Origin of the sequence: Serratia sp. JKS000199 (genome assembly GCF_900215455.1) — a bacterium.
In the GTDB taxonomy this organism is placed as follows: Bacteria; Pseudomonadota; Gammaproteobacteria; order Enterobacterales; family Enterobacteriaceae; genus Serratia; species Serratia ureilytica.
Map to the genome: position 1 here is coordinate 1017518 of NZ_LT907843.1, position 228483 is coordinate 1246000.

Consider the following 228483-nt stretch of genomic DNA (forward strand, 5'->3'; position numbering starts at 1 on the left):
AAGGCAAACTGATGGCGGGCAGCACCGGTTACGATTTGGTGGTCCCTTCATCCAACTTCCTCGAGCGTCAGTCGCAGGCCGGCATTTTCGAGCCGCTCGACAAGAGCAAGATCCCCAACTACAAAAATCTCGATCCCGAGATGCTGAAGCTGGTGGCGCATAACGACAAAGACAACAAATACGGCATCCCTTACATGATGGTGACCACCGGCATCGGCTATAACGTCGACAAGGTGAAGGCGGCGTTGGGCAAAGACGCGCCGGTCAACAGCTGGGATCTGATCTTCAAGCCGGAAAACCTGGAGAAGCTCAAGAGCTGCGGCGTCTCCTTCCTCGATGCGCCGAGCGAAGTCTACGCTACCGTGCTGCATTATCTGGGCAAAGATCCCAACAGCACCAACGCGGCGGACTACACCGGCGCGGCCAACGATCTGCTGCTGAAGCTGCGGCCGAACATCCGCTATTTCCACTCTTCTCAGTACATCAACGATCTGGCGAACGGTGACATCTGCGTGGCGATCGGCTGGTCCGGCGACGTGATGCAGGCGGCCAACCGCGCCAAAGAGGCGAAGAACGGCGTGAATGTGGCCTATGCGATCCCGAAAGAGGGGGCGCTGACCTACTTTGACATGTTCGCTATGCCGGCGGACGCCAAAAGCAAGGACGCCGCCTACCAGTTCCTGAACTTCCTGCTGAAGCCGGACGTGATGGCGGACATCAGTAATCACATTTACTACGCCAATGCGGTGAAAGATTCCACGCCGCTGGTGAACGCCGAAGTGCGCGATAACCCGAACGTCTATCCGCCGGCCGATTTGCGCGCCAAGCTGTTCACGCTCAACGTGCAGTCGCCGAAGCTGGACCGTGTCATTACCCGCGCATGGACTAAAGTTAAAAGCGGGAAGTGATGATGGGGGAGCCCCCCATCGTCGGTAAACCGGCAGGCGGGTGTTCCCCGCCTGCATTGCCGTTTTGGGCCACGGCGCTCGCCGTGGTTTTGTGCCGCTTTACGCCGGAGAGCACCCCGATTGAACGACGCTATTCCTCGTCCTCAAGCCAAGTCGCAGAAGGTTTTCACCCCTCTGCTGGAAATCCGTAACCTCACCAAAACCTTCGACGGGCAGAATGCGGTCGAAGACGTCAGCCTCACCATCTATAAGGGTGAGATCTTTGCGCTGCTTGGCCCGTCCGGCTGCGGCAAGTCCACCTTGCTGCGCATGCTGGCCGGTTTCGAACCGCCGACGGAAGGGCAGATCGTGCTCGACGGGCAGGATATGTCGCATGTGCCGCCGTACCAGCGGCCGATCAATATGATGTTTCAGTCGTACGCGCTGTTCCCGCACATGACCGTGGAGCAGAATATCGCGTTTGGCCTTAAGCAGGACAAAATGCCGCGGGCGGAGATCGCCGAACGGGTGGCGGAAATGTTGGCGTTGGTGCACATGCAGGAGTACGCCAAGCGCAAACCGCACCAGCTTTCCGGCGGCCAACGGCAGCGGGTGGCGCTGGCGCGCAGCCTGGCCAAGCGGCCGAAGCTGCTGCTGCTGGATGAGCCCATGGGCGCGCTGGACAAGAAGTTGCGCGACCGCATGCAGCTGGAAGTGACCGACATTCTCGAGCGCGTCGGCGTGACCTGCGTGATGGTGACGCACGATCAGGAAGAAGCGATGACCATGGCGGGGCGCATCGCCATCATGAACCGCGGCAAGTTCGTGCAGATCGGCGAGCCGGAAGAGATCTACGAGCATCCGAACAGCCGCTTCAGCGCCGAATTTATCGGTTCGGTCAACATTTTCGACTGCGTGCTGCAAGAGCGCCACGACGATGCGCTGATCCTGCAAAGCCCGGGGTTGCGCCATGCGATCAAAGTGGATCCGGACGCCTCGGTGGTGGACGGCGTGCCGATCCAGGTCGCGCTGCGGCCGGAAAAGATCCTGCTGTGCGAACAAGTGCCGGAAGACGGCTGCAACTTCGCGGTGGGGGAAGTGGCGCACATTTCCTATCTGGGCGATCTGTCCATCTACCACGTGAAACTGCACAGCGGGCAGATCATCAGCGCCCAGCTGCAAAACGGCCACCGCTTCCGCAAGGGGATGCCCACCTGGGGCGATGAAGTGCGTCTATGTTGGGAAACCGACAGCTGCGTCGTGTTGACGGTGTAGTGGATCCGGTGAGGAGTAACCCGTATGACCCTGCTTTCTGAACGCGCGCCGGAACCGCCGGCCAAAGCGCCCGGCGCCCTCAGGGCGCTGTTACATCGCCTGCTGATGGCCCATGGCCGCAAGCTGGTGATCGCGCTGCCGTATTTATGGCTGACGCTGCTGTTTATGCTGCCTTTCCTGATCGTGTTCAAGATCAGCCTGGCGGAGTTGGCGATGGCGGTGCCGCCCTACACCGAGCTGATGAGCTGGGTGGACGGCAAACTGAACATCGCGCTCAACTTCGCCAACTACCTGCAGCTGACCGACGATCCGCTGTATATCGACGCCTATCTGCAGTCGCTGCGCGTGGCGGCGATTTCGACGCTGTGTTGCCTGATCATCGGCTATCCGCTGGCCTGGGCGGTGGCCCACAGCAAGGCGTCGACCCGCAACATTCTGCTGTTGCTGGTGATCCTGCCTTCCTGGACCTCGTTCCTGATCCGCGTCTATGCCTGGATGGGCATTCTGAAAAACAACGGCACGCTGAACAACTTTCTGATGTGGTTAGGGGTGATCGACCAGCCGCTGGTGATCCTGCACACCAACCTGGCGGTATATATCGGCATCGTCTATTCCTACCTGCCGTTTATGGTGTTGCCGATCTACACGGCGCTGATCCGGCTGGATTACTCGCTGGTGGAGGCGTCGCTGGATCTGGGCGCCCGGCCGCTGAAAACCTTTTTCAGCGTGATCGTGCCGCTGACGCGCGGCGGCATCATCGCCGGCTCGATGCTGGTGTTCATTCCGGCGGTGGGGGAGTTCGTGATCCCGGAGCTGCTCGGCGGGCCGGACAGCATCATGATCGGCCGCGTGCTGTGGCAGGAGTTCTTCAATAACCGCGACTGGCCGGTGGCCTCGGCGGTCGCCACCATCATGCTGCTGTTGCTGATCGTGCCAATATTGTGGTTCCACAAGCACCAGAACAAGGAAATGGGAGGCCAGGCATGAACAACTTGCCGGTAGTGCGTTCACCGTGGCGCATCGCCATCCTGACTGTCGGCTTTACCTTCCTGTATGCGCCGATGCTGATGCTGGTGATTTACTCCTTCAACAGCTCCAAGTTGGTGACGGTGTGGGCCGGCTGGTCCACGCGCTGGTATAGCGAACTGTTCCACGATTCGGCGATGATTAGCGCGGTGGGGCTCAGCCTGACCATCGCCGCCGCCGCCGCCACTGCCGCGGTGGTGCTGGGCGCCATCGCTGCGGTGGTGATGGTGCGTTTCGGCCGTTTTCGCGGTTCGACCGGTTTCGCGTTTATGCTGACCGCGCCGCTGGTGATGCCGGACGTGATCACCGGCCTGTCGTTGCTGCTGCTGTTCGTGGCGATGGGGCACGCCTTCGGTTGGCCGTCGGAACGCGGCATGTTCACCATTTGGCTGGCGCATGTCACCTTCTGTACCGCTTATGTGGCGGTGGTGATCAGTTCGCGCTTGCGCGAGGTGGATCGCTCAATTGAAGAGGCGGCGATGGACCTGGGGGCGCCGCCGCTGAAGGTGTTTTTCGTCATCACCTTGCCGATGATTGCGCCGGCGCTGATCTCCGGCTGGATGCTGGCGTTTACCCTGTCGCTGGACGATCTGGTGATCGCCAGTTTCGTCTCCGGCCCGGGCGCCACCACGTTGCCGATGCTGGTGTTCTCCAGCGTGCGCATGGGGGTGAATCCGGAAATTAACGCGCTGGCCAGCCTGATCCTGCTGGTGGTGGGCATTCTCGGCCTGATCGCCTGGTGGTTTATGGCGCGCTCGGAAAAACAACGATCGCGTGAATTGCAGCGGGCGGCCCGTAGCTGAATCGTAACAAACCTGCTATTTTTGCAATCAATAAGTATTGCAACTAACTACCTGACTTTACATGCGCCATTTGAATGGCTCCAATGAATTTCACACTGCCGCCAACAACGCGGCAATGCGAAAGGCGTAGGGGCAGTGGCGCGTCGTAGCGGAACACGGATATGTCAGACATGCTGAAAAGCGGGCAGGGAATAAGATCGACTTCAGATGCGCCGGTGCCGGTGATGGTGGCGGGCACCGCCATGGTGGCGATCAAGTGTATCAGCGTGGTGCTGCTGCTGGGCGAGCTGGGCGTCGACGGCGCGAAGGAGTTTGTCAGCACCAGCGCGCAGGCGTGGGATTCCACCTTTATCTTTCTGGCCGGGCTGATGCTGCTGTGCCTGCAAATCAGCTGCGGTTTTGCGGTGATGCGCGGCCGCAACTGGGGGCGCTGGGGCTACGTGGCCTGTCAGTGCATCGTGGTGCTTTACCTGCTGCTGGCCACCATCGGCAGCGTCTTCCCCGAGGTATTCACCGTGGAAGGGGAAACCAGCGGCCAAATCCTGCACGTTCTGATCCTGCAAAAGGTCCCCGACGCGGTGATCCTGGCGCTGCTGTTCGTCCCCACCGCCAGCCGCCGCTTCTTCACCGCGCGCAAGTGAGATTTTAGGTGCGCGGAGTGGTAAACTCTGCGCCCTTAATTCGTCATCCTGGACTTCACGGTATCTTCATGCATTGCGCTTTGTATACGGCGGGCACCTGCCGTTCCTGTCAGTGGCTGGAAAAGCCCTATTCGCAGCAGCTGGCCGACAAACAGCATCACCTGCAATCGCTGCTGGCCGGGCGCGATGTCGCGCAGTGGCTGCAGCCGGCGGCGGGGGAACTGAGCGCATTTCGCAATAAAGCCAAGATGGTGGTCAGCGGCAGCGTGGAGCGCCCGCTGCTCGGCATGCTGCACCGCGACGGCACGCCGGTCGATCTGAGCGACTGCCCGCTGTATCCCGCCGGCTTTGCGCCGATGTTTGCGGTGCTGAAAAGCTTCATCGCCCGCGCCGGCCTGACGCCGTATAACGTGGCGCGCAAACGCGGCGAGCTGAAATACCTGCTGCTGACCGAAAGCACGCTCGACGGCGGCGTGATGCTGCGCTTCGTGCTGCGCTCGGAAACCAAGCTGGCGCAGCTGCGCGCCGCGCTGCCGTGGCTGCAGCAGCAGCTGCCGCAGCTCAAGGTGATCTCCGCCAATATTCAGCCGGTGCATATGGCGATCATGGAAGGGGAGCGCGAGATCGCGCTGACCGAACAGCAGGCGCTGGAGGAACAGTTCAATCAGGTGCCGCTGTTCATCCGCCCGCAAAGCTTCTTCCAAACCAACCCGCAGGTGGCCGCCGATCTGTATGCCACCGCCCGCGACTGGGTGCGCGCGCTGGGTATCGACAGCATGTGGGATCTGTTTTGCGGCGTCGGCGGTTTCGGTCTGCACTGCGCGCAGCCGCAAACTCGCCTGACCGGCATCGAAATCAGCGCGGAAGCGATCGCCTGCGCGCGCCAGTCGGCGCAGCGATTGGGGATGCTGCAGGTCGATTTTCAGGCGCTCGATTCCACCCGCTTCGCCACCGCCGAAGGGCAGGTGCCGCAGTTGGTGTTGGTCAACCCGCCGCGCCGCGGCATCGGCCAGGCGCTGTGCGATTATTTGAGCCGGATGGCGCCGGATTACATTCTGTATTCCAGCTGCAACGCCGAGAGCATGGCGAAAGATATCGAGATGTTGCCGGGATACCGCATCGAACGGGTGCAGCTGTTCGACATGTTCCCGCATACCGCGCACTACGAAGTGTTGACGCTGTTGGTGCGGCGTTAAAGGCGCTTTTTGGCAGCCGTGTAAGCCGCTGAACGTTCGCGTTTGCCCACAGACAGGACCAGAACCACGATCTCCGTTTCCATGACGCGATATACCAAACGAAAGCCTGAGGCTCTGAGTTTGATTTTGTAGCAATCGGGCAAACCGGCGAGTTTGTTGGCGGGGACGTGGGGATTAACCAGCACCGATGCCAGCTTTTTTTTGAACTGTTCCCGGATCACCGGGGACAGTTTTTTAAATTCCTTCAGCGCATGTTCTTCGAATTCAAGCTTATAAGTCATCCAAATTGACCTTAATGCGTTTGCCGTTCATCCGTGAACGAACGATTTCAGCGAGTTCGATATCTTCCAGGTATTCCGCGATCGCCTCCCAGGTTTCCGGAGAGACGTAATATCCCGAAATCTTACCGTTGGTCAGGACGGCGACCGGTTGCCCTTGTGCCTCTTTAAGGGCGGCGTTGGGCGATTTTTTAAAATCGCTGATGCTGACTGCGGAGTCGGCGAGAATGGGTTGAACCGTCATGATGTTATCCTTGATGCTAAATTCAGTATCAAATTTAGCACTAACCGAATGGGGTGGCAATCGGATGGAGCCGCCGAAGGATGGCGACTCCACATGCGGACTTACTGCGGGAACCATTTGTCGTTGATGGCCTTGTAGGTGCCGTCGGCCTTGATGGCGTCCAGCGCGGCGTTCAGCTTGGCCAGTAGCGCCTGGTTGTCCGGACGCACCGCGATGCCAAGGCCGGTGCCGAAGTATTGCGCATCGGTGATATGTTCGCCGACCGGCGCCAGCTGCGGGTTGGTTTTCAGCCACTCGTTCACTACGGCGGTATCGCCGAAGACGCCGTCGATACGGCCGTTTTTCAGCTCCAGAATAGCGTTCTGGTAGCTGTCGTAAGAGACGGTGTTAATCTCCGGGTGCTTGTCCTGCATGTATTTCTGGTGGGTGGTGCCGTTTTCCATGCCGAGCTTTTTGCCTTTCAGATCAGCCAGCGAGCTGAACTTGCCTTTTTGCGCGATCACAATCGCCGAGTTGGCATAGTAAGGTTGGGTGAAGGCGACCTGTTTGCTGCGCTCCGGCGTGATATCCATACCGGAAATCACCGCATCGTATTTTTTGAATTTCAGCGCGGCGATCAGGCTGTCGAACGCCTGGTTGGTGAAAGTGCACTGCGCCTGCATCTGTTTGCACAACGCGTTGGCCAAGTCGATATCGAAGCCGACGATCTGGTTGTTGGCGTCCAGCGATTCGAACGGCGGATAGGTGGCGGAGGCGGCGAAGCGGATAGTCTCGGCTGCGGTGGCGTTAAAGGTCATTCCGGCCAACATCGTCGCGGCAAGCAGCAGTTTTTTCATGCGTAGAGCTCCTGTCTGGATCCTGAAAGTGATTATTTCGCTATCGTTTGTTTTTACTGGTAATCGCCAGAGGTTTTTGCGAGGACACCTGCTGACAACCCTGCCACTGAGTGAATTAAAATGCAATATAAATGATTAAATATTGCAATGGGGATAAAAAAAGCCCCGCGCAATGGCGGGGCTGGAAAGGGGGATGGCTTCAGTTGCGGCGCTCAAACGCCAACGCGCGGCGCTCCACCAGCCGCATCAGCAGCGTCAGCAGGCCGTTGACGCACAGATACACCAGACCTGCGGCGCCGAACACCATCACGTCGTAGGTACGGCCGTACATCAGCTGGCTATAGCCCATCACTTCCATCAGCGTGATGGTGTAGGCCAGCGACGTGCTTTTGAACACCAGCACCACTTCGTTGGAGTAAGACGACAGCGCGCGCTTGAAGGCGAACGGCAGCAGAATGCGCAGCGTCTGCCGGCGCGACATGCCCAGCGCTTCGCACGACTGCCATTGTCCGGCGGGGATGGCGCGCACCGCGCCGTAGAACAGTTGCGTGGTATAGGCCGCGCTGTTCAGCGCCAGCGCAATCATCGCGCACAGCCAGGGCTGCGACAGCAGGTTCCACAGCCAAGGGTAGTCGCGAATCGCCGGAAACTGACCGGGGCCGTAGTAGATCAGGAAGATCTGCACCAGCAGCGGCGTGCCGGTGAACAGCGTCACGTAGGCCTTGACCAGCGGCGTCAGAACCGGCGTTTTCAGCGTCAGGATCACCGTCAGCAGCAGCGACAGCAGCAGCGCGACCAGCAGCGCGGCGACGGTCAGGGTCAGGCTGGTATGCAGCCCTTTGAGGATTTCCGGTAAATATTCAATCATCAGACCGGCCCCCGTTCAAACCGCGTGGCGCGCAGCTCAATGCGCTTGATGACGTATTGGCTGAACAGCGTCACCAGCAGATAGATGGCCGCCGCGATCACGTACCAGGTAAAGGGTTCCTGGGTGCGGGTGGCGATGCTTTTGGTTTGCAACATCAGATCGTTCACGCTGATCAGCGACACCAGCGCGGTGTCTTTCAGCAGCACCAGCCACTGATTGCCGAGGCCGGGCAGGGCATGGCGCCACATCTGCGGCATGATCAGGCGAAAGAAGATCGCCGCTTTGCCGAGACCCAGCGCCTGGCCGGATTCCCACTGCCCCTGCGGCACCGCTTTGAGCGCGCCGCGCAGCGTCTGCGAGGCGTAGGCGGAATAGAGCAAGGCCAGGGCGATCACCCCGCACAGGAACGGGCTGACTTCGAAATTGTCGATCGCCAGCTGAATCGGCAACTGAAACAGACCGAGGTTAAGGGTAAAGCCGTCGGAGAGCATCAGCAGCAGCTGCGACGAGCCGAAATAGATAAACAGCACCACCAGGATTTCCGGCAGGCCGCGCAGCACGGTCACCCAGGCGGTGCCGAGCCAGCTGACGGCTTTCCAGCGGGACGATTCCCATACGGCGAACAGCATCGCCAGAATCAGCCCGAGGATCAGGGCGCAAACGGCAAGGCCGACGGTCATGCCGGCGGCGCTTGCTAAAGGTTGTAATTCATTCATCGGGGCGTATTACTGCTGGAACCATTTTTTGTAGATGGTTTCATAGGTCCCATCCTGCTTGATCTTGTCCAGGGCGGCGTTGAACTTGCCCTGCAGATCGGTATTTTTCTGGCGTACCGCGATGCCGAGGCCGGTGCCGAAGTAGTCTTTATCCGTTACTTTGGCGCCCACTGTCGCCAGCGCGTCATTCTGCTTCAGCCACTCGTTGACCACCGCAGTATCGCCGAACACCGCATCAACGCGGCCGTTCTTCAGATCCAAAATGGCGTTTTGGTAGCTGTCGTAAGGCACGGTGGTGATTTCCGGGTGCTTGTCGGTCAGGTATTTTTGGTGAGTGGTGCCGTTTTGCACGCCGACTTTCTTGCCTTTCAGCGCCGCCACGTCGGCGATTTTGCCTTTCTGCGCGATGAACAGCGCCGAGTTATCGTAGTACGGCTTGGTGAACAGCACCTGCTTTTCACGCTCCGGTGTAATGTCCATACCGGCCATGACCGCATCGAAACGCTTGAACTTCAGGCTTGGGATCAGGCTGTCGAACGCCTGATTGGTGAAGGTGCACTCGGCCTGCATCTCTTTGCACAGCGCGTTGGCCAGATCGACATCAAAACCCTGAATTTTGTTGCCGGCGTCAATAAATTCAAATGGAGGATAGGAGGCTTCGGTAGCGAAACGGATGGTTTCGGCTGCGGAGGCGGAAACGCTGATGCCGGCCAGAACGGCGGCGATTATTAGTTTTTTCATCGCAAACTCCCCAAATTACAGCAAGTTAATTGTTAGTGTGATAAGTAGTTGGCAAACTCGGTGGTCCGCGGCTGCGTGAAGTGGCTGCTGTCGCCTTGCTCCACCACATGGCCGTTTTCCATGTACACCACGCGGCTGGCGGTCTTGCGCGCCACTTCCACTTCGTGGGTGACGATCACCTGAGTGATGCCGGTGCCGGCCAGTTCGCGAATGATGCTGACGATCTGAGCGGTGATTTCCGGATCCAGCGCTGCGGTCGGTTCATCGAACAGCAGCACCTGCGGCTCCATCATCAGGGCGCGAGCGATCGCTACGCGCTGCTGCTGGCCGCCGGAAAGGTGCAGCGGAAAGCGATCGGCGAAGTCGGTCAGGCGCAGACGCTTGAGCAGCTTGTCGGCGCGCTCCATCGCCTGAGCCTTGGTCAGACCCAGCACGCGGCAAGGCGCTTCGATCAGGTTCTGGACCACGGTGAGGTGAGGCCACAGGTTGTATTGCTGGAAGACCATGCCGACATTTTGCCGCAGTTCGCGAATGGCTTTTTCGCCCGGCGCCTGCTTGAAATCGAATTGGTTGCCGGCGATCTTTAGCTGACCCGAACGCGGCATTTCCAGCAGGTTCAGCACCCGCAGCAATGAACTTTTCCCGGCGCCGCTTGGGCCAAGCAGCACCAGGGTTTCCCCGGCTGGACATTCCAGCGTGATGTCAAACAGCGCCTGGTGAGCGCCGTAATAGCAATTGATACCGTTAAGTTGAATACTCATGCGCCAGAATTGAATAGACATTGATGCCGCAAATGTTAACTTCCACAGAATACTTATGCAATCTTTGTGCGTTAAAATTTATGAGTGTGCGGCGGGACAGTAAAAGATTAGCACAAGATACCGCGACTCAGGCCGAGGGAGGGGATTTGTGGCGCAGGCTGTGAGATCGGTAGCGAAATTTTTTCTATCGGACGAAATCTGAGCGGCGCAAGGGGAGACGGGAACGACCGACGCGGCGGGTCCGCGTCGGCCGGGGAGTGCGGGTTATCGGTTTTCCAGCACCTGACGCACGCTGCCGTTGGTGGCGTGAGCTGGAACATTCAGGTAGCGAATATCATCAACCACCCAGCAGGTGCCTTCGCGCACCATCAGCACTTCGTCTTGCCAGTTCACGGTACTGTTGGCGTCTTTCTGGTAGCTCAAGTCAACGCGCAGCGGGATGTTCTTCGCATCGGTGTTGGGAATGGTCGAGGCGCTGGCGACGGACGCGCTGCTTGGCCCTTGCGCGTTGCCGGAGAACAGATCGCCGGTTATCTGATGCTTGCCCGGATTTTGAGCGGCGCTGACCAGATCCTGATACAGCACTTTGCTCAGATAAGGCTGCAGCTGCGCCAGGCGGTTGCTGTCCGGCAGGCTGGAACCTTGCTGGATGCGCAGGTCATAGAACTTTTGCGCGACCGTATCCGGGCCGCCTTCCACACAGCTGCCGCTGCGGGTGCCGATATCCTTGTATGCCGGTTCCACCGTGGTACAGGCACTCAGCAACAGCGCTAAGGGTAAAACAGCCGCAATCGTTTTTGTTTTCATCTTATTACCTTATGTGAAAGTCTCTACCATGAAGACCGATAGCTTACAGTATAAATGCGTTTTTTGGCCTTGCATTCGTACTGCGTGCCATTGATTAAGCGAACATAATGCCAATCTTCTGGTCATAGATACGTTGAATTAATCAAACAAGGAGTTCTGATGCAGCTTTCAACTACCCCGACCCTGGAAGGGTTTACCATCACCGAATACTGCGGCGTCGTCACCGGCGAAGCGATCCTCGGCGCCAACATTTTTCGTGATTTCTTCGCCGGCGTGCGCGATATCGTCGGCGGCCGCTCGGGCGCTTATGAGAAAGAGCTGCGCAAGGCGCGCCTGATCGCATTCGAAGAGCTGGAAGACCAGGCGAAAGAGCTGGGCGCCAACGCGGTGGTCGGCATTGATATCGATTATGAAACCGTTGGTAAAGACGGCAGCATGCTGATGGTGACCGTCAGCGGCACCGCGGTGAAAGTGAGCCGCTAACGCCATGCTTTCTTTTCGCCCCGGCCATTCCGCCGGGGCGACATCCTCTTGATTTATCCCACCTTGTGCTGCTCGACGATTGGGCGGTGTTCCTGCGGCTTCGTGGGCACCGGCTCCTGGCGATGCGGCATCGGCTGAACGGACGTCTGATGGCGCTGCGGCGCCGGGGCCGCATGCGGCATGATGCGCTGTTGCGGCGCCGGCATCGGGCTTATCGCCGCCGGATGCTGCGGCGCTGCCGGTTCGCGGATCACCGGCTGAGCGACGTGTGGGGCCTGCAGAACCTGCGGGCGCGCGACGGCTGGATGCACCGGCGCAGCGGCCGGCATTGGATGCGTCTGCAGCGGCGCTGAATGTACGGCTGTCGGCTGCTGCGGGTGAGGCGCCGTCGGAACGGCATGCGTGAACGTCGGCGTGCTCATCGGCTGCTGTGCATGAGGCGCGATGACCGGCTGTCGCACGTGCGGGACGGCCGCTACCGGCTGGTGTATGGCTACCGGCTGCTGTACGTGAGGCGCCACCGGCTGGGTATGCGCAAAGTTCGGCAACGTCATCGGCGCGTGGGCCGCAGGCGCGACGTGCGGCTGTTGCGGCGCGCCGATGGGCGTCGGTTGAGTGACGCGGGGCGCCGGCGCGGCGGCGGTATTGTAGTTGTTCACCGTGCTGGTGCTGCTGCGATTCACAGTGTTCACGTTGTTATATTGGTTGATGTTGGTGACGCGATTCACCACGGTGGTGGAATGCGATACGTAGGGCGCATCGCGGTAGACCACCGGTTGGCGTCGATCGTCCCAGCGCATATCCCAGTTGTGCCAGCCGCTGTTGTGCTGATTGAACAATGAGGCGACCGCAATGCCGACACCGAAGCTGATCACGCCGGCCGCCAACATGTCGCCGCCGCTGTAGCCCGAAGGTTGATACCGATAGCTCGGATAGGCTGGGATCGGCGTGCCGTAGGCCACCCAGGGATCATAATACGGGACGTAAACCGTATCCGGCTGGCTGGGTTCGATGACGATGGTTTCGCCCGGCGCCGCTACCACGCGCTGGCGATAGGGCTGCTGTTCGACATAATGCGTCGTCGGCGCCACGACGATGCGCTGCTGCGGGGTGTTTTTCAGCGTGCCTTGGCTGGCCGCCCGTTGACGCATCACCTGAATGGCGTTCATCACGTCGGTGGGATCGTTTAGGTAGGCGCTGCCCAGGGCGGTGGTCCAGGGGATGTTTTTCGCCATTTGATCGAGCACGTCGGGGAATTGCACCAGGCCGCGCACGCTGGGATCCCAGGGCTGAGCGTCGGCCGCTGAGCTGAGCGCCGCCGGTTGCAAGCCGCGGTTTTGCGCCAGCCAGGCATCCGCGGCGCTGATTTGGTCAGGATAGCCCGCGCCGGCCAACACCTGCGCCAGCAGCTTGTCGGGGAACAGCGCCACCGGGCTGACCAACTGGTACAGTTGATCGGCGCTCAGCGGCGTATAGGCCGGCGCGCTGGCACTCGTGACGGGCGCGGCCGAGGGCGGGGCGCTCCCGCCCATCGCATCGGCGACTTTTTGCCGATCGCAGCCGCTGAGCGGCAGCATGGCGGCACAGAGCAACCAGGACAGATAGCGTGGCGTGAACATGTTCGACTCCGCTCTTTCAGCGCAGATGATACTTTGAGACTATCATGGGCGGGAAAGGCCGCCAGCCGGGAGCAACACTCGCTTGCACATCGGCGCTATCTGTCATTATTTCTCGATGAGCGTGATGATTGGATACAGATCAATCGCGTCGCGTTACATCTTTCACGGACGTCAATCAGGAGGATAAGTGAAAATTTGGCCAGGGATCATCGCCGCCGTGCTGTTGGCGGGATGCCAAAATCCGCAGCAGGACACGCTCGTCGATCGTGGCGCTTACCAGCTCGAAACCTTGCATCAGGCGCAGGGCGCCGATCAGCGCATTCGGTTTCTGGTGATGCACTATACGGCGGAAGACTTTCATTCATCACTGAAAACGCTGACCGATGAACACGTCAGCGCACACTACCTGTTGCCGGCGCACCCGCAGCGCGAACACGGCAAACCGACGGTGTACCGGTTGGTGCCGGAGGCGATGCGCGCCTGGCATGCCGGCACCAGCGGCTGGCGCGGGCGCAGCAATCTCAACGACACCTCGATCGGCATTGAAATCGTCAACAAGGGTTTCACCCGCAGCATGCTGTTCACCCACTGGCAGCCCTACACGGCGGAACAGATCGCCGTGTTGATTCCGCTGAGCCGCGACATTATCCAACGCTATGGCATTCAGCCGCAGGACGTGGTGGGGCACAGCGACATCGCGCCGCAGCGCAAACAGGATCCCGGCCCGCTGTTCCCCTGGCGGCAACTGGCGCAGGCCGGCATCGGCGCATGGCCGGACGAGGCAGACGTGCAGCGGCTGCTGGCGGGGCGAGACAGACAGGCGCCGGTGCCGCTGGCACCGCTGCTCGAAAAGCTGGCGCGTTACGGCTACGCGATCGACCCGTCGTGGGATGCGCGGCAGCAGCGCAATGTGCTGGCGGCGTTTCAGATGCATTTCCGGCCCGACGATGTTCGCGGCGAGCCGGATGCAGAGAGTGAGGCGATTATCGATGCGCTGCTGTTGAAGTACGGCGCGTGGCGTTGATTACAGGCCGTGCAGTTTGCCGTGATCTTTCAGCCAGCGGGCGGTGCGCGCGATGCCTTCTTCCAGCGAGACGATCGGCTGATAGCCCAGCTCTTGCTGCGCGCGGGTGGTATCGAGCGTGAGATCGAAGTTGAGTTTGGCGACGCCGTAATGGGTCAGCACCGGCTCCTTTTCGCTTTTGCTGCCCAGGCGCTCCATGCCGCGCGCCATCATGTCGAGCATCGGATAGGGGACGGAGCGGATGCGGCACTTCATGCCCAAATCGTCGATCAGCTGCTGCACCACGGTGCGAAGCGGACGCGGCTGCTGGTTGGTGATGTTGTAGGCGCGGCCGGACGGCGTGTCTTCTTTTAGCGTCGCCAGCCACATGGCGTGCACCGCATTCTCCAGATAGGTCATGTCCACCATCGCCGCGCCGCCGCGCGGCAGCAGCAGGTTGCCGTAGCGTTTGATCATCTGCAGCAACCGCGGCAGCATCACCTTGTCGTGCGGCCCGAACAGGCCCTGCGGGCGCAAAATGGTGAAATGGGTCTGCGGATTGGACAGCGCCAATTGCTGGATCACCTGCTCGCCGGCGGCCTTGCTGCGCGCGAACTCGTTGGCGTAACGCTGCGGGCGAAAGTCTTCGGTTACGTTGCGGTGATGGTGGTAGTCGAAATAGATCGCCGGGGAAGAGATGTGAATGAACTGCGCCACGCCATAGGCCGCCGCCCATTCGCCGAGGCGGCGGGTGGCGCGGACGTTGGCCAGTTCGAAGGCTTCTTCGGTGCCCCAGGGTGAGGTAAAGCTGGAGCAGTGCCACAGCACATCGACGTCCGCCAGCATCGCTTTGGCCTGCGAAGAGATCAGGTTGGTGAGATCGGCATGAATGAACTCCGCGCCCATTTTTTCCAGCAGGCCACCCATCGCCTGGTTACGACCGGTGGCGCGCACTTTGATGCCCTGGCGGCGCAGATATTCAACGGCGTTACGGCCTAACCCACTGGTTGCACCGGTGACCAATACCTTCATAACGGACTCTATTCTCACCCAAAATCGGAATACCGGCGGGCGCTTGCGGCGCTCCCAGCAAATAAGATGCCATTCTTCCGTGATTTCGTGCGCTATGCAATCGGAAAGCCCCGAAGCACAGCGGCAAACTGTGCGGTTGATCGACAAATGAACGGCATTCAGCGCTGTTGGCGGTCCAGGTTCTCGGCCAGCGTCGCGATGCGCTTCGCCATGCCGCGAAAAATGAACAGGTGCGCGGGCATCATGGCGAACCAATACAGCAGCCCGCTGAAGCCGGCCGGATGCCACCAGGCGCGCACGTCCAGCGTGCGGCGATCGCCGCGATCGGTAATGGTGAAGCTCAGCCGCCCCAGCCCCGGCGCCTTCATGCCGAACAGCAACGCCAGCTGCCGCAGCGGCTTCAGCGTGATGACTTTCCACCCGTCGATCTCGTCGCCCAGCGCCAGGGACGCGCGCGCCGGGCGGCCATAGACCACGCCGTTGCCGATCATGTCGTCCATGCGGGCGCGGATCCGCCACAGGATATTGGCGTAGAAATAGCCTTCCTCGCCCCCCAACTGCTGCACCGTTTGCCACAGCGCCTGGCTGGAAGCGGCGGTGTCGAGCGAACATCCCGCCTGTTTCGGGTAATAGCCGTAGCCGGGGCGCCAGCGGGCCCGCGCCGCCGGATCGTAGCCCCAGTCGGCGGAATCGACCACCTCCAGTTCGCGCTGCAGCGTGGCGGTGACCGCCTGATCGAAGGTGTGCAGACGTTGCGGGATCAGGGCCTGCAACGGTTTGCCGTCGGCGGGCAGATCGTGCTTCAGGCCCTGGATCAGCGCGCGCGCGATCGGCGTCGGCACCGAGGTGATCAGGCTGATGAACCACACTGAAATCAGTCGCGTCGGCAAGGGGATCGGGATCAGCCAGCGCCGCTTGCCGCTGATGGCGATAAAGCGTTTGAACATATCCTGATAGCTGAGGTATTCAGGCCCGGCGACGTCGAAGATGCGGTGTTCCTCCGCCGGGTGCGCCAGCAGATCGGCAAGGTAAACCAGCAGGTTCTCCAGCGCCACCGGCGAGGACTTCGAGCGCACCCAGCGCGGCGGCGTCAGCACCGGCAGGTTATAGACCATGTCGCGCATCACTTCGAACGCCGCCGAACCGGGGCCGACGATGATGCCGGCGCGCAGCTCGGTCACCGGCACACCGCTCTGGCGCAGGATCTCGCCGGTCAGGCGGCGGGCCGCCAGGTGCGGCGAACTGTCGTCGTTCGGCTGCAGCGCGCCGAGAAAGATCACCTGCTTGACGCAGGCATTGCGTAGCGCGTCGCGCAGGTTTTCCGCCGCCTGGCGTTCCTTCTCGATAAAGTCGTCGCCGTCGCCCATCGCGTGCACCAGATAGTAAAGCGTATCGATTTCCCACAGCGCCGCGCTCAGGGTTTCCGGGCGGTACAGATCGACATACAGGCAGTTGACCTGCGGCCAGTTCTGCTCCTGCAGCCACTCGATGCGCCGCGCGGCGGCGGTAATCTGGTGCCCCTGTTCGATCAGGTGCGGGATCAGGTTCTGGCCTATATAGCCGCTGGCTCCAAGAACCAGTACGCGTTGGGGTGTCATCGGGTCGCCTTGTGCGGTAGAGGATTGGCAGAACGACAGGATGCCAAATTCAGGGTTTAAATGCACTTTTTGTATGGGTATAAGCCGGTTGCATCCGCCGCGGCGCGAGTTCACACTACGCGCCCCTTATCGCACGAAAAACCGAATGCCATGAAACTCAATGTGATTTGTTACGCCCTGCTGGGCCTGGCGCTGATCGCCAGCCTGTTCTCGCCGCATCCGGTGTGGATGTGGCTGCTGTCGGCCAACCTGCTGACGTTTCTGATCTACGGCGGCGATAAGCTGGCGGCGCGCAAGGGATGGCGACGGGTGCCGGAGACGACGCTGTTGCTGTTCGGCGCGTTGGGCGGCTGGTTGGGCGCGCTGCTGGCGCAGCAGCTGTTTCGCCACAAGACCCAGAAGCAGCCGTTTAAAACCTGGTTCATACTCAGCGTGGCGCTCAATCTGGCGGCGGTGCTGGGGCTGTGGTACTGGGTTTACGGCCGCTGGATCTTCTGAGTGCGGGGCGCGGTCTGCGCCCCGAGCGATCAGGCGTGCTGCTGAAGAAACTCCCGCCACAGTTCGACCACCCGCTGCAGATCCTGACGGCTGACGTCGAGGTGGGTCAGAATGCGCGTCAGCGGGCCGCTGCTGATCAGCACGCCGCGTTCGCGCATCCACGGACCGAGTTTGGCCGCCAGCGCCGGCGTTTGGCGCAGGTACAGCACGTTGGTCTGCGCGCCGGGTTCGGCAATCTCTACGCCGATCTGCCGCAGCTGTTGCTCCAGCCAGACCGCGTTGTCATGGTCTTCGCGCAGCCGCGCGACGTTATGCTCCAGCGCGTAGAGGCCGGCCGCCGCCAAAATGCCGGCCTGGCGCAGCCCGCCGCCGGTCATCTTGCGCCAGCGCAGCGCGCGTTGGATGAAAGCCTCGCTGCCGCACAGCAGCGAGCCGACCGGCGCGCCTAACCCTTTCGACAGGCAAATGGTGAAGGTGTCGCAATACTGCACGATCTCTTTTAGCGCCAGGTTCAGCGCCACTGCGGCGTTGAAGATGCGCGCGCCGTCGATATGCAGCGCCAACTGCCGCTCGCGGGTAAACTGCCACGCCTGCTGCAGGTAGGCCTGCGGCAAGACTCTGCCGCTGATGGTGTTTTCCAGGCTCAACAGCCGGGTGCGGGCGAAGTGGATATCGTCGGGTTTGATGGCGGCGGCGAGCTTGTCCAGCGGCAGCGTGCCGTCGGTGTCGGCCTCGATCGGCTGCGGCTGGATGCTGCCCAGCACCGCTGCGCCGCCGGCTTCGTATTTGTAGTTGTGCGCCTGCTGGCCGACCAGATATTCATCGCCGCGCTGGCAGTGGCTCAGCAGCGCCACCAGGTTGGCCTGGGTGCCGCTGGGCAGAAACAGCGCCGCTTCTTTGCCCGACAGACGCACCGCTTCCGCCTCCAGCGCGTTGACCGTCGGATCATCGCCGTAGACGTCGTCGCCGACTTCTGCCTGAGCCATCGCCTGGCGCATGGCGGCGCTGGGGCGGGTGACGGTGTCGCTGCGTAGATCGATAAGCATAGGGTTCCTGGAATATAAGGGAGAGGAAAAGGGTACATGGCATCATATACCCTTTATTTCACCGGGGCAGCTTGCTTAGCGCAGCCAGTTGGTCTTCGCCAGCTCGACCACTTCGTCGCCGCGGCCGTTGATGATGGCGCGCAGCATGTACAGGCTGAAGCCTTTCGCCTGTTCGAACTTGATTTGCGGCGGCATCGCCAGCTCTTGCTTGGCGGTGACCACGTCCAGCAGCGCCGGGCCGGGGTGCGCCAACATCTCCTGCAGCGCGCCGTCCAGCTCCGAGGCTTTTTCCACGCGGATGCCCTTGATGCCGGCGGCATTGGCGATCGCCGCGAAGTCCGGATTATGCAGATCGGTGCCGTCGGTCAGGTAGCCGCCGGCCTTCATCTCCATCGCCACGAATCCCAGCACGCTATTGTTGAACACCACGATCTTCACCGGCAGCTTGAGCTGCGCCAGCGACAGGAAATCCCCCATCAGCATGGTGAAGCCGCCGTCGCCGCACATGGCGATCACCTGTTTCTCCGGCGCGGTGGCCTGAGCGCCGATCGCCTGCGGCATGGCGTTGGCCATCGAACCGTGGTTGAACGAACCGAGCAGGCGACGCTTGCCGTTCATTTTCACGTAGCGGGCGGCCCACACCGTCGGCGTGCCGACGTCGCAGGTGAAGATGGCCTCGTCGCTGGCATAGTGGCTGAGCTGCTGCGCCAGATACTGCGGGTGGATCGGTTGGTCGTCGCCGGCGGTCGCCAGCCCGTCGAGATCCTTGCGCGCGTTGCGGTAATGCTCCAGCGCCTTGTCGAGGAACGCCCGATCGCGCTTCGGCTCCAGCTGCGGCAGCAGGGCGGTGAGGGTGGTGTGGATGTCGCCCACCAGCGCCATATTGACCGGGCAGTGCGCGCCGATGCTGCCGGGGTTGATGTCGATCTGAATGATGTTGGCGTTGGTGGGGTAGAACGCCCGATAGGGGAACTGGGTGCCGAGCAGCACCAGCGTGTCGGCGTTCATCATCGCGTGATAACCAGAGGAGAAACCGATCAGTCCAGTCATGCCGACGCTGTACGGGTTGTCCCATTCGATATGTTCTTTACCGCGCAGCGCGTGGACCACCGGCGCCTGCAGCAGTTCGGCCAGCTTGACCACTTCATCGTGCGCGCCGGCGCAGCCGCTGCCGCACATCAGGGTGATGTTCTTCGCCTTGTTCAGCGTTTCCGCCAGCTTGTTCAGCTCGCTCATCGGCGGCTGCACCAGCGGCAGCGCCGGGGTATGCCAGGTCACGGCCGCGTCTTCCGGCGCCATGCGCAGCGCCACGTCGCCCGGCAAGACGACCACCGACACGCCGCGATTGAGGATCGCCTTGCGCATGGCGATCTCCAGCACGCGCGGCAGCTGTTCCGGGTTGGAAACCAGCTCGCAATAGTGGCTGCATTCGCGGAACAGCTCCTGCGGATGGGTTTCCTGGAAGTAGCCGCTGCCGATTTCGCTGGAAGGGATGTGTGCGGCGATCGCCAGCACTGGCACATGGTTGCGGTGGCAGTCGAACAGGCCGTTGATCAGATGCAGGTTGCCGGGGCCGCAGGAACCGGCGCACACCGCCAACTGGCCGGTAAGCTGGGCTTCGGCGCCGGCGGCGAAGGCGGCCACCTCTTCATGGCGGGTGCCCAGCCATTCGATGGTGCCCATGCGGTGCAGGCTGTCGCTAAGGCCGTTGAGCGAATCGCCGGTCACGCCCCAAATGCGTTTTACGCCGGCTTGATCCAGCGTTTTGGCGATCAGTGTGGCTACGGTTTGCTTCATGGTTCCCCCAAACATGGTTTGAAAAACGATGTGGACTCGATCCGGTGAGTGGCAGCAGAACAACTGCAAGCATAGCTTACCGGCTGTGGACGAGATGCGGTCAGGAAGGGTAAAGAGCGTAGAACGGGGAAAAGTGTAACCGGGCTGGGCGCGGGGAACTTGCCGATAAATGCCCCATCGCGGTGATGGGGCCAGGGGATCACGCCAGCGTGACGTCACCCTGCAGTTGGCAACTGCAGGCCAGCACGTAGCCTTGCGCTATTTCTTCCGCGCTCAGCGTCATGGTGCTGGTGGTGGTGTAGTCGCCCTCGAGGATGCGGGTTTTGCATGAGCCGCACACCCCGGCGCGACAGGCGGCGTTGACCGGCAGGGCATGGGCCTCCATCGCCGCCAGCAGCGTGCTGCCGACCGGCACGCGGAATTCGCGCAGCGGGCGGGCGGCGCGCAGCGTCAGCCCTTCGGTGGCATCGGCCTGCGCCGTCGGCGTGTGGAACTGCTCTTTATGGAAACGCTCGGCCGGCACGCCGAGCCGGCGACAAAGCTGCTCCACCTGATCCATGTAGGGCGCAGGACCGCAGGTCATCACCGTGCGTTCGGCGATATCCGGCGCCGCCTGCCGCAGCGTCTGTTCATCGATACGGCCGCTGAGGTAGCCGGGTTGCAGATCCTGCTCGGCCATCAGCGTCAGGCGCAGCTGCGGATGGGCGGCGCACAGCGCGCGCCACTGATCGGCGAAAATCGTGTCGGCGGGGGTGCGCACGTTAACGATCGCGGCGATATCGCAGGTTGGACGGTTGGCGGTCAGCCAGCGGCACATCGAGACGATCGGCGTCACGCCGCAGCCGGCGGCCAGCATCAGATAACGATCGGCCGGGTGACGCTCGCAGCTGAACTCGCCCTGTGCGTCGGACAGCCACAGCGTGTTGCCGGGCTTGACCTCTTGCGTCAGCCAGCGCGATCCGGCGCCGTCCGGCAGGCAGCGCACGCTGATGCTGAGAAAGCGGCTCTGGCCAGGCGAGGAGGAGAGCGTATAGGCGCGCAGCGTCTCCTCGCTGTTGCGGATGCTGACCAGCGCAAACTGGCCCGCCTGATAGGGATAGAAAACGTCGCAGATCAGGTTCAGCGTCCAGACGTCGGCGGTTTCACGCCGGATGGAATGCACCTGCATGCGGTTCGGGCAAAGCGGAGTGGGTTGAGTCATCGGGGCACCTCAAAAAGCAAAGGGGCCGGCGCAGGCGGCCCCATAACGTAACGGCATCAGGCGAGCAGCGCGGCGATATCCTGCTCGACGGTGGTGATCGGACGCAGGCCGAATTTCTCGTTGAGGATCGCCATCAGGTTGTCGGTCAGGAAGCCCGGCGCGGTCGGGCCGGTGACGATGTTTTTCACCCCCAGCGACAGCAGCGTCAGCAGAATGACGATCGCCTTCTGTTCAAACCACGACAGCACCAGGCTGAGCGGCAGCTCGTTGACGCTGCAGCCGAGCGTATCCGCCAGCTTGACCGCCAGCATGATGGCGGAGTAAGCGTCGTTGCACTGGCCGACGTCCAGCAGGCGCGGCAGCCCTTCCAGCGTGCCGAAATCCAGTTTGTTGAAACGGTATTTGCCGCAGGCCAGCGTCATGATCAGGCAGTCTTGCGGCACGCTGCGGGCGAAGTCGGTGAAATAGCTGCGTTCGTCACGGCTGCCGTCGCAGCCGCCGACCAGGAAGACGTGGCGCAGTTTTTTCTGCGACACCAGGTCGATGACCGTGTCGGCGGCGTTCAGCAGCGTCTGGCGGCCGAAGCCGACGGTGATCAGGTGCTCAATCTCGGTGTAAGGGAAGCCGTTCATGCCCTGCGCCTGGCGGATCACGGCGCCGAAGTCGTCGCCTTCCAGATGGTTGACGCCCGGCCAGCCGACGATGCTGCGGGTCCAGATGCGATCGCCGTAGTTGCCGACGTTAGGATCGATGATGCAGTTGGAGGTCATCACGATCGGGCCGGGGAATTTGGCGAATTCCGTCTGCTGGTTCTGCCAGCCGCTGCCGTAGTTGCCCACCAGATGCTTGAATTTTTTCAGTTCCGGATAGCCGTGCGCCGGCAGCATTTCGCCGTGGGTGTAGACGTTGACGTTTTGCCCTTCGGTTTGTTCGAGCAGCATGCGCAGATCTTTCAGATCGTGGCCGGAGATCAGAATGGCTTTCCCGGCCACCGGGCGCACGTTGACCGCGCTGGGCTGCGGATCGCCGTAGGCCTGGGTTTCGCCGCGATCGAGGATCGCCATCACGTTGAAGTTCATCTTGCCGATGCCCATGGCGTTGTTCAGCAGGGTATCGACGTCGCGCGGCCGGGTGCCGAGCCAGGCCATAAAGGCGTGGTAGTCGGCATAGAGCTGCTCGTCGAACTGGCCGAGCACGTGCGCGTGTTCCATATAGGCCGCCGCGCCTTTCAGGCCGTACAGGCACAGCATGCGCAACCCGTGGACGTCGTCGCCGACCTCGGCCTTGTCGCTGTTGAGAGCAAACTGCGCCGCCTGTTGCAGCAGCGCAGGCATATCGTCACCGGCCAGCTGCAGCGCCGCCATCGGGTGATCGACGCGTACGCCGGCGTCCAGCAGCCGGCAACGGGCGGCCAGCGAATCGCGCAGCAGCAGGGTTTCGCGCGCGTAGCCGATGATGCGCTGAGAGTCGAAGTTAACGTTGGTCAGGGTGGAGAAGAAGGCGCGCGGGGCGAAGCTGTCGATCTCGTGGTCGACGATGCCCAGCGAACGCGCCTGCAGCGCCCAGGCGGAGAGCCCCTGCAGCGCCGCCACCAGCAGATCCTGCAGATCGGAGGTTTCCGCCGTCTTGCCGCACATGCCCTGAGCATACGCGCAGCCGTTGCCTGCCGGGGTACGGATGGTTTGTTCACATTGCACACAGAACATAGTCGCTTCCTTTTATTTTTAAAGTTGCATTTGTAATGCTTGTTTAAAAGCATAGATCGGCGATCGGGGTTGCAAAAGGCTTTTGTGCGACTACTGTGGGCAAGTTTGATTTAGCGCAATTTTGCCGTGCGGATGGGAATTATTACCCTTTGGGGGCCGGGCGGCCCCCAGGGGAAAGGATCAGGAGAACAGGGCGATCAGCACCGGCGCCAGCAGGCTGAGCAGGAAGCCGTGCACGATGGCGGGGGGCACCATGTCTAGCCCGCCGCTGCGCTGCAGCACCGGCAGGGTGAAGTCCATCGAGGTGGCGCCGCACAGGCCGAGGGCGGTGGAGCGGCTGCGGCGCACCAGCGTCGGGATCAGCATGATCGCCACCAGCTCGCGCGCCAGATCGTTGAAGAACGCGGCGCTGCCCATCACCGGGCCGTAGGCGTCGGTGATCAGAATGCCCGACAGCGAATACCAGCCGAAGCCGGAGGCCATCGCCAGCCCGGCCTTGACCGGCAGCCCCAGCAGCTGCGCCGCCAGCGCGCCGCCGGCCAGCGACGCGACGGTCACCACCAACGCCACCAGCGTGCCACGGCGGTTGAGCACGATCTGGCGCAGCGTCATGCCGCTGTTGCGCAACTGAATGCCGACCAGCAACAGCAGGAAGATCAGCGCATATTCGCTGCCTTTATGGGCGAACTGCAACCATTGCCACTGCGTCAGGCCGAGCAGGAAGCCGCCGAGCACCACGCCGCACAGCTTGAGCGACTCCAGCGCCATGTGCACGCGCGAAGGCAGCTTTTCCTGTTTATGGCTGCTGCGCCACGGCATGCGCCGCTCCAGCAGCGCCAGCAACAGCAGATTGGCGCAGAGAATGCAGAAGAAGAACACCGCGCTGTACTGGAAGATCAGCACCAGGTTACTGCTGAGATCTTCCATGAACGCCAGGCTGATACCCATGAAAAACAGGATCACGTACACCATCCAGCTCAGCAGCCGGTTGATCAGCACCAGCAGCGGGCGATGGCGTAAGGGAATGAGGTAACCGACAATCAGCGGTAACAGAATAATCAACAGTCCTGAGTACATGGTGCAGCTTGTGTCCTTGAGTTTTGAAGCGCGCCGAACGGCGGCGAGGAGCACACGCTAACCAAAAGCCCGGCCGGAGTAAAGCGGCAGATTTGACGCTGGCCGCTTGACCTGCAAGGGGTTTTTTGACCATGCTCTGTGAAAGTCGCCTCATTGAAGAGGCGACGGCGCGCACGGGAGGCGGCGGATGTTCTTGGAGCGTATCGAAATTGTAGGTTTTCGCGGTATTAATCGGCTGTCCCTGATGCTGGACGATAACACGTTGTTGCTCGGCGAAAACGCCTGGGGTAAATCCAGCCTGCTGGATGCGCTGACGCTGCTGCTGGCGCCGGAGCAGAAACTGTATCGATTTGAAGCGCACGACTTCCATTTTCCCCCCGGTGAGGAGGCGGCCAAAGAGCGCCACCTGCAGGTGGTATTCACCTTCTGCGAGAAAGACATCGGCCACGCGCACCTGCCGCGCTACCGCCATCTGACGCCGTTGTGGGTCAAGGGGGAAGACGGCCTGAGCCGCATTCACTACCGCTGCGAGGGCGAGCTGGCCGATGACGGTACGGTGTGTACCTGGCGCGGTTTTCTCGACGCCGACGGCAACGCCTTTCAACTGCACCATATCGAACAGCTGGCCCACGCGATCATCCGCATCCACCCGGTTTTGCGCCTGCGCGACGCGCGCTTTATTCGCCGCCTGCGCCCCAGCAGCCTCGGCGATGAACGCAAACCCGATACCCAGGCGTTGGCGCAGCAGCTGGATCAGCTGACGCGCGAGCTGGTGCGCAATCCGCAGAAGCTGACCAACGGCGAGCTGCGTCAGGGGCTGGCGGCGATGCAGCAGTTGCTCGAGCACTACTTTGCCGAGCAGAGCTCGCAGGTGGCGCGGCCGCGCCGCCGCGGCGGTGAACCGGAGCAGGACGCCTGGCGCGCGCTGGACGGCATCAACCGCATGGTCGCCGAGCCGAACAGCCGCAGCATGCGTCTGATCCTGCTGGGCATGTTTTCCACCCTGCTGCAGGCCAAGGGCGACGTCAAGCTGGATCCGCACGCCCGGCCGCTGCTGCTGGTGGAAGACCCGGAAACTCGCCTGCATCCGATCATGCTCTCGGTGGCCTGGGGGCTGCTCAATCAGCTGCCGCTGCAGCGCATCACCACCACCAACTCCAGCGAACTGGTGTCGCTGGTGCCGGTGGAGCACGTGTGCCGGCTGGTGCGCGAGTCGGGCCGCGTCGCGACCTATCGTCTCGGGCCGCGCGGGCTGAGCGCCGAAGACGGGCGGCGCATCGCGTTTCACATCCGTTTCAACCGGCCGTCGTCGCTGTTCGCTCGCTGCTGGCTGCTGGTGGAAGGCGAGACCGAAGTGTGGCTGCTGAACGAGCTGGCGCGCCAGTGCGGCTACCATTTCGAGGCGGAAGGGGTGAGGGTCATCGAATTCGCCCAGTGCGGCCTGAAGCCGCTGCTGCGCTTTGCCCGCCGCATGGGCATCGAGTGGCATGCGCTGGTGGACGGCGACGAGGCGGGCAAAAAGTACGCCAATACCGTGCGCAGCCTGCTGGACAATCATGAAGACAACGAGCGCGATCGGCTGACCGCGCTGCCGGCGCCGGACATGGAGCACTTCATGTTCCGCGAAGGGTTCGGCCCGGTTTATCACCGGATGGCGTCGGTGCCGCTCAACGCGCAGATGCCGGTGCGCAAGGTGATCCTGAAAGCGGTCCACCACTCTTCGAAGCCGGATCTGGCGATCGAGGTCGCGATGCAGGCCGGCGAATGGGGCACGGACTCGGTGCCGCCGCTGCTGAAGAAAATGTTCTCTCGGGTGATCTGGCTGGCGCGCGGCCGGGCGGACTGACGGCCCGCCGGGTGTTATCGGGCGCAGAAGTGCGCCGCCAATCCCTGTTCCAGCTCGTCCAGCAGCTGATAGCGGCGGCGATACTCGGCGCGCTTCTTGCTGGCGATCTCTTCGATCGGCTTGCGGGCGATGCGTTCGGGCAGCAGGAAATAGCCGCTGTCGAGCGGTTTGGCGCCCATCGACAGCCAGAACTGATCGTAATCGGCGTGCAGTTGGTCCTTCTTCTTACTCTGGTAGCGCCAGTTTTGATAGATATGGGTGGCGTTGCCGACCGCCACAATCTGGCGGATGCCGAGGTGCCGCGCCAGCGTGCAGATGCCTTCCAGCACCAGCCGTTTAGGGAACAGGCCGTGACACTCTTTGGTGGTGTGCTGGATCTCGGCGTGCGGCACGTCATGGTTCGCGCCCTGCAGGCCGCCGATGAACAACGTCGGCTGCTGCTGATAATGCATCAGCGCAAAGGTGATCTCCGCCAGCATCACGCCGTTGGCGTTGCGCAGCAGCAGCGTGGCTTCCCCTTCCTTATTCAGTTTGTCGATCGCCGCCAGCTCCAGCGTGATCGGCGCTTCGTTCTTGCCCATCGCGCTGGCCAGCACGAAGGCGTGCGGGCCGAGGTGGCCGAGGCGCATCTTCAGCGGCATGCGCTGTACGATGAGATCGTAATGATCGCGCAGGGCGAACAGGCATTCGATCTTGCTCATGTTGGCCGCCAGGTAGGGACGATGCAGTTTGCACGGCAGGTTCGGCTGCGCGCTCAGGATCTCCTCCAGCAGCGGATTGCTGGCCAGGGTGCTGAGCAGGCCGCTGGTGGTGCGCCAGTTGAGCAGCGAACGGCCGAGAAACTTCAGGCGAAACGAGGTTTTTTTCCAGGCGTTGCTCGGTGCCTTTTCGCCATTGATCAGCGCCGTCATCAGTTGCCAGCCGTTAAGCGGCCGGGCGGAGGCGAGTGGGTAGCTGAGCTGTGACATGATGAAATCCTTGGCTGTGTTGAATGGCGCTATTTCATCAAGGCTTCACTAAACGGGAGTTCAATGCCGAACTGTAACCAAGCGTGTCTCCACATTGTGTTGAGCTAAGGTTTAGTTATTCCCTACGGTGCGTGCTAATTTAGCTCCGCCGCCGCAATGGGCGGTCGATATTCACAAGCACAGGCAGGTCAATTTTGACAGGGTTTAAAGGACATAAACGCCGCTGGATACTCGCACTGGCGGTGATTGCGGCGATTGCCGCGGCGGCCGTTTGGCACTTCCGCCATCCGGCGCCGACCGATTTCAAAACGGTAAAGGTCACCAAGCGCGATCTGCAGCAGAACGTGTTGGCGACCGGCCAGCTGGACGCAGTGCGCAAGGTTGACGTCGGCGCGCAGGTCAGCGGGCAGTTGGAAAAGCTGTATGTCGAGATCGGCGACAAGGTGAAAAAAGGTCAGTTGCTGGGGGTTATCGATCCGCAACAGGCGCAGAACAGCATCCGTGAAGGCGAGGCGACGCTGCGCGAGCTGCATGCGCAGCTGCTGCAGGCGCAGGCGGAACAGCAGCTGGCGGCGGTTACGCTGCAGCGCAACCAGGCGCTGGCCAAACTGCAGGCGGTATCGCGTCAGGATCTGGATCAGGCGGCGACGCAGCTGGCGGTGAAGAAGGCGCAGGTAGGCACCATCAATGCGCAGATCGCCCGCAACCAGGCCAGCCTGGATACCGCCAAGATCAATTTGGCCTATACCCGCATCGAAGCGCCGATGGATGGCGACGTGGTGCAGATCACCACTCTGCAGGGCCAGACGGTGATCGCGGCGCAACAGGCGCCGAACATTCTGACGCTGGCGGATCTCGGCACCATGCTGGTGAAGGCGCAGGTCTCGGAGGCCGACGTCATTAACCTCAAGCCGGGTCAGAAGGCCTGGTTCACGGTGCTGGGCGATCCGACCCGGCGCTTCGACGGCGTGCTGAAAGACATTCAGCCGACGCCGGAAAAGGTCAACAACGCCATCTTCTATTACGCGCGTTTCGAAGTGCCCAACCCGGAAAGGCTGCTGCGCTTGCAAATGACGGCGCAGGTGCACATTCAACTGGCCGGCGTCCAGCAGGCGCTGGTGATCCCGCTGGCGGCGCTGGGCGATCAGATCGCCGACAATCGCTACCACGTTTCGGTGCTGAAACAGGGCAAGGAAGAGAAGCGTGAGGTGGCCATCGGCCTGCGCAACAATATCGATGTGCAGATCCTCAGCGGGCTCGAGGCGGGCGATGAGGTGATCGTCAGCCGCGGCGGCGTGGAGGCCGGCTGATGGCGGCGCTGTTGCAGCTGAACGGCATTCGCCGCAGCTACCGTTCCGGCGAGCAGACGGTGGAGGTGCTGAAGGGGATCAGTCTGAGCATCGACGCCGGTGAAATGGTGGCGATCATGGGGGCTTCCGGCTCCGGCAAATCGACGCTGATGAACATTCTCGGCTGCCTGGACAAGCCGAGCGCCGGCGTCTATCGGGTGGCCGGCCAGGACGTGGCGACGCTGAGCGACGATGCGCTGGCGCAGCTGCGGCGCGAGCATTTCGGCTTTATCTTTCAGCGTTATCATCTGCTGCCTCACCTGAGCGCGGCGCATAACGTCGAGGTGCCGGCGGTGTACGCCGGGCTGGGCAAAGCGGCGCGGCGCGAACGGGCGGAGGCGCTGTTGCGCCGTCTGGGGCTGGGGGAGCGCGTCAACTATCGGCCGAGCCAGCTTTCCGGCGGCCAGCAGCAGCGCGTCAGTATCGCCCGCGCGCTGATGAACGGCGGGCAGGTGATCCTGGCGGATGAGCCGACCGGCGCGCTCGACAGCCATTCCGGTGAAGAGGTGATGGCGATCCTCAAACAGTTGTGCGCCCAGGGCCACACGGTGATCCTGGTGACTCACGATCCGGCGGTGGCGCGTCAGGCTGAACGGATCATCGAGATCCGCGACGGCGAAATCATCGCCGATTCCCGTCCGGCGCCGTCGGAGGATGCCCAGGCCAAGCCGCTGACGCTGGCCGCCGCCGCGCCTTCCTGGCGGCAGATGGGCGGCCGCTTTCGCGAAGCGCTGGTCATGGCCTGGCGCGCGATGGCGGCCAACAAGATGCGCACCGCGCTGACCATGCTCGGCATCATTATCGGCATCGCCTCGGTGGTATCGATCCTGGTGATCGGCGACGCCGCCAAGCAGATGGTGCTGGCGGATATTAAATCGATCGGCACCAACACCGTCGATATCTACCCCGGCAAGGACTTCGGCGACGACGATCCGACCTACCGGCAATCGTTGAAATACGGCGATCTCGACGCGCTGCGCGAACAGCCGTATATCAGCGCGCTATCGCCGAGCATCAGCAGCAGCATGCGGCTGCGCTTGGGCAACGTCGATGCGGCGGCCAATGTCAACGGCGTCAGCGAGCAGTTCTTCCGCGTGTACGGCATGAGCTTTACCCAGGGCGTCGGCATCGATCCGATGCAGGTGCAGTCGCAGGCGCAGACGGTGGTGATCGACGCCAATACCCAACGGCGGCTGTTCCCGCACCAGAAAAACGTGGTGGGCGAGGTGATCCTGGTGGGCAACATGCCGGCGACGGTGGTTGGCGTGGCCAAGGAGAAGCAGTCGATGTTCGGCAGCAGCAAGACGCTGAACGTGTGGGTGCCTTACAGCACCATGGCCAACCGGCTGATGGGCAACAATTATTTCGACTCGATCACCGTGCGCATCCGCGACGGCTACGACAGCAAGGAAGCGGAACAGCAGCTGTCGCGCCTGTTGACGCTGCGCCACGGCAAAAAGGACTTCTTCACCTATAACATGGACAGCCTGGTGCAAACCGCCGAGAAAACCACCCGCACGCTGCAGCTGTTCCTGACGCTGGTGGCGGTGATTTCGCTGGTGGTGGGTGGCATCGGCGTGATGAACATCATGCTGGTGTCGGTGACCGAGCGCACGCGCGAGATCGGCATCCGCATGGCGGTGGGCGCGCGTTCCGGCGATGTGTTGCAGCAGTTTCTGATCGAGGCGGTATTGGTTTGTCTGGTGGGGGGGGCGCTGGGGATTACGTTGTCGTTCGCTATCGGTTTGGCGGTGCAGCTGGTGTTGCCGGGTTGGCAGATCAGTTTCCCGCCGGCGGCGTTGCTGAGTGCGTTCCTCTGTTCCACCGGCATCGGCGTGGTGTTCGGCTATCTGCCGGCGCGCAATGCCGCGCGGCTGAATCCGATCGATGCGCTGGCGCGCGAGTAAGTCACAGGCATAAAAAATGCCAGTCACACGGCGGCTGGCATTTTTATCGCAGTCAGAGTCAGTGCAGCGCGACGCTGCCGGAAGCGTTTAGGACAGCGCCTCGCTTTCCACTGGCACAATAAGACTGGCATGGTTGCCTTTGGGCCCTTGATGCACGTCAAAGCTGACCTGCTGGCCCGCCTTCAACGTTCTGTAACCATCCATCTTGATTGTGGAATAATGCGCGAAAATATCTTCGCCGCCGCCGGCTGGGCAGATGAAGCCAAAACCTTTGGCGTTGTTAAACCATTTAACAGTACCCGTCTCCATGCTTTTACATCCCTCGCAACGCTATTTTAAGTGAGATGAATAACTGATTTCGCACTCGCCGTGGGCGAGTAGCAGGGTGGACAAGGGGTGGTTAAAAGACCACCAGCCACGAATTTACACTCTAGAGCAAATGATCGGGGCGTCAAGGGATCGGCTTTTGTCGGCGGGGAGCAGTTCACCAAAGTTTGAAGCAGGTAACGCTATTGCCACGATTCAGTCACAATTGGCCCGTTTTTTTGCGCACGTTACAGTGCGGCGGGACGATGCCGAAGATGATAAAATAGTAACTATCCCCACTTTGAATAACCGAAACCTGTCCCCATATCAGAGGGCAGAGCAGAGAAGATGAGCAGCGATGGGCAATAACAACGATTGGCTAAACTTTGAACACTTGGCCGAAGAAAAACAAATCGATGCGGTAAAACCGCCGTCTATGTATAAAGTTATACTTAACAACGACGATTACACACCGATGGAATTTGTGATTGACGTTCTGCAAAAGTTCTTTTCTTATGATATTGAACGCGCAACGCAACTGATGCTCACGGTCCACTATCAAGGCAAGGCGATCTGTGGTGTTTTTACCGCCGAGGTGGCGGAAACCAAAGTCGTCCATGTGAACCGGTACGCAAGGGAGAACGAGCATCCGTTGCTTTGTACGCTGGAAAAAGCCTGAATAAGGCAATCTATTGGGGAGGTGCTTATGCTCAATCAAGAACTGGAACTCAGTCTCAACATGGCTTTCGCCAGGGCGCGTGAGCACAGACACGAGTTTATGACCGTGGAGCACCTGTTGCTGGCGTTGCTGAGCAACCCTGCCGCGCGAGAAGCGCTCGAGGCATGTACGGTGGATCTGGCCGCGTTGCGCCAGGAGCTGGAAGCCTTCATCGAACAAACCACACCGACGCTGCCCGCTGGCGAAGAAGAGCGCGACACTCAGCCGACGCTCAGCTTCCAGCGCGTGCTGCAGCGCGCGGTCTTCCATGTGCAATCCTCCGGCCGCAGCGAAGTGTCCGGCGCCAACGTGTTGGTGGCTATTTTCAGCGAGCAGGAATCGCAGGCGGCCTATCTGCTGCGCAAGCACGACGTCAGCCGTCTCGACGTGGTGAACTTCATTTCACATGGCACGCGTAAAGACGAGCCGGGCCAAGCGCCGAATGCGGAAAACCCGGTGAACGAAGAGCAGTCCGGAGGGGAAGACCGTATGGAAAACTTCACCACCAACCTCAATCAGTTGGCCCGTGTGGGCGGCATCGATCCGCTGATCGGCCGCGATCGTGAGCTGGAGCGCGCGATTCAGGTGCTGTGCCGTCGTCGTAAAAACAACCCGCTGCTGGTCGGCGAATCCGGCGTGGGCAAGACTGCCATTGCCGAAGGCCTGGCCTGGCGTATCGTGCAGGGCGACGTGCCGGAAGTGATGGCGGACTGCACGCTGTATTCGCTGGATATCGGTTCGCTGCTGGCCGGCACCAAATACCGCGGCGACTTCGAGAAACGCTTCAAGGCGCTGCTCAAGCAGCTGGAACAGGATCAGAACAGCATCCTGTTCATCGATGAAATTCACACCATCATCGGCGCCGGTGCGGCTTCCGGCGGGCAAGTGGATGCCGCCAACCTGATCAAACCGCTGCTGTCGAGCGGCAAGATCCGGGTGATCGGCTCGACCACCTACCAGGAGTTCAGCAACATCTTCGAAAAGGATCGCGCTCTGGCGCGCCGTTTCCAGAAGATCGATATCACCGAACCGACGGCGGAAGAGACCGTTCAGATCATCAACGGCCTGAAGACCAAGTATGAAGCGCACCACGACGTGCGTTATACCGCCAAGGCGATCCGCGCCGCGGTGGAGCTGTCGGTGAAATACATCAACGATCGCCATCTGCCGGACAAGGCGATTGACGTGATCGACGAGGCGGGCGCCCGCAGCCGGTTGATGCCGGCCAGCAAGCGCAAGAAAACCGTCAACGTGGCCGATATCGAATCCGTGGTGGCGCGTATCGCTCGCATCCCGGAGAAAACGGTGTCGGCCAGCGATCGCGACGTGCTGAGAAACCTGGGCGATCGCTTGAAGATGCTGGTATTCGGCCAGGATCAGGCGATCGAAGCGTTGACGGAAGCGATCAAGATGAGCCGCGCCGGTCTGGGCCACGAGCGCAAGCCGGTCGGCTCCTTCCTGTTCGCCGGGCCGACCGGGGTCGGGAAAACCGAGGTCACCGTACAGCTGGCCAAGGCGATGGATATCGAGCTGCTGCGTTTCGACATGTCCGAGTACATGGAGCGGCATACCGTCAGCCGTCTGATCGGCGCGCCTCCGGGCTACGTCGGTTACGATCAGGGCGGGCTGCTGACCGATGCGGTGATCAAGCATCCGCATGCGGTGGTGCTGCTCGATGAGATCGAGAAGGCGCACCCGGACGTGTTCAACCTGCTGCTGCAGGTGATGGACAACGGTACGCTGACCGACAACAACGGCCGCAAGGCGGACTTCCGCAATGTGATCCTGGTGATGACCACCAACGCCGGTGTGCGGGAAACCGAACGCAAGTCGATCGGCCTGGTGCAGCAGGACAACAGCACCGACGCGATGGAAGAGATCAAGAAGGTGTTTACGCCGGAATTCCGCAACCGTCTGGACAACATCATCTGGTTCAACCATCTGTCTACCGAGGTGATCCAGCAGGTGGTCGACAAGTTTATCGTCGAACTGCAGGCGCAGCTGGATGCGAAGGGCGTCTCGCTGGAAGTGAGCGACGAAGCGCGCGACTGGCTGTCGGTGAAGGGCTACGACCGTGCGATGGGCGCTCGTCCGATGGCGCGCGTCATGCAGGAAAACCTGAAGAAACCGTTGGCCAACGAATTGCTGTTCGGTTCGCTGGTGGACGGCGGTTCCGTGAAGGTCGAGCTGGACAAGGACAAGAAACAGCTGACTTACCACTTCCTCAGCGCCGCCAAGCGCAAGGCGGACGAGGGCGCGGTGCACTAAGGCTGCCTGCAGGCAAAGAAAAAGCGATGCTTCGGCATCGCTTTTTTTATGGGTGAGATTCACCGTACAACAGAAACGAGTGAGCCCTCTCAGTTTACCTGCGCACCTGCAACCCGTTGTTTAACGTCGCTGCGGGGGTAAACGGAAAGGGCTCCCGAGGGATTACATCCTCGATGCCGCCAGCGTGTGGCGCGCGGTGAGCCGATTAACGGCTACGGAAGACAATGCGGCCTTTGCTCAGGTCGTACGGGGTCAGCTCTACAGTGACTTTGTCGCCCGTCAGGATGCGGATATAGTTTTTACGCATTTTACCGGAGATGTGTGCGGTTACCACGTGCCCGTTTTCCAATTCAACGCGGAACATGGTGTTGGGCAGCGTATCAAGAACGGTGCCCTGCATTTCAATATTGTCTTCTTTGGCCATCGAATCCTCTAGGTCTAACTACCTTAGTTTTTAACCGGCAAGATAATGCCGAAAAACCCCCATTATGTAAAGATGTGTCGGTGAACATTGCACCGTTTCCATCAATTAGTTTACTGGATAGGGCGGTTCAACCGGCTGTGGGGATATGACTTGCGGCTCCCAGCACGCCGGTGCCAAAGGCCGCCGTTGAAGGGTGCTGAGCTGCTGCAAGAATTGACGGCGCGGAATTTCACGCGCGCCAAGGCGGGCAGTGTGAGCGTTCAGCACCTGGCAGTCAATCAATTCCCCGCCATAAGCGGCAAAATGGCGGCAAAAGGCCATCAATGCGCATTTTGAGGCGTTGGTGACGCGGCTGAACATCGATTCGCCGCAGAACAACGCGCCCTGCGCCACGCCGTACATGCCGCCAACCAGTTGATCATCCTGCCAGACCTCCACCGAGTGCGCGTAGCCGAGGCGATGCAGATGCTGATAGGCGCGCTGCACCTCCGGGCCGATCCAGGTGCCTTCATCCGGCCGGTGGGCGCAGGCGGCGATCACCGCGGCGAAGTCGTGATTGAGCGTGATGCGAAACGGATCGTGGCGCAGCAAGCGTTTCAGGCTGCGGTTAAGATGAAACTCGGCCGGGAACAGCACCGCACGCGGGTCGGGCGACCACCACAGGATGGCCTCTCCCGGCGAATACCAGGGGAAGATGCCGCGCTCATAGGCCGCCAGCAGCCGCGGCGCCGTGAGATCGCCGCCGATCGCCAGCAGGCCATTGGGATCGCGCAGGGCGCCCTCAGGCGAGGGAAACGCCAGCGACTGGGGGGAAAGCTTAACGATGCGCATACAGGGTCTCTGCGTCCTCTACGGGCCGATTAAGGCGCCAGGTTGCTGATACGGTTGCGAAAGCGGGCATAGCGGCCCTGCTGGCGCATCAGGTCCGCGTGATTGCCCTGTTCGACAATCCGGCCGTCGTCCATCACGCAAATGCGGTCGAGATGTTCCAGGCCGTACAGGCGGTGCGTCACCAGGATCAGCGTCTTGCCCTGACAATGCCGGCGCAGCAGCGCCAGGATCTGCTGCTCGGTTTCGGCGTCCAGCCCTTCGGTCGGTTCGTCAAGCAGCAGCAGCGGGGCCGGATGCAGCAGCGCGCGGGCGATGCCCAGCCGACGCTGTTCGCCGCCGGACAGCTGCCGGCCGCCTTCGCCGAGCCAGGCGTTCAGCCCGCCGTCGCCAGCCAGCAATTTGCCCAGCCCCACCTGCTGCAGTACGTCACTCAGGCGAGCGTCGTCGGCATCCGGTGCGGCCAGCCGCAGGTTTTCCCGCAGCGTATCGCTGAAGATATGCACTCGCTGGCTGACGACCGTGGTCATTCGGCGCAGCGTGGTTTCATCATAATCCTCCAGCGGTTCGCCGTTGAGCAGAATTTTGCCGCCGTCGGTGCGCCAGGCGCGGGTCAGCAGCTGCAGCAGGGTGGACTTGCCGCAGCCGGTGCGGCCGAGCAAGGCGATGTGTTCGCCGGCCGCCACCTCAAGCGTGACGTCGCGCAGCACCGGCTGCGGCTGATCGGGGTAGGTGAAACTCAACTGCTGCAGGCTGAGCTGCGCCCGGTCGGCAGCGGCCGGGCCGGCGGCAGGGAAGGTGACTTCCGGTTGGCGATCGATGATCTGTTTGACCCGCGTGGCGGAGGCGATCACCTGACCGAGATGCTGGAAGGCGCCGGCCACCGGCATCAGCGCTTCGAACGACGCCAGCGCGGCGAAGACAAACAGCGCGATCAACGCGCCGGGTTGGGTATCGCCGCCGATGCCCGCAGCGGTCAGCCACAGCAGCAGCGTCACCGTCAGCCCGCTGGCGAGGATCATCAGCGCCTGCGCCTTGCCGCTCAGCGAGGCCTGCTGCCACTGGCGGCGTTGCCACCGCTGTTCGGTGGCGTTCAGCGTCTTGCGGAAGTCGTTGACGGCGCCGAACACCACCAGTTCCGCCTGCCCCTGCAGCCAGGCGGTCAGGTCGGTGCGGTATTGACCGCGCAGCGCGGTGAGTTGGCCACCGATCGGTTTGCCGGCGCGATAGAACACCGGCGGCACCAGCAGCAGCAGCAGCAGCAGAATGCCACCCAGCGTCAGGGCGAGTGCAGGATCCAGCCAGCTCAGGCCGTAAGTGACGACCAGGATCACCACCGCCGCGCTGATCAGCGGCGAGATCACCCGCAGATAAAGGTGATCCAGCGTGTCCACGTCCGCTACCAGGCGGTTGAGCAGGTCGGCCTGGCGGAAACGGGCGATGCCGCCCGGCGTCAGCGGCAGGATCTTGCTGAAGGTGAACACCCGCAGGTGCGACAGCACGCGGAAGGTGGCGTCGTGGCTGACCACACGCTCGGCGTAGCGCCCGGCGGTGCGGAAGATCGCCGCGCCGCGCACGCCGGCGGCGGGCAGCATGTAGTTGAAGGTCAGCAGACCCGCCAATCCGGCCAGCGAAGAGGCGGCCAGGAACCAGCCGGAGAGCGCCAGCAGGCCGATGCTGGCCAGCAGGGTGACGATCGCCAAAATGATGCCCAGGCTAATCAGCAGGCTATGGCGGCGATACAACGCCAAAAACGGCAGCAACACGCGCATGATTAAAGCTCCCCGCGGCGGTGGGCGATCAGAGTGGCGAACAGGCCCGGTTGGGCGCTGAGGGTGGCGTAATCGCCCTGTTGCACGATACGCCCGTTATCCATCACCCAAATCTGATCGTAGTCTTCGGTATCTTCCAGCTGATGCGTCACCAGCAGGGTGGTTTGTTGATGCGAAGCGGCATTCAACGCCTGCATCACCCGTTGTTCGCTATGGGCATCGAGGCTGGCGGCCGGTTCATCGAGCAGCAGCAAGCGGCGCGGGCCGATCAGCGCCCGGGCGACCGCCACGCGCTGCGCCTGGCCGACCGACAGGCGGGCGGCGTTATCGCCCACTTCGGTGTCGAGCCCCTGCGGCAGATACGGCAACAGCTCGCTGACGTAGGCGTGTTCCACCGCCTGCTGCAGCTGCGTTTCGTCGGCCTGCGGGCAGCCCAGCAGGATATTGGCGCGCAAGGTTTGCGCCGGCAGGTGCGGGTTTTGCCCGACCCAGCTCAGCTGCTGCCTCCAGTTCTCTGCGGACAGGTCACGCAGTTCGATGCCGTTGACGGTCAACGATCCACGGTAGGGCAGGAAGCCGAGCAGCAGATTGAGCAGCGAACTTTTGCCGGCGCCGCTCAGCCCGACTAGCGCCACGCGCTGCTGCGGTTGCAGGGTGAAACTCAGCGGCCCGGCCAGCAACACGCCGTTCGGCGACAGAATTTCCAATTCGTTCGCCTGTAGCGTCAGCGGTTGATCGGCGGGCAACTTCCGCGTGCCGTTGCCCATCTGCTCGCCTTCGGCGCTGAGGAAGGTTTCCAGCGCTTCCGCCGCGCCGACCGCCTGCGCCTTGGCATGATAGAAGGTGCCGAGATCGCGCAGCGGTTGGAAGAACTCCGGCGCCAGTATCAGCACCAGAAAACCGGAAAACAGCGTTACGCCGAGGCCATAGCTGCCGAAGTTGAGTTCGCCGAGGTAAGAAAAGCCAAAATACACCGCCACTACGGCGATGGAGATCGACGCGAAGAACTCCAGCACGCCGGAGGAGAGGAAGGCCATGCGCAGCACTTCCATGGTGCGGCTGCGGAAGTCTTCGGAGGATTTGGCGATCTGCGCGGTTTCGGCCTGCGCGCGGTCGAACAGCCGCAGGGTGTCCAGGCCGCGCAGGCGGTCGAGAAAGTTACCGCTCAATCGCGCCAGCGCCACAAAGTTGCGGCGGTTGGCGTCGGCGGCCCCCATACCTACCAGCGCCATAAACAGCGGGATGAGCGGCGCGGTCGCCAACAGAATCAAACCGGCGGCCCAGTTGATCGGGAAGACGGCGATCAGGATCAGCAGCGGGATAAACACCGCCAGATACATCTGCGGCAGATAGCGCGAGTAATAGTCCTGCATATCCTCGATCTGCTCGACGATGATGCTGGCCCAGCTGCCCGCCGGTTTGCCCTGGATCCAGGCGGGGCCGAGTTGCTGCAGCTTATCCAGCACCTGCCGGCGCATACGCTGGCGGATCACCTGCCCACACAGAAAACCGACCCGTTCCCGCAGCCAGCTCAGCAGCGCCCGCAGCGCGAACGCGACGGCCAGCCAGATAAACGAAGGGATCAGTTGCTCACGCGGGATGTGTTCGATGATCAGGGCGTGCAGCAGGCTGGCCAGCAGCCACGCCTGCGCCACGATCAGCAGGCCGCTGAACAACCCCAACAGCATGGAAAGGCGCAGCCAACGCTGCGCTAACGAACTCTGGGTTTTAAGCCAACGGGTTAACTGTTGCTGTCTGGTTTTTTTCATCAGATATGCGTCTGCGTCGCCGGCGCCCGTTTGTTACGGGCTGGGTTAACGTACTGTTAAATAATAGTGTTTGGCGCAATCGGCGACAAACAAGCGAGGCCTCATGTTACCTCGTGACCCGGCAGACTGAAAAGAATAAAGCGGGCAAATATGGCTATAACAGATGGGAGAGAGAGATTGCTGAGCCCAGAAACAAAAAAAGCGGCTCGAGAGCCGCTTTTTGCCGATGATGAAAACGTCTTAGCAGACTTCTGCGCCGGCGATGCCGTCCAGATAACGCTCTGCGTCCAGCGCCGCCATGCAGCCGGTGCCGGCGGAGGTGATCGCCTGACGGTAGATGTGATCCATCACGTCGCCCGCGGCGAAGACGCCGGGGATAGTGGTTTGGGTCGCATTGCCGTGAATGCCGGACTGCACCTTGATGTAGCCGTTTTCCAGCTCCAGCTGACCGCCGAAGATGCCGGTGTTCGGGCTGTGGCCGATGGCGATGAACACGCCGGCCAGTTCCAGCTCACGGGTTTCGTTTTCCGCTTTGGTGCTGCGGATACGCACGCCGGTCACGCCCATTTCATCGCCCAGCACTTCGTCCAGCGTATGGTCGGTGTGCAGCACGATGTTGCCGCTCTTCACTTTTTCCATCAGCCGGTCGATCAGGATTTTCTCCGAACGGAAGCTGTCGCGACGGTGGATCAGGTGAACCTCGGCGGCGATGTTTGACAGGTACAGCGCTTCTTCAACGGCGGTATTGCCGCCGCCGACCACCGCGACTTTCTGGTTGCGGTAGAAGAAACCGTCGCAGGTTGCGCAGGCGGAAACGCCTTTGCCCTTGAACGCGTCTTCGGAAGGCAGGCCAAGATAGCGGGCGGAGGCGCCGGTCGCGATGATCAGCGCGTCGCAGCTGTATTCACCGCTGTCGCCGAACAGGCGGAACGGACGCTGCTGTAGATCGACGCTGTTGATGTGGTCGAAGACGATTTCAGTCTGGAACTTCTCCGCGTGCTCGCGCATGCGCTCCATCAACGCCGGGCCGGTCAGGCCTTCGGCGTCGCCGGGCCAGTTTTCCACTTCGGTGGTGGTGGTCAGCTGGCCGCCTTGTTCCAGACCGGTGATCAGCACCGGGTTCAGGTTGGCGCGCGCCGCGTAGACGGCGGCGGTGTAACCGGCCGGGCCGGAACCCAGAATCAGTAATTTGCTATGTTTAGCCGTGCCCATGAATAACCTCTTTATTCCACAATGGCGGACAATGAAGCCGATTGTAGGGAAAATGGGGCAGTAAAAAAAGCGTCGGGCGACGTTGTTAACGATTTGTATGATAGTTGTCGCCTATTAATGCATCCGTTGTCGGTAAATTGGTCGTCGAACGCAGAAATTTAACTTATCAAAGCCGCATTCGGCCAGCGAATCGCCAACCGTGCAAAAACGGCGCACTCTGCGGCTTCCGCCGCTCCCGACCGGGGTTTATCAGCCAGCGATTCATAATCAAAAATGGGATGCAGACTTTTCATGACGGTACGTTGTTCTGATTTTGCTTCTTTTACTTTGACAATCCGCTGCGCATTTGCGAAAACATCATAGGAAGAAGAAATTATCCCCGTAACACCAGCAAATCGTACGTATTTGCGCCGCAAGGCGACGATACGCAGCGGGAGTGCGGAGCAGGGCGCGCAAGCGTTTGCTGATTTTTTCTCGACCGAAACATCGTTGCCGGCGCTGCGCGGAGTTGGACAGACAGGCTGCGCGGCGTGGAATGATGGTAGTGAAGAAGCACATGACAGGCATCGGGTCTTCGCTTGGAACGAACCCTTACACATTGACGTTGGCTAGGGTGTGGCAAGTGCACGGAAGAAAATAAGAGAGACAATAATAATGGCAGACAACAAGAAACGCCCGGGTAAAGATCTTGACCGTATCGACCGCAACATCCTGAATGAGCTGCAGAAGGATGGGCGTATTTCGAACGTCGAGCTTTCGAAGCGCGTGGGGTTATCCCCTACACCATGTTTGGAACGCGTGCGCCGTCTCGAGCGCCAGGGTTTCATTCATGGCTATACCGCATTGCTGAACCCGCATTATCTGGATGCGTCCCTGCTGGTTTTCGTGGAGATCACGTTGAACCGCGGCGCGCCGGATGTGTTTGAGCAATTCAACTCGGCAGTGCAGAAGCTTGAAGAGATTCAGGAGTGTCATCTGGTTTCCGGCGATTTCGACTACCTGTTGAAAACCCGCGTACCGGACATGTCGGCTTACCGCAAATTGCTGGGCGAAACCTTGCTGCGTTTGCCGGGGGTTAACGACACCCGTACCTACGTAGTGATGGAAGAAGTGAAACAGAGTAACCGTCTGGTTATCAAAACACGGTAAGGTGCAGGTGCAAAACCTGATTAAATTGGTTACACTCCTGTTTATTCATACAGTTTCGGCGCCGGGGCAGTTTCTCGGCGCTGTTGCTATGTCAGCTAACAGGAACCTGGAGAGCCTTTCTTGAGCCAGGAATATACAGAAGATAAAGAAGTTACCCTGAAAAGACTCAGCAGTGGCCGGCGTTTGCTGGAAGCTGTGCTTATCGTGGTAGCGATTTTTGCCGTTTACCTCATGGCTGCGCTGGTCAGTTTCAACCCGTCTGACCCAAGCTGGTCGCAGACCGCGTGGCATGAGCCGATTCACAATCTGGGCGGCGGTGTCGGGGCCTGGTTGGCCGATACGCTGTTCTTCACCTTCGGGGTGCTCGCCTACGCGATACCGCCGATCATGCTGGTCCTGTGCTGGGCGGCTTATCGCCAACGCAGCAACAGAGACTACATCGACTATTTCGCGCTTTCCCTGCGCCTGATCGGCACCCTGGCGTTAGTGCTCACCTCCTGTGGGTTGGCGGCGCTGAACGTTGACGATCTCTATTACTTCGCCTCCGGCGGCGTGATCGGCAGCCTGCTGAGCAACGCCATGTTGCCGTGGTTCAACGGCATCGGCGCTACGCTGGCGCTGCTGTGCGTATGGGCGGCGGGGTTGACGCTGTTTACCGGCTGGTCCTGGCTGGTGATCGCCGAGAAGATCGGCGGGGCGGTGTTGGGCGTTGCGACGGTGATGACCAATCGCTCACGTCGCGAAGAGCGCTATTTCGAAGATGACGAGCGTTACGTTGACGACGAGCCTGAGCAGGCAGGGAAGGGTGCCGCCGCAGCGGTTGCCGCGACCGCCGTCGGAGCCGCGGCCGCCGATGACGACGTGCTGTTCTCCGCGCCTTCGGTTACCGAAAGCGCCAAAGCGGCGGCGGAAGACGCCGCCGATCCGTTGCTCAGCGGCCTGAGAGCCGACGATGACGAGCTTGAAGCAGAAGCCGCACCCAGCGCGCCGGTGGCTTCGCCTGCACCGACGGTGAAGGCAGAGATCCACGAGCCCGTCGCTGCACCGATCGCCGCTCAGGCGCCGTCGGTAACGGTGGCGCCGGCCGCGCCGGCCTCGGTCAATCAGCACCCGGTAAGTGCGCCGGCGCAAGACGCTACGCCGCCGCTGTATTCCTTCGAGATCCCGGAAGAAACGCCTGCGCCTAAGGCGACGCGTCCTGTCGATCCTTATCAGGATGACGATGAGCCGCGCCTTGGCAACTGGCAAGAGCCGGCCGCGCCGCAGCCGCCGGCGCGTTCTCCCTTTGATTTTACCGCCGCACAGCGTGACAGCGTTGACATCGGCAGTTCGAGCGGTTTCAGCGCCACCGGCGCCAAACCGCAGCCGGATACGGCGGCAGCCGCTGCTGCGGGCGTTGCGGCGGCGACCTTTATGCCGGCCTTCACGGCGACCAGCGACGGCAATCCGCAGGTTAAGCAGGGCATCGGCCCTGAGCTGCCGCGGCCGAACCCGGTGCGCATCCCGACCCGTCGTGAGCTGGCTTCCTACGGCATCAAGCTGCCTTCGCAGCGTGCGGCCGAACAGGAACAGCGCCAGACAGAGGCGGAGCCTCAACAGCTGACGGCGGCGAACCCGCAGGAAGAAGAGGCGCTGCAAGAAGCCGCGCTGCGCCAGGCGTTCGCCGAGCAGCAAAGCCAGCGCTACGGCGAAAGCTACGCGTCGGAGCAGGATGATGAACAGGCTCAGCAGGAGGCTGAGCTGAGCAAAGCGTTCGCCGAGCAACAGAGCCAGCGTTACGGCGAAGACCAGCAGGACGACGAAGCGGCGCGGCAAGAGGCCGCGCTGCGTCAGGCATTCGCCGAGCAGCAGCAGGCGCGTTATGGCCAGCAAGAGCCTGCTCCGCAGGCGCCGGCCGCCAGTCCGGTCGATACCCGCAATGCTTTCAGCTTCTCGCCGATGGCGGATCTGGTGGACGATGGTCCGAGCGAGCCGATGTTCACGCTGTCGCCGCAGCTTGAAGAGCGCATTGAACTGGAAAGCGAACAAGAGGACGACGTGCCGTTCGGCCAGTTTGAGCCTGCGGCGCCGGCTGCTCAACCTCAGCAATCGCACCCTCAGCCTCAACAATACCAGCAGCCGCAGCAACAACCGTATCAGCAGCCGTCGCAGCAGCAATATCAGCATCAGCAGCCGCAGCAACAGCCGCAGGTGCAGCAGCCTCAGCAACCTCAGGCCGAGCAGCATCCGGCGATGGACAGCTTGATTCACCCGTTCCTGATGCGCAACGATCAGCCGCTGCAGAAACCGACCACGCCTCTGCCGACGCTGGATCTGCTGACCGAAGCGCCGAAAGAAGTGGAGCCGGTCGATTCCTTCGCGCTGGAACAGAAAGCGCGCCTGGTGGAGGCCAGCCTGGCCGATTATCGCGTGAAAGCCGACGTGGTGGACATCCTGCCGGGGCCGGTCATCACCCGCTTCGAGCTGGATCTGGCGCCGGGCGTTAAAGCGGCGCGCATTTCCAACCTGTCGCGCGATCTGGCGCGCTCGCTGTCGACTTCGGCGGTGCGCGTGGTGGAAGTGATCCCCGGTAAGCCTTATGTCGGTCTGGAGCTGCCGAACGCCAAGCGGCAAACGGTATACCTGCGCGAGGTGCTGGATTGCCCGGCCTTCCGCGACAACCCGTCGCCGCTGTCCATCGTATTGGGTAAAGACATCTCCGGCGAGCCGGTGGTGGCCGATCTGGGCAAAATGCCGCACTTGCTGGTCGCCGGTACCACCGGCTCCGGTAAATCGGTCGGGGTCAACGCCATGATCCTGAGCATCCTGTATAAGGCCACGCCGAAAGAAGTGCGCTTTATCATGATTGACCCGAAAATGCTGGAACTGTCGGTTTACGAAGGCATTCCGCACCTGTTGACCGACGTGGTCACCGACATGAAAGACGCCGCCAATGCGCTGCGCTGGTGCGTGGGCGAAATGGAACGCCGCTATAAGCTGATGTCAGCTCTGGGCGTGCGTAACCTGGCCGGCTACAACGAACGCGTCGATCAGGCCGAAGCGATGGGGCGTCCGATCCCGGATCCGTTCTGGAAACCGACCGACAGCATGGACATCACGCCGCCGGTGTTGGAGAAAGAGCCGTACATCGTGGTGATGGTCGACGAATTCGCCGATCTGATCATGACGGTCGGCAAGAAGGTCGAAGAGCTGATCGCCCGTCTGGCGCAAAAAGCGCGTGCGGCGGGCATCCACCTGGTGCTGGCGACCCAGCGTCCGTCGGTGGATGTGATCACCGGCCTGATCAAGGCCAACATCCCGACGCGTATCGCCTTTACCGTGTCGAGCAAGATAGACTCCCGCACCATCCTCGATCAGGGGGGCGCCGAGTCCTTGCTGGGCATGGGCGATATGCTTTATCTGGCGCCGAACTCCTCGATCCCGGTGCGCGTACATGGCGCATTCGTGCGCGATCAGGAAGTGCACGCGGTGGTCAAGGATTGGAAAGCGCGCGAGCGGCCCCAATATAAAGAGGGCATTCTCAGCGGCGGTGAAGACGGCGAGGGCGGTGCCGGCGGCGGTATGGACGGTGACGAAGAGCTGGATCCGCTGTTTGATCAGGCGGTGGATTTCGTGGTGGATAAACGCCGCGCCTCCATCTCCGGCGTACAGCGCCAGTTCCGCATCGGCTATAACCGCGCCGCGCGCATCATTGAACAGATGGAAGCGCAGGGCATTGTCAGCGAGCAGGGGCACAACGGCAACCGCGAGGTGCTGGCGCCGCCGCGGCACGATTGATGGTCGTTTAGCCATTGCAACTCAATAAGAAAGGGCCGCTTAAGCGGCCCTTGTGCAAAGAAGCGTAAACCCGTTTCTTCTCGGAACATTGGCCTACCTGCCGTTCGCCGGCTTCGGGTAAAGTAACGGGGTAAAGGGTTGATTTGACCCGCACGGCGCCGCCTTGCGGTTAACGCATTTCATAAGGTATCTGGAATAATGAAAAAACTGTTAGTTGCCTGCTGTCTGCTTTCGGGATTCGCTTCTACCTCCGTGCTGGCCGACGCTGCACAGGATCTGCAAAGTCGCCTGTCGAAGGTGAACAGTTTCCACGCCAGTTTCTCGCAAACCGTGACCAGCGCCGACGGGGCCGCGGTGCAACAGGGTGAAGGCGAGCTGTGGGTGAAGCGGCCGAACCTGTTCAACTGGCACATGACGTCACCCGATGAGAGCGTGCTGGTCTCCGATGGCCAAACCCTGTGGTTCTATAACCCGTTCGTTGAGCAGGTGACGGCGACCTGGCTGAAGAACGCCACCGGCAATACGCCGTTTATGCTGATCACCCGCAACAATGCCAGCGACTGGAAGCAGTACAACGTGAAGCAAAAGGGCGATGATTTCGAGCTGACGCCGAAATCCGCCAGCGGCAACCTGAAGCAGTTCGCCATCAGCGTGACCAACAGCGGCACCATCCGCAGCTTCGCCGCGGTGGAGCAGGACGGCCAGCGCAGCGCTTATACGCTGAAAAGCCAGCAGAACGTCACCGCCGATCCGGCCAAATTCAAATTTACCCCGCCGAAGGGGGTGACGCTGGACGACCAGCGCCAGTGAGGTGCAAGTGAGTAATAATCTGTCGCTCGATTTTTCCCAGAACGAGTTCCAGCCGTTGGCCGCGCGTATGCGGCCGACCACGCTGGCGCAGTATATCGGCCAGCAGCACCTGCTGGCCGCCGGCAAGCCGCTGCCGCGCGCTATCGAGGCCGGGCAGCTGCACTCGATGATTCTATGGGGGCCGCCGGGCACAGGGAAGACGACGTTGGCAGAGCTGATCGGCCGTTATGGTCAGGCGGACGTCGAGCGGATCTCCGCCGTGACCTCCGGGATCAAGGAGATCCGCGAGGCGATCGAGCGGGCGCGGCAAAACCGCGACGCCGGCCGTCGCACTATTCTGTTCGTCGATGAAGTGCACCGCTTCAACAAAAGTCAGCAGGACGCCTTCCTGCCGCACATTGAAGATGGCACCATCACCTTTATCGGCGCCACTACCGAAAACCCGTCGTTCGAACTGAACTCGGCGCTGCTGTCGCGCGCCCGCGTCTATTTGTTGAAGGCGCTGACTGCCGAAGATATCGGCCAGGTGCTGGATCAGGCGATGAACGACAAGGCGCGCGGTTTTGGCGGCCAGAACGTCGAGCTGCCGGCGGAAACGCGCCGCCTGCTGTCGGAGCTGGTGGGGGGCGATGCGCGCCGGGCGCTGAACAGCCTGGAAATGATGGCGGACATGGCGGAGCTCGACGCCAAAGGCGTACGGGTGCTGACGCCGGAGCTGCTGAAGGAGGTGTCGGGCGAGCGCAGCGCGCGCTTCGACAACAAGGGCGACCGTTATTACGACCTGATTTCCGCGCTGCATAAATCGGTGCGTGGTTCGGCGCCGGACGCCGCGCTGTACTGGTATGCGCGCATCATTACCGCCGGCGGCGATCCGCTCTATGTGGCGCGCCGTCTGTTGGCGATTGCCTCTGAAGACGTGGGCAACGCCGATCCGCGCGGCATGCAGGTGGCGATCGCCGCCTGGGATTGTTTTACCCGCGTGGGGCCGGCGGAGGGCGAGCGCGCCATTGCGCAGGCGATTGTTTACCTGGCCTGCGCGCCGAAAAGCAACGCGGTTTACACCGCGTTCAAGGCCGCCATGCGCGACGCCAAAGAGCAGGCCGATTATGACGTGCCGGAGCATTTGCGCAACGCGCCGACCAAGCTGATGAAGGAAATGGGGCTGGGGGCGGAATACCGTTACGCTCACGACGAACCCAACGCCTACGCCGCCGGCGAGAACTACTTCCCGCCCGAAATGGCCAACACGCGCTACTACCAACCGACCTCGCGCGGGCTGGAAGGGAAAATCGGCGAAAAGTTGGCATGGCTGGCTGAGCAGGATCAAAATAGCCCGACAAAACGCTACCGCTAGCGTGGCCGTTGCGGTAAGGTTAGCGGGTATCACTCTTCTTTTATGCGGCTATAAATCAGCCGCATAGAACAACAACACTTCTTTCAATAACAACAAGCACAGGATTAGCATGCTCGATCCCAATCTGCTGCGTAATGAGCTAGACGCAGTCGCCGTCAAACTGGCTCGCCGAGGCTTTAAACTCGATCTGGATCTGCTGCGTTCGCAGGAAGAACGCCGCAAAGTTCTGCAGGTAGAAACTGAAACGCTGCAAGCGGAACGCAACTCCCGATCGAAATCCATCGGCGCGGCCAAAGCGCGTGGGGAAGACATCGAGCCGCTGCGTCGCGAAGTGAACGAGCTGGGTGACAAGCTGGATGCCGCCAAGGCGGAACTGGATGCGCTGCAGAGCGAGATCCGCGATTATGCCCTGACGCTGCCTAACCTGCCGGACGACGCCGTGCCGGACGGTAAAGACGACAGCGAAAACCTGGAAGTCACCCGCTGGGGTGAACCGCGCCAATACGACTTCGCGGTGCGCGATCATGTCGATCTGGGCGAAATGGCCGGCGGGCTGGATTTTGCCGCCGCGGTTAAGCTGACCGGTTCGCGCTTCGTGGTGATGAAAGGGCAAATCGCCCGCATGCACCGCGCGCTGTCCCAGTTCATGCTGGATCTGCACACCGAACAGCACGGCTACCTGGAGGCCTACGTGCCTTACCTGGTCAACCACGCCACGCTGTACGGCACCGGCCAACTGCCGAAGTTCGGCGAAGACCTGTTCCATACCCGCCCGCTGGAAGAAGAAGCCGACAGCAGCAACTACGCGCTGATCCCAACGGCGGAAGTGCCGCTGACCAACCTGGTGCGCGACGAGATCGTGGAAGAGGAAACTCTGCCGCTGAAGATGACCGCGCACACGCCATGCTTCCGTGCGGAAGCCGGTTCTTACGGCCGTGACACCCGCGGTTTGATCCGCATGCACCAGTTCGACAAGGTTGAAATGGTGCAGATCGTTCGTCCGGAAGATTCGATGGATGCCCTGGAAGAGCTGACCGGCCACGCGGAAAAAGTGCTGCAGCTGCTGAACCTGCCTTACCGCAAGGTGCTGCTGTGCACCGGCGACATGGGCTTCGGCGCATGCAAAACCTACGATCTGGAAGTGTGGCTGCCGGCGCAGAACACCTACCGCGAGATCTCGTCCTGCTCCAACATGTGGGACTTCCAGGCACGCCGCATGCAGGCGCGCTGCCGTAGCAAGGCCGACAAGAAGCCGCGTCTGGTCCACACGCTGAACGGCTCCGGCCTGGCGGTTGGCCGTACGCTGGTGGCGGTGCTGGAAAACTACCAGCAGGCCGACGGCCGCATTCAGGTACCTGAAGTGCTGCGTCCATATATGGGCGGCCTGGAATACATCGGCTAAACGACAAACCACGAAAAAAGCGCCTGCGGGCGCTTTTTTTATGCCGAGAGTTCAGCCCGTCGCCAGCGTATAAGCCTGTTGAATGTAGTCCGCCAGATGCTTGCTTTTCACCTCGTCGGGCGAGTGGAGCTTGATGTGCCGCCGATACTGGCCGTTGCCTTCGAGCTGGAGATAACGATCTTCCAATCGGTAGCCGTGGCCGAACTCCACCGTGACGTGGTGGCGATAGGCGAAAACGCCGCAGAAAAATTGGCTATGCGAGAACATGATGCCGCCGTATTTGACCGATTCGGTGACGCCGTTGCCGCTCGCCGCAGCGATCCGCCGCACCTGCTGCACAATGGCCAGCAGGTCACCTTGCGTACTGCCGATGTCCGCCAGCAGGGCCTCTACCGCCGCATCATTTGCCTGACTCATCTCGCTTCTCCGTCGTTAAATCCGCTCTGCGCTGAGCATAGCGCTTTTTCAGCCGCTTAGCCGGAAACAAATCGTGCGCTGGAATGATAAGAGGCGATTGACTTTTTTATCGCCAGTGGCATGATGCGCGCACTCTCATTGCGCGTTCGGTCACAATTTCACTATGTCCGCTTACTCCCGCCCGGTGCTCTTATTGCTCTGCGGCCTCTTGCTGCTCACGGTATCCATTGCCGTTTTGAATACGTTAGTGCCGCTTTGGTTAACCCATGCTCAGCTGTCGACCTGGCAAGTGGGTATGGTCAGCTCCTCTTATTTCAGCGGCAACCTGTTGGGCACGTTGGTAGCGGGCAAACTGATCCAGCGCGTTGGCTTCACCCGCAGCTATCATCTCTCTTGTTTGCTGTTCGCCGCCGCGACCGCCGGCATGGTGCTGTCGATCGATTTCTGGAGCTGGCTGGGCTGGCGCTTCTTCGCCGGCGTCGGGTGTGCCTGGATCTGGGTGATCGTGGAGAGCGCGCTTTTGCGCAGCGGCAATTTGAGCAACCGTGGCCAGCTGCTGGCGGCCTATATGATTGTCTATTACCTCGGTACGGTGACCGGCCAGTTACTGTTGAGCATGACCTCGACCGAATTGCTGCACGTGGTGCCGTGGGTGACCGCGATCGTGATCAGCGCCATGCTGCCGATGCTGTTTGCGCGGGTCAACCGCCATGAAGACGAGCCGCAGCAGGCGGCGGTATGGACAATGTTGAGACGCCGCAGCGCGCGCCTGGGCATCAACGGCTGCATCATCTCCGGCATCGTGCTCGGCTCGCTGTATGGCCTGATGCCGCTGTATCTCTCTCATCAGGGCATGAGCGACGCTAACGTCGGCTACTGGATGGCGCTGTTGGTCAGCTCCGGCATCGTCGGCCAATGGCCTGTCGGGCGCCTGGCCGATCGTTACGGGCGCCTGCTGGTGCTGCGCATTCAGGTGTTTGTGGTGATCCTCGCCAGCGTGGCGATGCTCGGCAACTACGCCATGGCGCCTTCACTGTTCATCCTCGGCTGCGCCGGCTTTACCCTGTATCCGGTGGCGATGTCCTGGGCCTGCGAGAAGGCAATGCCGCACGAACTGGTGGCGATGAACCAGGCGCTGCTGATGAGTTATACCATCGGCAGCTTGCTGGGCCCATCGATGACGGCGCTGCTGATGCAGAACTATTCCGACCGCGTGCTGTTCGTGATGATAGCCGCCGTGGCGTTGGTTTACCTGCTGATGCTGCTGAAAAAGCAGAAGCCGGATCGCCATCACACGCCGTTCGCCGCCGCCTGAGCATAAAAAAAAACCGGCCATGAGCCGGTTTTTTCTTTGGCGCTGCGTCAGTCAGTAAATCACTTTGTGGCCGTAGCTTTCCAGGATGCCTTTGACGCGATCCATGGTCTCGGCCTTCGGCGGATGTACGCCGTCCAGTTTGTACTCTTCCCCCATCGCTATCCATTTGTGCTTGCCCAGCTCGTGGTAAGGCAGCAGCTCGATTTTCTCGATGTTGGTCATGTCTTTGGTGAACTCGCCCAGCAGGTGCGCCGATTTATCGTCGTCTGACCAGCCCGGCACCACCACGTAACGGATCCAGGTGCGCTGGTTGCGTTTCGCCAGATAGCGGGCGAATTCCAGCGTGCGGTGGTTGGAGACGCCGACCAGGTTCTGGTGGATCTCGTCGTTCATCTGTTTCAGATCCAGCATCACCAGATCGGTGGTGTCCAGCAATTCGTCGATCACCGGATCGTAGCGGCGCACGAAGCCATTGGTGTCCAGGCAGGTGTTGATGCCTTCGGCATGACAGGCGCGGAACCAGTCGCGCACGAATTCAGCCTGCAGGATCGCCTCGCCGCCGGACGCGGTCACGCCACCGCCGGAAGCGTTCATGAAGTGGCGGTAGGCCACCGCGTCTTTCATCAGCTCTTCGACGGTCACTTCTTTGCCGCCGTGGGTGTCCCAGGTGTCACGGTTATGGCAATAGAGGCAGCGCATCAGGCAGCCCTGGAAGAAGACGATAAAGCGGATCCCGGGCCCATCGACGGTGCCGCAGGATTCGAAGGAGTGGATGCGACCAGTTACTGACATTGCGGGGTTTTCTCCAATATGGACTGTCAAACGCAGTCTAAAAATAGGCGCGTGGCCGCCGGCCAGGTATCTGCGATGCAGCGGCGGGGGATCCGCCACCGGGGGTAATGATGCCTGTCGGCCGGTCAGTTGCCGGATAACTGTTTTGCCGGCTATCCATTCAGTATAGATGTCCGGCAAAACAGACTCGCACAGAGTCAGGGGAGAGCGGTGGGAGAAAAGGGCCGGCAGAACCGGCCCCGACGTTGGCACCGGGCGGTTTCCCGCCCGGTCGGCGTTATTACATCGTTTGAGTGAAGGTACGAGTAATGACGTCCTGCTGTTGCTCTTTGGTCAGCGAGTTGAAGCGCACGGCGTAACCGGAAACGCGGATGGTCAGCTGAGGGTATTTCTCAGGATTTTCCATCGCATCCAGCAGCATTTCGCGGTTCATTACGTTGACGTTCAGATGCTGACCGCCTTCGATGGAGGCTTCATGGTGGAAGTAACCATCCATCAGGCCCGCCAGGTTGGCTTTACGCACGTCGTCGTCTTTACCCAGCGCGTTAGGCACGATGGAGAAGGTGTAGGAGATCCCGTCTTTCGCGTAGGCAAACGGCAGTTTGGCTACCGAGGTCAGGGAGGCGACTGCACCTTTCTGATCGCGACCGTGCATCGGGTTGGCACCTGGACCGAACGGTGCGCCTGCGCGGCGGCCATCCGGGGTGTTACCGGTTTTCTTGCCGTACACCACGTTGGAGGTGATGGTCAGTACGGACTGGGTCGGTACCGCGTTGCGGTAGGTGCGCAGTTTCTGAATTTTCTTCATGAAACGTTCCACCAGGTCACAGGCGATGTCATCGACGCGGGCGTCGTTGTTACCGAACTGCGGGTACTCGCCTTCCACTTTGAAGTCGATAGCCAGGCCGTCTTCGTCGCGAATGGTGGTGACTTTCGCGTACTTGATGGCGGACAGGGAGTCGGCCGCAACGGACAGACCGGCGATGCCGCAAGCCATGGTGCGATAAACGTCACGGTCATGCAGCGCCATCAGCGCAGCTTCGTAGCTGTACTTGTCGTGCATGTAGTGAATGATGTTCAGCGCGGTCACGTACTGCTTGGCCAGCCAATCCATAAAGTGGTCCATGCGGGCCATGACTTTGTCATAGTCCAGCACTTCGTCCATCATCGGCGCTTCTTTCGGGCCGACCTGCATTTTCAGTTTCTCGTCAACGCCGCCGTTGATGGCGTAAAGCATGGTTTTCGCCAGGTTGGCGCGGGCGCCGAAGAACTGCATTTGCTTACCGACGATCATCGGGCTGACGCAACAGGCGATGGCGTAGTCATCGTTGTTGAAGTCAGGACGCATCAGGTCGTCGTTTTCGTACTGTACGGAAGAGGTGTCGATGGACACTTTCGCCGCGAATTTCTTGAAGTTCAGCGGCAGCTTCTCAGACCACAGGATGGTCATGTTCGGCTCCGGCGACGGCCCCATGGTGTACAGGGTGTTCAGGAAGCGGAAGCTGTTTTTGGTGACCAGGGTACGGCCGTCGACGCCCATACCGGCCAGGGATTCAGTCGCCCAGATTGGGTCGCCGGAGAACAGTTCATCGTACTCAGGGGTACGCAGGAAGCGCACCATACGCAGTTTCATCACCAGGTGGTCGATCAGTTCCTGCGCTTGCTCTTCGGTCAGTTTGCCCGCCTTGATGTCGCGTTCGATGAACACGTCGAGGAAGGTGGACACGCGGCCGAAGGACATGGCGGCGCCGTTCTGGGATTTCACCGCGGCCAGGTAGCCGAAGTAGGTCCACTGCACCGCTTCTTGGGCGCTGGTGGCCGGGCCGGAGATGTCGTAACCGTATTTGGCGGCCATCTCTTTGATCTGAGCCAGAGCGCGATGCTGTTCAGCGATCTCTTCGCGCAGCTGGATGGTCATTTCCAGGTCTTCGCCGTTTTCCAGTTTTTCCTGCAGCGATTTGAACTGGTTCAGCTTGTCGGCCATCAGGAAGTCGATGCCGTACAGCGCCACGCGGCGGTAGTCGCCGATGATGCGGCCACGGCCGTAAGCGTCTGGCAGACCGGTCAGCACGCCGGATTTACGGCAGTTCAGGATGTCTTTGGTGTAAACGTCGAATACGCCCTGGTTGTGGGTTTTACGGTATTCGGTGAACACTTTTTTCAGCTGCGGATCCAGTTCGCGGCCGTACACTTTGCACGAACCTTCGACCATTTTGATGCCGCCGAACGGGATCAGCGCGCGTTTCAGAGGGGCGTCGGTCTGCAGACCCACGATGGTTTCCAGCTCTTTGGCGATGTAACCCGCGTCGTGAGAAACGATGGTTGAAGCAACGTTGGTGTCGAAATCAACCGGCGCATGAGTGCGGTTTTCCAGTTTGATCCCTTCCATAACCTTGTCCCACAAGGTGGTGGTGGCTTGAGTTGCGCCAGCCAGGAAGGATTCGTCACCTTCATAAGGCGTGTAGTTTTTCTGGATGAAGTCACGAACGTTGACTTCATTCTGCCAGTCACCCTTGCTGAAACCTTCCCAAGCGTTGGCTAATTTCTCGTTAAGTTCGGTCATTGTACACCTACCTTTGATTGTGGATTTCTAACTCTGCGCGCGGTAACTCACAGCTTAGTGCTGTTCGCGGCCCCCACGCAGATAAATTACCCAGTAAGTCAACCCAACCAGCAGACCGCCGCCGATGATGTTACCAATGGTGACCGGAATCAGGTTGTCGATGATGAAGTTGCTTACTGTCAGATGAGCGAATTGCTCAGGTACCGCCCCTACGGCTTGCCAGAACTCCGGCGTGGCGAAGTGTTTGACCACGATGCCCATAGGGATCATAAACATGTTGGCGATGCTGTGTTCGAAGCCGCTGGCGACAAACATACCGACCGGCAGCACCATGGCGAGCATCTTGTCGGTCAGGGTACGGCCGGAGTAGCTCATCCAGACCGCCAGGCAGACCATCAGGTTAGCCAGAATGCCGAGGCAGACGGCTTCGATAAAGGTGTGATGCAGCTTGTGGTCCGCGGTTTGCAGAACATTCAGGCCCCACTGGCCGTTGGCGACCATATACTCGCCGGAGAACCAGATCAGCGCCACGAAGAACAGCGCGCCGACCAGGTTGCCGAGATAAACGTTCAGCCAGTTGGCGCCCAGTTGGCCCCAGCTGATGCGGCCGCTGGCCTTGGCGATGACGATAAGCACGGTAGAGGTGAACAGGTCGGCGCCCGACACCACCACCAGCATTAACCCGAGAGAGAAACAGATGCCGCCGACCAGTTTCGCCAGCCCGAAAGGCACGCCGGCGGTGCCGGTGGTCGCCGTAATGTAGAAAACGAAGGCGATGGAAATGAAGACACCGGCGGTGATCGCCAAATAAAACGTTTTCAGCGGATGTTTGGTGGCTTTATACACGCCGGCATCTTCAGCGATTTTCGCCGTTGCCGCAGGTAAAATCAGATCGAATGGGCTGTCAGTTTTCAAACTAACTCTCGCTCTTAAGGGTTAAAACAACGCAATGAGATACTAGCAAAGCAGTATAGGGGAAAATTTGATTTGGATCATAAGGCGGGGAAGTAGAGCGCCAAAATGGCATGTTTTTAGTGTGGTTTTTATGTTTAATTAATTGAATTTAAACAAAAAACAATTTTTTAATGTTTGCAATTTTTTTTGAATTCACCCGGTGTGCCGAGGGTGTCAAAGTTAAATTTTTAGGCGTTTTGTCGCCGTTCGTCGCTGAAAGTTTAATTATCGGTTAATTATTATTTCACCGTCCGGCAACAATCGCCGGTTTATTTATTCTTATGCTCGTTTAACCGCCTATTTTCCTGCGGGAAAATAAAACAGAATGCGTTGAAATAAACCGCAAAATGAAAACGCTGCAGCGGAGTGCGGCGTTTGACCGGGAGGGTACCCCAAAAGTGGCGGTACCCCCAATGGCGATTAGGCCTTGGCCCAGTGACGGCGCTTGGCCGCCTGCAGCTTCTCGTAGGCCGCCAGCAGCGCCTGATGGGCCGGCAACGCCTTCAGATCGGCATCGACGGCGAACAGCCCGTTGAAGCGCTCTTCACCGCTGATGGCGGCCGAGGCCGCGTCCACCGCTTCCTGGCCGTACATTTTCACGAACGCGGTATAGTATTGCGCCGCTTCGCGCTCAGGCTCCTGCGCCAGCAGCAACAGCGTTTGCAGGCAACGGTAGTAGTTGCTGCGCGCCGGGCTCAGCACCGAGGCGTTGAAGTCCTGCGTCCATTCGGTCCAAATCAGCGCCTGATCCAGATCGCCGCCCGCCAGCGCCAGCATCGACTTCAGCTCGCCCACGCGCAGGGTATACCAGGCGTTGTCTTTGCCGCTGGCAATGCCCAGCAGTTCGCGTACGCGGGTGAAATCGTCCAGCCCTTCGTCGTCCAACTGCTCGATCAGCGCCAGGTATTCTTCCGGCTCCCACTCGCTGCCCGGCAACGCCAGCAGCGTATCGCGCAGGTGCGCGCCCATGCTGTTGTTGGCCAGCAGCAGGTCTTCCGCCGGGTAGATATCGGACATGCCCGGCACGATGATGCGGCAAGCGTAGACGCCCAGGTGTTCGTAGTCGGCGATGTACACTTCCGCGTCTTCTTTGTCGAAGATGCTCATCAGGGTGGCGAACTCTTCCTGCGTGCTGCCGCTGAAGTTCCAGTCAACGAACGGATAGTCCGCGTCCTGCTTGAACAGATCCCAGGAGATCAGGCCGCTGGAGTCGATGAAGTGCGTTTCCAGGTTGGTGTGTTCCGCCACTTCTTCGTCATCGAAGGTCGGCGCGGTGAACACGTCGAGATCTTTCAGGCTGCGGCCCTGAAGCAGTTCGGTCACCGTGCGCTCCAGCGCCACGCCGAAGTCCGGGTGCGCGCCGAACGAGGCGAAGCAGGTGCCGTTGGTCGGGTTGAACAGCACCACGCAGATCACCGGGTAGTTGCCGCCCAGCGAGGCGTCGTAGGAGAGGATTGGGAAACCTTCCTCTTCCAGCTTGGCGATGGCTTCCACCACGCCCGGGTAGCGGTTCAGCACCTCGTCCGGGATCGCCGGCAGGCTGATGGATTCGGCGATAATGCGGTTTTTCACATAGCGCTCGAACACTTCCGACAGGCCCTGCACGCGCGCTTCGTTGGCGGTGTTGCCGGCGGACATGCCGTTGGAAACATACAGGTTGCCGATGATGTTCATCGGAATGTATACCGTTTGCTGATCGGACTGACGGGTGAACGGCAGCGCGCAGATGCCGCGATCGGCATTGCCGGACTGCAGATCGACAAGATCGCTGGCGCTCAGCTCTTGTTGCGGATCGTAGAAGGCGTGCAGACGCTCGTCGAGGATGCCGGCCGGCAGCGCATCGTCCGCTGGGATCGGGAACCATTTCTCATTCGGGTAGTGCACGAAGTCGCCTTCGGCGATCTGCTTGCCCAGATAGAAATCGGCGAAGAAGTAGTTGGTGGACAGGCGCTCGAAATATTCACCCAGCGCAGAGGCCAACGCGGCTTTTTTGCTGGCGCCTTTGCCGTTGGTGAAGCACAGCGGGCAATCGCGATCGCGAATGTGCACCGACCATACGTGCGGCACCGGGTTCAGCCAGGAGGCTTCTTCGATGTTGAAACCGAGATCGCTCAGTTTCTGCTGGAAACGGGCGATGGAATCTTCCAGGGCGGCGTCTTTACCGGGGATAAAAGTTTGCGTCATTGTCTTCACTTTTTGCGCGTACTAAAAACGCGCAATGATACGGGGTTTTACGCTGGAGCTCCACGTATTCCTAAAGCGGCGGCAAAGTCACAGTTTTTTTAAGGATAAAGGCCATAATTCAGCGAGTTATCTGTCACGGAGAAATCTAATGAAATCAGTGAAACTCAGCGTGTTAACCCTTTTGTTGACCGGCGTCAGCGCCTCGGCGCTGGCGCTGCCCAACATCACCCTGCTGGCGACCGGCGGCACCATCGCCGGCGGCGGCGATTCGGCGACGAAATCCAACTATACCGCGGGCAAACTGGGCGTCGAGGCGCTGGTCGATGCGGTGCCGGCGCTGAAGAACATCGCCAACGTGCAGGGGGAGCAGGTGGTTAACATCGGCTCGCAGGACATGAACGATCAGGTCTGGCTGACGTTGGCGAAGAAAATTGACGCCGACTGCGGCAAAACCGACGGCTTCGTCATCACCCACGGCACCGATACGCTGGAAGAGACGGCCTATTTCCTCGATCTGACGGTGAAGTGCGACAAGCCGGTAGTGCTGGTCGGGGCGATGCGGCCGGCGACGGCGATGAGCGCCGACGGCCCGTTCAATCTGTATAACGCGGTGGTGACGGCGGCGGATCCGCAATCGGCCAACCGCGGGGTGCTGGTGGCGATGAACGACCGCGTGCTGGACGCACGAGATGTCACCAAAACCAGCACCACCGCCGTGCAAACCTTCCAGTCGCCGAACTTCGGCCCGCTCGGGTATATCCACAACGGCAAGATCGATTATCAGCGTTCGCCGCAGCGCAAGCACACCCGGGAGACGCCGTTCGACGTCAGCAAGCTGAACGAACTGCCGAAGGTCGGCATCATTTACAACTACGCCAACGCCTCTGATGCGCCGGTCAAGGCGTTGATCGCCGAAGGGTACCAGGGCATCGTCAGCGCCGGGGTCGGCAACGGCAACCTGTATAAAACCGTGTTCGACACCCTGGCGACGGCGGCGCACAGCGGCGTGGCGGTAGTGCGTTCTTCGCGCGTGCCGACCGGCGCCACCACGGAGGATGCGGAAGTGGACGACGCCAAGTACGGCTTCGTGGCCGCCGGCACGCTGAATCCGCAAAAGGCCCGCATTCTGCTGCAGCTGGCGTTGACGCAAACCAAAGATGCGAAGCAGATCCAGCAAATGTTCAATCAGTACTGATCGTTTTCTCTCCTGCGGGGGCCGTCCGGGCTCCCGCAGCCATCTCGGCTGAATACAGCATAAAACACCGCGTTAACCCGCTGAATTTCCCCATGTCGCAGGGTTTTATCGTCCAAAAAAACGCGCCGACCGCAGAGCCTGTCATCACCCGGTGCGCCTGTTTGCCGCCGGCGGGCGAATAAGCGTTGCAGCCATGGGGCGTGAGTGATAAAACCGAAGGGTTGGTTAACGCGAGCGTTAACTTCGGGCGTCTTTTCGACAGGTCGCTTTTCTGCGGCGAACAGTGAATGTGGTGAGGGGAAATGACTCAGGTTTATAATTTTAGCTCTGGCCCGGCGATGCTGCCGGTGGAAGTGTTGCGTCGTGCGGAACAGGAACTGTGCAACTGGCACGGCCTGGGAACGTCAGTGATGGAGATCAGTCACCGCAGCAAAGAATTCATCGCCGTAGCCGAGCAGGCGGAACAGGATCTGCGCGATCTGCTGAAAGTCCCCTCCAACTATAAAGTGCTGTTTTGCCACGGCGGCGCCCGCGCGCAATTCGCCGCGCTGCCGCTGAACCTGCTGGGCGACAAGGCCACCGCCGACTACATCGACGGCGGCTATTGGGCGCATAGCGCCATCAAGGAAGCGGAAAAGTATTGCACCCCGAACGTCATCGACGTGAAAACCCGCATCGACGGCCTGAGCGGCATCAAGCCGATGAAAGAGTGGCAGCTGAGCGACGACGCGGCTTACGTGCATTATTGCCCAAATGAAACCATCGACGGCGTAGCCATCGATGAAACGCCGGACTTCGGCGACAAAGTGGTGATCGGCGATTACTCCTCGACCATCCTGTCCCGCCCGCTCGACGTCAGCCGCTTCGGCGTGATTTACGCCGGGGCACAGAAAAATATCGGCCCGGCCGGCCTGACGCTGGTGATTGTGCGTGACGATCTGTTGGGCAAGGCGCGTAAAGAAGTGCCGTCTATCCTCGATTACACTGTGCTGGCCGAGAACGATTCGATGTTCAACACCCCGCCGACCTTCGCCTGGTACCTGTCCGGGCTGGTATTCAAATGGTTGAAAGAGCAGGGCGGCCTGGTGGAGATGCAAAAACGCAATCAGGCCAAGGCCGAGCTGCTGTACGCGACCATCGATAAATCCGACTTCTACCGCAGCCAGGTGGCGATCGCCAACCGCTCGTGGATGAACGTGCCGTTCCAGCTGGCCGATGCGGCGCTGGATAAGGTGTTCCTCAGCGAAGCCGAGGCCATCGGCCTGCAGGCGCTGAAAGGCCACCGGGTAGTTGGCGGCATGCGCGCTTCTATTTACAATGCCATGCCGCTGGCCGGCGTACAGGCGCTGACCGACTTTATGACCGATTTCGAACGTCGTCACGGTTGATCCCGTCAGCTCGCCGGGCGCGGGCTGACCAGGCTGTTGTCCTTTTGCATTAAAGCGGCTCCGGCATTATTCCGGAGCCGTTTCGTTTATCAGAATTGGAGAGTTTTGTTCACATGGTGGATTCCCTGACGTTACAACCGGTCGCCCTGGTCAATGGCACCGTCAACTTACCCGGCTCCAAGAGCGTTTCTAACCGCGCTCTGCTGCTGGCGGCGCTGGCGGAGGGAACGACCCGGCTGACCAACTTGCTGGACAGCGACGATGTGCGTCATATGCTGAATGCGCTGCAGGCGTTGGGCGTGAACTACCGGCTTTCCGCCGACCGCACCGTGTGTGAAGTCACCGGCGTGGCTGGGCCGCTGGTGGCCGACCAGCCGCTGGAACTGTTCCTCGGCAACGCCGGCACCGCGATGCGCCCACTGGCGGCGGCGCTGTGCCTCGGCGAAGGCGACGTGGTGCTGACCGGCGAACCGCGTATGAAAGAACGTCCGATCGGCCATTTGGTGGACGCGTTGCGCCAGGGCGGGGCGCAGATTGATTACCTCGAACAGACCGATTATCCGCCGATTCGCCTGCGTGGCGGCTTCCAGGGCGGCGACGTCACCGTTGACGGCAGCGTCTCCAGCCAGTTCCTGACCGCGTTGCTGATGACCGCGCCGCTGGCGCCGCAGGATACGCAAATCCACATCAAAGGCGAGCTGGTTTCCAAGCCGTACATCGACATCACGTTGCACCTGATGCGCACCTTCGGCGTATCGGTGAGCCACGACAATTACCGGGTGTTCCATATTCAGGGGCGCCAGACGTATATCGCGCCGGGCGACTATCTGGTTGAAGGCGACGCTTCTTCCGCGTCCTACTTCCTGGCGGCGGCGGCGATCAAAGGCGGCACCGTGCGCGTGACCGGCATCGGCCGCAAAAGCGTGCAGGGTGACACCAAATTCGCCGATGTGCTGGAGAAGATGGGGGCGCGCATCACCTGGGGCGACGATTTTATCGAGTGCAGCCGCGGTGAACTGCGCGGCATAGATATGGACATGAACCACATTCCGGATGCGGCGATGACCATCGCCACCGCGGCGCTGTTCGCCGAGGGGCCGACCACCATCCGCAATATCTACAACTGGCGGGTAAAGGAAACTGACCGTCTGGCGGCGATGGCCACCGAGCTGCGTAAAGTGGGGGCGGAAGTGGACGAGGGCGAAGACTACATTCACGTCGTGCCGCCGGCCAAGCTGCAGTTCGCCGAGATCGGCACCTACAACGATCACCGCATGGCGATGTGCTTCTCGCTGGTGGCGCTGTCGGATACCCCGGTCACGATCCTCGATCCGAAGTGCACCGTGAAAACCTTCCCGGACTATTTCGAACAGCTGGCTCGCATCAGCCAGCCGGCGTAACCGTCAGATCATTTCTTTTAAGGCCCCTTTGCGGGCCTTTATCGTTTTTAACCCCCGGCGACCGGCGTTTCTTCTATACTTTTTCGCGGTTGTGCGCTTATTTTCAACAACCGGACAGTTCCAGGGTAACAGATCGCCGTAGGGCAGCGTATAATACGCCACCGTATTTGCCCCTGATTGGGCAGGTGACAGAGCGCCCGGGCTTCGAGTCGAAGCGCGCCGTGTCTCTGTGAGGTTTTCTACCTGAAGGAGAGAGAAATGACGGCTACAGCCCCGGTGATAACCGTTGATGGACCAAGTGGCGCAGGCAAAGGCACGCTGTGTAAAGCGTTGGCCGAGTCCCTTGGTTGGCGTTTGCTGGATTCCGGCGCGATCTATCGCGTGCTGGCGCTGGCGGCGTTGCATCATCAGGTGGATATCACTTCTGAGGAAGCGCTGGTTCCGCTGGCCGCACATCTCGATGTTCGCTTCGTTGCCCAGGACGGCAAGCTGCAAGTGATTTTGGAAGGTGAGGACGTCAGCAATGAGATCCGCACCGAAACCGTCGGCAACACCGCGTCGCAAGCGGCGGCGTTTCCGCGCGTGCGCGAGGCGCTGCTGCGCCGCCAGCGCGCGTTTCGCGAGGCCCCCGGCCTGATTGCCGATGGCCGCGACATGGGCACGGTGGTGTTCCCGGACGCGCCGGTCAAGATTTTCCTCGACGCCAGCTCGGAGGAGCGCGCGCACCGCCGCATGCTGCAGTTGCAGGAAAAGGGCTTTAATGTTAACTTTGAACGTCTTTTAGCCGAGATAAAGGAACGGGACGACCGTGACCGTAATCGGCCTATCGCGCCTCTGGTGCCCGCTTCTGACGCCCTCGTGCTGGATTCTACCAGCATGTCGATTGAAGAAGTGATCCGGCAGGCGTTGACGTATGCACAGAAAGTGTTGGCGTTGCCGCAGCAATAAGCGCGGCGGCGCTATTGGCTTTTTGTCATATTTGTCATAGCGGTATCGCAATATATCGGGTAAAATTTTACCCCTGTAACCTTAAACCCTGTCGGCATGGAGCCAATGGCGGGGTATGTGAAACAACCCCATTCGGCGGGACGCTAAATGGACGTTAAACTAAAGAACCCTGAAGATTAACAACATGACTGAATCTTTCGCTCAACTCTTTGAAGAATCCTTAAAAGAAATCGAAACCCGCCCGGGTTCCATCGTTCGTGGCGTCGTTGTTGCTATCGACAAAGATATCGTACTGGTTGACGCCGGTCTGAAATCTGAGTCTGCCATCCCGGCTGAGCAATTCAAAAACGCCCAGGGCGAGCTGGAAATCCAGGTTGGTGACGAAGTTGACGTTGCTCTGGATGCTGTTGAAGACGGCTTCGGTGAAACCCTGCTGTCCCGTGAGAAAGCTAAGCGTCACGAAGCTTGGATCACGCTGGAAAAAGCCTACGAAGAAGCTGAGACTGTAACCGGTGTTATCAACGGCAAAGTGAAGGGTGGCTTCACCGTCGAGCTGAACGGCATCCGCGCGTTCCTGCCAGGTTCCCTGGTTGACGTGCGTCCGGTACGTGACACTCTGCACCTGGAAGGCAAAGAGCTTGAGTTCAAAGTCATCAAGCTGGATCAGAAGCGCAACAACGTTGTCGTTTCTCGCCGTGCGGTTATCGAATCCGAGAACAGCGCTGAGCGCGATCAACTGCTGGAAAACCTGCAGGAAGGCATGGAAGTTAAAGGTATCGTTAAGAACCTCACTGACTACGGTGCATTCGTTGATCTGGGCGGCGTAGACGGCCTGCTGCACATCACTGACATGGCTTGGAAACGCGTTAAGCATCCAAGCGAAATCGTCAACGTTGGCGATGAAATCACTGTTAAAGTGCTGAAGTTCGACCGCGAGCGTACTCGTGTATCCCTGGGCCTGAAACAGCTGGGCGAAGATCCATGGGTTGCTATCGCGAAACGTTACCCAGAAGGCACCAAGCTGACTGGCCGTGTAACCAACCTGACTGATTACGGCTGCTTCGTAGAAATCGAAGAAGGCGTTGAAGGTCTGGTACACGTTTCTGAAATGGATTGGACCAACAAAAACATCCATCCGTCCAAAGTTGTTAACGTGGGCGACGTAGTGGAAGTGATGGTTCTGGACATCGATGAAGAACGTCGTCGTATCTCCCTGGGCCTGAAGCAGTGCAAATCCAACCCATGGCAGCAGTTCGCAGAGACCCACAACAAGGGCGACCGCGTTGAAGGTAAAATCAAGTCTATCACTGACTTCGGTATCTTCATCGGCCTGGACGGCGGCATCGACGGCCTGGTTCACCTGTCTGACATCTCCTGGAACGTTGCAGGCGAAGAAGCAGTACGTGAATACAAGAAAGGCGACGAAATCGCTGCGGTTGTTCTGCAAGTTGACGCAGAGCGCGAGCGTATCTCCCTGGGCGTGAAGCAACTGGCTGAAGACCCGTTCAATAACTACCTGTCTATGAACAAGAAAGGTGCTATTGTTACTGGTAAAGTCACTGCAGTTGACGCCAAAGGTGCTACAGTTGAATTGGCAGGCGGCGTAGAAGGTTACCTGCGTGCATCTGAAGCCTCTCGCGACCGCATTGAAGATGCAACTCTGGTTCTGAACGTAGGTGACGAAGTTGAAGCTAAATTCACCGGCGTTGACCGTAAGAACCGCGTTGTAAGCCTGTCCGTACGTGCTAAGGACGAAGCTGACGAGAAAGACGCCATCGCAACTGTTAACAACAAACAGGAAGAAGGCAACTTCTCTAACGCAATGGCTGAAGCTTTCAAAGCGGCTAAAGGCGAGTAATGACGGGGGGCGGTCTCTGACCGCCCCGATACGGTAGTTTAGCTGCAAAGCTTGGAGGTACTATGACCAAGTCTGAACTTATTGAAAGACTTGCTGGCCAGCAATCTCATATTCCGGCGAAGGCCGTTGAGGATGCAGTGAAAGAGATGCTTGAGCACATGGCCGCTACGCTGGCTGAGGGCGAACGCATTGAGATCCGCGGATTCGGCAGTTTTTCTCTTCACTACCGTGCCCCGCGTGTAGGTCGCAACCCGAAAACCGGTGACAAAGTTGAGCTGGACGGCAAGTACGTTCCTCACTTCAAACCAGGCAAAGAGTTGCGTGACCGCGCCAATATCTATGGCTAGTCGCTGACTGCTCATAGCGTTGTTGCTTGAAAAGAATATAAAACGGTGCCTGTAAGGCGCCGTTTTTTTTGCCTGCAATTCTCCGCGATACGCTCGCGAGTTGCGTATTGCGCCGCATTGACGATGTGGCTCCTGCATAGATCTCTCTTATCCTGCCATGTTCAGCGCATCTTCGTTAAAGCCCGCTGGCGGCGACGTGTCGCCTGAATGATCCTGCTTGCTTGCCGTGACGCGTCTTTGCTCATGGCTGAGCCGATGGGAGAAAAGCGATCAAAATTTCGCTGGATCTGGCGATATTCGCCGTTATCTGCGGCATCCTGCCGCTGTTGGTTTTACCGCAGTTGCCTGAGCAATGGCTGCTGTGGCCGCTTTTGCTTGTTGTCTGTTTACTGCTGCGCACGCGCAGGCCATTCTGCCGTTATTTGGCCTGCCTGGGGTTGGGGTTCGCCTGGGCGGTTTTCAATGCCGGAAGCCTGATCGGGCAAATGGAGCGTTTGAGCCGCGGGCCGGAAGTGACGGCGGTGGTGCAGGTAAGCAGCATCGCGTTGAATCCGGCCGCCAGCAAGCAGACGCTAATGCGTATCGAGCGGATCGATGGCCATTGGCTGGCGCCTGCATTGATGTTTACCACGCTATGGGCCCCGGAACAGCAGCGGCTGTGCGCCGGGCAGCGTTGGCAATTGAAACTGCGCTTGCGGCCGGTGCACGGCAAGCTCAATGAAGGGGGCTTCGACAGCCAACGCTGGGCGATCGCACAGCGCCAGCCGTTGACGGGCCTGGTCAGGCAGGCCCGTTTGCTGGATGGCGGTTGTAGCCTGCGTCAGCGCATAATCAGCCATGCGGAAACCAACATCGGTGAGCTGCGTTACAAGGCGGTATTGTTGGCGCTGGCGTTTGGGGAGCGAACCGCGCTGGAACAGCCTTTACGCACGCTGATGCTGAAAACCGGCATTGCGCATTTAATGGCCATTTCAGGGCTTCATGTGGCGATGGTCGCCATTTTGTTCTGGGCTGCGCTGCGGGCGCTGCAGTTTTTTCTGCCCTCCCATCTGATTGGCTATCGTTTTCCTCTGGTCGCGGGCTGGGTGGCGACGCTGATCTATGTCTGGTTGGTGGGCGCCCAGCCGCCGGCGGTGCGTACCGTGTTGGCCATGACATTGTGGATGTTGCTGCGCCTGCGCGGCGTTCATTGTTCTTCCTGGCAGGTGTGGCTATGGTGTATCGGGCTGATTTTGCTGTGCGATCCGCTGGCGGTATTGTCAGACAGTTTCTGGCTATCGGTGCTGGCGGTAGGTTGCCTGATTTTTTGGTTTGAATGGGCGCCGCTCGGTGAGCGATTCCGGTCGGCCTGGTATTTGGCGCCGGTGCGCTGGCTGCATATTCAGCTCGGCATGACGCTGCTGCTGGTGCCGATGCAGGCCGCGCTGTTTCTGGGCCTGACGCTCACCTCGCTGCCGGCCAATCTCTGGGCGGTACCTATTGTCTCATTGGTGACGGTGCCGCTGATTTTGCTGGCGGTGATATTTGGCTTCTTTCCCTCGTTAAGCTACGGGCTATGGTGGCTGGCGGACTTCACGCTGCACTGGGTGTTTGTGCCGCTGCATTACCTGCAACGCGGTTGGGTGGATCTGGGGGCTGCCTCGCTGTTGGCCAGCGTGGCGGGGTGGCTCATCGTCTTCTGTTGGCGTTTTCATTGGTGGTGGCGTTATGCGTCGGGGCTGGCGACGATAGCGATATGCTGCGTGCTGTGGCGGGAAAAAGAACCGGCTTACCGCTGGCGAGTCGATATGCTTGATGTCGGGCACGGTTTGGCGGTGGTCATTGAGCAAAACGGCAAGGGAGTACTGTATGATACCGGCGATCGTTGGCCGGGTGGCAGCGCCGCCGAGCGCCATATTTTGCCGATGCTAAACTGGCGGGGTATTGAACTGGAACAGATCATTATCAGCCATGACCATCTCGATCATACCGGTGGGCTGCCTGCAGTGCGGCGGGTGTTTCCACAGGCTACGGTGCGCAGCCCGATGCGCGGGGAGGGGCACTTGCCCTGCGTCGCCGGTGCGCGCTGGCGCTGGCAGGGGTTGCAATTCGAGGTGCTGTGGCCGCCGAAAACGCGTAAAAAGCCGGGCAATGACGACTCTTGCGTGATCCGTATCGACGACGGGAAACACAGCCTGCTGCTGACCGGCGACGCGGAAAAAAAGGCGGAGGCGCAGCTGCTCCGATTGCGGCGCGATCGCTTGGCGGCGACGGTGTTGCAGGTGGGGCATCATGGCAGCAAAACCTCTTCCACGCCGCCGTTTCTGCGCGCGGTCAATCCTCAGGCGGCATTGGCGTCAGCATCTCGTTACAACAAATGGCGTTTGCCGGCGCGTAAAGTGGTCGCCAGATACCGGGCAAATGGCATTATATGGCGCGATACGACGCGCTCCGGCCAGTTATCGGTACTTTTTTTCGACAACGATTGGCAAATTAAGGGCTTTCGCGAACAATTAATGCCCCGTTGGTACCATCAGCGGTTTGGCGTAGAGGGTGATAATGAGTAAAATAGGCCGCTATTTCTTCCGATGCTGGTATTTGCATGATGAATGATAAAGATCTCTCGACCTGGCAGACATTCCGTCGACTCTGGCCGATGATCACTCCTTTTAAGACCGGGCTGATTGTAGCCGCCATTGCGTTGATTATGAACGCAGCGGGGGACACGCTGATGCTGTCTCTGCTTAAACCGCTATTGGACGATGGGTTTGGAAAAACCGACAGCAGCGTGCTGGTGTGGATGCCGTTGGCCGTCATCGCGCTGATGTTGATGCGCGGCGTAACCAGCTTTGTTTCAAGCTACTGCATTTCCTGGGTTTCCGGCATGGTGGTGATGCAGATGCGCCGCCGCCTGTTTGGCCACATGATGAGAATGCCGGTGGCCTTCTTCGATCAACAGTCCACCGGGACCCTGTTGTCGCGCATTACCTATGATTCCGAACAGGTGGCTTCCTCCTCTTCCAGCGCGCTGGTGACCGTGGTGCGCGAAGGGGCTTCGATCATTGGCCTGTTCATCATGATGTTCTATTACAGCTGGCAGTTGTCGGTGATCCTGATCGTGCTGGCGCCGATCGTCTCCATTGCCATTCGCCTGGTGTCCAAGCGTTTCCGCAACATCAGCAAGAACATGCAGAACACGATGGGGCAGGTGACCACCAGCGCCGAACAGATGCTGAAAGGCCATAAAGAAGTGCTGATCTTCGGCGGCCAGCAGGTGGAAACCGAGCGCTTTAATTCGGTCAGCAACCGCATGCGTCAGCAAGGCATGAAGCTGGTTTCCGCGTCTTCGATTTCCGATCCGATCATTCAGCTGATCGCTTCGCTGGCGCTGGCGTTCGTGCTGTTTGCCGCCAGCTTCCCAAGCGTGATGGAAACCCTGACCGCCGGTACCATTACCGTGGTGTTCTCGTCGATGATTGCGCTGATGCGTCCGCTGAAGTCGCTGACCAACGTCAATGCCCAGTTCCAACGCGGGATGGCGGCGTGCCAGACGCTGTTCTCCATTTTGGATATGGAACAGGAAAAAGATACCGGCACCCGCGAAGTGAAGCGCGCGAAAGGCGATATCGAATTCCGCAATGTCACCTTCTACTACCCGTCCAAGGAAACGCCGGCGCTGCGTGATATCAACCTGAACATCGCCGAAGGCAAGACCGTAGCGCTGGTGGGCCGTTCCGGTTCGGGGAAATCGACCATCGCCAACCTGTTGACGCGTTTCTATGATATCCAGGAAGGCGAAATTCTGATGGATGGCCACGATCTGCGCGAATACACCCTGGCCTCACTGCGTAATCAGGTGGCCCTGGTTTCGCAAAACGTGCACCTGTTCAACGACACCATCGCCAACAATATCGCCTATGCGCGTGAGAGCGAATACAGCCGCGAGCAGATCGAGAAAGCGGCCGAAATGGCGTACGCGATGGACTTCATCAACAAGATGGAAAACGGCCTGGATACGGTGATCGGTGAAAACGGTGTCATGCTGTCCGGCGGCCAACGCCAGCGCATCGCCATCGCGCGCGCGCTGCTGCGTGACTGCCCGATCCTGATCCTGGATGAGGCGACCTCTGCGCTGGATACCGAGTCCGAGCGGGCCATTCAGGCCGCGCTGGACGAACTGCAGAAAGACCGAACTTCACTGGTGATCGCGCACCGTCTGTCGACCATTGAAAAGGCGGACGAGATCCTGGTAGTGGAAGACGGCCGCATCGTCGAACGCGGTGAGCACGCCGAGTTGCTTGAGCGGCAGGGCGCCTATGCGCAGCTGCACCGTATGCAGTTTGGTCAATAATGATTGAGCGCATCTGGTCCGGCGGTTCGCTGCTTTATCTGGCGCTATTGCCGCTCTCGTGGCTGTATGGCCTGTTCAGTTGGCTGATCCGCCTTAGTTACCGCTGCGGCCTGCGTAAAAGTTGGCGTTCGCCGGTGCCGGTCGTGGTGGTGGGTAATCTCACCGCCGGCGGCAACGGCAAAACGCCGATGGTGATCTGGCTGGTGGAGCACCTGCAGCAACGGGGCTACCGAGTTGGGGTGGTGTCGCGCGGCTACGGCGGCAAGTCAGCGGTCTATCCTCTGGTGCTGGGTCAGAATACGTCGACCCGCGAGGCGGGCGATGAGCCGGTGCTGATTTATCAGCGTACCGGGGCGCCCGTGGCGATCGCGCCCAAGCGCGCCGAGGCGGTGCAGGCTCTGCTGCAACAACAGCCGCTGGATGTGATCATCACCGACGACGGCTTGCAGCACTACGCTTTACAGCGTGACTTCGAGCTGGTGGTCATCGACGGTGTGCGTCGGTTCGGTAACGGCTGGTGGTTGCCGGCCGGGCCGATGCGCGAGCGCGCTGCGCGGCTTGGCAGCGTCGATGCGCGCGTCGCCAATGGCGGCGTGGCGCAGGCCGGGGAAATTGCCATGCGTCTGCAGGCGCGTGATGCGGTGAACCTGCTGAGCGGTGAACGTCGCCCGGCGGCCGAGCTGCCGCGCGTGGTGGCGATGGCGGGTATCGGCCATCCGCCGCGTTTCTTCGCGACGTTGGAAAAGTTGAACGTCGAAGTCGTGCAGGAAGTGGCGTTTGCCGATCATCAGGAATATCAGCAGGCGCAGCTGGCGGCGTTGGTTAATGCAGATCAAACGCTGTTGATGACGGAGAAGGACGCGGTGAAGTGTCGCGCCTTTGCCCAGCCCAATTGGTGGTATCTACCGGTTGATGCGGTGCTACCGTCCGCTCAGGCTGAGCAACTGCTGCAGGATATCGAGTCCCTGCTGTCCAAGTAATCTCAGGATGCCAGCGTGACAAGCCCCAAGGCTTGCGCGCAGGCTTCCAGCGAGCGCTGCTGGGTTTGCTGATACAGCGCCAGCTCGTCGATCACCTCACTGCCCAACGCTTGTTCAAACGCTGCCCGGCTTGACGCCGCATTGTACTGTGTATGGCGGCTGTCCCCCAGATTCGATTGGAAAATCCCCGCCGCGCTGACCGGCAGAAAATCTTCATATACCAGTGGCTGGAAGCGAACGTGTTCTTTCTCGATCAGTTGCTCCAGGGTGCTGTGCTTATCCAGTGATTCTTTGGCCGCCAGGCCGCATTCGGTCGGGAAATAGCGGAACCAGGCCAGCTGTTGCTCGCGCAGCGTGGCGTAATCATCCGGAAACGCCCGGAAGTTTTCTTCCAGCAGCTGATAATAGCGTTCGGCATTTTTCTCGCTCGGCGGCGCCTGCAGCGCATCGTTGGTGGCCTTCAGCAGGCGGTCGTAGAGTTCTCTTCCTTTAGTCGTCAGCGCCACACCGCGCTGTTCAATCTCGCCGAAGCGCGCGGTATGATGACCGGCGACGACGCGGCCGTCATGCTCGACGAAATCGACGCGTTCTTCCAACGCCTTGAAGCTGGTCTGGCGCAGCAGGATCGCGCGACGGCGACGCGGCGGGCCCTCGATGACCGCCTTGGGCGTAATGCCGCGGGCGGGCATCGCCTGCTGAACGCGATCGATATCCAGCGTGCGCGGTGTCAGATGATTGATATGCGGCCCTTTAAACGCCACCACGTCGGCGATCAGGCGATGCTGATCGTGCAACTGCCGGTATTCTTCGGCGCTGACCGTCGCCTGGTTGTGCCAGCGGAAGGTTTCCAGCGCTTGTTCGACAAATTCTTGCGCCTGCACCTCATTCAGCCCGCCTTGCGCTTCCTGCAGCGCGATCAGTTCCAACGCGCGATCGGTAAAGATGCGGCGGCGCGCCAGCAAGCGCTCAGCCAGCTCACGCAGCGCGGGATCTTCTATCAGCTCCAGGCGCAGCAGGGAGGTAAACACGCGGAACGGACTGATTTGCAGGGCGTCTTCGTGTACGGCGCGAAAGGCGGTCGAGTGCACGGGAACGCCCGCCACCGACAGATCATAGTAACCGACCGGCGCCATGCCCATCACCCGGAACAGACGGCGCAGGGTGGCCAGTTCGTCCGCCGTGCCGACCCGGATCGCGCCGTGGCGCTCCATCGCAAGGCGTTCGATCTCGCCGGTGATTTGCAGTTGATGAGCCAGTGCGGCATCTTCGCGCAGAACCTGTCGGTTGGTTTCCGCCACCAGTTCCAGCAGATCGCCGTACAGCGGTACCTCCTTTTGGTACATGTCCGACATCGCGTGAGAGAATCTGGCGCGGATTTCATTAGGTGAAACGAACTGCTGGGCGGTCATGCGCATAGCTCCTTGATTCAGCATAATCTGAAAAATAGTGTTTTTAGCGGCAAAAGTGCTGGCGAAAAAGCCGTCTGCCTTGTTTTCCCCTCAAGTTTAGCCATCTGATTTGGGATTTGTTATAGACGTGGCAAGCATATTAGAGTTTTATGCGTTAGCTCTCATTTGCAGCGCACGGACGGACAAATGATGCCCCGGTGAGGAGGGGAATGCGATGGTTCGGCCGCGGCGAGCGTTAAATTAAGTCATGCATATTCAGAGGGATAAAAATAAATTCGGCGTATTTATGAATTTAATGCAATAAACCCCTTGTGCATTCACCATTTTTATGAGTAAATGCAAGTCGGCCTGTAATCCAGACCTATTTATGTTCGAGTTTAGAGTTAAGCAGTTCCTCCAAAAACGTTATCATCCGATTCCGCTTCAAAGACGAACCTTCTAAGTACCTCCCATAAGTAATGTTTCTGAAATGGCCGCAATTGCCTCTTATGGCAGATTTTGTAAATATATTTAAAGGTAAAAGTAATGTCTAAGAAGACGGGTCAAGTTAAGTGGTTCAACGAAAGCAAAGGTTTTGGTTTCATTGAGCAGCACGATGGCGGCAAAGATGTATTCGTACACTTCTCCGCAATCATGACCGACGGTTTCAAGACCCTGGCTGAAGGCCAGCGCGTCGAGTACACCATCCAGGACAGCCCGCGCGGGCCGGCTGCCGCCAACGTAGTTGCTCTGTAAGAAGACAGGGAACGCGTATAAAGAGATCTTAATACAACCATGGTGACGCTCAGCGCTGAGTCATGCGGAAGATATTAAGTTCAACAAGCCCGCCTTAGTGCGGGTTTTTTAATTTTTTGCTCACGAGAGGTTTGTTACGAAAAACTTTAGGATGGGCTGGTAGCGTCCAGACAATATAAAAAATGACGTTGTCAAGGATGCTCAAGTAAAAGGATATAAGTTATGTTTAAAAATACTGTGTTAAAAATGGGCCGTGTGAAATGGTTTAATCAGGCCGAAGGCTATGGTTTTATTTCACCGGTAGATGGCAGCGACGAAATCTATGTCAATCGTAACGCTATCGCCAACACCAAAAATAAGTCGTTGAACGAAGGTCAGAACGTTGAGTTCTCGATCTATCGCAGCTCGCATGGGCTGTCCGCGGCAGACGTTATCGCGTTCTGATCGCATCCTCCTTCCTCGCCAGTGCCGGTGTCGCCACCCGCAAGCACTGGCGAAGATAAATCCCGCGATATCCACTATTATCAGGCCATTGCCTACTCGCCACGGATATCAGGATGACCACCCCGACCATTTCCCTTACCGCCGCTCGCGCGCTGCACCTTGCCGCCCAGGGGCTGCTTTCTCCGCTTAAACGCCAGGCTCGGCCCGATGATGTCGTGAGTGCGATCCAGCGCATGGGGCTGTTACAAATCGATACCATTAGCGTCGTTGCTCGCAGCCCGTATCTGGTGCTGTTCAGCCGTTTGGGAGCCTATCAGCCGGAGTGGCTTGAACAGGCGCTCGCCGGCCGCAAGCTGTTCGAGTATTGGGCGCACGAGGCCTGTTTCCTGCCGATCGAAGATTTTGGTCTGCTGCGCCACCGCATGCTGGCGCCGCATGATATGGGCTGGAAATACTCCGCCGACTGGGTGCAGCAGCACCAGGCCGCGATGGACAGCTTGCTGCGGCACATCGAACAACAGGGGCCGGTGCGCTCCGCGGATTTCAGCGCCGAGAAGAAGGGCAACAGCGGGTGGTGGGACTGGAAACCAGAGAAACGGCATCTGGAGATCCTGTTTACCGCCGGCAAGCTGATGGTGGCCGAACGTCGCAATTTCCACCGGGTTTACGATCTGACCGAAAGGCTGCTGCCGGCCTGGGACGATGCGCGGCATGCGCTGCCCGTGGAACAGGCGCGCCGGCAGATGCTGTGCCGCACCTGCCGCTATCTGGGCATTTTCCGCGCCGAGTGGTTGGCGGACTACTATCGGCTGAAGCGCGTGGCGCCAAAAGACTTGCTGGCAGCGCTGCAGGAACAGGGCGAGATTACGCCGGTGCGGGTCGAGGGGCTGGAAGGACCGTTTTATGTGCATGAATCACTGGCGGAACTGCTGCCGCTGGCGGAGCAGGGCAAACTCAAATCGACGGTCACCAGCCTGTTGTCGCCTTTTGATCCGGTGGTGTGGGATCGTCGTCGGGCGCTGGAGCTGTTCAACTTTGACTATCGGCTGGAGTGTTACACGCCGAAAGAAAAACGCCGCTACGGTTACTTCACGTTGCCAGTGCTGCATCGAGGCGACCTGGTGGGGCGGATTGATGCCAAGGCGCACCGACGCCAGGGCATCTTCGAGATCATCAGTTTCCATGCGGAGCCGCAGGTGCGCTTCGGCAAACAGCGAACGCAGGATATCCGGCAAGCCATCGCGCGCACGGCTCATTGGCACGGCGCGCAACGCGTTGCGCTGGGCGACATTCCGGCGGCGTTGGCCGCTGAATGGGGAGCCGGCTGGGAAGTGGGATAACGAGCGACGCCGTCGGTGGGGTAAAACGAAGTTAAGCGCCGCTCGTTACAAAGGGGGCTCAGTGGCTGAAGTTAGCGAACAGAGCGATGATTTTATGCAGACGTTTGATCACGTATTACGGTCTTTTTTGTGATTTTAATCACAAAATTCTACGCCGTGTGGCGCCGCAGTTCAAGCCATTGCGCGGGCGCCATGAGGAAATATCGGCGGCTTGGCGCCGCCGATGATTAACCTGAGGCCGGGCGTTATGCTATCCTCACAGCCTTCCCAGATGACCTATCCCCTTGCGGAGGATGCATGGACCACCGTTTACTCGAAATCGTTGCCTGCCCGGTATGCAACGGCAAACTCTATTTCAATAAAGAAAACCAGGAGCTGGTGTGCAAAGCGGACGGGTTGGCTTACCCGCTGCGCGACGGCATTCCGGTGCTGTTGGAAAATGAAGCGCGTGCGCTGTCGCTGGACGAGAAGCACGCATGAGTTTTATCGCTATTATTCCCGCCCGCTACGCCTCAACCCGTTTGCCGGGCAAACCGCTGGCCGATATTCACGGCAAGCCGATGGTGGTGCACGTGATGGAACGCGCCCGTGAGTCCGGCGCCAGCCGGGTCATCGTGGCGACCGATCACCCTGAAGTCGCCAAAGCGGTAGAAGCCGCCGGCGGCGAAGTGTGCATGACCAGCCCGGATCACCATTCCGGCACCGAGCGTTTGGCGGAAGTGATCGCGCACTACGGCTTTGCCGACGACCAGATCATCGTTAACGTGCAGGGCGATGAGCCGCTGATCCCACCCGTTATCGTGCGGCAGGTGGCGGAAAACCTGGCGGGCAGCCAGGCCGGCATGGCGACGTTGGCGGTGCCGATCGACAGCGCCGAAGAGGCATTCAACCCCAATGCGGTGAAGGTCGTGATGGACGCGCAGGGCTACGCGCTCTACTTCTCGCGCGCCACCATTCCCTGGGATCGCGAGCGTTTCGCCGCATCGAAGGAGAGCATCGGCGACAGCCTGCTGCGCCACATCGGCATCTATGCGTACCGCGCCGGTTTCGTGCGCCGCTACGTCAGCTGGGCGCCGAGCCAGCTGGAGCAGATCGAGCTGTTGGAACAGCTGCGCGTGCTGTGGTACGGTGAAAAAATCCACGTGGCGGTCGCGAAAGCGGTCCCGAGCGTGGGGGTCGATACGCCGGAAGATCTCCAGCGCGTGCGCGACAGCATTCAACCCTGAGCCTGATTTCGTCGGCGCGGCGCGCAACGCGCCGACGATGCAATACCTCCCATTATTGATCCCCGTTTTGTTGATCTGCGTTGAAGAATTTTTCCGCTCACCGTTCGATGATGTTACGCATACCCCCTTATTAGCCTGAGGTGAATGCCTTATGGAGCAGTTACGCGCCGAACTGAGCATCGTGCTGGGTGAGTCCGTCAGCCGGCTGGAGCGGGTGAGCGAGCAGCCTTATGCGCACATGTATTCACTGTACGATCGCCAGGGCAACGCTATCCCGCTGATGGCGAAAAGTTTTATCTGCCAGGGCATCGCCCAGCAGGAGGCGTACAAGCTGTCGATGCTGGCGCGCGACGGGGATATCCGCCTGCCCACGGTGTACGGCGTGGTATGCACCCACCAGGCGCCGTATACGGAAATCCTGCTGATCGAGCGTCTGCGCGGCGTGTCGGCCGAAGCGCCAACGCGTTCGCCGGATCGCTGGAACATGTTAATGGAGCAGATCGTTGACGGGATGTTGGCCTGGCACCGCATCGACAGCCATGGCAGCGTCGGCACCGTTGACAGTACGCAGGAGAATGACTGGTTTTGCTGGTATCAACAGCGGGTCGAAGTGCTGTGGGCGACGGTGGTCAATCTCACTACCCCGCAGCTGACCATGGCAGATCGGCGTTTGCTGTATCGCACGCGCGAAGCGCTGACCCATTTCTTCGTCGGTTTCGACGATCCCTGCGTCCTGGTGCACGGTAACCTGTCGCTGCGCAGCATGTTGAAAGATCCCAAAAGCGATCAGCTGTTGGCGATGCTTAATCCCGGTGTGGTGCTGTGGGCGCCGCGCGAATACGATCTTTTCCGCCTCTGTGAAGCGGGCATGCCCAGCCAACTGTTGTTCAGCTATCTGCAGCGGGCGCCGGTCGCCGACGCTTTCCTGGCGCGGCGCTGGCTGTACGTGGTGTGGGAAGCGGTAGGGCGTTTGATCCATACCGGCAAGCTGGAGCGGCAGCCGTTCGACTATGCGTCGCAACAGCTGCTGCCCTGGCTGGCCGGTTGAACGGGGCCTTACTCGGCGCCGGCGCTATCCGCGCCTTTCAGCCGCTGCCACAGACTGCCCAGCGTTTCATACCAGGCGCGCTCGGTATGGCCGAGGAACATGGACGACGGCGTGGCGCGATCCCAGATATTCAGCGGCGAGTCGATCGCCAATTGGTTGGCCGGGGCCGGGATCGGGTGCAGGCCCTTAGCCTCGAAGAAACGCATGGCGCGCGGCAGATGGTTGGCGGAAGTCACCAGAAGGAAGGGGTGTTCGCCGACCAACTTGGCTACCTGAGCGGCTTCTTCCTCGGTATCGCGCGGTTCCCCCAGGATCACCATGTCGCTGCGCGGCACGCCCAGGCTTTCCGCTACCAGCGCTGCCGTGGCGGCGTTGCTCTGCATGCGTCCGCCGGGCGCGCCGGTAAACACCATCCTGGCGCCAGGGTGCGCCAGATAGAGCCGCACGCCCTCCGTCACGCGCGGCAGACTGTTGCCGAGCAGGTTCGAGCTGGGTGCCCAGTCGGGATTGTAGGTATAGCCTCCGCCCAACACCACGATGTAGCTGACCGCATCGTTGCCGCGATATGTCTGGTATTCGGCTTCGATCGGCCGCAGCAGGCGGTCGGCCACCGGTTGCAGGCTGAAAAGCAGTAAAAACAGCCAGCTCAGCGTGAAAATCGTCTTACCGCTTTTTTGCCAGCGGGTGAACCACAGCAGCAGCAGCGCCAGCCCCATCAGCAGCATCAACAGCGGCAGCGGCATCAGCAGAGCGCCAAAGAACTTTTTCAGGTTGAACAGCATCGAAAATCAGATCCTTTTGAGTGAAAAAACGGCATCCAGGCATAAACAGGCCGCAAGAAGATACATTCTAAGCCAGTCTGTGCCAAAATAGCAGGTTTGAATGGGCGTGCGCTTTGCCGCCGACAAGACTGAGATCAGCGGAGCCGTTGTCCATGCAGGATCGTAATTTTGACGATATTGCTGAAAAATTTGCGCGTAATATTTACGGCACCACGAAAGGAAAAATCCGCCAGGCGGTGGTTTGGCAGGATCTGACCGGGCTGCTGGCCCAGTTGCCGCAGCGGCCGCTGCGCATCCTTGATGCCGGGGGCGGTGAAGGCCATATGGCTTGCCAACTGGCAGAATTAGGACATCAGGTGTTGTTGTGCGATCTTTCTGGTGAGATGATCCAGCGCGCCGCGCAGCTGGCGGAGCAGAAAGGTGTGAGCCAGAACATGCAATTCGTACAAAGTTCTGCGCAGGATATCGCTCAACATTTGGAACAGCCGGTTGATCTGATATTGTTTCATGCAGTGCTTGAATGGATCGCTGAACCCGTGGCGGCGCTGCAGGCGTTGTGCGATTGTCTGACGCCGGGCGGCGCGCTGTCGCTGATGTTCTTCAACGCCAACGGTCTCTTGATGCGTAACGTGGTGTTGGGTAACTTCCAATTGGTGGATCCCGAGGTCAGACGGCGCCGCAAGCGTTCGCTGTCGCCGCAATATCCGCACGATCCGCTATTGGTCTACGGCTGGCTGGAACAGCTGGGCATGCGCATCAGCGGCAAAACCGGCGTGCGGGTGTTCCACGACTATCTGCAGAGCAGACAGCTGCAAACCCAAAAATTTGAAGAGTTACTGGCGCTTGAACAGCACTATTGCCGGCAGGAGCCGTACGTGAGTTTGGGGCGCTATATTCACGTCATGGCGCATAAACCAAACCTGAAGGACGAACTATGAGTGAATTTTCCCAGACAGTACCCGAACTGGTCGCCTGGGCACGGAAAAATGATTTCTCTATTTCGCTCCCTACGGAGCGTCTCGCATTTCTGCTCGCTATCGCCACCCTGAATGGCGAACGGCTGGACGGCGAGATGAGCGAAGGTGAGCTGGTTGATGCATTTCGCCATGTCAGCAAGGGTTTTGAACAGACGCATGAAACGGTGGCGATGCGCGCCAACAATGCGATCAACGACATGGTGCGCCAGCGCCTGTTGAACCGCTTTACCAGCGAACTGGCGGACGGTAACGCGATTTACCGCCTGACGCCGCTGGGTATCGGCATTACCGATTACTATATTCGCCAACGCGAATTCTCCACGCTGCGTCTGTCGATGCAGCTGTCGATCGTGGCGCAGGAACTGAAGCGCGCCGCCGATGCCGCCGACGAGGGCGGCGACGATTTCCATTGGCACCGCAACGTGTTCGCGCCGTTGAAATATTCGGTGGCGGAAATCTTCGACAGCATCGACATGACGCAACGCGTGATGGACGAGCAGCAGCAGAGCGTGAAAAATGACATCGCGGCGCTGCTGAGCAAAGACTGGCGGGCGGCGATCTCCAGCTGCGAAATGCTGCTGTCGGAAACCTCAGGCACCCTGCGCGAACTGCAGGATACGCTGGATGCGGCGGGCGATAAGCTGCAGGCCAACCTGCTGCGCATCCAGGACGCGACCCTCGGCAACGTGGAGCTGGGCTTCGTCGACAAGCTGGTGTTCGATCTGCAGAGCAAGCTGGATCGCATCATCAGCTGGGGTCAACAGGCGATCGACCTGTGGATCGGCTACGATCGCCACGTACACAAATTTATCCGTACCGCTATCGATATGGATAAAAACCGCGTGTTCGCCCAACGCTTGCGCCAGTCGGTGCAAACCTATTTCGACCACCCGTGGGCGCTGACCCATGCCAATGCCGATCGTTTGCTGGACATGCGCGACGAAGAACTGGCGTTGCGCAGCGAGGAAGTGACCGGGGAACTGCCGCCGGATCTGGAGTTCGAAGAGTTCAGCGAGATTCGCGAACAGCTGGCGGCGATGATCGAAGAGGCGTTGAAGGTGTACCAGGAACAGCAGATGCCGCTCAACCTTGCAGCGGTGATGCGCGATTACCTGGCGCAATATCCGCGTGCGCGTCATTTCGACGTGGCACGTTTAGTGGTCGACCAGGCAGTGCGCCTCGGTGTGGCTGAAGCAGATTTCTCAGGGTTGCCGGCGGAATGGCAGGCAATCAATGATTACGGAGCCAAGGTCCAGGCCCATGTCATCGACAAATATTGAACAAGTAATGCCAGTCAAGCTGGCCAAAGCGTTGTCCAACTCGCTGTTCCCGGCGCTGGACAGCCAACTGCGCGCGGGTCGTCACATCGGTATCGATGAGCTGGACAACCACGCCTTTTTAATGGATTTCCAGGATGAGCTGGAAGAGTTTTACAACCGTTACAGCGTCGAGCTGATTCGGGCGCCGGAAGGTTTCTTCTATTTGCGCCCGCGCTCCACCACGCTGATCCCGCGTTCGGTGCTGTCCGAGCTGGATATGATGGTCGGCAAGATCTTGTGTTACCTGTATCTCAGCCCCGAGCGCCTGGCGCACGAAGGCATTTTCAGCCATCAGGAGCTGTACGATGAACTGCTGAGCCTGGCGGATGAGAACAAGCTGCTCAAGTTCGTCAACCAGCGCTCTACCGGTTCGGATCTCGATCGGCAGAAGCTGCACGAGAAGGTGCGCACCTCGCTGAACCGCCTGCGCCGCCTCGGCATGGTCTATTTCATGGGCAATGACAGCAGCAAGTTCCGCATTACCGAGGCGGTGTTCCGCTTCGGCGCCGACGTGCGCAGCGGCGACGATCCGCGTGAAGCGCAGCTGCGCATGATTCGCGACGGCGAGGCGATGCCGGTTGAAACCAGCCTGTCGCTTAACGATGAGAATGACGCTGAGGATCAGCAGGTTGATAACGCTCCTGACGGTGCAGAGGATGAACAGGAATGATTGAACGCGGTAAATTTCGCTCGCTGACGCTGGTTAACTGGAACGGCTTCTTTGCCCGCACCTTTGATCTCGATGAGCTGGTGACCACGCTGTCCGGCGGGAACGGGGCGGGGAAATCCACCACCATGGCGGCCTTCGTCACCGCACTGATCCCCGATCTGACGCTGCTGCACTTCCGTAACACCACCGAAGCGGGCGCCACCAGCGGTTCGCGCGACAAGGGCCTGCACGGCAAGCTGCGCGCCGGCGTATGTTACTCCACCCTCGACATCGTCAACTCGCGCCACCAGCGCGTGGTGGTTGGCGTGCGTCTGCAGCAGGTGGCGGGACGCGATCGCAAGGTCGATATCAAACCTTTCACCATCCAGGGCCTGCCGACCGCGGTACAGCCGACTGAATTGCTGACCCAGACCGTGGGTGAGCGCCAGGCGCGCGTGCTGTCGCTGCAAGAGTTGAAAGAGCGCGTGGAAGAGATGGAAGGCGTGCAGTTCAAGCAGTTCAACTCGATCACCGATTACCACTCGCTGATGTTCGATCTGGGCGTGATCCCAAAACGCCTGCGTTCGTCCGCCGATCGCAGCAAATTCTATCGTCTGATTGAAGCGTCGCTGTACGGCGGCATCTCCAGCGCCATCACCCGCTCGCTGCGCGACTACCTGTTGCCGGAAAACAGCGGCGTGCGCAAGGCGTTCCAGGACATGGAAGCGGCGCTGCGCGAAAACCGCATGACGCTGGAAGCGATCCGCGTTACCCAGTCGGATCGCGACCTGTTCAAGCATTTGATCTCCGAGGCCACCTCCTATGTGGCGGCGGACTATATGCGCCACGCCAACGAACGCCGCATCCACCTGGACGGGGCGCTGGCGCTGCGCAGCGATCTGTTGGGCAGCCGCAAGCAGCTGGCCGCCGAACAGTATCGCCATGTGGAAATGGCGCGTGAGCTGAGCGAGCAGAGCGGCGCCGAATCCGATCTGGAAACCGATTACCAGGCCGCCAGCGACCACCTGAACCTGGTGCAGACGGCGATGCGTCAGCAGGAGAAGATCGAACGCTATGAAGCCGATCTGGAAGAGCTGACCTACCGCCTGGAAGAGCAGAACGAAGTGGTGGCCGAGGCGAGCGAGCAGCAGGCCGAGAACGAAGCGCGCGCCGAAGCGGCCGAGCTGGAAGTGGACGAGCTGAAGAGCCAGCTGGCCGACTACCAGCAGGCGCTTGACGTGCAGCAGACCCGCGCCATTCAGTACCAACAGGCGCTGCAGGCGTTGGAGCGCGCGCGCGCGCTGTGCCAACTGCCGGACCTGACCGCCGACAACGCTGAACAGTGGCTGGACACCTTCCAGGCTCGCGAGCAGGAGGCGACCGAAGCGCTGCTGATGCTGGAGCAGAAGCTGAGCGTGGCCGACGCCGCGCACGGCCAGTTCGAGCAGGCCTATCAGCTGGTGGGTAAAATCGCCGGCCAGGTCAGCCGCAGCGAAGCCTGGCAGTGTGCGCGCGAATTGCTGCGCGACTGGCCTTCGCAGCAACACCTCGCCGAGCGCGTTCAGCCGCTGCGACTGCGCCTGAGCGAACTGGAACAGCGCCTGCGCTCGCAGCAGGACGCCGAGCGCCTGCTGCAAGAATTTTGCAAACGCCATGGTCAGGAGTACCAGCCGGACGATCTCGACATGCTGCAGCAGGAGCTGGAAGAGCGCCTGGAAGCGCTGTCGCAGAACGTCAGCGAAGCCGGCGAACGCCGCATGGAGATGCGCCAGGAGCTGGAGCAGATCCAGCAGCGCATCCGTGAACTGACGGCGCGCGCGCCGGTGTGGCTGGCGGCGCAGGACGCCCTGAGCCAGCTCAGCGATCAGAGCGGAGAGCCGCTGGAAAACAGCCAGCAGGTGACCGAATACATGCAGCAGCTGCTGGAGCGCGAGCGTGAAACCACCGTCGAGCGCGACGAAGTGGCGGCCCGCAAGCGCGAAGTGGAAGCGCAGATCGAACGTCTCAGCCAGCCGGGCGGCGCGGAAGATCAACGCCTGGTCACCTTGGCCGAACGTTTCGGCGGCGTGTTGCTGTCGGAAATTTACGATGACGTCACCATCGACGACGCGCCTTACTTCTCGGCGCTGTACGGCCCTTCGCGCCACGCCATCGTGGTGCCGGATCTGTCGCTGGTGCGCGAGATGCTGGAAGGGCTGGAAGATTGCCCGGAAGATCTTTACCTGATCGAAGGGGATCCGCAGTCGTTCGATGACAGCGTATTCGCCGTCGAAGAGCAGGACAAAGCGGTGGTGGTGAAGATCGCCGATCGCCAGTGGCGTTATTCCCGCTACCCGGAAGTGCCGTTGTTCGGCCGCGCGGCGCGCGAAAACCGTCTGGAAGTGCTGCATGCCGAGCGTGAAACGCTGGCGGAGCGCTATGCCACGCTGTCGTTCGACGTGCAGAAAACCCAGCGTTCGCATCAGGCCTTCAGCCGCTTTATCGGCACCCATCTGGCGGTGGCGTTCGACGCTGACCCGGAAGCGGAGATCCGCAATCTGAACGCCCGTCGCGGCGAGATCGAGCGTGCGCTGAACAATCACGAAGCGCAGAATCAGCAGCAGCGCCAGCAGTACGATCAGGCCAAAGAGGGCATTTCCGCGCTCAACCGCCTGATGCCGCTGGTGTCGTTGCTGAACGATGAAACGCTGCAGGATCGCGTCGACGAGATCCGTGAAGAGCTGGAAGAAGCGCAGGACGCCGCGCGCCACATTCAACAGCACGGGGTGTCGCTGACCAAACTGGAGCCGCTGCTGTCGGTGCTGCAGAGCGATCCGCAGCAGCATGAACAGCTGCAGCAGGACTACGCGCAGGCGCAAAGCGTGCAGCGTCAGGCCAAACAGCAGGCGTTCGCGTTGACAGAGGTGGTGCAGCGTCGCGCGCACTTCAGCTATACCGACTCCGCCGGCATGCAGAATGCCAACAACGATCTCAACGACAAGCTGCGCCAGCGTCTGGAACAGGCGGAAGCCGAACGCGCCCGCGCCCGTGAGCAACTGCGTCAATATCAAACCCAGTTCACCCAATACAGCCAGGTGCTGGCCTCGCTGAAAAGCTCGTATGACGCCAAGCGCGACATGCTGAAAGAGCTGAGCCAGGAGCTGGTGGATATCGGCGTGCAGGCCGACGCCAACGCGGAAGCGCGCGCGCGTCAGCGCCGCGACGAGCTGCATGCGGCGCTGAGCAACAACCGCGCTCGCCGCAATCAGTTGGAGAAACAGCTGACCTTCTGCGAAGCCGAAATGGATGGCCTGCAGAAGAAACTGCGCAAGCTGGAACGCGACTACCATCAGCTGCGCGAGCAGGTGGTGACCGCCAAGGCGGGCTGGTGCGCGGTGATGCGTCTGGTGAAAGACAACGGCGTGGAACGCCGCCTGCATCGCCGCGAGCTGGCGTATATGGATGGCGACGAGCTGCGCTCGATGTCGGATAAGGCGCTCGGCGCGCTGCGTCTGGCGGTGGCGGACAACGAACACCTGCGCGACGTGCTGCGTCTGTCGGAAGATCCGAAGCGGCCGGAGCGTAAGATTCAGTTCTATATTGCGGTGTACCAACACCTGCGCGAACGTATCCGCCAGGACATCATCCGTACCGATGATCCGGTCGAGGCCATCGAGCAGATGGAGATTGAGCTGGGCCGTCTGACCGAAGAACTGACCGCGCGCGAGCAGAAGCTGGCGATCAGTTCGAAAAGCGTGGCCAACATCATTCGCAAAACCATTCAGCGCGAGCAGAACCGCATTCGCATGCTGAACCAGGGGTTGCAGGCCGTTGCTTTCGGCCAGGTGAAGAGCGTCCGTCTGAACGTCAACGTGCGCGAAGCGCACGCCACCCTGCTGGACGTGCTCTCCGAGCAACAGGAACAGCATCAGGATCTGTTCAACAGCAACCGCCTGACCTTCTCCGAAGCGTTGGCCAAGCTGTATCAGCGTCTGAATCCGCAGATCGATATGGGGCAGCGCACGCCGCAGACCATCGGTGAGGAGTTGCTGGACTACCGCAACTACCTGGAGATGGAAGTGGAAGTGTACCGTGGCTCCGACGGCTGGCTGCGTGCGGAAAGCGGCGCCTTGTCTACCGGTGAAGCCATCGGTACCGGGATGTCAATTCTGGTGATGGTGGTGCAGAGCTGGGAAGAAGAATCCCGCCGCCTGCGCGGTAAAGACATCTCGCCATGTCGCTTGCTGTTCCTCGATGAAGCGGCGCGTCTGGATGCCAAATCGATCGCCACGCTGTTCGAGTTGTGTGACCGTCTGGAGATGCAGCTGATTATCGCGGCGCCGGAAAACATCAGTCCTGAGAAGGGCACCACCTATAAACTGGTGCGTAAGGTGTTCCAGAACCACGAGCATGTGCACGTGGTGGGGCTGCGCGGTTTCGCCAGCGAGCCGCCGGCGCTGGGCACTGCGCCGGTCGAAACGCCGTAACGCAGAAAAACGCCCTAAAAATCTGAAAATAGCCGCCGCAGGGTGGCTATTTTTTTGTGCGCGTGGATGATAGTCCTGCTTTTTTATCCGTTGAAAAGCGGTTAGTTTAATCAGATAAACAGTAATTCGACGTCCGCAGGGCGAAACGGCCTTTCTGTTTGTATACTGAAGCTATATGCAGTTTTTTGACGTTTTTTTTGTGAGCATACAGGGGGCAAGGGATGTTGCTTAAAAAGGGAAACTCTCTACGACGTTTGGCGCTGAGTGGCGCTATCGCCTGTAGTCTTGTGTCGTCGTTTTCCGCATTGGCCACCGTAACGGCGTTACCGGTGGCATCAGCAGGCATGTCCGTTGCGCAGAGCCGTTCTGAACTGCTGGCCGCGTTGCCGCGCGGCATGGATCTGCACTACCTTTCCACGCTGGCGCCGCTGTATGCGGCGAATCATATGCAGCCGATGTGGCAGGATCGCGAGGCCGTTCAGCAGTTTCAACAGCAGCTGGCCGAGCTGGCGATGTCCGGCGTGCAGCCGCAGTTCACCCAATGGGTGAAGATGTTGACCAATCCGGCGCTCAATGACGTAGGCCGCGATGTGGTGCTGTCCGATGCGATGTTGGGCTATTTGCAGTTCGTGTCCGCTATCGGCGCCAACGGCACCAGTTGGCTGTACAGCAATATTCCCTACAAGCTTGGCTTGCCGCCCACTGCGGTGATCAACCAATGGCAGCTGGCGGTGCGTCAGGCGCGCACGCTGAGCTACGTGAATTCGCTCGCGCCGCAGCACCCGCAATACGCCAAGATGCATCAGGCGCTGCGCGATATGCTGGCGGATAACCGCCCCTGGCCACAGGTGGGCAGCGGCCCGAGCCTGCGCCCAGGACAAATGAGCAACGATATTCCTGCGCTGCGTGAGATCCTGACGCGCACTGGCATGCTGGCCGCTTCGGCGCCGGAGGCCGAGCCGGAGCCGGCGGTCGTCTCGGCGAAGAGCAATGAGCCTGATGACGGCGGGCTGACGGTAGACGAAGAGAAGGGGCGTGTGACGGTCAGTCCGTCGGCGGCGCCAGTGACGGAGTTGACCGCTGAACAGACGCCGCCGCAGGTCGGCAGCGTGGTGAGCGACAACCTCTACACCAACGAGCTGGTGGAGGGCGTCAAACGTTTCCAGAAATGGCAGGGGCTGACGGCGGACGGCGTGATCGGCGTGCGCACTCGCGAGTGGCTCAACGTGTCACCGAAAACCCGCGCCGCGCTGCTGGCGCTGAATATCCAACGTCTGCGAATTTTACCGGGGCATGTCGGCACCGGCATTATGGTGAATATTCCCAACTACTCGCTGACCTACTACCAGAACGGCAACGAAGTGCTGTCCTCCCGCGTTATCGTCGGGCGGCCGAGCCGCAAGACACCGCTGATGAGCAGCGCGTTGAACAACGTGGTGGTCAACCCGCCTTGGAACGTACCGACTACGCTGGTGCGTGAGGATATCGTGCCGAAGGCGATGCGCGACGGTAACTATTTCCAGAAACACGGCTATACCGTGCTGTCGGGTTGGAGCAACGATGCGGAGGTGATCAACCCGGCGATGATCGACTGGAGCATGGTCTCTGCGCGCAACTTCCCGTATCGTGTGCGCCAGGCGCCGGGCGCCACCAACTCGCTGGGGCGTTTCAAGTTCAATATGCCGAGTTCGGACGCGATCTACCTGCACGATACCCCGAACCACAGCCTGTTCCAGAAAGACATTCGCGCGCTCAGCTCCGGCTGCGTGCGGGTGAACAAGGCTTCCGATTTGGCAAATATGCTGCTGCAGGATGCCGGCTGGAACAATAGCCGCGTTTCCTCCACGCTGAAAGAAGGGAATACTACTTATGTGAATATTCGCCAGCGTATTCCCGTAAAACTGTATTATCTGACCGCCTGGGTTTCGGATGACGGCCAACCGCAATTCCGTACAGATATTTACAATTATGATAATACGGTGAGATCGGGCGCACAAATTTTGGCTCAGGCCAAAAAATTAATGCAGTAAATGCAGTAATTATAAATAAATAACGGTCAGAATGTTTGGCTATACCGCAGGCCCTCTTACCTGGGGGCCTGTAAACCTAGGCGTATCGCGGGTTGACTCAGCATACGCAGGCGGTTATGGTTCGGACAGTGCGCTGCTTTGTGCATTTATTTTGACATTCTTGCCGGGTTTAACAGAGTCATGGACAAAATTGATCATCATCGCCGTAAATGGCTGGCGCTAGGCGGCGCAGCTATGGGCATAGCGCTGCTCCCTGGGCAGGCGTTTGCCAGTCTTTCCACCGCTCGACCGCGTATTTTAGTGTTGAATAACCTGAATACCGGTGAATCTATTAAAGCCGAGTTCTTTGACGGCAAAGGCTACAATAAAGAAGAGTTGGTTCGGCTAAATCATCTGTTCCGCGATTATCGCGCCAACAAGGTTAAATCGATCGATCCCAGTTTGTTTGATCACCTCTATCGCCTGCAGGGGCTGCTGGGTACCAGCAAGCCGGTGCAGCTGATCTCCGGTTACCGTTCCGTAGATACCAACAACGAATTGCGCGCGCACAGCCGTGGTGTGGCCAAGCACAGCTACCATACCAAGGGCCAGGCGATGGATTTCCATATTGAAGGTATCCAATTGAGTAATATCCGTAAAGCGGCGTTAAAAATGCGCGCTGGTGGTGTAGGATATTACCCACGTAGCAACTTCGTGCACATCGATACCGGCCCGGTTCGGAGCTGGTAATCGCGGTGCCCTCAGTGAATAACGCCGCTCCTTGCGGAGGCGGCGTTATTGTCGTTGGAGCCTTATGAAATACCATCTTATTCCCGTTACCGCTTTTAGCCAGAATTGCAGCCTGATCTGGTGTGAAAACACGCAGCAGGCGGCGTTGGTCGATCCCGGCGGCGAAGCGGAAAAAATCAAAGCGGAAGTGGCGAAGCAGGGTGTGACAATCACGCAGATTTTGCTGACGCACGGCCATTTGGATCACGTCGGCGCGGCGGCGGAGCTGGCGGAACATTATCAGGTGCCGATTTACGGCCCGGATAAAGAGGACGCTTTTTGGCTGGATGGTTTGCCGGCGCAGAGCCGGATGTTCGGGCTGGAAGAGTGTGCGCCGCTGACCCCGACCCGTTGGTTGTCGGAAGGCGATGAGATGCAGGTGGGCGAGATGAAGCTCAAGGTGTTGCATTGTCCTGGGCACACACCGGGCCACATCGTCTTTATCAATGAGCAGGCGCGTTTGGCGCTGGTGGGTGATGTGCTGTTTAACGGCGGCGTGGGGCGCAGCGACTTCCCGCGCGGTGACCATCAGGCGCTGATCGCCTCTATTCGCACCAAGCTGTTGCCGTTAGGCGACGACATGCGCTTTATTCCCGGCCACGGTCCAATGTCGACCTTCGGTCACGAGCGCCAGACCAACCCGTTCCTGCGCGAAGAGCCGGCGGTGTGGTAACGATCATTTCCCGGCAGAAATAATCAAGGGGCGCATAGCGCGCCCCTTCAAACTGGTGGCTTTCGCCGACGCGCTTAGAGCACGGCGACGATGGCTTCACACAGCGGCGCCATATTGTCCGGCGTCATGCCCGCCACGTTCACCCGGCCCGAGTTCACAGCGTAAACGCCAAACTCTTCACGCAGACGCAGCACCTGCTCTTTGGTCAGGCCGCTGAACGAAAACATGCCGTTCTGCTGGATGATGAAGCTGAAGTCCTGCTGCGCGCCTTTCTCCTGCAGGGTGTTCACAAATAGCTGACGCATGCGGTGAATGCGTTGGCGCATATCGGTCAGCTCTTGTTCCCACATCGCGCGCAGCGCATCGTTGCCCAGAATGGTGGCGACAACGGCGGCGCCGTGTGACGGCGGGTTGGAGTAGTTGGCGCGAATGGCCGCTTTCACCTGGCTGAAGGCGCGATCGGCGGTTTCGGCATCGGCGGCTACAATAGTGCAAGCGCCGACGCGCTCATTGTACAGACCGAAGTTTTTCGAATAGGAACTGGCGACGATCAGTTCTTTATGTTTGGCGGCGAAAATACGCAGGCCCTGCGCATCTTCTTCCAGGCCGTTGGCGAAGCCCTGATAAGCGAAGTCGAACAGCGGCAACCACCCGTTGGCGACGGAAAGTTCAGCCAGCTGCGCCCACTGTTCCGGCGTTGGATCGATACCGGTCGGGTTATGGCAGCAGCCGTGGAACAGCACGACATCGCCGGCCTGCGCCTGTTTCAGGCTGTTCAGCAGGCCGTCAAAATCCAACGCGTGGTTGGCGGCGTCATAGTAGGCGTATTCCAGCACTTCCAGGCCCACGGCGCTAAAGACGTTCTTGTGGTTCGGCCAGCTTGGGTTGCTGATCCAGATGCGTTTGGCGCTGGTCTGGTTGGCGATAAAGTCTGCCGCCACGCGCAGGCCGCCGGTGCCGCCAGGCGTCTGTGCGGTGCGCGCGCGGCGATCGGCGACGATCGGGCTCTCTTTACCGAACAGCAGCTCTTGCGTGCAGCTGGCGAACGCCGGGATGCCCTCAATGCCGAGATAGTTTTTGGTGGTCTCATTTTCCAACAGATACTGTTCAGCTTTCTTTACGCTGGTCAGCACCGGGGTTTTACCGGTTTCGTCTTTATAAACGCCAATGCCTAAATTGATTTTATTCGGGCGGGCGTCGGCGCGGAAAATGTCGGTCAGGCCCAGGATCGGGTCGGCGGGTGCGGCGGTGATTTTTTCAAACATGTCAGGTGCTTCCAAATCTCGGAGTTAAGCAGACAGAAGCATCAGGGTAGCGCCAGTTATCGGCTTTGCCAACCGTTTGCGATAAAAACACCGCGATCTTATGAACGTGAAGGATTCGACAGAAAAAATGATGGGGAAGGGGGAATCGGCAGGATAAAAAGTTACCGGCTGATACAAACAAAAACAGGGCCGAAGCCCTGTTTTTTTAACTTAGTCGACGGTGAACCGCCGATAAGCGAGACAACTTAGAACTGGTATACCAGACCAACGCCTACGATATCGTCAGTTGCGATGCCGGTTGCTTTGGTGAAGTCGTTGTCATCCAGCAGGTTGATTTTGTAATCAACATAGGTGGACATGTTTTTGTTGAAGTAGTAAGTGGTACCAACAGAAACATATTTAACCAGATCTTGGTCAGAACCCACGCCTGGGACGTTCAGGTTTTTACCCTTAGACTGCAGGTAAGACACTTCTGGGCGCAGACCGAAGTCGAACTGATACTGAGCAGTCACTTCGAAGTTCTGAGTTTTGCTAGCGAAGCCGCCGCAGTTTTCAGTCGCTGCGCAAGTGTTGGTGAAGTTACCGCCACCGAACGGAGTCATGTTACGGGTTTCTGCATACATTGCCGCCAGGTAGACGTTGTTGGCGTCATATTTCGCGCCCACGGTCCATGCGTCAGCCTTGTCGCCACGCTCGTTTGAACGCAGTTTCTGGTCGTCGGTACGGTTGGAAGAAGCGTATGCAGCGCCGAAGCTTACGCCTTCGCCGATGTCATAAGTAGAGGAAATGCCCCAGCCGTCGCCGTTTTGTTTTTTGACGTCACGGCCGTCGTTCTGGTTTTTGCCCTGGTATTGCAGAGCGAAGTTCAGACCGTCAACCAGACCGAAGAAGTTGTTGTTACGATAGGTCGCAACGCCGTTGGTACGGCCGGTCATGAAGTTGTCGGAGTAGGTGTAAGTATCGCCACCGAACTCTGGCAGCATATCGGTCCAGCCTTCCACGTCGTACAGTACGCCGTAGTTACGGCCGTAGTCGAAGGAGCCGTAGTCAGCGAATTTCAGACCGGCGAAGCCCAGACGGGTTTTGGTGCCTTCGGTGCCCTGAGATTCGGCGTGGTTGGACTGAACGTTGTATTCCCACTGGCCGTAACCGGTCAGTTGGTCAGTAATCTGGGTTTCACCTTTGAAGCCGAAACGAACATAGGTCTGATCGCCGTCATTACCTTTGTCTTTGGAGAAGTAGTGCAGACCGTCAACTTTGCCGTACAGATCCAGCTTGTTGCCGTCTTTGTTGTAGATTTCAGCTGCGTTTGCTGCACCAGCAGCCAACAGAGCCGGGATTACCACTGCAAGAATGTTGCGCTTCATCATTATTACCCTCATTGGTGTTATTCGGACACCTTTGCCACTGCCGCCAATAATTCTTTGGGAACTATTGTTGATAGATTGGTGTCGTCCTGTGTCTGAACGCAGTGTTCCATTCACAGGCGGGTTAATCTAGGACGAAAATGATACCAATGTCCCAATCAGGTTGCAAAAGGAAAGTATGTGTAACCAAATGTAATTTTTCGGGAACTTTGTGACGTGCGTCAATATTAAAAAATGCGAAAGGCCAGCGATGCTGGCCTTTGTTTTGTAACGAAATCGTTTAAAAAACGTGTGATCGTATAAATTAGAAGCTTGCGTTACGCGGCGTGCGCGGGAATGGAATCACATCGCGCACGTTTTGCACGCCGGTGACATAGGCGATTAAACGTTCAAAGCCCAGGCCGAAACCGGAATGCGGCACGGTGCCGTAGCGGCGCAGATCGCGATACCACCAGTAGTCTTCTTTATTCAGCCCCATCTCTTCCAGACGCTGATCGAGCACGTCGAGGCGTTCTTCACGCTGCGAGCCACCGATGATTTCGCCGATGCCCGGCGCCAGCACGTCCATGGCCGCGACGGTCTTGCCGTCTTCGTTCATGCGCATGTAGAACGCTTTGATGTCTTTCGGGTAGTTTTTCACCACCACCGGCGCCTGGAAGTGTTTCTCCGCCAGGTAACGTTCATGCTCGGAAGAGAGATCGATGCCCCAGGAAACCGGGTTTTCGAAGGTTTGGCCCGAGGCCAGCAGGATCTCAATGGCGTCGGTGTAGTCCACCTGGGCGAAATCGGAAGACACGAAGCGCTCCAGACGAGCGATAGCGTCTTTATCCACGCGCTCGGCGAAGAATTTCAGATCGTCGGCACGTTCATCCAGCACCGCCTGGAACACATACTTCAGCATGCTTTCGGCGAGGCCGGCGACGTCGTCCAGCGTAGCGAAGGCCACTTCCGGTTCGATCATCCAGAACTCCGCCAGGTGGCGGCTGGTGTTGGAGTTTTCGGCGCGGAAGGTTGGGCCGAAGGTGTAAACCTTCGACAGCGCGCAAGCGTAGGTTTCGCCGTTCAGCTGGCCGGAAACGGTGAGGAAGGCTTCCTTACCGAAGAAGTCTTCGCTGAAATCGACGGTGCCTTTGTCGGTGCGCGGCAGGTTTTCCAGATCCAGCGTGGACACGCGGAACATCTCGCCGGCGCCTTCGGTATCGGAGGCGGTGATCAGCGGAGTAGAGACCCAGAAATACCCATTTTCATGGAAGAAGCGGTGGATCGCCTGCGCCAGAGTATGACGTACGCGCGCCACGGCGCCGATCAGGTTGGTGCGCGGGCGCAGGTGAGCCACTTCGCGCAGGTATTCGATGCTGTGGCGCTTGGCCGCCATCGGGTAAGTGTCCGGATCGTCGACCCAGCCGACCACTTTGATTGCGGTAGCCTGCAGTTCGAAGCTCTGGCCTTCGCCCGGTGAAGCGACGACTTTGCCGGTGACTTCAACCGAACAACCGGTGGTCAGATGTAGCACTTCATCCTGATAATTCGGCAGAGAATTATTAACGACGGCCTGTAACGGATCAAAGCAGGAACCGTCATAGACGGCCAGGAAGGAGATACCAGCTTTTGAATCTCTCCGGGTACGTACCCAGCCGCGTACGGTGACTTCACTGTCAACCGCAGCACGACCTTGCAGTACGTCGACTACAGGCACTACGCTCATAGATTTCTCTCTTTAATAATTTGGTTTAGAAATAGCTTACAACCCAAGAATATGGGGGTAATGGCTATGTTACTTGCCGCGGTGCAGAGCACAAGCAGAAATCATCGGATTGGCGCAACATTTATCGCGGCTGACTGAAAAGAGGGCGTTCGGGATAAAAACAAAAAAGCCGGCGCGTAAACCGGGCCGGCTTTCTTTCTCTCTATATAGAGAAGGTTCAGCTGGCTTTCTTCACCAGCGGCAGATCGAAGGCCTTGCGCAAGGCCCGCACGAATGCCTGGTCCTGGCAGATGGTCTTGCCGGGGCTGTCGGAGAGCTTAGCCACCGGTTTGCCTTTGCATTCGACCAGCTTGATCACGATATTCAACGGCTTAACGCCGGGAATATCACAGGTCAGGCGCGTGCCGATACCGAAGCTGAGATTGATGCGCTGATAGAAGTGGCGATAGAGCGCCAGCGCTTTTTCCAGATCCAGGTTGTCCGAGAACACCAGCGTTTTGCTCATGGGGTCGATGCCCAGTTTCTGATAGTGGGCAATGGCTTTCTCGCCCCACTCGACGGGATCGCCCGAATCGTGGCGCAGCCCCTGATAACGCTCGGCGAACTGCGGGCCGAAGTCGCGCAGGAAAGCATCCATGGTAATGCAGTCGGTGAGCGCGATGCCAAGCTGATCGGGGTATTCATCCAGCCAGGCCTGCAATGCGGCGCGCTGGCTGTTGGCCAGCACCGGGCTTATCTGCTGATGCGCCTGGAACCATTCATGCGCCTGCGTGCCGACCGGCGCCAGGCCGAGCTGATGCGCCAGATCGTAATTGCTGGTGCCCGACAGGTACGGGAATTCGGCCTGCAAGGTGCTGACGATGGCCTGTTGTACGCCCTGGGAGAAACGGCGACGGGTGCCGAAGTCCATCAGCTTGAAGCGTGAAAGATCCAAATCGCCCGCCAGCGTCTTGAACTGCGCCAACTTGGTTTGCAGGTGGACTACCGCCTGTTCCGGCGTCGCCAGCGGAGAACGCCGGCGGTGCACCACTTCGCTGATCACCGCCAGCAGCGGCACTTCCCACATGATCACTTCACGCCACGGCCCGGCGATGCGGATTTGCAGCTTGCCGTCGCGGTTGTCGATGGTCACCTGCTGCGGATCGTATCGGAACGTGCGCAGCCAGCTCAGGTAATCTTGACGGAAGAAGGGCAGACCCGAAAGGTAAGCGAATTCGGCGTCGGTCAGCGCCAGCTGGCTCATCAGGGCGACCTGCGCGCGGATCTCGTCGGCATATTCGCCCAGCAGTTCGTCGCCGCGGCAGCGGAATTCCGCCGCCACGCTGATCGCGGGATAGCGATGGAACACTGCTTGCTGCATATGAAGCTTGTAAGCATCGGTATCAAGCAGTGATGTCAAAATCGGGGAAGCGTATTGAGTCATAGCGCGTTACAGCATCCTCGTCAGGCGCGTGTCCAAATCCGGATAATCATAAAAGTGGGGGTGGAGTATACCCGGATTATCCTGTTATTGAAGCTGCATCACACCATAAATCACCGAAGCGGGTCGAGGATTAAACGTGCCTTTATGGCGGGCTGGCGACGGCGGCGGGGGAAAAAAGCCAGATATGCCTGTAAGGTGAATGACTTAGCCTAATTAGTCATAAAAATTATAATGTTAATTATTTTAAACAACAAATCAGATAAACCCGGCCTGGGTGTGCACGCTGACCCGATCCTTGCCGTTCTTTTTGCAAAAATAGAGCGCTTCGTCCGCCTGTTTTATCGCCGCCTGCAGCGCAGTGAACGCGTTGACCGGCGCAATGCCGCAGCTGGTGGTGAAACGCACTTGCCGCCCGTCGGCCAAATTTAGCGTCAGGCGATGGGTGCGGGCGCGCAATTGCTCCATGATGTCCCGCGCGTTGTCCAACGAACAGTTGCCCAGCAGCACCGCGAACTCTTCGCCACCGTAGCGGCAGAAGATGTCGCTGGCGCGAAACGCGCGTTGCAACAGATGGCCGAATTCCACCAGCGCCCGGTCACCGACATCGTGGCCGTAGCTGTCGTTGAGCTGTTTGAAGTTGTCGATATCGATCAGGCAAAAGGCCTGCGGGTAGCTACCGTCGCCCAATAGCTGGCATTCGAGGAAGAATTTACGGCGGTTATAAATGTTGGTGAGCGGATCGAGGAAGGAAGAGGCCTCAAGCTCTTTAATCAGCAGCTGTTTCTCGCTTTCCAGCGAGACCTTGTCCAACTGATATTGTCTGAGCTGTTGAATGGCGTCGCTGATGGCGATCAGTTCCCGGCTGTAGAAGGCGTCGTTGCGATCGATATTCATCTCGCCGCGCGACAGCCGCACGATATTGTTGTGGGTTTTGGTCAACCAGCGGTTGATGTTGGTGCAGAACACCAGCGCCGGCAAAATGAACAGCAGCACCCCCAGACCGGCGAGCGCGATCATGCCGTAAATGGTGGTCTGGCTGTCATAAATCTTGTGACGCGAAGCGACGGTTTCCAGCTCGAAGCTGCGTTGATACAGCGTCTGCGAAAGCCCGCTCAACTCGTCGACATAGCGCGAGATCAGCGCGGCGGGATAGGGCTTTTGGGTATTGATGGCGGTGTATAGCCCATCGGTAATCTGCTTGAGGCGTTCGGTAGACACCTGGGTGAGCAACTGATTGACGATGCTGGTGGTTTGCACGTCGTCGTAGTTGAGCTTCATGAAGATCAACCGGGTGCTCAGCGCGTTCAGGACGCCGGTCAACTGAATGGACTTCAGATAGGCGTCTTTGCGATCGAGCGGGCTGACGTTGACGTCGATAATCTGATCGCTTAACTCCGTCAGCGACATATTCAGCCGGTTGTTGAGGCGAATGGCCTCGAGAAACATAAAGGAGTCGGTATCCACCATTCGGGTATCGTAGGTGTAGCGGTAATAGCTCTTGCTGGTTTGCGAGATGTAATAGGCGCTGTTGATGTTGAACAGGTTGGCGTTGGCGTTGTTGACCTGCGAAAGCTGCAGGTTGTCGTTATCCAGCAACTGTTCCATCAGGCCGATCATCGACAGCGCGGCGATTTTTTGCCGCACACCCAGCTCCCTGGCGACCGTGTCGTTCAGATGCTCGCGGATCCGGGCGATTTTCTCGCGCGCCACCCGATCGGCGGCCAGACACTGCGCGCGAGTGATTTGCGGATCGATCAGGCTCAAGCGTTTGAGACGGTGAGCCTGCAGCGAAGCCTGAAAGGCCTCGGAGATTTCTTTGGCGCGATCGATCTTATACAGGTTGAGCTGGTTATCGCGGTACTCGGTATGGGCTTCGAGCAGTTCCTCGACGATGAACAGCGAGAAGGAAGTCATCAGGCACAGGGTGAAAAAATAGATAGCGTATTTGATTTTCATAGTGCGAGTCATCCCTGAGCCTGATTCGGCAATTATACCATCATGCCGCCTGTGCCGCCTCAACAATGCCGGAGCGCCGCGAAGGCGGTTTTTTAGCATTAAATGCTGATTTTTATTTAGCCATTGGTCACCCGCGCTGCCATCTGGTGGGTGAACTATGATTTGCCTCTGATTTCTTTATCGCGCTTGCCCGGCGGATCTGGGCTTTTCAGCCAGCTGTGATACAGTTTATTCACAATCAGGTTCGCCGAGCGCCGCAGGGGAAATCTCCAGCGACGGCGCGGAGGAGAAGAGCGGCCTGGCACCTATAACTCACTGAGACGTTTAAGGGTTTTTATGACACAACAGCCACAGGCAAAATATCGCCACGATTATCGCGCGCCCGATTACACCACGACCGACATCGATTTGGACTTCAGTCTGGACGCGGAAACCACGCGCGTGACCGCCGTCAGTAAAATCAAACGTCAGGGCGCGGCCGGCGCACCGCTGGTGCTGGATGGCGAGGATCTGACGCTGGTGAGCATTCAGGTCGACGGTCAACCGTGGAGCGCCTATCGTCAGCAGGATAACCAGCTGATCGTCGAAGCGTTGCCGGCACAATTCACTCTGACCATCGTCAACGATATTCACCCGGCGAAAAACACCGCGCTGGAAGGGCTGTATCTGTCCGGCGATGCGCTGTGCACGCAATGCGAAGCCGAAGGCTTCCATCATATTACCTATTACCAGGATCGCCCGGACGTGCTGGCGCGCTTTACCACCCGCATCGTGGCCGACAAGGCGCGCTATCCGTTCCTGCTGTCGAACGGCAACCGTATTGGCCAGGGTGAATTGGCCGATGGTCGCCACTGGGTGCAATGGCAGGATCCGTTCCCGAAACCTTGCTACCTGTTCGCGTTGGTGGCGGGGGACTTCGACGTGCTGCGCGACAGCTTCACCACCCGTTCCGGCCGTAAGGTCGCGCTGGAGCTGTTTGTCGATCGCGGCAACCTGGATCGCGCCGACTGGGCGATGACCTCGTTGAAAAACTCGATGAAGTGGGACGAGACCCGCTTCGGTCTGGAATACGATCTCGACATTTATATGATCGTGGCGGTCGATTTCTTCAATATGGGCGCGATGGAGAACAAAGGGTTAAATATCTTTAACTCCAAATACGTGTTGGCGAAGGCGGAAACCGCCACCGACAAAGATTACCTGAACATCGAAGCAGTGATTGGCCACGAATACTTCCACAACTGGACCGGCAACCGCGTCACCTGCCGCGACTGGTTCCAGCTCAGCCTGAAAGAGGGGCTGACGGTGTTCCGCGATCAAGAGTTCAGTTCCGATCTGGGCTCGCGTTCGGTCAACCGTATCGATAACGTGCGCGTGATGCGCGGCGCGCAGTTCGCCGAAGACGCCAGCCCGATGGCGCATGCCATTCGTCCGGATAAAGTCATCGAGATGAACAACTTTTACACCCTGACGGTGTATGAGAAAGGTTCTGAAGTGATCCGCATGATGCACACCCTGCTGGGGGAAGAGAACTTCCAGAAAGGGATGCAGCTCTATTTCGAACGCCACGACGGCAGCGCCGCCACCTGCGATGACTTCGTGCAGGCGATGGAGGACGCGTCCAACGTGGATCTGTCGCGCTTCCGCCGTTGGTATAACCAGTCCGGCACGCCGCTGTTGACGGTGCGCGACGAGTACGATGCGGAAACTCAGCAATATCGCCTGCATGTCAGCCAGAAAACCCCGCCGACCGCCGATCAGCCTGAGAAGTTGCCGCTGCATATTCCGCTGGATATCGAGCTGTACGACAGCGAAGGTAACGTCATCGCGCTGCAGAAGGGCGGCCTGCCGGTCAACAACGTGCTGAACGTCACCGAAGCGGAGCAGACCTTCGTGTTCGACGGCGTGGCGCACAAGCCGGTGCCGTCGCTGCTGCGTGAATTCTCTGCGCCGGTGAAACTGGATTATCCGTACAGCGATCAGCAACTGACCTTCCTGATGCAGCACGCGCGCAATGAGTTTGCGCGTTGGGATGCGGCGCAGAGCCTGCTTGCGACCTACATCAAACTGAACGTGGCGCGGCACCAGCAGAAGCAGCCGTTGTCGCTGCCGCTGCACGTGGCCGACGCGTTCCGTGCGGTGTTGCTGAACGAGACGCTGGATCCGGCGCTGGCGGCGCAGATCCTGACGCTGCCGTCGGAGAACGAAATCGCTGAACTGTTCGCCACCATCGATCCGGAAGCGATCGCCGCGGTGCACGAAGCGATCGTTCGCTGCCTGGCGCGGGAGTTGGCCGATGAGTGGCTGGCGGTGTATCACGCCAACAAGACCGACGGCTACCGCGTGGAGCACGCCGACATCGCCAAGCGCGCCTTGCGCAATGTGTGCCTGGGTTATCTGGCGTTCGGCGAAGATGCGGCGCTGGCGGACCAACTGGTGAGCGAACAGTATCGCCAGGCGGATAACATGACCGACTCGCTGGCGGCGCTGTCCGCTGCGGTTGCGGCCCAGTTGCCGTGTCGCGATGCGCTGTTGGCGGCGTTCGACGAGCGCTGGCATCAGGATGGCCTGGTGATGGACAAATGGTTCGTGCTGCAGGGGAGCAGCCCGTCGGCGGATGTGTTGAGCAAGGTGCGTGCGCTGCTGCAACACCGCTCGTTCAGCCTGAGCAACCCGAACCGCACCCGCTCGCTGATCGGCGGCTTCGCTTCCGGCAACCCGGCGGCGTTCCATGCGGCGGATGGCAGCGGTTATCAATTCCTGGTGGAGATCCTCAGCGATCTCAACCAGCGCAACCCGCAGATCGCCGCGCGCCTGATCGAACCGCTGATTCGCCTGAAGCGTTACGACGCCGGTCGCCAGGCGCTGATGCGCAAAGCGTTGGAACAGCTGAAAGGGTTGGAAAACCTGTCCGGCGATCTGTACGAGAAGATCAGCAAGGCGCTCGACGCCTAATCTTCTCACCGTGAATACCCAAAGGGACGGCCTGCGCCGTCCCTTTTTTCGTTCAATTCGCCGCCTGGCGTGGGCTGGCCGCGGTGACCGGCGGCGATAACACCCGCTCCAGCACTTCAGCTTCCAGTTCCGCCAGCCTGGCTGAACCCTTACGGCGTGGCCGCGGCAGATCGATGCTCAGATCCAGTCCGATGTGGCCCTCTTCAATCAGGATCACCCGATCCGCCAGCGCGATGGCTTCGCTGACGTCGTGCGTCACCAGCAGTACGGTAAAACCGTGCTGTTGCCACAGCGATTCTATCAGCCCTTGCATCTCGATGCGCGTCAGGGCATCCAGCGCCCCGAGCGGTTCGTCCAGCAGCAGCAGGCGGGGGCGGTGGATCAACGCGCGCGCCAGGGCGACCCGCTGCTTTTGTCCGCCGGACAGCGCCGCCGGCCAGTCGCGGGCGCGATCCGCCAAACCGACCGCGGCCAGCGCCTGCAGCGCCGCGTCGCGCCAGTGGCCGCGCAGCCCCAGACCCACGTTGTCGATCACCGTTTTCCACGGCAACAGGCGCGCATCCTGAAACATCAGCCGGGTATCCTCTTTGGCGGCGGCAAGCGGCGCATTGCCGCTGAGCAGCGCGCCGCTGCTGGCCTGTTCCAGGCCGGCCAACAGACGCAGCAGGGTGCTCTTGCCGCAGCCGCTGCGGCCGACCACCGCCACGAACTGCCCGGCGGAGATGCGTAGCTGAATGTTATCCAGCACGGTGCGGTTGCCGTAACGTTTGCCGATGGACTCCAGCGTCACCGGCGTGCCTTGCGCAAGGCGAGCGGGAAGGGTCATAGCGCTTCTCCCTGTTTCAGTTGATAGGCCGGATGCCAGCGCAGCCAGACGCGTTCCAGCAGTTGCGCGCCCACGTCTGCCAGCTTGCCGAGCAGGGCGTACAGCACGATCGCCACCACCACCACGTCGGTTTGCAGAAATTCACGCGCGTTCATCGCCAGATAACCGATGCCGGAGTTGGCCGAGATGGTTTCGGCGACGATCAGCGTCAACCACATGAACCCGAGGGCGAAACGCACGCCGACCATAATCGACGGCAACGCGCCCGGCAGCACTACCTGCGTGAACAGGCGAAAACCGCTCAGACCGTAGCTGCGCGCCATCTCCAGCAGGCCGCGATCGATGTTTTTGATGCCGTGATAGGTATTGAGATAAATCGGGAACAACGTGCCGAGCGCCACCAGAAAGATCTTGGCGGATTCATCGATGCCGAACCACAGGATCACCAGTGGGATTAGCGCCAGGTGCGGCACGTTGCGGATCATTTGCACCGAACTGTCCAACAGGCGTTCACCCCAGCGCGACAGCCCGGTAATAAAGCCGAGAATCAGTCCGATGCTGCCGCCGATGCCAAAGCCGATCAACGCGCGCTGGCTGCTGATGCTCAGGTGCTGCCACAGTTCGCCGCTTTGGCTCAGGCGCCAGAAGGCGGCCAGCACCGCACTCGGCGCCGGCAAAATGCGGTTGGACAGCCAGCCGGTTTCGACGGCGACTTGCCAGATGATCACCAGCGCCAGCGGCAGCGCCCAAGGGGCCAGCCGGTACAGGATGCGTTGCGCGTTCTTTGCCATCGGGGCGCTCCTCAGCTCTGCGACACTTTTTGCGGAACATAGATGTTGGCCACCACTTCGCCCTGCGGGCGCACCGGTTGAAGGCGCGCGGGCGTTTCCTCCTGCGCCAGATCGAGGTGCGGAAACAGCAGTTCGCCGACGCGGTAGGCCTCTTCCAGATGCGGATAGCCGGAGAGAATAAAGGTGTCGATGCCCAGATCGGCGTATTCCTGCATGCGCGCCGCGACCGTCGGGCCATCGCCCACCAGCGCGGTGCCGGCGCCGCCGCGCACCAGGCCGATGCCGGCCCACAGGTTCGGGCTGATCTCCAGATTATCCTTCTTGCCGCCGTGCAGCGCCGCCATGCGCCGTTGGCCGACGGAGTCGAAGCGGGCAAAGGCCTGCTGCGCGTTGGCGATGGTTTCCTCATCGAGGTGGGCGATCAGCCGATCGGCGGCGCGCCAGGCCTCTTCGGTAGTTTCCCGCACGATGACGTGCAGACGGATGCCGAAGCGTACTTGCCGGCCCTTCGCCGCCGCTTTGGCGCGCACCTCTTCGATCTTCTCTTTGACCTGCGCCGGCGGCTCTCCCCAGGTGAGGTACATTTCTACCTGCTCGGCGGCCAGATCCTGCGCGGCGGCGGAGGATCCGCCGAAATAGAGCGGCGGGCGCGGTTGCTGCACCGGCGGGAACAGCAGTTTGGCGCCTTTCACCTGAATATGCTTGCCGTGGAAATCGACGGTTTCACCTTCCAGCACCCGGCGCCAGATATGAGTGAACTCGGTCGAGGCTTCGTAACGCTCTTCATGACTGAGATGCAACCCCTCCGCCGCCAGCTCTTCCGGATCGCCGCCGGTGACCAGATTGAACAGGGCGCGCCCGTTGGACAGGCGATCCAGCGTCGCCGCCTGACGCGCCGCCAGCGTAGGGGAGATGATACCCGGCCGCAGCGCGACCAAAAATTTCAGCCGCTGGGTGACCGGGATCAGCGAGGCGGCCACCAGCCAGGAGTCTTCGCAAGAGCGACCGGTGGGGATCAGCACGCCGCCGAATCCCAGCCGGTCCGCCGCTTGGGCGATTTGTTGCAAGTAACCGTGATCGACGCTGCGAGCGCCCTGTGCGCTGCCAAGATAGTGGCCGTCGCCGTGGGTGGGTAAAAACCAGAAAACGTTCAGGCTCATCGTCAATGCTCTCCCGTATTTATTGCGCGCTTGGGCGCCAGATGCGTTGCGAGATGTCGACCTTCACCGGCACCAGCCGGTTGGCGTAAAACAGGTCGGCGGTTTGCTGCTGCGCGGCGATCGTATGCGCATCGAGCGGTGTGATGGCGGTCGGGGGACGGTGATCCAGATAGCTGGCGATCACCGGTTCCGGCAGCCCCATGGCGTTGGCCAGCAAGGTCACGCTTTGCGCCCGGTCGCTGCGGGTGAGCGCATCGGCCTGGGTCAGCACCGTCAGGACCTGGCTGATAAAGGCGCCATTGGCTTCGACATAAGGGCGCGCCGCCAGATAGAAGGAACCGGTCTGGTTCAGATCGGTGCCGTCGCCGAGCACCCGCACGCCGCCCTGCAGCAGCGCGGCGGAATAATAAGGATCCCAGATAGCCCAGGCATCGACGTTGCCTTGCTGGAATGCGGCGCGCGCATCGGCGGGGGTCAGGTAGGCGGGTTGGATATCCGTAAATTTCAGGCCGGCCTTTTGCAGCGATCGCAGCAGCAGGTTGTGTGAGCTGGATCCTTTCTGAAATGCGACCTTATGGCCTTTCAGATCGGCGACGGTTTTGATCGGGCTGTTTTCCGGCACCAGGATCACTTCCGCCTTCGGTTTGGGAGGCTCAACGCCGACATACAGCAGGTCCGCCCCGGCGGCCTGCGCGAAGATCGGCGGAATATCACCGGTGCTGCCCAGATCGATGCTGCCGACGTTCAAGGCTTCCAGCATCTGCGGGCCGGCGGGAAATTCAATCCAGCTGATGCGGGTGGCGAGGAAGCGCTCCTCCAGCATCCGGTGGCTTTTCGCCAGCACCAGACTCACCGATCCTTTCTGGTAACCGATGCGAAATTGCGCCGGATCCTGCGCGACGGCGGCGTTGGCCCAGACCAGCGACAGCAGGCCGGTGAAGGCCGCTGCGCTCAGCCAACGTCGCAAAGCGTTGCGTTGTTTCATTCAGGCTCTCCTTTTCCAGGCATTTCAGGCGGTTTGACGCGCCGTCAGCGGCGAGGCGACGCGCAGCGCGGGCGGTTTGCGGCGCCCAAGCGCCAGATAGAAACTGGCGAGCGCTTCTTCCAACCGGGCGGCCACGGCGTCGGTGAGCGTGGCGCTTTCGCCGGTCAGCTGGATCTGACTGTCGTCGGCGAACACGCCGTGCAGCACCTCTTGCGCTTTGAGCGCCGCCAGCACCGGTTTCAGCGCATAGTCCACCGCCAGCATGTGACCGACAGAACCGCCGGTCGCCAGCGGCAGCACCACTTTATGGTCCAGCGCGCGTTCCGGCAGCAGGTCCAGCAGGGTTTTCAGCGCGCCGGAGAACGACGCTTTATAAACCGGTGTGGAAATCAGCAGGCCGTCGGCCTGCGCCAGCTGGTCGGCAAACGCCTTGATCGCCGGACTGTTGAAGTTGGCGTACAGCAGATCTTCGGCATCGAAGTCGTGCAGGGTATAGGCCGTCACCTCCACCCCTTGTTGCCGCAGCCAGTTCTGACTCAGCGAGAGCAGCGCGGCGGAACGTGATGGGATGCGTGGGCTACCGGCCAGTGATATAACGCGCATTGCCACTCCTTATAACTAAAAGTTAGGTTTAATTAGAAAATTAATGGGAAGTGTTTTAAACCTACCAGCAACCGGGCGCGTTTTTTAAATCTCATTTTTTGATTTGGATATGCGTAAAAGCGGATTGGCGCCGATTTGGCGATGAAGAGGGAAAACGATTGCGTAAAAACGGCTTTTTTTGCCTTTAATCAATTCCAATTAGGCGGGGGATACCGGATAATACGCCCCCGGTTTGCAACCGGGAAATCAGGAGAGTCCATGTACTACCCCCTCATCAGGAAAGCGTTGTTCCAGCTCGATCCGGAGCGCGCGCACGAAGTGACCTTTCGTCAGCTCAGCCGTATTACCGGCACCCCATTAGCGTTTCTTGTCCGTCAGTCCGTGCCGACCAAACCGGTCAGCTGCATGGGGCTGTCGTTTAAAAACCCGCTGGGATTGGCCGCCGGTCTGGATAAAAACGGCGAATGCATCGATGCGTTCGGCGCGATGGGCTTCGGCCATGTGGAAGTCGGCACCGTGACGCCGCGTCCGCAATCGGGCAACGACAAGCCGCGCTTGTTCCGCGTGGTTGAGGCGGAAGGCCTGATTAACCGCATGGGGTTCAATAACCATGGCGTGGACAATCTGGTTGAAAACGTTAAGAAATCCCATTTCGGCGGCATTCTTGGGATCAATATCGGCAAGAATAAAGACACGCCGGTCGAACAGGGTAAAGACGATTATTTGATCTGCATGGATAAAGTTTATCCGTATGCCGGTTATATCGCGATTAACATCTCTTCACCGAATACGCCGGGGTTACGATCCTTACAGTATGGTGAAGCGCTGGATGATCTTTTGGCTGCGATTAAAAATAAGCAGCAGGAATTACATGCGCGTCATCACAAATATGTGCCGGTAGCGGTAAAGATCGCGCCGGATCTTTCTGAAGAAGAATTGATCCAAATTGCCGATAGCCTGGTGCGGCATAATATCGATGGCGTGATCGCCACCAATACCACGTTGGATCGAAAATTGATCCAAGGGCTGAATTACTGCGAACAAGCGGGCGGGTTAAGTGGGCGTCCGTTGCAATCACGCAGCACCGAAGTGATCCGTCGCCTCTCCACCGAACTGCAAGGACGTCTGCCGATTATCGGCGTAGGCGGCATCGATTCGCTGACGGCGGCGCGCGAAAAAATGGAGGCCGGCGCGAGCCTGCTGCAAATTTATTCCGGATTTATCTATCACGGCCCGCGTTTGATTAAAGATATCGTTACCCATATCTAATATTTTTCCTCTCATTTTATTCCGGGGGTTTATTTCTGCCCCCGGCTCGTCTATATTTTGTTCGTTAGCTTAAATATCGTTCGCGGAATTATCCGATGTTTAAGCTATTTCATCGGTGATAAAATCGCCTTTTAGGGTGAGTGCGGCGTTGGCATGGGCAGCGAGAAGGATACGAAATGAAGATAAAACCTGACGATAATTGGCGTTGGTATTTTGATGCCGAACACGATCGGCTAATGCTGGATTTAGCTAATGGTATGATCTTTCGTTCACGTTTCCCGGCCAAAATGTTAACGCCGGACGCCTTCGATGAATGCGCTTTTTGCGTGGATGACGCCGCCCTTTATTTCACCTATGAAGAACAGTGCAAGCAGGTCAAGCTGAGCCATGAACAGCGCGCCGAGCTGGTGTTGAATGCGCTGGTCGCCTACCGCTTCCTGAAACCGCTGATGCCGAAGAGCTGGCATTTCTCGCAGCAGCACTACCCGTTGCAGCCGAAAAACGGCGAGCTGGCGGCGGTGAAAGTGATGGAAAGCGGCGCGGAAGCGCGCCTGCTGGTGGTCGAGGCCGGGGATAACGCCAGCCTGTGCCTGCTGGCGCAAAATCAGCTGACGGTCGCCGGCCGCACCATGGTCTTGGGCGACGCCATCAAGGTGATGCACGATCGGCTGAAACCTTGCGCGCAGGATGAAAGCGCCGCCCCGGCTTACGACAGGGCGGTATAAGGCGGATTACACCAACGTCAAATCAGTTTTCGGGATGCAGCTGCAGCACAGGATGGTGCCGTTGTCGCCCAGCGCGCTTTTCTTCAGGGGCGCGACTTCACCGCTCAGCAATGTAATGCGGCAGCTGCCGCAAATCCCGGCGCGGCACGAGTAAGGCACGCGAATGCCTTGCTGTTCCAGTTGTTCGAGCAGGATCTGCTGGTTATTGCCGGTAAATACCTTTCCTTCATATTCGATCGTGACGCTGTGAGCGCTGTCCTGCGGCGCCTGCACGCTCTCCACCACTTTACCTGCGCCATAAGGGCGCGGCGGCTTGGTTGACAAGACTTCCACCGTATCGCCCACGCGAATGATGCCGCTGTTGCGCGCGGTCATATTCTGGCCGAAATCGATGTCGCCGTTGTCGGCGGAGCGGAATTTTTGCAGCGTGCTGAGCGGTTCGCCGCTCGGGTGCTTGCGGCCACGCTCGGTGCTGACGGTGGTGAGCACGCAGCGGCTGCAGGGTTTCACCAGATCGAACATCACATTGCCGACGCGGATCACCTGCCAGCCGTCTTCAGCCCAGGCGGTAGCGCCGCTCACCACCAGATTGGGGCGGAACTGTTCCAGCTTGATGCTGCCGGGGCAACGCTGCTGCAGGTCGTTGAATGAAGCTTGGTTAATCAGCAGATAAGGGTAGCCGTCGGCAAACGTCAGCGGGATTTCAGGGTGTTTCTTGACCCGGCGGGTCAGCTCCGGCCCCAGCCAGCGCAGCTGCACGTCGCGCTGGAAATAGCCGCTCAGCCAGCGGTTGATCTCATCCGGCGCGATCAGCGCGGTGAAATGGTTGCCCCACACCTCGGTCGGCTGCGGCGCGGCCGCGAAGTCGCTGAAGCGAATGGCGGCGCTTTCACCGTCCGGCGCGGTCAGAAACAGCCCGTCCGGCAACAGCGCCGGCGTGAACAACACCATCTGCGGATATTGGCGCGCGGTAATAAAGGTGCCGTCCGGTTCGGTGATCATAAAGTTGCGGTCAAAGGCCAGACCGCTGCTGCCGACCTGGGCGTAGGAAAGCTGCAAGCCGCGCAGTGATTTAACCGGATGGACGTAGAGTCTGGAAAGCGTGATCACCCTTATCTCCGTACGATGATTAAATAGAAGGGAGCAACTTTATGACAAGCGGTGCGGATTAGCTATAATGCGCAACAATTTTCTTTTTGGTGATAAGTACGATATGAACTCTCTGTTTGCCAGCACGGCGCGTGGATTGGAAGAACTGTTAAAAAGCGAGCTGGAAACGCTTGGCGCTCACGACTGCAAAGTGGTGCAGGGCGGGGTACATTTTCAGGGTGACGATCGTCTTCTGTACCAAAGCCTGCTGTGGAGCCGCCTGGCTTCGCGCATTTTGTTGCCGCTGAACGAATTCCGCGTGCACAGCGACCTGGATCTGTACCTCGGCGTGCAGGCGATTGACTGGCCGAGCATTTTTGGCGTGGATAAAACCTTCGCCGTGCATTTCAGCGGCGTGAACGAAGAGATCCGCAACAGCCAGTATGGCGCGCTGAAGGTGAAAGACGCCATCGTTGACAGCTTCACCCGTAAGCTCGACCAACGCCCGACGGTTGCCAAACAGCAGCCGGACATTCGCGTTAACGTCTTTCTGCAACGCGATATGGCCAGCGTGGCGCTCGATCTGAGCGGCGAAGGCCTGCACCAGCGCGGCTACCGCGATCTCACCGGCCAGGCGCCGTTGAAGGAAAACCTGGCGGCCGCCATCGTGTTGCGTTCCGGCTGGCAGCCGGGCACGCCGATGCTCGATCCGATGTGCGGCTCCGGCACGCTGTTGATCGAAGCGGCGATGATCGCTGCCGATCGCGCGCCGGGCCTGCACCGTCAACACTGGGGCTTCAGCGCCTGGAATGGTCACAACGCCGAACTGTGGCGTGAAGTCACCACCGAAGCGCAGGTGCGCGCGCGTCGCGGCCTGCAGGAAACTACCTCTCGCTTCTTCGGTTCCGATATCGATCGTCGGGTGATTGAGATGGCGCGCGGCAACGCCCGCCGCGCCGGCGTCGCCGAGCTGATCACCTTCAACGTCGGCGACGTCGCGCGCTTGACCAACCCGCTGCCGGAAGGCCCGCACGGCACGGTGATCAGCAACCCGCCGTACGGCGAGCGTCTGGAAAGCGAACCGGCGCTGATCGCGCTGCACAACATGCTGGGCCGCGTGATGAAAAGCGCCTTTGGCGGTTGGCAGCTGTCGCTGTTCAGCGCCTCGCCGGAGCTGTTGAGCTGCCTGCAGCTGCGCGCCGAGCGCCAGTTCAAGGCGAAGAACGGCCCGCTGGAGTGCGTGCAGAAAAACTATCAGCTGGCGGCAAGCCCGGCCGGCAACGCTACCGGCGGCGTGCAGGTGGCGGAAGATTTCGCCAACCGTCTGCGCAAGAATTTGAAGAAGCTCGACAAGTGGGCGAAGCAACAAGGCATCGAATGCTACCGCCTGTACGATGCCGATCTGCCAGAATACAACGTCGCGGTGGACCGTTACGGCAGCAAGGTGGTGGTGCAGGAGTATGCGCCGCCGAAAACCGTCGATGCGCAGAAAGCGCGTCAGCGCCTGTTCGATGTGATCAACGCGACGCTGGCGGTGCTGGAATTGCCGTCGAATCAGCTGATCCTGAAAACCCGCGAGCGGCAGAAGGGCAAAAACCAGTACGAGAAACTGGCGCAGAAGGGCGAGTTCTTGCTGGTGGAAGAGTATAACGCCAAGCTGTGGGTCAACCTGACCGACTATCTCGATACCGGCCTGTTCCTCGATCACCGCATTGCGCGCCGTATGCTGGGCGAGATGAGCGGCGGCAAGGACTTCCTCAACCTGTTCGCCTATACCGGCACCGCCAGCGTGCATGCCGGGCTGGGCGGCGCGCGCAGCACCACCACGGTGGACATGTCGCGCACCTACCTGGAATGGGCGGAGAAGAACCTGCGCGCCAACGGCCTGACCGGCCGCCAGCATCGGCTGATCCAGGCCGACTGCCTGTCGTGGCTGAGCAATGCCAATGAACAGTTCGACGTGATCTTCATCGATCCGCCGACGTTCTCCAACTCCAAGCGGATGGAGAACACCTTTGACGTGCAGCGCGATCACCTGGCGCTGATGAAAGATTTGAAACGGTTGCTGCGCCGCAACGGGATCATTATGTTCTCGAACAACAAGCGCGGTTTCCAAATGGATATGGCAGGGCTGAGTGCGCTGGGCCTGGAGGCGAAAGAGATCACCGCCAAGACGTTGTCGCAGGATTTTGCCCGTAACCGTCAGATCCACAACTGCTGGCTGGTGACTCACGCCGGCGAAGGAAAATAATTACTATGTCGTTAATCAGCATGTCCGGCGCCTGGCTCTCTTTCAGCGATGCGCCATTGTTAGACAACACCGAAATTCATATCGAAGACAACGAGCGCGTGTGTCTGGTCGGGCGCAACGGCGCCGGCAAATCCACGCTGCTGAAGATCCTAGGCAAAGAGATCCCGCTGGATGACGGCCGGGTGATCTACGAACAGGATCTGATCGTGGCGCGTCTGCAACAGGATCCGCCGCGCAATATCGGCGGCAGCGTATTCGACTTTGTGGCGGAAGGTGTCGCGGAGCAGGCGGAACACCTGAAGGCCTATCACGCGATCTCCCACCTGGTGGAAAGCGATCCGAGCGAGAAAAACCTGGCGCGCATGGCGCAAATCATGGAGATCCTCGATCACCAGGGGCTGTGGCAGCTCGACAGCCGCATTAGCGAAGTGCTGCTGCAGCTGGGGCTGAACGGCGACGCCGAGCTTTCCTCGCTGTCCGGCGGCTGGCTGCGCAAAGCGGCGCTGGGCCGCGCGCTGGTGAGCTCGCCGCGCGTGTTGTTGCTCGACGAACCGACCAACCACCTGGATATCGAAACCATCGACTGGCTGGAAGGTTTCCTGAAAGAGTTCGACGGCAGCATCGTCTTCATCTCGCACGACCGTTCGTTTATCCGCAACATGGCGACGCGCATCGTCGATCTGGATCGCGGCAAGCTGGTTTCCTGGCCGGGCAACTACGATCTGTACCTGCAGAGCAAAGAAGAAGCGCTGCGGGTGGAAGAGCTGCAAAACGCCGAGTTCGACCGCAAGCTGGCGCAGGAAGAGGTCTGGATCCGTCAGGGCATCAAGGCGCGCCGCACCCGCAACGAGGGCCGCGTGCGCGCGCTGAAGGCGCTGCGCGTCGAGCGTTCAGAGCGCCGTGAAGTGATGGGCACCGCCAAGATGCAGGTGGAAGAGGCGACCCGCTCCGGCAAAATCGTATTCGAGCTGGAAGACGTCAATTATCAGGTTGGCGAAAAGGTGCTGGTACGCGGTTTCTCCGCCCAGGTGCAGCGCGGCGACAAGATTGCGCTGGTGGGGCCGAACGGCTGCGGCAAAACCACGCTGCTGAAACTGATGCTCGGTCAGCTGAAAGCCGACAGCGGTCGCGTGCACTGCGGCACCAAGCTGGAAGTGGCCTATTTCGACCAGCACCGCGCCGATCTCGATCCGGAGCGCACGGTGATGGACAACCTGGCGGAAGGCAAGCAGGAAGTGATGGTCAACGGCCGTCCTCGCCACGTGCTGGGCTACCTGCAGGACTTCCTGTTCCACCCGAAACGCGCGATGACGCCGGTGAAGGCGCTGTCGGGCGGTGAGCGTAACCGCTTGCTGTTGGCTAAGCTGTTTCTGAAACCGAGCAATCTGCTGATCCTCGATGAACCAACCAACGATCTCGACGTCGAAACGCTGGAGCTGCTGGAAGAGCTGATCGACGGCTATCAGGGCACTGTGTTGCTGGTCAGTCACGATCGTCAGTTCGTTGACAACTCGGTGACCGAGTGCTGGATCTTCGAAGGCAATGGCGTGATCAACGCCTTCGTCGGCGGTTACTACGATGCGCATCACCAGCGCGCGACAGCGAAACCGATTCGTCAGGCGGCGCCGAGCGCGAGCAAACCGGCGGCGGAGAAAAAGGCCGAACAGCCGAAGAAAGCGACGGCCAAGCTGAGTTACAACCTGCTGCGCGAACTGGAACAGCTGCCGCAGCGGCTCGAACAGCTGGAAGCGGAAATCGAAGCGCTGCAGGCGCAGATGAGCGATGCCGACTTCTTCACGCGGCCGCACAGCGAAACGCAAGAAGTGCTGACGGCGTTGGCTAACGCCGAGCAGGCGCTCGAGCAGGCCTTCGCCCGCTGGGAAGAGCTGGAAGCGATGAAAAACGGCTGACCGTTGCGATACCGCCCGCGCGCTGCTGCGGGCGGTATCGACGTGCCGGTGAGCAACGTTATTTAGGAGGAATATGGTGTGTTCCCACAACAATCATCAGCAGCATAGTCATTCCGCACCCTCGGCGGCGCAGCAGGATAACCTGATGCTGTGCCCGCAGTGCGACATGCTGGTGGCGCTGCCGCCGCTGGCCTATGGCAGCAAAGCGGTATGCCCGCGCTGCAAAACCACGCTCAGCGCCCGCTGGGACGAGCCGCGCAAGCGGCCGATCGGTTACGCGCTCAGCGCCTTGTTCATGCTGGTGCTGGCCAACATTTTCCCGTTTATCAACATGCGCGTCGCCGGCCTCGGCAACGAAATCCGGCTGATCCAAATCCCGGAAGTCATGGTGGCGGAAGACTACGCCAGCATGGCCACCTTGTTTATGGTGTTCGTGCAGCTGATCCCGGCGTTTTGCATGGTGGCGATCATCCTGCTGTGCGCCAGGGTGCGCTTGCCGCTGGGTCTCAAAGAGTGGATGGCCCGGGTGCTGTTCCAGTTCAAGACCTGGTGCATGGTGGAAATTTTCCTCGCCGGGGTGCTGGTCAGCTTCGTCAAGCTGATGGCCTACGGCGACATCGGCATCGGCAGCAGCTTCGTGCCTTACTGCCTGTTCTGTCTGCTGCAGGTGCGCGCTTTCCAGTGCGTGGATCGGCGCTGGCTGTGGCAGGATATCGAACCGGCGCCGCGGCTTAATCGCCCGCTGACGGTGGGGCGCACCGGCATGCGCCAGGGCGTGCGCTCCTGCGCGTGCTGCACGGCGATCCTGCCGGCCGATCAGGTGCGCTGCCCGCGCTGCCACACCAAGGGCTACGTGCGTCGCCGCCACAGCCTGCAGTGGACGCTGGCGCTGCTGGTGACCTCTGTCATGCTGTATATTCCGGCCAACCTGATGCCCATAATGGTGACCGAGGCGCTGGGTAACAAGATGAATTCCACCATCATGGCGGGGGTGATCCTGCTGTGGGGGGACGGCTCTTATCCGGTAGCGATGGTGATTTTCATCGCCAGTATCATGGTGCCGTCGCTGAAAATGTTGGCGATCGGTTGGCTGTGCTGGGATGCGAACGGCAGGAAGAAACCGCGCGCCGACAGCGAGCGTATGCATCTGATTTATGAAGTGGTCGAATTCGTTGGTCGTTGGTCAATGATCGACGTGTTTGTGATCGCCGTGTTGTCGGCGTTGGTGCGAATGGGGCAGTTGATGAGCATTTATCCCGCGACGGGCGCCGTGCTGTTCGCGCTGGTGGTGATCCTCACCATGTTCGCCGCCATGACATTTGATCCCCGGCTGACCTGGGATCGCGCAAGTGAAACAATAAACAAGGAGCCGCAAGGTGACGGAAAATAATCATAGCGTCGCGGACGTCGAGAAGATCAAACGCTGGTCGCCGGTGTGGATCATTCCCATCGTGACCGCGCTGATCGGCGCCTGGATCCTGTTTTACCACTTCAGCCATCAGGGGCCGGTGGTGACGCTGGTGACCACGACGGCGGAAGGGCTGGAAGCGGGTAAAACCAAAATCAAAAGCCGCAGCGTTGACGTCGGCGTGGTGGAAACCGTCACGTTGAGCGATGACCTGAGCAAGGTGATGGTGCAGGCGCGTCTCAATTCCGGCATGGAGAAATTGCTGCGCCAGGATTCCGCCTTCTGGGTGGTGAAGCCGCAGATCGGCCGTGAAGGCGTCTCCGGGCTGGGCACGCTGCTCTCCGGCGCCTATATCGAACTGCAGCCGGGCAACAAAGGCAAAGACGGCAAAGACAACTATCAGCTTCTCGATGCGCCGCCGCTGGCTTCCCCGGACGCCAAAGGGTTGCGCATCGTGCTGGACAGCGAGAAGTCAGGCCAGCTCAACGCCGGCGATCCGGTGCTGTTCCGCGGCTATCGCGTCGGGTCGGTGGAAACCAGCTACTTCGATCCTAAAGAGCGCGCCATGCGCTATCAGCTGTTCATCACTGCGCCTTACGATCAGTTGGTCACCACCAACGTGCGCTTCTGGAAAGACAGCGGCGTGGCGTTTGACATGTCGGCACAGGGCATGCGGGTGGAGATGGGCTCGTTGACCACGCTGTTCAGCGGCGGCGTCAGCTTCGATGTGCCGGACGGCTGGGATCGCGGCGAACAGGCGAAAGAAAAGGCGGAGTACCGGCTGTTCGACAACCAGCGCAGCACGCAGGATTCGCTGTATACCGTGCATAAAGACTACCTGCTGTTCTTCTCCGATTCGGTACGCGGCCTGCAGCCGGGCGCGCCGGTCGAGTTCCGCGGCATCCGTCTGGGGACGGTGGCGCAGGTGCCGTTCTATAAAGACGGCATGGCGCAGCGTCTGGATAACGACTACCGCATTCCGGTGCTGATCCGCATCGAGCCGGATCGCTTCCAGAAACAGCTGGGCGGCAACTTCGATATTGAAGGGCACTTGAAAGATGCGGAATCCCGCGGCATGCGCGCCTCGATGAAGTCCGCCAACCTGCTGACCGGTTCGCTGTACATCGATCTCGACTTCTATCCGCAGGAGAAACCGTGGAAAGGGCCGCGCGAGCTGTTCGGTTATCCGCTGATGCCGACCACCAGCGGCGGTCTGGCGCAGATCCAGCAGAAGCTGATGCAGACGTTGGATAAGATTAATTCGATGCCGATCAATCCGATGATCAGCGAAGCGACCAAGACGCTGGCGGAAAGCCAGAAAACCATGAAGTCGACGCAGCAGACCATGAAGTCGTTGAACGACATCATCGCCAGCAAAGAGATGCAGGCGCTGCCGCAGGACATGCAGAAAACGCTGCTGGAGCTGAACCGCAGCATGAAAGGGTTCCAGCCTGGTTCACCGGCTTACAACAAGATGGTGGGCGACATGCAGCGCCTCGATCAGGTCTTGCGTGAGCTGCAACCGGTGTTGCGCACCCTGAATGAGAAGAGCAACGCGCTGGTGTTTGAAGCCGCCGGCAGCAATGACCCTCAGCCGAAGAAGGCCACGAAATGATGAAATGGATCCCGGTAGCCCTGGCGCTGTTGCTCAGCGCCTGCAGCAGTTCGCCACAGAAGACTTACTATCAGTTGCCGGCGCTGGGCGCGCCGGCCGTGGCCGGCAGCAGCGCCGCCTCCACGCGCCAGCTGTGGTTGGAGCACGTGAGCGTGGCGGATTATCTGGCGCAGAGCGGCGTGGTGTATCAGACCAACGACGTGCAGTATGTGATAGCCCAGAACAACCTGTGGGCCAGCCCGCTCGATCAGCAGCTGCAGCAAACGCTGGTCACCAACCTCAGCAGCGCGCTGCCGGGGTGGGTGGTCTCTTCGCAGCCGATGAGCAGCGATCAGGATGTGCTGAACGTGACCATCAGCGGCTTCCACGGCCGCTTTGACGGGAAAGCGATCATTCGCGGCGAGTGGGTGCTGAACCGCCAGGGGCGTTTGATCAAAAGGCCTTTCAGCCTGGAGCTGAAACAGGGTGAAGACGGCTATGATGCCCTGGTGCGCACGCTGGCGCAGGGGTGGCAGCAGGAAGCCCAGGCTATCGCAGCACAGATGGGCGGCATTTAGTCATAATTTGGTCTAAAATCGTCTAATCCCTGTCGGCGTGAAAAGTCGTTTTTTCTCGCTGGCAGGGATTTCTATTTTATTTCAATTGGTTAACTCCTTCCTCTGCAGATCAGCCACTTAGCATTTTCCTCGGGCGTAGCTCACAAATATGACATTGGCGTGAATTTTGCGCATTGATCTTCTCTTCTTTTAGCGCTATTGATTACTCGTGGCTGCGCAAAAAGCAGCCATTGTTTTCTTTCCACCAGACCAAAATGAGGGAAACGAGGCATGAAGAGACAGAAACGCGATCGTCTGGAAAGGGCGCATTCGAGAGGGTATCAGGCAGGTATTTTAGGGCGTTCCAGGGAACATTGTCCCTACCAATCATCAGTGGACGCCCGGTCTCAATGGCTGGGAGGTTGGCGAGAAGCCATGGAAGACAGGGCTGTGACCGCTTAAGCGGCTCCCTGTCAAATAAAAGGAATAACCTCCGCCCCCTGGCGGAGGTTTTTGTTTCAGGCGCTTATTCATCCCGCCAGCGTTTCAACAAAATACTCGCATTCACGCCGCCAAAGCCGAAGCCGTTTGATAAGGCGTAGGTCATGTTCATCGATTCCGCCTGTTTCGCGACCAGATGCAAACCTGCCGCCGCCGGGTCGGGGTTATCCAGATTTAGCGTGGCAGGGGCTATCTGATCGCGCAGAGCCAAGGCGGTAAAGATGGTTTCCAGCCCCCCGGCGGCGCCCAGCAGGTGCCCGGTCGCTGATTTTGTTGAGGTCACGGCGACAGTCCCGGCCGTGCCAAACAGGTGTTTGATGGCGTTGATTTCGCCCAAATCCCCTACGGGTGTCGACGTCGCGTGAGCATTTAAATGCTGTACCTCCTCGGGAACGACGTTCGCCTGCTTCAACGCGATTTTCATCGCCCGATAGGCGCCGTTACCGTCTTCAGCGCCGGATGTCATATGGTAGGCGTCGGCGCTGGTGCCATAGCCGACGATTTCCGCGAGCGGGGTGGCGCCGCGCGCCAGCGCGTGTTCCAGCGTTTCAATGACCAGCATGCCGGCGCCTTCCCCCATGACAAATCCGTCCCGGGCGCTGTCGAAGGGCCGAGAGGCCTGTTGCGCCAATTCGGCCGGAGCGGTGGACATGGCGCGCGCGGCGGCGAACCCGCCCAGGCTGACGGTATCTATAGCGGCTTCGGTACCGCCGCACACGGCGATATCGGCTTCATCATTGCGGATCATACGCACTGCGTCGCCAATGGCTTGCACGCCGGCGGCACAGGCGGTGACCGGCGCGCCAATCGGCCCCTTGAAGTGGTGTTTGATTGAAACGTGGCCGGCCGCCAGATTGACCAGGAATGAGGGGATGGTGAACGGCGACAGCCGCTTGGCGCCGCGGCTGTCGGTTGTGCGCACCGCCTGGGCAATCGCCGGGAAACCGCCAATACCCGAGGCAATGACGGTGGCTGTGCGCTCTTGTTTTTCGTCCGTATCGGCTATCCAGCCGGCCTGACGAATGGCTTCGTCCGCCGCCGCCATAGCAAACAGGATAAAGCGGTCCATTTTCTTTTGGTCCTTGGGGGCGACGGAGGCGTCGGGGTTGAAGCCCGCTTCAGCATCTTGCGCCAACGCCGGGACCTGTCCTCCGACCTTGACCGGTAAATCTGCAACGATCTCGTCAGGCAACGCTCGAATGCCGGATTCTCCTTTTAACAAACGTTGCCAGATGGCTTCAACACCGCACCCTAGCGGTGAAACGGCGCCCATACCGGTAATGACGATACGACGATTGCTCATGATGGCTCCTTGGTAAATTCGGGTAAGTCGGCGAGGCGCCGCTGCCGCATCAGTTCGGCGCGTTGATGTATGCCGTCGCTTGCCGCCGGCCCTGGCGCCAGCGTAATGAACTGCGGCGGCACCGGCTGTTGGGTATCACGATTGACCAACTGGACTTGGATCGGCCGATCGTTGCGTCCGTCGACCAACAGGGCGCTGACGTCCCCGTCGGTCAGATGATTGTTGCCCCATTGTGAGAGCGCCGCCAACACCGGGAGAAAATCGTTGCCGCGCTCAGTAAGCAGGTAGTGATAGCGCGCCGGCCGCGTTTGATAACGTTCTTTATACAGAATGCCGTGGGCCACCAAATCCTTCAGGCGACGCGCCAGTAGCGTGGGTGACATCCCCAGACTTTGTTGGAATTCGTCGAACCGGGACAGCCCCTGAAAAGCATCGCGAAGGATCAGGATGCTCCACCATTCCCCCACGCGATCCAATGCACGCGCTACGGGGCAAGGCGCGTCGCTAAAGCGGGTTTTTTGCATACCTTCCTCACTAAGTACAATAATTGTAGTTACTATGCTAGTCATGTTAGAGGATCTTGAGGGGCAAGAGAATAACCGGACGCAAAAAAACCGCTATCGCACTGATGCGGGTATTTAGGGAGGCCGCCTTTCAGGCTGCCTGTTGCTTTGGCCGCTTCGGGTAAGCATAGGGCAGAGAGCTGTGGCGGAAGACATTTCGGTGTCGGGCGATGAAATAAGGAGCACCCAACGTTTTCATATCGCCCGATAGCGCATCTTCGCTATCGGCCCTAATCCTCTTTGATGAGAACTGAATAATAAGATGATGCTAACGGCGGTTAAAAAGAGGGGCGGGAGTCTTTGAAAGGCCGGGAAAGGATAAGAGAAAGAAATGCCATCACGTCGAACATGACGGCATGCGAAGAACGTTAGAGAGAAGGCAGTGGCCGCCTTCTCGTCAGCGTGATTAGAACGCGGTGGTATCTTTGAACAGGCCCACTTTCAGATCGGTGGCGGTATAGATCACTTCACCGTCAACCAGCACTTCGCCATCGGCGACGCCCATGATCAGCTTGCGGGTGATGACGCGTTTGAAGTTAATACGATAGGTTACCTTTTTCGCGGTCGGCAGCACCTGGCCGGTGAACTTGACTTCACCGACGCCCAGCGCGCGGCCTTTGCCTTCGCCACCGAGCCAACCGAGGTAGAAACCGACCAGCTGCCACATCGCATCCAGGCCCAGGCAGCCCGGCATGACCGGATCGCCGATAAAGTGGCAACCGAAGAACCATAGGTCCGGATTAATATCCAGCTCCGCTTCCACATAACCTTTGTTGTGAGTCCCGCCGTCTTCGGTCATTTTGACCACGCGGTCCATCATCAACATGTTACCCGCCGGCAACGGTGGGCCACCGGCGCCGAACAGCTCGCCGCGGCCGGATGCTTCGAGGTCTTCTTTCGTATAGGAATCGCGTTTATCTACCATGTTCTCAGTAAGCCTTATTTTAATGAAGGACGCAGGTTAGCTAACACGTGTACGCTGAACAAGTCCGATCAGCCGTGGTTGAACCAGTTGAGCCAGCGTAGCGGCCATGGACGGCGGCGTTCCTGCAGGCTCACCTGCGCAATCCGTTCCTGAATGGCCGCCAACAAATTCGGCTGTTGTTCGTCAGAGTAGAGGCAACCGGTGAGCAAAGGCAAGGCTTCCGCCGCGCTCTCTACCGCCCACAGGTGGAATTGTCCCTCGCGCACTGCGTCAACGACATCCTGACGCAGGCACAGGTGGCGCACGTTGGTCACGGGCAGTATGACGCCCTGTTTGCCCGTCAGGCCGCGGCGTAAACAAACCTCGAAGAAACCTTCGACCTTTTCGTTAACGCCCCCTATCGGCTGTACGTTGCCGAATTGGTCAACGGAGCCGGTGACGGCGATCTGTTGTGTGATCGGCTGCTGTGACAGGGCGCTGATCAGGGCGCACAGTTCAGCCAGCGAGGCGCTGTCGCCGTCCACTTCACCGTAAGATTGTTCAAAAACGATCGAGGCGGAGAAGGGCAGCTGCTGATCCAGGTCCAGTTCGGCGATCACGAACGCTTGCATGATCATCATACCTTTAGCGTGCAGGTTGCCGCCCAGCTCGGCCTTGCGTTCGACGTCGGTAAATTCGCCGTCGCCGAGATGCACAACGCAACTGATGCGCGACGGTTCGCCGAAGCTGCGTGGGTGGCCGGGATAATCCAGGACTGACAGGCCGTTGATTTGCCCAACCACTTCACCCTCGGTCTCGATCAGGATCTGACCCAGTTCGATCTCATCCTGCATACGCTCGGCGAGATAGCTTTCACGCCATTCGCGGGCATTCAATGCCGCTTCAAACGCTTTGGCCGTAATGCGGTCTTCTTCGGCGTACAGTGCAGCTTCGGACAACTGCTGCCCAAGCCAAACCGGCGAGAGTGGCAGGATGCCCTGATCGCCACTATAACGCACCGCCTGAACGATCAGCGGCAGCCAGGCATCGGCCGCCAACATCGGTAACTGCCGCTCGGCGATCACACCGTTGACGTAGCCGCACCACTGCGCCATATCATCAACTTCAGTCAGTTGCAGATCGTCTTCATATTCGCCATAGACCGCTTGTTCACTCAGTTCTGGCTCGATATCGTGGAAATCGGCCAGGCCGTGGCGGTCGCCGACTACAATCAGCCGCAGGTCCAGCGGCATCGACGGAATGGCGACCGGCAGCGGGCGGGTTTCGTCAGGCGAAACCCAATGGAACTGACGCTGGCCGATCATTTGCTTCAACCGCAGCCATAGCAACGGCTGGGCCAGCAGCGCCCGGGCTGACAGGATCAGAATACCGCCGTTGGCCTGGTGCACCAGGCCGGGCTGCAGAGTGATGTCGCCATTGTGGATCCGCACGCAACCAAACAGCTGCTCCGGTTCAATCCACTCTTGGAACACGCAAGCACCGCCGGCAGCGAAAGGTTCATCGCCATGGCTGGCAGGCTCTACGCTGACCTTGCCATCCTGAATGACATAGTGGCTGCCGAGGCATGCCGTGTTTTGCGGCAGCAGCGGTTTGACGGCGTTAGCGATCAGTTCCAGGTATTCTCGCGTTTCTTGCGCTTTCAACAGCATGAATCGCGGTGGCGATTGGGGGTGACAAAATAGCGTCAGGGCATTTTCCAGCCGAGGCTGAATGGCGGAAAAGGGCACGGGTGCCAACTGAGCGGCGGTATCAAATATCGCCTGATAAGGCGTTACGTCCGGCAATAAAGATTGCCATTCAAGTCGGTTATTGGTCAAAGTGTTAGATGCAATCGTTAAAAAGGGAAAGGGCGATTATACAAGAATAACGGCAGCTTGATACATGTGGAGTGCCAGTTGGCATCAGGGAGTTTGACATCGCGCGATGACTGTGCAAAAAACAGTCTAAAAGACGACTTAATTGCCGGGGAAATTCGGCGTAAAGCTGTTATGCTTATTTGAAGTTACGCGGTCACTGAAGAGCTCAAGATGAAATATCAGCAACTGGAAAATCTGGAGAGCGGTTGGAAATGGAAGTACCTGGTGAAGAAGCACCGGGAAGGGGAACTCATTACCCGCTACATTGAAAACAGCGCTGCTCAGGAAGCGGTTAACGAGCTGCTGAAGCTGGAAAATGAGCCGGTAAAGGTACTTGCATGGATTGCCGCTCATATGAATCCGGATCTGGATAACCGGATGAAACAAACGATCCGCGCCCGCCGCAAACGTCATTTTAACGCAGAACACCAGCATACGCGTAAAAAATCTATCGATCTGGAGTTTTTGGTTTGGCAACGTTTGGCTGCCCTGGCGCGTCGTCGCGGCGTGACGCTGTCGGAAACCGTCGTGCAGCTTATCGAAGATGCTGAGCGCAAAGAGAAGTATGCGAATCAGATGTCGTCGTTGAAAGAAGACCTGAAGGCGATTCTCGGCAAAGAACCTAAATAAACGGGGCAGAGCGCCTTCGTTGCACCAGGCCTTGAATGCTCTGACAAAAACAGGACGAAAAAAAACCCCGCATTGCGGGGTTTTTTATTAGGCGAGTAAACTTAGCCCTGAGGCTGAGTTACAACGTCTTTGATACCTTTAACTTCGATCTCTACGCGACGATCTGGTGCCAGGCAAGCGATCTGAGCTTTGGTAGCGCGGCCAGATTTGTAGCCACAGGTGTTGCCAGTAACTGGCTCTGCTTCACCCATACCACGTGCAGAGATTTTGTCTGACGGGATGCCTTTGGAGACCAGGTAGTCAACAACGCTCTGTGCGCGTTTTTCAGACAGTTTCTGGTTGTACTGGTCAGAACCAACGGCGTCGGTGTAACCCAGAACCACTACGGAACCGTCTTTAGGATCCATGGAGCTCAGTTGGGTGTACAGCTGATCCAGAGCCTGCTGGCCTTCTGCTTTCAGAGTAGACTTGTTGAAGTTGAACAGCACGTCAGACTTCAGAGTGAAACGCTTGGTTTCAACAACTGGAGCCGGAGCTGGAGCTGGAGCAACTGGAGCAACTACGTCATCCTGACCGAAGCGGTAAGAAACGCCCAGGCTCAGCATGGTGTTGTCTGGACGCGCGCCAACGGTACCTGCGTCACCGATGTTGCTTACGAACTGGTAGTCCAGGCGAGTAGCCCAGTTTTTGGTCAGTGCGTATTCAACACCAACAGCAGCCAGCGGAGAAACGCCGGTGTCGTGGTCGCTCAGACGCTGACCAGTACGGCCGTAGTTCGCTTTGGAGTCTGCGCGCCATACCATACCACCCAGACGAGTGTAGATGTCCAGATCGTCAGCAATTGGGTAGCTCAGTTTAGCGGCCAGTTGAACGCCCTGCGCTTTGAAAGCACCGTTGTTCACGCTGCCTTTGTAAGGCATGCGGCCCAGCCAGTCATAGCCCAGTTCGAAGCCCAGGTATTGGTTTGCCTGGTAGCCCAGGAACGCGCCTGCACCCAGTTGATCTTTATGGGTTGGGCCATTGCCGATACCGTTCTGGTAACCGTTACCGTAGAAACCAGTGTCGTGGTACTGGGACCAGCCCAGTTTAGCACCGGTGTACCAGGTGTTATCTTTTGGAGCGGCTTGCGCTACGGTAGCGAAACCTGCCAGTGCCACTGCTAATGCGATAGCTGTCTTTTTCATTTTGCGCCTCGTTATCATCCAAATAGGCAATGAGCTTTAAAGCTGTTTAAGCCCTTGGTTAAATTCCTTCGCCAAGGTTTAAGCCCTCGTTTGTTACTCGCCAGTTTTTCTGACGTTATAGAGCAACCTTGGCGATGTAAAGTCTACAACGTGGCGCGAAAGTTACAAGTGTGATGTGATAAGGCTCTAAAAAAAAACGCAGAATCGTACATATTTGCTAACATTCTCCGCTCAAAAAAGCGGCGATCAACAGGGCGTTTTTCCTTGCCGAACCGCGGCCGGACTAGCTTTTTGCCTTATCCCGCAAAGGTTCCCTTTACGGGGTGCGAAAATGATGGGAAAAATCCTAAATTTACTTAATGATACAAAGAAGAGTGAATTTTTAGGGTAGAACACTGTCCGTGAGTCGGGCTAATGTCACGTTGTGGACGCATGATAAACCCGTATGCGTTACCCAATTCTGCCGCTCGTCTTAATTTTAGACGATCCTCCTCTGTTAGCTCGGGCAACCAGCCGAGAACCACGCTGTAATTCCCCGTTTGCAGCGCTTTTTCCATTGCCTCAACCGTATTCACCGGGCTGATCTGGCTCAATTGCACCACTTTATCCACCGGCAGGCCGGATTGCTGCAGCCACTGTTTGCTTAATTTTTGCTGCGGCGTGAGCCACAGAAGCCAGCGAGACTGCTTGCCCAGTTGCTGCAGCAGGGGCAACAGCAATTGAGCCACTGCGGGCTGGCGCTCGTTGTAAACAAGTTCACTGATCAAGCCATTCTCTTTGCCGACATCCGTGTTCTTCGCAACATTGCGCGTTGTATAAGAGCCATGGCCGAAATGAGGTTGGTAGAGTGATTGAGTACGCATAAAGTTCCCGCCCGTCGTGTTACTGTATGTTTATACAGTATCCCTGATTTAGGATAAGATCAACCCAAATTTTCGTAGCGGCTCGCATAATTGCGATCATTTTTTGTACCGATGGTTTTTGTGATTGGCAGGCGGGCGGATAGTGCGTATTTTTCTAATTAGTTGTTCACGTTACTTTTTTCATTGATGAGAGAAATAATACGGCCAGAACCTAAAGGCCAGAACCTAAAGGCCAGAACCTAAAAAGGAGGAACGCTATGAAAAGGATGTCGACGAGAAGAATCGCGCAGGCTAAAAATTGCTTTGCGGCATTGGGGGCCATCACGACTCGGTCGCAGTTCGGCGGTTACGGTCTGCTGGCTGAGGGCGTCATGTTTGCGGTGATAGCGGAGGGGGAGCTGTATTTGCGGGCTACGGCAAGCATGGAACCCGCCTTTCGCGCCCGCGGAATGGTCAATATGGTCTATTCCAAACGCGGTGTGCCCATTACCTTGCGCTATTACTGGGTTGACGAGTCGCTGTGGCGGGAACGCAACGAGCTGGTGGGGCTGGCCTGGCAGGCTGTCAGGGAGGCGCGCCGGGAGCAGCGGCTTAAGGCTGGCGATCACGGCCGACTGAAGGCATTGCCGAATATTGACGTCAATATGGAACGTCTGCTGTGGCGAGCGGGCATTCGCAACGCTTATGACCTACGGCTGCATGGCGCCAAACGCAGCTATCTCCGTTTATTGAAACAGCAGACTAATTTGGGGCTACGAGTGCTGCTGTCGCTGGGCGGGGCGATAGCCGGTTATCATCAGGCGGCGTTGCCGGCCGAATTACGCAGCGAGCTAGTGCGTTGGTTCGATCATACGATGGCGATGCGCCGCCATGGGCATGAGCCAGTTATTCAGGGCCCATCGATCGGGCCCTGAATAGTTAGGCTGCCTTATTGATTTGGGCATGCAGCGCGGTGAGCTCCGGCAGCAGCTCGAGCACCAATCCCACCTGCTGCAAGACCAATTGTTCTTTGCTTTCAGGTTCCGGAACGGCTTTGCTGATGCGCTCCGCCAGCTGTTCCAACGCCTGCGCAATGCGCTGGCTGTTCCGTTCTTCCTGATGCAGGGCGCCGTCCACGTAACACACGGCGTCATTGAGCAGATCGAGCGTGGCCGGGGTGTTCAGCCGCTCGCGGTGCGCCCCCAATGCGGAGATATAGCTCAGGAGCGTGTGGTTCAGACAGAGCAAGCGGAAGGCGGCTTCCTGCAGCGCTTTGTCGGCCTTGGGATCGGCTGACATGTTGGAGATGACCGAAGCCAGTTCCGCATCGCTGTTATGGGCATCTCGTCGTGCGATGCGGTAAGCGAGGCCGTTATCCTTACCTTGATGATATTGCACCAAAATGGCGTCCAGATAGCGGCAGTTGGCATTCAGCGTTTTATCCACCACCGCCGGCAGTTGGCGGAACTTCCAGTCTGGCCAGATGAAGCTGACGGCCGCCCAGGCGATGGCGCAGCCCAGCAAGGTATCGTAAACGCGCGGGGCGGCCACTTCGAATCCTTCACCCAACAGGTTGAAGCACAGCAACACCAGCAGCGTGATGAACATCGTCGCGTGGGCATATTGCACGGTGCGGAAAGCGAAGAACAGGACGCCGGTGATGACGATCAACACCAGTTGTCCTTCTACGGAAGGCACGAAATAGAGGATTGGCAGGCCGATCAGGATACCTGCCAGAGTGCCGATGATGCGCAGTGCCAGGCGCCGGCGGGTAGCGTTGTAGTTCGGTTGGCAGACGAACAGGCTGGTCAGCAGGATCCAGTAACCGTGCTGCATACCGGTGAACTGGATAAAGGCGTAACCGACGCACAGCACCGCCGACATGCGGATCGCATGGCGGAACAGGGCCGACTGCGGCGTTAAATGGCGGCTGATGCGCAGCCGGATGTCGCTCCAACCGGTCAAGCGATCGTCGGCCAGGCTGTTCTCTTCCGCTTGTCCGCTCGCCAGCGTTTGCTCGGACTCGATATTGGCCAACTGCGCATCTATCGCATGCAGGTTTTTCAGCAGATGCGCCAGCGCCTTGGTCTGTTCGCTATTGCCCTGGGTTTCGGCGATGCGTGCCAAGGCCTCCTGAATGCGGCTGAAAGCCGGCTCAAAACGCGGGTTGTGCTGGTATTTTTGCCGCAGCAGGATCGATTGTGCCAGCTGGCGGCAGGCGCGCGCCTGCATGCTCAGCAAACGCTGGAAGCGGAATAAAATATCGCTGTGACGGAATTGCCGGCTGAGCGCGTGGTACTGAACGTGGGAAGAGCTGGCGCGTTCGTGGATATCCTGCGCGACAAAATAGTAGTGCAAGGTGCGGCGGGTGCCGCGCTGGCCGCGATCGCCTTTCAGGCGCGTCAGCAGCGAGGCTTTGGTCTGGTTGAGTAACGCGACCAACGCGCTGTTGGCCATCGCGACATCCATCCATGGCAGGTCGGCGGCGCGTTCGGCGTCGGGATCGAACAGATTGGCCTTGGCATCCAGATAGTTGGCCAGTTGATCGTAACAGCGCGCCAGGTTCTCTTGCAGCGGCCGGATCGGGAACAGCAGGTGGCCCGCCAGCGTCAGCAAGTTGTACCACAATGCACCGATCACCAGCAGCAGCGGTTGCTGATACCAGGCATCGTACATGGAAGTGCCGAGCATGGTGTAAACCGCGATCAGCAGCGCACCGAAGGCGATGGTGGCGTAACGTTGCCCCAAGGCGCCCAGCAGGATAAAACCGCAGGTCGAGGTGGTTAAGCCAAGCGCGAACAACCAAGGGTAGGGAAACAGCAGCTCAATCGAGGCGGAAGCAATAAAGAAGCATACCAACGTGATCAGCAGATTGCGTAATCTGCCGGCCAGGCGGTCGTCCAAATCAGTCAGGGCGGCTGCCACCACGCCCAGCGTTAACGGGATAGTCAGCTTGGGAATGCCGAGCCACCAGGGAACGGCGGTGGTGCCGATCAGCGCAATGAGGATGCGCAAGTGATACAGCAGATTGCTGTTGTAAGTATAACGACGAACTGCGGGTGCAAAAGAGAGCACGAAAAACTCCTCAAACGGAGAAAAAATTAACGCTGTTGATAGTGGCGGCGAGCATTCTCAATACGGGCTTGCTGAGCCATTTCTACCGAGACGACGCGGCGTCCCACCGGCCACAGCGCGATGGCGGCTATTTTGAAATTGGCGATGCCGACCGGAATGCCGATGATTGAAACGCATTGCACGATACCGGCGGCAATGTGTGACAGACACAGCCACCAGCCGAACAGCACCAGCCAGATAATGTTGAGCAGCGAGCCGCCGGCGGAGAGCAGCGCATTGCTTTTTTCCGGATACAGTTCATCGACGTGTATCGCTTCGTTGCCGAACGGCACCAGCGACAGCTTGGTGATTTCCCAACAGGAGCGGGTAAGCGGCAGTGTGATGACAAGCAGCACGCTGAACACCGTAGCAATAAGCCAGCCTAGCGTGGTGAAGAAACCGCCCAACACAAAATTAAGAATATTCAGTACAGTACGCATAGACGTCATTCTGCTCTAATGATAGCCAAACCGCGATGCGGGCGTATTCACGATAAAAACGCAAAATCTATTCTACCCTTTTTTTAGCGCTAGAGTGCCACTGCTTATCGCAGGTAAACTGGCAGATATCCGTTATTTAATCTCAACATAGTCATGGCGCGACGATATGGAACTTAAAGCGACATCGCTGGGGAAACACCTGGCTCAGCACCCTTATAACCGCGTGCGGTTGCTGCACGCCGGCGTTGAGGTGAGCGGGGAAAAACATGAATACCTGATCCCCTTCAATCAACTGATTCAGGTCAGGTGCAAGCGTGGCATCGTCTGGGGCGAGCTGGAATTTGAATTACCGGACGAAAAAGTAGTGCGGTTGCACGGCACCGAATGGCAGGAAACGCAGCGTTTTTATCACTTTCTGCAGCAGGCGTGGCAGCAGTGGAGCGCCGAGATGAGCGACGTCAGCGCCGGCGTGTTGCAACAGCAGGTGGCGCAGATTAAGCGCATTGAACAACAAGATAAATGGTTCAAAAAGTCTGAGCTGGGCAAGTTGCAGCAGCAAATTCGCGAGGCTTTCTCCGCGCTGCCGATGCCGGTGGCGCGCCTGGAGGAATTCGATAACTGCCGGGCTGATTACCATCTGTGTTTGCAATGGTTGCAGCAGGGGGAGCGCAGTATCGAGCAACGCAACCGGCAGTGGACCGAGCGCATGCTGGATCAACACCATGATTTCTTCCAGACCGTCGAGAGTTCGCCGCTCAACGACGCCCAGAGCCGGGCGGTGGTCAATGGCGAGGATTCCGTGCTGGTGTTGGCCGGCGCCGGCAGCGGCAAAACGTCGGTGCTGGTGGCGCGCGCCGGCTGGCTGCTGCGTCGTCAGGAGGCTGAGCCGGGTCAAATCTTGCTGTTGGCGTTCGGCCGTCAGGCCGCCGGCGAGATGAACGACCGCATCAAAGAACGTTTGGGTGATGTCGGTGTTCAGGCCAAGACCTTCCATGCCTTGGCGCTGCAAATCATTCAACAAGGCAGCCGCAAAGCGCCGGCCATCAGCCGGTTGGAAACCGATGCCAAAGCGCGCAAAGAGCTGCTGATCACCCATTGGCGCCAACAGTGCGCGGAGAAGAAAGCGCAGGCCAAGGGGTGGCGTCAATGGTTGACCGAAGAGCTGGAATGGGAAGTGCCGGAAGGCGACTTCTGGCAGGATAAGCGCCTGGCGGATCGCCTGGCAAGCCGGTTGGAACGCTGGTTGGGGCTGATGCGCATGCATGGCGGCAGCCAGGCGGAAATGATCGAGCAGGCGGATGAAGAAATCCGCGATCTGTTTTCAAAACGCATCAGGCTGATGGCGCCGCTGCTGAAAGCCTGGAAAAGCGCCTTGAAAGAGGAAGGGGCGGTGGACTTCTCCGGCCTTATCCATCAGGCGGTCAACATTCTCGACAAGGGGCGCTTCGTCAGCCCGTGGAAACATATTCTGGTCGACGAGTTTCAGGATATCTCACCGCAGCGTGCGCTCTTGCTGGCGGCATTGCGCCGACAGAACAAGCAGACCTGCCTGTTTGCTGTAGGGGATGACTGGCAGGCGATTTATCGCTTCAGCGGCGCAGAACTGACGTTAACCACGGCCTTCGCCACGAACTTCGGCGAAGGCGCGCAGTGCGCGCTGGATACCACCTATCGTTTCAATGAACGCATCGGCGAGGTGGCCAACCGGTTCGTGCAGCAGAACCCGCACCAGCTGAAAAAACCGCTCAATAGTCTGAGCAAGGGCAATAAAAAGTCGGTGACGATCCTGCCGCACGAGCAGTTGGAGCCGCTACTGGACAAGCTGAGCGGCTACGCCAAGCCGGATGAGCGCATCCTGGTGCTGGCGCGTTACCACCATCTGAAACCGGAAGCGCTGGCGAAAGCGGCCACCCGCTGGCCAAAGCTGGATCTGGAGTTTATGACCATCCACGCCAGCAAGGGGCAGCAGGCGGAATACGTCATCATCGCCGGTTTGCATGAGGGGCGTGACGGCTTCCCCGCCGTGGCGCGCGAGTCGGTGTTGGAAGAGGTGTTACTGCCGCAGCCGGAGGACTTTCCGGATGCTGAAGAGCGCCGTCTGCTGTATGTCGCGTTGACTCGCGCCAAACATCAGGTATGGCTGTTGCAGGATCGTGAACGTCCTTCGGTGTTCGTCGACCACCTGCGTGAGCTTGGCGTTCCGGTGCAGAAAAAACCGTAAGCAGCTGGCCTGGCGGTAGCCAGGCCGAAAGGACTATTTCAGGCGGTCTTGCAGGTAACGCTGATAGTCGGGGATGGCGATCGCCACCTCGCTTTTGAACAGCGGAGAGTCAATCAAAAAATCAGCGGTCGAACGGTTGGTCGCTACCGGAATATTCCAGACGGTCGCCAGCCGCAGCAGCGCCTTCACGTCCGGATCGTGAGGAACCGCGTTCAGCGGATCCCAGAAGAAGATCAGCATGTCTATCTTGCCTTCCGCAATCAGTGCGCCGACTTGCTGATCGCCACCCATTGGGCCGCTCAGCATGCTGGTGACGGGAATGCCGCTGGCACGCTGGATCAGGTTGCCGGTGGTGCCGGTGGCGTACAACTGGTGCTGCGCCAGAATGGTCTTGTGGCTTTCAACCCATTCCAGCAGGGCCTGTTTGCGGTGATCGTGCGCCACCAGCGCAATGTGTTTGCGCTCGGCGATAGTGCGGGTGGTCAATTCCATCTCAGTGTCCTTCGCTAATCGGTGATGTGCGACAGATTACTGAAACTGTTTTTCACTGCCTAGCGTTTGCAGTTGAAAATGCGAAGAAAAGGCGCCTTCGCGGCTAAGGCGCCGGGAGGGATCAGCGAACCGGTTGTTTGTTGGCCCAGTGCAGGAAGCGCTTCTGGGTTTCCTTGTCCGCCTGTTGGAACCAGTATTGCAGCATCTGTTCCGACACGTTTTCACCTTTCAGCGTCACCGTCGGGGCATTCACCGGTGCGCCGGCCGGCAGGGAGGCTGTTGTGTTGCCTGCGTTCGGCTGGACGAAAAGCGGGACGGAAGCCGGGCGGTTTTGGCGATTGTAATCCGTCATCACCTTTTCCAAATCGGCATTGAAGGTGACACTGTCGGGATGCAGCACATCATGCTGGAACGGCAGGGCATTACCCTCTTTATCCACCACCCGATAGTTCAGCGTTTTATCAAAGCGTTGCGTGTCACGATCGTTCTCGATGCGCGGCAGTTCGATCGCCACCTGACTGATCTTTTGCGTATTGAAGGTGGCAACCAGCGGCAGGGACGCATAGGCCTGCGTATGCTGGCCGGAACGTACGGTTTTGGTCACTTTAAACAGCAGCTGGTGCTGTCCGCCATCCAGTTCAAGGCTGTCGGCGCCTTTTAACAACGAACCTGTCATTTTCTTGCCGTCGACCACTAGCAGATCGATGTCCGGGGAGAGTTTCAGGGTCGTAGCCGCGGCAGGCATGCTGATGCTGAGCAACGCCGCAACCACCAGACCAAATTTCATCATTATCTCCTTATAAAGTGACGTAGCTCTAAGTGTTGAACATGGCATAGGTTGTGTCAAAATTTTTCAATCTGGTATTTTATTTACATTTTTACATATTTATTTGTAATTAGACACGTCTGTGCGTGGCTGAACCGCGACAGCCTCAGACCATAAGATTACGCTGAAGTTTCCTGCGCGTAGCGTTTAGCTGCGCGAATGCCGATCGGTTACACTCGAAACGGAAGAGTGACGCAGTGATAAACGGGAGTTGAAGATGCAAGATCAAGAGATTGTTGAGTTATTGCAGCAGGTGAAAACCATCGCGCTGGTGGGCGCCAGCGATAACCCGTCGCGGCCCAGCTATGGGGTGATGGCTTATCTGTTGTCGCAGGGATATCAGGTGATCCCGGTGAGCCCAAAACTGGCGGGGCAGACGCTGTTGGGGCAGCCGGTTTATGCCACGCTGGCCGCCATCCCGCAGCCGGTCGATATGGTCGACGTTTTTCGCAATTCGGAGGCAGCCTACGGCGTGGCGCAAGAGGCGATAGCGATCGGTGCCAAGGCGCTGTGGTTGCAGATCGGCGTGATTAATGACCAGGCGGCAGTGCTGGCACAACAGGCCGGGCTGCAGGTGGTGATGGATCGCTGCCCGAAAATCGAAATCCCGCGTTTGGGGCTGGAGCGCTAAATAAAAAGAGCCCGGCGCGATGCCGGGCTCTTTCAGGGTTTCTCAGGTCTTGGCGCGGTCAATTGCGCAAGCGTGGCGCCTGTAACTGGTGACGGATGGATTCCGCCAGTTCATCCAGCGATGGTTGCTCGGGATGCGCTTCCTGGGGCTCGCCATCCAGCTGCGCTTCCGCCAGATAGGTATGCACCGGTTGGCCTTCCTCGTCTTCCATCACCACGTGGTACCAAGGAGCGGAACGCAGTTCATCGTTCGCCGCTATCTCGTCAGCTTTGGGTTGTTCCAAAGAGTATTCAGGGTCGATATCGATAACGACGCCCAAATACCCCAGCAGTTTATGCCTAACCTGTTGTCCGATACCGAATTTGCTGGCAATCATGATGACCTCCTGAGAAACAATGCCTTGCTCATATATGGGGGCAAGGCAGCGCATTTCAAGTTACATCACCCGACAAGCGAAGCCTTTCAGATACAGCCCCTCAGGGTACGTGGCGATCACCGGGTGATCGGCAGCCTGGCGGAACTGTTCTATAAATTGTACATCACGTCCGGCATCTACAGCGGCGTCGGCCAAAATTTTCTGGAACAGATCGGTCGGCATCAGCCCGGAGCAAGAGAAGCTGAGCAGAATGCCGCCCGGGTTCAGCAGCTGCAGCGCCAGCATATTAATGTCTTTGTAGCCACGGCAGGCGCTGGCCAGCTGGTTTTTGTTCTCGACGAACTTCGGCGGATCCATGATGATCAGATCGAATTTCTCGCCCTGGGCGCGGTAGTTGCGCAGCAGTTGGAACACGTCATCGCGAACGAACTCTGCCTTGTTCAGATCCAACTTGTTGAGCTCGACGTTCTGTCTGGCGATATCCAGCGCCGCCTGCGAGGTATCTACACTGATCACCTGCGCGCAGCCGCCCATCAGAGCGGAAACGGCGAAGGCGCCGGTGTAGGAGAAGCAGTTCAGCACCCGGCGGCCGGCGGAGTAGTTACGCGCCGCCAGGCGGCTGTCGCGCTGATCGAGATAGAAACCGGTCTTGTGCCCTTGCTGAATGTCCACCAGCAGTTTCATGCCGTGTTCTGTGATCGGCAGCAGCTCCGGCGGCAGATCGCCCAGCACCGGGCCCTGCGCCAGCGGCAGGCCTTCTTTTTTACGCACCGCCACGTCGGAACGGTCGTAAATCGAACATTCCGGGTAACAATGCTGCAGAGCGGAAAGCAGCGCCGGGCGCTGATATTCGGCGCCGGCGGACAGCAGCTGCAGCACCAGGAAATTCTGGAAGCGATCGATAGTGATGCCCGGCAGGCCGTCGGATTCGCCGGCGATCAGGCGGTATCCGTCCAGGCCGTCGCGCTGCGCGACCCAATCACGCCAGCTTTGCGCTTGCTGCAGGCGGCGAATGAAGAAATCGATGTTAATCTCTTCATCCTGCTGGAAAGTCCAGACGCGTGCGCGGATCTGCGACTCGGGCGAATAGGCGCCGCGAGCCAGCCATTTGCCCTGGCTGTCGAGAATATCGATGGTTTCACCGGAGAGCGCTTTGCCCTCGACGCGTTGAACGGCGCCGGAGAACACCCAAGGGTGGCGACGGAGTAAGGACTTTTCACGTCCTTTGGCGAGAAACAGGCGTACGGTCATAATTAATAATGCTGCCAGCTAGGATAGAAAGAGTGACACGGCGGTGCAAAGGCACGGCAATGCCATAACGAAAACTGAATTAAGGGGGCGATTATGACACAAGTTTGCATTGCTGCGTATGTGTATGGCGTGGTGCAGGGGGTAGGGTTTCGCTATTCCACTCAGCGGCAGGCTGAGGCGCTGGGGGTGACGGGCTATGCGCGCAACCTTGATGACGGCAGCGTTCAGGTGGTGGCCTGCGGCACACAGGAGCAGGTGGACTCGCTGGTCGCATGGCTGAAGCAGGGCGGCCCGCGCAGCGCGCGCGTCGAACGCGTGCTGGTGGAGCCGCAGGGCGTGACCGACTACGACGGGTTCGGCATTCGCTATTAAGTGCTCGCCTGCAGCGGCGCTGCGGGCGGAGCGGTCAGATGCATTTTACCGGTTTGGGCAATCCGGCGATCTTGGTGGCCTGTTTGGCCGGCCCTTTCGGGAACAGGCGGTACAGATAGCGGCTGTTGCCTTTTTCTTCACCGTATTTCTGCGCCATGGCTTTGACCAGCATGCGAATAGCCGGTGAGGTATTGAATTCCTGATAGAAGTCGCGCACAAAGCGCACCACTTCCCAGTGTGCTTCGGTGAGCACGATCTCTTCCTGCGCGGCCAGCAGCGGCGCCAGGCCTTCATGCCAGTCGGCGCTGTTTTTCAGATAGCCCTGCGCGTCAGTGTCGATAACCCGACCTTCAAACTCCAACATACTGCCTCGATAACGGATAATTCGGAACGGCCGCCAGTTTAGCAAATTTTTTCAGCCGCAAAAAATAAAGCCCCGCCGGAGCGGGGCCTGGAAGGCGGGGTAACACGCGATCAGTTGCTGCGGGCGAAGCCCAGAATGCTCAACAGGCTGATGAACATGTTGTACAGCGATACGTACAGGCTGACGGTGGCGCGAATGTAGTTGGTCTCGCCGCCGTGAATGATGTTGCTGGTTTCCCACAGGATCGCGCCGGCGGAGAACAGAATGAACAGCGCGCTGATCGCCAGGTGTAGAGCAGGGATCTGCAGGAACAGGTTGGCGATCACCGCCACCAGCAGCACCACAAAACCGGCCATCATCATGCCGGACAGGAACGACATGTCTTTACGGGTGGTCAGCACGTAGGCCGAGCAGCAGAAGAACACCGCGGCGGTGCCGCCCAGCGCCAGCATGATCAGATCGCCCGCGCCGGCGTTCAGGAACGAGCTGAGGATCGGGCCGAGGGCATACCCCATGAAACCGGTCAACGCGAACGCCGCCAGAATGCCTGCCGGGCTGTTGGCCAGTTTATGCGTCAGGAACATCAGGCCGTAGAAGCCAACCAGCATCAGCAGCAAGCCCGGCGCAGGCAGGCCCAGCAGGGTACTGGCGGTTGCGGTCAGCGCCGAGAAAGCCAGCGTCAGGGATAACAGGAAATAGGTGTTGCGCAGGACTTTATGCGTGCTGAGCAGGGAGTCGCGCGAGGAAGACGAGACGACAATGCGGTCCATAATGATCTCTCTTATCAGGCCATCACAAAATAATCCCGATGATAGGCAGCGCAAGCGCTTGATTAAAGTTTGTTTACCAATCTTTACCCTTAGTTATCATTGTTGCAACAGCGGGGGGAGCGGCCGCGCGTTTGTTCGCCGGCTTGCATCATTCCGTCGATTTTTCGCGCGGTTGAACGCGCCTGGGCTTTACAAGCGAATAAGCTCTGTTTATAGTGCGCGTCGTTGCGGAGGGGTGGCCGAGTGGCTGAAGGCAACGGTCTTGAAAACCGTCGACGGGAAACCGTTCCAGAGTTCGAATCTCTGCTCCTCCGCCATACATTCTGACCCCGCGCTCTTAGAGCGCGGGGTTTTTTGCTTTTGCGTGCTGAGAACTTGACGGTCGCCCGCAGGAAACGCGAACGGCTATTGATAAGGGCTACGCATCGGTGAGATTATGCGGTCATCAAGGCAGGCTGCTCGGATGCCTGCTGCTGTCAGGCGTGACCGGCACGATAATTAACGCCGCCTTATCGATTTTGCTTAATACTCTTAGGAGACAGAGATGAACTGGTATCAAGTCGCCCTATGGACCATGATTTTTCTCAAGTCCGGCGCTTTCCTGGTGTTCGTATGGTGGTGGATGTTCAAACGTGCGACCAAACCCTATGAGCGTCCGAAAGACGTCGTGGTCGACGAGACGCCGTATGACGATAGCCTTACGATGGAAGAGGTGATGAAGAATCACGGCATCGTACGGACTGAAAAGCCGCTCTGATCGTCGAATGTCTGTGTTGCTATCAACCCGAGCCTGTGGCGCTCGGGTTTTTTATTCCCGCCGTTACTCGCGATGCATCCCTTTTCCCCTATCTTGTTTGACCCCTGTAGCGATTTATTTAAATGAATTATCTTTCAGTATATTTTTTAATATACTTTAAAGGTGGGTTTTATATTGATAGGGAAAGATATATTTTTCTCTGAAAAATTCATCCTTATCGACTGAGCAAAGAAAAATTCGCACGCTGTTTCTTGTGTGTCTGAATATTCATGTGCAGAGAGTATCGCATTTCCGGGCTACTCCTATAGCGGTAGGTCGGATAATTTTTAAGGTAGGGGAAAAGTAAACCTTACGTGGAGGGATGAGGAGGTTTAAGGAATCTAAGATTTTTCTTTGTGTGTTTTTTCTTTTTATATCAATGGCTTTTTGTTTTTTATGCCACAAGCGCTTTTATGAGGAAATGGCGGCCATCATTTAACCCGCGCAGTAAGCAGCCTGCCGTACTCACTCTTTTAAGGCACACATCCTTCCGGTCATTGCTCGATTCATTTTTTTTATTGTTATGAAAATTATTTGATTCGATGTTGCAATTTTTTTGTCTTTGGAATTAATATGTCCTGCATCTGGCGGTGAATGAGATTTTTCCCATTGCCGGATACCTTTTAGAATACACTTGGATATATATAAATATATACCGTCGCATATAAACTTTTAGATGGCAGGATGCTGTCAATACTCTGCTATTGCCTAAGCTTCGTTAGCCTCTAAACGGTTTAATGGTGTAGGTCATTTTATATATGCTCTCTCAGCGAAGAAAGTAATGGGGTTTATTATGATTAAGCAAGGCATCTCTTTGGCGGTATTGGCTGCCGCGTTAACATCTGTGGGCGCAACGGCGGCAGATAATTCCGCCGGTGGCGTTATTTCGTTTAGCGGTGCCGTTACGGATACCACTTGTACCATCAATGGCGGGAAAAGCGCCGATTTTACCGTTGCGCTCAGCCCGATTTCCGTGACTGATGCGGGCACCGTGGTCGGCCCCATCACCAAAAACAAGAAATCTTTCTCGCTGACGTTCTCCGGCTGCACGCCGGCGGCGGGAACGGCCGGTACGCCGCTGAAGATCTACTTCTCTTCGGCGAATAATATCTCTACCGACGGGAAATATCTGCTGAACAGCTCCGTGAATGAAAGCGACGCCGCCGTAGCGAAAAACGTCGGTTTTTCTCTGGCTGAGCCGGGTTCATCCACGCCGATTCCGTTGAACGTGCCTTATGTCACCAAGATCAAAGGCGATAAAACGGCGCCGGATGCCGAAACGCTGACGCTGGACGCCTATTACTACAAGACCAATGCGTTGGAAGCAAAAGTGGGGGAATTGAGTTCCAACGTGACTTACACCATTTCTTACCTGTAATTGCAATTAAGCCAGGCCTGCGCCCAAGGCAAAGGCCTGGCTTCTGGGGTGACTATGAAACAGTGCTTAATCTTTGCTGGATTGTTTCTCAGCAGCTTTTGCGCCGATGCCAATATTGTAATTAATGGAACGCGCGTTATTTATCCGGAAAAAAACAAGGATGTTATCGTTCAGTTAGTCAACAATGGTGACGATCCGGCACTGGTGCAGGCATGGATTGATGACGGTGATATAAACTCGACGCCTGAAACGGCAAACGTGCCGTTCTTGTTATCCCCGCCGGTTGTGAAAGTTGCCGGAAATAATGGCCAGCAATTACGCATACAAAAAATGAACGCGGCGCTTCCCGGCGATCGTGAGTCGGTATTTTATTTGAATGTGCTGGATATCCCGCCTACGCCGGAGAATTTGCAGGGCGTCAATACGCTGCAATTAGCCATCAAATCACGCATCAAGCTATTTTATCGCCCGGCAGGGTTAACCGGCAGTGTCAATAACATCACCGACTTCATTGAACTCCAGGCGGCGGGGAAGGGATTTAAGGTTATCAACAAAGGCCCTTACTATTTTACGTTGGCCAATGTTGATCAGAAAGGCAAAAAGAATCTGTTGGTCGATTCAGTGATGGTCGGGCCATATTCCAGCCTCTTTGCCCCGACCAAAGTTGGCGTGAGCCGGAATATTCCCTACACCCTGCTCTATATCGACGACCTGGGGGCTTATAAATCTAAAGCCATTACAGCCCGCTAACGTGAAGAACGGCCATGAAGCTTAAACTAAAATTGCTTTCGATACTGACCGCATCTGTATTCATACCGTTAAATAAAGCATCGGCGATGAAATTCGACACTTCTCTATTGGCCGGCGCGTCCAGCGAATCCGATCTGTCGCGTTTTTACCTCAATAATGACATGCCGGCAGGCACGCAAACGGTCGACGTGTATGTCAACCAGAGTTGGAAAGGGCGGTTCTCGTTGCAGTTCGGCGAACATAAAGGCGATATTCGCATCGCCCATCGTGACGCCGCCCTGTTGGGCATCGATATGAGTCGTTTGTCCATCGGGGTGGATAAGGGGCCGATCCCTGTCCAAACGTTGGTGCAAGGAGGAAGGGCGGACTTCGATGTGGGGACGTTGAGCCTTAAGCTGACGGTGCCCCAGTCGCGAGTGATTCGCGCAGAGGCCGGCTATGTTGACGCCAAATTTTGGGATCGCGGCGTGCCTGCGTTGCTGCTGGCCTATAACGCCACCTATTACCACGTGCAGTCGTTGCAGGGCGACAAGGCGTCAAACGACGATTTCTATACCGGTTTGGAATCGGGGGTCAATCTGGCGGGTTGGCAATTCAGAGACAGCAGCAATTTCCGCAGCAGTTCGCGGCAAGGCAGCGATTGGCAAAATAATACTCGCTATGTGCAGCGTGGCTTCGCCGCCATCAAATCGAACCTGACGATGGGCGATTTCTATTCGCCGGGTGATTTGTTCGACTCGATTCGGGTGCGGGGCGGCGCTTTAGCCTCGGATATCAACATGCGGCCCAATTCGCAGCAGGGCTTTTCGCCGATAGTACGGGGCGTGGCACAGAGCAATGCCCTGGTGAAAGTATTGCAAAACGGCAATCTCATCTATCAGGAGAACGTGCCGCCGGGCGCCTTTACGCTGGACAATATATTGCCGACCGGTTCTGCGGGGGATCTGTTGGTCGTGGTCAGGGAAGCCGACGGGCGGGAACAATCCTTTACCGTGCCGTTTTCCGCCGTTCCCAACATGTTGAAGCAGGGCGTCAGCAAATATGGCCTGGTGGCCGGTAAGGTCAATCAGGCGGATACCGACTATGCGCCCGCTTTCGTGCAGGGCACGCTGCAGTACGGCTTCAATAATCTGGTCACCGGTTATGCCGGTACGATCCTCAGCGAGGACTATCGCGCCTGGCTGCTGGGCAGTGGCTGGAATCTGCCGTTCGGCGCGGTATCCGTCGATGTGACTCAGGCCTCGACGCATTTGCAGGATCGCAACGAGAATGGGCAAAGTTTTCGGATCGCCTACAGCAAGTTTTTGGACGCTACCGCAACCAACTTCACGCTGGCGGCTTACCGTTATTCGACCAAAGGTTATTACAGTTTCAACGATGCCATCTACACCCATCAAGGCTACCGCGAGCGTGACAAGCGCTTTCACGATTATTGGAACGATCGGGATGACGATGAGCTTGCCCCGCTGGATTTGAATACCTGGGACGCCGTTCGCGCCGCTCGTCCGCGCAATACCTTCAATTTGAACCTAAATCAGAGGCTCGCAGACGGGTGGGGCACGCTCTATTTCTCCGGCACCCAGCGCGACTATTGGTCGGATACGAATAAAAGCCGGGAATACCAGCTCGGGTATTCAAATGCCTTCGCGCGGGTCAGTTACAACATTTCCGCGAGTCGCGTGAGAAATTCCGATCGCAAAGAAGAGACGCGGTTTTATCTCTCTCTGAGCGTGCCGTTGTCGATGTTCGACAACAATGCCTATCTCAGCACCAGCTTATCCGCCACCGATTCGCACTATCAGCAAAGCTCGCTGAGCCTGAGCGGCAATGCGCTGGAGTCAAACCGTCTGAGTTATGCGCTTGCCGGCAGCAATCAAAGCGGCGGCAACAGCATGGCGAGCGTGAATGCCGCCTATCGCGCCAACGCGACGACCGTCGGCGGCTCCTACAGTGAATCATCAGACTATCGACAGTTGGGCATGAGCGCCCGCGGCAGCCTGGTGGCGATCCCTTGGCATTTGCTGGCGTCCAACGAAATGGGCAACACCATGATGGTGGTGGACGCGCCCAAGGCCAAAGGGCTGATGGTGAACGGCGACGAGAGCATCGTCACTAACGACGAAGGGCTGGCTTTGGTGCCTTACGCCACGCCTTACCGGCAAAACTCCGTGACATTGTCGGATACCGGCAACAGTTCCGGCGCCGAGATCGTCGGCAATATCGCCAACAGCGTGCCCTATGCCGGCGCCGTCAACTATTTGAGATTCGAAACCGATCGGCGTCGGCCTTATACGCTGCGCGCCTTTAAGCGCGGCAATAAGCCCCTGCCATTTGGTGCGGAGGTGGCGGATCAAAGCGGGCATGCCATTGGCTTCGTCGGGCAGGCCAGCGTCCTGTATCTGCGGGTGGAGCAGCAGCCAACGTCGCTGGAGGTCAGGCTGAATGACGGTGTCTGCAAGATTGAACGCCCGAAAATCTCGATGGACAGCGCAGCCAACACATGTCGATAAAAGGATAATTACACCATGCTCAGGATACTCGCACTGACCCTGTCCTTGTTGTTCAGCGGTTACAGTTACGCTTCATGCTACGGCAACGGCATCCAATATGCGCCGCCTATCTACGTCGATTTGTCGGATAAGCTCAGCGATAAAACACCGGTCTGGGAAGGCAGTTTTTATACGCAATACAGCGGTTCATTCAGTTGTTCAACCTCGAGCAGCGAATTCGGCTATACGCGCATCCTGTCAACCGACAGCACAAAGGCGACCATTCTGGGATTCAACAACGGTAAATATTGGATACGCGCGGAAATAACCAACGACATCGCCAACAAAAAACTTAGCGGTTGGGGATCGCACTCCGCTTCGGAATTGAATCAGCCGATGAATATTCGTTTCAGTCTGGTCAGCAAGACGGGCACATCGATACCCGGCGACACGGTTAGCCTTAAGGACGTGATGTTCGTGACCGATCTGAGCGGGATGTCCTTGCTGGAGATCATTTTGTGGCCCGCCAAGCAGTTGGTGAAGATCTTGACCTGGCTGCTCAACGGTTTCAATTGGCCTTACGATCAGCGCGATATGTACGGACAGCCGATGACCATCAAGTATGCGCCCAAGATGACGACCTGCACTTTCGACAATGCCGGCCTGGCGGTGAAGTTGCCGACGCTGGGGATATCGCAGATTACTCAGGGGGCGCAAAATGGCCTGACGCCCTTTACGCTGAATTTCAGCTGCCAGAATCGGCAAAGTGGCGGCACGGCCGATCGGGATATCAATATGTTTTTATCCAGCAATAATCTGTTGTCTTCGGATAATACGGTTTTGATTGATAAAAGCGCTGAGGCGGCAAAAGGCATTGGCATCCGGCTGGTCAAGACGGCTTCGCCGAATAATCCCGTCACGCTGTCGCTTTCCAGCGTGACGCCAGGCGCGGCGACTTCATTATTTCATGTGGGAACCGGCAATGCCTTGGATGCGCAATTTTCCATCGGCATGGCGGCCTATTATTATCCTTACAGCCCCACCGCAATGAGCAGCGGGGGAATTAACACATCGGCTACGCTTAACATTATATATAAATAATTCTTTTGTTATTTTTAATAATAAAAAACAGGTTGCCACATATAAGAAAAATCTTAACATGGTAATTGGTGGCGAATATTATTTGCTTGAATAATATTGGTGTTTAATCCGGATCTCTATGTTGAGGATGAATTGTATGACGGAACAAATCCAGATCGGTGTCAAAGTGGAAAAATCGCTAAAAGATGAGGTTGACGTCATTCTTCGCGGTTTGGATATTAAGCCGACGACGGCGATAAATGGGCTTTATCAATATATCTCGCAGCATGGAGAGCTCCCTTTTGTCATATCAACCAGCGTGAAAACACCGAAGGATATCGCCGGCGGGTTGTTCAAGAACCTGTTTTCCTTACAAAGCACGCTCAGCGTTTTCCTGGATAAAGTGCAAATGAAGCGGTGTGTCAGCAGGGAGGAAGTATTGATTGTGCTCGATATATTGCGCGACTTTATCGTTGGTTTTCGCCAAAGCGCGCAATATCTCGGCGCTTCGCCTTTCGGTCGGCGCGTAGTTTGGAAGGATGCCGTATGCGCCGTCGAGAGTATTCATGAAATTCTAGATAATAACGTGAAATACAGTGAAGATGGTATTATGAATTTGGATGAAAAATATCTCTCATCGCTGTCCGCATTGCTGATCTCATTATGTTCTTCACTTAAGTAAGTCGGACCAATAAAGTTAATTGACATGACTGCCATGGGGGCGTTGTTAAAAACGCGCCCATGACAAATAGCAATGGGGTGATCCTGTGCGAGTGGCTATATTTTCTGATGATTACTATTTATTCTATGGCATATCGCAGATCTTAATGTCGTTGGAGGGCGTTGAAGTTATGGGTCTGCATTCATCTGCACGCCGTGGATTACATGCCATGTATTGTCATGCAGAAGTGGTCATCGTCTCTTTCTCGTCTATCTGTCGGGTTATGAATTTCTTATCGCATATTGTCGACAGGCCTGACAATACGATCGTCTTAACCGGCGTGGAAACGCCGCGACTGGCGAATTTTAACTGTCTGAAAAAAAACATCGGTCTTACGACGTTCGTTGAGGCAATAAAAATGTTCACCGCGAGCTGCAAAGGGCAGAGCCTGTCGCCGCGCGAGCTTTCGGTGTTGGCCATGCTGCTGGCGGGAAAACCGAATACCGGCGTCGCTAAGGCGTTGGGCATTTCCGAGAAAACCGTCAGCCAGCATAAAATGAACGCCATGCGTAAATTGGAAATCGAACGTTTTCACCAATTTATTGTTGCGGCAGATGAGCGAGTGTAAGCGTGATGCCGTTGGCAGAGTGAGCGCCGTCTGATGCCAGAGTAAAATAAACCCGCCGAAGCGGGTTTTTCCGTCAGTTTTTGCAGCCCATCAACTCCGGCAGAACGCCGGGCTTGTTCTTCAGCGAAGCCTGTACGTCGTCCGGCAGACCAGCCCAGATGATCAGGCCGGTGCGTTTCTCGATCTCGTCCACCGTCACGCGGAATTGGCAAAAATCGGCGCCCTTCGGCGTGTTTTGATCGAATAGGAAAGCGGCATAGTGGTTCACCGCCGGGCTGTTGTTGATGAAAATCACCTTCCAGTAGGCGCTGGGGATAGTGTGTGCTTTCTGGGTGCCCGGCAGTTTGCCCATATCGCGTTCATACAGCGGCCCGGTCACGGTATAGACCGAAGAGATGTCTGCGCGATCGATCAGCTTGCGCTCCTGATCTTCCAGCCGCGCCCAGGCGCCCTGGTTCAGGTCGGACTTTTGCGGCGTGATGTTGGACAGGTAGTTCAGCGATTCCCAGTCGGAAACGCCGGCCAACGAGGCCAGCGGCGCCTGATGGCCGCGATCGACCTTCAGCGCCGCGTTGGCGCCGGTGTAATCGGCAGGGGCCAGGGTATCTGCCGGATTGAGAGCCGGGTCGGTTTTCCAGTTGCGCGTCTTGCCGCTGGCCGGCGTGTCTTTGGTGATGTGATAGGCCACCCAGTTGGCGAATTTGGTGGTGCTGTTATTGTTCAACGTATAAGCATGACGCACGATCGACACATTGCTGCTGCCGCCGGTCGGGCAGCCAACCGCGCAGTTGTCGATAGATTCGAGCGTCTCGGCCGACGCCTGTGCGGCGAACAGCAGGGCGGCCAGGGCCAACATCTTGTTGTTAAAGCGCATATTCATATCCTCAATAAGTTAAAAAAATACTGTATATATTTACAGTAAATTAAACTTATCGCAGTGAAACGAATACAACAATGCAACACATTCATGTTGTGAATGTGTCAGTCATGGTACAGCGATACCGCACGTTAAAGTCGGCAGAAATAAAAACGGCGTCCAACAGACGCCGTTTCAAAAGGGGGTTATTCCAGCAGGTCGTTGACCGTGCGGCGAACGTAGTGCGTCATCTGCGCCAGATCGTCCGGTGATACCGGCCCGCCGCCGGCGCGCACCACCTGCTGTTCAATCTGGGCGATCTCTTGCTCGACTTTGTTGGCGATTTGCACTTTGACTATCTTGTCCACCGAAGACAGCAGCACCTTCAAGACCACTTTCAGCGCGATGTTCTCGCAGAACGAGTCGTAGTGATGAACCGGCGGCGGCGGGGCCGGAGCCGGCTCGGGCGCGCGCGGAGCCAGAGCCTTGAAGCTGTCTACATTTTCAATAATAAGATCCATGTCTCTTATTAGTTCATCAAAATCTTTAGACACTGACTTATTCCCTTCGCTGTGCGCAAAAAACAGAGCGCCCGTCCTCGCGCCTAAGGCTGACAAGCGACGGGCAGAACGAATTCGGGCCTGGCCTTCAGACGCTGAATGGCCGGGGGAGGGGCATTCTAACCTTGCGGCGGGTCGGCAACAAGATGGGGCCGTGCGAATGCGCGGCCCTTTGAATCACGGGTGCAGGGGGGCGATTAACTTTTCAGCTTGGCGGTGATTTTCGCCACGTGCTCGCCCTGATAGCGGGCAATGGTCAGCTCTTCGTTGCTCGGCTGTCGCGAACCGTCGGCGCCGGCGATAGTGGTCGCACCATAGGGGGTGCCCCCGCGCACCTGCGAAACGTCAAACAGCTCCGGCGTCGCATAGCCGATCGGCACGATGATGAAGCCGTGGTGCGCCAGCGTGGTCCAGGTCGAACTGATGGTTTGCTCCTGGCCGCCGCCGGTGCCGGTGGAGGAAAATACGCTGCCCACCTTGCCGTACAGCGCGCCGGAAGCCCACAGGCCGCCGGTCTGATCGAGGAAGGTGCGCATCTGTCCGGCCATGTTGCCGAAGCGGGTCGGCGTACCGAAGATAATGCCATCATAGTCCGCCAGCTCTTGCGGGGTGGCGACCGGCGCCTGCTGGTGTTGTTTGCCCCCGGCCTTGGCGAAGGCTTCCGGCGTCATGGTTTCCGGCACGCGTTTGACCGTTACGTCCACGTTATCGACCCGATTCGCCCCTTCGGCCACCGCCTGCGCCAGGCGTTCGATGTGGCCGTACATTGAGTAATAAAGCACCAACAGTTTCGTCATGTTTCGTACTCCCGCTCAGATGATTAACAAAAACCCCTGATAAGCATAGAAGCGAATGACGAACTTGGCGTCGTGGCGTTACCTGATGCCGGCGATCGCCAACAGGGCGCCAAAGACAATCAGCAGCCCGCCAAAGGTGCGATCGATGCCGCGGCGCAAACGCAAAAAGCGCGCATTGACGCCCGGCGCGGAAAACAGCAGCGCGACGGCGGCGAACCAGAATACATGGACGGCGGCGATAAAGAGGCCATAGCCGATCTGTACGCCGAGCGCGGTGTGGGGAGAGACCACCTGCATGAACAGACTGACGATGAAGATGGTGGTTTTCGGGTTTAACGCGTTGGTGAGAAAGCCGGTTTTCAGGGCGGCGAGATCGCTGATGGCGGCCGGCGTCGTGGTGGGCGCGGCGTCGTGATGGGTTGCGTTGCGCAGCAGCGTAAAGCCGAGGTAGATCAGGTAGGCGGCGCCGATGCCTTTGAGCAGGTTAAACAACCAGGGCGACTGTTGGATCAACACGCCGACGCCAATCAGCGTATAGCTGACATGGACCAGTACGCCGGCGCCAATGCCGCAGGCGGTGAAGATGCCGGCGCGGCGGGAGAGCAGCAGGCTGTTGCGCGATACCATGGCGAAATCCGGTCCGGGGCTGATTACAGCGAGTAAAGTAATGGTGACGACAGCGATGAGTTCAGTCATAGTTATCCTTGCGATTTTTATCAATAGAGTGACTGATTTATAAGAGTAATTTTTCTCGGTGACAAACGATGAATAGTGACGATATCGGTGAGAAAAACTCACGCAATAGAGCCAGGCCATTGCCGCTGGGCGGGCTGCGCTGCTTCGAGGCCGCCGCGCGGCTGGAAAGTTTCACCCAGGCGGCGCAGGGGCTGAATTTGACACATGGCGCCATCAGCCGGGCGGTGCGGGCGCTGGAAGAGGAATTGGGCGTGGCGTTGTTTGAGCGCCGCCATAGGCGAGTACTGCTCACGGCGGCGGGCCGCAAGCTGTTTCAGGCGACACAGCAGGCCTTCGGCATTCAGGACCATACCGCGCTGGAGCTGCGCCAGCAGGCGCTCAATGCGCCGCTGATCTTGTCCTGTGAACCGACCTTATTGATGCGTTGGCTGATCCCGCGTTTGCCGGCTTTTCAGCGGGCGCACCCGGACATCAACTTACAGCTGGTGGCGGGCGGCGGGCCGTTTTCGTTCCATGACGGCATCACGGCGGCGATCCGGCGCAATGACTTCGATTGGGGAAAGCAGGCGCATAGCCTGGCGCTGTTCAATGAAAAGGTCGGGCCGGTGTGCCAACCCGAGGCGCTGACGAGGCTGACGGCCTCTGTGGACGGACGGCGGCTTTTGCGGCCAGGCGCCAAACTGCTGCATGCCGCGACCCGGCCGGATGCCTGGCGGCACTGGGCGCATCAGCAGGGGGTGACATTGGCGGGGCATCCGGAACAGCGCTTTGACCATTTCTATTTCAGTCTGCAGGCCGCGGTAGCCGGCCTTGGTATCGCAATCGGCCCATGGCTGCAGGTGCGAGACGATCTGGCCGCCGGCTTGTTGAGCGCGCCGTTCGGTTTTACGCCCGACGGCAGCGGCTATTACCTGCTGTCGCCGCAGCCTATCGTGCCGGGCAGCGCGTTGGCCCGGCTGGCCGAGTGGCTAACGCTCACGGCAGGCGTCTGAGTTTTTGCGCCAGCCGCTGTTCTTGCCAGCGGCTGAAGACGTTGCGCAGCAGCAGGGTGCGCACCGCCCGCATGATCAGCGCGAGGCTCATGCCGCCGATCGCCCATAGCGCCCAGAGATAGTGCGGGTGGGTAAAGACGTTGACAGCGAGCAATATCGCGCCGATGACGGCGAAACGCACCGCCATGCTCAGCAGCTTGCCCTCTGCCGCAACCTGGCGACGAAGGCGCTGCGCCTCAGGCGTCTCCTCCTGCGGTGTCTGCGGCGGCGCGTTGAGATCGCTGACCTGCACGCCCAGTGCGGCGGCGATCGCGGTCAAGGTTTCCAGGCTGGCCTGTTCGCCGTTTTCAATCCGCTGTACGGTGCGGGTGCTGAGGCTGGCGATGGCCGCCAACTGCTCCTGCGACCAGCCTTTTTCCAAGCGTAATGGTCTGATGCGGTACTTTTGCATGGTGCACTCCCGAGTTCGCTGTCACTGTCATCCAGTGTAGGAGGCGCGGGGTAGCGGCGCCACGACAGCGGCACGACAGCGACACGACATCCGCCGCCGGCGCGGGCCGGCGGGCAGTCAGAAGGCGACGTTGCGGATAAAGCGCAGCGGGAGATCGCCGTGGTTGGCGTAAGCGTAGCGCTGATCGCTGTTGAAGGTTTGCGTGGCGCCGGCGCTGAGCGTCAGCGTGCCTTGTTCCAGTTCCAGCGTCAGGGTGCCGGCAATCACGTAGATCATCTCGCTCCAGCCTTCGGCGTCCGGCGCCGAGTCGTAGCGCTCGCCCGGCATCAGCGTCCATTCCCACAGCTCGGCCCGTTGGCGCGCCGGTACGCTGGCGGCAAACAGCGCCTGGCTGCCCGGCTGTGCGCCTTGCCAGGCCAACTCGCCTACCAGATGGCTGCCGCGAGCCTCTGGCGCCTGAATCAGATCGGTGAACGAAATCGCCAGGGCGGCGGCGATCTTGTCGAGCACCGCCAGACTGACGTTGCGATCGCCGGCCTCGATGCCCGCCAGCATGCGGCGGCTGACGCCGGAAAGTTCGGCCAGCGCCATCTGGCTCAGGCCCGCCTGTTGGCGGTAGCCGCGCAGATTGCTGCTCAGGTACTGCAGCACTTTGGGGGGATCGGTTTTCGCGTTATGCGCCGTATTGCTCATCGCCGGACTTTATCTCATACTGGCAGGAACTGTGCATTATATTGCACTCAGCAGGAAGGGCAAGCCGGTGTCAGCAGCAAAAAAATCCTTTATTTCCGCCGTGGTTCCGCAAATCAGGTTGCCGGAAGCGGTGTTGATTTTCATCACCATGATCTGGGGCGGCACCTTTTTGGCCGTGCATCACGCGATGCAAGTCAGCGGGCCGTTCTTTTTCGTCGGTCTGCGTTTCGCCACCGCCACGCTGGCGTTGACGCTGTTTTCGCTGCGCGTGCTGCGCGGCCTGACCCTGTATGAACTGAAGGCAGGCATACTGATCGGGCTGGCGATCATGTTCGGCTACAGCATGCAAACCGTCGGTCTGCAGACGATTACCAGCAGCCAATCGGCGTTCATCACCGCCATGTACGTGCCGATCGTGCCGCTGTTGCAATGGCTGGTGCTGGGGCGGTTCCCCGGCATCATGTCGTGGATCGGTATTCTGCTGGCCTTTACCGGCCTGATGCTGCTGGCGGCGCCGAGCAGCACGGACATGTCGCTGAGCCTCGGCGAAATTCTGACGCTGGCCGGCACGCTGGGCATGGCGGCAGAGATCATTCTAATCGGCGCCTTTGCCGGCAAGGTGAATATCCGCCGGGTGACCATTGTGCAGCTGGCGACCGCCTCGCTGGCCTCATTTTTGATGATGGCGCCGACCGGCGAATCGCCGCCGCCGTATTCGGATTACCTGCTGTACAGCGCCATTGGGCTGGGGCTGGCCAGCGCGTTGATCCAGCTGACCATGAACTGGGCGCAGCGCAGCGTTTCACCCACGCGCGCTACGGTGATCTACGCCGGCGAACCGGTCTGGGCGGGCATCGTCGGGCGGCTCGCCGGTGAGCGTTTGCCGGGCGTGGCGTTGTTGGGGGGCGCGTTGATTGTGATCGGGGTGGTGGTCAGCGAGCTGCGCGTACGGCGCAAGGGGAAAGCGGCGGTGGCGACGGAAGCGGATTAGCGCAGAGGCAAAAAAGAGCAAAGGGGCGGAGATATCCGCCCCTTTTTGCATCACGCGGTTTTCTTCTTGCGCAGGAACACGTAAGACAGGCCGAGCAGGATGAACCACAGCGGGGTGACGATCAGCGCCTGGCGGGTGTCTTCGCGCAGCGACAACAGCACCAACACGAACACGAAGAACGCCATGCACACCCAGCACATCAGTTTGCCGGCCGGCATTTTGTAGATCGATTTCTGGTGCAGCGCCGGGCGCCGTTTGCGGTAGACCAGATACGAACACAGGATGATGGTCCAGACGAACATGAACAGAATCGCCGACACGGTGGTCACCAGGGTGAAGACCGTCATCACGTTCGGGATCAGGTAAATCAGCACCACGCCGCCCAGCAGGCAGATGCAGGAGAAGGTGAGGCCGTTGGCCGGCACCGCGCGCTTGGACAGGTTGGCGAACGATTTCGGCGCGTCGCCTTCCTGCGCCAGCCCGAACAGCATGCGGCTGGTGGAGAACACCCCACTGTTGGCGGAGGAGGCGGCGGAGGTCAGCACCACGAAGTTGATCACGCTGGCCGCGGCCGGCAGGCCAATCAGCACGAACAATTCAACGAACGGGCTCTTGTCCGGCACTACGGAGCTCCACGGCGTCACCGACATGATGACGATCAGGGCGAACACGTAGAACATGATGATGCGGATCGGAATCGAGTTGATGGCGCGTGGCAGTGACTTCTCCGGATCCTTGGTTTCCGCCGCGGTGGTGCCCACCAGTTCAATGCCGACGAAGGCGAATACCGCGATCTGGAAGCCGGCGAAGAAACCGCTGATGCCTTTCGGGAACATGCCGCCGTCATTCCACAGATGGGTGAACGAGGCTACGGTACCGGTTGGCGACTGGAACTGCATGGCGATCATCACCAACCCGGCGACGATCAGCCCGACGATGGCGACGATTTTGATCATCGCAAACCAAAACTCCATTTCGCCGAACATCTTCACCGTCGCCAGATTAAGGCCGAGCAGCAACAGCACGCACAGCAGCGAAGCGATCCACTGCGACAGTTCAGGGAACCAGAACTGGGCGTAGGCGGTGATCGCCACGACGTCGGCGATGCCGGTGACCACCCAGCAGAACCAGTAGGTCCAGCCGGTGAAGAAGCCGGCCCACGGGCCGAGCAGATCCGCGGCGAAATCGCTGAACGATTTGTATTCCAGGTTGGACAGCAGCAGCTCGCCCATGGCGCGCATCACGAAGAACAGCATAAAGCCGATGATCATGTACACGAAGATGATCGAAGGGCCTGCCAGGCTGATGGTTTTACCGGAACCCATAAACAGACCGGTGCCGATGGCGCCGCCGATGGCGATCAGTTGAATATGTCGGTTAGTGAGGTTTCGCCGTAGATGATCTTCTGAAGCGGGCGTCGCGTCAGTCGCTATTTTAGAGTGATCTACCATCTGATGATGTCCTGTTTTACCTGTCATTAGTGAAGTCGTGAGCTCTGAAGTGGCTCTTTTTTATACATTTATCCGGTTGGTCCGGCTTTAGTAAGGTAGTGCAATAACGCCACCTTTGTGCAACATGTTTACAACATTTATACGCGGGATAAAAGTCGATCAATCTTTACACGAGAGGAGGCAAATCGGACGTTCAGGGAGCGGAAGATTACTCTTCAAACGGTGGGATTAACAGACCTTATGCGGCTTATCTCGTTGATTAAACAAAGGGTTGTAAAATTCGCATGAGAAAAAGTAATGGGTGTAAGCGTTTGACAGCGAGGCTGACAAGAAGGGCGATTTATCTCGTTGGGCCGTTAGCTCAGGCGGATGAGCCGTTGACGCCTAATCAACGAGACAGAGGTTCGCCCCCTGTACGGCCCGCCAACCAAATCAGCGTGTTACGCTCAGACATTTCTTTGATTGTGCCCTCATGGCGCCGTTTTAAGCGCGTATTCTGCAAAAAAATTCGCATTTTTCGACTGATGTTCAGAAAGGTGATCTGGCGCAAACTGCGATGTTGCACCGTACTTTATACGGCAAGGGAGGCTGTGCGCTGGCGCAACGTCGGCGCAGGGATGGGGCATTTGCCCAAGAATCTTTCAGGTCAAGAAACGGGGAACACATGCGCGGCCGACATCAAGAGCAGTGCCCAAACGGCGGCTGAGAGTGCGGCGGTGGCATAGACGTGCCTCGCCGGCAGTTGCAGCATGCCGGCCATCAGCGGCACGGTGTAACGCATCACCGCCAGAAAACGCGAGGCGAACAGCAGCGGCAGCCCGCGCTTTTGCAAGGAACGTTGCGCTTTGCGCAGTGGGGCGTGAAAGCGTGCCGGCAGCCGGCGGCCAAGATCGCGACGGCAGAGCAGTGCGCCGCAGTGGAAAGACAGGATTGAGCCCAACGCCGCGCCAAGGGCGATGGCCGCCCAAACCGCGCCGATCGGCAGCGCATGTTTGCCCGCAAGGATGCCCATCAGCAGCGTCACCGAGGCAGGCGGCAGGACGGAGGACACCACGATCACGGATTTTCCCAGCGCGAACAGGAAAATCAGCAGCAGCAACATCTCCGGTTCCGGGCTGTATTTGGCGATAATGTGCGTCAATTCATCCATTTAACACCTGTGGGCGAGAGGGCTGACTGTCAGTGTCCCATCCGCAGGTTCAATAATGGCTAAATAACGCGTCGCTATCCGGTTATCTCTGCGTCTTGCTTACGTGCCTCAGCATGCCGATGTCTGAGCGCCCCTAACAGCACGGCGCACAGCAGCGAAAAGGCGGCCAGCACCAGCGGCCCGGCATGCGGGCTGTGAAAACGCTGTTCCGCCTCAGTGCGGATCAGCGGGGCTAAAAAGCTGAATGCGGCGCCGAGCGTGGTGCAAAAACCGATGCCGGCCGCCAGCGCCGGACCGGTGAGCAGCTGAGCGGGAAACGTCCAGAAAATGGGTTGTACCGCCAGAAAACTGACTGCGCAACAGCTCAGGGCGACGATAGCGAGCAACGGGCCGGCATAGGAAGAGACGACCAACCCCAGCGCTGCCGCGACCATGCAGCCAACGGCGATCGGCAATCTTCTGGCGGTTTTTCTGTCGGCATAGCGCGGCAGGAAATAGACGCCAAGCGCGGAGCATGCCCAGGGAATGGCGGCCACCAACGAGGCCTTGAAGCCGAGATGGGTGCCCATCAGCGAGGCGATCTGCGACGGCAGAAAAAACATCAGGCCGTATACGCCGATTTGCAGGGTGCCGTAGATCAACGCCAGATGCCAAACTTTGCCGCTTCTCATCGCCGCTTTAACGCTGTTGGTTTCGGTACGCTGCTGTTCAGCGGCCAGCTGTGTGACCAGCGCATTACGTTCTTCCTCGGTCAGAAAGCGGGCCTGCCCTGGGCTATCGTCGAGATAGAAAAAGGCGAAGACGCCGAGGACGACGGCCGGCAACCCTTCCAGCACGAACATCCAGAACCAGCCTGGCTTACCCAGCACGCCGTGCATCTCCAGCAAGGCCCCCGACAGCGGTGAGCCGAGCGTCAGGGCCGCCGGTACGCCAAGCACGAAAATGCCAATGACCGAGGCGCGTACCTTATTGGGAAAATAGATCGACGCCAGCAGCAGGATGCCGGGGTAAAAGCCGGCTTCGGCGATCCCCAGCAGAAAGCGCAGGACAATAAATTGCTGCTCGTTGGCCACCAGCCCGGTACAGGCCGACAATGCCCCCCACAGCGCGGTGGTGGCGCTGAGCCAGCGTTTGGCGCCCCAGCGATTCATCAACAGGTTGGCCGGAATGCCGAACAGCGCATAGGCGGCAAAGAATATCCCCGCGCCCAGCGCAAAGGCGGATTGCGACAGCGCGATATCGATGGCCATCGCGTCTTTGGCAAAGCCGACGTTGACCCTGTCGATAAACGCAATGAAGTACATGGCGAACATCAATGGCACCAGTCTGCGCCAGGTTTTGCGGATGGCGGCGTTGAGCGCTGGAGCGGCATAGGTGGCGTGATTCACTGGCGGTAACCTCTCTTCTGAGAATGATAAACGTCGGTCATAAGGATCGTCCTGGCGCCGTGGCCCATCATGCGGCGATGACATGGCTTTTCTGCGTGAGCCTTAAAGGTCTAAAGGACTAATGGTCAGGCCTTTAGGGGCGGAAAAAACGCCGCGTATTGCGTCGGCATATCGGTACAGATATCACCATGGTGAATGGTGTGTTGCCTTTTTGTTAATTGAAAGTTCACACAGGGCCAGGAGGCGTTCAAGCGCTTTGATCGAGATCTGTGTGCGCTATCACCGAATTGGGAACCCGATGACAGACACTGGAGAGTGGCGCTTTCATCTCGCGAGGGAGGGCGATAAGGTGAAGCACGGCACAACAGAACGCAGGAGCGCAACATGCTGAAGGTCATTGCTGAAGATTTCATTCACCCGGAACACATTGACACCGTTATGCCGTGGTATCGCGAGCTGGTGGAGAAAACCCGGCAGGAGCCGCTGTGCATCAGTTATGAACTGTGCATCGACCAGCAGGATCCCGGGCACTTTATTTTTATCGAAAGCTGGCCGGATCGCGCGGCGCTCGAAGTGCATTGCCAGACCGAGCATTTCACCCGGCTGGTGCCGCAGATCAATCAGTATCAGCGCAAGCCTTGCACCTTCCTGTTTATGCAGGCGTTCCCTGAAACAGGCGATAAATAGGCGAAAAAATCCCCGCAGGGGGCGGGGTCAATGGCTTCTCAACACTATCTTGTTGTGATTAAAAAATAGGCTGATAATGATTTTTATTCTCTAAGAATGCTCTTAAATTAATCAATCTGGTGAATGATTCGCCGTCTGCTTTTCGCTGGCGGTTTTAATGGCGCGCAGCATGCGGCGTCTTATCAACCCACTCACCAGGCGAATCGCATACCAGTAGGGGGTAAACCGCCGCCGGCTGGCGCTGTCAGGGCAGAAGATGCGCGTTTCCGTTACCAGGCGGCAGCGCCCACCCTCCAGCGGGCTCGCGGCATACCCCAGCGCCAGTTTGGCGACGCCGGGCTGAGCGAAGGCCTGAAAGTCCGCCCCGTCAGCGACCTTCACCAAACCGTATTCGGCCTGCCAAAACCGGCCGATCAGGCCATAGACCAACGCGGTTTCATCCTGCTCAAGCAGGCAAAAGTTATGCAGGCCAAACGGCGGAGGACGGGGCTTATCGCGTGGCATCAGCCGCGCGGGCAATTCGCGCAGCGCTATCATGCTGCGGAAAAAACGATCGCGCTTGGGATCGTAAGCGGCCACGGCGTCCAACACCCGCGATTGCGGCGCGGTGATGACGATCGTATGCCGCTCAGAGAACTGGTATTGCCCAAGGTATTTATTCAACAGCGTCATGTCGTTCATGCTCCCGCCATTCGCTATGCAGCAGGGCGAAACCGAATTCATCACCCCATGCGCCTTTGAAAAACACGTTTTGCCGCCAACAGGCCTCACGGCGAAAGCCCAGCTTACTGAACAACGCGGCGGCGCGAAGATTACGCGCGTCCACCACGGCGGTAATGCGGTGTTTCGCCAGCGGCCCGAACAGCAGGGCGATGACGGCGCTTAGCGCCTCGCGCGCCTGTCCTTGCCGCTGATGAACCGGATCGAAGGTCACGCCCAGTTCAGCCTGACGCCCTTCATCGAAAAAATGCACCGCGACATCGCCCAGCAACGCGCCGTCCTCGCGGCGCTCGACCGCCAGTTGAAACCAGCTGTCATCACGGTTGAACGCGAGCCGCTGTTGCTGTGCGAAAAAGGCCTGCGCCTGCGCGGCGCTGTAGTCGCTCCAGCTCTGGTAGCGCGCCACGTCAGGATGGTTGCGGTAGGCGGTAAAGTGGGGCAGATCGTCGGCGGTGAACGGACGCAAGATCAGTCTGGGGGTCAGCAGAGGCAAGTGGCGCATTATTTTTCCTTATCAGCGCATGAGGGCTACCGGCAGTGTAGCCCAGCGCCGAGAGGCGGGCTGCGTAAAATGAGCTGTGGTGGGGAGACGTAGCGGGAAATGCCGGCTCAGGCAAGCCGGCAAGCAATAAGGGGGTTAACGACGAGCGGCCGCCTGACGCAGGCGTTCGACCGGCGCCTGCTGAAAATCGAACGATGGCGCCTCGCGCTGCGTCAGCCCCTGGCGCACGATGGCCTTCACGGCCAGGCTGGCGGCGAGATCCTTCCCGGCGATCTGCTCGGCGATGCGCAGCGCTTCTTCCCGAGCCGAGCCCTCGCTGATGCGGGAAATGGCGCCGTGTGACAGGGCCTCCCGCGCACCGACGGTTCTGCCGGTCAGCAGCCAGTCGAGGGCGACATAGGGAGAAACTCGCGCCGGCAAGCGCGCGCATCCGCCTTGCGCGGCGACCAAGCCGAGCCCGGTTTCGGGGAAGCTGAAGCGCGCGTTCTGGCCGGCGACGATCAGATCACAAGCCAGGGCGAGCTCAAAGCCGCCCCCGTAAGCGATGCCGTCAACGGCGGCGATGATCACCTTGGCGATCTGCGCATGGATCAGTCCCCCGAATCCCTCCGGCGTGACGATGGGCAGTTCGCCCTGTCGGAACGCGGTGACATCCATGCCGGCGGAAAATACCGCCGGCTGACCGGTCAGGACGATCGCGCGTATCGTATCGTCATTATCCGCCTGCCGCAGGTAACTGCGGATCAACTTGGCCATCTGCAGGTTGATGGCGTTCTTTTTCTCCGGCCGATTGAGGGTGATGACCGCAACCTGCGCGCCGTGGCGCTCATAAAGCACCGGGAGGGCTTCACTCATTGTTGGTCTCTCCCCGGAAAAACAGCAGCGTCAGTAGCAGGGCGATGGCGCCGAGCGGCAGCGAAAACAGTGGCAAATAGTGGGCCGGCAACGCATAGAGCGACAGGCCGCCCAGCATGCCGCCGGCCGCGATGCCGGCGTACAGCACCGAGCTGTTGAGCGACACGGTCAGCGCGCCAAAGCGTTTCGACAGCGACAACAGGTGATGCTGGATCGGCACCAGATACATCCAGCCGGTGATGCCCCAGACCAGAAAGATGGCCAGCACCCACCAGGGCGAGGTGACGTAAAAGGCCAGCAGGAACAGGGACAACGTCTGGATCGCCACGGAAAACAGCAGCACGAACTTGCTGCCTAGGGCGTCGGTCAGCGCGCCGGAGGCAAAATTGCCGATCACCGCGCCAATGCCGAACACCAGCAGCGCCAAAGGCAGAATGGCTTCCGGGCCGAACTGGGTGTCTTTCAACAGCACGCTGACGTAGCTGTAAACAATGTGCTCCGAGCACACGGCGAAAAAGGTGATCAGCAGCGTGGTCAGCACCGCCTTTTGCCGCAGCGGGGCGAGCCGTTCTTTCAACGAATGTTTGCCTGGCGCCGCAATAGCGCGCAGCGCCAGCGACAGGCCGAGCAGCGCCACCGCCCCCAGCAGGGCGATGAACAGAAAGATGTCGCGCCAGCCGATCAGTTTGGCCAGAAAGGTGCCGAACGGAATGCCGAGCGCGATGGCCAGCGTCATGCCGCCATAGACGATGGAAATAGCCAGGCCGCGGCGTTTTTCCGCCACCAGCCCCACCGCGGCGGCGGCGGCCTGCGGGGTGTAACAGGCCGCGCCCAATGCCGCCAGCACTCGGCCGAACGATATCTGCAGATAGCTGGTGGCCCAGGCGCAGGCCAGGTTGCCGGCGATGAACAGCACCAGCGCCAACTGCAGGATGTGCTTGCGGTTGACGTTGCCCAGCAGCCAGGCGGTCAGAGGCGCAAACAGCATGTAGGCCAGCGCGAATACCGATATCAACTGCCCCGCTTGCGCGGGGCTGACGGCAAATGTCGCGGAAATGTCGCTGAGCACGCCGGCGACGATAAAGGCGTCGGTGCCGATGGCGAAGGTGCCGGTCGCCATCAGACACAGCGTGACCAGATGGCCGTTATAATCCGCTAACTTCATCCCGCCCTCCGCAGATCGTTTACCGCCCAGACCCGGCTCAACGCCGCCAGGAAGGTCTCCACGTCGGCATGGGAATGCGCCGAGGTCGGCGTCACCCGCAGCCGCTCGCTGCCCGCAGGCACCGTCGGGGCATTGACCGGTTGCACGTAAATATCGTGCTCATCGAGCAGCACTTTACTGATGTGTTTGTTGCGATGGGGATCGCCGACCCGCAGCGGCAGGATATGGCTGTCTGCCGACACCAGCGGGATGCCGGCGGCGCGCAGACCGGTCTTCAGGTGCTCGACGATCGCCAGCAGGTGCTTGCGTTGGGTGTCGTGCTCGAGGTTGTATTTAAAGCTGGCCAACGCGGCGGCCACCACCGGCGCCGGCGACGAGGTGCTGAAGACGAATGCCGGCGCCCAGCTGCGCACGGCTTCCACCACCGAACGGGGCGCGGCGATATAGCCGCCCGCCGCACCGTAAGACTTGCCGAACCCGCCCTGGATAATGGTGATTTTATCCAACAGGCCCAGCTGTTCGGCATAGCCCAGCCCCCGTTCGCCATACACGCCGGCCGAATGAATTTCGTCGAGATAGGTCAGCGCCTGATACTGTTCCGCCAGCGCCACAATCTGCGCCAGAGGAGCAAAGTCACCGTCCATGGAATACAGCGACTCAAAGGCGATCAGCTTTGGCCGCGCCGGATCGGCGGCCTGCAGCAGCTCGGCGAGGTGCGCCACGTCGTTATGGCGGAAGATTTTTTTCTCCGCCTTGCTGTAGCGAATCCCGTAAATCATCGAGGCGTGATTCAGTTCGTCAGAGAACACGATCAGATCGGGAATGGCGTCGCACAGGGTGGACAAGGTGGCGTCGTTGGCGCCGAAGCCGGTGGTGAACAGCAGCGCCGACTCTTTGCCGTAGGCGCTGGCCAGCAGCGTTTCCAGTTCAGTGTGATAGACCGAGGTGCCGGAAATGCTGCGGGCGCCGCAGGTGCCTAACCCGACTCGGTTAACCGCGTCGGTGGTGGCCAGCAGCACTTTGGGGTGGTGGCTCATGGCCAGATAGTCGTTTGAGCACCAGACGTTGAGACGGCGCTCGCCTTGCTGCCCGTGGCTGGTGGCCCAGGGTTTGTCCTGCACGCCGCGTTCAAGGTTGAGGAACTCGCGAAAACGCCCCTGCTTTTTGGTTTCCGCCAACTTTTCTTCAAGAATGTTCAGTACGCTCATAGCATGTTCCTTGTGTTAAACGGCTTTAAGGTTTAATGACAGGCCCTGACCGACGCCGACGCACATTGTGACCAATGCGTTGCCGGCCTGCCGATCGCGTAATTCCAGCGCCGCCGACAGCACCAGGCGCGTACCGGACATTCCCAGCGGATGGCCGAGCGCGATGGCGCCGCCGTTTGGGTTGACGCGCGCGTCGCCGGCGTCGATGCGCCAGTGTTTCAGCGCCGCCAGAACCTGCGCGGCGAAGGCTTCGTTAATCTCGATGATGTCAAAATCATTCAGCGTGAAACCGCCGCGCTGCAGTAAGCGCTCGGTGGAAGCGATCGGCCCCAGCCCCATCAGCGCCGGCGCGACGCCGGCGGCCGCGCTGTCGCCGATCTCCGCCAGCGGTTGCCAGCCCTGGCGTTTCACGTAGCGTCCGGAGGCCAGCAGCAGCGCGGCGGCGCCGTCATTGATGCCGGAAGCGTTGCCGGCGGTGACCGAACCACCGGCGGCGAAGGCCGGTTTCAGCGCCTGCAACTGCTGCAGCGTGCTGAGCCGGGGGAATTCGTCCTGTGCGAATATGCGGGTGGTTTTACGATCCGCCGGCACATCCACGGGCGTGATTTCCCGCGCCAATCGACCACTGTCGATCGCCCGGCGGGCTTTTTGCTGCGAGCCCAACGCGAACAGATCCTGTTCCTCTCGCGAGATACTCTGCTGTTGGGCCACGTTTTCCGCCGTGATGCCCAGCGGATCGCTGCCGTAGCGTTCCGCCAGGCGCGGGTTGACAAAGCGCCATCCCAGCGTGGTGTCGTACAGTTTTACTCCCTTGTCGAACGGCGTTTCGCCCTTGCTCAGCACATAGGGCGCGCGGCTCATGCTTTCCACGCCGCCGGCCAGAATCAGTTCGCTGAGGCCGCTGCGGATTTTCGCCGCGGCGTAGATCACCGCATCCAACCCGGAGGCGCAAAGGCGGTTGAGGGTGATGGCCGGCACCGACTGATCCAACCCGGAAAGCAGCGTCGCCATGCGGGCGACGTTGCGGTTGTCTTCGCCGGACTGGTTGGCGCAGCCCAGCACCACTTCATCCAGATCCTGCTGCGCCGCCGGATGGCGTTGAAACAGGCTGCGAATAATCGTCGCCGCCATATCATCGGGGCGGGTATGCGCCAGGCTGCCGCCATAGGCGCCGATCGCCGTGCGCGTGCCGTCGATCAGATAAACACCGTCATCTTTAATGCTCATCATGGATCCTTAAGGCGTGGTGGTCAGCGCCGGTTGGGCGGCGTGCAGAAGGGTGTAATGCGGCGCATAGCGCGCCGCGTGCAGCAATTGCGCCAGGTTGCTCAGCGTCGTCCTGACATTTTCCTCCCCGAGGCGAGTGAGCCAGCCGAAAATACCGTCGGCGTAGTTCACGCCGGCGACGGCGGCGACATCAATGTCTTCCCGGCTGCAGACGCCGCTTTCCACCATGATCACCGACTCGTTGATCAGGCTGCTGAGCACGCGGGCGACGATCAAGGCCGGGGAATCCTTGATAAATTCCACCAGCGGGATCGCGGTGTGCAGCAGGCGCAAAAACAGCGCCTTATTGGCCGCAGAGGCGTGGCGGCTATGCGCCGCCACCAGGTACGCCGTATCGCCGTAGTTCAGGGCGACATCGACGACAAAGGCGTCCGCCGCGGTCTGTTCGGCAAGCTGGTTTGCCGTGCGGCCATCGGTAACGCTGACGGTGAAAGCGTCATTGACCTGAATGGCGGCGCCCAGGCCCGGTAATGTCGGCCGTTGTTCCACGCGCAGCCGCGGCCATTGCAGGGCGGCCCGCTGCTGTAGCAGGGTAAAGAGAGGATGTTCACCGTAAATGCGTAGCGTCTCGACTTCCGCATCGACGGCGGCCGCAAGCGGCGGGGGAGATTCTTCGGCGGAAAAATAGGAGCGGCCGTTCTTTTTGCCCAACAGACCGGCATCGACCAGCGAGCGCTGCAGATGGCCCGGGGTATAGCGCGGATCGTACTGCATGTCCTGCCAAATTTGCCGGCTGACCTGATAGTTGATGTCCTGACCGATAAAATCGGTCAGCTCGAGCGGCCCCATGCGAAAGTGTCCGCCGGCTTTGAGGGCGCGGTCGATCTGCGGCGCACGCGCCACGTGTTCTTCCAACAGGCGGAACCCTTCCAGATAGTAGGGGCGGGCCATACGGTTGACGATAAATCCCGGCGTGGCCTGACAGACGACATCGCGTTTCCCTAACGCCGCCACCAGTTGACGGCAACGTTCGGTGGTGACCTGTGCGGTAAAATAGGCCGGAATGATTTCAATCAGCTTCATCAGCGGCGCGGGGTTGAAAAAGTGCAAACCGATAAAGCGTTCGCTGTGCGTCACCGCCGTCGCCAGCTTATTAAGCGACAGTGAGGAGGTATTGGTGGCGATCAGCGTGTCGGGCTTGACCGTCGCGGCGATGGCCGCCAGCACTTCGAGTTTGGCTTGCTCATGCTCTGCGATGGTTTCGATCACCAGATCGCTGTCGGCGATGGCCCCAAATTCCGTGGAGAACGTCAGATTAGCCAGCACCGCGTCTTTGTCCTGCAGCGCGAGCTTGCCCTGTTCCACCTTTTTGTTCAGGTCTTGCACGATAGCGTCGCGAGCTTGATTGAGGGTATTGCCGTTGCGATTATAAAGCACCGTACGAATGCTTTTTTGCGCCAAAAGATAAGCGATGCCTCTGCCCATCGTTCCCGCGCCGATAATCGCAGCCGATTGAATTGCCGCATTACTTTCTGCCATAGAAAATCCCCGTCACTGTATGCCATGCGAAATTCGCAAATGCTTATTATCTCTTTGGATTTACGGCGGCACCGGGTGCCTGTGAGGAAAGTAATTGGCGGTGTCTTGACTGTCTAACGGTAGAAATGACAGGTTTACCTGCAGCCGGGGTTATGCTATTCGCGTAGTTTTTAGGCTCAGCCCAATAAAAAGGCTTATTCTGAGGGAAATAAACCGGGGAATAGCTTTTTTCGTTATAGCGTTCGTATTTTTTATTATATGAAACGGCTATTGGCGCCGGGCGGCGATATCCTATAGTGAGTCTGACCTATCAATAAATCGACATCGCTATTTGGAGAACCTGCGTTATGGATACCCGCACTCAACGGCTCATGGCGGAGGTGATTGGCAGTTTGACCGATCGCGAACGTTTTCTGACCCAACTGGGGCGCTGCGTCGAGGCGCTGGGTTTTGATTATTTCTCCTACATCGTTTTTTCCTGTTATCCGGCGAGCCGGCCAAAAATGCGGGTTGAAGGAACGTTTCCGGCGCGCTATCTCGAGGATTATCGGCGGCAGCGGGCGTATTTGCAGGATCCTGTCATCGAGCGAGCCCACCATTCCACGCTGCAATTCCAGTGGGACGAAAGTTTTTATCACGAGCGGCCGGCGCTTTGGCAGCGCATGTCGCAGTTTGGTCTGCACACCGGGTGGTCGCAATCGGTCAAGGATTGCTATGGCCGCCTGGGGATCCTGACTTTTGCCGGCAAGACGCTGCCGCAGCAAACGCCGCAGGCCGGCGCGGTGAATGAACTCTTTTTCCTTTGGCTGGCGCAAACCGCCCACAAAACGCTGCGTGAAGCGTTGATATCGGTGAACGACGAAGCGATAAAAGATGTGCTGACGCTGCGCGAGAAAGATATCTTGCGCTGGTGCAGCGAAGGCAAAACGGCGGAAGAGATCGCGCTGCTGATGGGGGTGAGTGAACGTACGATCAATTTCCATATCGGTAACTCGATTAAAAAACTTTCGGTCGCCAATAAGACCGCAGCCACCGCCAAAGCCGTTTATTTACAGCTGATTTAATTGCGAGAAATAAATAATTAATCGCCTATCAGTTAGCGGCGCGATGTTTATATTTTGTTAAATTAAGCATTGTCCTTATCAGTATTTACCTCCGATCACAAAAGCGTGATAAAGCGGTTCACCGCGCCCGTGCGCGGCAGTACTCTGTAGGCACCCGGTTTACATAGAAAGGATGTGATATGTACAAGACTATTTTAGTGCCGATAGATATTGAAGAGGATCTGTTGACCGAGCATGCGCTGAAGCATGTGGAATATTTGGCGAAGATGTCCGGCGCTAAAGTGCATTTTTTCCATGCGCTGCCGGATGCCTCGGCTTTTGTTACTGCCTATTCGTTCGGTCTCAAGGAGTTTGAGAATCAGGCGGAAGTGAAGGCGGTGGAGAAGCTGAAGAAAATCATGTCGGAAATCGATCTGCCGTTAGATCGCCTCAATTACACCGTCAGCTTTGGCTCTGCGCGCGATCAGGCGCTGGAACTGGCGGAAGAGATCGACGCCGATCTGATCATCATCGGTTCGCGTCGTCCGAGCGTGAAAACTTATCTGTTGGGCTCCAACGCCGCCGCCATCGTTCGCCATGCCAATATATCGGTGATGGTGGTTCGATAATCCTCCTTTAAGCCCGCCGTTTTCATGCGCGTTCTGCGGTCGCCGGTCGGCCGCAGAACGCAGGCTGCTTTATTGCCATCTCAGCCTGAGCTGCTACGATTTTAGCTGACGTTTTTTATGCCGACCGGGCCAGCGGCCTTGCGCATATTCTTTATTTCAGCCAAAAGAGGGGCAGCCATGCCATTAGAAGTCGATGGGATCATCAGAGGCGATCGAGGCAGTGAACCGAGCCATTGGCAACATACGCCAACCAAACCGCTTATCACGATGACCTGGCATCACACCATCCCCTGGAACTGTTTACGCAATGTCTGGAATGGTCTGGTGGCTGGCGAGCACTGGAACGCGCTCGACGAGTTTATGAATCTGATCGGTGTGCCTAACCGCGCCGAGGTGCTCAAACAGATCAAGAATGAAAATCTGCAGGATCGCGATGGGTTACATACCCTGGTGACCTGGCAAGGCTGGAATATCGTCGAGGGTCCGGGTAACGAATATCGCGCGCAGGGTGACGATCCCGGTGAAAATTTCGACGACTGGTCCGGCAAAGGCATGAGCACGAATCAGCAAGCGACGCTGCAGCAGGTCAAAGTGTTGTATCAGGTGATGGCACCGCTGGGAAGCCGCGCGCTGGACGCCGCCAGACAGGCGCCGAACATTACTGCGGAAGAAGCGAGCGTCTTGCAACGAACGATTAAACAGACCCGCCCAACGTTGCGCGGAAAGGAACCGATCCGGTGGCAAGAGGGCATGTGGCACAAAGTGCAACCTGGTAAAGAGGCGAAACATTTCGCCCAATGGGACAGCAAACCCGTGTGGCGCAAGCGCCTGCACAGCGACTTGGCTCAGGCAGGCTAAACTTCGCCCCGCGCCGGATTGGCGGCGCGGGGGCATCAATTCGGCGCTAATCACACAGCGCCGCTATCTCGTTATACAGCGTCCTGGGGATTTCCACGCCGTATTGTTCGCTGTGGCGTCGTTGCCGATAGCGCCGCTCGCCGGGAATGCGTGCGCCTTGCGCTTGCATGTCGGCAAACATCGCCTCCGCGCTGGCGAAATACCGCTCCTTATCCGCGCCGAGAAAACGCTCGGGATCCAACGCGATGATCAGTTCACCGCCGTAGGGCGATGAACCCGCGCCGTCGTCATAGGCCAGCGATTCTTTGCTGGTCATGTCGCCGATCAGCGGCCCAGCCAACAATTCAACCATGGCCGCCAGCGCCGAGCCTTTATGGCCGCCGAAAGTCAGCATCGCGCCCTCCAACACGCTGGCGGCGTCGGTGGAGGGGTTGCCTGCCTTATCAATGCCCCAGCCTTCCGGCAGCGGGGTGCCGGCGCGGCGATGCAATTCGATTTCGCCGCGCGCCGCCGCGCTGGTGGCCATGTCGAACAAAAACGGCGGCCGAGCCGGGCGCGGCCAGCCGAAGGCGATGGGGTTGGTGCCGAATAGCGGGCGTGAGCCGCCGGCCGGCGTCACCCAGGCGTGGCTGGGCGTGCAGGCTAAGGCCACTAAACCCTGTTCGGTCAGCGGTTCGATGTCGGCCCACAGCGCGGAGAAATGCACGCAGCGGTTGATCGCCAGGGCGGCGATGCCGTTGGCGCGCACCTTATCGATAAAGGCCGGCAGAGCGGTGCGGTAGGCGAGCAGGGAAAAGGCGCCGCCGGCATCGGCGCGCAAGATGGCCGGCGCCTGGTCGAAGAGCCTGGGTTTCGCATCGGCAGAGACTTTGCCCGCCCGTAATGAGCGGACGCAGCCCAACAGCCGGTACAACCCGTGCGAAGCACAGCCGTCGCGCTCGCCCTGAATGACATTTTGCGCCACTGTCTCAGCATGCGCCTGATTGAAGCCGTTGCAGCGCAGTGCGCGTAGCGCCAGTTGATAAGCGTGTTCCAGCGACAAAACGTGCATGGTTGTCATTTCGATGTCCTCCCTGGGTCATTCTTCTTCATCGCCGATAAAATTGGCCTGGGGTAAACAGGTATAGGCGCCCCAGTAGTAAATCGCCAGCGCAATCACCGCCATGGTGAGGGTGTCCCACGGATGAGCAATAGCGCCGATGCCGCCGAAACTGCTGAGGTAGGAAAGCGCGATCGTCAGCGCATAGAAGACGATTAGCCACAGCGAGGACCAAATTTGCTGCCTGAGGCTAACGGCGTGGGTCGGCACCTGATTCTTGAACAGGATGTAGATGAAGAACATCAGTATCTGCAAGCCGAGCAGCCAGGAGACGGTGTCCCAGCCGGACCAGAAGACGATCAGCGCCGAAATGATAAATGACAGCGGGCCGAGCACGCAGAAACCGCGCACCCGGAACGGACGCGGCATATCGGGCGCATTGCGCCGCAGCCCGGCGGCGGTGACCGGGGCGATGGCGTAACTCAGCACCAGCGCGGCGGACACCACGCCGATCAGCTTTTCCCACGATGGGAACGGCAGCGTCCAGAAGACCGAGAGGGCGAAGGTCAGCCACAACGCCGGGCGCGGGATACCGGATTCACCATCCACCCGGGTGAACAGTTTGAAGAAGGTGCCGGCGCGCGCCCACCCGTAGATCACGCGAGGCGTGGCGTTCATGTAGATGTTGCCGGTGCCGCTGGGCGAAACGATCGCGTCGCTGACCACCAGAAACGCCAGCCATCCCATGCCGAGCGTGATGGCGATATCGCGGAAAGGCAGGGAAAACTGTTGGCTGATGCCGGCCCAGCCGCCGCTCAGCATCTCGCTGGGGATACTGCCGAGAAACGCTATCTGCAGCAGCACATAGATGATGGTGGACAGCACTACCGACAGGATCAGCGCGATGGGAATGGTGCGCTGCGGTTTTTGCACCTCGCTGGCGACCGAAATGATCGGCGTCAGGCCGAGGTAGGCGAAGATGATGCCGCCGGCGGAAATGGCGGCTTCAACCCCGGCGGAGCCGAAGGGGGCAAAGCCCTGGCTGTGCAGGTTTTCCGGTTTGAAAAAGCTGAACAGCACCACGATCACCAACAGCGGCACCAGAAACTTCAGCACGCTGATGAGATTATTGGATTTGGCGAAGGTTTTGACGCTGTAGTAGTTGAGCGCGAAGAAAAAGCACAGCAGCGCCAACTGCACCAGCCAGCCGAGCGCTGTCGGATCGCCGGAACCCGGCTGGCTGAGGAGCGGGAACCAGGCGGCGGCGTACTGACGGGCGGCGACGACCTCGATAGCGATCAGACTGGAGAAGGCGATCAGCGTGATAAACCCCAGCAGATAGCCCATCAATTCGCCGTGCGAGAACACCGGATAGCGAATGATGCCGCCGGCGCGCGGCAGGGCGGCGCCCAGCTCGCAGTAGACGATGCCCAGCAGCAGCACCGCCAGGCCGCCGATCAGCCAGGAATAGATGCCGGCGGGGCCGGCGATGGAGGAGACATGGCTGGCGGCGAACAGCCAGCCTGAGCCGAATATGGCGCCCAGACCGATGAACGTCAGATCGGTGAGCGTAAGCTGCTTCTTGAATTTGCCTTGGGTTGTCATGGTATTACCCTTTTGTTATTGAGTGGCAGGCAGATGCGGCCGGGCTAATGTTGGGCAGGTGAAACTATGGGATCTCGGGTGTAAACGCCGTTCACCAGCCGCAGCAGGTTGAGCGGGTTGGCGTCCTGCAGCGGCGGCGGCAGCAGCGCCGCTGGGGTGTTTTGCAGGCAGACCGGCCGCAGGAAACGCTCGATGGCCAGCGTGCCTACCGAGGTGCCGCGTGCGTCGCTGGTCGCCGGATAAGGGCCCCCGTGCACCATGGCGTCGCACACCTCTACCCCGGTTGGATACCCGTTGAACAGCACCCGGCCGGCTTTGCGCGTCAGCAATGCCGTCAGCCCGGCGGCCATATCGAGATCGCCGTCTTCCGCCAGCAGCGTGACGGTCAGCTGGCCTTGCAACGCCGCCAGCGCCGCATGCAGCTGCGCTTCGTTATCTACCGCCACCAGCACGCTGGCCGGGCCGAAGACCTCTGTTTGCAGCAGCGGATCGGCCTGCAGCAGCAATGTTTCCTCCGCCTGATAAAGCTGCGCCGCTGCCCGGTGGGGCAGAATCTCGCGCCCCCCCGCCAGATGCCGTATGTGCGGATGGGCATCGAGCGCGGCCAGCCCGCGCCGGTAGTGCTCCAGCGTGCCGGCATTCAGCATCGGCTGTGGGGGGGCGGCGTCGACCAATGCGCTCATCGTCGCGGCCAACCGTTCGAAGGCGACGCCGCGCAGCGCGACGATCACGCCGGGCTTGGTGCAAAACTGGCCACAGCCGAGCGTGAAGGAGGAGACCAGTTCCTGCGCGATGTGCTGCCCGCGCCGAGCCAACGCCTGTGGCAGGATCACGACCGGGTTAATGCTCGACATCTCGGCGAAGACCGGGATCGGCTGGGGACGCTGCGCGGCCAGATCGAACAGCGCCCGGCCGCCTTGCAGTGAGCCGGTAAACCCCACGGCCTGAATCGCCGGATGCTGCACCAGCTCGGCTCCCACACGGTTGCCGAAGATCATGTTGAAGACGCCGGCGGGCATGCCCATACGTTCCCTTGCGCGCTCGATCGCCTGAGCGGTCAGCTCGGCGGTGATCATATGGCCGCTGTGTGCCTTGAACACGACCGGGCAGCCGGCGGCGAGCGCGGCGGCGGTATCACCGCCCGCGGTGGAAAACGCCAGCGGAAAGTTGCTGGCGCCGAACACCGCTACCGGACCGAGCGCCGTGCGATATTGACGCAGATCGGGACGCGGCAGAGGAGAACGCTGCGGCAACGCGCAGTCGATGCGCACGCCCTCGACGTCGCCGCGTCGCAGCAGCGTGGCGAACAGCCGCATCTGGCCGCTGGTTCTGGCGCGTTCGCCGCTTAACCGCGCCGGCGGCAGGGCGGTTTCCTGCATGGCGAAGGCGAAGAAGGTCTCATCCAACGCGTCCAGCTCCTCGGCGATGGCGTCGAGAAAACTCGCGCGTTGTTCGGCGCTGCATTGCGAATAGGGATCAAAGGCCGCCGCGGCGGCTTCGGCGGCGGCGGCGGTTTCTGCCGCCGTAGCCTGGTGGAAGCGGTAGCCGGTCGGCTGACCGTCGTCGGCGCGCAGGCTGAGCAGCGCCGCTTCTCCCGTAGCACGGCGCTGGCCGCCGATAAATTGTTGGCCGCTGATGGCGGTATCGCGAGCGTTGGGCATGGGTCCCCCTGGTAGAGAAAGTGCGCCGCCCGGCGTGGCCGGGCGGCGAAGGCGTTATAGGCCGACGTCCGGCAGCGCGGGACGAGTGGCCAGCGCTTTATCGATCACGGCGTTGATTTCGGAGAGCGTTTCCCCCTGCAGCGCCAGACGCGGCGGGCGAGTGACGGCGCTGCCACGGCCGACCCGCTGTTCGCACAGCTTGATGCATTGCACCAGATCGGGGCGGGCATCGAGATGCAGCAGCGGCATGAACCAGCTGTACAGCGCCAGCGCTTCCTCATAGCGTTTTTCCTTCGCCAGACGGAACAGGGTTTCCCCTTCGCGCGGGAAAGCGTTGGACATGCCAGAGATCCAGCCTTGCGCGCCGACGGCGATGCTCTCCAGCACCACATCATCCAACCCGGCGAACAGTACGAAGCGATCGCCGACTTCGTTGCGCAGATCGATAAAGCGGCGGGTGTCGCCCGACGAGTCTTTGAAACACACGATGTTCTCGCAGTCGACCAGTGAGGTCAGGATGTCGGGCGTGACGTCATTTTTGTAAATGGGAGGGTTGTTGTAGACCATGATCGGCAGATCGGTAGCGCCGGCGACGCTGCGAAAGTGCGCGGCGGTTTCGTGCGGTTTGGCAGAGTAGACCAGCGCCGGCATCACCATAATGCCGTCGACGCCGGCCTTTTGCGCTTCACGCGCCATGTTTTGCGCGAAGGCGGTGGTGAATTCGGCGATGCCGGCGATCACCGGCACTTGGCCGTCGGCGGCGTCCCTCGCCACTTCGATCACCGCCAGCTTTTCCTGTACCGTCATCGAGGTGTTTTCACCGACGGTGCCGCAGACGACCAGGCCGGAGACGCCGTCGCGCACCAGGTTTTTGATCACCGTATGCGTGGCGTCGAGGTCCAGAGAAAAATCGTTGCGGAACTGGGTCGTCACCGCCGGGAATACGCCGCTCCAGCTTAGGGTTTTATGGCTCATCGTGTTTGTCCTGTCGTCCGAAAGTGTTAATAAAAAGTGAATCTTTGGTGAGGCTCACCGACAGATTGACCGGTATTGCACAGGGAGGCTTGACGCTTTTCGCCGATTGCTGCGACGAAATTGGCACAATGGCGCCGGAAAGCGGGCATGCAGAAATCGGGCGCCGGTGCGCCATAAAGAATGATTTTTATGCGGTAAATCAGCGAATTAAGCGGAAAGCGTCAGGCGGAAATCGCGCGGCGTGGAACCGGTCATCGCTTTGAACTGACGGCTGAAGGCGCTGTGATCGGTATAGCCGCACTGCAGCGCGATGTCGGTGATCGGCAGCTCGCCCGCCAGCAGTTCCGTGGCCTTTTCCAGCCGCACTTTGTGGATCATCTGGCGCGGAGTGAGGTGGAAGATACGTTTGCAGTAGCGTTCTATCTGCGCCACCGATAACCCGGTCAACGCCGTCAGCTCCTCGAGCGCGATCGGCCGGGCGTAGTGGCGGCGGATGTATACGTCGATCGCGGCCAGCCGTTGGTAAGCCGGATGATTGGCTTTGGCCTCTTGCAGATCGTGTGAAATGCCCGCCATTCCGATGATTTTTCCCTGCGCGTCGTACAGCGCCAGCTTTTGCGTCAGGCACCAGCCGGTTTCACGGCCGTTGTACAGGTGCATTTCCAGCTGATCCTGGATCAGCACGCCGTGGCGCAATACCCGCAGATCTTGCTCGGTGTAGCCGGATCCGAGCTGCGCGGGGAAAACGTCGGCGGAGGTCTTGCCCAGCAGCGGCGCGACGGTCTTGAAGCCGCAGCGCCTGGCCAGCGTCAGGTTGGCCAACAGGTAGCGCGCCTGGGCGTCTTTGATAAAGAACACCACATTGGGAATCGCGTTCAGCAACGGCGCGATCAGCGCCAGCGTATTGAGCAGATCGCGCAGGTTGTTCGGACGCTGCTGCGCCAGCCCGTCGCACAGGCGCGACAAATGTTCGACGGCGAAAACGTCCTCCTGATCCGGCAGCTCCACCAGGGCAGGCGGTGAGGGAGAAATCTGATGTTGATGGTCTGAAATGGATCGCATAGCAGTCCCTTTTCGGTCGTTAGCCGGAAAAACAGGCGGCCAGGTTGGCGCTTTCGCATCAATATTAACTTTTTTGTAACGAATCAAGCGCTATTTCCGGCTGGCTACCAAATATGCGGATCGCCGCATACTTTTGCCGGACGGCGCGCGCCGGTTGCTTGAAAACTGCGGTATTTCTCGCTACGCGGTGGTCTAGCATGAAAGTAACGTAATGATAAATAAGTTATTGTTATGTTTGCGTTAAACGTATGCCCGTGATGGGCCAGGCTAGCCTGTCCTCATTGTGCTGATTTCTTCATTCGCCACGCCGAAACGCATCAAGCCGTCATGCGCGCATTCGTTCAGGCTAACGCTATTGGTAACATCTCATTAACCCTGGAGACGCCGATGGCACTTTCTGCGCATATCACCGCTTTGCGGGCGATCGATTCTCATACCGGCGGGGAGCCGACCCGGCTGATCGTCGAAGGCTTCCCCGACCTTGGCGAAGGCAGCATGGCGGAACGGCGGGCGCATTTCGCGCAACATTATGACGATTGGCGCTGCGCGGTGATGCTCGAACCCCGCGGCAATGACGTGTTGGTGGGGGCGTTGCTGTGTCGGCCTTGTTCGCCGCAGGCTACCGCCGGGGTGATCTTTTTCAACAACACCGGCTATCTGGGCATGTGCGGCCACGGCACTATCGGGCTGATTGCTTCGTTGGCGCATCTCGGGCGCATCCGCGCCGGGCGTCATCTGATCGAGACCCCGGTCGGCCCGGTGAACGCCACGCTGCATGATGACGGCAGCGTTACCGTAGAGAACGTGGCGGCTTATCGTTATCGCCACCAGGTGCGAGTTGAGGTGGCCGGTTACGGCCCGGTGACGGGGGACATTGCCTGGGGGGGAAACTGGTTTTTTCTCATCGGCGAGTCGCCGTTGACCATCGATAAACATAATCTGGAGGCGCTGACCGCGTTCACCTGGGCGGTCCGGCAGGCGCTTGAACAGGCGGGCATTCGTGGCGAAGACGGCGGGGCGATCGACCATATCGAGCTGTTCGGTGACGATCCGCAGGCCGACAGCCGCAGCTTCGTGCTGTGCCCCGGCAAAGCCTACGATCGATCGCCGTGCGGCACCGGCACCAGCGCCAAGCTGGCGTGTCTGGCGGCGGACGGCAAACTGGCGCCCGATATGCACTGGCGCCAGGCCAGCGTTATCGGCAGCGAATTCCAGGCTTATTACCGCTGGAACGGCGAGCGCATCACCCCCTTTATTCGTGGGCAGGCTTATGTATGCGCCGATAGCCAACTGTTGCTCGACGAACGCGATCCTTTTGTCTGGGGCATACGCTGATGGGCGGCGGACGGGGAGTTGATGCCATCGTGGTGGGTGCCGGCATCATCGGCGCCGCCTGCGCCTGGCGGTTGGCGAGGGAGGGGTACCGCGTCTCGGTGGTGGACGACTGTCGCGCCGGCGCCACCGCCGCTGGCATGGGGCACCTGGTATGCATGGACGACAACCCGGCCGAGCTGGCGTTGAGCGCTTATTCGCTGCGGTTATGGCGTGAAGTGACGGGCCGGATGCCGCAAGCCTGCGCCTGGCGCGGCTGCGGAACGCTGTGGTTGGCGGAGCAAGCGAATGAAATGGCCATCGCCGAACAAAAGCGGGCGCGGCTGGCGGAGCAGGGCGTGGCGGCGGAACTGCTGACGGCGGAGCAGGTTGCCGCCATGGAGCCGATGCTGCGGCAGGGGCTCGCCGGTGGGCTGCGGGTGCCGGGCGACGGCATTTTGTATGCGCCGCAGGCGGCGCGTTGGCTGTTGGCCGACGCTGGCGTGGCGATCGATGTGGTGCAGGGTGAAGCGATCGCGCTGGACGAGGCGGCTGTGCGGTTGGCGGACGGCAGAGAGCTGGCGGCGCCGGTGGTCGTCTTGGCCTGCGGCCTGCGGGCCAATGATTTGTTATCGCAGCCGTTGCTGCGTGCCAAGAAGGGCCACCTGGCGATCACCGATCGTTATCCGCCGCGGGTGCGGCATCAGTTGGTGGAGCTGGGGTATGGCGCCAGCGCGCATGCCAGCGACGGCGCTTCCGTGGCGTTCAATGTGCAGGCGCGGCCCACCGGGCAATGGCTGATCGGTTCTTCCCGCCAGTTCGATTCCGTCGATTCGTCATTGGATATGCCGCTGTTGGCGGCGATGCTCATGCGCGCGCAGCATTTCTTGCCCACACTGGCGCAGCTGAACATCATTCGCTGTTGGACCGGGCTGCGCGCCGCCTCTGCCGATGGATTGCCGCTGTTGGGCGCACATCCGCGGCATACCTGGTTGTGGTTGGCGTTGGGGCACGAGGGGCTGGGCGTCACGACCGCCCTCGGCAGCGCCGCGCTGCTTGCTGCGCAGATCGGCCGGCAGGCGCCGGAGATTGATGATTCCCCGTATTTGGCGGCGCGGGCGTTTGCCGCCGAGGAGCTGCCCGTATGAAAGAGAGGCAAAACACGCTCGCGTTGAGCATCGACGGCAAACCCTACCGGGTGCCGGTTGGCATCAGCGTTGCCGCGGCGCTCAGTTTGTGCGGCGGGGATCATTGCCGGTTGTCGATTTCACGCCAGCCGCGCGCACCATTTTGCGGCATGGGCGTTTGTCAGGAATGCCGGGTAACCATTAACGGTCTGCGCCGCCTGGCGTGCCAGACGTTGTGCCAATCCGGCATGCGGATTGAGAGGAGCGATGATGAGTGACTTCGATTGCGAGGTGCTGATCGTCGGCGCCGGGCCGGCCGGCATGGCGGCAGCGCTGGCGGCGGCGGAAAACGAGGGGCAGATACGGGTGATCGATGATAATCCGCACCCCGGTGGGCAAATCTGGCGTGATGGGCCGCAGGTGGCTTTGCCTGAAGCGGCGAGACGATATCGGCAGGCGATGGCGGCGCGGGAAAATATTGTGCTGCACTCCGGCTGCAAGCTGGTGGCGCAGTGTGGCGCTAACCGATTGGCGTATGAAGACGCCGAAGGCTGCGGCGTGATTCGCTATCAAAAGCTGATTCTATGCAATGGCGCCCGTGAGCTGCTGCTGCCGTTTCCTGGCTGGACGTTGCCGGGAGTGAGCGGCGCCGGTGGTCTACAGGCGCAAATCAAGCAGGGGCTGGCGATCCGCGGTGAGCGGGTGGTGATAGCCGGCAGCGGTCCGTTGCTGTTGGCGGTGGCGAAAAGTGTGAAACAGGCCGGTGGCGAGGTCGTGCTGGTCGCGGAACAGGCGGCGCTGCGGCGATTGGCGGCATTCGCCGGCGGCCTGTGGCGTTGGCCGCCCAAGCTGCGTCAGTCGTTTTCTCTGATTCAGCCTCATTACCGTGCCGATAGCCGAGTATTGGCGGCATTGGGGCAAGAGCGCTTGACGTCAGTGCGCGTCGGCAACGGCGGGCGGGAAAGTACGGTGGCCTGCGACAGGCTGGCCTGCGGCTTCGGTTTGGTGGCGAATATTGAACTGGCGATGCTGCTGGGATGCCGGATCGCACACGACGCCGTCGCGGTGGATTATTGGCAGCAAACCAGCCAGGCGCAAATTTATGCCGCCGGGGAGTGTACCGGTATCGGCGGCAGTGAACTGGCGCTCACCACCGGCGCCATCGCCGGTTATGCCGCCACCGGGCAAAAGGCAAAAGCCGAATCCCTGACGGCGCAGCGGCGGCGATGGCGGCGTTTCGCCACGTCGACAGCGGCCGCTTTTGCGCTTGATGAACGCATGAGTTATCTGGCCAAACCGCAGACGCTGCTGTGCCGCTGCGAAGACGTCACGCTGGAACAGGTATGCCATCAACCTGACTGGAACACGGCCAAGCTGAGCAGCCGCTGTGGTATGGGAGCCTGTCAGGGCAAGGTTTGCGCGACGGCGGCGCGGCACCTGTTGGGGTGGCCTTTGCCGCCGCCACGCGTCCCTTTAACGCCGGTGCGGACGGAAACGCTGGTTGCTCTGGGAAGGCATTGCAGCGACGACGATAATTGATGGGGCATCGCGGCAGTGGCGTTTCAGTCCAAATCGATTTCGCTGCATCACCACTGCGGCCAATAGTAGGTTTTCTCTCGCCAGCCCTTGCCGTACATACAAGCCTCGATGGTGGCGTTTCGGGCTGACTGATTGCGATCGGTCTGTACCGTTTTGATCGACGGCTCTTTGTCATAGCGATATCCCGATGGACAATCTTTCTTATTCTTCTCGCAAGGGATGTATTTGTTTTCGTAGCTGAACTCTACGTCCCGCACGACGTCTGGCGGGAAGCGATCGTAGCCCCGACTGCGGCATTCGGCATATTCGGCATTTCGGGTGCTCTCAACTGCGCCGGGTCTTTCCCATTGGGTACAGGCAGTCATCATCAATAACGGCAAAACAATCAAACAACGGTAATTCTTCATGGTGTCCCTAACTCTTCCTCTATCCAGGTGATCACTGACTAGGAATCTTCCCAACCAGCGATGCGAAAAAGTGTAATCAACTGACGACACAATTGGAAATGATAATGGTTATTGTTTAGGTGTGATTGAGGCAACGGCACCCTGAAATGCGCCGTCGGCGATAGGGGAGAGGCTTACAAGGGGCAGATCTGACGATGAGAGTGTGTGGGCAGAGCGATTTTATATCTTTTCTCTTTTTGCTGCATGGCCTGGTCATTATCTCAGCGTTATGAGAGGGAAGAACAGTATGCAAGCTAAGTATTTTCTTATCCTGTTTAAATGGAATTTTGAATTAAGATATTTACCCATGGCCAAGTTTTAATGTACGGTATTAATGCTCTATTTTTTTATTTCTGTTTTTTTATTGTGCCTTTATTTTCGGAATTCTTCCATTAAATACTTTTTAGTTACAGGGAATTCATTTGCATTTTAAATTTGGATTTTTTAAATTCAGCTCAGATGAGGGATAACCGTTAGCGACAGGTTCAAAAAAGGAGTTTATTTTGTCTGGGATAAAGAAAACGCCTGAAAGCCATGGCGGTTTGCCTTCACCATCAGGGGATTATGATAATTTTAAGCACCTTTCCGATGTTGGCACCGTGTTGGGATATGGGCGAACTCGCTTTTATCAGTGGTGCCGCGGACGCGGATTTCTAACGCCGATGAATGTTCCTTCGCATGAAATGCTCAGTCTGGGATATATGGTGGCAGTGCTGTCAGAGACCGGTCATACCCGGGTTTACGTCACGCCGGATGGCTTCAGCTACGTCAGTGACGCGTTTGCGGCAGATATCCAACGCGGCATGGTAAAGTTTTAAATTTGTAAAAATCGCCTTTATTTCAAGGTCTTTAATACAGAATCTTCTTATCCGGAAAGACGCGCTGGGCGATGAGTGGGAAGTTATCCGATTTTTTCGTCTTTGCGACATGAAGGCTACTGACAGCAGCTATTCTCTTGTTACGATAAGCATTATTTTTTTCAGGAGCCAAGGATGAAGCATTACGCCGCGTTGTTGTTCGCCTCTGCACTGTTGACGGGATGTGCGACCCAAGCCGTACCACCGCAACAGGCTGAATTACCGCCCCCAAGCCGTCTGATGCTTTATCAGAATATCCCGGATACGCCATACGCCACGGTGGTGGTGGTGCGCGACAGTGGAATGCTGGCGGGTAGCTGCCGCACCGGCGTTTATGTGAATGGGGAGTTCGCCGCTTCGCTGGGCGCGAAAGAAAAAGCGGAGTTTCGCGTGCCGCCGGGCAATACTTCGGTGAGCATCGGGCAAGATATGATAGAGAACTCTCTGTGTATTTGGCGAGATACCAGCGGCAGCGTGCCGATGACGCTGCGCGCCGGTGAAAGCCGCTATCTGCGGATCGCCGGCGATCGGCAGAGAGGCTTCGTTTTGCAGGCAGGGCGGCCGTAACCGCCCTGGCAAGGGCGTTAACGTCCTTGCCACCATCCCCACAGCGTAATTAATAGCCACGCCGCCGCAATCCAGCACAGTACCGCCGCACCCAGCGCTAACGACAGCCGCAGACTGTTAATCAGGAAATACAGCGAAATCAAATACACCAGATAGGGCAACACCGCCCACATGCCGAAAATCAGCGTCGTTTTCAGCGCCGCTATTGAACGTTCGCTGCCGACAACATAATGCGCAATCAAAGCGAAAGTGGGGAAGAGCGGGACTAAACCGGCGATATAATAGTTGCGCGTTTTGGCCAGCAGGCCGATCAGAACCACGACCAGCGCGCCTATCAGCGCTTTGACAAGGATGCCCATAACGGTCTCGGGTGTCGGGGGAAAGCCAACACACTGCCCGAAAGCCTGAGCAGAATCAATGGCGTATTGCGTATTGCGTAGTGCGGGGAAAAACAGACCCGCATGAATCGCGGGTCTGAGCGGCAACGTTTACTGGCGGTAAGCGTGCTTGATTTGCTGAATGCTGTTCTTGAAGATTTCCGCCTGAGTCGGATCTTCAATCTGGGCGATGAAACGTTCCATGTTGATGATGACTTTCCCGGCATCGGCCTGGCCGATCGACTTCAGGATCAGCGTCAGCGTGGCTTTGAGGCAGGCAACCTCGGTCGCCAAGATCTCCGGGTTTGCAGACGTAGTGAAATCAACGTTGCTCATTTTCTCTCCTGATTTTTGAGGCCGTAGCCTGATACAAGCTGCTTTAGCGCACCGCGCGCGGACTATAGGCAAGTTGCCCACGCACGGCGGCGAATTTAACTGGGCGCGGAGTATAGCATAGCATGCGTCAGCCATCTGCACCGGGCTTGCTCTGGCGGCGCTGGTGGGTGAAGTTTGCTCATTGCACGTCCGGGTCATCCATTGTCGGCCAGTTATTTCGAGGCGGTTAACAAGTATTTGCCCGGCTCGTTATTGTTGAACAATCGGGGTTATTATAATTATTAGGGGCGGGTGGCACTGATTTTGCCGGCGTTGGTCGGTAATAATAGTTTTGTACGCCGGCTGTCAGGCTCGCGTTGGCCGCGGCTTTAAATATCAAATGATTACAAACAGCCAACAGCCGTGTTAATATTATTCATGTCGTGATTGCTTACACAGATTTCTCCCTCGCGGCATGATTGTCGCGCTATCCTGTGTCTGACGCAGCGCGACGAAATTATTTTCGTCGCTCGATCTTTTCCGACGTGACGATTTATCGGCGGCATAGACGGCTAAAATTGAAAAATCAGCTATGCTCCGCAAAGTTATTCGGAAGTATGTATTAATCTGTGTTCATTCTTGTCTGAAAAACAAGTAATATCTCTGGCGAAAACAGAGGCTGATTGCGTTACTCCCTTTTTTTGGAGAATTTTCCTTGATTAGCGTTCTTCTTGTTGATGACCACGAACTGGTGCGCGCAGGGATACGACGCATTCTTGAAGATATCAAAGGTATAAAAGTTGTCGGTGAGGCCCAGTGCGGTGAAGACGCCGTAAAATGGTGCCGTGGCAACGCTGTCGATATCGTGCTGATGGACATGAATATGCCGGGCATTGGCGGGCTGGAAGCCACGCGCAAGATTGTGCGTTATGCACCCGACGTCAAAGTCATCATGCTGACTATCCATACCGAAAATCCCTTGCCCGCGAAGGTGATGCAGGCGGGTGCCGCCGGCTACCTGAGCAAGGGCGCCGCGCCGCAGGAAGTGATTAACGCCTTGCGTTCCGTGCATGCGGGGCAGCGCTACATCGCGTCTGACATCGCCCAGCAAATGGCTCTGAGCCAGCTGGAGCCGCAGGCCGAAACGCCGTTCAGCTGCCTGTCTGAGCGCGAGCTGCAGATCATGTTGATGATCACCAAAGGCAAAAAAGTGAATGAGATCTCGGAGCAACTGAGTCTCAGCCCGAAAACGGTGAACAGTTACCGTTACCGTATGTTCAGCAAATTGAATATCAGCGGCGACGTCGAACTGACCCACCTGGCCATCCGACATGGATTGTTCAATGCGGAGACGTTGTTAAGCAGTGAATGACCGTTTTGATGCCAAAGCTTTCCTGAGTACCGTCACCAGCCAACCTGGCGTCTATCGTATGTATGACGCCACTGGCACGGTGATCTACGTCGGTAAAGCCAAAGACCTGAAAAAACGTCTCGCCAGCTATTTTCGGCAGCAGGTCAGCAGCCGTAAAACCGAAACGCTGGTTAAAAATATCGCGCAAATAGACGTAACGGTTACCCATACCGAAACAGAAGCGCTGTTGTTGGAACATAACTACATTAAATTGTACCAACCGCGATATAATGTTCTTTTGCGAGACGATAAATCTTATCCGCTGATTTTTCTCAGCGCCGATACTCATCCCCGTTTAGCGGTGCATCGCGGCGCCAAACACGCCAAGGGCGAATATTTCGGTCCTTTTCCCAATTCTTACGCCGTGCGCGAAACGCTGGCGCTGCTGCAGAAGCTGTTCCCGATCCGCCAGTGCGAAAACAGCGTGTATCGCAACCGTTCGCGCCCGTGTCTGCAGTATCAGATCGGCCGCTGCCTGGGCCCTTGCGTCGCCGGCCTGGTGAGTGAAGAAGAGTACCGGCAACAGGTGGACTACGTGCGGCTGTTTCTTTCGGGCAAAGATCAACAGGTGTTGCACCAGCTGATTGCCCGCATGGAAGAAGCCAGCAAGCTGCTCAATTTCGAAGAGGCGGCGCGCATACGCGATCAAATTCAGGCCGTGCGCCGCGTTACCGAGCGGCAGTTCGTCTCGGGCGACAGTGACGATCTGGATGTCATCGGCGTGGCGTTCGACGCCGGTATGGCATGCCTGCACGTGCTGTTCATCCGTCAGGGCAAGGTGTTGGGCAGCCGCAGCTATTTCCCTAAGGTGCCGGGCGGTACGGATATGAGCGAAGTGGTGCAGACTTTCGTCGGCCAGTTTTACCTGCAGGGCAGCCAGGCGCGCACGCTGCCCGGCGAGATCCTGTTGGATTTCAGCTTGCCGGAAAAGGACCTGCTCGCAGAATCGCTCTCCGAGTTGGCGGGGCGCAAGATCCAAATTCAAAGCAAGCCGCGCGGCGACCGCGCCCGTTATCTGAAGCTGGCCCGCACCAACGCGGCAACGGCGTTGACCACCAAGCTTTCGCAACAGTCGACGATCCATCAGCGGCTGGCGGAATTGGCCAAGGTGCTGAATCTGGCGGAAATCAATCGTATGGAGTGCTTCGATATCAGCCATACCATGGGCGAACAGACCGTGGCTTCGTGCGTGGTGTTCGACGGAAACGGCCCGGTGCGTTCGGAGTATCGGCGCTACAATATTAGCGGCATCACCCCCGGCGATGACTACGCGGCGATGACGCAGGTGCTGAAACGCCGTTACGGCAAAGCGCTGGAAGAGAAAAAAATCCCGGATGTCATTTTCATCGACGGCGGCAAAGGGCAGCTCGGCATGGCGATCGACGTGTTCAACTCGCTGAACGTCACCTGGGACAAGAATAAACCGTTGCTGATCGGCATCGCCAAAGGCGCCGATCGCAAGGCCGGGTTAGAAACGTTGTTCTTCGTGCCGGAAGGCGAAGGGATTTCGTTGCCACCGGATTCGCCGGCGCTGCATGTGATCCAACACATCCGCGATGATTCACATAATCATGCGATTACCGGTCACCGGCAGAGAAGGGCGAAAGTCAGAAATACCAGCGCACTGGAACTGATTGAGGGCGTAGGGCCGAAACGGCGCCAGGTGCTGTTGAAGTATATGGGCGGACTGCAACCTTTGTTGAACGCCAGCGTGGAGGAAATTGCAAAAGTGCCGGGTATTTCACAAGCATTGGCAGAAAAGATCTACAATGCATTGAAACACTGAGGGCAATGTAGCAACATACTCTTAATTTCCACTTTAGCCAGATAGTTACCGTAGCATTATGCAATTGAATATACCGACTTGGCTTACCCTGTTTCGCGTAGTTCTGATCCCATTCTTTGTGCTGGCGTTTTACCTGCCGTTCAGCTGGGCTCCGATGGTTTGCGCCGTTATCTTTGTGTTTGCCGCTGTCACCGACTGGTTTGACGGTTTCCTGGCGCGCCGCTGGAAACAAACGACGCGCTTCGGGGCGTTTTTGGATCCGGTCGCGGACAAAGTGATGGTGGCGGTAGCGCTGGTGCTGGTGGCGGAGCACTACCACAGCTGGTGGATCACGCTGCCGGCGGCCACCATGATCGCCCGCGAAATCATCATTTCGTCGCTGCGCGAGTGGATGGCGGAAATTGGCAAACGCAGCAGCGTGGCGGTGTCCTGGATCGGCAAAGTGAAGACCATGGCGCAGATGATGTCGCTGGTGGGCTTGCTGTGGCGCCCGGATCGCTCTGTGGAATATGTGGCGATCGGCTTGCTGTATATTGCGGCGGTGCTGACTTTCTGGTCGATGTTCCAATATTTGAACGCGGCGCGTAACGATTTGCTGGAACCGTGATCGATACGCTGCAAAAAGCGGCAAACGATCGTGGTGGGCCAACAATTTTATTGACTCATCACGTCAGGTAAGTAGAATGCATCGCATCAGACGACAACGATGAATTGCAAAAGATAGCAAAGAAATCAGTCAGTTCTGGTAATGCGGGAATAGCTCAGTTGGTAGAGCGCAACCTTGCCAAGGTTGAGGTCGCGAGTTCGAGCCTCGTTTCCCGCTCCAAATATTAGCCTGTTGAATCCCCCGTGATTCGGCAGGTAAGGAAAAGGGGCTTCGGCCCCTTTTTCGTTTTCTGCTTCTGCGCCATTCGGCGACACCTTTCTTCATCTTCCCATATCGATTATTGACTCTTCTCACGTATCTTTCCTGTCGTTGTCATACTGTTGGATGCAGCCGTTAAACGGTGCAACAATAATTTGATACGTCCGGCGGTTCGCCATGCAAGAAGAAAATAATGCGGCGTATGACGCCATCTGAGCACTCAGGCACAGCCATGCATCGCTGTCGCCTCGTCAAATCGCTGGGTTATCGGCAAAGTGAAGCGGTAGGTCGGTCTTTTGAAACCGGGCATAGGAGGATGTATGGAATCTGGTGCTTTAAAGCATCTGATAAGAACGGCGGCGGGATGTGCGCTGTTCTTCGGCCTGGTCGCCCCGCCGTTGGGGGGCGTGCTCATGTTTCTGCTGATGGCGTTCGGCAGCGGTGAGTGGGTGGGAATAAGTCTTCTCGATGCCGGCGACTTGCTGGGCATGGCGGGGTTTATCGGCATTTTTTCTTATGCGCTCGGTTTTTTGCCGGCATGTTTGGCGGGGGCTATTGCCGGTATCGCCCATTTAGGCATTCGCCAATTGCGGTGGTTTCTGCTGTTGTGTGCGGTGGTTTCCGCCATTGCTCCCGGTTTGCTGAATGCCGATCAGCGTATTTTTGGCGCGATCGCGGTCTTACCGGGAATGTTCGCCGGGTTTTTATGGTGGCGTCGAAGATTGCGTGATGCCCCGACCGATGAGGTTTTGCACGATAGCCCTTCGCCATAAGCAAGCGAAAAGCCGGGGAGAGCTATTCCTGTCGAGAAAAAGAACCGTTTTGCCCGTGAATTCCTGAGCCGATGCATATAATATCAACATTCCGCTTGCCTTTTCGTTGGCATTGTGAACAGTGCGCCCACAAAATAAGCAGTTGAAAGCGTTAGAGAACTTTTTGCTATTTCGGGGGGTTGCCAAGGTGGGGGGTTTAGTCCATAATGCAGTCCATCGATTCGGCAGTAACGAAATAAATTACTTAAGAATCAGATGATTAGGATAAGCGATTTTATCATCGCAATCCCGAAGAACAAAACGAAGTGGGTGATTCACCGGCTTTGGCCTGAAAAGGCAAAACAGAATAAAGGCGCGTTAACAAAGCGGTTATGTAGCGGATTGCAAATCCGTCCAGTCCGGTTCGACTCCGGAACGCGCCTCCAACTTTCCCGAGCCCGGGTGGTGAAATCGGTAGACACAAGGGATTTAAAATCCCTCGGCTTATGGCTGTGCGGGTTCAAGTCCCGCCCCGGGTACCAGGGAACGAAAATACCGAATAATCAAAGCAATAAGTAGTAATGTCGTAGACCGCCGAGAGGCGGTTTTTTTGTGTCTGAAATTCGCATTACGCCTGCATTTTTTTCCTTTCTTGTCATGCCGCCACCCTGCCTGCAGGGAGCCCCGCAGGGCTCCACACTACAGATCATAAGAAACCGAACGCCGCGGCGAGGATCCAGCCGAAGACGCAGGAGACGCTGACGCCGATCAGGCCGGGCAGAATAAAGCTGTGGTTGATCACGAAGCGGCCGATGCGGGTGGTGCCGGAGCGGTCGAACTGGATTGCCGCCAGATCGCTGGGGTAGGTTGGCAAAATATAGTAGCCATAGCAGGCCGGTGCCGAAGCGACGATATAGGCCGGGTTGACGCCGATTGCCAACGCCACCGGCACCAGTGCCGCCAGCGCGGCGGCCTGCGAGTTGACGAATTTCGACACCAGCAGCAGGATCAGCGCATAGGCCCAGGGATACTCTTTCACCAGCACACCCAGTGTGGCTTCGATCTGCGTCAGGTGCGCGCCGAACATGGTTTCCGCCATCCAGGCGACGCCATACACCGCCACGATGGCGATCATGCCGGAACGAAACACCTCGTTTTTAGAGATAGACGCCGGATTGGTGCGGGTAATGATGACAATCAACGCCCCAGCCATCAGCATACACATCTGGATCACCAGGACCATAGAGAGCGGCTTGCCGCCGAAGCTGGGCCGTAGATCGGAAAACGCCCCCAGCAACGCCACCAGGGCGATGGTGGCGAGGAAAATCCACATGGCGATCCAGTTGCTGCGCGGCAGTACCCGGTCCAGCAGGGTAGCGGCGTCGCCGTAGACGTAGCGATGGTTCTCCGGTACCGAGATGAACTTCTGGAACTCCGGGTCTTTGTCCAGGTCTTTGCCACGGAACCAGCTGAAGATACCGATCGCCAGAATGCCGCACAGAGTCGAAGGGATGGTGATAGACAGCAGATCGAGGAATTCCAGATGGCGGCCATTGAAGGTGTAGCTGCTGAGCATCGCCACCAGTGAAACCACCGCCACCGAAACCGGGCTGGCGATAATGCCCATCTGCGCGCCGATCGAGCTGGCCGCCATCGGCCGTTCCGGGCGGATGTTATTTTTGATCGCCACGTCATAGATGATCGGCAAAATGGTATACACCACGTGCCCGGTACCGCAAAGGATAGTGAGAATGCAGGTGACGAAGGGGGCGATGATCGAGACATAACGCGGGTTTCGCCGTAGCATCCGCTCGGCGATCTGGAGCATGACGTCCAACCCGCCTGAGGCCTGCAGGGTGGCGGAGGCTGCCACCACCGCGATGATCACCAGCATCACGTCTACCGGCGGTTTGCCGGGCTGCAGGTGAAAACCGAACACCAGAATCATCAAACCGATACCGCCCAGCAACCCCAGCGCAATGCCGCCTTTACGCGCCCCATACAGCAGGCATGCCAATATAACCGCTAATTGCAGAAAGAAATCCATGATAGATACGCCTTAATAATGTTGAACTTAACTACGTTCAGTTTCCGGCGGCGTTTACAGCAGAAAGTTGTTTTAAATCTAAAGGCATTAATAAATTGTGGTTATTAACCTTAAAGAGTGATGTCGGTCACATTCAAAGAACATAGAGAGCGGGCGGAAAGCGGTATCAGCACGAAAAAGCAAGCCAAGAGGTCAGACCTCTCCTATATGACGGATTTACCACCAGAGGAGAGAGTTATGGATCCGACAAAAATGACGGGGCTGGCGTTATTACAGGCAGCGATGGCCGGCAAAATTCCACCGGCTTCGATCGCTGAAACGGTGCCCATGAAACCGGCCGCGGTTGAAGAGGGATATATCCGCATCGTGGCGCGGGCCGACGAACGCCATCTTAACCCGCTGGGCGGCGTTCATGGCGGCTTCGCCGCCACGGTTTTGGACTCGGTGACCGGTTGCGCGGTGCACAGTACGCTGGGCGCAGGGACGGGTTATGGCACCGTCGATCTGCAGGTGAAAATGTTGCGCCCGGTGCCGAAGGAGATTGATCTGATCGCCGAGGGGCGTCTGGTCTATGCGTCGAAAAACGTCGCTTTCGCGGAAGGCACGCTCAAAACGGCGGAAGGAAAATTGCTGGCTTCGGCAACCGCCACTTGCTTTATCATTCGCTCTACCGAACAGCCGCCACAATAACCTGCCATTTATCAGGCCCCGGTTCTTCCATCCGGGGCCTGATGCATTTCTCTGTCGGCTGCACCGATCGCCGCGATACGGCCGCAGGCGCGATGCGTCATTGTGGTCTAGTATTCTTGGGTAAAAATTTATCGGGGTGAGTATGCAGCCGTATAAAGAGGTTGAGTTTGATCATGAGCTTTGTCTGGCGATCGGCAGAGCCGTATTGGACGTGGTAGCGCAAGGGGAAGAAACCAGCGCGACGTCGGTGATGAGCGCCATTGAGCGGGCGGTGGAACAGGGGCTGAACGACGACGACACCGCCGTTGCCGACGACGCGCTGGATTTGATGGCTCGTCTTATTCACGGCTGCGGATTTATTAATCTATCGGGTGAAGAGGAGACTTCCCATGCATTGGTTGAATTTCAAGCGCTACAAGAGTGACGTCGCCAAACAGGCCGTGCCGCCGCATCTGAATGCCGCTGAATTTGCGCGGCATTATGCCGATAAGCCGCAGGAGAATACGGAAGAGTATCTTTCGCTCAGCGGGGAGATGTGTTGGGATGCGGTGGTGCTGTGCGCCCACCGTTCCGGCGCGCTCAGTAAGGCGAAATACAAGCAACTGTGGCTGACGGTGTTCGATAAGCAGTACAGACATTTTGTCAGCCCTGACGATACCGAGATCCGCACCATGGCGGATATGCTGCGCGCCCCGCAGGGATGTTTTATCGGGATATTCTCCATGCGCGACGCGGCCTCGCCCCGATTGCTGCATGCCATGATCGGCACCGGCGCGGGATTTGCCGCAGGCAATAAAAATCTTTGCATCGGCGTGGGAGGCGCGGTCGGCTGGGAGAATCTCAATCTGGCGCGCGATCTGCGCTGGCAGCCGGAAGGCGGTTTTCTACGCCAGGGCGACAGTGAAGTGCTGCGTATTTTTTATCGGCCTTTCCCCGCCTGAAACGGTCCGGACGCTTTTTAGGGTAAAAAAACCGCCGTTGGGCGGTTTTTTGCGTCTTATTTGAACCCGCCGCTGCGGATGAAGTCGAGACCGGCGGCGGTGATCCGCGTTTGGTGCGGATCGATATCATAGTTGTTCTCGTCGATGTCGCTCATCACGTAGGCCTGTATCAGCCCCTTGGTTTTGAGATAGGCGAAGGGATCCGCGAAGGCGTGCGGGCTGGTGGCGTCCTGCTTCCACAATTCGTAAGTTTTCTCATCCAGCGTGCCGGGATGATTGGCGGCCAGTCGGGTCAGGATCTGATTGTAGAACACATAGTCGGTCATGATGCGGTCCTCTTTATCGCGAGCGACAGTCTCGGAAAATGACGTAACGTCTATCAATCATAGCCGATGTTTGCTCGCCGCCTGCGTTATCGCGAATCCAGGTTATCCACGCTGGCTTTCGAACCAGTGAAACAGACGCGAAATGGTGAGGCTGAGATCGCCGATGTTGAAGAGCGCGCCGCTGCGGAATGGCGAAGGCCGGCCATCAGGATGACCGGCCGGGTTTCAACAGCCTATCTTGCCGCCAAACGGTCAGGCATAGTGGCGGGCGATATGCTCGGCGGTGGCGATCGTCGTCACATTAGTGGCGACGGAGGGCACGTCGGGGAAAATGGATGCGTCGACAACCCGAAGCCCGTGCACGCCGTGCACGCGGCCCTGAAGATCAACGACCGCCTTCGGGTCGCCGGCATTCCCCATCGGCGCGGAGGAGGTCGGGTGATGATAGGTATCCAACGTCGCCGCCATCGAGGCCAGAATGGCCTCGTCGCTGTCTGCGGCGGGCGCAAGCTCGCTGTGGATAAGCGTAGACAGCGGAGCGGTTTGCCCTATTTTTCGCGCCAGTTTAACCCCCTCCAGCAAGCGAACACGGTCACTCTCTTGCGCCAGGAAGTTAAGGTCAATGTGAGGGGCTGCCATCGGATCGCGGCTTTCCAGCCAGATGCGTCCGGTGGATTGCGGCCGAGTCAGCGCCACCGCCAGGACAAAACCGACGCCGGTGGGGCTTTGGTCATGTGGGAACAGATGCGTCGCGGTAATGTGCAGATCGAGCTCCTCCGGTTCCGCTCGGCTGCTGCGGGTCCACAGCTTGGCGCCGATAACCGGCGATTGGCTGCCGATGACGTCGGGGCGGGCTGCGTAGGCATTGTAATAAAAGGGGTGATCGACCAGGTTTTCACCGACGGGCAAATCGGCGACGACGGGGATCCCCAGACGCTTCGACTGTTGCGCAGGCGCAATGCCGGATCGCATCAAAACGGCGGCGCTGCCGTAGGTTCCGGCGCTCAGGATCACTTCAGCGGCATGGATTTCTTCGCCACTGGCCAGGCGAACGCCGATCGCGCGCTGCCCGTCAAATATCACGCGGTCGACCAGCGTATCGGCACGCAGGATGAGATTGTCTCTGGCGCGCGTTTTCTCATCCAGATAGGCCATGCCGGTGTTAACGCGCACACCGTTGACGATATTCATCGGGTAGGGGCCGACGCCATTCGCTGAAGGGCCGTCAAAATCGTCGATGGCGTCATAGCCGTTGGCGCGCGTGGCGGCGACGAAAGCGCGTTGCATTGGCGTGATGTCATCCAATGTGAGTTGCACGACGGGGAAAGGACCGCTATCGCCATGGATTGCGCGGTCGTGCAGGCCATGACGAGTCTCCAGTTTTTTGAAGGAGGGCAGCAGATCCTGATAGCGCCATCCCGGCAGATCCCAGCGTTTGAAATCTTCCGGGCGGGCGCGGATCGCCACGGCGCCGTTGACGCCTGAACTGCCGCCCAGGACTTTACCGCGGATGGCGCCGATCGCGTGGCTGACATAGCCGGGTTCTGTCCGGTATCCCCATTCGAATTCCGGGTCGCCATTGGCGCCGAGCACGTCGCTGTTCGCGATGAGGCGCGGATAATCGTAGGGCGCGTAACTGTGTCCGGCCTCTATCAGCAGGATCCGGCGCGTTGGGTTTTCGCTGAGGCGAGCCGCCATCACCGCGCCGGCGGAACCGCCGCCGACGATGATCACGTCGAAGGTGGATGGCTCGCTGGCGCGTTGGGCCGGTTGTGTTTGCGCCGCCGACGCGGAACTCGATGCGCAAGCGCTGAGCGTGGCGGCGGCTGAAACGGCCAGCGTTTGGGATATCAGCTGACGGCGTGACAGGTCTTTCATGGCGTAGTCTCCAGAGCGGGCGGAAGGTGTGTTCTGCAGACTAAAACCCGGAGATAAAAGCGACAAGCGGGCGAAATTCGAACCTGCCGTTCGCGTTCTGCGAACCTTTCAGGTTGACGTCAGGAAAGGGGACAGCGCGGTTTCCCAGCTGGGCGTAGGGCCAATGTGCTCGCTCAGAAAGTCCACCAGCGCCTTGATCTTGGGGGATGCCCGTTTTGAACGGCGATAGACGGCGGAAATGTCGCCGCCGTCGGGTGAATAGGCGGCCAGCACAATGCGCAGTTCCCCTGCGCGTATCGCGTCGGCGGCGATAAATGCGGGCAGGATGGCGAGGCCCAAACCAGCTTTCGCCGCCGCCAGCAGGTGAAAAGCATTATCGGTGCGCAGGCGTTTGCCGATACGAAACGATCGGATCTCGCCTTCGATGGGGAGTTGCAGCATGCCGGTCGGCTCGCGGTGAATATACAGCAACCCCTGATGCTGTTGCAGGTGTTGCGGGTGCGTCGGCGTGCCTTGACGCGCAAGATAGGTTGGGCTGGCGCAAATCAAGTGACGGTTGGCGCAGATGCGCTGCGCGATCAGGTCGGAATCCGCCAAGGCGCCGATACGGATGGCGACGTCGAAATTTTCCTGATTCAGATTGGCCAGGCGATCGCTGTACTCCACGTCCAGATTGAGGTTCGGGTATTGTTCCATAAAGGCGGATAACAGCGGCGCCAGATAGCGGATGCTGAACGCCATCGGCGCGGTTAACCGCAATGGGCCCTGCAGTTGGCCGTGCAGTGTTCGCACCGACTCTTCGGCATCGCTCACTTCGCTTAATATGAGAACGGCGCGCTGATAGAACAGATGGCCGGCGTCGGTCAGCCCAAGCGTTTTCCCGCGTTCGAACAGCACAGTCCCAAGGCGCGTCTCCAACTGCTGGATGCGTCTGCTGACCACCGACTTGGTGGTGCCCAAGCGGCGGGCGGCGGCGCTGATGTTGGCGGCCTCGACCACGGCGATATAGGTCGCCATCTCCTGAAACTGATTCATTCATCTCTCCTTCGGCATCCGCCGGGTCAAGTTACCACTCTGTGCACGCCAGGCAAAAAAAACCACCCGGGCGGGTGGTTTTTGCTTGTCAGTGCGAATCAGTCCAGTTTGGGGTGCTGGTCGATCAGGATCTGTTTTTTCTTTTCCAGTTCGGCGATCTGCGCGTTGATGTCCTCGACTTTCTGTTCGATGTTGTCGTAGGTTTCCTGCAGTAGCTCTTTTGCCTCGGAGCGGTCAGAGGCGGCCGGCGTCGCGCCACGTAGCGGCTTGTTGGCGGTTTCTTTCATGTACAGACCGGTGATAAGACCGATCACCGCAACAACCATCAGGTAGTAGGCCGGCATGTACAGGTTGCCGGTCGCTTCCACCAGCCAGGCGGCAACGGTCGGCGTCGCACCGGCGATCAGTACCGAAATGTTGAACGAAATCGCCAGCGCGCTGTAGCGGATGTGCGTCGGGAACATCGCCGGCAGGATGGAGGCCATCACCCCGGTGAAGGAGTTGAGCAGCACCGCCAGCACCAGCAGGCCGACGAAAATCAGGCCGATGACGTTGCTGTTGATCAGAATGAAGCACGGGATCGCCAACGCCAACAGGCCGATGCTGCCGCCGATGATAAACGGCTTACGGCCGATGCGGTCACTGGTCAGGCCGATCACCGGCTGCACGAACAGCATGCCGATCATGATGGCGATGATGATCAGAACGCCGTGATCTTCCGAGTAGTGCAGGTTATGCGACAGGTAGCTCGGCATGTAAGTCAGCAGCATGTAATAGGTCACGTTGGTGGAAATCACGATACCCACGCACACCAGCAAACTTTTCCAGTGTTTGGCCGCGATCTCTTTGAACGAGGTCTTTGGCGGATTCTCGATGGCGTTGCGATCCTCTTTCTCCATCTTGTCCACGTGCTGCTGGAACGCCGGGGTTTCTTCCAGCGCATGGCGCAGGTAGAGACCGATCAGGCCCAGCGGCGCGGCGATGAAGAACGGGATACGCCAGCCCCAGTCGAGGAAGTTGGCTTCGCCGACGATACTGGAGATCAGCACCACTACGCCTGCGCCCATCACAAAGCCGGCGATGGAGCCGAAGTCCAGCCAGCTGCCCATAAAGCCGCGTTTGCGGTCCGGTGAGTATTCGGCGACGAAGATCGCCGCACCGGAATATTCACCGCCGACGGAGAAGCCTTGCGCCAGTTTGGCCAGCAGCAGCAAGATCGGCGCCCAGATGCCGATCGACGCATAGGACGGGATCAGGCCGATACAGAAGGTGCTGACCGCCATGATGATAATGGTGACCGAGAGCACTTTTTGACGGCCGAACTTGTCGCCCATGGCGCCGAAGAACAGACCGCCGAGCGGACGCACCAGGAAGGGGACGGAGAAGGTCGCCAGTGCGGCGATCATTTGCACGCCGGGAGAGGCGCCGGGGAAGAAGACCTGGCCAAGCGCATAGGCGACAAAGCCGTATACGCCGAAGTCGAACCACTCCATTGCGTTGCCGAGGGCCGCGGCGGTAATGGCCTTCTTGAGTTTGCTGTCATCGATGATGGTGATGTCGTTAATGTGCATCGGTTTATGTCGTTTTTTTCTTAACTTCATATAATCATCCCTTAATGAATTATTCGTTGTTCGTGAAAGCGTAATCTCCGTTCACTGTTGTTTTCGAGTTATCAAATCGGCTAATCGAATCGCGGTTCAAGACGATTCATTATCCACATTTAAGTTGGGATGTGGATCACAAAATAGCGTCTCTCATGCCGATGTTATGTCATTTAGGTGACTAATTATTTTGCATCTATAGCTTAACGTTATATCTTGCGGCGATCAAATCCAGCAGTTTAACTTAAGTGTTTGCACCGATTTGGTGCGAGAATGGTCTGATAATTGTGCGATCTGGCGATTTTTCGGCTGATTGATGGTGTTTCCAGTATAGAGAATACGGGAGATAAAACAGGAAAAATTGATGTGTTCGCCGCTAAAAAAACGCCTGGCCAGGTGGCCAGGTCGCTGAGATTACGGCGCCGATGATCCGCCGAATTCGAGATAGATTTTCGCCAGATTCTGGTACTGCGCGAAGCGGTTCTCATCCACCGCCAGTTCCGCCTGACGGCGTTGATCCTGAGCGTTCAGCCAGTCGGTAATGGTGACGGCGCCCTGTCGGTAACGCACCTCGTTCAACCGCTCCGATTTACGCGCCAACGCCAATGAGGCGCGCAACTGCGTCTCCTGCGCCAGCAGCTGCGTGCGCAGTGACAGCGCGTTGTTCACATCGCCCATCGCTTTGTACAGCGCCTGCTTGAAGGCCAGAACTTGCTGTTCATAGTCGTTGCGGGCGATCTTGATCTCCACGCCCATTTGCCGCCACTGCAGGAACGGCAGCGTCAGGCCGGCGCTGAGGCTGCCCGTCGGGTTGCGCAGGAATTCCAGCAGCGCGCTGCTGCTGGCGCCCAGTGAACCGGTCAGGCTGAACGCGGGATAGTATTGCAGACGTTTTTCATCGACGTTGGCCAGGGCGGCGCGCAACCGCAGCTCTTGAGCGCTGAGATCCGGGCGACGGCTCAGGACGCTGGCGGGAATGCCGGTGTTGATCTGCGGCATCGCCGTCGTCGGCAGGCGCGCGGGCGCGATGGTGGCCTGGCCTGATGGCGCGCCCAGCAGCACCGCCTGTTCGTTCAGCGCCTGTTGACGATCGTGTTGTAACGCCACCAGGCTGCGTTCCTGCGTCAGCAAGTTTTGTTCCGCATTCACTACGTCCAGCGCCGAGATGCTGCCGGCCTGATAACGGGCGTTGGCCAGCCGCAGCGTCGTTTTGGCATAGGCGATGCTCGCCTGGCTGACGCTGATTTGTTGATTGAGAAAACCGATGCGCCAGTAGTTGGTGGCGGCGTCGGCCAACAGCTTCAGGCGCGCCGCCTGCAGATCCTGCACGGAAGCCTGGCTGCTCCACTCGGCCGCGTCGCGCTGGCGCGCCAGCTTGCCCCACAGATCGACCTCATAGCTGGTGGTGAGCGACGCGTTGCTGGTTTTATTCCACGCGGAGGACTCGGACAGCGGGCGATTAATGCCGCTGCCTAATGAGGCGCTGACGCCGGGCGCGGTGCTGATGCCGACGCGTTCCGCCTCGAGCCGCGCGCGGTAAACGCGCAGCACGGCGGCGGCCAGATCGTTATTGCTCGCCATCACCTGTTGCAGCCAACGATCGAGCTCGGGATCGTGGAAATCGCGCCAGTCGAACGGCGTCGGCGCGGCGTTGTCGGCAGCGTATTGCCACCCCGCAGGATAGTTGACCTGCGGCGCCCGGTAGTCGCTTTTCAGGGCATTGCCGCAGCCGGCGGTGAGCAGGGCGGCGAGGCTTAACGCCAGGGGAGATAAAATTTTCATGGGTTACTCGCTGGCCAATGAAACGACCGGATCCATCCTTGCCGCTTTGCGGGCGGGGAGATAACCGAAGATCATGCCGATTAAGGTTGAACAGAAAAATGCCGTGGCGGCGGCTTGCCAGGAATAGATGGCGGTGAACATGCCGCCCGCCAGCGAGGTGAACAGCGACCCGGCGGCGAACGACAGCGCGATGCCCAAAGCGCCGCCGATCAGACAGACCAGCACCGCCTCTATCATGAACTGTTGCATGATGTCGCTGCGCCGCGCGCCGACCGCCATGCGCACGCCGATTTCGTGGGTGCGTTCGGTCACCGAGACCAGCATGATGTTCATCACGCCCAGGCTGCCGATCACCAGCGCGATGGACGCCACCATCAGGATCAGCAGGCTGAAAGTCATTGACGTGCGTTCGATGGACTTTCGGATTTTATCGAAGTTGTACAAACGGAAATCTTTTACGCCATGGCGTTGGGTCAACAGCTGTGTGATAGCGGTGACGGCCGATTCGCTGGCGACATTGTCCTTTAGACGAACGGTGATGCCGCTGAGCGTCGGTTTGCCTACCATGCGATACATCACCGTGCTGTAGGGCATCCAAACAGTGATGCGATTGGGCGCGTAGTTGCGATTGCTTTTCGCCACACCGATCACCCGGGCCGGCACCGAGCCGAGAAACACGATTTGGCCGAGCGGCTCGACGCCGAAATCGCCGAACAGCGCCTGGCGCGCATTGTCGTCGATGATCACTTCCTGCAGCGCATTACGATCGTCGCGGAAAGTCACGCCTTGTAACAGCTCGACGCCGTTAACGCGGAAATAGTCGCGCCCGACGCCGGTGATCGAGGCGGTGGCGGATTTGCTGCGAAAACGGATGCTGTCGGAAGCGTCTACTTCCGGGCTGACGCTGTCGACGAAGCTTTGCTGCGCCAGCGCGTCGGCATCGGCCGGCACCAGGGTGCGGATGCTGTCGATGGCGTCGTCGAAGAAATCGCGGCCCGGATAGATGCTTACCACGTTAGTGCCGAGATCTTTGAGGTTTTCCAGCGTGCGCTGTTTGGCGCCTTCGCCCAGCGCCACTACCGTGACCACGGCGGCGATGCCGAAGATGATGCCGGTCATGGTCAGCGCGGTGCGCAGACGATGAGCGTTCATCGCTTTCAGCGCCATGTGCAGCGATTCGCGGGTACGGTCGATCAGGCGTTGCCAGCCGCTTTGCCGGCTGCGGTTCGGCGGCGGCAACGATGGGCCGGACGCCGACTTGCGGCCGCTGTCAGCGATGATCTTGCCGTCTTGCAGTTCGATGACGCGCTGCGCATGTTGCGCCACTTTCATATCGTGGGTGACGATCACCACGGTATGGCCGCGCTGATTCAGTTCGCTCAGGATCGCCAGCACTTCCTGGCCGGATTGGGTGTCCAGCGCGCCGGTCGGTTCGTCCGCCAGGATGATCTCACCGCCGTTGATCAGGGAGCGGGCGATGCTGACGCGCTGCTGTTGGCCGCCGGAAAGCTGGCCGGGTTTGTGGTCTTCGCGTCCCTCAAGCCCCAACCGCGCCAGCAATTGCGCCGCCCGCTGCCGACGCTGATCGCGCCGGGCATTGGCGTAGATGGCCGGGATTTCGACGTTGCCCAGCGCGCTGAGATCGGGCATCAGGTGATAGCGCTGGAAGATAAAACCGATATGTTCGCGGCGCAGGCGGGCCAATTCGTCCGGCGACAGGTGGGCGGCGTTCTGGCCGCTGATGTAGTAATCGCCGCGATCCGGCACGTCGAGGCAGCCCATGATGTTCATCAGCGTCGATTTGCCGGAGCCGGAGGCGCCGATGATCGCCACCAGCTCGCCGGCGGCGATGGTCAGATCGATGTCTTTCAACACCGTTAACGCTTGACCGCCGTTGGTGTACGTTCGGCTGATGCCTTTTAGTTCGATGATCGCGTTCACAGGAAGATGCCATCCTCAGCCGATTTGGCGGCGGGCTGCGACAGCACCACGGTTTCACCGGCTTTCAGGCCGCTGAGGATCTGAATGTCGACATTGTTGGTGATGCCGGTGGTCACTTTGCGCGTTTCCAACCGCTGGTCCTGGGTCAGCACCTGCACCTGCGGCTCTTTGCCATCGATTTTATGCACCGCCTGGATCGGCACCAGCAGGGTGTTCTTCGCGTCGCCGAGCAGCAAGGACACCTGCGCGGTCATGGCGATGCGCAGGCGGTTTTCCGGGTTTGGCACGTCCAGCAGCGCGTTGTAATAGACCGAGGCGTTCGAGGTGCCGGAGCCGGAAGCGGAGCTGGTGCCGGCGAGCGAGTCGTCTTTCATCACCGATTCCGGTGCCAGCTCGATGGTGCGCAGCGTGGCGTCGTAGCGCTTATCCGGATCGGAGAAAATAGTGAAGTAAGCCTTTTGTCCCGGCGAAATGCGGGTGATGTCGGCTTCGGAGATCTGCGCCTTGATAGTCATCATATCCAGCCGCGCCAGCTTGACGATGGTCGGCGCACTTTGGCTGGAGTTGACCGTTTGTCCCTGCTGCGTGACCACGGCGATAACAATGCCGTCCATCGGCGCAACCACGCGGGTATAGCCCAGATCGATTTTTTTCTTCTCGACTTCGATCTGCGATTGCACCAACTGCGCATTGAGCGCCTGCAGATCGGCGCGAGTGGTGGCGAGCGAGGCTTCGGCGGTCTCGAAGTCTTCCCGCGAACTGGCTTCGTCGTTCAGCATGCGACGCTGGCGTTTAAAACGCGACTCCGCCTGTTTCAGCAAGGCCTGTTTGGCTAACATATTGGCTTTGACTACGTTCAGCGCCGCCTCGGCGTTGCGCAGATCGTTGCGCTGTTGCAGATCGTCGATGTCGGCGATCGGTTGCCCTTTGGTGACGCGATCGCCCAGCTTGACCTTCAGCGATTTGACTTCGCCGGAGACGCGGGCGCCGACGTTGACGCGTTCGATGGCATCCAGCCGCCCGGTGGCCAGCACGGCGTTTTCGATATCGCCCAGGCGGGCCGGCGCGGTAACGTAATCCTGCTGCGGCGGGCGTTGCCAAAAGATGGCCAGCGCGACGGCGACGGCGATGAAAACGATGGCGGCGATCAACGCCAGACGGCGGGAGGGGAGTTTCAGTGATGACATACCCAGGTTTTCCATAACGATAAAAGCGGCGGTTCCAGTCTGCCATCATGGCAGCGCCAGCTTGAACTGGCGCTAAACGTGAGGCACTTTCCCGCTGGAAAGGGGATAGTAAAGGCTTTCCCGTTAAAGATCACGGTGAGTTATTATCCGCCGGGTGTGCAACCGGCTGCGTTGGGCGTTATACTGGGTAAAAAACCAGTATTCATTCATCAGTAGGATAATGCCACCGCCATGATGCCAAACCGCCTCGAGCCAGAACTCGACATTTATCAATACCCGGAGCACCTGCGCGCCTGCCTGGCGCCGTTGCCTAAAGGGCCGGGCGTGTATGTGTTTCACGGTCAAAGCGAGAGCCTGCCGCTTTACATCGGTAAAAGCGTCAATATACGCAGTCGGGTGATGGCGCACTTCCGCGCGCAGGACGAGGCTAAAATGCTGCGCCAAACCCGACGCATCAGCTTTATCGAGACCGCCGGTGAGTTGGGCGCATTGCTGCTGGAGGCGCAGTTGATCAAACAACAACAGCCGCTGTTCAACAAACGTCTGCGGCGCTCGAAACAGCTGTGCGCGCTGCGCTTGCAGGCTGATGCGGTGACGATTGCTCACGCCAAAGAGATCGACTTCGCCGTCACGCCCCATCTCTACGGGCTGTTTGCCAATCGCCACGCCGCGCTGGAAAAGCTGCGCGCCATCGCCGACGAGCATCGTTTATGTTACGGCAAGCTGGGGATCGACAAGCTGCCGGCGGGGCGAGCCTGTTTCCGCTACAGCCTGCGCAAGTGCGCGGGCGTCTGCTGTGGCGTGGAGTCGGCGCAGGAGCATGCGCTGCGGCTCAGCGCGGCGCTTGAGCAGCTGCGTATCACCTGTTGGCCGTTCGCCGGGCGCGTGGCGCTGGAGGAGCAGGGCGAGACGCTGCGTCAGTACCATGTGATCCACAATTGGTTTTATCTGGGCTCGGTCGGCAATCTGGCGCAGGCGGAGCGGCTACAGAGCGCGGCCAGCCATTTCGACAGCGATGGCTACAAGATTTTGTGCAAGCCGCTTATCGCCGGCGATTACCCGATTATTGAGCTGCTATAAGGCCATAACGCTGGCGATAACCTAAGACTTATCCGTAAAATCAGGGCATTATGCTAAAAAAGCTTGAGTCCATAATGTTGTTATGGATAATAACGCCCCGAAGCGAAGGAACGCGCTATTAACTCAGTTGGCAGAGTGATTGGTTTTATAATGGCTTGTTTTGGCTTGAAAATTGATAGACGCGGGTTCGAGTCCTGCATAGCGCGCCAGCTTTCTTTCACTTCATCTCATCGCGCTTACCGTAAAGCGCACCCGGGTTGATTGCACTATCGGCTCCTCGTTGGGATTTTCGGGTGTGCTTTACCGTAACCGCTGGCTTTCCTTCCTCTTTCTCTCTCGATCCTTTGCTAAACTGTAATCAGGCAGGCTTGCTGCCCGGCAACAGGAGGTCGATATGTCCCACTCCGAGCAACTGCAGGAACTCGTGCAACGCGTCGCCGCCCTCGAGGCGAGAGAGAAGGCGCTGACCGCCGCGTCCAACGCTTACCAGGCGATTATCACCACCATGTTGGGCAATATGGAGAAGACTGAACGTGATCGCATCATCGCGATGATCGATCAGGCCCATGAAATCGCCTACGCCCGCGCCATTCAACGCAGCAACGAACCGCAAAAGCAGAAAATCAAACAGGCCGACGACGTAGCCCAGCGCATGTTCATGTTTGCGCAAGGCAAAGCCGCTCAACCGCGCTGAAGCCGAACTATAACAGTTGCCGCCATTAAGTTGGTTAACTGATCTACCCTGCAAAACTGTACTTGTGTTACTTTTAGCGGTGAGATTTGATGGCAATGCTGTTTCCAGCATAAGGTTGTAACGATGGACGCGATTAAAAGCATCTTGGTTAAAGAGATTGAACAGATCAATCGGCGCGAAGGGCGCGACGGCAAGCCGCGCTTCAACAGCGAATTCGCCCGCACTCACCGCTATTTGTGCCTTGCCATGTTCGCCGGTTACTTCGCGGTGATCGCCGTGATGTATCAGGTGCCGTACATGGGGATGTATGCCTTCCTCGGCTTCACCGCCTTTGTGCTGTTCATGTTCGCCATGCTGCTGATAGAGATCCGGCCGGTCTACCGCTTTGAAGACATCGGGGTGCTGGATCTGCGAGTGTGCTATAACGGCGAGTGGTACTTCACCCGCGCGCTGTCGCCTTATGCGGTGCAGCAACTGCTGGATGAGCCGTCCATCGGTGCCGCGTTGAAACAGAAGATGCGGGTGATCATCGGCAACAAGGGCGAAATCGACTTCTACGACGTGTACGACATGGCCTACGGAAAAAAGCCGCAGGATGAGCCATCGCAGCTGGCGGCGGCAAACTGAAAGGTTTCCGGCCGGCGGCTTGTCGATTATACTCAGCGTTTGAACGCGAAGCAGAATGAGGACCAAGCGATGAGTGATGATATTTTCGATTTTGATATCGATGCCGAACTGGCGAAAGCCGAAGAAAAAGCGGCGCAGAAGGTAAAAGAGGTCCCTGAATTCCTCGAAGACGAAGCGGACTGCGAAGGTTGCAAGATCTGATCGCCTGACCCATAAAAAAACCGCCGCGGCGGTTTTTTTTATCTCTGAGCGTCCTCGGTATCAGTCCAGCATGAATCCCCAGATGAGGAACGCCGCCACCAGAATCAGGCAAAGCGCGGACACCGTCACCAGTATTTTCCCCAGAATGTCTTTTTCTTGTTCCCGCTGCGTCACGTTGAAATTATCCAATTAAAAGTCTATGGACCAAACCGGCGATGCTGAGATCGAGCGCCGCTACGCCCAGCGCCATGACCATCATCACCGAAAGAAATCGAGTCTTGCCGTTCACATCCCTAATCCCCGTTGGCGCCGCTGTTAAATTGTTTTTATATCAAACGGATATAATTCAGCGACGCCGTACTTCATGCATCATGATAGTGATTAAGAACGTTCTTAAGGCCAGAAGTTCCCTCATCTGATATCGCGGCCGCGTTAGTCGGTCACGATCCTGACGCCTATCTTGCTGACCTGATTGCCCTCCATTTCGGCAATGGTCCAGGTCAGGCCGTCCCACTCCACCTGGTCGCCGATCACCGGTTCACCGCCGATCAGCTGAATGACGAACTGCCCCAGCGTCTGTTGCTCGTCGACATCGTCTTGCAGATTGAGGCCATAAACCTGCGAGATGTCGCTTAAACGGGCGTCGGATTGCAGGATAAAGTCGCCGAAGAAGCGTTCGTCGAGCGTCACGGCCGGCGCTTGGCTAAACAGTTTGCCGAGGATCGGCAGATCGTGCTCATGGCCGATAACGCACAGGATATCGTTCTCGCGCAGCCGGGTACTGCCGCTAGGGTGCAGCAGCTCTTTGCCGCGGAACAGGGCGGCGATGCGGGTATTGGGCGGCATTTTCAGCTCGCGCAGCGCGGCACCGACGCACCAGTTTTCCGCCGAAAGCTGATACACAAACTGTTCCCACTGGTTTTCCGGGTGCACGTCCAGCCCAACGCGGGAGATCGGCGTCAGCGCCGGCGGCACGATCACCTTGGCCTTTTTGGCGGCGAACGACAGCGTGGTGCCTTGCAGCAGCAGGGAGACCAGCACCACGAAGAACGCCACGTTAAAGAACAGCTGGGCGTTGGGCAGCCCGGCCATCATCGGGAACACCGCCAGGATCACCGGTACCGCGCCGCGCAGGCCAACCCAGGAAATAAAGCCGCGTTCGCGCAGGGTAAAGCTGCGGAACGGCAGCAGGCCGATAAACACCGACAGCGGGCGTGCGAACAGGATCATCCACAGCGACAGCAGTAGGGCAGGGATGGCGATCGGCAACAGCTCATGCGGATTGAGCAGCAGGCCGAGCACCAGGAACATGCCGATCTGGCTGAGCCATGCCAGGCCATCGAAGGTTTGCACGATGCCGTGACGGTTGCGAATTGGACGGTTGCCCAGCAGCAGGCCGCACAGGTACACCGCCAGAATGCCGCTGCCGTCCAGCGCGGTGGTCAGCGCGAAAATAAGAATGCCGCCGCTCACCGCCAGCAGCGGGTAGAGGCCGTCCGCCAGCTTGATGTGGTTAATCAGCGTCAGCAGCAGCCAGCCGCCGCCGAGACCGAAGACGATGCCCATGCCGAACTGCTGCATCAGATGCAGCGGGAAGGTCCAGCTCAGCGCGGTTTCACCGGCGGCGATCATCGCAATCAGCGTGATGGTGAGAAATACCGCCATAGGATCGTTGCTGCCGGACTCGATCTCCAGCGTGGCGCTGACGCGTTCGTTCAGGCCTTTGCCGCCCAGCAGCGAAAATACCGCGGCGGCGTCGGTAGAACCGATGATGGCGCCGATCAGCAACCCCTGCAACAGATCGAGATTGAACAGCCAGGCGGCGGCCATGCCGGTCAGCCCGGCGGTGATCACCACGCCGACGGTGGCGAGAGACAGTGCCGGCCACAGGGCCACGCGGAACGAGCTGACCCGGGTGCGCATGCCGCCGTCGAGCAGGATCACCGCCAACGCGAGGTTGCTGACCAGATAAGCGACCGGGTAATTGCTGAAGACGATGCCGCCGGGGCCGTCAACGCCGGCCAGCATGCCGATCGCCAGGAAGATCACCAGGATCGGAATGCCGAGCCGGGAAGAAAATGAGCTGAGCAGAATGCTTGCCCCCACCAGCACGGCACCGATGACGAACAAGCTGTTAATGGTGCTGGCATCCAAAATATCGTTCTCCTGAGGCTGGGGGATAGGGGGCACTGCGCGTGTTTCGATGATAACGTGTTTAGTGGGTAAAACGCCAAGGCTGATTGCGAAAACAATCGATCAATTATTACCCTTTGGTGCGATTAAACTAAGAAAGTGAGGGGAAGGGGTGAAGTTCTGCCTTTTATCCAACATTATCAGGCTGCTGTATTTTGGTTTTGGCAACAATGCCGGGTTTGCACGGCGGGAAAAACCATTAAGCCCGCGCAGGCAGGCTTAATGGTTTGCAGGCGCGGTAGGGTTAATGGTCGAGCGATTCCAGCGACCGTTTGATCAGCTCGGTGGCCAGTTTGCGTTCCGCTTCGGAAATGCCGTCGAGATTGAAGTTGGAGAGCTCAGCGACCAAAACGCTGCGTTCTTTACCGCTGATCGAAGCATCCAGCGCGGACAGCAACCTGCTGAGGATCTTCAGCAGGGTGGCGTTTTCCGCTACGGCTTCCTGAGCCTGGGTGTTTTTATTGGTCATTCAAAATCCTCTCTGTCGTGACGGAAGGGAGAGACAGGTAACGCCATCGAATCAATCAAGCGATCGCGCAGCCCTTCGGGGGTTGAGCCCAATCACTACCGTAAGGCAGGGATCCGGATTTCTACTTATGCATTGCAGTTATAACGGCCAGGTTATCTATGCCGCCGTATCACTTTGCCTTAACGGACGACGTCAAGCTGAACAATGTGTGCTCTGTGTGCAAACGACCAGTATAGGCTTTTTGCGCGGCGGTAATATGACAGAAAGCCCCTGCAAACATTCGGGTTTACAGGGGCCAGGTTTATTGCGGCTTGCCGGAGAACAGGAAGCGCAGCACCGGGATGCGTTTGTGCAGCTCATATAAAGCGAAGGCCAGCGAGAACACAAACAGCAGGCCCAGCAAGAACCCCAACAGGTTGTTGCCGATATAAGGCGTCACGAAAGCGCCATATATCAGGGTCAACGGATGGTGCACCAGATATATAAACAGCGAGGCGTTGACCAGATAGGTGATGCGCGGCGAGTGATAATTCAGCAGGTTATGCCCGAAAGAGAACACCACATTGGTCATCAGGATCCCCATTAGGGTTTTGATCACCACTTCCAGCTCGAACATATAGCTGCTGTGCGCCAACAGTTTCTGGTTCAGCATATATGCGATAAACAGCAGCAGCGAGCCGAGCAGCGCCAGCGGCGAACGGCGCAGAAAAATCTCTTTAAGCCACACATACTTAAACGCATAGGCGCCGAGGATGAAGAACGGCAGGTAGAACATCGTCTCCATCACCACGAAATTGAACAGGCCATTGGATAATAGCTGTGGCGCGAAAATTAAAATAATACGGTGCGCGGCCGAATAGCATACCGCATAAATAAAGAAACACAGTGAGATGTTTCCTAATCCACGCATTCTGTTGATTAACGCTGGAATAGGCTCGCGTGTTTGACGCTTGATTTTGCGGAACAGATAAAAGCAGGCGAAGGTTAACAATGACAGGGTCAATAAGAACCACAGATGAGACACCAATTCCCAAACTGTTACATTTATTTTCTGATAGAGAGAAAACTCGTCCCAGCCGTTTAATTTATCGGTGAAATATTTCAGCATGAAAAATTGCGGCACCGTAATTAGCGGGATGGAGCTCAACAGCGGGATCGCCACCCGCTCCAGCCTGACCTTCAGCCACTGATGGCGCTCGTAACGCTCGTAGAGCATGTAGGAGAAGTAGCCGGAAATCACGAAGAACACCTGCATGCGGAAGGCGTGGATGAAGTCGTTCAGCACCGTGAGTGAGAAGGAGGGCGACGCGCTGTTCACCGCCCAGGCGTGGCTGGAATAAATCAGGGAAAGGTGAAACGGAATGCCGAGCAGCATCAAATAGGCTCGGATCGAATCGAGGAAAAACTCGCGCTGTTTGCTGCCTTTAGTCATAGATTACCGCTGGTGATTTAATCGGGTGCTCATTAACACGCTTAATAAGTCGTCAAACGTTAAATTGTTATCCGGAACCCTACTATAGCCCCTCGCATTTTTCCATAGCGTCTTGTTGCGCGGCTTGCTACGCTGGTGCTCCATCAGCTGCTTAAACAATGAGCCGTAAACATGAACCATCCATTTATCATGTTGTCGGAAAGCTGAGTAATCCATTAATATGGATTTAAATGATTTGAGCACACGAATAGGGGGGGATGTGCTAGTTAATATATTATCCGGACAACCACGCGCCGCGAGCGTTCGTTGGTTAGGTGCTACCGTATTGTTCACGCTGTTCAGTTCGCCGGCATGGGCCTTTTCTATTGATGATGTGGCCAAGCAGGCGCAGGATCTGGCTGCGAAAGGTTTCGAAGCCCCGAAGAGCAACCTTCCTTCTCAGTTCCGCGAGATGAAGTTCGCAGACTATCAGCAGATTCAGTTCAATCACGATAAAGCCTATTGGAGCAAGCTGAAAACCCCTTTCAAGCTTGAGTTTTATCATCAGGGGATGTATTTCGATACGCCGGTGAAAATCAACGAAGTCACCTCTACCAGCGTAAAACAGATCAAGTACAGCCCGGATTACTTCAACTTCGGCTCGGTCAAACACGATCCTGAATCAGTGAAGAACCTCGGCTTTGCCGGCTTCAAGGTGCTCTACCCGATCAACAGCGCCGACAAAAACGATGAGATTATGAGCCTGCTGGGCGCGAGCTATTTCCGCGTGGTGGGTAAAGGGCAGGTTTACGGGCTTTCCGCTCGTGGCCTGGCTATCGATACCGCTTTGCCTTCCGGCGAAGAGTTCCCGCGTTTCCGCGAATTCTGGGTTGAGCGTCCGAAGCAGGGCGACAAACACCTGGTGATCTACGCGCTGCTGGATTCCCCGCGCGCCACCGGCGCTTACCGTTTCACGGTGATCCCGGGCCGTGACACCACCGTGGACGTCGAGTCCAAAGTGTTCCTGCGCGATAAGGTGGGCAAATTGGGCCTGGCGCCGCTGACCAGCATGTTCCTGTTCGGGCCGAACCAGCCGTCGCCGACGCTGAACTACCGCCCGGCGCTGCACGATTCCAACGGTCTGTCTATCCATGCCGGCAACGGCGAGTGGATCTGGCGTCCGCTGAACAATCCTAAACACCTGTCCGTCAGCACCTATACCGTTGAGAATCCGAAAGGCTTCGGTCTGCTGCAGCGCGGTCGCAACTTCAAAGAGTACGAAGATCTGGACGATCGTTACGATCTGCGCCCGAGCGCCTGGATCGAACCGAAAGGCGACTGGGGCAAAGGCAAGGTCGAGCTGGTGGAGATCCCAACGGCGGATGAAACCAACGACAACATCGTCGCGTTCTGGACGCCGGATACCTTGCCGGAAGCCAAAAAACCGCTGACGCTGAGCTACCGTCTGAACTTCACCCGCGATGAAGACAAACTGCATTCGCAAGACATCGCCTATGTGGCACGGACCATGCGTTCGACCGGTGACGTGAAGCAGTCCAACCTGATCCGCGAGCCTGACGGCAGCGTCGCCTTCCTGGTCGATTTCGTCGGCCCGGTGCTGAAAGCGCTGGACGCCAATACGCCGGTCGCTTCTCAGATCAGCATCGGCGACAACGGTGAAATGGTAGAAAACAACGTCCGCTATAACCCAGTGACCAAAGGCTGGCGCCTGACGGTGCGTCTGAAAGTGAAAGACGACAAGAAGCCGGTAGAAATGCGCGCGGCGCTGGTGAATGGCGATAAGACACTGTCGGAAACCTGGAGCTATCAGCTACCTGCCAATGAATAAGCCTACTCAACCCGCCCAGGATTATCTTGCGGCGCTGCCTCTGACCGCCGAGCGGTCGGAGGCGCTTACCCCTAAAACGGCGGATGACGCTCAGGCTCTGGAGGCGCTCCATCGGCAGATGGGCGCCGCCGACGCCAACGTCAATAGCCTGTCGGCGGATGACGTGGCGCTGGCCTCGGTCAAACCGCGCATCGAAAGCGCCTGGCCGGATGCGGTCAGCGATGACGACTTCGATACCGACGCCGAAGGGCGCGCCATTCTGAAGGCGACGCCGCCGATCAAACGCACCACCATGTTCCCGGAAGCCTGGCGCACCAACCCGGTGGCGCGCTTCTGGGATTCTCTGCTGGGGCGGTCGCCGCACAATCGGCACGCCACCAAAGAGGAGGCCGAGGCCGAGAACCGCTGGCGTACCGTTGGCTCCATGCGCCGCTATGTGCTGCTGGTGCTGATGCTGGTGCAAACCGGCATCGCCACCTGGTATATGAAAACCATCTTGCCTTACCAGGGCTGGGCGCTGATCGATCCTATCGCCATGCTGGATCAGGATCTGATGCAGTCGGTGCTGCAGCTGCTGCCGTATGTGCTGCAAACCGGCATTCTGATCCTGTTCGCCGTGCTGTTCTGCTGGGTCTCGGCCGGTTTCTGGACCGCGCTGATGGGCTTCCTGCAGCTGCTGATCGGCAAGGACAAATACAGCATTTCCTCCACCATCAAGGGCGATGAGCCGATCAACCCGGCGCACCGCACCGCGCTGATCATGCCGATCTGCAACGAAGACGTCGAACGCGTGTTCGCCGGCCTGCGCGCGACCTATGAGTCCGTCGCCGCGACCGGTCAGCTGGAACACTTCGATATCTACGTGCTGAGCGACAGCTACGATCCGGACATCTGCGTGGCCGAGCAAAAGGCGTGGATGGAGCTGTGCCGCGATGTCGACGGCCACGGCCGCATCTTCTATCGCCGCCGTCGCCGCCGCGTCAAACGCAAGAGCGGCAACATCGACGACTTCTGCCGTCGCTGGGGCGGTGAGTACAGCTACATGGTGATCCTGGATGCTGACAGCGTGATGAGCGGCGAATGCCTCACCGGGCTGGTTCGCCTGATGGAAGCCAACCCGAACGCCGGCATCATCCAGTCCGCGCCGAAGGCGTCCGGCATGGATACCCTGTACGCGCGCGTGCAGCAGTTCGCTACTCGCGTTTACGGGCCACTGTTTACCGCCGGTCTGCATTTCTGGCAGCTGGGCGAGTCGCACTACTGGGGCCATAACGCCATCATCCGCGTGAAGCCGTTTATCGAGCACTGTGCGCTGGCGCCGCTGCCGGGCGAGGGCTCCTTCGCCGGTTCTATCTTGTCGCACGACTTCGTTGAAGCGGCGCTGATGCGCCGCGCCGGCTGGGGCGTGTGGATCGCTTACGATCTGCCGGGCAGTTACGAAGAGCTGCCGCCGAACCTGCTGGATGAGCTGAAACGCGACCGTCGCTGGTGCCACGGCAACCTGATGAACTTCCGCCTGTTCCTGGTGAAGGGCATGCACCCGGTGCACCGTGCGGTGTTCCTCACCGGCGTGATGTCCTACCTGTCGGCGCCGCTGTGGTTCATGTTCCTGGCGCTCTCCACCGCATTGCAGGTGGTGCATACCCTGATGGAGCCGCAATACTTCCTGCAGCCGCGGCAGCTGTTCCCGGTCTGGCCGCAGTGGCGGCCGGAGCTGGCGATAGCGCTGTTCTCCACCACGCTGGTGCTGCTGTTCCTGCCGAAGCTGCTCAGCATCGTGCTGATCTGGGCCAAGGGCGCGAAAGAGTACGGCGGCGCGTTCCGTTTGTTCATTTCGATGCTGATGGAAATGCTGTTCTCGGTGCTGTTGGCGCCGGTGCGCATGTTGTTCCATACCGTGTTCGTGGTGAGCGCCTTCCTCGGTTGGGAAGTGGTGTGGAATTCGCCACAGCGTGACGACGACGACACGCCGTGGGGCGAAGCGTTCCGCCGCCATGGCTCGCAGATGTTGCTGGGCCTGGTGTGGGCCGGCGGCATGGCGTGGTTGGATCTGCGTTTCCTGTGGTGGCTGTCGCCAATCGTGTTCTCGCTGATCCTGTCGCCGTTCGTGTCGGTGCTGTCGAGCCGCGCGACGCTGGGCATGAAAAGCAAACGCGCCAAGCTGTTCCTGATCCCGGAAGAGTACAATCCGCCGCGTGAGCTGCTGGCGACGGAAGAGTACCTTCATCTCAACCGCAACCGGGCGTTGACCAACGGCTTTATGCACGCGGTGGTCAACCCGTCCTTCAACGCGTTGGCGACGGCGCTGGCGACGGCGCGTCACCACCTGCGCGCGACGCTCGATCGCAATCGCGAGGAGCGGGTAAACGAAGCGCTGCAGCTGGGGCCGGAGAAGCTGGTGAAGGGCAAGCGCCTGGAACTGCTGAGCGATCCGGTCACGCTGGCTCGTCTGCACCAGCGCGTCTGGCTGCTGCCGGAAGGCGCCGCCTGGCGTGAACACTACCAGCAGTTGCCGCACAACCCGCTGGCGCACCCAACGGGCCGGCGTTAATCGCTTAGCGGCAACGCTTAGACGGGGAATGCGCACGGCGCGTTCCCCGTTTTTTTTTACCTTTTGCCTGAGCGCGCCGGTGCCGGTGAAAAAAGGGAACTGTGATAGACTGCGGCCGATGCGTTGTTCACTCGCGAAACAACCCCTTTCTCAGAGTCAATGTCGTGAAGCTCTCTTCCTACTTTCGCCTGGCCTGCGTGACGGCCGGCGTGATGGCCCTAACCGGCTGCGGCAGCATCATCAGCCGCACCGTGCCCGGTGCGGGGCATGGCCACCAGTACTATCCCGGCGTGCAGTGGGATTTGCGCGATACGCCCTGGCGTTACGTCACGGTGATAGATGTGCCGCTGTCGATGGTGGTGGACACCTTTATGCTGCCGTTCGATGCGCAGCATGGCCCCTATGAATAAACCTGCTCAGCGGGTGGCGAACACCACCAGCTGGTAGCCTTTCTGCCCGCAATGGAAAGGCGCCAGCGCCGTCATCCCCAGCCCTTGCACGTGAGCGGCCAACGAATGCGGATTGTCGTCGTCGATAAACAGTGCGCCCACGTCGTAATCATGGCGGGTGTGCGCTTTGACTGCGGCGTAGAGGCGCTTTAATACGCCTTTGCCGCGCCAGGCCATGCCGAGGCAGACCGGGCCGTAGAGAAATACCCGCTGCTCACTCAGCGGCCGTCCGGCGAATGAGTGCGTGGCGAGCGTCGCCAGCATCGCATCCACCACCGGCGGCCGCGGCTGCGCGTCGGCGGGCATCAGGCAAACGAACCCCGCCAGTTGGCCCTCCTGTTCCGCCACCCATATGCCGATGCCGCGGTTGATCGCCGTCAGCTGCGCTTCATTCATGCGCGATACGATAAATCCCTGCCGTTTTTGGCGCTCATCGAGCGCTTCCGGCACGTTTTCCGCCTGCAGCTGCAAAATGGCGGGGTAGTCGGTGGGGCGGGCCTGGCGAATGTTCATGCTGCCTCCTTGGCGTTCAAAGCGTCGTGCGGGTTAACGTTCATCCCACTCATCGGCGGCGGCCTGGCCTTCTTCGGTATCCAACGGCGGCTCGAGCTGGAAGTCGCCTTCCTCCCATTCGTACAGGGTGTTTTCGTCTATCCACTCGGCGGTGATTTCCACCTCGTCGTAGTCACCGTCGAAGATCGCCTGCGCCGCCGCACCGCTGCGCAGCGTCAGGCATTCCACCGCCTCGCCTTCTTCTTCGAAGAACTCCGCCTGCCACATCGTGTCGCCATCCTGCATCACGTACTTTTGCAGATTGAACTGCTGCGGCACCGGCGGTTCGTCACCGCCGCCGCCTTCGGCGGTGTCGAGAAACTCTTCGCGTGCGGCCTCGATGGCTTCTTCCAGGGTTGCATACAGGCTCATGTTCGCCTCCGTTGACAATGAGAGTAAAGCGTCCGGCGTGCTGCCGGCGCGGTGGGGGAAACGTCAAAACTAATTGTTGTCTCACTGGCGCAGGATGCAAATTTTTTTGTTGTCCGCTCTGCGACGACGGTTGTCCGCAAAGCGGGAGAAGCAGGCGCGGAGGCGGGAAATAATGACGGTATCGTTCACTCAGGCATCAGGAGAAGCCCATGTTAATCGACCCTTCAAGCAAATACCGACCGTTCCCGCCGGTGACGTTACCGGATCGCCAGTGGCCTTCGCGTACCCTGCGACAGGCGCCGCGCTGGTGCTCCAGCGATCTGCGCGACGGCAACCAGGCGCTGGCGGAGCCTATGGATAACGCGCGCAAGCGCGAGTTCTATCAGCTGCTGTTGCAGTGCGGTTTCAAAGAGATTGAGGTGGCTTTCCCTTCGGCGTCGCAAACGGACTTCGACTTTGTGCGCGCCCTGATCGACGAGCGGCTGATCCCGGACGATGTCACCATTCAGGTGCTGACGCAGTCGCGCGACGATCTGATCGACCGCACCTTCGAGGCGCTGCAGGGAGCGCCGCGGGCTATCGTGCATCTGTATAACGCCACGGCGCCGATGTTTCGCGACATCGTGTTCCGCCAGGATAAGGCGGCTACCGTGGCGCTGGCGGTGAACGGCGCGCGGCGCATTCGCCGGCATTGCGAGGCGCAGCCCGATACCGTCTGGTGCTTCGAGTATTCGCCGGAAACCTTCTGCTTTACCGAATTGGCGTTCGCGCTGGAGATCTGCGAAGCGGTAGCGGATGTTTGGCAACCGGGGGCACAGCGGCCGATGATCATCAACCTGCCGGCGACGGTGGAAGTGAGTACGCCCAACGTGTATGCCGATCAGATCGAATGGTTCTGTCGCCACTTCAGCCGTCGCGCTGATGTGACGATCGGCGTGCACCCGCATAACGATCGCGGCACCGGCGTCGCCTGCGCCGAGCTGGCGCTGCTGGCCGGCGCCGATCGGGTCGAAGGCTGCCTGTTCGGCAACGGCGAGCGTACCGGCAACGTTGATCTGGTCACGCTGGCGTTGAATCTCTATACCCAGGGCGTGGCGCCGGGCCTGGACTTCAGCCGCTTGAAGCAGGTGGTGGAGGTGGTGGAGCAGTGCAATCAGCTGCCGGTACATCCTCGCCATCCTTATGCCGGTGAGTTGGTGTTTACCGCCTTCTCCGGATCGCATCAGGATGCGATCAAGAAAGGCTTCGCCGCGCAACGGCAGCGGCAAGATGGCTGGTGGCAGGTGCCTTACCTGCCGCTCGATCCCGCCGATGTCGGCTGCAGCTATGAGGCAGTGATCCGGGTTAACAGCCAGTCCGGCAAAAGCGGCACCGCCTGGCTGTTGGAGCAGAACCATGGGCTGGCGTTGCCGCGCGGTTTGCAGATTGATTTCAGCCAGGTGGTCCAGCGGGCGACCGACGGCAGCGGTAAGGAAATGAGCGTCGCGCAGCTGTGGCGCTTATTCCGCGACACTTACGGGCTGGTGGAACAGCCGCGCTTGCAGCTGTTGAGCTATCAAACGGAAAGTCACGGCGTGGAAGCGTACAGTTTCAACGCGCGAGTCGCCTGGCAGGGGGAGCCTCTGCAGCTGCAGGGGGCCGGCAACGGCCTGCTTTCCAGCGCGGTGGATGCGCTGCGCCAACGCTTCGGTTTGCCGTTGGCTATCGAAGATTACCACGAGCATACGCTGGGGCATCAGAGCGACAGCCGCGCGGTGGCTTACATTCGCTGCGTTTTGCCGCACGGCGAGGCGAGCTACGGCGTTGGCATCGACGTCGACTCCGCCAGCGCTTCGCTGCAGGCGTTGTTCAACGTCGCCGGGCGCTATCTGGCGTCAACGTCGGCGCGGCCCGGCTGAAATAGTCGCTGGGCGCTACCCCCAGCACCCGGCGAAACATGGCGCTGAACGCGCTGGGGCTGTCATAGCCGAGATCCAGCGCCACTTCCAACACCGAACGTCCGATCGCCAGCGCGTTCAGCGCCGCCAGTAAACGGGCGCGTCGCACCCAATCGCCAAAACGCAGCCCGGTTTCTCGCTGGAAGCGCCGCGACAGGGTGCGTCCGCTGACATTGAGGCGTTCGGCCGCCTGTTCCAGCGTCCAGGGCTGCGCCAGCGTGGCCTGAATATGGCGGCACAGGGCGAGCAGCGAGGCCTCGCGCGGTTCGGGCAGGTGCAGCGGCAGGCTCGGCAGCACCCGTAATTCATCCAGAATCAATTCCATGATGCGTTCGTCGCGCCCGCCGCTGGGGTAGCCGGGCGCAATCTCCATCGCGCTGATAATCAGCTCGCGCAGCAGCGGCGACACCTGCACCACCTGGCACTGAGCCGGCAGATCGGCGCGCGCCAGCGGATCGATGAACAACGTCCTGGCCGCTACCTGGCCGGTGATGCGTAGACTGTGCACCACTTTCGCCGGTACCCAGACGCCGCGGCCGGGCGGCACCACCCAACTGCCGAGCCGGGTAGTGACCTGCACCACGCCGCTCAGGCTGTGGATCAGCTGCGCGCAGTTATGGTAGTGCTCCGGCTCGCTGTCGCCATGATGATAATCCCTGGCTAACGGCCGGACAGGCTGATCGGGCGGCAGAACGTCGTGAAAAAACAGCATCGCTGGCGCCCTCCGCGCGGCAAAAGGATAAGACCAAACAGCATGCCATGCGGCGTTATTTCACGCCAGTCGGTGGCTTTGTGTGTGAATACTTTATAAAATAATATTATATAATTTCATATATTGATGGAGGGGCAATGGATATTGACGCGATGCGTAAGGCGGCGGCGCAGGCCGGCGCGATGCTGCGCACCCTGGGCAACGAAGATCGGCTGCTGCTGCTGTGCCGGCTCAGTCAGGGCGAGATGGCGGTGAGCGAGCTGGCGCAGGCGCTGGATATCCGCCAGCCGACGCTGTCCCAGCAGCTTGGCGTGCTGCGGGAGGAAGGGTTGGTGTCCACCCGGCGCGCCGGCAAGCAGATTTACTATGCGGTGGCCGATGCCAAAGCGCTGGCGCTGCTCCATACCCTGTATCAGCTCTATTGCCCACAACCGGAGAACCGCGATGACCATTGACTGGCAACACTTCACGCCTTATTCCGCGCTGGCGGGCGGGGCCATTATCGGCGGCGCGGTGGCGCTGCTGCTGCTGTTCAACGGCCGGATCGCCGGCATCAGCGGCATTACCGGCGGTGTATTGAGTGCCGCTGGCCAGGAGCGGGGCTGGCGCGCCGCATTTATTGGCGGGTTGCTGCTCTCTCCCTGGCTGTATGCTGCCGCTGCGGCTTTGCCGTCCGGTGAGATCGCGGTCGGCAACGGCGGGCTGGCGGCCGCAGGGCTGTTGGTGGGATTGGGCACTCGATTGGGCAGCGGTTGCACCAGCGGGCACGGCGTGTGCGGCGTCGCACGGTTGGCGCCGCGTTCGCTGGCCGCCACGGCGGTGTTTATGCTGCTGGGCTTTACGACCGTGTGGCTGATGCGCCATCTGCTGGGAGGCTGAAGATGCTTAAGTCTCTGTTGGCGCTGCTGAGCGGCGTGATTTTCGGTCTGGGGTTAATTATCGCCGGCATGGCCAATCCGGCCAAAGTACTGGCGTTTCTCGATGTTACCGGCGCGTGGGATCCCTCGCTGGCGTTGGTGATGGCTGGTGCGATCGCGGTGGCGGCGCCGGCCTTCCTGTGGGCGAGGCGACGAGAGCGTAGCCTGTTGGGGGAAACGCTGCAGATCCCGGCCGCCGGGCGTCTGGATCGTCGTTTGCTGGCGGGCAGCGTGCTGTTCGGCATCGGCTGGGGCATCGCGGGTATTTGCCCCGGTCCAGCCTGGGTGTTGGCCGGGGCGGAGATAAGCCGGGTATGGCCGTTCCTGCTGGCGATGCTGGCGGGCATGGCGCTGTATGACGTTATCATGAGGAGGAGGAGGACATGTCGATAGCCAAAGCGGTGTTGCGCATCGCGCGCCCGACCGATCGGTTGCAAGAGATTGCTACGCTGTATTGCCGCGGGCTGGGGTTCGAAAAGCTGGGCGAGTTTGTCGATCATCAGGGGTTCGACGGCATGATGATCGGGCATCCGCAGCATGCCTACCATCTGGAGTTCACGCAGCATCGCGGGGTGCGGGTCGGGCAGGCGCCGACGCAGGATCATCTGCTGGTGTTTTACCTGCCGGATGAGAACGAATGGCGAGCCGGGTGTGAGCGGATGCGGGCGGCGGGATTCTTATCGGTCGCCGCCTATAATCCCTATTGGGATCGGGCGGGGCAAACCTTTGAAGATCCTGATGGCTACCGAGTGGTATTGCAACATCAGGCCTGGCAAGCATAAAAAAACCGGCGCATCGAGCGCCGGTTTGCGAGATAAAACGGGCTATCCGTCAGGCGTTGGTCGCCGGTTTTTGCGCGCTCTTGGACTGGGTATTTTCCAGCATGCGGCGAATCGGCACGATCAGCACGATCAGCACGGCGGCGCAGATCAGCAGCGCGACGGAGCAGCGAGCGAACAGATCCGGCAGCATATCCAGCTGGTCGGCCTTGACGTGGCCGCCGATCAGGCCGGCGGCTAGGTTGCCCAGCGCGCTGGCGCAGAACCACAGCCCCATCATTTGCCCGCGCATTCTCTCCGGCGCCAGCAGCGTCATGGTGGCCAGCCCGATCGGGCTCAGGCACAGCTCACCCAGCGTCAGCATCAGGATACTGCCCACCAGCCACATCGGCGATACGCCGGCGCCGCCGTTGCTCAGCACATTCTGCGCGGCCAGCATCATCAGGCCAAAACCGCCGGCGGCGCACAGGATGCCGATCACGAACTTGGTGATGCTGCTCGGACGCACGTTATTGCGTGCCAGCGCAGGCCAGGCCCAGCTGAAGACCGGCGCCAGCAGGATGATGAACAGGGCGTTGATCGACTGGAACCATACCGCCGGGATTTCGAAGTCGCCGATCATGCGATTGGTGTAATCGTTGGCGAACAGGTTAAACGAGGTCGGTTTCTGTTCAAACGCTGACCAGAAGAACGCGGCGGAGATCAGCAGGATGAAGCACACCAGCAGGCGTGCGCGCTCTTTGCGGCTCAGGCCGGCAAAGGCGAACAGATAGATGAAGTACAACGTGACCGACGCGGCGATCACGTACACCAGCACGCTGGCTACCTCAACCGGGTTGATGACGATGGTGCCCTGAGCGATCAGCACGATGACCGCAGCCAGGACTACCGCCAATGCCAGCAGCCAGGCGCCGACGCCTTTTTTCTTCGCGACCGGGCTGTTCCAGGTGGAGTCCAGGCCCACTTCGCGGTCATAGCGTTTCATCGCCGGGACGGCGAACACCCGGAAGATCACCAACGCCACCAGCATCCCGATGCCGCCGATGCCGAAGCCCCAGTGCCAGCCGTGTGACTTGATCAGCCAGCCGGAGATCAGCGGGGCGATGAACGAACCGATGTTGATGCCCATGTAGAACAGCGAGAAACCGCCGTCGCGACGCGCATCGCCTTTCTTGTACAGCGTACCGACCATCACCGAGATACAGGTCTTGAACAGGCCGGAACCGAGCACGATGAACATCAGACCGATGAAGAACAGGTTGGTGCCCATCACTGCGGACAGCGCGATCGACAGGTGGCCGAGCGCGATCAGGATCGAACCGTACCAGACGGCCTTGCGTTGGCCGAGCCAATTGTCCGCCAGCCAGCCGCCCGGCAGTGCCGCCAGGTACATGCTGCCGGCGAAAATGCCGACGATCGCCGACGCGTTCTCACGCGCCAGACCCAGGCCGCCGTCGTACACGGTGGCGGCCATAAACAGGATCAGCAGCGGACGGATGCCGTAGAACGAAAAGCGTTCCCACATTTCGGTGAAGAACAGAGAACCCAGCGGATAGGGATGGCCGAAGAAGGTCCGGCTTTCTGACTTATTGACAGAGGATTGCATAACGATTTCCCAATAAAAAGGCGCTGCATGGCTGCAGCCCGTACTGTGGTTGTATGTGTATTTAATGAAGGCGATCCGCCCAATGCGGATTACCCGACAAAACCGTGGCTGCAACGCTGATAAACCGTGGAAAGCGTGCTGACCTTTTTTCACTTGGCCGATGGTTCACATCTGGCGTGATATTATTTAACCATTTGATAACTGGTCGTTGGTTTTGTCTAGTACCTGTATCCCATTTTTTAGACGAAAAGTCGACAAGCATCTCCTTTTCTGGTTTTTCTGTTGGTTGTGGCGGGAATATGATTGACAGCGGGTTTTATGCGCTGAAAGTTAATTAATTGTTGATAAACAAGATGTTGAGGTAAGAATGTTCCGAGTGGGCCGAAAATTCGCAGGCCCGAAGGAAGCATTATTAAAAGTAGGGGAAACGCGGCGTTGATCCGGCCAATGGCGGAAATTGGCGATAAATGCAGCTATTGTTCTTCCTGCAGCGTGTCTTCCCGCATGTAGCCCGGCCGCCGCCGCAGACACCACCAGGAATAACCGGCGTTGAACAGCACCACCAGCGCGGTGACGCCGAAGACCGCGCGAAAACCGTAACCGGCGGAGACTGCGGCGCCGAGCAGCGGGCCGCTGACGTTGCCGACGTCGCGGAACGACTGGTTATAGCTGAAAATACGGCCGGCCACCTGATTGGTGCAGTTATAAATCAACAGCGTCTGTACCGCCGGCAGCAACGCGCCGTCGGCCGCCCCCAGCAGAAAACGCAGCACCCCGAGTTGCCACGGCGTTTGCACGAACGCCATCGGGATCAGCAGCAGCACCGAAACGATCAGCATGAACACCAGTATGCGTTCCGGGCCGATGCGATCGCCCAGCTTGCCCAGCCGCGGGGCGCTCATCAATGCCGCGACACCGGGCACCGAGGCGATCAGCCCGCTGATAAACGCCAGATTGTGGGTGGCGCCGGCCAAATCGCGCACATACAGCGTCAGGATCGGCGCGATCGAGCCGGTGGCGATCTGGATGATCATGGTGGTGACGAACAGGCTGAGCACCAGCTTCGGGTTTTTCAGCGAAGCGAACACCTGTTTTGCGTGCAGCATGTCGCGCTTTTGCACCGGGGTGAATTGTTCTTTGACATACAGCAGCGTCAGCACGAAGCAGACGAACAGCACCGCGGCAGTGATATAAAACACCGGGCGCAGACCGTATAAATCGGCCAGCAGCCCCCCGATCAGCGGGCCGATCAGCGCACCGCCGACGCCGCCGGTGGACAGGGTGCCGAGCGCCCAGCCGCTGCGGTTGCGCGGCACCTGGGTGGCGATCAGCGCGTTGGCGTTGGGAATGAACCCGCCGAGCAGCCCCAGCACCGCACGCAGCGCGAGAAACTGCCAGACCGTTTGCGCCATGCCCATCAGCGCCATGACGATCGCCATACCGAGCGCCGAACGCAGCAGCATCAGTTTGCGGCCGCGTCGATCGGCCAGGGCGCCCCAGAACGGCGTGGCGATAGCGGAAAACAGGAAGGTGATGCTGAACAGCAGACCGGACCACATGTTGAGCGCCTGATGGTCGGTAACGCCCAGCGTCTCTACGTACAGCGGCAGAAACGGCATCACCAGGCTGAAGGCGGCGCCGGTGAGAAAACATCCCAGCCAGGCGACGAAAAGATTGCGTTTCCAGTTAACGGGTTCTGCTGCCGAAGCCATAAATGTCCACTGCCGAAAGGTGACGCGTTTTGCCGGTGGCGAGATGATGGGGCAAAACGTGAAAGTTAGCGTGGTAAGTATGCGCCGCAGGCGCGGCGACGGCAAACGAGGGGACGCAGATAGGGCAAAAAATGAAATAAAGTTTTAAAAATGGCGTTTAAACCTTATTCCGCGCTTGGCGCGCGGAATTTACAGCGTTTTATAGTCCGGCCAGCGCCTCGAAACCGGCGGCGGTGGTGGTGGCGCTAAAGTCGGTGACCTCGTAGTGGGCCACGGCGTTGAACGGATCTTCGGCCAGGATGGCGTCCAGCCGAGCACGCTCAATGCCTTTGGCCAGGATCACGCCGCCGGTGCGGGGATTCTTGCGGCCGGAGGCGACGAAGGTGCCGTCCTGAAAATATTTCTTAAGCCAGGCGATGTGCCCGTCAAGGTGGCTGTCGACGTCGGCGATCGGGCGATGGTAGGTCAGGCTGACAATATACATGGCGGCTCCAAGGGTGGCGGCAAAAGCATTACCATCCCACCCTCGCCGGCGATTCTCAAGGGGCGTGCAATAAAAAACCCGCCGGCGGCGGGTTTGCGTGATCAGTACAGCGAAGGCTCGCCTTCCGGGCGGGTCTTGAAGCGGCGGTGCAGCCACATGTATTGGTCCGGCGCCATCAGGATCTCTTTTTCCACCACTTTATTCATAAAGGCGGCGGCGTCGAGTTCGTTGTCCAGCGGGAAGTTTTCCACCGCCGGTTGCATGATCAGCTCATAGCCTTTGCCGTCCGGCAGGCGACGCGGGGTGAACGGAATGATCGCCGGTTTGCCCATCCGCACCAGCACGTAGCTGCCGGTGGTGGTGGCGGCTTTATCCACCGCGAACAGCGGCACGAAAACGCTGCTGCGCGGGCCGTAGTCGTGATCCGGCGCATACCAGATGATATCGCCCTGTTTCAGGGCGCGGATCATGCCTTTGACGTCTTTACGATCCAGCATCGATTTGTTGGAACGCATCCGGCCCCAGGTTTGCAGCCAGTCCATCAGCTTGTTGTCGTGCGGGCGGTAAACGCCGATGCCCGGGTTGTGAATGCCGAAGATGCGCGCGCCCAGCTCCAGCGTCAAAAAGTGCAGGCCAATCAGCAACACGCCCTGATGGTTGTCGCGCGCTTTTTGAATGTGCTCCAGGCCGCTGACCTTGAACCAGCGCTCGATGCGCCAGTTCGGCCAGAACCACGCCATGCCGGTTTCAAACAACCCCATGCCGACCGATTCGAAATTCTTTACCACCAGCGCATCGCGTTCAGCCTGCGGCATGTCGGGAAAACAGAGTTCGAGGTTACGTTGGGCGATAACGACGCGTCGCTTGAGAAAGCGCATGGAAAATCGCCCGATCGAGGTGCCGAGCCAGTAGATGACGGGATAAGGCAGCAACACCAGCAGATACAGCAAGCCGATGCCTACCCAGGTCAGCCAGTAGCGCGGGTGCAGTAAGGAGCGATTGAAAGTAGGAACTTGAGTCATGGGTTCTCTGTTTTAATACGGTTGTTTAAGTGTAATGACAGAGTCATAGCATGGTCTGACGGCCGGGTGGGCTCGGTCGCTAGGTTCGTTTCTGCCGATTGTTTGCGACTATTGTGGCATTTTTCTGACGATCCGGGAAAACACAACGCATTAAAATCCCCTTTTGGGCGTTAAATATGCATCGAGTGCCGAATTTTTCCACAATATTTCCTGCCAAAAGCCCATGGCGATATCCTTATCAGGAAGGTCAATACGGTGGCATCCGGGATGAGTGCGCGATGCAGGTATGCGCACGCGAGCGCCAGGGCTGCGCGGCGGCGGTTTTTCGGGTATGATGTGCGCCGCGCGCGGGCCGGCTGGCTGCGCGCGGTAATCAGTCACCTCCCGAAAGACAGGAAAGTACACCATGCCAGTGTTACATAACCGAATTTCTAATGAGGAACTGAAGGCGCGCATGCTGGCGGAAACCGAGCCGCGCACCACAGTTTCTTTTTACAAATACTTCTCCATCGACGATCCCAAGGCGTTTCGCGACAGCCTGTACGTTCAGTTCGAAAAACTGAAGGTGTTCGGCCGCATCTACGTGGCGAAAGAGGGCATCAACGCGCAGATCAGCGTGCCGCAGCATAACTTCGACGCGTTCAAAGCCGCGCTGTTCGCCTCGCACCCGGCGTTGGATCAGGTCCGCCTGAATATCGCGCTGGAAGACGACGGCAAATCCTTCTGGGTGCTGCGCCTCAAGGTGCGCGAGCGCATCGTGGCTGACGGCATCGATGACGAGAGCTTCGATCCGAGCAACGTCGGTGAGTATCTGCAGGCCGATCGCGTCAATCAGATGATCGACGATCCGAATACGGTATTCGTCGATATGCGCAACCACTATGAGTACGAAGTCGGCCATTTCGAAAACGCCATCGAGGTGCCGTCGGATACCTTCCGCGATCAGCTGCCGATGGCGGTGGAGATGCTGCAGGACAGCAAAGACAAGAATATCGTCATGTACTGCACCGGCGGCATTCGCTGTGAAAAAGCCAGCGCCTATATGCTGCACAACGGCTTTAAAAACATCTACCACGTGGAAGGCGGGATTATCGAGTACACCCGCAAAGCGAAAGAACAGGGGTTGCCGCTGAAGTTTATCGGCAAAAACTTCGTGTTCGATGAGCGTATGGGGGAGCGCATCTCCGACGATGTGATCGCCAACTGCCACCAGTGCGGCGCACCGTGCGACACCCATACCAACTGCAAGAACGACGGCTGCCATCTGCTGTTCATTCAGTGCCCGAGCTGCGCCGCCAAGTTTGAAGGATGCTGCAGCGAGATTTGCCGCGAAGAGCTGAAGCTGCCGCGCGAAGAGCAGCGCGCGCGCCGTGCCGGCCGCGAAAACGGCGTCAAGATTTTCAATAAATCGAAAGGATTGTTGCAGACCACGATGCACATTCCGGCACCGGAAGAAGAAGGCCCAGCCCGCTGAGCCTGAGGAACCGACAAGCCCGGCCGCCAAGCCGGGCTTTTTTTTTATTTCTCGCGCACGCCTTCTACGGAGATGATCAGCTCAACGTCTTGCGACGCCGGGCCAAGATCGGTGGTGATGCCGAAATCTTTCAGCTTGATCTTGCCGTTGGCTTCAAAGCCGGCGCGGTAGCCGCCCCACGGATCGTTGCCCTGGCCAATCAGTTTGGCATCGAGCGTAACCGGTTTGGTGACGCCGTTCAGCGTCAGGTTGCCGACCACCGCGTAACCGTCGCCGCTTTTCTTCACTTCGGTGGATTCAAACTTGGCTTGCTTGTTCTTCTCCACGTTGAGGAACTCGGCGCTGCGCAGGTGCTTGTCGCGCTCGGCGTGGTTGGTGTCGACGCTGGCGGTATTGATGGTCACGTTGACCTTGTCCTTGGACGGATCTTTCTCGTCGAAGGTGAAGCCGCCGTCGAAGTCTTTAAAGCTGCCGTACAGCCAGCTGTAGCCCAGATGCTGGATGCGGAATTCGATAAAGGCGTGTTGGCCTTGTTTATCGATCTTGTAGTCTGCCGCCAGTGCGGAACCGGCGCTCAGCAGCAGGGCGCCTGCGGTCAGGCCCAATACGGTCTTTTTCAACATAGCAATCTCCATAAATCCAAAGGTTAATCGGCGCTGCTACCCAGCATCCGTTTCAAAGTGACATCACGATCGATAAAGTGATGTTTAAGCGCGGCCAGCCCGTGCAGTATCGAGAGCACTACCACGGCCCAGGCCAGGTAAAGGTGTATGGCGCCGGCGGTGTCGGCCTGTTCCGCCATGCCGGTCACGGTGGCGGGCACGTTGAACCAGCCGAACACGCTGATCGGTTGGCCGTCTGCGGTGGAGATCAGATAGCCGCTGATCAGAATGCCGAACAACACGGCGTACAGCGCCAGATGCGCGAGGATGGCGCTGACGCGAGTGAGGCGGCCATAGCTGGCCAGCGGTTTAGGCGGCGGTGAGACAAAGCGCCAGACCACGCGGATCACCATCACAATGAACAGCAGCGTGCCGATGCTTTTGTGGATCTCCGGCGCCTGATGGTACCAGACGTCGTAATAGCCCAGCGTGACCATCCACAGGCCGAGTGCGAACATGCCGTACACCGTCAGCGCCACCAGCCAGTGGATCAACACTGACACATGGCCGAAACGATCGGCGGTATTTTTCCAGAGCATCCTGTTTCCTTCGATTACCGATTGGCTGGCTGCAATAATTAAACTTTAGGAAACATAAAATCAATAATAAATTTAACTATGTTACTACTTTGAAATATTAGTCAGTGAATTTGTTCGAGATGTTCGGAGTTAATCAGATAAATCGTTGGAGATAATATTATTTCGCTCACGAGAGGTTCACGCTAGTCATTGAAAAGTGGTGCTATTATCTATTAATGTCAGCTTTTGTCATTTTACGTAAACCCCTCGTGAGTTGCCCGGCGAGATTATTTGTTGGCAAAGGTTATGCCTATTTATTGCGGCGCAGGGCAGGGCGGAAAGATTAACTTTGTCGAACGGTTGCGCTAAATCCCCTGCGGTGCAGCGGCGGATTTTGCTACCATTAGCGCCAAGAGCCGGCGCCCTGGCGCCGGTTAACCCAGTGAAATAACAAGGAAACGTCATGGGCCGAACCCGTGTGACCGACAGCAGCCTGCGTCTGGCCGTCCTGCTGGCGATGTTGGTGATCATTTTGGCCGGGGTGAAAGCCGCCGCCGACATTGTGGTGCCGTTTTTGCTGGCGGTATTTCTCGCTATGGTGCTGAATCCGCTGGTGGCGATGCTGGAGCGTAAACGGGTGCCGCGTATCGTCGGGGTGACGCTGCTGGTGACGGCGGTGATCGTGGTCGTGATGCTGTTTATCGGCATGCTGGGGGCTTCGCTGAACGAGTTCGCCCGTTCGCTGCCGCAGTACCGCGGCATGATGATCGAGAAGCTGCGCGAGCTGCAGCATTACGCCGACCGTTTCAATATCAGCCTTTCCAGCGAAGCGATGCTGCAGTATGTCGATCCCAGCGCGACGATGAATCTGGTCACCCGCATGCTGGGGCACCTGTCTGGCGCGATGACCAACGTCTTCCTGCTCCTGATGACCGTGGTGTTTATGCTGTTCGAAGTGCAGTTGCTGCCTTACAAGCTGCAGCAGGCGCTGGATAAGCCGAACGAGGGGCTCGCCGCGATGCGGCGGGCGCTGGATGGCGTGACGCGCTATCTGGTGATTAAAACCATCATCAGCCTGGCCACCGGGGTAATCGTCTGGATCTTCCTGGCGGCGGTCGGCGTGCGTTTTGCCTTTATCTGGGGGCTGCTGGCATTTCTGCTTAACTACATTCCCAACATTGGCTCGGTATTGGCCGCCATTCCGCCGCTGATTCAGGCGCTGTTGTTCAACGGATTAGGAGATGCGCTGGTGGTGGCGGGCGGCTTTATCGCTGTCAACATGGTGATCGGCAATATCCTCGAGCCGCGCGTGATGGGGCGCGGGCTGGGGCTGTCGACGCTGGTGGTGTTCCTGTCGCTGATCTTTTGGGGCTGGCTGCTTGGCCCGGTGGGCATGTTGCTGTCGGTGCCGCTGACGATCGTGGCGCGCATCGCGCTGGAGACTACCGAGGGCGGCTATCGGCTGGCGGTTATCCTGGGGGACGGCCGCCCGCCGCGCCAGCCTCCGGAGTGAGGAAGATTTTGCCATTCACGCCGGGCTGGGCGGCGTGGTGCAGCGCCGCTGCGTACTGACGCAAAGGATAAATCGCGGCGGGTGGGCGCAGCGCCAGCTGGCCGCGTCGCAGCAGCAGGAATAACTGATAAAACGCCGTCTGCCATTGCGCCGGCGCTGCCTGTGCGTTCCATTTGCGCAAGTGGAACAGCGAAGCGCGCAGCTTTAACTCGTCCACCACGCGCCGCCAGTCTACCTGGCGGCCGCTAAGCAGGCCCAGCGCCACAAAATCGCCGCCGGTGCGGACCGCCTGCGCCAACTGCAATCCGTCTTCTCCGCCAATGCAGTCGATGGCCGCTCGGGCGCCAAAATTCGTCATTTCCGCCAGCTGCGGCGCTTCGATAACGCGCCAGGCGCCGGCGGCCAGCAACGCCTGGCGATAAGCGGCATTGCGCACCACGACCGCCAGACGAATGCCGCGCAGCGCCGTCAGCTGCGCCAGCAGCAGGCTGACAGCGGAGCCGCCGCCGTTGAGCAGCAGTACGTCGCCGGCGCTGAGCGGCAGCCATTGGGTCAACAGCACCCAGCAGGTGAGCGGGTTGATATAGATTTGTGCTGCGCAGGCGTCGTCGATGTCGTCCGGCACCCAGACCACCCGATCTTCAGGCAGCGTGACGAACGTTTGCCAACTGCCGTTACCTGCTACCGCCAGCGCGCGTCGGCCCGTTGAATACCCATTCTGCGGATTGACGACGACGCCCACGCCTTCATATCCCGGCACCTGAGGAAGGGCGATGCGGTGCGCGTATTGGCCGTGGATCGGGATCAGATCGGAAGGGTTGATCGGGGCATAGCGCATCTGCAATAACCGCTGTCCGGGGCGCAGCATCGGTCTGCTCATCTGCTGCAATTCCAGCACCTGGGCGGGATCGCCGAAGCGGCTGAAGCTCAATCGGGGAAATAACGGCGGCATGGCTTACATGACGAAGAAGAAATAGACATCCAACGCCAGCAGCACCAGCCACAGACAAAGGTACAGCACCAGGTGCTCACGCACATTGTTGACGATAGCCGCCAGTATTCGGTTTAACATTTCAGCCGCCTGAAGAGAAGGACCCTTGATTATAGTCCTTTTCTCGGCGTCATTTATAGCGCGCCGCGCGTGAGGGGCGGGAAAGTGACGATAAAAAAGCCTGCGTTATCGCAGGCTTGAGGTTACACGGCCAACAGCGCCAGCGGCGTTGAATTCGCCGGCGTGCTCGGCGGGTAGAAATAGCGCAGCACGTTATACAGCGAGTAAAACTCCAGCCGGTTGCGCGCGTTGATCTTTTCCGTGATGTGACGCTTGTGCACATAGACCGTATGGGAGCTGATCTGCAGTTTTTTCGCAATGCGGTAGTTAGGCATCTCTGCCATCCAATACTTCATTACCGTCAGCTCCTGCGGGCTGAACAGGGAACGCTCTTCGCCGTCATCGGCCAGCGCCAGCGGATTCTCGCGCAGCGTGCGTAAGGTGAGCGGCAGAATGCTTTTATTGAACAGAAAAGCGTTATCGGCGATGCGCATTGGCGCTTCGCTGTAAGGGTAAGGTGTGTCGAGATAGATAAATAGCAAGGCGGACTGGCTGGCTTCCATAAAGGCCTGCAGTTGCGCGTCCGCTTCGTTATAGCGGCATTGGTTGCTGAGGTTCACCAGAATGTGGCTCGGCTGAAAGCTGGCCAACAGCGATGTAGCGTATTCAATGCTGTGGCAGCACTTGATCGTCGTGATCCCACTATCAGCAAAGTAGCTGGCTATACCGACCCGGGTGAAGCAGCATTCGTCCACGACAAGTAGTTTCATGGTGACGTCCTTGTTGAAAGCCGATGGAGCATATCTTCTGTAAAATAGGACTTACACTGCAAGTGTTCAATTCGGAAATTCAACTGCTGAATATAAGAAATTTCCGTTATCAGGATTTTTACTTGGTATTTAAAAGAGTTAGCAGGTTAACAAATTGTAACCGCCAAATTTCGCTGTCCAGTGCCTGAGGGGGACTTGGACAGCGAAATCCTTTGCTCAGCTAAATCGTTTCAGACCAAAGCTTGAGACGTCAACCGGCGGCGCTTTGTCCTGCGCGAACAGCGCGGCGATCTCGCCCAGAGCGCTGGCGAACTTGAAGCCGTGGCCGCTCAATCCGCTGATGACCATCAGGCGATCGCAATCCGGCAGGGTATCGATAATAAAGTCTTCGTCGGGGCTCATATCATAGCTGCAGGCTTCACCGTGTAAACATACGCCTACACCCGGCAAAAATTGCCGCAGGAAGGAGAAAACTTCCGTGCCGTCGCTGGCGTAGCTGCCGAAGGGTTTGCGCTGCTCGGGGGCATCCATCGGCTGGCCGCCGTCATGTTTGCCCACTTTCAGGCCGTCGTTATCCGCCGGAAAACCGTAATAGTGCGTGCCGTCTTGCGCTTCGACGGTAAAGGCCGGGAAACGATTGTTCACGCTGTAGCGGCCATCTGCCTGATGCCAGGAGAAGACTTTGCGCAGTGGCGCGATCGGCAGTTGCGGCAACAGCGCTTTGACCCAGGTGCCGGCGGTGATCACCGCCTTTCGCGCCGTGAAACGCCCTTCGCCGGTGATGACCTCAACGCCGCCATCGATGGGTTCTACCGCGTTGACCGGGCAGTTGAACAGCTGGCTGCAGCCGGCTTCTTTCGCCAGCTTGATCAGGCTGGTTATCGCCAGCTCGGCACGCAGGAACCCCGCGTCTGGCTCGAATACGCCGACATAGCCTTCCGGTGCTCGGAATTCTGGCCAGCGCTGATTGATCTGTTCGGCGCTGAGGGTTTGCGCGTTCAGGCGGAATTTTTGCGCGCTGAGCTGCGCATTGCGAATGAATTCGGAGTGCTGTGGCCCCAGGTTGAGCACGCCGCACGACTGGAACAGTTCCTCGCCGGATTGTTGAATCAGCGCATTCCACAGCGCCTGTGCGCGCAGCACCAGCGGCACGTACTTTTCGCCTTCGCCGTAAGCGTGACGGATAATGCGGGTATCGCCGTGATGGCTGCCGTTTCGGTGCGGAGGGATAGCGCTGTCGATCATCAGCACTTTCAAGCCGGCTCGCGTGGCATAATAGCCTGCCGCCGCGCCGACGGAACCGCTGCCCACCACAATCAAATCATATTCCACGTGCCAACCCTCTCTGATAGCGATTTCTTATGCCCCCATGATAAAAGGTTGGCGGACGCAATGCACTGATTGAACGGCGAAAGGCGAAGAAAAGGCGCCGGGAAAGGTCGCGGCGCCTTAGGGGGTAGGAGACGATGAATCAATGTTTTCTGCGATCAAGATCCTGGTAATCCGTAGCTTCAATCTTGGCGATGCCGGCCTCTAAAATATTGATTAATTGACGGGCGACATCTGTGGTCAGCCAAAGCGTTCGGTCTACTTGGGCTTCTTCGGGCGTTTGGTCTAGTGAAGACAGGTAATGAAGGCGTATCATCATGGCGTCGTAAACGTCGACAGTACTGATATCCCAACCGACAAGCGGGTGCGTCTGAATTACTTCATCATTTCTGTCCATAAAGACCCCTTATTGAGTAGTAACTACCGTGAGTGACTAACGAGGATCAATGCGGCTCATCATCATGAGAGCAATTACAGTATACGCATCCGCTTTCATCGGTGGAGGGGTTGTCACCTAAAATTGCAAAATAAATATTTATTTGAACAATTATTCTACAAATTCGGGTGCGAACGCGCGATGAGTAAAGCCTGTGGCGTTATTCCGCGCCGCCGGTGGGTGGGGCGGAGCCGTGCAGACATTTTTCCAGTTCTTCTGCCAAGTGCGCGAAATGTTTCTGCGTTTCGGCGTCGCGATTCTGGCTTTGCGATTCCAGCCTCAGGCTGTGGATCAGCCGTTGGTTGGCTTTGTCATCCAGGCTGAAGGCCAGGTAAGAGAAGGCCACTTCCAGTACGTTCAAGCGTCTTTTCTGATCGGCAATCAGCGCCAGCAATTCGCCAAACGTCATTGCGTCTTCGGATTTCACCTTGTCCGGGGCCATGCTTACTCCTTTGCGTTAAATACAGCGCTGAGGCGGATTTGGTTCCAGAGTAAGGGTAAGCGATGAATGGGCAGGGCGCCAGAAACAAAAAAGCCGGAGAGCGACCCCCGGCAAAAACAGCATTGCAGTGTTATTCTGCGCTGAACCATTCGTCCGCGCTTTCCCAGGTTTCCTGAAGGATTTCCTCAATCAGATCCCGGTCGGTTTTGGCGCCCCCCAGCACAGAGAGCCCGTTGGCGCCGGCATAACGGACGTGCACGACGGCGCCTGGAAACTGGCGATTGACCCGTTTGCCCAGCTCGCCGGTCAGCGCCTCAATGGCGCCCGACGGCAGCGGCCGGGTTTTATCTATAGTGACTTCAACACGCATAATTGCCCCCGAAGCGATTTACTGTTTATTTATACAGTTAACCGTAAGCGAGGGCAAGAGGGCGAAGCAAAAATATCAGCCTTTCAGCGACCAGTTCAGGGTTTCGCCGGCCAGGAATGGGATCACGGATTCATTGCCCAGGGCGATCTCTTCCGGCTGGGTGGTCGGCACGCGCTGCAGTTCGATGAAATCTTCGTTGATCGGCAGGCCATAGAAGCGTGGGCCGTTGAGCGAGCAGAAGGCCTCGAAGTGCTCCAGCGCGCCGAGCTGTTCGAAGACGGCAGCGTAAGCCGGGATCGCATTCGGCGCATTGAAGCAGCCGGCGCAGCCGCAGCTGGACTCTTTGCGATGCTTGAGGTGCGGCGCCGAGTCGGTGCCGAGGAAGAAACGGTCCGAGCCGCTGGCCACCGCCTGACGCAGCGCTTCCTGATGGACGTTGCGCTTGAGGATCGGCAGGCAGAACAGGTGTGGGCGAATGCCGCCGACCAGCATGTGGTTGCGGTTGAACATCAGGTGCTGCGGGGTGATGGTGGCGCCGAGGAAACGGTTGCCTGCCTGCACGTACTGCGCCGCTTCTTTGGTGGTGATGTGTTCGAAGACGATTTTCAGTTCCGGGAAGTGACGGCGGATAGGCTCCATCACCTGTTCGATAAAGCGCGCCTCGCGGTCGAAAATATCGACGGCAGGATCGGTCACTTCACCGTGGATCAGCAGCGGCATGCCGATTTTTTGCATTTGCTCGAACAGCGGGTAAATGCCGGTCACGTCGCTGACGCCGTGGCTGGAGTTGGTGGTGGCGTTGGCCGGATACAGCTTGGCGGCGGTAAACACCCCTTGCTCGAAACCGCTGACCAGTTCACTGGCCGCCAGAGAGTTGGTCAGGTAACAGGTCATCAGCGGAGTGAAGTTGTGACCCTGCGGCACCGCCGCCAGAATCCGATCGCGGTAGGCGCGCGCGGCGGCCACGGTCGTCACGGGCGGAACCAGGTTCGGCATCACGATCGCCCGGCCAAATACCTGGCTGGTATAGGGCACCACCGTTTTCAGCATCTCATCGTCACGCAGGTGGATATGCCAGTCGTCTGGGCGGCGGATTTTCAGAACTTGAGGTTGTGCGGTCATCTAGCTAGGCTCCGGCGGTCAAATACGTCTAATGAAAAGCGAATAATGGGTTTATTCACGCCGGGGTGTAAGGATAAGCGGAAAGTGCCGCAGATGCATCTGTTTGTTGGCGACAAGTTGAAATCAACGGCGCAGCAGGCGCATAGTGACAATGATTTCAACGATGCCGACGCCAATACCGTCGACTTTCATCAAGTGGAAAGGGAGAAAACAATGGAAGTACGCGTTATCGCCACCCTGCAAGCGAAAGCGGGATTTGAGGCCGCAGTCAGTGAAGCGGTGCACGACATTCTCGAGCCGAGCCGCCAGGAGCTGGGCAACCTGCAATATGATTTGCATCGCGATCTGGAAAAACCGGGCACCTTCGTGTTCTTTGAGCGTTGGGCCAGCAGCGAAGCGCTGAATAAGCATAATGAGACGGCGCATTTTCAGCAGTTCGTCAGTCGACTTGACGGCAAGTTAGATGTTCTGGACATCAAAAAACTGAAAAAGATCGCCTGAGCTTTTTGCAGGCAAGAAAAAACCCGCCGTCGGCGGGTTTTTTTAGGTGTGCAGATTAACTTATTCGTTAACCGGCTGCGGCTTGGTGGCCGGCGCGGTGGCCTGGCTCACTGCCGAGTGACCACCGGCTGAACCTTTGCCTTCAAAGTTGAAGGAAGGGCGCTGCCAGTCGCTGTGCTTGCGTTCTTCCGGCACATAGGCCGGCGCAGGCGCTTTGGTCATCGGTGCAGTGGCGATGTGTTTGTACAGCGCGTCCTGCACGGCTTTCACCGGTGCCGGCTGCTGAGCAACCGCAGGCGCAGGTTCGGCGGCCGTTGGTTCCGGCGCTTTTTCTACCGGAGCGGCTGCCGCTGCAGGTGCGGCTTCTACCACTGGCGCTTCTTCCGTAGGTGCGGCTTCTACCGGTGCAGTTTCGACCACAGGCTCGTCTTCCGCTGGCTTAGCTTCAACCACTGGCTCTGCCGCTACGGTTTCAGCTACCGGCTGAGCTTCCACTGCAGGGGCAGTCTCTTCCGCTTTCGGTTCTTCAACCGCAACCGTTGCCGGGGCGGTTTCCACCGGCGCCGGAGTTTCCTCGGCCGGGGTGGCAACAACCGGCGCTACGACTGCCGCTTCTTCCGTTACGGTGACGGCGGCAGTTTCAACGGCGGCTTCTGGTGCCGGTTCGTTGACGCTGGCCGCGGCCTGAGTTTCTTCCACGGCAACGCTGTGCTGTTCAACCGCTGCGGCGACAACCGGCGCCTGCTCTACGGCTTCGGTTTGCACTTCGGCTTCTTCAACCTGAGCGACCGGGTAGCTTACCCAGACTTTGCCTGATGCCATTTCCGGAGAAGCGAACGCGCCCACCAACGGCATTGGGGATTGCAGTGGGTAACGCTCGTCGCGGTAACGACGGCGACGCTGGCCGCTGACGCGCAGGTGACGCGGTGAACGACGGGAACGACGCGGCATGCCTTCGCCGTTGCCGCGGTTTTCGCCCTGGGCATCGTCTTCCGCCTGAGCGGCAACGGTTTCCGGCAGCAGCTTCACGCTGTCGTCGGCGGTTGGCTGCGCATCTTCGGCTTTCGCTACCGGCGCTTTCGGCGCCAACAGCTCTTCCGCTGCGCGCTGCAGCTCTTCTTCCGCGGACAGGATGCGCACTTTCTGCGTCAGAGGGCGGCGCTGACGGCGCTGCATGTTCTGCTGCTGGCGTTCTTCCTGCTCTTCGTCGGTGCTCTCGACCGCGTCAACGCTTTCCAGCGCTTTCACTTCCTGCTGAGCCTGACGTTTCTCTTCCTGACGACGACGCTGGCGTTCAGCACGCTGTTCACGGCGCTGCTGCTGATCTTCGCGCGGCGCTTTAGCGCTTTCTTCCGAGGCAGTTTCCTCCGCTACCGGCGCGTTCTGCTGCTGGTTGCGGCGGTTACGGCGCTGCTCATCGCGGGATTCACGCGATTCACGGCCTTCACGGTTCTCACGCGGTTCACGGTTGTCGCGTTCGCGATTGTCACGGCCTTCACCGCGCTCTTTACGTTCGCCGCGTTCCGGACGATCGCCACGGTCGCTACGCTCACCGCGCTCTTTACGGCCGGTGCCTTGACGGCGCTGACCGCGACGATCCTGACGACGGTTTTCACCGTTGCCTTCCGCCTTCGGCGTTTCGGCCGGTTTGGCTTCTTCGACGGCAGGTTGTTCTTCACCGGCGAACAGGCTCTTCAAACCACCGAACAGGCGGCCCAGGAAGCCCGGCTTGGCGGCGGCCGGCGCTGCGGCTTTAGCCTTGGCGGCTGCAGCGACAGGTTTGGCAACGGCGACGGGTTCTTCAGCCGGCGGCGGCACATCGGCGGACAGGGAGAAGGAAGCCAGGGCCGGTTGCTCCGGACGCTTGCGTTCCATCGGCGCATCTTCAAGCGGACGCTCCATGTCTTCTTCGTGCAGTTTCGGCAGCAGGTAGCTGAGGGTAGAGGTTTCCTCGCCCTTGCGTACGCGCAGCACTGAGTAGTGCGGGGTTTGCATTTCATCGTTCGGCACGATGACGGCTTTCACGCCACCCTGACGTTTTTCGATCGCGCTGACGGATTCACGCTTTTCGTTCAGCAGGTACGAAGCGACCTGAACCGGTACGATAGCGTGAACTTCTTTGGTGTTTTCCTTCAGCGCTTCTTCTTCGATCAGGCGCAGGATGGACAGCGCCAGCGATTCGTTGTCGCGGATGGTGCCGGTGCCGTTACAGCGTGGGCACACGTGGTGGCTGGATTCACCCAGCGACGGGCTGAGGCGCTGACGCGACATTTCCAGCAGGCCGAAGCGGGAGATGCGGCCGATTTGGATGCGCGCGCGGTCTTGACGCACGGCGTCGCGCAAGCGGTTTTCCACTTCGCGCTGGTGGCGTACCGGCGTCATGTCGATGAAGTCGATGACGATCAGGCCGCCGAGATCGCGCAGGCGAAGCTGGCGAGCGATTTCGTCCGCCGCTTCCAGGTTGGTGTTGAACGCCGTCTCTTCGATGTCGCCGCCGCGGGTTGCGCGTGCGGAGTTGATGTCGATGGCGGTCAGCGCTTCGGTGCTGTCGATGACGATCGAGCCGCCGGACGGCAGGCGCACTTCGCGCTGGAAGGCGGATTCGATCTGCGATTCGATCTGATAGTGGCTGAACAGAGGAATTTCACCGCTGTACAGTTTGATTTTGCTGCTGAAATCCGGGCGGCCCAGCGCGGCGATGTGCTCTTTGGCCAGATCGAGAATTTTCGGGTTGTCGATCAGGATTTCGCCGATGTCCGGGCGCAGGTAATCGCGGAAGGCGCGCACGATAACGTTGCTTTCCTGGTGGATCAGGAACGGCGCAGGGCGGCCTTCGGCGGCTTTTTTGATCGCTTCCCAGTGCTTCAGGCGGAAGGAGAGATCCCACTGCAGCGCATCGGCGGATTTGCCTACGCCCGCGGTGCGAACGATCAGGCCCATGCCGTCCGGCAGTTGCAGCGAAGAGAGCGCTTCTTTCAGCTCGGTGCGATCGTCACCCTCGATGCGGCGAGAAATACCGCCGGCGCGCGGGTTATTCGGCATCAGCACCAGATAGCTGCCCGCCAGGCTGATGAAGGTGGTCAAGGCGGCGCCTTTGTTGCCACGTTCTTCTTTGTCTACCTGAACGATGACTTCCTGGCCTTCGCGCAGGACATCTTTGATGTTCGGGCGGCCATGGGAAGAGTAATTGCTAGGAAAGTATTCGCGGGCGATTTCTTTAAGAGGGAGGAAACCATGTCGTTCTGCGCCGTAGTCCACGAACGCTGCTTCAAGACTTGGTTCAATGCGGGTGATTTTGCCTTTGTAAATATTCGCTTTTTTCTGCTCATGACCCGGACTTTCGATATCCAAATCATACAGCCGCTGTCCATCTACGAGGGCAACACGCAACTCTTCCTGCTGAGTTGCGTTAATCAACATTCTTTTCATCTTAACTTACTCGTTATTTTTACATTATCGACAAAGCTGCGGGCAAAATAACCTCATGGCCGGAGTTAAACCGAAAGCCCCGTGTCTTCTCGCAAAGCCGTCAACCTCACGGTTGTCGCCTGCATAGGGGCGCATTATCTCGGTAAGCCTGCTTTTCTTTGTGAAAGACAGCACTTTTACTAGGGGAATAGCCTCTGATTTACGTCGACAGATCTGATTCCATTTGCCGGCCAAGCTGCAACCCGCAGCCCGCTAATTGTTTGATTTCGCATTACGTCTTACGCCATTGCTGCGTTTTTGCGCGATCAGACAAATTTTATAATTCCACCGTTTTCCCTGTTTAACGAGAATCAACGCGGAAAGTGACTGCATTATTCCACTGCTGATGCCGTTATAGCAAGGTGACTTTTCCTTAACTGCGGAAGAAATCGCAAACGTTCAAATCGGCTTGCTGCCTTATTGTCCGCTGGGGTTTCGCCCGCCGTCAGAGAGACAGTTAAGCACAGAAAAAGATGTGGCGCTATTCACGCGCTCTATTTAGAATCCCGCACCATGAAAACGAACAATCCAGCAGTACAATTCATCACGATTTCCGACGACGAAGCCGGTCAGAGAATCGACAACTTTCTGCTCGCTCGCCTGAAAGGCGTGCCGAAGAGCATGATTTATCGCATTGTGCGCAAAGGCGAGGTGCGGGTTAATAAAGGGCGCATCAAGGTCGAATACAAATTGGCGGCCGGCGACGTGGTGCGCGTGCCGCCGGTGCGCGTGGCCGAGCGCGAAGAGGCGCCGGTGTCGGCGAAGCTGGATAAGGTGGCGGCGCTGGCCGACTGCATTCTGTATGAAGATGACCACCTGCTGATCCTCAACAAGCCTTCCGGCACCGCGGTGCACGGCGGCAGCGGCCTGAGCTTCGGCGTGATTGAAGGGCTGCGGGCGCTGCGCCCTGAGGCCCGTTTCCTGGAGCTGGTGCATCGGCTCGATCGCGATACCTCCGGCGTGCTGTTGGTTGCCAAGAAGCGTTCCGCGCTGCGTTCGCTGCATGAGCAACTACGGCTGAAGGGCATGCAGAAGGATTATCTGGCGCTGGTGCGCGGCCAGTGGCAGTCCCACTGCAAGGCCGTACAGGCGCCGCTGCTGAAAAACATTCTGCAAAGCGGTGAACGTATCGTGCGCGTCAACAGCGAAGGCAAGCCTTCGGAAACCCGCTTCAAGGTGGAGGAGCGTTACGAATTCGCCACCCTGGTGAAGGCCAGCCCAATCACCGGGCGTACCCACCAGATCCGCGTGCACACCCTGCATGCTGGACATCCGATCGCCTTTGACGATCGCTACGGCGACCGCGAGTTCGATCGTCAACTGGCGGGTACCGGCCTGAAGCGTCTGTTCCTGCACGCCGCGGCGCTGCGCTTCGAGCATCCGGCCACCGGCGAAACGATGCGTATCGAAGCGCCGATGGACGAAGAACTGCGTCATTGCCTGCAAGTGCTGCGCCGGCAGGCCGCCAAATAATCCGCGTCACACCAGCGGGTTGATGCCTTCAGCCCGCAACATCTCCAACAGCGCAATCAACGGCAGGCCGATCAGGGCGTTCGGATCCCGGCCTTCCAGCCTGTCGAACAACGCGATCCCCAACCCCTCGCTCTTGAAACTGCCCGCGCAGTTCAGCGGTTGCTCCAGACGCACATAGGCGGCGATCTCCGCTTCGCTCAGCGCGCGAAAATGCACGTGGAAAGGCTCGCACAGGGCCTGCAGCTGCTTGCTGCGGCCGTTGTACAGCGCCAGGCCGGTGTAGAAGGTCACGGCCTGGCCGCTTACCTGGCGCAGCTGCGCGCGGGCGTTTTCCTCGGTATGGGGCTTGCCGGTGATGCTGCCATCGATCACGCAGACCTGATCGGAACCGATGATCAGATGCTCGGGGTAGGCGAGGGCCAGCGCCTGGGCCTTCGCTGCCGCCAGGCGCAGCACCAGCGCTTCCGCGCCTTCGCCCGGCAGCGGGGTTTCATCCACCTCCGGCGCGGCGCAGTCGAACGGCAGCTGCAGTTTCTCCAGCAGCATTTTTCGATAGGGGGAGGTGGAGGCTAAAAGCAATCTCTGCATAATTTTTTTCGCAAACCGTAGCGTAAATGGGTACGGCATTTTAAACTGTCGGCCGCTGTGGAAGCGAATATTGGTGAAAGGAGCCGTTTTACGGCCTTTTTCTTTGACTCTATGTCGTTACAAAGTTAATATGCGCGCCCTATGCAAAAGGTAAAATTACCCTTGACCATTGATGCGGTACGTACCGCTCAGAAACGCCTGGACTATGCTGGTGTCTATGCGCCTGAGCAGGTTACTCGTGTTGCCGACTCCGTGGTCAGTGTGGATAGTGATGTTGAGGTGTCGTTGTCGTTTAATATCGACAATCAACGCCTCGCGGTGATAACAGGGCATGCGGACGTCACGGTAACGTTGATGTGCCAACGCTGTGGAGTCCCGTTCGAACATCAGGTTCACACAACATATTGTTTTAGCCCGGTCGTCAATGATGAGCAGGCTGAGGCATTACCGGAAGCGTACGAACCGATCGAAGTTGACGAGTTTGGCGAAGTCGATCTGTTGGCAATGATTGAAGACGAAATTATTCTTTCACTGCCTGTCGTTCCGGTACATGAATCTGAACACTGTGAAGTGTCCGAAGCGGACATGGTATTTGGCCAACTGCCTCCCGAGGCGGAGAAACCGAATCCGTTTGCCGTATTAGCCAGTTTAAAGCGTAAGTAATTGAGGAGTAAGGTCCATGGCCGTACAACAGAATAAACCAACCCGTTCCAAGCGTGGCATGCGTCGTTCTCACGATGCTCTGACCACG

Annotated in this window: 211 protein-coding genes and 6 tRNA genes (2 of these 217 only partly in view); 106 read left to right on the plus strand and 111 right to left on the minus strand. The window is 58.9% G+C overall.

The features are described 5' to 3' along the window. The 6 genes from potF to rlmC all read left to right on the plus strand — a co-directional run. Nucleotides 1-908, plus strand: partial view of a spermidine/putrescine ABC transporter substrate-binding protein PotF gene (potF, locus tag CPH57_RS04935; protein ID WP_033642524.1) — the 3' portion only. It extends 202 nt beyond the left edge of the window; the window shows 908 of its 1110 coding nt (coding positions 203-1110); its start codon lies off the left edge, out of view; the stop codon is at nucleotides 906-908. Between the two features lie 120 nt (nucleotides 909-1028). After that, entirely contained in the window at nucleotides 1029-2162 is a 1134-nt protein-coding gene (gene potG / locus CPH57_RS04940) for a putrescine ABC transporter ATP-binding subunit PotG (protein WP_046686754.1), read from the plus strand. A gap of 24 nt (nucleotides 2163-2186) precedes the next feature. Further along, nucleotides 2187-3149 carry a putrescine ABC transporter permease PotH gene (gene potH / locus CPH57_RS04945; RefSeq protein ID WP_096242100.1) on the plus strand — a complete coding sequence of 321 codons (963 nt, stop codon included), beginning with the start codon at nucleotides 2187-2189 and terminating at the stop codon, nucleotides 3147-3149. Continuing rightward, nucleotides 3146-3991 carry a putrescine ABC transporter permease PotI gene (potI, locus tag CPH57_RS04950; RefSeq protein ID WP_042784088.1) on the plus strand — a complete coding sequence of 282 codons (846 nt, stop codon included), beginning with the start codon at nucleotides 3146-3148 and terminating at the stop codon, nucleotides 3989-3991. The genes potH and potI overlap by 4 nt, the downstream gene beginning before the upstream one ends. A 161-nt stretch (nucleotides 3992-4152) precedes the next feature. Then, nucleotides 4153-4632, plus strand: coding sequence for a YbjO family protein (locus tag CPH57_RS04955; RefSeq protein ID WP_046686756.1), 480 nt, complete (start codon nucleotides 4153-4155; stop codon nucleotides 4630-4632). A gap of 68 nt (nucleotides 4633-4700) precedes the next feature. After that, nucleotides 4701-5828 carry a 23S rRNA (uracil(747)-C(5))-methyltransferase RlmC gene (gene rlmC, locus CPH57_RS04960; RefSeq protein ID WP_046686757.1) on the plus strand — a complete coding sequence of 376 codons (1128 nt, stop codon included), beginning with the start codon at nucleotides 4701-4703 and terminating at the stop codon, nucleotides 5826-5828. On the opposite strand, the gene CPH57_RS04965 is transcribed toward rlmC, so the two are convergent. The 8 genes from CPH57_RS04965 to CPH57_RS05000 form a co-directional block, all read right to left on the minus strand. After that, complete coding sequence (locus CPH57_RS04965) at nucleotides 5825-6109, minus strand: type II toxin-antitoxin system RelE/ParE family toxin (protein WP_033633469.1); 285 nt, start codon at nucleotides 6107-6109, stop codon at nucleotides 5825-5827. The genes rlmC and CPH57_RS04965 overlap by 4 nt on opposite strands. Continuing rightward, nucleotides 6099-6350 (minus strand): type II toxin-antitoxin system Phd/YefM family antitoxin, encoded by a 252-nt coding sequence (locus CPH57_RS04970; protein WP_004928423.1) that lies wholly within the window; start codon nucleotides 6348-6350, stop codon nucleotides 6099-6101. Before CPH57_RS04970 ends, CPH57_RS04965 begins: the two co-directional genes overlap by 11 nt. A gap of 101 nt (nucleotides 6351-6451) precedes the next feature. After that, nucleotides 6452-7186, minus strand: a complete 735-nt coding sequence (gene artJ, locus CPH57_RS04975; protein WP_015377297.1) for an arginine ABC transporter substrate-binding protein — start codon at nucleotides 7184-7186, stop codon at nucleotides 6452-6454. Between the two features lie 199 nt (nucleotides 7187-7385). Continuing rightward, a complete protein-coding gene (artM, locus tag CPH57_RS04980; RefSeq protein WP_033650651.1) occupies nucleotides 7386-8054 on the minus strand; it encodes an arginine ABC transporter permease ArtM in 669 nt (222 codons plus the stop codon). Continuing rightward, entirely contained in the window at nucleotides 8054-8770 is a 717-nt protein-coding gene (gene artQ, locus CPH57_RS04985; protein WP_025159684.1) for an arginine ABC transporter permease ArtQ, read from the minus strand. The genes artM and artQ overlap by 1 nt, the downstream gene beginning before the upstream one ends. Nucleotides 8771-8779: 9 nt before the next feature. Further along, nucleotides 8780-9511: an arginine ABC transporter substrate-binding protein gene (gene artJ, locus CPH57_RS04990; RefSeq protein WP_033642533.1), complete on the minus strand. Its 732-nt coding sequence runs from the start codon at nucleotides 9509-9511 to the stop codon at nucleotides 8780-8782. 32 nt (nucleotides 9512-9543) lie between these two features. Then, the gene (artP, locus tag CPH57_RS04995) at nucleotides 9544-10272 is read right to left on the minus strand and encodes an arginine ABC transporter ATP-binding protein ArtP (protein ID WP_089192582.1); all 729 of its coding nucleotides are present in this window, start codon (nucleotides 10270-10272) and stop codon (nucleotides 9544-9546) included. Nucleotides 10273-10536: 264 nt separating this feature from the next. Next, on the minus strand, nucleotides 10537-11079 hold the full coding sequence (locus CPH57_RS05000) for a lipoprotein (protein ID WP_033642535.1): 543 nt from the start codon (nucleotides 11077-11079) through the stop codon (nucleotides 10537-10539). Nucleotides 11080-11238: 159 nt separating this feature from the next. Here CPH57_RS05000 and CPH57_RS05005 point away from each other — a divergent pair, with 159 nt between their 5' ends. Beyond that, entirely contained in the window at nucleotides 11239-11562 is a 324-nt protein-coding gene (locus CPH57_RS05005) for a heavy metal-binding domain-containing protein (RefSeq protein WP_004928400.1), read from the plus strand. A gap of 53 nt (nucleotides 11563-11615) precedes the next feature. Here CPH57_RS05005 and CPH57_RS05010 read toward each other — a convergent pair whose 3' ends face one another. Further along, nucleotides 11616-13181 carry a DUF3300 domain-containing protein gene (locus CPH57_RS05010; RefSeq protein WP_096242101.1) on the minus strand — a complete coding sequence of 522 codons (1566 nt, stop codon included), beginning with the start codon at nucleotides 13179-13181 and terminating at the stop codon, nucleotides 11616-11618. Nucleotides 13182-13368: 187 nt separating this feature from the next. Between CPH57_RS05010 and CPH57_RS05015 the strand changes: the two genes are divergently transcribed. Further along, complete coding sequence (locus CPH57_RS05015; protein WP_046686759.1) at nucleotides 13369-14205, plus strand: N-acetylmuramoyl-L-alanine amidase; 837 nt, start codon at nucleotides 13369-13371, stop codon at nucleotides 14203-14205. On the opposite strand, the gene CPH57_RS05020 is transcribed toward CPH57_RS05015, so the two are convergent. Together CPH57_RS05020 and CPH57_RS05025 are read right to left on the minus strand one after the other, a co-directional pair. Further along, nucleotides 14206-15216, minus strand: coding sequence for an NAD(P)-dependent oxidoreductase (locus CPH57_RS05020; RefSeq protein ID WP_004928393.1), 1011 nt, complete (start codon nucleotides 15214-15216; stop codon nucleotides 14206-14208). Between the two features lie 158 nt (nucleotides 15217-15374). Beyond that, a complete protein-coding gene (locus CPH57_RS05025) occupies nucleotides 15375-16814 on the minus strand; it encodes a DUF2867 domain-containing protein (RefSeq protein WP_047572070.1) in 1440 nt (479 codons plus the stop codon). 150 nt (nucleotides 16815-16964) lie between these two features. Between CPH57_RS05025 and CPH57_RS05030 the strand changes: the two genes are divergently transcribed. Then, a complete protein-coding gene (locus CPH57_RS05030) occupies nucleotides 16965-17312 on the plus strand; it encodes a DUF1294 domain-containing protein (RefSeq protein WP_033642539.1) in 348 nt (115 codons plus the stop codon). Nucleotides 17313-17341: 29 nt separating this feature from the next. Here CPH57_RS05030 and ltaE read toward each other — a convergent pair whose 3' ends face one another. The 5 genes from ltaE to CPH57_RS05055 form a co-directional block, all read right to left on the minus strand. Then, nucleotides 17342-18358 carry a low-specificity L-threonine aldolase gene (ltaE, locus tag CPH57_RS05035; protein WP_096242102.1) on the minus strand — a complete coding sequence of 339 codons (1017 nt, stop codon included), beginning with the start codon at nucleotides 18356-18358 and terminating at the stop codon, nucleotides 17342-17344. A 75-nt stretch (nucleotides 18359-18433) separates the two neighbouring features. After that, entirely contained in the window at nucleotides 18434-20155 is a 1722-nt protein-coding gene (gene poxB, locus CPH57_RS05040; RefSeq protein ID WP_096242103.1) for a ubiquinone-dependent pyruvate dehydrogenase, read from the minus strand. A gap of 199 nt (nucleotides 20156-20354) precedes the next feature. After that, nucleotides 20355-21356 carry an NADH oxidoreductase gene (gene hcr / locus CPH57_RS05045; RefSeq protein WP_096242104.1) on the minus strand — a complete coding sequence of 334 codons (1002 nt, stop codon included), beginning with the start codon at nucleotides 21354-21356 and terminating at the stop codon, nucleotides 20355-20357. Between the two features lie 56 nt (nucleotides 21357-21412). Continuing rightward, nucleotides 21413-23062 carry a hydroxylamine reductase gene (gene hcp, locus CPH57_RS05050; protein WP_033650659.1) on the minus strand — a complete coding sequence of 550 codons (1650 nt, stop codon included), beginning with the start codon at nucleotides 23060-23062 and terminating at the stop codon, nucleotides 21413-21415. A 180-nt stretch (nucleotides 23063-23242) separates the two neighbouring features. Next, a complete protein-coding gene (locus CPH57_RS05055) occupies nucleotides 23243-24139 on the minus strand; it encodes a lysine exporter LysO family protein (protein ID WP_004928363.1) in 897 nt (298 codons plus the stop codon). Between the two features lie 187 nt (nucleotides 24140-24326). Here CPH57_RS05055 and CPH57_RS05060 point away from each other — a divergent pair, with 187 nt between their 5' ends. Beyond that, nucleotides 24327-25985 (plus strand): ATP-dependent endonuclease, encoded by a 1659-nt coding sequence (locus tag CPH57_RS05060; protein WP_033642546.1) that lies wholly within the window; start codon nucleotides 24327-24329, stop codon nucleotides 25983-25985. Between the two features lie 14 nt (nucleotides 25986-25999). Here CPH57_RS05060 and CPH57_RS05065 read toward each other — a convergent pair whose 3' ends face one another. After that, a complete protein-coding gene (locus CPH57_RS05065) occupies nucleotides 26000-26953 on the minus strand; it encodes a VirK/YbjX family protein (protein ID WP_046686765.1) in 954 nt (317 codons plus the stop codon). Between the two features lie 194 nt (nucleotides 26954-27147). On the opposite strand from CPH57_RS05065, the gene macA reads away from it, so the two are divergent. Next, nucleotides 27148-28263 carry a macrolide transporter subunit MacA gene (gene macA, locus CPH57_RS05070; RefSeq protein WP_033642548.1) on the plus strand — a complete coding sequence of 372 codons (1116 nt, stop codon included), beginning with the start codon at nucleotides 27148-27150 and terminating at the stop codon, nucleotides 28261-28263. After that, the gene (gene macB, locus CPH57_RS05075; RefSeq protein WP_046686766.1) at nucleotides 28263-30209 is read left to right on the plus strand and encodes a macrolide ABC transporter ATP-binding protein/permease MacB; all 1947 of its coding nucleotides are present in this window, start codon (nucleotides 28263-28265) and stop codon (nucleotides 30207-30209) included. Before macA ends, macB begins: the two co-directional genes overlap by 1 nt. A gap of 87 nt (nucleotides 30210-30296) precedes the next feature. Here macB and cspD read toward each other — a convergent pair whose 3' ends face one another. Beyond that, nucleotides 30297-30518 carry a cold shock-like protein CspD gene (gene cspD / locus CPH57_RS05080; RefSeq protein WP_004928349.1) on the minus strand — a complete coding sequence of 74 codons (222 nt, stop codon included), beginning with the start codon at nucleotides 30516-30518 and terminating at the stop codon, nucleotides 30297-30299. Nucleotides 30519-30873: 355 nt separating this feature from the next. On the opposite strand from cspD, the gene clpS reads away from it, so the two are divergent. Then, entirely contained in the window at nucleotides 30874-31194 is a 321-nt protein-coding gene (gene clpS, locus CPH57_RS05085; protein WP_004928347.1) for an ATP-dependent Clp protease adapter ClpS, read from the plus strand. Nucleotides 31195-31221: 27 nt separating this feature from the next. Continuing rightward, complete coding sequence (gene clpA, locus CPH57_RS05090; RefSeq protein ID WP_025302261.1) at nucleotides 31222-33501, plus strand: ATP-dependent Clp protease ATP-binding subunit ClpA; 2280 nt, start codon at nucleotides 31222-31224, stop codon at nucleotides 33499-33501. A 205-nt stretch (nucleotides 33502-33706) separates the two neighbouring features. Here the strand turns inward: clpA and infA are convergent, their stop codons facing one another. The 6 genes from infA to CPH57_RS24280 all read right to left on the minus strand — a co-directional run bounded on the left by infA (nucleotide 33707) and on the right by CPH57_RS24280 (nucleotide 40105). Then, nucleotides 33707-33925, minus strand: a complete 219-nt coding sequence (gene infA / locus CPH57_RS05095; RefSeq protein ID WP_002211347.1) for a translation initiation factor IF-1 — start codon at nucleotides 33923-33925, stop codon at nucleotides 33707-33709. A 105-nt stretch (nucleotides 33926-34030) separates the two neighbouring features. Continuing rightward, entirely contained in the window at nucleotides 34031-34756 is a 726-nt protein-coding gene (gene aat / locus CPH57_RS05100; protein WP_096242105.1) for a leucyl/phenylalanyl-tRNA--protein transferase, read from the minus strand. A gap of 29 nt (nucleotides 34757-34785) precedes the next feature. Continuing rightward, nucleotides 34786-36525: a cysteine/glutathione ABC transporter ATP-binding protein/permease CydC gene (gene cydC, locus CPH57_RS05105; RefSeq protein ID WP_096242106.1), complete on the minus strand. Its 1740-nt coding sequence runs from the start codon at nucleotides 36523-36525 to the stop codon at nucleotides 34786-34788. A 2-nt stretch (nucleotides 36526-36527) separates the two neighbouring features. Then, entirely contained in the window at nucleotides 36528-38294 is a 1767-nt protein-coding gene (gene cydD / locus CPH57_RS05110) for a cysteine/glutathione ABC transporter permease/ATP-binding protein CydD (RefSeq protein ID WP_060659712.1), read from the minus strand. 240 nt (nucleotides 38295-38534) lie between these two features. Next, a complete protein-coding gene (gene trxB, locus CPH57_RS05115; protein ID WP_019454557.1) occupies nucleotides 38535-39506 on the minus strand; it encodes a thioredoxin-disulfide reductase in 972 nt (323 codons plus the stop codon). A gap of 158 nt (nucleotides 39507-39664) precedes the next feature. Beyond that, a complete protein-coding gene (locus CPH57_RS24280; protein WP_129993320.1) occupies nucleotides 39665-40105 on the minus strand; it encodes a hypothetical protein in 441 nt (146 codons plus the stop codon). Between the two features lie 55 nt (nucleotides 40106-40160). On the opposite strand from CPH57_RS24280, the gene lrp reads away from it, so the two are divergent. The 5 genes from lrp (at nucleotide 40161) to serS (ending at nucleotide 47998) form a co-directional block, all read left to right on the plus strand. Beyond that, entirely contained in the window at nucleotides 40161-40655 is a 495-nt protein-coding gene (lrp, locus tag CPH57_RS05120; RefSeq protein WP_004928318.1) for a leucine-responsive transcriptional regulator Lrp, read from the plus strand. Between the two features lie 120 nt (nucleotides 40656-40775). Then, nucleotides 40776-44432, plus strand: coding sequence for a DNA translocase FtsK 4TM domain-containing protein (locus tag CPH57_RS05125; RefSeq protein WP_069100879.1), 3657 nt, complete (start codon nucleotides 40776-40778; stop codon nucleotides 44430-44432). Between the two features lie 198 nt (nucleotides 44433-44630). Further along, on the plus strand, nucleotides 44631-45242 hold the full coding sequence (lolA, locus tag CPH57_RS05130; protein ID WP_096242107.1) for an outer membrane lipoprotein chaperone LolA: 612 nt from the start codon (nucleotides 44631-44633) through the stop codon (nucleotides 45240-45242). A 67-nt stretch (nucleotides 45243-45309) separates the two neighbouring features. Then, complete coding sequence (locus CPH57_RS05135; protein ID WP_046897122.1) at nucleotides 45310-46596, plus strand: replication-associated recombination protein A; 1287 nt, start codon at nucleotides 45310-45312, stop codon at nucleotides 46594-46596. Nucleotides 46597-46705: 109 nt separating this feature from the next. Beyond that, a complete protein-coding gene (serS, locus tag CPH57_RS05140; RefSeq protein WP_033642556.1) occupies nucleotides 46706-47998 on the plus strand; it encodes a serine--tRNA ligase in 1293 nt (430 codons plus the stop codon). Between the two features lie 51 nt (nucleotides 47999-48049). Here serS and CPH57_RS05145 read toward each other — a convergent pair whose 3' ends face one another. Next, nucleotides 48050-48415, minus strand: a complete 366-nt coding sequence (locus tag CPH57_RS05145; RefSeq protein WP_060421731.1) for a DUF1801 domain-containing protein — start codon at nucleotides 48413-48415, stop codon at nucleotides 48050-48052. A gap of 163 nt (nucleotides 48416-48578) precedes the next feature. On the opposite strand from CPH57_RS05145, the gene CPH57_RS05150 reads away from it, so the two are divergent. Next, entirely contained in the window at nucleotides 48579-49730 is a 1152-nt protein-coding gene (locus CPH57_RS05150) for an MFS transporter (RefSeq protein WP_033642558.1), read from the plus strand. A 51-nt stretch (nucleotides 49731-49781) separates the two neighbouring features. On the opposite strand, the gene pflA is transcribed toward CPH57_RS05150, so the two are convergent. The 4 genes from pflA to ycaO all read right to left on the minus strand — a co-directional run bounded on the left by pflA (nucleotide 49782) and on the right by ycaO (nucleotide 56223). After that, a complete protein-coding gene (gene pflA, locus CPH57_RS05155) occupies nucleotides 49782-50522 on the minus strand; it encodes a pyruvate formate lyase 1-activating protein (RefSeq protein WP_031299859.1) in 741 nt (246 codons plus the stop codon). Nucleotides 50523-50802: 280 nt separating this feature from the next. Beyond that, nucleotides 50803-53085 (minus strand): formate C-acetyltransferase, encoded by a 2283-nt coding sequence (gene pflB, locus CPH57_RS05160; protein WP_004928286.1) that lies wholly within the window; start codon nucleotides 53083-53085, stop codon nucleotides 50803-50805. A gap of 54 nt (nucleotides 53086-53139) precedes the next feature. Beyond that, on the minus strand, nucleotides 53140-54000 hold the full coding sequence (gene focA / locus CPH57_RS05165; RefSeq protein WP_019454548.1) for a formate transporter FocA: 861 nt from the start codon (nucleotides 53998-54000) through the stop codon (nucleotides 53140-53142). 459 nt (nucleotides 54001-54459) lie between these two features. Further along, a complete protein-coding gene (gene ycaO, locus CPH57_RS05170; protein WP_033642559.1) occupies nucleotides 54460-56223 on the minus strand; it encodes a 30S ribosomal protein S12 methylthiotransferase accessory factor YcaO in 1764 nt (587 codons plus the stop codon). 148 nt (nucleotides 56224-56371) lie between these two features. Here ycaO and ansB point away from each other — a divergent pair, with 148 nt between their 5' ends. The 9 genes from ansB (at nucleotide 56372) to lpxK (ending at nucleotide 68669) form a co-directional block, all read left to right on the plus strand. Continuing rightward, complete coding sequence (ansB, locus tag CPH57_RS05175; RefSeq protein WP_096242108.1) at nucleotides 56372-57418, plus strand: L-asparaginase 2; 1047 nt, start codon at nucleotides 56372-56374, stop codon at nucleotides 57416-57418. A 302-nt stretch (nucleotides 57419-57720) separates the two neighbouring features. Next, nucleotides 57721-58806: a 3-phosphoserine/phosphohydroxythreonine transaminase gene (gene serC / locus CPH57_RS05180; protein WP_046686771.1), complete on the plus strand. Its 1086-nt coding sequence runs from the start codon at nucleotides 57721-57723 to the stop codon at nucleotides 58804-58806. 113 nt (nucleotides 58807-58919) lie between these two features. Next, nucleotides 58920-60206, plus strand: coding sequence for a 3-phosphoshikimate 1-carboxyvinyltransferase (gene aroA / locus CPH57_RS05185; protein ID WP_096242109.1), 1287 nt, complete (start codon nucleotides 58920-58922; stop codon nucleotides 60204-60206). Between the two features lie 258 nt (nucleotides 60207-60464). Next, nucleotides 60465-61154, plus strand: coding sequence for a (d)CMP kinase (gene cmk / locus CPH57_RS05190; RefSeq protein WP_004928270.1), 690 nt, complete (start codon nucleotides 60465-60467; stop codon nucleotides 61152-61154). Between the two features lie 184 nt (nucleotides 61155-61338). After that, nucleotides 61339-63012 carry a 30S ribosomal protein S1 gene (gene rpsA / locus CPH57_RS05195; protein ID WP_004928267.1) on the plus strand — a complete coding sequence of 558 codons (1674 nt, stop codon included), beginning with the start codon at nucleotides 61339-61341 and terminating at the stop codon, nucleotides 63010-63012. A gap of 62 nt (nucleotides 63013-63074) precedes the next feature. Continuing rightward, the gene (gene ihfB, locus CPH57_RS05200; RefSeq protein ID WP_004928264.1) at nucleotides 63075-63359 is read left to right on the plus strand and encodes an integration host factor subunit beta; all 285 of its coding nucleotides are present in this window, start codon (nucleotides 63075-63077) and stop codon (nucleotides 63357-63359) included. Nucleotides 63360-63673: 314 nt separating this feature from the next. Then, complete coding sequence (locus CPH57_RS05205; protein WP_369825816.1) at nucleotides 63674-65905, plus strand: ComEC family protein; 2232 nt, start codon at nucleotides 63674-63676, stop codon at nucleotides 65903-65905. Nucleotides 65906-65940: 35 nt separating this feature from the next. Further along, the gene (msbA, locus tag CPH57_RS05210; RefSeq protein WP_033642563.1) at nucleotides 65941-67689 is read left to right on the plus strand and encodes a lipid A ABC transporter ATP-binding protein/permease MsbA; all 1749 of its coding nucleotides are present in this window, start codon (nucleotides 65941-65943) and stop codon (nucleotides 67687-67689) included. Beyond that, nucleotides 67689-68669, plus strand: a complete 981-nt coding sequence (gene lpxK, locus CPH57_RS05215; protein ID WP_042784110.1) for a tetraacyldisaccharide 4'-kinase — start codon at nucleotides 67689-67691, stop codon at nucleotides 68667-68669. The genes msbA and lpxK overlap by 1 nt, the downstream gene beginning before the upstream one ends. Before the next feature lie 2 nt (nucleotides 68670-68671). Here lpxK and CPH57_RS05220 read toward each other — a convergent pair whose 3' ends face one another. After that, on the minus strand, nucleotides 68672-70078 hold the full coding sequence (locus tag CPH57_RS05220) for a VOC family protein (RefSeq protein WP_033642565.1): 1407 nt from the start codon (nucleotides 70076-70078) through the stop codon (nucleotides 68672-68674). 525 nt (nucleotides 70079-70603) lie between these two features. Between CPH57_RS05220 and CPH57_RS05225 the strand changes: the two genes are divergently transcribed. The 6 genes from CPH57_RS05225 to CPH57_RS05250 all read left to right on the plus strand — a co-directional run bounded on the left by CPH57_RS05225 (nucleotide 70604) and on the right by CPH57_RS05250 (nucleotide 74871). Further along, the gene (locus tag CPH57_RS05225; protein ID WP_004928244.1) at nucleotides 70604-70813 is read left to right on the plus strand and encodes a cold shock domain-containing protein; all 210 of its coding nucleotides are present in this window, start codon (nucleotides 70604-70606) and stop codon (nucleotides 70811-70813) included. Between the two features lie 222 nt (nucleotides 70814-71035). After that, nucleotides 71036-71257, plus strand: coding sequence for a cold-shock protein (locus tag CPH57_RS05230; protein ID WP_004928241.1), 222 nt, complete (start codon nucleotides 71036-71038; stop codon nucleotides 71255-71257). Nucleotides 71258-71370: 113 nt separating this feature from the next. Then, complete coding sequence (locus CPH57_RS05235; RefSeq protein ID WP_033650676.1) at nucleotides 71371-72597, plus strand: winged helix-turn-helix domain-containing protein; 1227 nt, start codon at nucleotides 71371-71373, stop codon at nucleotides 72595-72597. A 297-nt stretch (nucleotides 72598-72894) separates the two neighbouring features. After that, complete coding sequence (locus CPH57_RS05240; protein ID WP_004928237.1) at nucleotides 72895-73077, plus strand: Trm112 family protein; 183 nt, start codon at nucleotides 72895-72897, stop codon at nucleotides 73075-73077. Next, complete coding sequence (kdsB, locus tag CPH57_RS05245; protein WP_033642567.1) at nucleotides 73074-73823, plus strand: 3-deoxy-manno-octulosonate cytidylyltransferase; 750 nt, start codon at nucleotides 73074-73076, stop codon at nucleotides 73821-73823. The genes CPH57_RS05240 and kdsB overlap by 4 nt, the downstream gene beginning before the upstream one ends. 151 nt (nucleotides 73824-73974) lie before the next feature. Next, nucleotides 73975-74871: a YcbJ family phosphotransferase gene (locus CPH57_RS05250; protein ID WP_033642568.1), complete on the plus strand. Its 897-nt coding sequence runs from the start codon at nucleotides 73975-73977 to the stop codon at nucleotides 74869-74871. An 8-nt stretch (nucleotides 74872-74879) separates the two neighbouring features. On the opposite strand, the gene elyC is transcribed toward CPH57_RS05250, so the two are convergent. Then, complete coding sequence (elyC, locus tag CPH57_RS05255) at nucleotides 74880-75653, minus strand: envelope biogenesis factor ElyC (RefSeq protein WP_042784114.1); 774 nt, start codon at nucleotides 75651-75653, stop codon at nucleotides 74880-74882. A 152-nt stretch (nucleotides 75654-75805) separates the two neighbouring features. Between elyC and cmoM the strand changes: the two genes are divergently transcribed. The 7 genes from cmoM (at nucleotide 75806) to CPH57_RS05290 (ending at nucleotide 86535) form a co-directional block, all read left to right on the plus strand. After that, entirely contained in the window at nucleotides 75806-76591 is a 786-nt protein-coding gene (gene cmoM / locus CPH57_RS05260) for a tRNA uridine 5-oxyacetic acid(34) methyltransferase CmoM (RefSeq protein ID WP_033642570.1), read from the plus strand. Next, nucleotides 76588-77910: a chromosome partition protein MukF gene (gene mukF, locus CPH57_RS05265; RefSeq protein WP_004928228.1), complete on the plus strand. Its 1323-nt coding sequence runs from the start codon at nucleotides 76588-76590 to the stop codon at nucleotides 77908-77910. The genes cmoM and mukF overlap by 4 nt, the downstream gene beginning before the upstream one ends. After that, entirely contained in the window at nucleotides 77891-78619 is a 729-nt protein-coding gene (gene mukE, locus CPH57_RS05270) for a chromosome partition protein MukE (protein ID WP_004928226.1), read from the plus strand. The genes mukF and mukE overlap by 20 nt, the downstream gene beginning before the upstream one ends. After that, entirely contained in the window at nucleotides 78616-83064 is a 4449-nt protein-coding gene (gene mukB / locus CPH57_RS05275) for a chromosome partition protein MukB (protein ID WP_096242111.1), read from the plus strand. Before mukE ends, mukB begins: the two co-directional genes overlap by 4 nt. Nucleotides 83065-83285: 221 nt before the next feature. Next, entirely contained in the window at nucleotides 83286-85094 is a 1809-nt protein-coding gene (ldtD, locus tag CPH57_RS05280; RefSeq protein WP_071991639.1) for a L,D-transpeptidase, read from the plus strand. Nucleotides 85095-85274: 180 nt separating this feature from the next. Continuing rightward, on the plus strand, nucleotides 85275-85823 hold the full coding sequence (locus CPH57_RS05285) for a YcbK family protein (protein WP_004928217.1): 549 nt from the start codon (nucleotides 85275-85277) through the stop codon (nucleotides 85821-85823). 64 nt (nucleotides 85824-85887) lie between these two features. Next, the gene (locus CPH57_RS05290) at nucleotides 85888-86535 is read left to right on the plus strand and encodes an MBL fold metallo-hydrolase (protein ID WP_033642573.1); all 648 of its coding nucleotides are present in this window, start codon (nucleotides 85888-85890) and stop codon (nucleotides 86533-86535) included. Between the two features lie 74 nt (nucleotides 86536-86609). On the opposite strand, the gene CPH57_RS05295 is transcribed toward CPH57_RS05290, so the two are convergent. The 5 genes from CPH57_RS05295 to CPH57_RS05315 all read right to left on the minus strand — a co-directional run bounded on the left by CPH57_RS05295 (nucleotide 86610) and on the right by CPH57_RS05315 (nucleotide 94251). After that, nucleotides 86610-87800: an amino acid aminotransferase gene (locus CPH57_RS05295; protein ID WP_033642574.1), complete on the minus strand. Its 1191-nt coding sequence runs from the start codon at nucleotides 87798-87800 to the stop codon at nucleotides 86610-86612. Nucleotides 87801-88045: 245 nt separating this feature from the next. Continuing rightward, nucleotides 88046-89170 (minus strand): porin OmpC, encoded by a 1125-nt coding sequence (ompC, locus tag CPH57_RS05300; RefSeq protein WP_046686781.1) that lies wholly within the window; start codon nucleotides 89168-89170, stop codon nucleotides 88046-88048. A 301-nt stretch (nucleotides 89171-89471) separates the two neighbouring features. After that, nucleotides 89472-90872 (minus strand): asparagine--tRNA ligase, encoded by a 1401-nt coding sequence (gene asnS, locus CPH57_RS05305; protein WP_033642576.1) that lies wholly within the window; start codon nucleotides 90870-90872, stop codon nucleotides 89472-89474. Nucleotides 90873-91089: 217 nt separating this feature from the next. After that, nucleotides 91090-92295: a nicotinate phosphoribosyltransferase gene (gene pncB, locus CPH57_RS05310; RefSeq protein WP_096242112.1), complete on the minus strand. Its 1206-nt coding sequence runs from the start codon at nucleotides 92293-92295 to the stop codon at nucleotides 91090-91092. Between the two features lie 255 nt (nucleotides 92296-92550). After that, nucleotides 92551-94251 carry a GGDEF domain-containing protein gene (locus CPH57_RS05315; protein WP_042784121.1) on the minus strand — a complete coding sequence of 567 codons (1701 nt, stop codon included), beginning with the start codon at nucleotides 94249-94251 and terminating at the stop codon, nucleotides 92551-92553. A gap of 336 nt (nucleotides 94252-94587) precedes the next feature. Here CPH57_RS05315 and pepN point away from each other — a divergent pair, with 336 nt between their 5' ends. After that, entirely contained in the window at nucleotides 94588-97206 is a 2619-nt protein-coding gene (pepN, locus tag CPH57_RS05320) for an aminopeptidase N (protein ID WP_096242113.1), read from the plus strand. A gap of 52 nt (nucleotides 97207-97258) precedes the next feature. Here the strand turns inward: pepN and ssuB are convergent, their stop codons facing one another. Genes ssuB through ssuE form a run of 5 tightly spaced genes read right to left on the minus strand, consistent with a single transcriptional unit; the run spans nucleotide 97259 to nucleotide 101571 of the window. Next, complete coding sequence (gene ssuB / locus CPH57_RS05325) at nucleotides 97259-98032, minus strand: aliphatic sulfonates ABC transporter ATP-binding protein (RefSeq protein WP_042784124.1); 774 nt, start codon at nucleotides 98030-98032, stop codon at nucleotides 97259-97261. Beyond that, the gene (gene ssuC, locus CPH57_RS05330) at nucleotides 98029-98823 is read right to left on the minus strand and encodes an aliphatic sulfonate ABC transporter permease SsuC (RefSeq protein ID WP_033650683.1); all 795 of its coding nucleotides are present in this window, start codon (nucleotides 98821-98823) and stop codon (nucleotides 98029-98031) included. Before ssuC ends, ssuB begins: the two co-directional genes overlap by 4 nt. Nucleotides 98824-98834: 11 nt before the next feature. Continuing rightward, nucleotides 98835-99983, minus strand: coding sequence for an FMNH2-dependent alkanesulfonate monooxygenase (ssuD, locus tag CPH57_RS05335; RefSeq protein ID WP_016928301.1), 1149 nt, complete (start codon nucleotides 99981-99983; stop codon nucleotides 98835-98837). 19 nt (nucleotides 99984-100002) lie between these two features. After that, entirely contained in the window at nucleotides 100003-100968 is a 966-nt protein-coding gene (locus CPH57_RS05340) for a sulfonate ABC transporter substrate-binding protein (protein ID WP_096242114.1), read from the minus strand. A gap of 24 nt (nucleotides 100969-100992) precedes the next feature. Further along, nucleotides 100993-101571, minus strand: coding sequence for an NADPH-dependent FMN reductase (ssuE, locus tag CPH57_RS05345; protein WP_033642583.1), 579 nt, complete (start codon nucleotides 101569-101571; stop codon nucleotides 100993-100995). A gap of 258 nt (nucleotides 101572-101829) precedes the next feature. Between ssuE and pyrD the strand changes: the two genes are divergently transcribed. Both pyrD and CPH57_RS05355 read left to right on the plus strand, forming a co-directional pair. Next, entirely contained in the window at nucleotides 101830-102840 is a 1011-nt protein-coding gene (gene pyrD, locus CPH57_RS05350; protein WP_060421813.1) for a quinone-dependent dihydroorotate dehydrogenase, read from the plus strand. 176 nt (nucleotides 102841-103016) lie between these two features. After that, on the plus strand, nucleotides 103017-103565 hold the full coding sequence (locus tag CPH57_RS05355; RefSeq protein ID WP_004928171.1) for a cell division protein ZapC: 549 nt from the start codon (nucleotides 103017-103019) through the stop codon (nucleotides 103563-103565). 6 nt (nucleotides 103566-103571) lie between these two features. Here CPH57_RS05355 and CPH57_RS05360 read toward each other — a convergent pair whose 3' ends face one another. Continuing rightward, nucleotides 103572-104675, minus strand: coding sequence for a YcbX family protein (locus CPH57_RS05360; RefSeq protein WP_096242115.1), 1104 nt, complete (start codon nucleotides 104673-104675; stop codon nucleotides 103572-103574). 103 nt (nucleotides 104676-104778) lie between these two features. Between CPH57_RS05360 and rlmKL the strand changes: the two genes are divergently transcribed. The 6 genes from rlmKL (at nucleotide 104779) to rmf (ending at nucleotide 112836) form a co-directional block, all read left to right on the plus strand. Further along, nucleotides 104779-106905 carry a bifunctional 23S rRNA (guanine(2069)-N(7))-methyltransferase RlmK/23S rRNA (guanine(2445)-N(2))-methyltransferase RlmL gene (rlmKL, locus tag CPH57_RS05365; RefSeq protein ID WP_096242824.1) on the plus strand — a complete coding sequence of 709 codons (2127 nt, stop codon included), beginning with the start codon at nucleotides 104779-104781 and terminating at the stop codon, nucleotides 106903-106905. A 5-nt stretch (nucleotides 106906-106910) separates the two neighbouring features. Then, entirely contained in the window at nucleotides 106911-108815 is a 1905-nt protein-coding gene (locus tag CPH57_RS05370) for an ABC transporter ATP-binding protein (RefSeq protein WP_033642586.1), read from the plus strand. 76 nt (nucleotides 108816-108891) lie between these two features. Further along, a complete protein-coding gene (pqiA, locus tag CPH57_RS05375; RefSeq protein ID WP_369825817.1) occupies nucleotides 108892-110205 on the plus strand; it encodes a membrane integrity-associated transporter subunit PqiA in 1314 nt (437 codons plus the stop codon). Next, nucleotides 110192-111838 (plus strand): intermembrane transport protein PqiB, encoded by a 1647-nt coding sequence (pqiB, locus tag CPH57_RS05380; RefSeq protein ID WP_033642587.1) that lies wholly within the window; start codon nucleotides 110192-110194, stop codon nucleotides 111836-111838. Before pqiA ends, pqiB begins: the two co-directional genes overlap by 14 nt. Beyond that, nucleotides 111835-112395, plus strand: coding sequence for a membrane integrity-associated transporter subunit PqiC (gene pqiC / locus CPH57_RS05385; RefSeq protein WP_047024932.1), 561 nt, complete (start codon nucleotides 111835-111837; stop codon nucleotides 112393-112395). Before pqiB ends, pqiC begins: the two co-directional genes overlap by 4 nt. A 270-nt stretch (nucleotides 112396-112665) precedes the next feature. Further along, nucleotides 112666-112836, plus strand: coding sequence for a ribosome modulation factor (gene rmf, locus CPH57_RS05395; RefSeq protein WP_004928150.1), 171 nt, complete (start codon nucleotides 112666-112668; stop codon nucleotides 112834-112836). Between the two features lie 64 nt (nucleotides 112837-112900). Here rmf and fabF read toward each other — a convergent pair whose 3' ends face one another. From fabF to CPH57_RS05415, 4 genes are all read right to left on the minus strand, one after another. Continuing rightward, the gene (gene fabF / locus CPH57_RS05400; protein ID WP_033650690.1) at nucleotides 112901-114178 is read right to left on the minus strand and encodes a beta-ketoacyl-ACP synthase II; all 1278 of its coding nucleotides are present in this window, start codon (nucleotides 114176-114178) and stop codon (nucleotides 112901-112903) included. After that, nucleotides 114175-114702, minus strand: coding sequence for a helix-turn-helix domain-containing protein (locus tag CPH57_RS05405; RefSeq protein ID WP_033650691.1), 528 nt, complete (start codon nucleotides 114700-114702; stop codon nucleotides 114175-114177). Before CPH57_RS05405 ends, fabF begins: the two co-directional genes overlap by 4 nt. Before the next feature lie 445 nt (nucleotides 114703-115147). Continuing rightward, nucleotides 115148-115666 carry a bifunctional 3-hydroxydecanoyl-ACP dehydratase/trans-2-decenoyl-ACP isomerase gene (fabA, locus tag CPH57_RS05410; protein ID WP_004928144.1) on the minus strand — a complete coding sequence of 173 codons (519 nt, stop codon included), beginning with the start codon at nucleotides 115664-115666 and terminating at the stop codon, nucleotides 115148-115150. A gap of 68 nt (nucleotides 115667-115734) precedes the next feature. Then, on the minus strand, nucleotides 115735-117483 hold the full coding sequence (locus CPH57_RS05415; protein WP_072055814.1) for a Lon protease family protein: 1749 nt from the start codon (nucleotides 117481-117483) through the stop codon (nucleotides 115735-115737). Between the two features lie 210 nt (nucleotides 117484-117693). Here CPH57_RS05415 and matP point away from each other — a divergent pair, with 210 nt between their 5' ends. Further along, nucleotides 117694-118152, plus strand: a complete 459-nt coding sequence (gene matP, locus CPH57_RS05420; RefSeq protein WP_033642591.1) for a macrodomain Ter protein MatP — start codon at nucleotides 117694-117696, stop codon at nucleotides 118150-118152. 101 nt (nucleotides 118153-118253) lie between these two features. Here the strand turns inward: matP and ompA are convergent, their stop codons facing one another. Together ompA and sulA are read right to left on the minus strand one after the other, a co-directional pair. Further along, a complete protein-coding gene (ompA, locus tag CPH57_RS05425; RefSeq protein ID WP_033644244.1) occupies nucleotides 118254-119336 on the minus strand; it encodes a porin OmpA in 1083 nt (360 codons plus the stop codon). Between the two features lie 356 nt (nucleotides 119337-119692). Next, nucleotides 119693-120199 carry an SOS-induced cell division inhibitor SulA gene (gene sulA, locus CPH57_RS05430; RefSeq protein WP_033642592.1) on the minus strand — a complete coding sequence of 169 codons (507 nt, stop codon included), beginning with the start codon at nucleotides 120197-120199 and terminating at the stop codon, nucleotides 119693-119695. A 257-nt stretch (nucleotides 120200-120456) separates the two neighbouring features. Here sulA and CPH57_RS05435 point away from each other — a divergent pair, with 257 nt between their 5' ends. After that, entirely contained in the window at nucleotides 120457-121113 is a 657-nt protein-coding gene (locus tag CPH57_RS05435) for a TfoX/Sxy family DNA transformation protein (protein ID WP_046686788.1), read from the plus strand. A 4-nt stretch (nucleotides 121114-121117) separates the two neighbouring features. Here the strand turns inward: CPH57_RS05435 and yccS are convergent, their stop codons facing one another. Next, on the minus strand, nucleotides 121118-123253 hold the full coding sequence (gene yccS / locus CPH57_RS05440; RefSeq protein WP_046686789.1) for a YccS family putative transporter: 2136 nt from the start codon (nucleotides 123251-123253) through the stop codon (nucleotides 121118-121120). Between the two features lie 26 nt (nucleotides 123254-123279). Then, on the minus strand, nucleotides 123280-123732 hold the full coding sequence (locus CPH57_RS05445) for a YccF domain-containing protein (RefSeq protein WP_025302313.1): 453 nt from the start codon (nucleotides 123730-123732) through the stop codon (nucleotides 123280-123282). A gap of 166 nt (nucleotides 123733-123898) precedes the next feature. Here CPH57_RS05445 and helD point away from each other — a divergent pair, with 166 nt between their 5' ends. Next, on the plus strand, nucleotides 123899-125953 hold the full coding sequence (helD, locus tag CPH57_RS05450) for a DNA helicase IV (protein WP_096242116.1): 2055 nt from the start codon (nucleotides 123899-123901) through the stop codon (nucleotides 125951-125953). 33 nt (nucleotides 125954-125986) lie between these two features. On the opposite strand, the gene CPH57_RS05455 is transcribed toward helD, so the two are convergent. Beyond that, nucleotides 125987-126445: a methylglyoxal synthase gene (locus CPH57_RS05455; protein ID WP_033642596.1), complete on the minus strand. Its 459-nt coding sequence runs from the start codon at nucleotides 126443-126445 to the stop codon at nucleotides 125987-125989. Nucleotides 126446-126566: 121 nt separating this feature from the next. Beyond that, nucleotides 126567-127232: a DUF2057 family protein gene (locus CPH57_RS05460; protein ID WP_096242117.1), complete on the minus strand. Its 666-nt coding sequence runs from the start codon at nucleotides 127230-127232 to the stop codon at nucleotides 126567-126569. 256 nt (nucleotides 127233-127488) lie between these two features. Here CPH57_RS05460 and CPH57_RS05465 point away from each other — a divergent pair, with 256 nt between their 5' ends. Then, a complete protein-coding gene (locus tag CPH57_RS05465; protein ID WP_033642598.1) occupies nucleotides 127489-127902 on the plus strand; it encodes a CoA-binding protein in 414 nt (137 codons plus the stop codon). Between the two features lie 58 nt (nucleotides 127903-127960). On the opposite strand, the gene hspQ is transcribed toward CPH57_RS05465, so the two are convergent. Next, nucleotides 127961-128278, minus strand: a complete 318-nt coding sequence (hspQ, locus tag CPH57_RS05470; RefSeq protein WP_004928104.1) for a heat shock protein HspQ — start codon at nucleotides 128276-128278, stop codon at nucleotides 127961-127963. A gap of 60 nt (nucleotides 128279-128338) precedes the next feature. Further along, nucleotides 128339-129529, minus strand: a complete 1191-nt coding sequence (gene rlmI / locus CPH57_RS05475; protein WP_042784137.1) for a 23S rRNA (cytosine(1962)-C(5))-methyltransferase RlmI — start codon at nucleotides 129527-129529, stop codon at nucleotides 128339-128341. Nucleotides 129530-129622: 93 nt separating this feature from the next. On the opposite strand from rlmI, the gene yccX reads away from it, so the two are divergent. After that, on the plus strand, nucleotides 129623-129901 hold the full coding sequence (gene yccX, locus CPH57_RS05480; RefSeq protein ID WP_033642600.1) for an acylphosphatase: 279 nt from the start codon (nucleotides 129623-129625) through the stop codon (nucleotides 129899-129901). Between the two features lie 34 nt (nucleotides 129902-129935). On the opposite strand, the gene tusE is transcribed toward yccX, so the two are convergent. Both tusE and yccA read right to left on the minus strand, forming a co-directional pair. Further along, complete coding sequence (gene tusE, locus CPH57_RS05485; protein ID WP_033642601.1) at nucleotides 129936-130265, minus strand: sulfurtransferase TusE; 330 nt, start codon at nucleotides 130263-130265, stop codon at nucleotides 129936-129938. A 110-nt stretch (nucleotides 130266-130375) separates the two neighbouring features. Next, the gene (gene yccA / locus CPH57_RS05490) at nucleotides 130376-131035 is read right to left on the minus strand and encodes an FtsH protease modulator YccA (RefSeq protein ID WP_033642602.1); all 660 of its coding nucleotides are present in this window, start codon (nucleotides 131033-131035) and stop codon (nucleotides 130376-130378) included. Between the two features lie 229 nt (nucleotides 131036-131264). On the opposite strand from yccA, the gene CPH57_RS05495 reads away from it, so the two are divergent. The 8 genes from CPH57_RS05495 to CPH57_RS05530 all read left to right on the plus strand — a co-directional run bounded on the left by CPH57_RS05495 (nucleotide 131265) and on the right by CPH57_RS05530 (nucleotide 138817). Further along, nucleotides 131265-131352, plus strand: a tRNA-Ser gene (locus CPH57_RS05495). 227 nt (nucleotides 131353-131579) lie between these two features. After that, nucleotides 131580-131792 (plus strand): hypothetical protein, encoded by a 213-nt coding sequence (locus CPH57_RS05500; protein ID WP_004928089.1) that lies wholly within the window; start codon nucleotides 131580-131582, stop codon nucleotides 131790-131792. A gap of 820 nt (nucleotides 131793-132612) precedes the next feature. After that, entirely contained in the window at nucleotides 132613-133209 is a 597-nt protein-coding gene (locus CPH57_RS05505; RefSeq protein ID WP_369825806.1) for a fimbrial protein, read from the plus strand. A 54-nt stretch (nucleotides 133210-133263) separates the two neighbouring features. Then, nucleotides 133264-133959 carry a molecular chaperone gene (locus tag CPH57_RS05510; protein ID WP_033644245.1) on the plus strand — a complete coding sequence of 232 codons (696 nt, stop codon included), beginning with the start codon at nucleotides 133264-133266 and terminating at the stop codon, nucleotides 133957-133959. Nucleotides 133960-133973: 14 nt separating this feature from the next. Beyond that, a complete protein-coding gene (locus tag CPH57_RS05515; protein WP_033642603.1) occupies nucleotides 133974-136469 on the plus strand; it encodes a fimbria/pilus outer membrane usher protein in 2496 nt (831 codons plus the stop codon). 15 nt (nucleotides 136470-136484) lie between these two features. Next, nucleotides 136485-137549, plus strand: a complete 1065-nt coding sequence (locus CPH57_RS05520) for a fimbrial protein (protein WP_004928073.1) — start codon at nucleotides 136485-136487, stop codon at nucleotides 137547-137549. A 136-nt stretch (nucleotides 137550-137685) separates the two neighbouring features. Then, nucleotides 137686-138210, plus strand: coding sequence for a hypothetical protein (locus tag CPH57_RS05525; protein ID WP_049866670.1), 525 nt, complete (start codon nucleotides 137686-137688; stop codon nucleotides 138208-138210). A 169-nt stretch (nucleotides 138211-138379) separates the two neighbouring features. Beyond that, nucleotides 138380-138817, plus strand: coding sequence for a helix-turn-helix transcriptional regulator (locus CPH57_RS05530; RefSeq protein WP_197665001.1), 438 nt, complete (start codon nucleotides 138380-138382; stop codon nucleotides 138815-138817). Between the two features lie 73 nt (nucleotides 138818-138890). Here CPH57_RS05530 and CPH57_RS05535 read toward each other — a convergent pair whose 3' ends face one another. The 4 genes from CPH57_RS05535 to CPH57_RS05550 all read right to left on the minus strand — a co-directional run bounded on the left by CPH57_RS05535 (nucleotide 138891) and on the right by CPH57_RS05550 (nucleotide 141726). Next, the gene (locus tag CPH57_RS05535; RefSeq protein ID WP_033650698.1) at nucleotides 138891-139691 is read right to left on the minus strand and encodes a DNA/RNA non-specific endonuclease; all 801 of its coding nucleotides are present in this window, start codon (nucleotides 139689-139691) and stop codon (nucleotides 138891-138893) included. A 188-nt stretch (nucleotides 139692-139879) separates the two neighbouring features. Next, nucleotides 139880-140194, minus strand: coding sequence for a hypothetical protein (locus CPH57_RS05540; protein ID WP_016928271.1), 315 nt, complete (start codon nucleotides 140192-140194; stop codon nucleotides 139880-139882). A 236-nt stretch (nucleotides 140195-140430) separates the two neighbouring features. Next, nucleotides 140431-141030 (minus strand): NAD(P)H:quinone oxidoreductase, encoded by a 600-nt coding sequence (wrbA, locus tag CPH57_RS05545; RefSeq protein WP_033650699.1) that lies wholly within the window; start codon nucleotides 141028-141030, stop codon nucleotides 140431-140433. Nucleotides 141031-141108: 78 nt separating this feature from the next. Then, nucleotides 141109-141726: a LysE family translocator gene (locus CPH57_RS05550; protein WP_096242118.1), complete on the minus strand. Its 618-nt coding sequence runs from the start codon at nucleotides 141724-141726 to the stop codon at nucleotides 141109-141111. A gap of 68 nt (nucleotides 141727-141794) precedes the next feature. Here CPH57_RS05550 and CPH57_RS05555 point away from each other — a divergent pair, with 68 nt between their 5' ends. After that, nucleotides 141795-142718, plus strand: a complete 924-nt coding sequence (locus tag CPH57_RS05555; protein WP_096242119.1) for a LysR family transcriptional regulator — start codon at nucleotides 141795-141797, stop codon at nucleotides 142716-142718. On the opposite strand, the gene CPH57_RS05560 is transcribed toward CPH57_RS05555, so the two are convergent. Beyond that, nucleotides 142702-143169, minus strand: a complete 468-nt coding sequence (locus tag CPH57_RS05560; protein WP_069100862.1) for a helix-turn-helix domain-containing protein — start codon at nucleotides 143167-143169, stop codon at nucleotides 142702-142704. The two genes, CPH57_RS05555 and CPH57_RS05560, sit on opposite strands and share 17 nt — an antisense overlap. 117 nt (nucleotides 143170-143286) lie before the next feature. Continuing rightward, on the minus strand, nucleotides 143287-143862 hold the full coding sequence (locus CPH57_RS05565; protein ID WP_033642611.1) for a helix-turn-helix domain-containing protein: 576 nt from the start codon (nucleotides 143860-143862) through the stop codon (nucleotides 143287-143289). Between the two features lie 67 nt (nucleotides 143863-143929). Between CPH57_RS05565 and CPH57_RS05570 the strand changes: the two genes are divergently transcribed. Next, nucleotides 143930-144853 (plus strand): DMT family transporter, encoded by a 924-nt coding sequence (locus tag CPH57_RS05570; RefSeq protein WP_069100861.1) that lies wholly within the window; start codon nucleotides 143930-143932, stop codon nucleotides 144851-144853. A gap of 50 nt (nucleotides 144854-144903) precedes the next feature. Here the strand turns inward: CPH57_RS05570 and cycA are convergent, their stop codons facing one another. Beyond that, entirely contained in the window at nucleotides 144904-146304 is a 1401-nt protein-coding gene (cycA, locus tag CPH57_RS05575; protein ID WP_033642613.1) for a D-serine/D-alanine/glycine transporter, read from the minus strand. Between the two features lie 350 nt (nucleotides 146305-146654). Here cycA and CPH57_RS05580 point away from each other — a divergent pair. Continuing rightward, nucleotides 146655-146730 (plus strand) — tRNA-Arg (locus CPH57_RS05580). Nucleotides 146731-146950: 220 nt separating this feature from the next. Here the strand turns inward: CPH57_RS05580 and CPH57_RS05585 are convergent. Beyond that, on the minus strand, nucleotides 146951-147454 hold the full coding sequence (locus CPH57_RS05585; protein WP_033642614.1) for a DedA family protein: 504 nt from the start codon (nucleotides 147452-147454) through the stop codon (nucleotides 146951-146953). Between the two features lie 74 nt (nucleotides 147455-147528). After that, entirely contained in the window at nucleotides 147529-148842 is a 1314-nt protein-coding gene (locus tag CPH57_RS05590) for an MFS transporter (RefSeq protein ID WP_033642615.1), read from the minus strand. 384 nt (nucleotides 148843-149226) lie between these two features. Here CPH57_RS05590 and CPH57_RS05595 point away from each other — a divergent pair, with 384 nt between their 5' ends. Beyond that, nucleotides 149227-149529: a putative quinol monooxygenase gene (locus CPH57_RS05595; protein ID WP_033633403.1), complete on the plus strand. Its 303-nt coding sequence runs from the start codon at nucleotides 149227-149229 to the stop codon at nucleotides 149527-149529. A 111-nt stretch (nucleotides 149530-149640) separates the two neighbouring features. Here the strand turns inward: CPH57_RS05595 and CPH57_RS05600 are convergent, their stop codons facing one another. The 7 genes from CPH57_RS05600 to CPH57_RS05630 all read right to left on the minus strand — a co-directional run bounded on the left by CPH57_RS05600 (nucleotide 149641) and on the right by CPH57_RS05630 (nucleotide 156745). Beyond that, a complete protein-coding gene (locus tag CPH57_RS05600) occupies nucleotides 149641-150210 on the minus strand; it encodes a hypothetical protein (protein WP_226886057.1) in 570 nt (189 codons plus the stop codon). Continuing rightward, entirely contained in the window at nucleotides 150185-150751 is a 567-nt protein-coding gene (locus tag CPH57_RS05605; RefSeq protein ID WP_060659691.1) for a GNAT family N-acetyltransferase, read from the minus strand. Before CPH57_RS05605 ends, CPH57_RS05600 begins: the two co-directional genes overlap by 26 nt. Nucleotides 150752-150886: 135 nt before the next feature. Continuing rightward, nucleotides 150887-151606, minus strand: coding sequence for an enoyl-CoA hydratase-related protein (locus tag CPH57_RS05610; RefSeq protein ID WP_060659690.1), 720 nt, complete (start codon nucleotides 151604-151606; stop codon nucleotides 150887-150889). After that, nucleotides 151599-152771 carry an MFS transporter gene (locus CPH57_RS05615; RefSeq protein WP_060659689.1) on the minus strand — a complete coding sequence of 391 codons (1173 nt, stop codon included), beginning with the start codon at nucleotides 152769-152771 and terminating at the stop codon, nucleotides 151599-151601. Before CPH57_RS05615 ends, CPH57_RS05610 begins: the two co-directional genes overlap by 8 nt. Next, nucleotides 152768-153979: a 5-aminolevulinate synthase gene (hemA, locus tag CPH57_RS05620; protein ID WP_033642619.1), complete on the minus strand. Its 1212-nt coding sequence runs from the start codon at nucleotides 153977-153979 to the stop codon at nucleotides 152768-152770. The genes CPH57_RS05615 and hemA overlap by 4 nt, the downstream gene beginning before the upstream one ends. A 15-nt stretch (nucleotides 153980-153994) precedes the next feature. Beyond that, a complete protein-coding gene (locus tag CPH57_RS05625) occupies nucleotides 153995-155206 on the minus strand; it encodes an acetyl-CoA C-acyltransferase (protein WP_033642620.1) in 1212 nt (403 codons plus the stop codon). 9 nt (nucleotides 155207-155215) lie between these two features. Then, on the minus strand, nucleotides 155216-156745 hold the full coding sequence (locus CPH57_RS05630; protein WP_096242120.1) for a 3-hydroxyacyl-CoA dehydrogenase NAD-binding domain-containing protein: 1530 nt from the start codon (nucleotides 156743-156745) through the stop codon (nucleotides 155216-155218). Between the two features lie 347 nt (nucleotides 156746-157092). Here CPH57_RS05630 and CPH57_RS05635 point away from each other — a divergent pair, with 347 nt between their 5' ends. The 3 genes from CPH57_RS05635 (at nucleotide 157093) to CPH57_RS05645 (ending at nucleotide 159275) form a co-directional block, all read left to right on the plus strand. Next, nucleotides 157093-157809 (plus strand): autoinducer binding domain-containing protein, encoded by a 717-nt coding sequence (locus CPH57_RS05635; protein ID WP_033642622.1) that lies wholly within the window; start codon nucleotides 157093-157095, stop codon nucleotides 157807-157809. Nucleotides 157810-157988: 179 nt separating this feature from the next. After that, nucleotides 157989-158417, plus strand: coding sequence for a universal stress protein (locus tag CPH57_RS05640; protein WP_033642623.1), 429 nt, complete (start codon nucleotides 157989-157991; stop codon nucleotides 158415-158417). Nucleotides 158418-158594: 177 nt separating this feature from the next. Then, entirely contained in the window at nucleotides 158595-159275 is a 681-nt protein-coding gene (locus CPH57_RS05645) for a hypothetical protein (protein ID WP_096242121.1), read from the plus strand. Nucleotides 159276-159321: 46 nt separating this feature from the next. Here the strand turns inward: CPH57_RS05645 and CPH57_RS05650 are convergent, their stop codons facing one another. The 5 genes from CPH57_RS05650 to CPH57_RS05670 all read right to left on the minus strand — a co-directional run bounded on the left by CPH57_RS05650 (nucleotide 159322) and on the right by CPH57_RS05670 (nucleotide 165617). After that, nucleotides 159322-160335, minus strand: coding sequence for an Ldh family oxidoreductase (locus CPH57_RS05650; RefSeq protein ID WP_096242122.1), 1014 nt, complete (start codon nucleotides 160333-160335; stop codon nucleotides 159322-159324). 18 nt (nucleotides 160336-160353) lie between these two features. Beyond that, entirely contained in the window at nucleotides 160354-161919 is a 1566-nt protein-coding gene (locus CPH57_RS05655; RefSeq protein ID WP_033642626.1) for an APC family permease, read from the minus strand. 44 nt (nucleotides 161920-161963) lie between these two features. Then, a complete protein-coding gene (locus CPH57_RS05660) occupies nucleotides 161964-163580 on the minus strand; it encodes an aldehyde dehydrogenase (NADP(+)) (protein ID WP_089194523.1) in 1617 nt (538 codons plus the stop codon). Between the two features lie 54 nt (nucleotides 163581-163634). After that, nucleotides 163635-164555 (minus strand): dihydrodipicolinate synthase family protein, encoded by a 921-nt coding sequence (locus tag CPH57_RS05665; RefSeq protein WP_089194524.1) that lies wholly within the window; start codon nucleotides 164553-164555, stop codon nucleotides 163635-163637. Between the two features lie 207 nt (nucleotides 164556-164762). Further along, nucleotides 164763-165617, minus strand: a complete 855-nt coding sequence (locus tag CPH57_RS05670) for an AraC family transcriptional regulator (RefSeq protein ID WP_033642629.1) — start codon at nucleotides 165615-165617, stop codon at nucleotides 164763-164765. Nucleotides 165618-166004: 387 nt separating this feature from the next. Between CPH57_RS05670 and CPH57_RS05675 the strand changes: the two genes are divergently transcribed. The 4 genes from CPH57_RS05675 to CPH57_RS05690 are packed head-to-tail and all read left to right on the plus strand — an operon-like array spanning nucleotide 166005 to nucleotide 169594. Next, the gene (locus CPH57_RS05675; protein ID WP_033642630.1) at nucleotides 166005-166952 is read left to right on the plus strand and encodes a 4-hydroxyproline epimerase; all 948 of its coding nucleotides are present in this window, start codon (nucleotides 166005-166007) and stop codon (nucleotides 166950-166952) included. Beyond that, nucleotides 166952-168076 carry an FAD-binding oxidoreductase gene (locus CPH57_RS05680; RefSeq protein ID WP_089194525.1) on the plus strand — a complete coding sequence of 375 codons (1125 nt, stop codon included), beginning with the start codon at nucleotides 166952-166954 and terminating at the stop codon, nucleotides 168074-168076. Before CPH57_RS05675 ends, CPH57_RS05680 begins: the two co-directional genes overlap by 1 nt. Then, nucleotides 168073-168333, plus strand: coding sequence for a (2Fe-2S)-binding protein (locus CPH57_RS05685; RefSeq protein ID WP_033642632.1), 261 nt, complete (start codon nucleotides 168073-168075; stop codon nucleotides 168331-168333). The genes CPH57_RS05680 and CPH57_RS05685 overlap by 4 nt, the downstream gene beginning before the upstream one ends. Further along, entirely contained in the window at nucleotides 168326-169594 is a 1269-nt protein-coding gene (locus tag CPH57_RS05690; protein WP_046686809.1) for an FAD/NAD(P)-binding oxidoreductase, read from the plus strand. Before CPH57_RS05685 ends, CPH57_RS05690 begins: the two co-directional genes overlap by 8 nt. Before the next feature lie 47 nt (nucleotides 169595-169641). On the opposite strand, the gene CPH57_RS05695 is transcribed toward CPH57_RS05690, so the two are convergent. Then, a complete protein-coding gene (locus CPH57_RS05695) occupies nucleotides 169642-170001 on the minus strand; it encodes a hypothetical protein (protein WP_033642634.1) in 360 nt (119 codons plus the stop codon). A 542-nt stretch (nucleotides 170002-170543) separates the two neighbouring features. On the opposite strand from CPH57_RS05695, the gene CPH57_RS24285 reads away from it, so the two are divergent. Together CPH57_RS24285 and CPH57_RS05700 are read left to right on the plus strand one after the other, a co-directional pair. Continuing rightward, nucleotides 170544-170858 (plus strand): hypothetical protein, encoded by a 315-nt coding sequence (locus tag CPH57_RS24285; protein ID WP_033642635.1) that lies wholly within the window; start codon nucleotides 170544-170546, stop codon nucleotides 170856-170858. A gap of 174 nt (nucleotides 170859-171032) precedes the next feature. Then, nucleotides 171033-171464 (plus strand): hypothetical protein, encoded by a 432-nt coding sequence (locus CPH57_RS05700; RefSeq protein ID WP_033642636.1) that lies wholly within the window; start codon nucleotides 171033-171035, stop codon nucleotides 171462-171464. 17 nt (nucleotides 171465-171481) lie between these two features. On the opposite strand, the gene CPH57_RS05705 is transcribed toward CPH57_RS05700, so the two are convergent. Further along, the gene (locus tag CPH57_RS05705; RefSeq protein ID WP_025302360.1) at nucleotides 171482-171823 is read right to left on the minus strand and encodes a GlpM family protein; all 342 of its coding nucleotides are present in this window, start codon (nucleotides 171821-171823) and stop codon (nucleotides 171482-171484) included. Nucleotides 171824-171952: 129 nt separating this feature from the next. After that, nucleotides 171953-172177, minus strand: a complete 225-nt coding sequence (locus CPH57_RS05710; protein WP_004927950.1) for a DUF2594 family protein — start codon at nucleotides 172175-172177, stop codon at nucleotides 171953-171955. 694 nt (nucleotides 172178-172871) lie between these two features. Between CPH57_RS05710 and uvrY the strand changes: the two genes are divergently transcribed. From uvrY to CPH57_RS05745, 7 genes are all read left to right on the plus strand, one after another. Further along, nucleotides 172872-173528 (plus strand): UvrY/SirA/GacA family response regulator transcription factor, encoded by a 657-nt coding sequence (uvrY, locus tag CPH57_RS05715; protein ID WP_004927947.1) that lies wholly within the window; start codon nucleotides 172872-172874, stop codon nucleotides 173526-173528. Beyond that, on the plus strand, nucleotides 173521-175353 hold the full coding sequence (uvrC, locus tag CPH57_RS05720; protein WP_071845073.1) for an excinuclease ABC subunit UvrC: 1833 nt from the start codon (nucleotides 173521-173523) through the stop codon (nucleotides 175351-175353). The genes uvrY and uvrC overlap by 8 nt, the downstream gene beginning before the upstream one ends. A 58-nt stretch (nucleotides 175354-175411) precedes the next feature. Continuing rightward, nucleotides 175412-175960 (plus strand): CDP-diacylglycerol--glycerol-3-phosphate 3-phosphatidyltransferase, encoded by a 549-nt coding sequence (gene pgsA, locus CPH57_RS05725; protein ID WP_033642639.1) that lies wholly within the window; start codon nucleotides 175412-175414, stop codon nucleotides 175958-175960. Nucleotides 175961-176103: 143 nt separating this feature from the next. Continuing rightward, nucleotides 176104-176179: transfer RNA gene (locus tag CPH57_RS05730), tRNA-Gly, on the plus strand. 359 nt (nucleotides 176180-176538) lie between these two features. Next, nucleotides 176539-176991, plus strand: coding sequence for a hypothetical protein (locus tag CPH57_RS05735; RefSeq protein ID WP_089196872.1), 453 nt, complete (start codon nucleotides 176539-176541; stop codon nucleotides 176989-176991). A gap of 351 nt (nucleotides 176992-177342) precedes the next feature. Further along, nucleotides 177343-177416 (plus strand) — tRNA-Cys (locus CPH57_RS05740). A gap of 10 nt (nucleotides 177417-177426) precedes the next feature. After that, a tRNA-Leu gene (locus CPH57_RS05745) sits at nucleotides 177427-177512 on the plus strand. A 164-nt stretch (nucleotides 177513-177676) separates the two neighbouring features. Here CPH57_RS05745 and CPH57_RS05750 read toward each other — a convergent pair. Further along, nucleotides 177677-179017, minus strand: a complete 1341-nt coding sequence (locus tag CPH57_RS05750; protein ID WP_069100852.1) for an anaerobic C4-dicarboxylate transporter — start codon at nucleotides 179015-179017, stop codon at nucleotides 177677-177679. A gap of 237 nt (nucleotides 179018-179254) precedes the next feature. Between CPH57_RS05750 and CPH57_RS05755 the strand changes: the two genes are divergently transcribed. The 3 genes from CPH57_RS05755 to CPH57_RS05765 all read left to right on the plus strand — a co-directional run bounded on the left by CPH57_RS05755 (nucleotide 179255) and on the right by CPH57_RS05765 (nucleotide 180648). Beyond that, complete coding sequence (locus tag CPH57_RS05755; protein ID WP_033642642.1) at nucleotides 179255-179707, plus strand: PaaI family thioesterase; 453 nt, start codon at nucleotides 179255-179257, stop codon at nucleotides 179705-179707. A gap of 142 nt (nucleotides 179708-179849) precedes the next feature. Then, complete coding sequence (locus CPH57_RS05760) at nucleotides 179850-180131, plus strand: hypothetical protein (RefSeq protein WP_033642643.1); 282 nt, start codon at nucleotides 179850-179852, stop codon at nucleotides 180129-180131. Beyond that, nucleotides 180097-180648, plus strand: coding sequence for a hypothetical protein (locus CPH57_RS05765; protein ID WP_060659680.1), 552 nt, complete (start codon nucleotides 180097-180099; stop codon nucleotides 180646-180648). The genes CPH57_RS05760 and CPH57_RS05765 overlap by 35 nt, the downstream gene beginning before the upstream one ends. 56 nt (nucleotides 180649-180704) lie before the next feature. Here CPH57_RS05765 and CPH57_RS05770 read toward each other — a convergent pair whose 3' ends face one another. The 7 genes from CPH57_RS05770 to CPH57_RS05800 form a co-directional block, all read right to left on the minus strand. Next, nucleotides 180705-180974 (minus strand): hypothetical protein, encoded by a 270-nt coding sequence (locus tag CPH57_RS05770; protein ID WP_033642645.1) that lies wholly within the window; start codon nucleotides 180972-180974, stop codon nucleotides 180705-180707. 252 nt (nucleotides 180975-181226) lie between these two features. Beyond that, nucleotides 181227-182852, minus strand: a complete 1626-nt coding sequence (locus tag CPH57_RS05775; protein ID WP_096242123.1) for a GMC family oxidoreductase — start codon at nucleotides 182850-182852, stop codon at nucleotides 181227-181229. Between the two features lie 108 nt (nucleotides 182853-182960). Further along, a complete protein-coding gene (locus tag CPH57_RS05780; protein ID WP_089196913.1) occupies nucleotides 182961-183887 on the minus strand; it encodes a LysR family transcriptional regulator in 927 nt (308 codons plus the stop codon). Nucleotides 183888-183985: 98 nt separating this feature from the next. Next, nucleotides 183986-185488 (minus strand): glycine betaine/L-proline transporter ProP, encoded by a 1503-nt coding sequence (gene proP, locus CPH57_RS05785; RefSeq protein WP_025302375.1) that lies wholly within the window; start codon nucleotides 185486-185488, stop codon nucleotides 183986-183988. A gap of 414 nt (nucleotides 185489-185902) precedes the next feature. After that, entirely contained in the window at nucleotides 185903-187270 is a 1368-nt protein-coding gene (locus CPH57_RS05790; protein WP_096242124.1) for a TolC family protein, read from the minus strand. A 3-nt stretch (nucleotides 187271-187273) separates the two neighbouring features. After that, nucleotides 187274-189211 (minus strand): MacB family efflux pump subunit, encoded by a 1938-nt coding sequence (locus tag CPH57_RS05795; protein ID WP_033642649.1) that lies wholly within the window; start codon nucleotides 189209-189211, stop codon nucleotides 187274-187276. After that, a complete protein-coding gene (locus CPH57_RS05800) occupies nucleotides 189208-190413 on the minus strand; it encodes an efflux RND transporter periplasmic adaptor subunit (RefSeq protein ID WP_096242125.1) in 1206 nt (401 codons plus the stop codon). Before CPH57_RS05800 ends, CPH57_RS05795 begins: the two co-directional genes overlap by 4 nt. 216 nt (nucleotides 190414-190629) lie before the next feature. On the opposite strand from CPH57_RS05800, the gene cho reads away from it, so the two are divergent. The 5 genes from cho to CPH57_RS24765 all read left to right on the plus strand — a co-directional run bounded on the left by cho (nucleotide 190630) and on the right by CPH57_RS24765 (nucleotide 193000). Further along, nucleotides 190630-191478 (plus strand): excinuclease Cho, encoded by an 849-nt coding sequence (gene cho / locus CPH57_RS05805; RefSeq protein ID WP_096242126.1) that lies wholly within the window; start codon nucleotides 190630-190632, stop codon nucleotides 191476-191478. 112 nt (nucleotides 191479-191590) lie between these two features. Next, nucleotides 191591-191687, plus strand: a tRNA-OTHER gene (locus CPH57_RS05810). 185 nt (nucleotides 191688-191872) lie between these two features. Next, nucleotides 191873-192172 (plus strand): sigma-S stabilization anti-adapter protein IraP, encoded by a 300-nt coding sequence (locus CPH57_RS05815; RefSeq protein ID WP_096242127.1) that lies wholly within the window; start codon nucleotides 191873-191875, stop codon nucleotides 192170-192172. A 123-nt stretch (nucleotides 192173-192295) separates the two neighbouring features. Further along, nucleotides 192296-192799 (plus strand): YlaC family protein, encoded by a 504-nt coding sequence (locus tag CPH57_RS05820; RefSeq protein WP_047026308.1) that lies wholly within the window; start codon nucleotides 192296-192298, stop codon nucleotides 192797-192799. A gap of 69 nt (nucleotides 192800-192868) precedes the next feature. Beyond that, the gene (locus tag CPH57_RS24765; RefSeq protein ID WP_015377413.1) at nucleotides 192869-193000 is read left to right on the plus strand and encodes a hypothetical protein; all 132 of its coding nucleotides are present in this window, start codon (nucleotides 192869-192871) and stop codon (nucleotides 192998-193000) included. A 60-nt stretch (nucleotides 193001-193060) separates the two neighbouring features. On the opposite strand, the gene CPH57_RS24770 is transcribed toward CPH57_RS24765, so the two are convergent. The 4 genes from CPH57_RS24770 to mdoC all read right to left on the minus strand — a co-directional run bounded on the left by CPH57_RS24770 (nucleotide 193061) and on the right by mdoC (nucleotide 197094). Continuing rightward, on the minus strand, nucleotides 193061-193189 hold the full coding sequence (locus CPH57_RS24770; RefSeq protein WP_033642652.1) for a hypothetical protein: 129 nt from the start codon (nucleotides 193187-193189) through the stop codon (nucleotides 193061-193063). A 243-nt stretch (nucleotides 193190-193432) separates the two neighbouring features. Further along, nucleotides 193433-195154 (minus strand): potassium/proton antiporter, encoded by a 1722-nt coding sequence (locus CPH57_RS05825; protein ID WP_004927894.1) that lies wholly within the window; start codon nucleotides 195152-195154, stop codon nucleotides 193433-193435. 283 nt (nucleotides 195155-195437) lie between these two features. Further along, nucleotides 195438-195662: a hypothetical protein gene (locus tag CPH57_RS05830; protein ID WP_096242128.1), complete on the minus strand. Its 225-nt coding sequence runs from the start codon at nucleotides 195660-195662 to the stop codon at nucleotides 195438-195440. Nucleotides 195663-195963: 301 nt separating this feature from the next. Next, nucleotides 195964-197094: a glucans biosynthesis protein MdoC gene (gene mdoC / locus CPH57_RS05835; protein ID WP_042784177.1), complete on the minus strand. Its 1131-nt coding sequence runs from the start codon at nucleotides 197092-197094 to the stop codon at nucleotides 195964-195966. 259 nt (nucleotides 197095-197353) lie between these two features. Here mdoC and mdoG point away from each other — a divergent pair, with 259 nt between their 5' ends. The 3 genes from mdoG (at nucleotide 197354) to CPH57_RS05850 (ending at nucleotide 201883) form a co-directional block, all read left to right on the plus strand. Next, nucleotides 197354-198922: a glucans biosynthesis protein MdoG gene (mdoG, locus tag CPH57_RS05840; protein WP_169539530.1), complete on the plus strand. Its 1569-nt coding sequence runs from the start codon at nucleotides 197354-197356 to the stop codon at nucleotides 198920-198922. Beyond that, nucleotides 198915-201473 (plus strand): glucans biosynthesis glucosyltransferase MdoH, encoded by a 2559-nt coding sequence (gene mdoH / locus CPH57_RS05845; RefSeq protein ID WP_033650723.1) that lies wholly within the window; start codon nucleotides 198915-198917, stop codon nucleotides 201471-201473. Before mdoG ends, mdoH begins: the two co-directional genes overlap by 8 nt. 212 nt (nucleotides 201474-201685) lie before the next feature. Continuing rightward, a complete protein-coding gene (locus tag CPH57_RS05850) occupies nucleotides 201686-201883 on the plus strand; it encodes a YceK/YidQ family lipoprotein (RefSeq protein WP_016928222.1) in 198 nt (65 codons plus the stop codon). Nucleotides 201884-201889: 6 nt separating this feature from the next. Here CPH57_RS05850 and CPH57_RS05855 read toward each other — a convergent pair whose 3' ends face one another. Together CPH57_RS05855 and CPH57_RS05860 are read right to left on the minus strand one after the other, a co-directional pair. Continuing rightward, on the minus strand, nucleotides 201890-202435 hold the full coding sequence (locus CPH57_RS05855; RefSeq protein WP_046686840.1) for a GNAT family N-acetyltransferase: 546 nt from the start codon (nucleotides 202433-202435) through the stop codon (nucleotides 201890-201892). 33 nt (nucleotides 202436-202468) lie between these two features. After that, a complete protein-coding gene (locus tag CPH57_RS05860; RefSeq protein ID WP_015377419.1) occupies nucleotides 202469-202846 on the minus strand; it encodes a MysB family protein in 378 nt (125 codons plus the stop codon). Nucleotides 202847-203055: 209 nt separating this feature from the next. Between CPH57_RS05860 and leuA the strand changes: the two genes are divergently transcribed. Further along, the gene (leuA, locus tag CPH57_RS05865; RefSeq protein ID WP_096242129.1) at nucleotides 203056-204744 is read left to right on the plus strand and encodes a 2-isopropylmalate synthase; all 1689 of its coding nucleotides are present in this window, start codon (nucleotides 203056-203058) and stop codon (nucleotides 204742-204744) included. On the opposite strand, the gene CPH57_RS05870 is transcribed toward leuA, so the two are convergent. Continuing rightward, nucleotides 204695-205495 carry a helix-turn-helix transcriptional regulator gene (locus tag CPH57_RS05870; protein ID WP_033642662.1) on the minus strand — a complete coding sequence of 267 codons (801 nt, stop codon included), beginning with the start codon at nucleotides 205493-205495 and terminating at the stop codon, nucleotides 204695-204697. The two genes, leuA and CPH57_RS05870, sit on opposite strands and share 50 nt — an antisense overlap. A 137-nt stretch (nucleotides 205496-205632) precedes the next feature. On the opposite strand from CPH57_RS05870, the gene CPH57_RS05875 reads away from it, so the two are divergent. From CPH57_RS05875 to CPH57_RS05890, 4 genes are read left to right on the plus strand one after another with little or no spacing between them, the layout of a single operon-like run. Further along, on the plus strand, nucleotides 205633-205950 hold the full coding sequence (locus CPH57_RS05875; protein WP_033638023.1) for a helix-turn-helix transcriptional regulator: 318 nt from the start codon (nucleotides 205633-205635) through the stop codon (nucleotides 205948-205950). Further along, on the plus strand, nucleotides 205940-206374 hold the full coding sequence (locus CPH57_RS05880; protein ID WP_096242130.1) for a YeeE/YedE family protein: 435 nt from the start codon (nucleotides 205940-205942) through the stop codon (nucleotides 206372-206374). Before CPH57_RS05875 ends, CPH57_RS05880 begins: the two co-directional genes overlap by 11 nt. Before the next feature lie 2 nt (nucleotides 206375-206376). Further along, complete coding sequence (locus CPH57_RS05885; protein ID WP_096242131.1) at nucleotides 206377-206805, plus strand: YeeE/YedE family protein; 429 nt, start codon at nucleotides 206377-206379, stop codon at nucleotides 206803-206805. Next, entirely contained in the window at nucleotides 206796-207194 is a 399-nt protein-coding gene (locus tag CPH57_RS05890) for a VOC family protein (RefSeq protein ID WP_096242132.1), read from the plus strand. Before CPH57_RS05885 ends, CPH57_RS05890 begins: the two co-directional genes overlap by 10 nt. A 49-nt stretch (nucleotides 207195-207243) precedes the next feature. Here CPH57_RS05890 and CPH57_RS05895 read toward each other — a convergent pair whose 3' ends face one another. The 4 genes from CPH57_RS05895 to CPH57_RS05910 all read right to left on the minus strand — a co-directional run bounded on the left by CPH57_RS05895 (nucleotide 207244) and on the right by CPH57_RS05910 (nucleotide 212015). Beyond that, the gene (locus CPH57_RS05895; RefSeq protein WP_096242133.1) at nucleotides 207244-208797 is read right to left on the minus strand and encodes a peptide MFS transporter; all 1554 of its coding nucleotides are present in this window, start codon (nucleotides 208795-208797) and stop codon (nucleotides 207244-207246) included. 473 nt (nucleotides 208798-209270) lie between these two features. Then, entirely contained in the window at nucleotides 209271-210509 is a 1239-nt protein-coding gene (gene mdtG / locus CPH57_RS05900) for a multidrug efflux MFS transporter MdtG (RefSeq protein ID WP_096242134.1), read from the minus strand. A 199-nt stretch (nucleotides 210510-210708) separates the two neighbouring features. Then, nucleotides 210709-210993, minus strand: coding sequence for a YciI family protein (locus tag CPH57_RS05905; RefSeq protein ID WP_033642669.1), 285 nt, complete (start codon nucleotides 210991-210993; stop codon nucleotides 210709-210711). Nucleotides 210994-211094: 101 nt separating this feature from the next. Further along, entirely contained in the window at nucleotides 211095-212015 is a 921-nt protein-coding gene (locus CPH57_RS05910) for a Kdo(2)-lipid IV(A) acyltransferase (RefSeq protein ID WP_025159951.1), read from the minus strand. A 406-nt stretch (nucleotides 212016-212421) separates the two neighbouring features. Here CPH57_RS05910 and CPH57_RS05915 point away from each other — a divergent pair, with 406 nt between their 5' ends. Then, the gene (locus tag CPH57_RS05915; protein WP_033638032.1) at nucleotides 212422-213489 is read left to right on the plus strand and encodes a rhodanese-related sulfurtransferase; all 1068 of its coding nucleotides are present in this window, start codon (nucleotides 212422-212424) and stop codon (nucleotides 213487-213489) included. Between the two features lie 44 nt (nucleotides 213490-213533). Here the strand turns inward: CPH57_RS05915 and CPH57_RS05920 are convergent, their stop codons facing one another. Next, nucleotides 213534-214112, minus strand: coding sequence for a YceI family protein (locus CPH57_RS05920; protein ID WP_016928208.1), 579 nt, complete (start codon nucleotides 214110-214112; stop codon nucleotides 213534-213536). Nucleotides 214113-214135: 23 nt separating this feature from the next. After that, nucleotides 214136-214690, minus strand: coding sequence for a cytochrome b (locus CPH57_RS05925; RefSeq protein WP_046686849.1), 555 nt, complete (start codon nucleotides 214688-214690; stop codon nucleotides 214136-214138). Between the two features lie 442 nt (nucleotides 214691-215132). On the opposite strand from CPH57_RS05925, the gene CPH57_RS05930 reads away from it, so the two are divergent. Beyond that, entirely contained in the window at nucleotides 215133-216182 is a 1050-nt protein-coding gene (locus CPH57_RS05930; RefSeq protein WP_096242135.1) for an AI-2E family transporter, read from the plus strand. Here the strand turns inward: CPH57_RS05930 and CPH57_RS05935 are convergent. The 8 genes from CPH57_RS05935 to pyrC form a co-directional block, all read right to left on the minus strand. Further along, complete coding sequence (locus tag CPH57_RS05935) at nucleotides 216139-217134, minus strand: zinc-dependent alcohol dehydrogenase family protein (protein ID WP_096242136.1); 996 nt, start codon at nucleotides 217132-217134, stop codon at nucleotides 216139-216141. The genes CPH57_RS05930 and CPH57_RS05935 overlap by 44 nt on opposite strands. A gap of 3 nt (nucleotides 217135-217137) precedes the next feature. Beyond that, on the minus strand, nucleotides 217138-217254 hold the full coding sequence (locus CPH57_RS05940; RefSeq protein ID WP_004927822.1) for a DUF2770 family protein: 117 nt from the start codon (nucleotides 217252-217254) through the stop codon (nucleotides 217138-217140). Nucleotides 217255-217376: 122 nt separating this feature from the next. Continuing rightward, the gene (locus CPH57_RS05945; RefSeq protein ID WP_033642674.1) at nucleotides 217377-218003 is read right to left on the minus strand and encodes a LuxR C-terminal-related transcriptional regulator; all 627 of its coding nucleotides are present in this window, start codon (nucleotides 218001-218003) and stop codon (nucleotides 217377-217379) included. 216 nt (nucleotides 218004-218219) lie between these two features. Then, entirely contained in the window at nucleotides 218220-219335 is a 1116-nt protein-coding gene (gene solA / locus CPH57_RS05950) for an N-methyl-L-tryptophan oxidase (RefSeq protein ID WP_047026296.1), read from the minus strand. A 139-nt stretch (nucleotides 219336-219474) separates the two neighbouring features. Further along, complete coding sequence (gene bssS, locus CPH57_RS05955) at nucleotides 219475-219729, minus strand: biofilm formation regulator BssS (RefSeq protein ID WP_004927812.1); 255 nt, start codon at nucleotides 219727-219729, stop codon at nucleotides 219475-219477. A gap of 199 nt (nucleotides 219730-219928) precedes the next feature. Then, the gene (locus CPH57_RS05960) at nucleotides 219929-220210 is read right to left on the minus strand and encodes a hypothetical protein (protein WP_046686854.1); all 282 of its coding nucleotides are present in this window, start codon (nucleotides 220208-220210) and stop codon (nucleotides 219929-219931) included. Between the two features lie 130 nt (nucleotides 220211-220340). After that, nucleotides 220341-220580: a DNA damage-inducible protein I gene (gene dinI / locus CPH57_RS05965; RefSeq protein ID WP_033650738.1), complete on the minus strand. Its 240-nt coding sequence runs from the start codon at nucleotides 220578-220580 to the stop codon at nucleotides 220341-220343. 75 nt (nucleotides 220581-220655) lie between these two features. Next, complete coding sequence (pyrC, locus tag CPH57_RS05970) at nucleotides 220656-221702, minus strand: dihydroorotase (protein ID WP_033642678.1); 1047 nt, start codon at nucleotides 221700-221702, stop codon at nucleotides 220656-220658. A gap of 213 nt (nucleotides 221703-221915) precedes the next feature. Here pyrC and CPH57_RS05975 point away from each other — a divergent pair, with 213 nt between their 5' ends. After that, on the plus strand, nucleotides 221916-222203 hold the full coding sequence (locus tag CPH57_RS05975) for a putative quinol monooxygenase (RefSeq protein WP_096242825.1): 288 nt from the start codon (nucleotides 221916-221918) through the stop codon (nucleotides 222201-222203). A 60-nt stretch (nucleotides 222204-222263) separates the two neighbouring features. On the opposite strand, the gene rne is transcribed toward CPH57_RS05975, so the two are convergent. Continuing rightward, nucleotides 222264-225632, minus strand: a complete 3369-nt coding sequence (rne, locus tag CPH57_RS05980) for a ribonuclease E (protein ID WP_096242137.1) — start codon at nucleotides 225630-225632, stop codon at nucleotides 222264-222266. A gap of 552 nt (nucleotides 225633-226184) precedes the next feature. Here rne and rluC point away from each other — a divergent pair. Further along, nucleotides 226185-227144, plus strand: a complete 960-nt coding sequence (gene rluC, locus CPH57_RS05985; RefSeq protein ID WP_004927787.1) for a 23S rRNA pseudouridine(955/2504/2580) synthase RluC — start codon at nucleotides 226185-226187, stop codon at nucleotides 227142-227144. A 6-nt stretch (nucleotides 227145-227150) separates the two neighbouring features. On the opposite strand, the gene CPH57_RS05990 is transcribed toward rluC, so the two are convergent. Further along, a complete protein-coding gene (locus CPH57_RS05990; protein WP_089197688.1) occupies nucleotides 227151-227732 on the minus strand; it encodes a nucleoside triphosphate pyrophosphatase in 582 nt (193 codons plus the stop codon). 141 nt (nucleotides 227733-227873) lie between these two features. Here CPH57_RS05990 and yceD point away from each other — a divergent pair, with 141 nt between their 5' ends. Continuing rightward, on the plus strand, nucleotides 227874-228395 hold the full coding sequence (gene yceD, locus CPH57_RS05995) for a 23S rRNA accumulation protein YceD (protein ID WP_004927780.1): 522 nt from the start codon (nucleotides 227874-227876) through the stop codon (nucleotides 228393-228395). 16 nt (nucleotides 228396-228411) lie between these two features. Continuing rightward, on the plus strand, nucleotides 228412-228483 hold the 5' portion of the coding sequence (gene rpmF, locus CPH57_RS06000; RefSeq protein ID WP_004927778.1) for a 50S ribosomal protein L32. The gene runs 96 nt beyond the window's last position; the window shows 72 of its 168 coding nt (coding positions 1-72); its start codon is at nucleotides 228412-228414; its stop codon lies off the right edge, out of view.

Bases quoted from the DNA above. Each gene is read 5' to 3' on its own strand.
- potH (WP_096242100.1), top strand. From the start codon at position 2,187: ATGACCCTGCTTTCTGAACGCGCGCCGGAACCGCCGGCCAAAGCGCCC.
- potI (WP_042784088.1), top strand. From the start codon at position 3,146: ATGAACAACTTGCCGGTAGTGCGTTCACCGTGGCGCATCGCCATCCTG.
- CPH57_RS04955 (WP_046686756.1), top strand. From the start codon at position 4,153: ATGTCAGACATGCTGAAAAGCGGGCAGGGAATAAGATCGACTTCAGAT.
- rlmC (WP_046686757.1), top strand. From the start codon at position 4,701: ATGCATTGCGCTTTGTATACGGCGGGCACCTGCCGTTCCTGTCAGTGG.
- CPH57_RS04965 (WP_033633469.1), bottom strand. From the start codon at position 6,109: ATGACTTATAAGCTTGAATTCGAAGAACATGCGCTGAAGGAATTTAAA.
- CPH57_RS04970 (WP_004928423.1), bottom strand. From the start codon at position 6,350: ATGACGGTTCAACCCATTCTCGCCGACTCCGCAGTCAGCATCAGCGAT.
- artJ (WP_015377297.1), bottom strand. From the start codon at position 7,186: ATGAAAAAACTGCTGCTTGCCGCGACGATGTTGGCCGGAATGACCTTT.
- artM (WP_033650651.1), bottom strand. From the start codon at position 8,054: ATGATTGAATATTTACCGGAAATCCTCAAAGGGCTGCATACCAGCCTG.
- artQ (WP_025159684.1), bottom strand. From the start codon at position 8,770: ATGAATGAATTACAACCTTTAGCAAGCGCCGCCGGCATGACCGTCGGC.
- artJ (WP_033642533.1), bottom strand. From the start codon at position 9,511: ATGAAAAAACTAATAATCGCCGCCGTTCTGGCCGGCATCAGCGTTTCC.
- artP (WP_089192582.1), bottom strand. From the start codon at position 10,272: ATGAGTATTCAACTTAACGGTATCAATTGCTATTACGGCGCTCACCAG.
- CPH57_RS05000 (WP_033642535.1), bottom strand. From the start codon at position 11,079: ATGAAAACAAAAACGATTGCGGCTGTTTTACCCTTAGCGCTGTTGCTG.
- CPH57_RS05005 (WP_004928400.1), top strand. From the start codon at position 11,239: ATGCAGCTTTCAACTACCCCGACCCTGGAAGGGTTTACCATCACCGAA.
- CPH57_RS05010 (WP_096242101.1), bottom strand. From the start codon at position 13,181: ATGTTCACGCCACGCTATCTGTCCTGGTTGCTCTGTGCCGCCATGCTG.
- CPH57_RS05020 (WP_004928393.1), bottom strand. From the start codon at position 15,216: ATGAAGGTATTGGTCACCGGTGCAACCAGTGGGTTAGGCCGTAACGCC.
- CPH57_RS05025 (WP_047572070.1), bottom strand. From the start codon at position 16,814: ATGACACCCCAACGCGTACTGGTTCTTGGAGCCAGCGGCTATATAGGC.
- CPH57_RS05030 (WP_033642539.1), top strand. From the start codon at position 16,965: ATGAAACTCAATGTGATTTGTTACGCCCTGCTGGGCCTGGCGCTGATC.
- ltaE (WP_096242102.1), bottom strand. From the start codon at position 18,358: ATGCTTATCGATCTACGCAGCGACACCGTCACCCGCCCCAGCGCCGCC.
- poxB (WP_096242103.1), bottom strand. From the start codon at position 20,155: ATGAAGCAAACCGTAGCCACACTGATCGCCAAAACGCTGGATCAAGCC.
- hcr (WP_096242104.1), bottom strand. From the start codon at position 21,356: ATGACTCAACCCACTCCGCTTTGCCCGAACCGCATGCAGGTGCATTCC.
- hcp (WP_033650659.1), bottom strand. From the start codon at position 23,062: ATGTTCTGTGTGCAATGTGAACAAACCATCCGTACCCCGGCAGGCAAC.
- CPH57_RS05055 (WP_004928363.1), bottom strand. From the start codon at position 24,139: ATGTACTCAGGACTGTTGATTATTCTGTTACCGCTGATTGTCGGTTAC.
- CPH57_RS05060 (WP_033642546.1), top strand. From the start codon at position 24,327: ATGTTCTTGGAGCGTATCGAAATTGTAGGTTTTCGCGGTATTAATCGG.
- CPH57_RS05065 (WP_046686765.1), bottom strand. From the start codon at position 26,953: ATGTCACAGCTCAGCTACCCACTCGCCTCCGCCCGGCCGCTTAACGGC.
- macB (WP_046686766.1), top strand. From the start codon at position 28,263: ATGGCGGCGCTGTTGCAGCTGAACGGCATTCGCCGCAGCTACCGTTCC.
- cspD (WP_004928349.1), bottom strand. From the start codon at position 30,518: ATGGAGACGGGTACTGTTAAATGGTTTAACAACGCCAAAGGTTTTGGC.
- clpS (WP_004928347.1), top strand. From the start codon at position 30,874: ATGGGCAATAACAACGATTGGCTAAACTTTGAACACTTGGCCGAAGAA.
- clpA (WP_025302261.1), top strand. From the start codon at position 31,222: ATGCTCAATCAAGAACTGGAACTCAGTCTCAACATGGCTTTCGCCAGG.
- infA (WP_002211347.1), bottom strand. From the start codon at position 33,925: ATGGCCAAAGAAGACAATATTGAAATGCAGGGCACCGTTCTTGATACG.
- aat (WP_096242105.1), bottom strand. From the start codon at position 34,756: ATGCGCATCGTTAAGCTTTCCCCCCAGTCGCTGGCGTTTCCCTCGCCT.
- cydC (WP_096242106.1), bottom strand. From the start codon at position 36,525: ATGCGCGTGTTGCTGCCGTTTTTGGCGTTGTATCGCCGCCATAGCCTG.
- cydD (WP_060659712.1), bottom strand. From the start codon at position 38,294: ATGAAAAAAACCAGACAGCAACAGTTAACCCGTTGGCTTAAAACCCAG.
- trxB (WP_019454557.1), bottom strand. From the start codon at position 39,506: ATGGGCACGGCTAAACATAGCAAATTACTGATTCTGGGTTCCGGCCCG.
- CPH57_RS24280 (WP_129993320.1), bottom strand. From the start codon at position 40,105: ATGTGTAAGGGTTCGTTCCAAGCGAAGACCCGATGCCTGTCATGTGCT.
- lrp (WP_004928318.1), top strand. From the start codon at position 40,161: ATGGCAGACAACAAGAAACGCCCGGGTAAAGATCTTGACCGTATCGAC.
- lolA (WP_096242107.1), top strand. From the start codon at position 44,631: ATGAAAAAACTGTTAGTTGCCTGCTGTCTGCTTTCGGGATTCGCTTCT.
- CPH57_RS05135 (WP_046897122.1), top strand. From the start codon at position 45,310: ATGCGGCCGACCACGCTGGCGCAGTATATCGGCCAGCAGCACCTGCTG.
- serS (WP_033642556.1), top strand. From the start codon at position 46,706: ATGCTCGATCCCAATCTGCTGCGTAATGAGCTAGACGCAGTCGCCGTC.
- CPH57_RS05145 (WP_060421731.1), bottom strand. From the start codon at position 48,415: ATGAGTCAGGCAAATGATGCGGCGGTAGAGGCCCTGCTGGCGGACATC.
- CPH57_RS05150 (WP_033642558.1), top strand. From the start codon at position 48,579: ATGTCCGCTTACTCCCGCCCGGTGCTCTTATTGCTCTGCGGCCTCTTG.
- pflA (WP_031299859.1), bottom strand. From the start codon at position 50,522: ATGTCAGTAACTGGTCGCATCCACTCCTTCGAATCCTGCGGCACCGTC.
- pflB (WP_004928286.1), bottom strand. From the start codon at position 53,085: ATGACCGAACTTAACGAGAAATTAGCCAACGCTTGGGAAGGTTTCAGC.
- ycaO (WP_033642559.1), bottom strand. From the start codon at position 56,223: ATGACGCAAACTTTTATCCCCGGTAAAGACGCCGCCCTGGAAGATTCC.
- ansB (WP_096242108.1), top strand. From the start codon at position 56,372: ATGAAATCAGTGAAACTCAGCGTGTTAACCCTTTTGTTGACCGGCGTC.
- serC (WP_046686771.1), top strand. From the start codon at position 57,721: ATGACTCAGGTTTATAATTTTAGCTCTGGCCCGGCGATGCTGCCGGTG.
- aroA (WP_096242109.1), top strand. From the start codon at position 58,920: ATGGTGGATTCCCTGACGTTACAACCGGTCGCCCTGGTCAATGGCACC.
- cmk (WP_004928270.1), top strand. From the start codon at position 60,465: ATGACGGCTACAGCCCCGGTGATAACCGTTGATGGACCAAGTGGCGCA.
- rpsA (WP_004928267.1), top strand. From the start codon at position 61,339: ATGACTGAATCTTTCGCTCAACTCTTTGAAGAATCCTTAAAAGAAATC.
- ihfB (WP_004928264.1), top strand. From the start codon at position 63,075: ATGACCAAGTCTGAACTTATTGAAAGACTTGCTGGCCAGCAATCTCAT.
- msbA (WP_033642563.1), top strand. From the start codon at position 65,941: ATGATGAATGATAAAGATCTCTCGACCTGGCAGACATTCCGTCGACTC.
- lpxK (WP_042784110.1), top strand. From the start codon at position 67,689: ATGATTGAGCGCATCTGGTCCGGCGGTTCGCTGCTTTATCTGGCGCTA.
- CPH57_RS05220 (WP_033642565.1), bottom strand. From the start codon at position 70,078: ATGACCGCCCAGCAGTTCGTTTCACCTAATGAAATCCGCGCCAGATTC.
- CPH57_RS05225 (WP_004928244.1), top strand. From the start codon at position 70,604: ATGTCTAAGAAGACGGGTCAAGTTAAGTGGTTCAACGAAAGCAAAGGT.
- CPH57_RS05230 (WP_004928241.1), top strand. From the start codon at position 71,036: ATGTTTAAAAATACTGTGTTAAAAATGGGCCGTGTGAAATGGTTTAAT.
- CPH57_RS05235 (WP_033650676.1), top strand. From the start codon at position 71,371: ATGACCACCCCGACCATTTCCCTTACCGCCGCTCGCGCGCTGCACCTT.
- CPH57_RS05240 (WP_004928237.1), top strand. From the start codon at position 72,895: ATGGACCACCGTTTACTCGAAATCGTTGCCTGCCCGGTATGCAACGGC.
- kdsB (WP_033642567.1), top strand. From the start codon at position 73,074: ATGAGTTTTATCGCTATTATTCCCGCCCGCTACGCCTCAACCCGTTTG.
- CPH57_RS05250 (WP_033642568.1), top strand. From the start codon at position 73,975: ATGGAGCAGTTACGCGCCGAACTGAGCATCGTGCTGGGTGAGTCCGTC.
- elyC (WP_042784114.1), bottom strand. From the start codon at position 75,653: ATGCTGTTCAACCTGAAAAAGTTCTTTGGCGCTCTGCTGATGCCGCTG.
- cmoM (WP_033642570.1), top strand. From the start codon at position 75,806: ATGCAGGATCGTAATTTTGACGATATTGCTGAAAAATTTGCGCGTAAT.
- mukF (WP_004928228.1), top strand. From the start codon at position 76,588: ATGAGTGAATTTTCCCAGACAGTACCCGAACTGGTCGCCTGGGCACGG.
- mukE (WP_004928226.1), top strand. From the start codon at position 77,891: ATGTCATCGACAAATATTGAACAAGTAATGCCAGTCAAGCTGGCCAAA.
- mukB (WP_096242111.1), top strand. From the start codon at position 78,616: ATGATTGAACGCGGTAAATTTCGCTCGCTGACGCTGGTTAACTGGAAC.
- ldtD (WP_071991639.1), top strand. From the start codon at position 83,286: ATGTTGCTTAAAAAGGGAAACTCTCTACGACGTTTGGCGCTGAGTGGC.
- CPH57_RS05285 (WP_004928217.1), top strand. From the start codon at position 85,275: ATGGACAAAATTGATCATCATCGCCGTAAATGGCTGGCGCTAGGCGGC.
- CPH57_RS05290 (WP_033642573.1), top strand. From the start codon at position 85,888: ATGAAATACCATCTTATTCCCGTTACCGCTTTTAGCCAGAATTGCAGC.
- CPH57_RS05295 (WP_033642574.1), bottom strand. From the start codon at position 87,800: ATGTTTGAAAAAATCACCGCCGCACCCGCCGACCCGATCCTGGGCCTG.
- ompC (WP_046686781.1), bottom strand. From the start codon at position 89,170: ATGATGAAGCGCAACATTCTTGCAGTGGTAATCCCGGCTCTGTTGGCT.
- asnS (WP_033642576.1), bottom strand. From the start codon at position 90,872: ATGAGCGTAGTGCCTGTAGTCGACGTACTGCAAGGTCGTGCTGCGGTT.
- pncB (WP_096242112.1), bottom strand. From the start codon at position 92,295: ATGACTCAATACGCTTCCCCGATTTTGACATCACTGCTTGATACCGAT.
- CPH57_RS05315 (WP_042784121.1), bottom strand. From the start codon at position 94,251: ATGAAAATCAAATACGCTATCTATTTTTTCACCCTGTGCCTGATGACT.
- pepN (WP_096242113.1), top strand. From the start codon at position 94,588: ATGACACAACAGCCACAGGCAAAATATCGCCACGATTATCGCGCGCCC.
- ssuB (WP_042784124.1), bottom strand. From the start codon at position 98,032: ATGACCCTTCCCGCTCGCCTTGCGCAAGGCACGCCGGTGACGCTGGAG.
- ssuC (WP_033650683.1), bottom strand. From the start codon at position 98,823: ATGGCAAAGAACGCGCAACGCATCCTGTACCGGCTGGCCCCTTGGGCG.
- ssuD (WP_016928301.1), bottom strand. From the start codon at position 99,983: ATGAGCCTGAACGTTTTCTGGTTTTTACCCACCCACGGCGACGGCCAC.
- CPH57_RS05340 (WP_096242114.1), bottom strand. From the start codon at position 100,968: ATGAAACAACGCAACGCTTTGCGACGTTGGCTGAGCGCAGCGGCCTTC.
- ssuE (WP_033642583.1), bottom strand. From the start codon at position 101,571: ATGCGCGTTATATCACTGGCCGGTAGCCCACGCATCCCATCACGTTCC.
- pyrD (WP_060421813.1), top strand. From the start codon at position 101,830: ATGTACTACCCCCTCATCAGGAAAGCGTTGTTCCAGCTCGATCCGGAG.
- CPH57_RS05355 (WP_004928171.1), top strand. From the start codon at position 103,017: ATGAAGATAAAACCTGACGATAATTGGCGTTGGTATTTTGATGCCGAA.
- rlmKL (WP_096242824.1), top strand. From the start codon at position 104,779: ATGAACTCTCTGTTTGCCAGCACGGCGCGTGGATTGGAAGAACTGTTA.
- CPH57_RS05370 (WP_033642586.1), top strand. From the start codon at position 106,911: ATGTCGTTAATCAGCATGTCCGGCGCCTGGCTCTCTTTCAGCGATGCG.
- pqiC (WP_047024932.1), top strand. From the start codon at position 111,835: ATGATGAAATGGATCCCGGTAGCCCTGGCGCTGTTGCTCAGCGCCTGC.
- rmf (WP_004928150.1), top strand. From the start codon at position 112,666: ATGAAGAGACAGAAACGCGATCGTCTGGAAAGGGCGCATTCGAGAGGG.
- fabF (WP_033650690.1), bottom strand. From the start codon at position 114,178: ATGAGCAATCGTCGTATCGTCATTACCGGTATGGGCGCCGTTTCACCG.
- CPH57_RS05405 (WP_033650691.1), bottom strand. From the start codon at position 114,702: ATGCAAAAAACCCGCTTTAGCGACGCGCCTTGCCCCGTAGCGCGTGCA.
- fabA (WP_004928144.1), bottom strand. From the start codon at position 115,666: ATGGTAGATAAACGCGATTCCTATACGAAAGAAGACCTCGAAGCATCC.
- matP (WP_033642591.1), top strand. From the start codon at position 117,694: ATGAAATATCAGCAACTGGAAAATCTGGAGAGCGGTTGGAAATGGAAG.
- ompA (WP_033644244.1), bottom strand. From the start codon at position 119,336: ATGAAAAAGACAGCTATCGCATTAGCAGTGGCACTGGCAGGTTTCGCT.
- sulA (WP_033642592.1), bottom strand. From the start codon at position 120,199: ATGCGTACTCAATCACTCTACCAACCTCATTTCGGCCATGGCTCTTAT.
- CPH57_RS05435 (WP_046686788.1), top strand. From the start codon at position 120,457: ATGAAAAGGATGTCGACGAGAAGAATCGCGCAGGCTAAAAATTGCTTT.
- CPH57_RS05445 (WP_025302313.1), bottom strand. From the start codon at position 123,732: ATGCGTACTGTACTGAATATTCTTAATTTTGTGTTGGGCGGTTTCTTC.
- helD (WP_096242116.1), top strand. From the start codon at position 123,899: ATGGAACTTAAAGCGACATCGCTGGGGAAACACCTGGCTCAGCACCCT.
- CPH57_RS05455 (WP_033642596.1), bottom strand. From the start codon at position 126,445: ATGGAATTGACCACCCGCACTATCGCCGAGCGCAAACACATTGCGCTG.
- CPH57_RS05460 (WP_096242117.1), bottom strand. From the start codon at position 127,232: ATGAAATTTGGTCTGGTGGTTGCGGCGTTGCTCAGCATCAGCATGCCT.
- CPH57_RS05465 (WP_033642598.1), top strand. From the start codon at position 127,489: ATGCAAGATCAAGAGATTGTTGAGTTATTGCAGCAGGTGAAAACCATC.
- hspQ (WP_004928104.1), bottom strand. From the start codon at position 128,278: ATGATTGCCAGCAAATTCGGTATCGGACAACAGGTTAGGCATAAACTG.
- rlmI (WP_042784137.1), bottom strand. From the start codon at position 129,529: ATGACCGTACGCCTGTTTCTCGCCAAAGGACGTGAAAAGTCCTTACTC.
- yccX (WP_033642600.1), top strand. From the start codon at position 129,623: ATGACACAAGTTTGCATTGCTGCGTATGTGTATGGCGTGGTGCAGGGG.
- tusE (WP_033642601.1), bottom strand. From the start codon at position 130,265: ATGTTGGAGTTTGAAGGTCGGGTTATCGACACTGACGCGCAGGGCTAT.
- yccA (WP_033642602.1), bottom strand. From the start codon at position 131,035: ATGGACCGCATTGTCGTCTCGTCTTCCTCGCGCGACTCCCTGCTCAGC.
- CPH57_RS05500 (WP_004928089.1), top strand. From the start codon at position 131,580: ATGAACTGGTATCAAGTCGCCCTATGGACCATGATTTTTCTCAAGTCC.
- CPH57_RS05505 (WP_369825806.1), top strand. From the start codon at position 132,613: ATGGGGTTTATTATGATTAAGCAAGGCATCTCTTTGGCGGTATTGGCT.
- CPH57_RS05510 (WP_033644245.1), top strand. From the start codon at position 133,264: ATGAAACAGTGCTTAATCTTTGCTGGATTGTTTCTCAGCAGCTTTTGC.
- CPH57_RS05515 (WP_033642603.1), top strand. From the start codon at position 133,974: ATGAAGCTTAAACTAAAATTGCTTTCGATACTGACCGCATCTGTATTC.
- CPH57_RS05520 (WP_004928073.1), top strand. From the start codon at position 136,485: ATGCTCAGGATACTCGCACTGACCCTGTCCTTGTTGTTCAGCGGTTAC.
- CPH57_RS05525 (WP_049866670.1), top strand. From the start codon at position 137,686: ATGACGGAACAAATCCAGATCGGTGTCAAAGTGGAAAAATCGCTAAAA.
- CPH57_RS05530 (WP_197665001.1), top strand. From the start codon at position 138,380: ATGGGTCTGCATTCATCTGCACGCCGTGGATTACATGCCATGTATTGT.
- CPH57_RS05535 (WP_033650698.1), bottom strand. From the start codon at position 139,691: ATGCGCTTTAACAACAAGATGTTGGCCCTGGCCGCCCTGCTGTTCGCC.
- CPH57_RS05540 (WP_016928271.1), bottom strand. From the start codon at position 140,194: ATGGATCTTATTATTGAAAATGTAGACAGCTTCAAGGCTCTGGCTCCG.
- wrbA (WP_033650699.1), bottom strand. From the start codon at position 141,030: ATGACGAAACTGTTGGTGCTTTATTACTCAATGTACGGCCACATCGAA.
- CPH57_RS05550 (WP_096242118.1), bottom strand. From the start codon at position 141,726: ATGACTGAACTCATCGCTGTCGTCACCATTACTTTACTCGCTGTAATC.
- CPH57_RS05555 (WP_096242119.1), top strand. From the start codon at position 141,795: ATGAATAGTGACGATATCGGTGAGAAAAACTCACGCAATAGAGCCAGG.
- CPH57_RS05560 (WP_069100862.1), bottom strand. From the start codon at position 143,169: ATGCAAAAGTACCGCATCAGACCATTACGCTTGGAAAAAGGCTGGTCG.
- CPH57_RS05565 (WP_033642611.1), bottom strand. From the start codon at position 143,862: ATGAGCAATACGGCGCATAACGCGAAAACCGATCCCCCCAAAGTGCTG.
- cycA (WP_033642613.1), bottom strand. From the start codon at position 146,304: ATGGTAGATCACTCTAAAATAGCGACTGACGCGACGCCCGCTTCAGAA.
- CPH57_RS05585 (WP_033642614.1), bottom strand. From the start codon at position 147,454: ATGGATGAATTGACGCACATTATCGCCAAATACAGCCCGGAACCGGAG.
- CPH57_RS05595 (WP_033633403.1), top strand. From the start codon at position 149,227: ATGCTGAAGGTCATTGCTGAAGATTTCATTCACCCGGAACACATTGAC.
- CPH57_RS05600 (WP_226886057.1), bottom strand. From the start codon at position 150,210: ATGAACGACATGACGCTGTTGAATAAATACCTTGGGCAATACCAGTTC.
- CPH57_RS05605 (WP_060659691.1), bottom strand. From the start codon at position 150,751: ATGCGCCACTTGCCTCTGCTGACCCCCAGACTGATCTTGCGTCCGTTC.
- CPH57_RS05610 (WP_060659690.1), bottom strand. From the start codon at position 151,606: ATGAGTGAAGCCCTCCCGGTGCTTTATGAGCGCCACGGCGCGCAGGTT.
- CPH57_RS05615 (WP_060659689.1), bottom strand. From the start codon at position 152,771: ATGAAGTTAGCGGATTATAACGGCCATCTGGTCACGCTGTGTCTGATG.
- hemA (WP_033642619.1), bottom strand. From the start codon at position 153,979: ATGAGCGTACTGAACATTCTTGAAGAAAAGTTGGCGGAAACCAAAAAG.
- CPH57_RS05625 (WP_033642620.1), bottom strand. From the start codon at position 155,206: ATGAGCATTAAAGATGACGGTGTTTATCTGATCGACGGCACGCGCACG.
- CPH57_RS05630 (WP_096242120.1), bottom strand. From the start codon at position 156,745: ATGGCAGAAAGTAATGCGGCAATTCAATCGGCTGCGATTATCGGCGCG.
- CPH57_RS05635 (WP_033642622.1), top strand. From the start codon at position 157,093: ATGGATACCCGCACTCAACGGCTCATGGCGGAGGTGATTGGCAGTTTG.
- CPH57_RS05640 (WP_033642623.1), top strand. From the start codon at position 157,989: ATGTACAAGACTATTTTAGTGCCGATAGATATTGAAGAGGATCTGTTG.
- CPH57_RS05645 (WP_096242121.1), top strand. From the start codon at position 158,595: ATGCCATTAGAAGTCGATGGGATCATCAGAGGCGATCGAGGCAGTGAA.
- CPH57_RS05650 (WP_096242122.1), bottom strand. From the start codon at position 160,335: ATGACAACCATGCACGTTTTGTCGCTGGAACACGCTTATCAACTGGCG.
- CPH57_RS05655 (WP_033642626.1), bottom strand. From the start codon at position 161,919: ATGACAACCCAAGGCAAATTCAAGAAGCAGCTTACGCTCACCGATCTG.
- CPH57_RS05660 (WP_089194523.1), bottom strand. From the start codon at position 163,580: ATGCCCAACGCTCGCGATACCGCCATCAGCGGCCAACAATTTATCGGC.
- CPH57_RS05665 (WP_089194524.1), bottom strand. From the start codon at position 164,555: ATGAGCCATAAAACCCTAAGCTGGAGCGGCGTATTCCCGGCGGTGACG.
- CPH57_RS05670 (WP_033642629.1), bottom strand. From the start codon at position 165,617: ATGCGATCCATTTCAGACCATCAACATCAGATTTCTCCCTCACCGCCT.
- CPH57_RS05675 (WP_033642630.1), top strand. From the start codon at position 166,005: ATGGCACTTTCTGCGCATATCACCGCTTTGCGGGCGATCGATTCTCAT.
- CPH57_RS05680 (WP_089194525.1), top strand. From the start codon at position 166,952: ATGGGCGGCGGACGGGGAGTTGATGCCATCGTGGTGGGTGCCGGCATC.
- CPH57_RS05685 (WP_033642632.1), top strand. From the start codon at position 168,073: ATGAAAGAGAGGCAAAACACGCTCGCGTTGAGCATCGACGGCAAACCC.
- CPH57_RS05690 (WP_046686809.1), top strand. From the start codon at position 168,326: ATGAGTGACTTCGATTGCGAGGTGCTGATCGTCGGCGCCGGGCCGGCC.
- CPH57_RS05695 (WP_033642634.1), bottom strand. From the start codon at position 170,001: ATGAAGAATTACCGTTGTTTGATTGTTTTGCCGTTATTGATGATGACT.
- CPH57_RS05700 (WP_033642636.1), top strand. From the start codon at position 171,033: ATGAAGCATTACGCCGCGTTGTTGTTCGCCTCTGCACTGTTGACGGGA.
- CPH57_RS05705 (WP_025302360.1), bottom strand. From the start codon at position 171,823: ATGGGCATCCTTGTCAAAGCGCTGATAGGCGCGCTGGTCGTGGTTCTG.
- CPH57_RS05710 (WP_004927950.1), bottom strand. From the start codon at position 172,177: ATGAGCAACGTTGATTTCACTACGTCTGCAAACCCGGAGATCTTGGCG.
- pgsA (WP_033642639.1), top strand. From the start codon at position 175,412: ATGCAATTGAATATACCGACTTGGCTTACCCTGTTTCGCGTAGTTCTG.
- CPH57_RS05735 (WP_089196872.1), top strand. From the start codon at position 176,539: ATGGAATCTGGTGCTTTAAAGCATCTGATAAGAACGGCGGCGGGATGT.
- CPH57_RS05750 (WP_069100852.1), bottom strand. From the start codon at position 179,017: ATGGATTTCTTTCTGCAATTAGCGGTTATATTGGCATGCCTGCTGTAT.
- CPH57_RS05755 (WP_033642642.1), top strand. From the start codon at position 179,255: ATGGATCCGACAAAAATGACGGGGCTGGCGTTATTACAGGCAGCGATG.
- CPH57_RS05760 (WP_033642643.1), top strand. From the start codon at position 179,850: ATGCAGCCGTATAAAGAGGTTGAGTTTGATCATGAGCTTTGTCTGGCG.
- CPH57_RS05765 (WP_060659680.1), top strand. From the start codon at position 180,097: ATGCATTGGTTGAATTTCAAGCGCTACAAGAGTGACGTCGCCAAACAG.
- CPH57_RS05770 (WP_033642645.1), bottom strand. From the start codon at position 180,974: ATGACCGACTATGTGTTCTACAATCAGATCCTGACCCGACTGGCCGCC.
- CPH57_RS05775 (WP_096242123.1), bottom strand. From the start codon at position 182,852: ATGAAAGACCTGTCACGCCGTCAGCTGATATCCCAAACGCTGGCCGTT.
- CPH57_RS05780 (WP_089196913.1), bottom strand. From the start codon at position 183,887: ATGAATCAGTTTCAGGAGATGGCGACCTATATCGCCGTGGTCGAGGCC.
- proP (WP_025302375.1), bottom strand. From the start codon at position 185,488: ATGAAGTTAAGAAAAAAACGACATAAACCGATGCACATTAACGACATC.
- CPH57_RS05790 (WP_096242124.1), bottom strand. From the start codon at position 187,270: ATGAAAATTTTATCTCCCCTGGCGTTAAGCCTCGCCGCCCTGCTCACC.
- CPH57_RS05800 (WP_096242125.1), bottom strand. From the start codon at position 190,413: ATGGAAAACCTGGGTATGTCATCACTGAAACTCCCCTCCCGCCGTCTG.
- cho (WP_096242126.1), top strand. From the start codon at position 190,630: ATGATGCCAAACCGCCTCGAGCCAGAACTCGACATTTATCAATACCCG.
- CPH57_RS05815 (WP_096242127.1), top strand. From the start codon at position 191,873: ATGTCCCACTCCGAGCAACTGCAGGAACTCGTGCAACGCGTCGCCGCC.
- CPH57_RS05820 (WP_047026308.1), top strand. From the start codon at position 192,296: ATGGACGCGATTAAAAGCATCTTGGTTAAAGAGATTGAACAGATCAAT.
- CPH57_RS24765 (WP_015377413.1), top strand. From the start codon at position 192,869: ATGAGTGATGATATTTTCGATTTTGATATCGATGCCGAACTGGCGAAA.
- CPH57_RS05830 (WP_096242128.1), bottom strand. From the start codon at position 195,662: ATGACCAATAAAAACACCCAGGCTCAGGAAGCCGTAGCGGAAAACGCC.
- mdoC (WP_042784177.1), bottom strand. From the start codon at position 197,094: ATGACTAAAGGCAGCAAACAGCGCGAGTTTTTCCTCGATTCGATCCGA.
- mdoH (WP_033650723.1), top strand. From the start codon at position 198,915: ATGAATAAGCCTACTCAACCCGCCCAGGATTATCTTGCGGCGCTGCCT.
- CPH57_RS05850 (WP_016928222.1), top strand. From the start codon at position 201,686: ATGGCCCTAACCGGCTGCGGCAGCATCATCAGCCGCACCGTGCCCGGT.
- CPH57_RS05855 (WP_046686840.1), bottom strand. From the start codon at position 202,435: ATGAACATTCGCCAGGCCCGCCCCACCGACTACCCCGCCATTTTGCAG.
- CPH57_RS05860 (WP_015377419.1), bottom strand. From the start codon at position 202,846: ATGAGCCTGTATGCAACCCTGGAAGAAGCCATCGAGGCCGCACGCGAA.
- leuA (WP_096242129.1), top strand. From the start codon at position 203,056: ATGTTAATCGACCCTTCAAGCAAATACCGACCGTTCCCGCCGGTGACG.
- CPH57_RS05870 (WP_033642662.1), bottom strand. From the start codon at position 205,495: ATGCTGTTTTTTCACGACGTTCTGCCGCCCGATCAGCCTGTCCGGCCG.
- CPH57_RS05875 (WP_033638023.1), top strand. From the start codon at position 205,633: ATGGATATTGACGCGATGCGTAAGGCGGCGGCGCAGGCCGGCGCGATG.
- CPH57_RS05880 (WP_096242130.1), top strand. From the start codon at position 205,940: ATGACCATTGACTGGCAACACTTCACGCCTTATTCCGCGCTGGCGGGC.
- CPH57_RS05885 (WP_096242131.1), top strand. From the start codon at position 206,377: ATGCTTAAGTCTCTGTTGGCGCTGCTGAGCGGCGTGATTTTCGGTCTG.
- CPH57_RS05890 (WP_096242132.1), top strand. From the start codon at position 206,796: ATGTCGATAGCCAAAGCGGTGTTGCGCATCGCGCGCCCGACCGATCGG.
- CPH57_RS05895 (WP_096242133.1), bottom strand. From the start codon at position 208,797: ATGCAATCCTCTGTCAATAAGTCAGAAAGCCGGACCTTCTTCGGCCAT.
- mdtG (WP_096242134.1), bottom strand. From the start codon at position 210,509: ATGGCTTCGGCAGCAGAACCCGTTAACTGGAAACGCAATCTTTTCGTC.
- CPH57_RS05905 (WP_033642669.1), bottom strand. From the start codon at position 210,993: ATGTATATTGTCAGCCTGACCTACCATCGCCCGATCGCCGACGTCGAC.
- CPH57_RS05910 (WP_025159951.1), bottom strand. From the start codon at position 212,015: ATGACTCAAGTTCCTACTTTCAATCGCTCCTTACTGCACCCGCGCTAC.
- CPH57_RS05915 (WP_033638032.1), top strand. From the start codon at position 212,422: ATGCCAGTGTTACATAACCGAATTTCTAATGAGGAACTGAAGGCGCGC.
- CPH57_RS05920 (WP_016928208.1), bottom strand. From the start codon at position 214,112: ATGTTGAAAAAGACCGTATTGGGCCTGACCGCAGGCGCCCTGCTGCTG.
- CPH57_RS05925 (WP_046686849.1), bottom strand. From the start codon at position 214,690: ATGCTCTGGAAAAATACCGCCGATCGTTTCGGCCATGTGTCAGTGTTG.
- CPH57_RS05930 (WP_096242135.1), top strand. From the start codon at position 215,133: ATGGGCCGAACCCGTGTGACCGACAGCAGCCTGCGTCTGGCCGTCCTG.
- CPH57_RS05935 (WP_096242136.1), bottom strand. From the start codon at position 217,134: ATGCCGCCGTTATTTCCCCGATTGAGCTTCAGCCGCTTCGGCGATCCC.
- CPH57_RS05940 (WP_004927822.1), bottom strand. From the start codon at position 217,254: ATGTTAAACCGAATACTGGCGGCTATCGTCAACAATGTGCGTGAGCAC.
- CPH57_RS05945 (WP_033642674.1), bottom strand. From the start codon at position 218,003: ATGAAACTACTTGTCGTGGACGAATGCTGCTTCACCCGGGTCGGTATA.
- bssS (WP_004927812.1), bottom strand. From the start codon at position 219,729: ATGGACAGAAATGATGAAGTAATTCAGACGCACCCGCTTGTCGGTTGG.
- CPH57_RS05960 (WP_046686854.1), bottom strand. From the start codon at position 220,210: ATGGCCCCGGACAAGGTGAAATCCGAAGACGCAATGACGTTTGGCGAA.
- dinI (WP_033650738.1), bottom strand. From the start codon at position 220,580: ATGCGTGTTGAAGTCACTATAGATAAAACCCGGCCGCTGCCGTCGGGC.
- pyrC (WP_033642678.1), bottom strand. From the start codon at position 221,702: ATGACCGCACAACCTCAAGTTCTGAAAATCCGCCGCCCAGACGACTGG.
- CPH57_RS05975 (WP_096242825.1), top strand. From the start codon at position 221,916: ATGGAAGTACGCGTTATCGCCACCCTGCAAGCGAAAGCGGGATTTGAG.
- rne (WP_096242137.1), bottom strand. From the start codon at position 225,632: ATGAAAAGAATGTTGATTAACGCAACTCAGCAGGAAGAGTTGCGTGTT.
- rluC (WP_004927787.1), top strand. From the start codon at position 226,185: ATGAAAACGAACAATCCAGCAGTACAATTCATCACGATTTCCGACGAC.
- CPH57_RS05990 (WP_089197688.1), bottom strand. From the start codon at position 227,732: ATGCAGAGATTGCTTTTAGCCTCCACCTCCCCCTATCGAAAAATGCTG.
- yceD (WP_004927780.1), top strand. From the start codon at position 227,874: ATGCAAAAGGTAAAATTACCCTTGACCATTGATGCGGTACGTACCGCT.